This is a genomic window from Streptomyces sp. NPDC041814, assembly GCF_055590565.1.
On sequence record NZ_JBVJAM010000002.1, the window covers coordinates 285,906 to 510,624 of the forward strand.

Here is a 224,719-nt window from a genome sequence, read left to right on the forward strand (position 1 = left end):
GACGCCGCCCTGGTCAACGCCGTCGCCACGGCCACGGAGGCCAAGGTGCAGGCGCTCCTGGACGCCGGACTCGACTGCTCCGGCACCCCCACGGACGCCGTCTGCCTCGCCGCGCCCGAACCCGGGCCGGAGACCGGCGCCGCCGAACCGTTCGCCGGTCCGCGCTCCCGCTGGGGCGCGCGACTGGCCAGGGCCGTACACGCCGCCGTGCTGGAAGGCGCCCTGCGGCACCCCTGACAAGCCGAATCCGCCGCGCCCCGGGGCGCGGCCGACGAAGGGAACCCCATGACGTCAGCAGTCCCCACCGCACCCCAGCAGCCGGTCGTCGCCGTACTCGGCACCGGGATCATGGGGGCGGCCATGGCCCGCAGCCTGCTTCGCGCCGGTCTGGAGGTCCGGGCCTGGAACCGCACGCAGGCCAAGGCCGACCCGCTCGCCGCCGACGGCGCCACCGTCGCCGGCACTGCGGCCGAGGCCGTGCGCGGCGCCCATGTCGTGCTGACCGCGCTCACCGACACGACCGCCGTCGCCGCCGCGCTCGCCGCCGCCTCCGAGGGGCTGCACCGGGGCCAGGTGCTGCTCCAGACCTCCACGGTCGGCCCGGACGGAGCCGTCGAGCTGGCCCAGCGCGCCGCCGACCTCGGGCTGGTCCACCTCGACGCCCCGGTCGTCGGCACCCGGCAGCCCGCCGAGCAGGGCGCGCTGACCGTCCTCGTCTCCGGCCCGGAGGCCGCCCGCGCGGTGGTCGGACCGGTGCTGGACGCGATCGGACAGCGCACGGTGTGGGCCGGTGAGGAGCCGGGAGCGGCGTCCCGGCTGAAGCTCGTCGTCAACGCCTGGGTCGTCAACATGGTCGGCGGCGTCGCGGAGTGCCTGAACCTCGCCGAAGGGCTCGGCGTCGACCCGCGTACGTTCCTCGGCCTGGTCAGGGGCGGACCGCTCGACTCGGGCTACCTCCAGGCCAAGTCCGCCGCCGTCCTGGACGGGGACCTCACGCCGAGCTTCGCCCTGTCCACCGCCCTCAAGGACACCCGGCTCATCCTCGACGCGGCCGCCCAGGCCGGTGTCAGGCTGGACCTGGCCGCCGCGTCGGCCGCCCGCTTCGAGCGCGCGGAGGCCGCCGGACACGGCGAGGAGGACATGATCGCCACCTACTACGCGGGCCGGGCCCCCGGGCGGGACGGCGGCTGACCCGGCCCGGGGCTCCGGCCCCGTAACGGCGCGAGACCGCCCCACCGGTACGGGGGAGCCCGGTGGGACGGCCGCCCTCAGCGTGCCACAGGACAGCCCGCCGCAGGGGCCGTCCGGCGCGGACCGGACGGTGATTGAGTCGAAATCGACGGTGCGGGAATACCCGCGCGCCACGCGTCCTTGCCGCAGCTGGGGCGCCCGCCGGCCAGGCGCCGGCGCACGGAAACAGGGGAGAAGGAGCTCATGCCGAAGGCGTACGTGTTCACCCGCAACGGCGGACCGGAGGTGGAGGGCTTCGCCGATCTGGAACGGCCGAAACCCGGCCCCGGCGAACTGCTCGTCGCCGTTCGCGCGGCGGGCGTCAACCCGGTCGACTGGAAGCTGCGCACCGGCTACGCCCGTCCGGGCAGCGAACGGTCACCCTTCCCGACCGTGTTCGGCAGCGAGGCCGCCGGCACGGTCGTGGAGACCGGCCCCGGCGTGGCGGGCTTCGCCCCCGGCGACGAGGTGTTCGGCAACCCGCTGACCGGCGGGTACGCCGAGTACACGCTCATGCCCGTCGCGGTCTCCGCCCACAAGCCGGCCGCCCTGTCCTTCACCGACGCGGCGGTCCTGCCCGTCGCCGCCGCCACCGCCTACGACGGGGTGCGACAGCTCGCCCTGGCTCCCGGCGCCACGCTCCTGGTCACCGGCGCGGGCGGCGGCGTGGGCAGCGCCGCCGTCCAGCTCGCCCGCCACGCGGGCCTCCGGGTCCTCGGCGTCGCCGGCGCGGCCAAGAAGGACTTCGTGGAGTCCCTGGGCGCCGAGCACATCCCGTCCGGCCCGGGCCTCGCCGACCGGGTGCGGGCAGCGGCCCCCCAGGGCGTGGACGCCGTCTTCGACCTGGTTGGCGGCGACACCCTGCGCGAGGCGGCCGGCCTGACCGACCCGGCCGCGCTCATCAGCGCCGGTGGCAGGCCCCTGGTCACCGAACTCGGCGGAGAACCCGTCCGCCGGGCCCGTACCGCCGCCGTCCTCGACGAGGTGGCGCGGCTGACCGTCGAAGGGGTCCTGCGCACCCATGTGACCCGGACGCTGCCCCTCGACCGGGCCGCCGAGGCGCTGCGTGCGGTGGAGGACGGCCACGCCCTGGGCAAGACCGTGATCGAGGTGACCGCGTGAACGGGCACCCGGACCACGGCCACCCCCTGGACGATCCGGTGGGCACCGCACTGCTGGGCCCGCACGCCCACTTCGCCGAACGGCGGGGCCGCGTGGCGCGCTACCCCGCCGAGGTCGCGCCCTGGGTCGCCCTCCCGCCGGACCCGGGGCCCGCCGACTGGGCCGACGTGGCGGCGCTCACCGGGCCGGGCGGAGTCGTCACGATCACCGCGTTCCGGGAGCCCCCGCCCGCCGGCTGGGAGATCACCTTCCACGCTGCCGGGGTCCAGCTCGTGGACGCGGGCGTGGCTGCGGCTCCCCTCCCCGAAGCCGTCCGGCTGGGCCCCGCCGACGTGCCGGAGATGCTCGACCTGGTCGCCCGCACCCGGCCGGGCCCCTTCGAAACCCGGACCGTGGAGCTCGGCACCTACCTCGGGGTGCGCCGGGACGGGGTGCTCGTCGCCATGGCCGGTGAGCGCATGCGCCCGCCGGGCTGGAGCGAGATCAGCGCCGTCTGCACCGACGAGTCGGTACGCGGCCAGGGGCTCGGCGGCGGACTGGTGCGCGCCGTCGCCCACGAGATCCGGCAGCGCGGCGAGACCCCGTTCCTGCACGCGGCCGCCGCCAACACCGGGGCCGTCCGGCTCTACGAGTCGCTCGGCTTCGAGCTCCGCCGCCGGGTCGAATTCCTGGCCGCCCTGGTACCGGCCGGGGTGCCCGCGCCGGGCCGTCCGGCCACGGCTTCGGCGGCGGGCTGAGCGGGGCGGTGTCTCCGGGCCCGGAGACACCGCCCTCACGCCATACGGGACCTTCGGCCGGGCCACCGGGGCCGTAAGCCTCGTGTGCGGCGCCCCACCGACCGGGTCGAATGGAGGTACGCGCCGGCATCCGGCCGGCAGATCCCGGAAGGAGAGGGCCTTGACGTTCGGACTCCTGAGCCGGCCCGCGCCCCGCGTGACGCTTCCCGGCACCGACCTCGGAGAGGCCGCCGTGCGCGCCCCCCGGGTCGGGAACGGGGTGTTGTTCGGTGCGTTGGCCCTGCTCACCGCCGCTATCGTCTGCCTGGACGCTCTGACGGGCCAGGATCTGCGTCTGGTGCCCCTGCTGGTGGTGGTACCGGCCTTTGTCTCGGTCTTCGGCACGATCGCCCAGACCACCGGTGTCGCCGCCTCCGTCATGGCGGTGGCCGTCGCCTCGCGCCTGGTGGCAGGGGGAAGCAACTGGGACATCGCGAGCAGTGTCATTTTCACCGTGCTGGCGTGTCTCCTCGGCATCGGCGCCTGTGTGCTGCGCATCCGGCACGCCACCGAGGTCGCCAGGCTCCGTTCCGCGGCCGTCGCCCTCCAGCGCCAGATCCTGCGCCCCCTGCCCATTCCCACCGACCAGATCACCGCCCACGGCTCGTACACGCCGATCGAGGAGGACCATCTGGTCGGCGGGGACATCTACGAGGTCGTGCAGTCGCCCTACGGCACCCGCGTGATCATCGGGGACGTCCAGGGCAAGGGGCTTCCGGCCATCGGTGTGGGCTTCGCCGTCCTCGGAGCGTTCCGTGAGGCGGCCATCCGGGAACCCTCCCTCATCGGTGTCGTGGACCGGCTGGAGGACGCCGTCGTCCGGCAGAACGCCTTCGCCGCCCAGACCGGTGACCAGGAACGCTTCGTGACCGCGCTCGTCCTCGGGTTCGACGGCGACGGCCGGGCGCAGGCCGTCAACTGCGGCCACCTGCTGCCCCGCCTGGTGCACGACGGGGTCGCCGTCCCCGTCCCGTTGCGCCGGACATCGGTACCGTTGGGTCTGGCGGAACTCGGCAACGAGGGCCGCACCGCGGAACCGCTCGACTTCCCGCCCGGCGCGACGCTCCTGATGTTCACCGACGGGGTGACGGAGGCCCGCGACGCCGAGGGCCGCTTCTATCCGCTCGACGCCCGGCTGAGCCGGTGGGCGCGCCGGGACCCCCAGGCACTTCTCGACGCGCTCGGACACGACCTGGAGGAGTTCTCCGGCGGTGTGCGCCGCGACGACATCGCCGTACTCGCCCTGAGCCGGGTCGCCGAGTCGGCCCCCGCGCCGTCCGTACCGACGGTGTACGAGGCGATGCGGCCCGCCGAGGCGCTCAGCGGACGCTGATCCGCACAGATCACCGGCACTCAATGTCCCGACGAGACTTCTGTCGCGTCGGGACATTTTCAGGTGTACGGTGAGAGACATGGATGCGGAACGGAAGATTCCGGACAGGCGGGGCCGCAAGGCCCGCCGGACCCGGGAGGCGCTGGCCACAGCCGCGTTCGAGCTCGTGCTCGACCGAGGGCTCCGGGAAGCGACGGTCGAGGAGATCGCCGAACGCGCCGACCTGGACCGCCGCACCTTCAGCCGGTACTTCGCGAGCAAGGAGGACGCCGTCCTGGACTCGATCCGGGGCGACGGCGACCGCATCAACGAGGCCCTGCGCGCCCGCCCGGCCGGTGAGCCCCCGCTGACCGCCTACCACCGGGCCGTCCAGGACTGGCTCGCGGACCCCGGGGTCCCGGCCTGGCACCGCCGCCCGCGCATCTACGAGCTGCTGGTCCTCGCCGAGCGCGAACCGACCCTCTACGCGGCCTTCCACCACATCCGGGTGGACGCCCAGGCGGACTCGGTCGCCATCGTCGCGGACCGGCTCGGCGCCGACCCCCTCAGCGATCTGCGGCCCGCCGTCACGGTCGCCGCCGGAGCCGGCGCCCTCCTCGCCGCCCAGGCCGCCTGGGTCCGCGGAAACCGCCCCGACGAGCTGCCCCGGCTCGTGGAACGGGCCTTCGACGCCCTGGCCGGCGAACTGTTCACCGGCCCCGCGCCGCACAGCAACACCAGCACCACGGAAGGAAACGGCACACCATGAGCACCACCCCCACCGACCAGGAGTTCGCCGGACGTACCGCCCTCGTCACCGGAGGGGCCTCCGGCATCGGCCTGGCCCTCGCCCACCGGCTCGCCGGCGCGGGCGCCTCGGTCGTCGTCGCCGACTACAACGAGGCGAGCGCCCGCGAGGCCGCGGCCGCGCTGGAGAGCGCCGGCGGCCGGGCCGCCGCCGTGGCCATGGACGTCACCGACCCCGCGTCCGTCGAGGCGGGCGTCCGGTTCGCCGTCGACACCTTCGGCGCCCTGCACCTCGCCGTGAACAACGCGGGCATCGGCGGTCCCAGCAACCCGACCGGTGAGTACGCCGTCGAGGACTGGGACCGGGTCGTCGCGACCAACCTCAGCGGCGTCTTCTACTCGATGCGTTACGAGCTGCCCGCCATCGTCGCCGCGGGCGGCGGCGCGATCGTCAACATGTCCTCGATCCTGGGCACCAACGGCTTCGCCGGATCGCCCGCCTACGTCGCCGCCAAGCACGGCGTCGTCGGCCTCACCAAGACCGCCGCCCTGGAGTACGCCGCCCAGAACGTCCGGATCAACGCGGTGGGCCCCGGCTTCATCGACACCCCGCTCCTGCGGAACACGGAGGGCCCGGCCCGCGACCACCTGATCTCGCTGCACCCGGCGGGCCGCCTGGGCACGTCCGAGGAGGTCGCCGAGCTCGCCGCGTTCCTGCTCTCCGACCGCGCCTCGTTCATCCACGGCAGCTACCACCTGGTGGACGGCGGCTACTCGGCCTCCTGAGCGGGGCGCGGGGGGACAACGGGGGGTTCGGGGGATTCCGGGGGGCAGCACACGAGCCACAGAGGTCGAGGAGGACCCCATGAAGGCAGTTCAGTATCGCGAGATCGGCGCCGCACCCGAGGTCGTCACCGTGCCGGACCCGGAGCCGGGCCCCGGGCAGGTGCTGCTGAAGGTCACGGCGGCGGGCGTCTGCCACTCCGACATAGCCGTGATGAGCTGGACCGCGGACCAGTTCCCGTACCCGCTTCCCCTCACCCTCGGTCACGAGGGCGTCGGCACGATCGCCGCGCTCGGTGACGGAGTCACCGGCCTGGAGACCGGCCAGTCCGTCGCCGTCTACGGCCCCTGGGGCTGCGGCACCTGCGTGAAGTGCGCCGAGGGCAAGGAGAACTACTGCCTGCGCGCCGCCGCGCTCGGCATCAACCCGCCCGGCCTGGGCTCGCCCGGCGCCATGGCCGAGTACATGATCGTGGACGACCCGCGCCACCTCGTGCCCCTCGGGGACCTCGACCCGGTCCGGACCGTGCCGCTCACCGACGCGGGCCTCACCCCGTACCACGCCATCAAGCGCTCCCTGCCGAAGCTGGTGCCCGGGGCCACCGCCGTCGTCATCGGCACCGGCGGCCTCGGCCACGTCGCGATCCAGCTGCTGCGCGCCCTCACGGCCGTCCGGGTCATCGCCCTGGACGTCACCGAGGACAAGCTGGCCCTCGCCCGCACCGTCGGGGCGCACGAGACCGTCCTGTCCGACGAGCACGCGGCCGCCCGCATCCGGGAACTGACGGGCGGCATCGGCGCCCAGGTCGTCCTGGACTTCGTCGGGGCCCCGCCGACCGTAGCCACCGCCGGCGCCGCGGCCGCCATCGACTCCGACGTGACCATCGTCGGCATCGGCGGGGGAGCGCTGCCCGTGGGCTTCGGCGCCCTCCCGTTCAACACGACGGTCACCGCCCCGTACTGGGGCTCGCGCTCCGAACTGGCCGAGGTCCTGGACCTCGCCCGCACCGGCGCGGTGGACGTCCACGTCGAGACGTACCCGCTGGCCGAGGCGCCGCTCGCCTACGAGCGCCTGCACGCCGGCAAGATCAACGGCCGGGCGGTCATCCTCCCGCAGAGCTGACCGGACGGGTCCACGTCGTCGCGGGGGCGGCTGTTGCACCGGCCGCCCCCGCACGACGAGACCGGCCGCATGGGATTCCTCGTACTGATGACGCTGCCCGGCCCGGTCATCGGTCCGGCCGGCGCCCCGCCGCACCGCTCCACCGTCGACCTGGACGGCGGCCTCGCCGTCATCCGCCTCCACCGGCACTGAGCGCGCCGCCGCCCGCCAGATGCTCGCGCAGCCGGTCCACGAAGACCCGCTGCCCCTTCACGAGCCGCTCCGCCGCCTCCTCGGGCGTGCACCAGGCGAACCGGTCCATCTCCGGGAACTCCCGCAGCGTCCCCGACTTCCGGGGCCACTCCATCGCGAACGTGCCGGGCACCGCCGTCGCCGGGTCGGCATCGCCCTCCACGGCCCACACAGTCACCGTCTTCCCGCTCGGCTGACGCGCCTCGCCCAGCGCCACCCACGCCCCGTCCGGCGCCGGATGCCCGAACTCCTCCTCGAACTCCCGCCGCGCCGCCGCCCCCGGCTCCTCGTCGGGGGCGTACTCGCCCTTCGGCACCGACCAGGCGGCCTCTTCGCGCCCCGCCCAGAACGGGCCGCCCATGTGGCCGATGAGGACTTCGAGGCCGCGCCCGGCACCGGTGCGGAACAACAGGAGCCCCGCGCTGCGGCGGGTGGTCTTCTTGGCCGTCATACCGTCAAGTGTGCGTGGCGCCCGCGTCCTACGCCTTGCGGTAGTCGTACGCCTCCGAGGCCGCCGCCTCCACCGCGTCCAGGTCCCCGCCCGCCGACGCCGTGACCACCGCGGCCACCGCGCCCTCCACGAACGGGGCGTCCACCAGCCGCGTCCCGGCCGGGAGTTCGTCGTCCTCGGCCAGCATCGCCTTGACCGTCAGGACCGCGCTCCCCAGATCGACCAGGACCGCGACGCCCGCCCCGCCGTCCACCGCCCGGGCGGCCTGCGCGATCAGCTCCGTACTCGTGCCGAGCCCGCCCGCCCCGGTGCCGCCCGCCGCGGCCACCGGAGCCGTCGCCCCGCCCGCCGCCAGCCCGCGGGCCAGCTCCGCCACGGACTCGGCCACCGGCCCGCTGTGCGAGACCAGCACGATGCCCACCTGTGCGCTCACACCGCGCCCCCGTCCGTCTCCGCCGTGTCCGCCAGCGCGGCGATCAGCAGCGCCGCCGACGTGGCCCCCGGGTCCTGGTGCCCGACGCTCCGCTCGCCCAGATAGCTCGCCCTGCCCTTGCGCGCCCGGAGCGGCACGGTCGCCGCGGCGCCCGCGGCCGCCGCGTCCCGCCCCGCCGCGAACGACGCCCTCAGCGCCTCCGCGGCCGGCAGCAGCGCGTCGAGCATCGTCTTGTCACCCGCCTGCGCCCCGCCCAGCTGCGCCACCGCCGCGACGCCCTCGCCGAGCGCCCGCGCCAGATCCGCCCGGGACACGGCCGGCGCGTCGCCCAGCGCCTTGCCCGAACGCCGCAGCAGGGTCCCGTACAGCGGGCCCGAAGCCCCGCCGACCGTCGAGATCAGCTGCCGTCCGGCGAGGCCGAGCACCGCTCCCGGGGTCCCCGGCGGCTCCTTCGCCAGGGCCGCCGAGACCGCCGCGAACCCGCGCTGGAGGTTGCTGCCGTGATCGGCGTCCCCGATCGCGGAGTCCAGCTCCGTCAGATGAGCCGCCTCGCGGTCGACGAGACCGGCGGCCGCGGTCATCCAGCGGTGGAAGAAATCGGCGTCGAGCACATGCACTCCTTGGTCCGTCACGTGCGGATCAGCGGCCCCAGCGCAGCGCCGGCGTCTCGACCGGCGCGTCCCAGAGCCGCAGCAGCTCCTCGTCCACCTGGCACAGCGTCACCGAGCAGCCCGCCATGTCGAGCGAGGTCACATAATTCCCCACGAGGGTACGAGCGACCACCACGCCCCGTTCCCGCAGCACCCGGTGCACCTCGCCGCCGAACCCGTACAGCTCCAGCAGCGGGGTCGCGCCCATGCCGTTGACCAGGGCGAGCACCGGACCGCTGGGCCGCAGGTCGTCCAGGACCGCGTTCACGGCGAAGTCCGCGATCTCCCCGGAGGTCATCATCGCCCGGCGCTCCCGGCCCGGTTCGCCGTGGATGCCGATGCCCAGTTCGAGCTCGCCGGCGGGCAGGTCGAAGGTGGGGGAGCCCTTCGCGGGCGTCGTGACGGAGCTGAGGGCCACGCCGAAGCTGCGCGAGGACTCGTTCACCCGCCGGGCGACCGCCGCCACCCGGTCCAGCGGGGCTCCCTCGTCGGCCGCCGCACCCGCGATCTTCTCCACGAACAGGGTGGCCCCCGTGCCCCGGCGCCCGGCGGTGTAGAGGCTGTCGGTCACCGCGACGTCGTCGTCCACGAGCACCCGCTCGACGCGCAGCCCCTCCTCCTCGGCGAGCTCGGCGGCCATCTCGAAGTTGAGGACGTCCCCCGTGTAGTTCTTGACGACGAAGAGCACGCCCTCGCCGCTGTCCACGGCCGCCGCCGCCCGCACCATCTGGTCCGGCACCGGCGAGGTGAACACCTCGCCCGGACACGCCGCCGACAGCATTCCCGGCCCGACGAACCCGGCGTGCAGCGGCTCGTGGCCCGACCCGCCGCCGGAGACCAGGGCCACCTTTCCGGCGACGGGCGCGTCCCGGCGTACGACGACCCGGTTCTCCACGTCCACGGTGAGCCCGGGATGGGAGGCGGCGATCCCTCGCAACGCGTCGGCCACCACGGTTTCGGGAACGTTGATCAGCATGCGCAACGGAATCTCCCAGGAGAGCTGTCGGACCCGGACGGCGTGAACCGTTCCCACCGTAGGCCGAGATCGCGCCGCTGCGAAGACGGCGGGGCTACGCTGTCGGCGTCCACCGCGCCCCGCGCCCCTCCCGCATGAACAGGTGACCCGGAATTGCTGTACATCGCACTGCTCCGAGGACTGAACGTGCCGGGCCGCTCCGTGAAGATGGAGCGGCTGCGCGGACTCTTCACGGAGCTGGGTCTCGCCTCCGTACGCAGCTACATCCAGAGCGGCAACGTCTTCTTCGAGTCCGACGAGACCGACCGGGCCGCCCTCGCCGCGCGTATCGGCGGCCATCTCGCCGGTGCCCTCGGCTACGACGTCGCGGTGTGCCTGCGCACGGTCCCCGAACTGGAGGAGCTGATCGCGCTCGATCCGTTCAAGGACGTCACGGTCACCGACGAGATCCGCTGCTGCGTGGTGTTCACGACCGAGCGCATCGCCCCGGACCTGGCCCTGCCGATGCTCTCCCCGAAGAAGGACATGGAGATCATCGGCCACACCGACCACGACGCCTTCGTGGTCTGGCACCTGATCAACGGCAGGGCGCCGGCCGCCAAGGGCTTCCAGGAGGGCGTCCTCGGCCGTGACGCGACGACCCGCTTCTTCCACACCGTCGTGAAGATCCTGGCCGCGGCCCGGAAGGGCATGGCCTGAGCGTCAGGCCCGGTCGATGTGCACGCTGGTCGACTTCACCCGGGCGGTGGCCTGCACACCGACCTCCAGGCCCAGTTCCTCCACGGCCTCCCTGGTGAGCAGGGAAACCAGCCGGTGCGGTCCCGCCTGGATCTCGACCTGCGCGGCCACATCGCCCAGCTTCACGGCGGTGACGATGCCCGCGAACGCGTTGCGCGCGGAGGTGTACGAGACCTCCTCGTCGCCCGCGCCGTTCTGCGCGACCTCGACGGAGAACGCCGCCAGGTCGCGGCCGTCGATGAGGCGGCGGCCGCCCTCGTCGCGGTGGGTCGCGACGCGCCCCGCGTCGGCCCAGCGCCGCGCGGTGTCGGGGCTGACGCCCAGGAGCCGGGCCGCCTGCCCGATCGTGTACGACTGCATGCGCCGTACCCTAACCGGCCCGTGACCGCGCGTACGCGGCACCGCCGGGTGGACCGGGGCCCGTCGTTCGGGTCAGGCCCTCCGAGATGAGGAATCCGGGCGCGCGTCCTAGGGTGCGAACCATGGCAGACAGCGCGGGGGACCGGGGTTCCGACGGGCACGACGCGCCCGATCCGCGACGGTGGCAGGCGCTCGCGGTCTGCCTGGTCGCCGGGTTCATGACCCTCCTGGACGTCTCGATCGTCAACGTCGCGCTCCCCTCCATCAAGGAGGGGCTGCACACTCCCGAGTCCGACCTGCAATGGGTCCTGTCCGGTTACGCCCTGGCCTTCGGCCTGTTCCTCATCCCGGCCGGGCGGCTCGGCGACGCGCGCGGCCGGCGTGCCGTGTTCATGGCCGGACTCACGCTCTTCACGCTGTCCTCCGCGGCCTGCGGCGCCGCCCAGTCCAGCCTGTGGCTGGTGATCGCCCGACTGGTGCAGGGCCTGGCCGGCGGCATGGTCTCGCCGCAGATCTCCGCCCTCATCCAGCAGATGTTCCAGGGCCGGGAACGCGGCCGCGCCTTCGGCATGTTCGGCACCGTGGTCGGCATCTCGACCGCCGTCGGCCCGCTGCTCGGCGGTCTGCTGATCCAGGCGGCCGGAGCGGAGGAGGGCTGGCGCTGGGTGTTCTACGTCAACCTTCCGCTGGGACTCGTCTGTCTCCTGCTGGCCCGGCGCCTGCTGCCCGACACCCCGTCCGCCGGTCCGGTCCGGCTGCGCGACCTCGACCCGCTCGGTGTGCTCCTGCTCGGCACGGGAGTGCTGACCCTGCTGCTGCCCTTCGTCCAGTCCCGGCAGTGGCCCGGCGACGAGAAGTGGCTGCTGCTCATCCTGGCCGTGGCGCTGCTCGTCGCCTTCGTCGGCTGGGAGGCCCGGTGCGGCAGGCGCGGCACCCAGCCGGTCGTGGACCTCCGGCTCTTCAAGGTGCGCTCGTACTGGCTGGGCTGCCTGCTCATCCTGCTCTACTTCGCCGGATTCACCTCGATCTTCTTCATCACGACCCTCTACCTCCAGAGCGGTCTGCATTACACCGCCCTCCAGGCCGGTCTGGCGATCACCCCCTTCGCCCTGGGCTCCGCCGTCGCCGCCAGTCCCGGCGGCAGGCTCGTCGGCCGCTTCGGCCGCCCCCTCGTCGTCATGGGCCTTGCCGCCGTGGCCATCGGGCTCGGGGCCACCGCGCTCGCCGTGCACCTGGTGCCCGGCCGGGGCGCCGGCTGGGCGATGGCCGCTCCGCTGCTCTTCGCGGGGCTCGGCAGCGGCCTGGTCATCGCCCCCAACCAGACCCTGACCCTGTCCGAGGTGCCGGTGGCCACCGCGGGCAGCGCCGGGGGCACCCTCCAGACCGGCCAGCGCGTCGGCTCCGCCATCGGGATCGCCGCCGTCGGAGCGGTGTTCTTCGCCCAGGTCGGCGGAGACGGCTGGTCGGACGCGTACGACCACGGGCTCATCGTCTCCGTCGCGTTCGTCGTCGGCGCCCTGCTCGTCGCGGTCGCCGACGTGGGCGGCGGCCGACGGGGCAGACGCCGTACACAGCATTCCCCGCCCGCAGCCGCTTCCTGAGGAGAACGCGATGAACGACTCCGCCGGCATCGACAGCAACAGCTCGTACGGCCACAAGCCCTTCAAACGCTCCCGGAGCCACTTCGCGGACCGCGTCACCGCCGACGGCCGCGACGGCTGGCCCGTCGAGGCGGGCCGCTACCGGCTCATCGCCAGCCGGGCCTGCCCCTGGGCCAGCCGCGCCCTGGTCTCGCGCCGCCTCCTCGGACTGGAGGACGCCCTTTCGCTCGGCGTCGTCGACCCGCTCCAGGACGACCGCAGCTGGCGCTTCACGCTCGACCCGGACGGCCGGGACCCGGTGCTCGGCATCCGCTACCTCAGCGAGGCGTACGACGCCCGCGAGCGCGACTACCCGGGCGGCGTCAGCGTCCCGGCGATCGTGGACGTGCCCAGCGGCAAGCTGGTCACCAACGACTACCAGCAGATCACCCTGGACCTCGCCACCGAGTGGACCGCCCTGCACCGGACCGGCGCGCCCGACCTCTACCCCGAGCCGCTGCGCGCGGAGATCGACGAGGTCATGGAGGGCATCTACCGGGACGTCAACAACGGGGTGTACCGCGCCGGGTTCGCGGACGGCCAGGACACCTACGAGGAGGCGTACGAGGCGCTGTTCCGGCGCCTGGAGGAGATGTCCGGGCGGCTCGCGGACCGGCGCTACCTCGTCGGCGACACGATCACCGAGGCCGACATCCGGTTCTTCACCACCCTGGTCCGCTTCGACGCCGTCTACCACGGCCACTTCAAGTGCAACCGCCGGAAGCTGACCGAGGACCCGGTGCTGTGGGCGTACGCCAGGGACCTCTACCAGACCCCCGGATTCGGGGACACGGTCGACTTCCACCACATCAAGCAGCACTACTACCGGGTGCACACCGGCATCAACCCCACCGGCATCGTGCCCGCGGGCCCGGACCTCTCCGGCTGGCTGACCCCGCACCACCGCGAACAGCTCGGTGGCCGCCCCTTCGGCGACGGCACCCCGCCCGGCCCCGTGCCGCCCGGCGAGGAGATCCCGTCCGAAGGCCGCCCGTAGCGCTGTTCCGGCCGATGTGGGGCAGGGCCCTGTCGAGCCCGCGCCGCTCACGAGATATCTTGATGTCAAGCAATGTTGCAGACGTGGAGCGGAGCACAGGGTGACTGACTCGACCATCATCTATACACACACCGACGAGGCCCCGGCCCTGGCGACGTATTCGTTCCTGCCCGTGATCGAGGCGTACGCCTCCAAGGCCGGGGTCACCGTCGAGAGCCGTGACATCTCCCTGGCGGGCCGGATCATCGCCGGCTTCCCGGAGCGCCTCCGGGAGGACCAGCGCATCGACGACGCCCTCGCCGAGCTGGGCGAGCTGGCCACCACTCCGGGCGCCAACATCATCAAGCTGCCGAACATCTCGGCCTCGATCCCGCAGCTGAAGGCCGCGATCGCCGAGCTCCAGGCCCAGGGCTACGCCCTCCCGGACTACCCGGACGACCCGAAGACCGACGAGGACAAGGACGTCCGCGCCCGTTACGACAAGGTCAAGGGCAGCGCCGTCAACCCGGTCCTGCGCGAGGGCAACTCCGACCGCCGCGCCCCCGCGTCGGTCAAGAACTACGCCAAGACCCACCCGCACCGCATGGGCGCCTGGACCGCCGACTCGAAGACCAACGTCGCCACCATGGGCGTCGACGACTTCCGGTCCACCGAGAAGTCCGCGGTCATCGCCGAGCCCGGCAGCCTGCGCATCGAGCTCGCCGGCGACGACGGCACCACCACGGTCCTGCGCGAGTCCGTACCGGTCCTCGCGGGCGAGGTCGTGGACGCGTCCGTCATGCGCGTCGCCGCCCTGCGCGAGTTCATCACCGCCCAGATCGCCCGCGCCAAGGCCGAGGGCGTCCTGTTCTCCGTGCACCTCAAGGCCACGATGATGAAGGTCTCGGACCCGATCATCTTCGGCCACGTCGTGCGCGCCTTCTTCCCGAAGACCTTCGCCGAGTACGGTGACGCGCTCGCCGCGGCCGGCCTGACCCCGAACGACGGTCTGGGCGGCATCCTCAAGGGCCTGGAGTCCCTGTCCGAGGGCGCGAAGATCAAGGAGTCCTTCGAGGCCGAGCTCGCCGAGGGCCCCGCCCTCGCCATGGTCGACTCCGACAAGGGCATCACCAACCTGCACGTCCCCAGCGACGTCATCGTGGACGCCTCCATGCCCGCGATGATCCGCACCTCCGGCCACATGTGGGGCCCGGACGGCAACGAGGCCGACACCATCGCCGTCCTGCCGGACAGCAGCTACGCCGGTGTCTACCAGGTCGTCATCGACGACTGCCGCGCCAACGGCGCCTTCGACCCGGCCACGATGGGCTCCGTGCCCAACGTCGGCCTCATGGCGCAGAAGGCCGAGGAGTACGGCAGCCACGACAAGACCTTCGAGATCCCCGTCACCGGCACCGTCCGCGTCGTGGACGCCGCGGGCAACGCCGTGCTGGAGCAGGCCGTCGGCGCCGGCGACATCTTCCGCATGTGCCAGACCAAGGACCTGCCGATCCAGGACTGGGTCAAGCTCGCCGTCACCCGCGCCCGCGCGACCGGCAACCCGGCCGTCTTCTGGCTCGACGAGGACCGCGCGCACGACGCGAAGCTCATCGAGAAGGTCAGGACGTACCTCGCCGAGCACGACACCGAGGGTCTGCAGATCGAGATCATGACCCCGGAGAAGGCCACCGCCTTCTCCCTGGAGCGCATCCGCCGCGGCGAGGACACCATCTCCGTCACCGGCAACGTGCTCCGCGACTACCTGACGGACCTCTTCCCGATCCTGGAGCTCGGCACCAGCGCGAAGATGCTGTCCGTCGTCCCGCTGATGAACGGCGGCGGCCTCTTCGAGACGGGCGCCGGCGGCTCCGCTCCGAAGCACGTGCAGCAGCTGGTCAAGGAGGACTACCTGCGCTGGGACAGCCTGGGCGAGTTCCTGGCCCTCGCCGTCAGCTTCGAGCACCTCGCGCAGACCACGGGCAACGCCCGTGCCCAGGTCCTCGCGGACACGCTGGACCGGGCCACGGCCACGTTCCTCAACGAGGACAAGTCGCCCTCCCGCCGCCTCGGTGGCATCGACAACCGCGGCAGCCACTTCTACCTGTCCCTGTACTGGGCCCAGGAGCTGGCGCAGCAGACCGGCGACGCCGAGCTCGCCGCCGCGTTCGCCCCGCTCGCCAAGACGCTGGCCGAGCAGGAGCAGACGATCGTGGACGAGCTGATCGCGGTCCAGGGCAAGCCGGCCGACATCGGCGGCTACTACCAGCCCGACCCGGCCAAGGCCGCGGCCGTCATGCGTCCGTCCGCGACGTTCAACCAGGCGATCGCGAGCCTCGCCTGACCCGAAGGTCACCCGACGCCCCGGCCGGCTCCGCCGCGCCGGGGCGTCGGCGTTCCGTAACCCCCCTGATGGGTGAATGTCGGGCCCCGGCGGGTGCCGGGCCGCGCCACGGGCCCGCTTCGCTGCTTTGCTGCATCCGGTAACACGGACGCACAAGCGAAGGAGCGGCCCCGTGACGACGACGGGCACACCAGGTACGGCCGAGGACGAGGAGTCGTACTCCAACGAGTTGCCGGTGCGCAGCCGGGAACCCGGCAATGTCGTCATCAAGTGGGCGACCACCACCGACCACAAGACGATCGGGAGCCTCTACCTGGTCACCTCGTTCGCGTTCTTCCTCGGCGGTGGGCTGCTCGCCCTGTTCATGCGCGCCGAGCTGGCCCGCCCGGGCATGCAGATCATGTCGAACGAGCAGTTCAACCAGGCGTTCACGATGCACGGCACGATCATGCTGCTGATGTTCGCGACGCCGCTGTTCGCCGGATTCACGAACTGGATCATGCCGCTGCAGATCGGCGCGCCCGACGTGGCGTTCCCGCGCCTGAACATGTTCGCGTACTGGCTGTACCTCTTCGGCTCGCTCATCGCGGTGGCCGGCTTCCTCACCCCGAACGGCGCCGCGGACTTCGGCTGGTTCGCCTACTCGCCGCTGACCGACGTGGTCCGCTCGCCCGGGATCGGCGGGGACCTGTGGATCATGGGCCTGGCCTTCTCCGGCTTCGGCACGATCCTCGGTTCGGTCAACTTCGTCACCACGATCATCTGCATGCGCGCGCCCGGCATGACGATGTTCCGCATGCCGATCTTCGTCTGGAACGTCCTGCTGACCGCCGTGCTGGTGCTGCTGGCGTTCCCCGTGCTGGCCGGCGCCCTCCTGGCGCTGGAGGCGGACCGCAAGTTCGGTGCGCACGTCTTCGACGCCGCCAACGGCGGCGCCCTGCTCTGGCAGCACCTCTTCTGGTTCTTCGGTCATCCCGAGGTGTACATCATCGCCCTGCCGTTCTTCGGCATCGTCTCCGAGATCATCCCGGTCTTCAGCCGCAAGCCGATCTTCGGCTACATCGGCCTGGTGGCCGCGACGACCGCCATCGCCGGGCTCTCGATCACGGTGTGGGCGCACCACATGTACGTCACCGGCGGGGTGCTGCTGCCGTTCTTCTCGTTCATGACGTTCCTCATCGCGGTGCCCACCGGGGTGAAGTTCTTCAACTGGATCGGCACGATGTGGAAGGGCTCGCTGTCCTTCGAGACGCCGATGCTCTGGTCGGTCGGCTTCCTCGTCACGTTCCTCTTCGGCGGCCTGACCGGGGTGATCCTGGCGTCCCCGCCGCTCGACTTCCACGTCTCCGACTCGTACTTCGTGGTCGCGCACTTCCACTACGTCGTCTTCGGCACGGTGGTCTTCGCGATGTTCGCCGGGTTCCACTTCTGGTGGCCGAAGTTCACCGGGAAGATGCTGGACGAGCGGCTCGGCAAGATCACCTTCTGGACGCTGTTCGTGGGCTTCCACGGCACGTTCCTGGTGCAGCACTGGCTGGGCGCGGAGGGCATGCCCCGCAGGTACGCGGACTACCTCGCCGCGGACGGCTTCACCGCGCTGAACACGATCTCGACCATCTCCTCCTTCCTGCTGGGCCTGTCGATGCTGCCCTTCATCTACAACGTCTGGAAGACCGCCAAGTACGGCAAGGAGATCGAGGTGGACGATCCGTGGGGCTACGGCCGTTCGCTGGAGTGGGCCACCTCCTGCCCGCCGCCGCGGCACAACTTCGTCACCCTGCCCCGTATCCGCTCCGAATCCCCGGCCTTCGACCTCCACCACCCCGCCGTGCGCGAGCTTGAGGAGGCCGCCACGAAGCCGCACACCTCCGTGACGGTGGCACCGGGGGACAAGCACGAGTGAGCGGCGAGGAGAGACGGGCACCGGCCGACCCCGCCACCGAGAGCGCCCGGGGACTGGCCAGGATGGAGGGCTACCTGCTGTGGAACGCCGAGGTCGAGCAGGCACGCAGGCTCGCCCGGCGCTTCACGGACCAGCTGCCCTGGCTCACCACCGCCCAGCGCGAGGACGTGGAGCGCGTCTACACCGCCGAGCGCACCGCCGAATCCCGGGTGGTGCTGGCGCGGATCTCCGCCCGAGCCCTGCAACTGCGCGGTGAGTACACCGAGCGCTACCGCAGGCTGCGGGCCCGCTGTGTCGCCGCCGTGGTGGTCTGCGCGGGCGCGGCGGGCGGCGCCTGCGGGGTGGTCACGTACCTGGCCAGATGATCCGGCACGGTCGTCCGTTCTGCCTTCCCAGCAGGCGCACTCGCCTCGCGGTCGTGAAGATGAGAGGTGACGGGCGCGTGTGACGGGGCAGGCGAACGGACGACCGTGCAGACCCCCAGAAGGGACGATCACTGTGGCACGACCCAGGATTCTCGTAGTCGGAGCCGGTTTTGCCGGGGTCGAGTGCGTACGCCGTCTGGAGCGGGGGCTGCGGCCCGGTGAAGCGGACATCGCGCTCGTCGCGCCGTTCTCGTACCAGCTCTACCTGCCCCTGCTGCCCCAGGTGGCGTCCGGCGTGCTGACCCCGCAGTCCGTCGCGCTCTCGCTGCGCCGCAGCAGCCGCCACCGCACCCGGATCATTCCCGGCGGGGCCATCGGCGTGGACCCCGAGGCCAAGGTGTGCGTGATCCGCAAGATCACCGACGAGATCGTCAACGAGCGGTACGACCACCTCGTCCTCAGCCCCGGCAGCGTCACCCGGACCTTCGACATCCCCGGCCTCCTCGACCACGCCCGCGGCATGAAGACGCTGGCCGAGGCCGCCTACGTACGCGACCACGTCATCGCGCAGCTCGACCTCGCGGACGCCAGCGACGACGAGGAGGAGCGGGCGTCGCGGCTCCAGTTCGTCGTGGTCGGCGGCGGGTACGCGGGCACCGAGACCGCGGCCTGCCTGCAACGCCTCACCACCAGCGCGCTGCGGCACTACCCCCGCCTGGACCCGAAGCTCGTCAAATGGCACCTGATCGACATCGCCCCGAAGCTCATGCCCGAACTGGGCGACAAGCTGGGCGCCAGCGCCCTCAAGGTGCTGCGCGACCGGGGCATCGAGGTGTCGCTCGGCGTGTCCGTCGCCGAGGCCGGGCCCGACACCGTCACCTTCACCGACGGCCGGGTGCTGCCCTGCCGGACGCTGATCTGGACCGCCGGGGTCGCCGCCAGCCCGCTGGTCGGCACCTTCGACGCGGAGACCGTGAAGGGGCGGCTCGCCGTAACGCCCGAAATGGTGCTGCCGGGCCACGACGGGATCTTCGCGCTCGGCGACGTGGCCGCCGTGCCCGACCTGGCCAAGGGCGACGGCGCGGTCTGCCCGCCCACCGCCCAGCACGCGCTGCGCCAGGGCCGCAAACTCGCCGACAACCTCCTCGCCAAGCTGCGCAACCAGCCGCTTCAGCCGTACGTGCACAAGGACCTGGGGCTCGTCGTGGACCTCGGCGGCAAGGACGCCGTGTCCAAGCCCCTCGGTATCGAGCTGCACGGCATCAGCGCCCAGGCCGTGGCGCGCGGCTACCACTGGACGGCGCTGCGCACCAACGTGGCCAAGGCCCGCGTCATGGCGAACTGGCTGATCAACGCCGCCGCCGGTGACGACTTCGTCCGCACCGGCTTCCAGATGCGCAAGCCGGCGACCCTGCGGGACTTTGAATACACCGACAGCTACCTCACCCCGGAACAGGTCCGGAAGCACACCGCCGCCCTCCATACCCGGATGTGACCGGGCGCGGCGGGCGGCGGCCGCTCAGACCGCCGGGCCGGACCCCCGGAACGCGGCAAGGATCTCCTCGGCGGCCAGCGTCGCCGGGAGCGTCCCCTCCCGCACCCGGCGCTCCAGGTCCGGCGTCACCGCCCGCACCCCGGGGTGGCCGCGCAGGCTCTCCAGAAGCTCCTCGCGCACCATCGTCCAGGCCCAGTCCACCTGCTGCTCGCTGCGCTTGGCGGCGAGCCGGCCGGTCGACTCCAGCAGCGCCCGGTGTTGTTCCAGCCGCTCCCACAGCGCGTCGAGACCGGTCGACTCGCGGGCGCTGCACGTCAGCACCGGCGGGGTCCACGCCGCGTCCGCCGGGTGCATCAGCCGGAGCGCGCCCGCCAGCTCCCGGGCGGCGGCCCGCGCGTCGCGTTCGTGCGGGCCGTCCGCCTTGTTGACCGCGATGGCGTCCGCGAGCTCCAGGACGCCCTTCTTGATGCCCTGCAACTGGTCACCCGTGCGCGCCAGGGTCAGCAGCAGGAACGTGTCGACCATGTTGGCGACCGCGGTCTCCGACTGTCCGACACCGACGGTCTCCACCAGCACCACGTCGTAGCCCGCCGCCTCCATCACCACGACGGACTCGCGGGTCGCCTTCGCCACCCCGCCCAGCGTGCCGGCGGTGGGGGAGGGGCGCACAAAGGCGTTCGGGTCCACCGCCAGCCGCTCCATCCGGGTCTTGTCGCCCAGGATGGAGCCGCCCGTCCGGGTGGACGAAGGGTCGACCGCCAGCACGGCGACCCGGTGCCCGAGCCCCGTGAGCATGGTGCCGAGCGCGTCGATGAACGTCGACTTGCCGACCCCGGGCACCCCGCTGACGCCGACGCGCCGGGCGTGGCCCGAGTGCGGCAGCAGCCGGCGCAGCAGCTCCTGGGCGAGCGCCCGGTGGTCGGGCCGGGTGGACTCGACCAGGGTGATGGCGCGCGCGATGTGCGCGCGCTTCCCGTCGAGCACGCCCTTCACATAACTGTCGAGATCGATCCTCGGGGCCATCGTTCAGCGGCTCACAGCTCGTGGCCGAGCGTGGAACCGAGCCGCGTCACCAGGTCGTGGGCCGCGTCCGGGATCACCGTTCCGGGCGGGAACACGGCCGCGGCGCCCGCCTCCAGGAGCGCGTCGACGTCCTGCGGCGGAATCACCCCGCCCACCACGATCATGATGTCCTCGCGCCCCTCGGCGGCCAGCTCCTCGCGGAGCGCCGGGACGAGCGTGAGGTGCCCGGCGGCCAGCGACGAGACGCCCACGATGTGCACGTCCGCCTCGACCGCCTGCCGGGCGACCTCGCCCGGCGTCTGGAACAGCGGGCCGACGTCCACGTCGAAGCCCAGGTCGGCGAAGGCGGTCGCGATCACCTTCTGGCCGCGGTCGTGCCCGTCCTGGCCCATCTTGGCGACCAGGATGCGCGGACGCCGCCCCTCCGCCTCCTCGAACGCGTCGACCAGTGCGCGGGTGCGGTCCACGGCCGGCGATTCCCCTGCCTCGTTGCGGTACACACCGGAGATCGTACGGATCTGGCCCGCGTGCCGGCCGTAGACCTTCTCCAGGGCGTCCGAGATCTCGCCCACGGTCGCCATCGCGCGGGCCGCGTCCACGGCCAGGGCCAGCAGATTGCCCTCCAGACCGGGTCCCGGGTCGCGCTCGGCGGCCGCGGTCAGCGCGCGCAGCGCGTCCTGGCACGCCTGCTCGTCGCGCTCCTCGCGGAGCCGGCGCAGCTTCTCGATCTGCTGGGCGCGCACGGAGGAGTTGTCGACCTTGAGGACGTCGATCTTCTCGTCGGTCTCGACGCGGTACTTGTTGACGCCGATGACGGGCTGGCGGCCGGAGTCGATGCGGGCCTGGGTGCGGGCGGCGGCCTCCTCGATGCGGAGCTTCGGGATGCCCGCGTCGATGGCCTTGGCCATGCCGCCTGCGGCCTCGACCTCCTCGATGTGCTGCCAGGCCCGCCGCGCGAGGTCGTACGTGAGCTTCTCCACGTACGCGCTGCCGCCCCACGGGTCGATGACCCGGCCGGTGCCGGACTCCTGCTGGAGGAGGAGCTGGGTGTTGCGGGCGATGCGTGCGGAGAAGTCGGTGGGCAGGGCCAGCGCCTCGTCCAGGGCGTTGGTGTGCAGCGACTGGGTGTGGCCCTGGGCGGCGGCCATCGCCTCGACGCAGGTGCGGGTGACGTTGTTGAACACGTCCTGCGCGGTCAGCGACCAGCCCGACGTCTGCGAGTGCGTCCTCAGCGACAGCGACTTGGCGTTCTTCGGCTCGAACTGCTGCACGAGCTTGGCCCAGAGGAGCCGGGCGGCGCGCAGTTTCGCGATCTCCATGAAGAAGTTCATGCCGATCGCCCAGAAGAATGACAGCCGCGGCGCGAACGCGTCGACGTCGAGCCCCGCGTCCCGCCCGGCACGCAGGTACTCCACCCCGTCGGCGAGGGTGTACGCGAGCTCCAGATCGGCCGTCGCCCCGGCCTCCTGGATGTGGTAGCCGGAGATGGAGATCGAGTTGTAGCGCGGCATCTTCTGCGAGGCGTACGAGAAGATGTCGGAGATGATCCGCATCGACGGCTTCGGCGGATAGATGTAGGTGTTGCGGACCATGAACTCCTTCAGAATGTCGTTCTGAATGGTCCCGGCCAGCTTTTCGGGCGGTACGCCCTGCTCCTCGGCGGCCACGATGTACAGCGCGAGGACCGGCAGCACGGCCCCGTTCATCGTCATCGACACCGACATCCGGTCCAGCGGGATGCCGTCGAAGAGCTGACGCATGTCGTAGATCGAGTCGATCGCCACGCCCGCCATACCGACGTCGCCCGTCACCCTCGGGTGGTCGCTGTCGTAACCGCGGTGCGTCGGCAGGTCGAAGGCGACCGACAGACCCTTCTGCCCGGCCGCCAGATTCCGCCGGTAGAAGGCGTTGGACTCCTCAGCCGTCGAGAAACCCGCGTACTGACGGATCGTCCACGGCTGGTTCACGTACATCGTCGGGTACGGACCGCGCAGATACGGCGCGATCCCCGGATACGTACCGAGGAAGTCCAGGCCCTCCAGATCCCGGCCGGTGTACAGCGGCTTGACCGAGATGCCCTCCGGGGTCTCCCACAGCAGGTCGCCCACCGAGCCGCCGGAGGACTCCTTGACCGCGGCGCGCCACTGGTCCTCGGTGACCTCGGGGGCGCTGCCCGGCCCGAGCCCGATGTCGGAGAAGTCGGGGATACGCATTACGCCACACCCATCCGGTCGAGAAGGGAAGAGAGCACGGCCACCGCGTCGCAGCCGGCGAAGACGTACTCGTCCACACCGTCGTACGCGCCGGGGCGCCCCGCCAGATACACGCGCCGCGCGCCCGCCGCGACCAGCGCCGCGGCGGCCTCCGCCGCCTGTTCGGCGTAGAGCGCGTCGCTGGAGCACAGGCACGCGATGTCCGCGCCCGAGGCGGCGAACGCCCCGGCCACCGACGAGGGGTCCACCCGCACCGGCTCGTGCACCGGCTCGACGCCGCCCGCCTGGAACAGGTTCGCCGCGAAGGAGACCCGCGCGGTGTGGACCGCCGCCGGGCCCAGCGCGGCGATGAACACACGCGGCCTGCTCCCGGTCGCCGCGAGATGGGCGTCCGAGCGGGCCCGCAGCGCCTCGAACGCCTCGTCGCGCCGGACGACCGGAAGGCCGCCCGGGGCCGGGGCCGCCGGGAACGGCTCACGCTCCACCGGGCGCTCGGCCAGCAGCGGGAACTCGCTCACCCCGGTCACCGGCTCCTTACGCCGTGCCAGGTCCTTGCTGCGCGCCGCCCAGGTCGCCGCGATCCGCTCCGCGACAAGACCCGAGCCCAGCGCGGCCGCCTGACCGCCCGCCCGCTCGATCTCCTGGAAGAACGACCAGGCCGCCTCCGCGAGTTCGTCGGTCAGCCGCTCCACGTACCAGGAACCGCCCGCCGGGTCGATCACCCGGGCGAGGTGCGACTCCTCAAGGAGGATCGTGGAGGTGTTACGGGCGATGCGCCGGGCGAACGCGTCGGGCAGGCCCAGTGCGTGATCGAACGGCAGGACGGTTACCGCGTCCGCCCCACCGACGCCCGCGCCCAGGCTCGCCAGTGTGGTCCGCAGCATGTTCACCCACGGATCGCGCCGAGTCATCATGACCGGCGACGTCACCGCGTGCTGCCGCTGCGCCCCGGCGCCGGGTGCCCCGCAGACCTCGGCGACCCGCGCCCACAACCGCCGGGCCGCCCGCAGCTTGGCGATCGTCAGGAACTGGTCGGCCGTCGCCGCGTACCGGAACTCCAGCTGCCCGCACGCAGCTTCGATGCCCAGCCCGGCCTTCGTCAGCGCCCGCAGATAGGCGACGCCCGTGGCCAGCGAGGCGCCCAGCTCCTCGGCCGCCGAACCGCCCGCCTCGTGATACGGCAGCGCGTCCACGACGAGAGCGCGCAGCCCGGGATGCTCCTCGGAGCACCGCCGAGCCCAGCGGACGGCCTGCGTCAGGTCGGGCTCGGTGCCCTCGCGCGCGGCCCGCCCCAGCGGATCGGCGCCGAGGCTGCCCCGTACCTGTCCGGCCGGGACACCGCGTTCGGCGTGCAGCCGCAGCAACTCGGCAGCGGCGTCGTCCAGTTCCGCCCCGGCGTCCAGGACGATCGGCGCCAGGTCGAGCAGGACGCCGTCGAGCGCCCGCGCCAGACCGGAGACCGGCACCCCCGCGGTGCCCCCGACGGCCAGCCACAGCGAGGTGACGCCGTTCTCCAGGTCCGCGAGCACGGCCTCGTTGAGCCGGGCGGGGTCGGTGAACGCGTGCCGCTGGCGTACGCCCCAGCCGCCCGCCGTACACCCTTCCGGCTTGCTGCCGCGGGTGAACGGGGCGAAGCCCGGGAGACCGGCATCGGGCGCGTCGTCGCGCGAGGTGTAGAGGGGCCGGGTGATGAGCCCGTCCTCCACCGTGGTGGACAGTGCTTCCTCGGCGGCCGGTCCCGACACTTCCTTGCCCGATTTGCGCAGCACGCCTTCGACAAGGCTCTGCCACTGCTCATGGGCGGGCTCGGGGAATCCGGCGGCCAGCGGAAGCCCGTCAGCAGGCTGGACCGTCATGGCCCAGATGCTAGGGCAGCTCCCGGGGGAGGAGCAGTGCGTCGGCCTGTGACCTTGCCCTCCCCCAGCGCACTTGATCCTTTACGTACTGTCGCGTAGCCACGCGCCCCGGTTATGCAGTCATTTGTCGCAGTGCGGGCCGTAATGCCCGAAGTTATGCTGCTGCCAATCCATTCATGCGGAGAGGACGCACCCGTGACCGTGGGACCAGTGGAATACCTCGTCGTCGCGTTTCCCGGCAGCCGGTTCACGGGCGCCATCGCGCCCGCGCTGGCCGACGCGGTCGCCTCGAAGGCGGTGCGCATCCTGGACCTGACCTTCGTGCAGAGGTCCGAGGACGGCACCATCCAGGCCGTCGAGCTGGACGATCTCGACCCGGACGACCTGGTCTCCTTCGAGCCGGTCGAGGGCGAGGTCAGCGGCATGCTCAGCAGCGAGGACATCCGGCTGCTCGGCGAGCGCGTGCCGCCGGGGAGCTCCGCAGCCCTGATCGTCTGGGAGGACCTGTGGGCCGTCCCGCTGGCCGAGGCCGTCCGCGCGTCGGGCGGGCAGGTCATCGCCCACGAACGGATTCCCGCCGAGGTCGCCGAGGCCGCCGCCTCCGCCGCCGGCCACGAGAGCTGACGCCCGTACCGGAAGGGGAACACGCCATGCCGATCTTCCGAGGACCCGGAATGAACCGCCGCGGACCCGGCCTCATCGGGGCCGCCGCGCGCACCGCCGTCATCGCCGGCACCGCGTCCGCCGTCACCGGGCGCGTCCAGCAGCACCAGCAGAACCGGTTCGCCGAGCAGGAGGCGGAGCAGTACGCCGCGCAGCAGCCGGTGCAGCCCGCCCCGCAGCCCGCGGCGCCGCCGGCCGCGGCACCGGGTGAGGACATGATCGGGCAGCTGGAACGGCTGGCCGCGCTGAAGCAGCAGGGCATCCTGACCGAGGACGAGTTCGAGGCCCAGAAGGCACGGCTGCTCGCCGGGTGAGGAAGGTGGAGCGGGGCGTCCGCCCCGTCGCCCCTTCCGCCCGCGCGCATGACGGCGACGCCCGGCCGGCGACCACCGCGAACAGTGCGTACCGGGGGCCGTTCCGCGCGGCTCCCGGCTGCCCGCGCGGCCGTTCGATGATCTCCGGCGTTTTACTTTGTCGATGTGACGACATCATGCGACTTTGATCCGGCCAGGCCGAAATCAATTCGGATGCGCGCCGGGAAAAGAGGAAATCCATCGTGCAAACCGTCAGGGCCGTCCCGACCGTTTCCGCCCTCAATCTGCGCGATCTCGGCGGCATCACGCTGGGCCCGGGCCGTCAGGTCCGGCCGGGAGTGGTGCTGCGCTCCGGCCGGCTCGGCGGACTCGACCCGGTGGACGCGGCGGCCGTGGCCGCGCTCGGCATCCGTACGGTCGTCGACCTGCGCACCGCCGACGAGCGGGGCTCGGCCCCCGACTCCCTGCCGCCCGGCGCCCGGCTCTTCGTCGCCGACGTGCTGGGGGACAACCCGGGCGTGACTCCCGCCCGGTTCCGTGCGCTGCTCGCCGACCCCGTCGAGGCCGAGCGGCTGCTGGGCAACGGCAAGGCGGAGGAAGCGGTCGCGCGGTCATACCGGCAACTGGTGCTCTCGCCGGGGGCCGCGGCCGCGTACCGCGCCTTCGTCGACACGGCCGCCGACCCCGCCGCGCGGCCGGTGCTCTTCCACTGCGCCACCGGAAAGGACCGGGCCGGCTGGGGGGCCGCCCTGCTGCTCCTGATCCTCGGCGCCTCGCGCGATGTCGTGCGACAGGAATTCCTCGCGGTGAACCCGGTGCTGCGGGTCGTCGGACGGCCTTACGTGCAGGGCTTCCTCGACGCCGGCGGAGATCCGGACATCGCCTCGGCCATCATCGAGGTCCGCCCCCGATACCTCGAAACGGCCCTGGCCGCCATGGACGAGCGCTGGGGCGGCCTGGACGGCTACGTACGCGACTGCCTGCGCGTGCCCGGCCCCACGCTGCGACGGCTGCGCAGCGAACTGGTCGTCTACACCGGCCGGTAGCCCGTGGTTGTCCCCGGACAGCACGCTGCCCCGGCACACTCGGTGCCGGGGCAGCGTCCGTCTGCCGTGCTTGTGTCAGACCTTCAGGAGCCGTTCCGTGAGGTCGCGGTAGTGCTGGAGAGTGATCCGCAGTTCCTCGGTCCGCGCCCCGGGGTCGCCGCCGTCCCCCTCGCCGACGTGCAGGGAGCTGCGGCGCTCCTTGAGGGCGCTGGTGAGTCCGGCGACCACCGCGTCGAACGTGGACTCGGCCTCCTCCACCGCCCGGTGCGGGCTCTCCACGAAGTCGGTCACCGCCTGGTGCAGCCGGTGGGCCAGCTTGTCCTGGTCGCCGGCCGGGAGGAGAGGGTCCGCGCCGCCGTGAGCGGTGTGCGCCCGGCCGTCCCCGTCCGGCGTGTGCGGCCGTTCCGCAACCGCGGTGTCCATGCCCCTGTCATTGCGTTCGAGGTCCTTCTCGGCGAGCGGGACCGGGGTGACCGCCGGGGGAGCGGAGGGCGCCGTCCGGGGCGGACGGGCCGAGGTGTCGTCGGAGAAGTACGGGGAGCCGCCGTGAGCGGACCGGTCCTCGGTGGCCGGACGGCTCGTGGGTGCGGCCGGGGGCCGCGGGACGGGGTCGGTTTCCCTGGTCATGCCGTGCCACTTCCTTCCGCGTGGTGCTTGTCCCGGCGGACCGGGCGGTCCGTGCCGTTGGATACGAGGACGTCGAAGAGGCCCCGGGCCTCGACGAGCGCCGTCCGCAGCTGCTCCGTGTCGGACTCGCCGCGCTGGGCGGCATGCACGCGCCGGTAGCCGTGGACGTGCTTGGCGTGGTGGACGGAGAGCGCGTCGCTCTGCTCCTCGAAGTCCTTGCCGTCGGGGAAGCCCATGTCCCGGGCCAGCTCGGCGAGCAGCGTGTCGGCCTCGGCCACCGCCTGCTGCGGCGAGTCGACGAACCGGTCCTGTACCCGCGCCCAGCGGGCGACGTAGCGCTCCCGCTCCTCGGGCGCCAGCGGGCGCTCGTCCAGCGAGCCGTGCCGCTTCAGCCGTTCGTTCAGTTCGTGTTCGGCGGCCTTGGTGTCGCCGTCGTGCCGGGCCACGACACGCTCGTACTCCGGTCCGAAACGCCGCCGCAGTCCGTGGCCGCCGTTCTTCCGGCCGACGACGAGGAACGCTCCGGCGGCCACCACCACGACGACCGCCAGGATGATCACGAGGGTCGTCATCGTCCCCACCCCCGGCGGTAGTCGGTCCGCGGGTCGCTGTGTTCCACTCCCACCACCCCTTCGGGTTCGGTGCCCGGCGTGCCTTCCGGCCGGGCGTGACGCTCGTGTACCCCGGCGAACGCGTTCGAGACGCGCCGGGCCCGGTATCCGCCGCAGGCCCCTCGGTAGGGTGGGGAGCGCCGCAACAGGCGTACACCGAGAGGGGATCACGGTGACCGAGCGCAAGCCCGCGGGCGTCAGCTTCGAATCATGGGTGGACCAGCAGATCCGGGAGTCCGAGCGGAAGGGCGACGTCTCGAAACTGCCCGGGTTCGGCAAGCCGATCGAGGCGCTGAGCGCCCCGTACGACGAGGCGTGGTGGATCAAGTCGAAGATGCAGCGCGAAGGGGTGTCGGTGCTCCCGCCGGCGCTGGCGCTGCGCAAGGAGGCCGAGGACGTCGTCGCCGGGCTGCCGGAGATCCGGACCGAGGCGGAGGTCCGCCGGGTGGTGGACGAGGTGAACGAGAAGATCCGCGCGGCCGTCCGCAGACCGCCCCCGGGCCCGCTGCTGAATCTGCGCCCCTTCGACGTGGACGCCCTGGTGGCGGAGTGGCGCGCCGAACGCGCCGCCCGCTGAAGGGCCCGGGGCCGTCCCCGAAGGGGATGCGTGATACTCGCCCCATGAGATCAAGCGTTACGCCGACGGGCCGCCGGGCATCCGGCGGCCCGGTCCGCGTCAGACGGGCGACCGCGCGCGACGCCAGGCGCCTCACCCGGCTGGTCCGGTCCTCGCGCGCCTACGAGGGCCCCTATGCGCCGATGGTCGCCGGGTACCGGGTGGGGCCGGACTACATCGAGGCCCATGAGGTCTTCGTGGCCGTGCAGGAGGCGACGGAACGTGTGCTCGGCTTCTACGCGCTCGTCCTGGACCCGCCCGAGCTGGACCTGCTCTTCGTCGCGGACGACGCCCAGGGCACCGGCACCGGACGTCTGCTGATCGGCCACCTGCGGGTGGAGGCGGAGGCGCGGGGGCTGCCCGGCGTCCGCGTCGTCTCGCATCCTCCGGCGGAGGGGTTCTACCTGGCGATGGGCGCCGAGCGTACCGGCACCGTACGGGCCGCGCCGCCCGCGGTGATGTGGGACCGGCCCGAACTGGTCCTGCCGGTCGCCTGAGCCGCGCCCTCAGCCGTCCGCCGCGCGGTGCACGTCCGTGACGGTGAAGAGCCCGCCGTCGGGGTCCAGGAGCGTCGCCTCCCGGCCCTCGGGCTGCGACAGCTCCTCCACCAGGGAGCCCCCGTGCTCACGGGCCCGTTCCACGGCGAGGGTCACGTCGTCCACCGGGAAGTTCACCTGCCAGTGCGGGCGGACCAGCGGGTCGGGCGCGGCCTCGACCGCGCCGGAGCTGATCCGGGCCAGCTGGCGGCCCCCGCACTGGACGATCACCTCGTCCTTCGCGTACGACACCTCGCAGGCCCCCGGCTTCCCGCTCGCCCAGTCCAGCACCTCCCCGTAGAAGATCGCGGCGTCGAAGGCGCTCCGGGTGCGCAGCCGCAGCCAGGCGTGCGCGTGGCCGTCCGGGGCGGGCGGGGACGTCGCCGGCGCGGTCCGCTCCCAGATGCCGAACCCGGCCCCGTCCCGGTCGGCGGCCAGCGCGCCGCGCCCCTTGCCGAGCGTCAGCGGGCCCACCGCCACCGTGCCGCTGCGCTCCCGGATGCGGGAGGCGGCCACATCGGCGTCCCGGACGGCGAAGTAGGGCGTCCAGGCCACCGCGACCCGGAAGGCGGTGGCCACGGCCCCGATGCCGGCGACCGGCACGTCTCCGCGCCGGGCCACCGAGAAATCGTCGCCGAGCCTGCCCGGGCGGAAGCTCCAGCCCATCACCGGGCCGTAGAACTTCTGGGCGGACTCAAGATCGCGGGTCATCAGATTGACCCAGCAGGGAGCGGCGGATCCGGTCAGGGCCGCACGCGCGGGCGCCGTGCCGGAGGTGCTTGGGGTCATGGTGCCACTGCCTTCATGGGGGACGCGGCAGATGTGCCGACGGGCTTCGGGGCCGTCACCAGCCTCGCCGGGGGCGGCCGCTCCCGCAAACGCGACGCCGCCGCCCGCCGGGGCGGGCCGGGTCAGTCGCGCTTGTCGTCGTCCTCGTGGCGGATCGGCTCGTTGCCGTGCTCACCGAGCTCGTACGGGGACAGGCCCCGGCCGTTCTCCGGGAAGTGGTCGTCACCGTGGACGTCCGGCTTCTCCTCGTGGCTGCGGTGCTCGGGGCCGACCGGCTGCTCGTCCGGCCGGGGCGGGGGCAGTTCCTGGTCGTGCCGTCGCTTGCCCAGCAGGAAAGCGCCGATCAGCATGATCACCAGGAGCACGCCGATCACGCCCATCACGACGCCCGTCGCGCCGCGTCCGTCCGCGAGAGTGACCGCCAGGGAATTCAGGGCTCCATCCGAAACGTCCATGCTTGCCGGATACCCCAGGACACAGGCGTCACTCGGTCCGGCGATCGAATTCATGTTTTAAGTGGATATGGGAGCCGAAAATGTTTCGCGGGTGTGAGCCCGGGCCGCGCCGGGCACGCGAGGGAGTCCGGGCCGCTCCTGTCGCCGCCGCTCGCGCGCGGGTTCAGCCTGGTTATGACGGCAATGCCCTTCGGAAGGAGCCGCGGTGAACAGCGCACAGGACAAGCGACAGACCACGGAGGACCACCACGACCAGGAGGTGTCGGTCGTCCTCAGCGAGTGCCCCGAGGAGGATGCGCGCACTGTTTTCGACGTGCTGAGGGCCGCCTTCACCACCGACCGTTCCTCCGCCGACGTACCCCACGAGACGACGGGCAGGCGGCCCACGGCGTGGGCCGCGACCGTGGACGTGTCCGAGGCCCGGGTGGTCTCGGGGTCTGTGACCCTCGGCGTCCCCGTCACGCTCGATGTGCAGGGCGGCTACCACGCGGTGGACCGGCTCAGGGGCGGACTGGCCGACGCCTTCGCCGTCCGGGTGGTGGGCACGGTGTCGGGGGACCAGGAGGAGGAAGTGCGGCTGCGCCTGGAGAACAAGTAGGCCGAACGCCGCGTGCGGGGCCGCGAGGAACCCGAGGCATCGCCTGCATCTGGTAGAAATCGGACAAAGTGACCTCGTCGAAAGGTGTCGCGCGTGGACCCGGCCAGTTCGTGGGAGGGCGGCGCCGCAGAGGCGCCCGGCGACCTCCCCTCCGCCACCCTGACCCTGCACATCAACGGCACCGAGCGCACCCTCACCCTCGACCACCGCACCACCCTCCTGGACGCCCTGCGCCACCACCTGGACCTCACCGGGGCGAAGAAGGGCTGCGACCACGGCCAGTGCGGCGCCTGCACCGTCCTCGTGGACGGCCGCCGCGCCAACAGCTGCCTCCTGCTGGCCGTCGCCCACGACGGCGCGCGCATCACCACGGTCGAGGGCCTGGCGGACGGCGACCGGCTGCACCCGCTCCAGGAGGCGTTCCTGGAACGCGACGCCTTCCAGTGCGGCTACTGCACACCGGGCCAGCTCTGCTCCGCGGCCGGCGTCCTCGCCGAGGCAGGCCAGGGCCATCCCTCGCACGTCACCCCGCACGACGCACCCGTCGCCACCCCCGCCCGGCTCGGCCCGGAGGAGATCCGGGAGCGGATGAGCGGCAACCTCTGCCGGTGCGGCGCCTACCCGCGCATCGTCGAGGCCATCGAGGACGTGGCGTCGTGAAACCCTTCGCCTATCTGCGCGCCGAGACCGTCACCGACGCGGTGCGCGCCTGCGTCGCCCACCCCGGTGCCAAGTTCCTCGGCGGCGGCACCAACCTGGTCGACCTGATGAAGCTCGGGGTGGAGACCCCCGGCATGCTGGTCGACGTCAGCCGACTGCCGCTGGACCAGGTCACGGACACCGCCGACGGGGGCCTGCGCGTCGGCGCCACCGTACGCAACAGCGACCTGGCCGCGCACCCCGTCGTACGCACCCGCTACCCCGCCCTGTCGCAAGCCCTGCTGGCCGGCGCGTCCGGACAGCTCCGCAACATCGCGACCACCGGCGGCAACCTCCTCCAGCGCACCCGCTGCCCCTACTTCCAGGACACGTCCAAGCCCTGCAACAAGCGCGAACCCGGCACCGGCTGCCCCGCCATCGAGGGCAGCCACCGCGACCTCGCCGTCATCGGGCACTCCGAGGAGTGCGTCGCCACCCACCCCTCGGACATGGCCGTGGCCCTCGCCGCGCTCGACGCGGACGTGGTGCTGCACGGGCCGGAGGGCGAACGGACCGTCGCCGTGACCGATTTCCACCGGCTGCCCGGCGACAACCCCGACGCCGACACGGTCGTCCGGCCCGGCGAACTCGTCACCGACGTCCTGCTCCCACCCCTGGCCGACGGCACGGTCTGCCTCTACCGCAAGGCCCGCGACCGCGCCTCGTACGCCTTCGCCCTGGCCTCCGTCGCCGCCGTCCTGCGCGTACGCGACGGGCGCGTCGAGCACGCGGCCCTCGCGTTCGGGGGGCTCGCCCACCGGCCCTGGCGGGCCCGCGCGGCGGAGGAGATCCTGCGCGGCGCACCCGCCACCGACGCGACCTTCCTGCGGGCCGCCGACGCCGAGCTGGCCGCGGCCCGCCCGCTGCGCGACAACGCGTTCAAGGTCCGCCTGGCCCGGCACCTGGCCGTCGACGCCCTCGCCGAACTCACCGCCCGCACCTGAAGAGCCGAGGATTCCGCCATGAGCCACGCCCCCCAGCCGCTCGGCGCGCCCGCCGTCCGCCGCGAGGGCCGCGCCAAGGTGACCGGCACCGCGCGCTACGCCGCCGAACGCGGCCTGCCCGGCTGCCTGTACGCCTGGCCGGTGCCCGCCACCGTGCCGTCCGGCCGGGTCACCGCCGTCCGCACCGTCGACGCCCTCGCCCAGCCGGGCGTCCACAGCGTCCTCACCCACGACAACGCGCCGCGCCTGGCCGAGCCGGACGACCCGATCCTCGCCGTCCTCCAGGACGACCGGGTGCCCCACCGCGGCTGGCCCGTCGCGCTCGTCGTCGCCGACAGCCTCGCGAGTGCCCGGGCCGGCGCGGCCGCCCTGCACATCACCTACGAGACGACCCCGCACGACGCCGTGCTCACCGAGGACCACGCGGGGCTCTACACCCCGGAACAGGCCAACGGCGGCTACCCCGCCGTCCGGGAACGCGGCGACTTCGACCAGGCCTTCGCGGCATCGCCCGTACGCGTCGACGTGACGTACACCCTGGAGCCGCTGCACAACCACCCCATGGAACCGCACGCCTCCACCGCTCACTGGTCGCCCGCCGGCCACCTCACCGTGTACGACTCCAGTCAGGGCGCCACCAAGGTGCGCGACAGCCTCGCCGCCGCCTTCGGCATCGGGACCGACCGGGTCACCGCCGTCTCCGAGCACGTCGGCGGCGGCTTCGGCTCCAAGGGCACCCCGCGCCCGCAGGCCGTGCTCGCCGCGATGGCCGCCCTGCACACCGGCCGGCCTGTCGAACTCGCGCTGCCCAGGCGGCAGATGCCCGCGCTCGTCGGTCACCGCGCACCCACCGTGCAGCGCGTGAGGCTCGGCGCCGGGGCGGACGGCACGCTCACCTCGGTCGCCCAGGAGATCATCACCCACACCTCCCGGATCAAGGAGTTCGTGGAGCAGGCCGCCGTGCCCGCCCGCGTCATGTACGGCTCGCCGCACAGCCGCACCACGCACCGGGTCGCCGCACTCGACGTGCCCACCCCGTCGTGGATGCGCGCCCCGGGCGAGGCCCCCGGCATGTACGCCCTGGAGTCCGCGATGGACGAACTCGCGGCGGAACTCGGCATCGACCCCATCGAGCTGCGGCTGCGCAACGACCCGGCCGACGAACCCGACTCCGGCAAGCCCTTCAGCAGCCGGGGCCTGGCCGCCTGTCTTCGCGAGGGCGCCGAACGCTTCGGCTGGCGGGACCGCGACCCCGCCCCCGGCGTCCGCCGCGAGGGCGCCCTGCTCCTCGGCACGGGCGTCGCCTCGGCCACGTACCCCGTCTACGCCAGTGCGAGCCACGCCTCCGCGCAGGCGGCCCCCGACGGCACCTACCGCATCGCCGTCAACGCCACGGACATCGGCACCGGCGCCCGTACCGTCCTCGCCCAGATCGCCGCCGAGGCACTGGGCGCACCGCTGGACGACGTGGCCATCGACATCGGGGACAGCGACCTGCCCGACGCCCCGCTGGCCGGCGGTTCGTCCGGCACCGCCTCCTGGGGCTGGGCCGTGCACAAGGCGGCCTCCGGGCTCGCGGAAGAGCTCGCCGCGCGCAACGGCCCGCTCCCCGCCGAAGGGGTGACCGTCACCGCCGACACCACCGAGGAGACCGCCGAGACCTCCCCGTACGCCCGCCACGCCTTCGGGGCGCACTTCGCCGAGGTCGCCGTCGACACCCGCACCGGCGAGGTCCGGGTGCGCCGGATGCTCGGTGTCTTCGCGGCCGGCCGCATCCTCAACCCCCGTACCGCGCGCTCCCAGTTCACCGGTGGCATGACCATGGGCATCGGGATGGCCCTGACCGAGGGCTCCACCCTGGACCCGGTCTTCGGCGACTTCACCGAGTGCGATCTCGCCTCCTACCACGTCCCCGTCTGCGCCGACGTGGCCGCCGTCGACGCGCACTGGATCGAGGAGGACGACCCCCACCTCAACCCGATGGGCAGCAAGGGCATCGGCGAGATCGGCATCGTCGGCGCCGCCGCGGCCGTGGGGAACGCCTTCCGGCACGCGACCGGAGTCCGGGCGCGCGCACTTCCCCTCACACCCGACCGGGTGCTCGCCCACCTGGCCTGACGCGGAAGCACCGGTCACCCCGGGTGCGCGCTCCGATATGTTGCGCGACCGGCCCAGCCGGGTCACCCTGTGGAGTGACCCAGAAGAGACATCTGCTCACTCTTCGTATTCGGGGGTCGTTGGTTCAACGAGGCGAAGTCGTGGGCCTCGATGTGAGGAGCCTCGACGATGACCGTTCCACTCGACCGGCACTATCTGGTCGAACTCCAGGTTTCCGCAGACCGTGTGGACCAGCTGCGACGCATAGTCGCGGCCCATCTGCGCCACTGGAGTCTCGAACTCCACGTACGGCCCGTGTGCCGTGCCGTGGAGGAGCTGCTGACCAATGTCCACCGGCATGTCGGTGACGACAACCGCTGCGTCGTCGAACTCCGGTGGTCCGGACGGCACCTCACGGTCTCCGTCGCCGACAACGGCTCCGAGATGCCGCGGCTGCTCCACGAGGGCGGCGGCCTGAGCCGGGTCATGGCCCTCAGCGACAGCTGGGGCACCTGCCGGACCGCCGACGGCAAGGTCGTCTGGTTCACCCGGTACGCCCAGGAGCCGCAGCACATCGAGCTGGTGCCGCTGCCGCCGCTGCCCGGCGTCCGCGAGTTCCGCCGCCCGCCGGCCGCGGTCGCGGAGATCCCCGAGCCGGTCCCGGCCGCAGCCGACGAGACCGCCCCCGTCCGCGACGCCGCCCCGGCGCTCGTCTGAGACGTACGGCCCCGCCCCCCGAAACCCCCGTCCGGCGCGGATCGCATGTCCCGAGCATGCATGATCCGCGCCGGACGGGTATGCGGTGGCGGGGGCGCGCCGTGCCACGGCCCGCGTTGCGGGTGGGCCCGCCGCGCGGCACGGTCGAAGTACCGAGGCAAGGAGGCCACAGTCATGCCCATCGCGACGGTCAATCCCGCGAACGGCGAGACGCTCAGGACGTTCGACGCGCTGGAGGACGACGAGATCGAGAAGCGGATCGCCGCGGCCGACGCCGCCTTCCGTGACTACCGCACCACCACGTTCGCCGAACGGGGCCGGCTGCTCGACCGGGCCGCCGACCTCCTGGACGAGGACCAGCAGGACATCGCCCGCACCATGACCCTGGAGATGGGCAAGCCCGTCAAGGCCGCCCGCGCCGAGGCCGCGAAGTGCGCCAAAGCCATGCGCTGGTACGCCGCGCGCGCCGAGGAACTGCTCGCCGACGAGCACCCCGCCGCCGCCGATGTGGAGGACTCCGGCGCGGTGCGCGCGTACGTCCGCTACCGGCCGCTCGGCCCGGTCCTCGCCGTGATGCCGTGGAACTTCCCGCTGTGGCAGGTCGTGCGCTTCGCCGCGCCCGCCCTGATGGCCGGCAACACGGGCCTGCTGAAGCACGCGTCGAACGTGCCGCAGACCGCGCTGTACCTCGGCGACCTCTTCCGCCGCGCCGGCTTCCCGGCCGGCTGCTTCCAGACCCTGCTCGTCGGCTCCAAGGCCGTCGAGGGCATCCTGCGCGACCGCCGGGTGGTCGCCGCGACGCTCACCGGCAGCGAACCGGCCGGCCGCTCCGTCGCGGCCATCGCCGGTGACGAGATCAAGCACACCGTCCTCGAACTCGGCGGCAGCGACCCGTACCTGGTCCTCCCCTCGGCGGACGTCGCCAAGGCCGCCCGCACCGCCGTCACCGCCCGCGCCCAGAACAACGGCCAGTCGTGCATCGCCGCCAAGCGGTTCATCGTGCACACCGAGGTCTACGAGGAGTTCGCCGAACGCTTCACCGTCGGCATGCGCGAGCTGACCGTCGGCGACCCGCTGGAGGAGTCCACCGACGTCGGGCCGATCGCCATGGAACAGGGCCGCGCGGACCTCGCGGCGCTGGTGGACGACGCGGTGAACCGGGGCGCCGAGACGCTGTGCGGCGGCGGACGCCCCGAGGGTCTGGGCGGCGGCCTGGAGAACGGCTGGTTCTACGCGCCCACCGTCCTCGCCGGCATCACACCCGAGATGCGCGTCCACCGCGAGGAGACCTTCGGCCCGGTCGCCACGCTCTACCGCGTGGACAGCCTGGACCAGGCCGTCGAGGTCGCCAACGACACGCCCTTCGGGCTCAGTTCCAACGTCTGGACCCGCGATGCCGAGGAGGCCGAACGCTGCGTCCGGGACCTCCGGGCCGGCGGCGTCTTCTTCAACGGCATGACCGCCTCGCACCCCGCACTGCCCTTCGGCGGGGTGAAGCGCTCGGGCTACGGGCGCGAGCTCGCCGGACACGGCATCCGCGAGTTCTGCAACGCCACCACCGTCTGGTACGGCGCCGAGCCCCGGTGACCGTCCGCGCGACGCCCCCGAACCGCCCCGCTGAGAGGTGACCATGAGCGACGCCCCGCCACCGTCCGGCCCGTCCGACCAGGAGCTCGACGCGCTGGACGCGCACTGGCGGGCTGCCAACTACCTGGCCGTCGGGCAGATCTACCTGATGGACAACCCCCTGCTGACCCGGCCCCTCGCCCCCGAGCACATCAAACCCCGGCTGCTCGGCCACTGGGGCACCTCGCCCGGGCTCAACCTCGTGTACACGCACCTCAACCGCCTCATCAGCGCGCGCGGAACACCGGCGCTGTGCATCTGGGGCCCCGGCCACGGCGGTCCCGCCGTCCTCGCCGGCTCCTGGCTGGAGGGCAGCTACGCGGAGGCGTACCCGGACGTCAGCAGGGACGCCGAGGGCATGGGCCGGCTGTTCAAGCAGTTCTCGTTCCCCGGCGGCGTCCCCAGCCACGTCGCCCCCGAGACCCCCGGTTCCATCCACGAGGGCGGCGAGCTCGGCTACTCCCTCGCCCACGCCTACGGCGCCGCCCTCGACCACCCCGAACTGCTGGTCACCTGCGTCATCGGCGACGGCGAGGCGGAGACCGGACCGCTCGCCGGGTCCTGGCACGCCAACAAGTTCCTCGACCCGGTCCACGACGGGGCCGTCCTGCCGGTGCTCCACCTCAACGGCTACAAGATCGCCAACCCCACGGTCCTCGCCCGCCTCCCGCACACCGAGCTCGACGCCCTGCTGCGCGGCTACGGACACGATCCCCTCTACGTGGAGGGGGACGAACCGCGCGCCGTGCACCGGGCGATGGCCCTCGCCATGGACCGCGCCGCCGACCGCATCGCGGAGATCCAGGCCGCCGCCCGTACCGGCGGGGAGACCGACCGGCCGCGCTGGCCGATGATCGTGCTGCGCACCCCGAAGGGCTGGACCGGGCCCGCCGATGTGGACGGGCTGCCCGTCGAAGGCACCTGGCGGGCCCACCAGGTCCCGCTGCCCGGCGTCCGGGAGAACCCGGACCACCTGCGCCGGCTGGAGGCGTGGATGCGGTCCTACCGGCCGGACGAGCTCTTCGACGCCGACGGCCGCCCGACCGCACAGGTGCTGGCCTGCGTCCCCGAGGGCGCCGCCCGCCTCGGTGCCACCCCGCACGCCAACGGCGGCCTGCTCCTGCGCGATCTGCCCGTCCCGGACCTCGACGGATACGCCGTCCCCGTGGACCGGCCCGGCACCACGCTCCGCGAGCCCACCCGCGTACTGGGCGGGCTCCTCGAAGCGATCATGGCGGCGACGGCGGACCGCAGGGACTTCCGGCTCGTCGGCCCCGACGAGACGGCGTCCAACCGGCTCGACGCCGTCTACGGGGCCAGCGGCAAGGCCTGGCAGGCCCGCACCCTTCCGACCGACGAGCACCTGTCGCGGGACGGCCGGGTCATGGAGGTCCTGTCCGAGCACCTGTGCCAGGGCTGGCTGGAGGGCTATCTGCTGACCGGGCGGCACGGGCTGTTCTCCTGCTACGAGGCGTTCGCGCACATCGTGGACTCGATGGTCAACCAGCACATCAAGTGGCTGCGCACCTCGCGCCGCCTCGCCTGGCGCCGCCCCATCGCCTCGCTCAACTACCTGCTCACCTCGCACGTCTGGCGCCAGGACCACAACGGGTTCTCGCACCAGGACCCGGGGTTCGTGGACCACATCCTCAACAAGAGCCCCGAAGTCGTACGCGTCTACCTGCCGCCCGACGCCAACACCCTGCTCTCCGTCGCCGACCACGCCCTGCGCAGCCGGGACTACGTCAACGTCATCGTGGCCGGCAAGCAGCCGGGCTTCGACTGGCTCACCCTCGACCAGGCCCGGGCGCACTGCGCGCGCGGCGCGGGGCTCTGGGAGTGGGCGGGAACGGAGGACGGCAGCCGCGAGCCCGACGTGGTCCTCGCCTGCGCGGGTGATGTACCCACGCTGGAGACCCTGGCCGCCGCCCAGCTGCTGCGGCAACATCTGCCGGAGCTGGCGGTACGGGTGGTCAACGTGGTCGACATGGCCCGGCTCATGCCGAACTCCGAGCACCCGCACGGCATGACGGACTCCGAGTACGACGCGCTGTTCACCCGGGGCAAACCGGTCATCTTCGCCTACCACGGCTACCCGTGGCTGATCCACCGGCTGGCCTACCGCCGCACCGGCCACAGCGAGCTGCATGTGCGCGGCTACAAGGAGGAGGGCACGACCACCACGCCCTTCGACATGGTCGTCCGCAACGACCTCGACCGCTACCGGCTGGTCATGGACGTCATCGACCGGGTCCCCGGCCTGGGCGTGCGCGCCGTGGCGGTGCGTCAGGAGATGGCGGACACCCGCACCCGCCACCACGCCTGGATCCGCGAACACGGCACCGACCTGCCAGAGGTGGCCGGCTGGTCCTGGGAGGGCTGACCCGCTACCCCGCGTACGGCGAGGGCCCGGACGGGAATTCCCGTCCGGGCCCTCGCCGTACGCCCGGGGCTCAGAAGCGCAGCTCGGCCGCGATCCGGCCGTGCCCCTTGAGCGAGTCGTCCGCGACGAAGAACACCTCCGCGCCGCTGTCCAGCGCCCCTTCGACCAGCTCGTCCACGATGTCCTCGCGGACACTCGCGTCGGACGGGTCCACCACGTCGTCGTTCACCGGCTTCAGGTGCTCCTGGTCGACCCGTACCGTCTGCTGGTAGTGCTCCTCCACGGCCACCAGACCGGCCCGGCCCTCTCGCACCGCGGCCCACACCTCGTCCAGGCCCCCGGCGAACGCCTTGCGGCCGCGCGCCGCGTCCAGCCGCCCGTCGATCTCCTTGGCGAAGTGCGCGCGCCGGGCGTCCAGGGCCGGGCGCAGCTCGGTGAGCAGGTCGCGGGGCGCGTTGTCGGCCGGCGCGCCCTTGGTGACCCGGCCGACCGCGTCCTTGGCGCACGGGCTGACCTCGTCGAACAGGGCGAGCGCAGGTGCGATGCCCACCAGGTACAGCGGGCGGGGGTCGGTGGCCAGGACGGCGCGCAGCTTCTCGTCCACCGTGCGCAGGAAGTTCCGGGTGTCCTCGCTGGCGAAGTTGCTCGCCGTGTCCCCGATGCGCTCCATGCGCTGCGGGTTGAACTCCTCGCGCGGGGCGGCCAGTGGGAAGTCGCCGACGTGGGCCTCCTGCGCGGACTCGGTGGTGCCGCTGAAGAGGGCGGCGTGGTCGGCGGCCACGGTCAGCGCCCAGAAGGGGCGGGCCTGCGCCTTCGCGGCGACCAGGTTGCGGGTGAGGTAACTGTCGCTCAGCACCACCCGTTCGGGTGTGGTGCGCGGCAGCCGCCAGATCTGGTACTCGTCGGCGGTGGCGAGGAGGACGAGCGCGTCCAGGGCGCGGCGCTGGTCGAGCTCGCCGGCCGCGCGGTCGAGCTGCTGCTTGATCGCGGCGCACTCCTCCCGGCCGACCTGCGGATCGGCTTCCAGCCGGTTGTGGGCCTCGGACAGCAGGTTGCGCAGTCGTACGGCGTCCTGCGCGTTGTCCGGGGCGCGCCGGTGGGTCGGCATGGTCAGGGACAGGGCCGGATAGGGCCTGGTCCTGCGGAGCTCCTGCAGCAGGCCGGCGGTCAGGGCGTCCGTGTCCATCTGTTCCCTCCCGGGGAATTGCGCACTGCGTGCGGAGCGGGTGGTGATTCAACGAGTCAATTCATACCTTTTGATCCTAATATGGGCGAGTTGGTCATTCCGGGTGCGGGAAGCGCTGCTTCCCCGTGCCCGCTTCAGTGGACGGAGCGTTTGTGAACCGGACCGGCCCCGCGCGGAGCCCCTTCCGAGGCCGCGCCATCCGCAGCCTGACTCCCGCCGCACTCGTCGCGGTGCTCGCCGCCGGAGCGGCCGCCTGCGGCGACTCCGACACCTCGTCGCCGGGTACGGCCAGGAGCACCCGCACGCTCTCCGCCGAGCCGACGGCGAGCCCGAGCCCGACCCGTAGCGAGCGCACCCCGGAGGAGTTCGCCTCCTCCGTCTCCGCCGACGTCGAGCGCAACCGGCAGAAGGCCGCGGCGACCCTCAAGGGGGTCGACGGCAAGGGCAACGCGATGGACGACGTCTCCGTCAACGGCATCGCGGTCCGTCCCGGGGAGCGGTTCCGCAGCGCGCTGGTGCGCGTGACCAACCGGAGCGACAAGCCGGCGTTCTTCGCCGTGCGCGTCGAGTTCGTGGACGCGTCGGGCAAGGTGCTGGACTCCGTGGTGCTGGGCTTCCCGGACGCGCCGACCGACAAGACCGTCAGCCAGCACGCCAACAGCCGCAAGGCCGCCGGCGTCAAGTCGTTCCCCCGGATCGCCCAGGCGGAGCGGGGCTGACGGCCGGCGGCCGGAGTCAGCGGCGCGCGGTCGTCACCAGATGGCCTCCACCCACTCGGGGTGGTCCACGAACGGGTTCCGGTTGTGCTGGTAGTCCTCGTATATGACGTCGTTGCGCCGCTTCTCGAAGGCGTCCGGCGGGTCCTGCTCGCTCCAGGCCTTGAGTACGGAGAGCCGTCCGATGTGCGGTGAGGAACCGTTGGACACGCTGTCGTTGGGTTCCAGGTCGGGGAACGCGTCGTCGCCCTCGTAGCGCACGGCCATGTAGAGGATCATCCGCGCCACGTCGCCCTTGACCGCGTCGCGCGGTTCGAAGGAGTCGGAGTCGGTGTAATTGCCCGGGGCGTCGCTCAGCTCCGCGCCGCCGTTGTCGAAGTCCTTGTTGCCGCGGGTGGAGTTGACCTGGACGTCGGACGGACGCAGGTGGTGGATGTCGGTGCCCGGGCCGGTGGCCGTGCCGAAGTCGCCGTGGGACTTGGCCCACACGTGCTCGCGGTTCCACTGGCCGGTGCTGCCGCCGTTGTTGCTCTTCGGCTCGGAGCGCCCGGTGTACAGCTCGATGATGTTCGAGGAGTTGGCCGGGTCCTCGTCGGTGTCCTTCAGGGCGTCCCATACCTGGCTGTAGGTCAGCTTGCTCTGGTCGCTGATGATCGTGTGCAGGGCGCTCTTCAGAGCGGCGCCGGTCTTTCCGGTCGCGTCCTGGTAGTACGTGTCGTCCAGGGCCGAGAGCGCGGAGGCGGCTGTGGGCGGTGGCGTCGCGACGGGCGCGGCGGCGGCCGTACCGCCGAACAGCGCCAGTGCGGCGAGCGCGGCGGGCAGTGCGTGGCGGGCGGGAAGGTGACGACGGGACATGTGGGGTGTCCTCTCCGGGAATACGCGCACCGCGGCGCCGTCACGGGGTGGGGGGCGGCTCCGCGGTGGTCGTGTCCGCTATGTGTACGCGGGAGCTTTCCATGCGGACCGTCACGATGTGTGAACCCCGCGTATCTATCATGTGCAGGTCAAGTGAGGGCTCGGAACCCGTTCCGGGACCCCGCCCCGGGCTCGGATGCGGGAGCGCCGGGGGCGGGCGAGAATGACGGGAAGGACAAGGAGGCGGCATGAGCGACGAGTCCGATTCCGTATCCAGCACCCGGGGCCTCACTCCGGACGACCTCTTGCACACCGGTGCCACCGACAACCCGTCCGCCGAGGATCTGGTGCTCGCGTCGGGCCGGGACCTGACCCCGGAGAACCTCAAGTGGGCGGAGCGCACCCTGGCCAGGGAGGGCCGGGCGGCCATCGACAAGCGGCTGCCGTAGACAGCGGTACGGCGCGGCGGCCCCGGCCGTCGCGCCCCTCACGGTTTCGGGCGCCGGGCGCCGCTCGGCTAGCCTGAACGCACAATGAACCGTTTGACGACGTCAGAGGCCGGTTACGACCTCGCCCGCTTCCCCGAGGACCCCCGCGACCCGTTCCGTGCCTGGGACGCGGCCGACGCCTATCTGCTCCAGCACCTGGAGGAGGCGGTCGACGTCTCGGGGAACGTCGTCGTGACCGGCGACCGCTGGGGGGCCCTGAGCACCGTCCTCGCCGCACACCGCCCCGTCCAGATCAGCGACTCCTACCTCGGGCAGCGCGCCACCGCGGCGAACCTGGAGCGGAACGGGCTGCCCGCCGACGCGGTGCGCCTGCTGTCCCCGCGCGACACCCCGCCGGACCGCGTCGACGTGCTTCTCGTACGCGTCCCGAAGAGCCTCGCGCTCCTGGAGGACCAGCTCCACCGCATCGCGCCCGCCGTGCACGCCGGGACGGTCGTCGTCGGCACCGGGATGGTCAAGGAGATCCACACCTCCACGCTCAGTCTGTTCGAGCGCCTCATCGGCCCGACCCGGACCTCCCTCGCCGTCCGCAAGGCGCGGCTCATCCACTGCACCCCGGACCCCGCCCTGCCCCGCACCCCCAGCCCCTGGCCGCTGCGCTACGAGCTGCCGTCGGACGCCGGGGCGGCCGCCGGGCGCACCGTGACCAACCACGCCGGGATCTTCTGCGCCGACCGGCTCGACATCGGCACCCGCTTCTTCCTCAAGCACCTGCCGGACCGCAGCGGGCCCGACCGCGTCGTGGACCTCGGCTGCGGCAACGGCGTCCTCGGCCTCGCCGCCGCCCTCGCCAACCCCGACGCGACCCTCACCTTCATCGACGAGTCGTACCAGGCCGTCGCCTCCGCCGAGGCCACCTTCCGCGACAACACCGGGCCGGACGCCAAGGCGTGCTTCGTCGTCGGGGACGGCCTGGCCGGAGCCGAACCCGGCAGCGCGGACCTGGTCCTCAACAACCCGCCGTTCCACTCCCACCAGGCCACCACCGACGCGACCGCCCGGACCATGTTCCACGGGGCGCGGCGCGCGCTGCGCCCGGGCGGCGAGCTCTGGGTGGTCGCCAACCGCCACCTGGGCCACCACACCACCCTGCGGCGCGTCTTCGGTAACTGCGAGACGGTGGCGGGCGACCCGAAGTTCGTCGTGCTGCGCGCGGTCAGGCGCTGAGCGCCGCCCACCGCGGCAGCGGCTCGCGGGCCGTGTGCCAGGCCGGGGGCAGAGCGGCGACGCCGGTACGGGCGGCGATCACGCCTCCCGCGATGGCGCAGGTGGTGTCGATGTCACCGCGCCCCGCGACCGTGCACCACAGCCCCTCCTCCAGATCGTCCAGGTGCCCCGCCGCGGACCACAGCGCGAAGGGGACGGTGTCCGGCCCGGCCATCCGGTAGCCGGAGCCCAGCACCTCCGCCGCGTGCCGGACCGAGGTATGGGCGGGCATCCGGGACGCGATGCGGACGCCCGAGCGCACCTCGCTGTCGGGCAGGTGCGCGGCCACCTCCTGGAGGAACGCGGCGCGCTCGGGGGCCGGGCCGCCCCGGCCGCGCACGGCCAGCGCCGCGGCGACGGCGACCGCCACTGCCCCGGCGGCCGCCTCCGGGTGGTGGTGCGAGACCGCGCTCTGGCGGGCGGCCTGCTCGACGGCGGTGTCCAGGTCGGCGGCGTGCCAGGCACCGAGCGGGGCGACGCGCATCGCCGCCCCGTTGCCCCAGGAGCCCATCCCCTCGAACTGCTCGGTCACCAGCTTCTGCCAGGGCTCGCCCGCGCCGATCCGGCGCAGCACGTCGTGCATCGAGGCACCGTAGCCGCGGTGCGTGTCGGCGGCGTACTCCTCGGCCAGGCGCCGGGCGAACCGGTCCTGGTCCACGGTGCCGTCGCCCTCGGCGAGTTCGCGGACCAGGACCAGTGCCTGCGCGGTGTCGTCGCTCCATTGCCACACGGATTCGTCGGGCAGCGCCCGCGCCTCCAAGGGCCCGGTGCCCTCGCGACGCAGGATGCCGAACCAGCGGTCGCCGAAGGCGTCACCGAAGGCGAGCCCGGCCAGGGAGTCGAGGGCGGGGGCGGGTGCGTCGATCATCGGAGCAGTATGACAAGCCGGGTGCTCCGTCCGCCCGGCCATTCCGCTCGCCGGGCTGTTCCGCCGCTCCGCGCCGCGCGGCGGCCGCCGCCACGGCCGCGCCCGCGGAGAGCAGCGCGCACAGCAGCCAGACCGCGACGTACCCGGACTCGCTCGCCGCCTCCTGGGTATCGGAGACGGTGCTCCCGGTCTCGGACGCCGGGGTTGCCAGGATGACGGCGATGACCGCTCCGGAGACCGCCCCGCCCAGGGTCTTCACGTTGTTGTACAGCGCGGTGGTGATCCCCGTACGGGAGGGGGCGCCGGCCTCCGCGATCACCGTGGGCAGCGCACCGAGCGCCACGCCGATCCCGGCCCCGGCGAGCACCTTGGCCGCCACCAGCTGCCAGATCGCCGTGTGGAACGCGGCGGTGGACAGGAAGCTCACGCCGATCAGGGCGAACGAGGCGATCAGGGCGGGCCGGTAGCCGACGCGCCCCGCGACATGGGCGGTCAGCGAGGAGCCCACGACGGCGGCGACCCCGGCGGGCAGGGCGGTCAGCGAGATGGCGAGGGCGGAGAGCCCGAAGCCGTAGCCGGTCCGCTCCGGGTCCGCCGCGAGGAACGTCGAGTCCGGAGCCAGGCTGCCGAAATAGACGACGCCGAACGCCGCCGCGCAGAGGAAGTACGGGGCGACACTGCGGTCGGCCAGCGCCCGCAGGTCCACCAACGGATCGGGCACCCGCAGTTCGCGCACCACCCACACCGCGCCCGTCAGCAGGGCGAGCGGCACCGGGACCAGCACCGCGCCGGAGAGCAGGGGGCCGGTCTTCGCCGCGGAGATCCCCGCCAGCAGCAGGAGCACCGCCAGGCTCAGCAGGCCCACGCCCGGCCAGTCGAGCCGTGCGTCCGGCGTCCTGGTGGACTCCGGGATCGCGACGAACGAGACCGGCACGCAGAGCAGGGCCAGCACGGCCGGGAGGAGCAGGGTGATCCGGACATCGCCGGACGCCTTGTGGGCCAGGCCCATGACCACCCCGCCGAGCAGCGTGCCGAGGGTGAGCGCGCCGACCAGGCGCGCGATGGCGCCGCGGGCGCGTTCGACGGAGAGCCGGTCGCGTACGAGCGCGATCTCCAGCGGCAGCAGGGCGGCGAGCGGGCCCAGCAGCACCCGGCCTGCCAGCAGCACGGGCAGCGAGGGGGCGAAGGCCACGAGCAGCGAGCCGACGGCGACGCACACCAGCGAGACCCGCAGCATCCGGCGGTGCCCGTACACGTCGCCGAGCCGGCCGAAGGCGGGCACGGACACGGCGGCGGCGAGCAGCTGGGCGGCGACCACCCAGTTGAGGTCGGCGTCCGCGATCCCCAGCTCCGTGCCGATGTCCGGCAGCAGCGGGGCGATCCCGCCCTGAAGGAAACCGCTGGTCAGCTCGAAGAGGACGAGCAGGCCCACCACCGCGCCGACGGAAGCCGTCTCCGCGGGGGCGGACCCGGCGGCCCCGGTCGTGTTCACGACGGCTGCTCGGCGTCCTGGAGGCGCCGCGCCGCGAGCCCGGCCAGCAGGGCGGCGGCGTCCGCCACCGCCCGGTCGTCGTAGACCGCCTGCGCGGAGTGGTTCATGGGGGCTGCCGACGGGTCCTGACCGGCCGGGCACGCGCCGAGGCCCACGTAGGCGCCAGGCACCTCGCGCAGCACGTACGAGAAGTCCTCCGAGCCGGCCATCGGGCGCGGTGCCTCGAAGACCTGCGCGGCGCCGAGCACCTCGCGCGCCGTGCGCAGCGCGAACGCGGCCTCGGCGGCGTCGTTGACGGTGACCGGGTAACCCTCGTGGTAGTCGGTCACGGCGGTCAGGCCGTGCGCGTCGGCGATCCCCCGCACGGTCCGTTCCAGGGCCGACCGGACCCGGCCCCGGGTCTCCTCCGAGAACGTCCTGACGGTGGCGGTGAACTCGGCGGTCCCCGGGATGACGTTCCCGGCCGAACCCGCGTGCAGCGAGCCCACGGTGATCACGGCCGGGTCGAAGATGTCGACGGTGCGCGTGACCAGGGTCTGGAGCGCGGTGACCATCTCGCAGACGGCCGGGACCGGGTCCTTCGCCAGGTGAGGCGACGATCCGTGGCCCCCGGCGCCCACGACCCGCACGGTGGCCTCGTCGAAAGCGGCGAGCATCGGGCCGGGCCGTACGGCGGCGGTGCCGACGGGCAGTACCGCGGAGATGACGTGGAGCGCGTACGCGGCGACGACCCGGGTCCCGGCCGCGTCGAGCACGCCCTCCTCGATCATCAGCCGGGCGCCGCCCATGCCCTCCTCGCCCGGCTGGAACATGAACACCACGTCCCCCGCAAGCTCCTCGCGCCGCGCGGCCAGCAGCCGCGCCGCCCCGACCAGCCCCGCGGTGTGCACGTCGTGGCCGCAGGCGTGCATCCGCCCGGGTACCTCGGAGGCGTACGGCACACCGCTGTCCTCCTGCACGGGCAGCGCGTCCATGTCTCCGCGCAGCAGGACGGCGGGGCCGGGCCGGCCACCGCGCAGGACGGCGGTCACCGAGGTGAGCTGTCGGCCGGTCGTGATCTCCAGGGGCAGTCCGGACAGGGCGTCCAGGACGGCCCGCTGGGTGCGGGGGAGGTCGAGGCCGAGCTCGGGCTGCCGGTGCAGGGCGTGGCGCAGCCGGACCAGGGAGTCTTCGACGGCGAGGGCGTCAGTGCGTGCGAACATGCCTGGTATGGTGCCGATCCGGTCGTACGGCGCGGCTCCAACGCCAGGATCCTCCGATGCGCACAGATCGTTTGCCGGAAACAGCCATCAGGAGGAAGGCCCCGTGCTGGACGAACTCGATCTGCTCCTCGTCACCGCGCTCCAGATCGCGCCGCGCGCGGACTGGCGGACCATCGGGGACGTGCTCGACCTCGACGCCTCGACGGTCGCCCGGCGCTGGGCCCGGCTGACCCGGGCCGGGCACGCCTGGATCGGCGTGCACCCCTCGGTCGCGGCGAGCGGCCCCCACACCTGGACCCTGGTCGCCTTCATCGAGGTCGACTGCGTCTCCGGGCGGCTGCACGAGGTGGCCGGACACATCGCCGACGACCCGCACGTGTTCAACCTGGAGCACGTCAGCGGCAGCCGGGACCTCCTGGTCACCGCGGTCTTCACGGACCACGCCCAGCTCGCCCGGTACGTCGGCTTCCGCCTCGGCGCCCTCGACGGCGTCGCCGCCTCCCGCACCCAGGTCGCCACCACCCTGCACACCGAGGGCAGTCGCTGGCGGCTCGACCGCCTCACCGAGGAGCAGCGCCGCAGGCTCGCCCCGCCCGCCGCGAACCGGCAGCCCGCCCACACCGTTCCCGAGCGCGACCTCGAACTCGTCCGCGTCCTCGGCGAGGACCCGCGCAGGCCCGTCGCCCACATCGCCGAACGCACCGGGCTCAGCCCCACGACCGTCCGCCGCCGCCTCGACCGCCTGGACGCCGACCGGGCCCTCTCCTACCGGTGCGAGGTGGCGCGGTCGCTCTCCGGCTGGCCGGTCTCGGTCTCGTACTGGGCGGCGGTGCCGCAGAGCCGGGCGCCCCAGCTCGCGAAGAGCATCAGCCAGATCCGCGAGATCCGGCTCTGCGCCTCGCTGACCGGCCCGCACAACCTGCTCCTGGCCGCGTGGCTGCGCTCGGTGGACGACATCGGCGCCTTCGAGTCCCGGCTGACCGCCCGCCACCCCGAACTGACGGTGGCCGACCGGGCGCTCACCCTCTGGCCGATGAAGCTCGCCGGTCACCTCCTCGACCCGCAGGGCCGCCATCTGCGAGCCGTCCCCCTGGCCAGCTGGGAGGGCACGCACTCCGACGACGCGGAGGCGGAGCTTCTGGACCGCCTCCGGACACCGCCGGTCTGACGACCCCGCCGCGGGGTGCCCTCCGAACGCGTCCCCGGCCACACTGGGGGTCCGGCCACTCCGCGCCGGAGCGCCCCGAGCGGGAGGGACACGCACATGACGGAAGCCGACCCAGGGCTCTTCGGGCCCGCATCGGTCACCTGGCAGCTGCACGGCGACCCGATGATGTGGATCGCCGGGGTGCGGGCCCTCTACCTCCAGGCGCTCCACCCCCTCGCCGTGCGCGGCGTGACGCAGAACTCCGACTTCCGCGAGGACGCCTGGGGCCGGCTCATGCGCACGGCGGGCTTCGTCGGCACGATCACCTACGGCACCACCGAGGCCGCCGAGAAGGCCGGCGCCCGGGTCCGGAAGATCCACGCCCGTCTGAAGGTCACCGACCCGGCGACCGGACGCATCCACGGGGTGGACGAGCCCGAGCTGCTGCTGTGGGTGCACTGCGCCGAAGCCGACTCCTACCTCCAGGTCCTGCGCCGCTCCGGCTACCCGCTCACCGCCCGGCAGGCCGACCAGTACATCGCCGAGCACCGGCACAGCGCCCGGCTCGTCGGCCTGGACCCCGAGGACGTGCCCGCGACGACCGCCGAACTGGCCGGCTACTTCGCCCGCACCCGGCCCCGGCTCGCCCGGACCCCGGAGGCGCTGGACGTCGACAGCTTCCTGCGCCGCCCGCCCGTGCCGCCGCTCCTGGTCCCCGCACGCGCCCTGCTGTGGCGGCGCGTCGCGACCCTCGCCTACCAGTCGCTGCCGCCGTTCGCCCACGAGCTGTACGGGAGGACGGCGCCGCCGCCCGCGGCCGTGGACCGACGGCTGCGCGCCGCAGGGGTGCTCCTGCGCGCCGTTCCCGCGCGGCTGCGCTGGCGGCTTCCGCCCGGTCACATCATGAACGCGATGGCGCGGCTCGGACCCGGCAGCCGCCCCACCCCGTACACACTGAAGAGGCAGGCAGCCATACTGGACGGACCTGGGAGGGTGCGGCGACAGCGGGCTGAACGACGGGGGCGGCAACAGGGATGGCGGAAACCAGGCTGATCCAGAGCCGGTACCGGCTGCTCGACCTGATCGGTCGCGGCGGCATGGGCGAGGTGTGGCGCGCCCGCGACGAAGCGCTGGGCCGTCAGGTCGCCGTCAAATGCCTCAAGCCCATGAGCGCCCAGCACGACGAGGACCACACCCGCATCGTCCGTGAACGCTTCCGCCGGGAGGCCCGGGTCGCCGCCGCCCTCCAGCACCGGGGCGTCACCGTCGTGCACGACTTCGGCGAGTACGAGGGCGTGCTCTACCTCGTGATGGAGCTGCTGGACGGCCGCAACCTCAGCCAGCTCCTGGAGGACAACGAGCAGCATCCGCTGCCCGTGGACGACATCGTGGACATCGCCGAACAGGTCGCCGACGCCCTCGGCTACACCCACCAGCAGGGCATCGTCCACCGCGATCTCAAGCCCGCCAACATCATGCGGCTGTCCGACGGCACGGTGAAGATCTGCGACTTCGGGATCGCCCGGCCGGGCCACGGCATCCCGGTCACCTCCCGGCTCACCGGCGTGGGCATCGCCATGGGCACGCCGCACTACATGTCCCCGGAGCAGATCAGCGGCGGCCAGGTCGACCACCGCAGCGACCTCTACTCACTGGGCTGTGTGCTGTACGAGATCGCCACCGGCGCCCCGCCCTTCGACCTGGAGGACTCCTGGGGCATCCTCGTCGGCCACCGCGACACCCCGCCCGAGCCGCTGCGCTCCCACCGCGCCGAACTCCCCGGGTTCTTCGACCGGGTCGTCCTCGACCTGCTCGCCAAGACCCCCGAGGAGCGCCCGGCCGACGCCCACGACCTGCGCCGCCGCATCGCCGTCGGCCGCACCGGCGAGCAGCCCTCCCTCGGCCCGGTCGGCGAAGCGCCGCCCGCCCCCGTCACCCTCTCCGGCCGCATGCCCGCCCCCACCGCGCCGCTGCCCGCCTGGGCCCGCACGATGACCGGCGGCCACAAGGCGACGGGCAGCGCGCACCCCACGGCCCCGCCCGACCACGCGGAGGGCCTCACCCTCGCCTGGACCACCGGGACCACCACGTCCGGCAACCGGGCCGACCGCCAGGTCCTGAGCCCCGGCCCCACCCGCAAGGACCGCGCCGAGAACGCGCTGCGCGAGTTCGGCCGCATCGCCGAGGACCGGGCCCGCGCCCTCGGCCCCGAGCACAGCGAAACGCTCGCCGCCCGGCAGCAGATGGCGTACGCGCTCGGCCGCCTCGGCCGGCACACCGAGGCCCACGAACTGCACAGCGCCGTGCTCGGGTCGCGGGAGCGCGCGCTGGGGCCCGACCATCCCGACACCCTGCGCTGCCGCCACAACCTGGCCTTCAGCCTGAGCAGACTGGGGCGCCTGGAGGACGCGTACCGCATGGCCCGCGACGTGGCCGCCGCCCGCGCCCGGGTGCTGGGCCCCGACCACCCGGACACCCTGGTCACGCTCTACGAGGTCGGCTACACGCTGGGCCGGATCGGCCGGTGGACGGAGGCCCTGCACACGTACCGCCAGGTCGCCGAGGCACGGACCCGGCTGCTCGGCTCCGACCATCCGGACACTCTCGCCACCCGCTACGAGGTCGGCATCAGCCTGGGCCGCCTCGGCCGCAGCGCGGACGCGCTGGAGCTGTACCGCGCGCTCGTCGCCGACCGCACCCGGGTCAACGGCCCCACCGACCCGGAGACCCTGCGCGCCCGCCACGGACTGGGCGTCAACCTCGGGCGGCTGGCCCGCTGGGACGAGGCCCTGGCCGAGGCGCGGACGGTGTGCGGGGCCCGGGAACACGTCCTGGGCCCCGATCACCCCGACACCCTCGTCAGCCGCCGCGAGGTCGCCGTCGCCCTCGGCTGGCTGGGACGCTGGACGGACGCGCTCGCGCTGTACCGGCAGGTCGCCGACGCCCGGACCCGGCTGCTCGGCCCCGCCCACCCGGACACGCTCGCCGGCCGCGACGACGAGGCCCACTGCCTCGAACAGCTGGGCCGCGCCCGGGAGGCCGCCGACCTCTACCGCGAGGTGGCGGCGCTCCGGCAGCACGGCCACGCGGCGCCCTGACGCGGGCCGCGAGCGCGGGAACGGGGCGGCCGGGCCCGCCCCGCTTCCGCGTCCCGGGGGCCGGTCAGTCGGCGGACGCGGTCCAGCCCGTCGCCTCGATCCGCCGGGCGTCCGACGGCCGCCCCTCGTCGAAGACCGTACGTCCGCCGTCCTCGACCTTGATGGCGTCCACGTACACGCCCCGGCCCACGTACAGCTGATCCGTGGTGTAGCGCCACCTGAGCAGGACCCCGGCGCCGCGCACTCCGGCGAGACCGGCGTCCAGCCGGTGCCAGACCCGGCCCGACCAGCCGGACAGCGAGCCGTCCGGATGGTCCTCGGGCCGGGCGCGCCCGCCCTGCCCGGTCGGCGTCGTCGTGAACGGGACGGGCTGCCAGGTGGCACCGGAGTCCGCCGAGGCCTCCAGGTGGAGGAAGTCCGACGCCGGCTCGGTGTCCCACCACAGCGCGCAGCTCAGCCGGGCCCGCGAGGAGTCGAGCGGCAGGGCGGGGAGCGCCAGGGTGGCCGTGGACGCGCTCGCCATCCCGGAGAACCAGGCGGTACGGCCCCGGGCCGGGCGGACCGCGACGGCCCTGGCCATCTGGTTGGCGGTGGCCACCCGCGGGGCGCTGCCGGACCGCCAGTTGCGCACCGGGTGGACCGAGTTGCCCAGCACGATCAGGAAGGAGTCCGTGGTCGGGTCCAGCACCAGGCTGGTCCCGGTGAAGCCGGTGTGCCCGGCGGTCCGGGGCGTGGCCATGGCGCCCATGTACCAGTGCTGGTAGAGCTCGAAGCCCAGACCGTGCGCGTCCCCGGGGAACGCCGTGTTGAAGTCGGTGAACAGCAGGTCGACCGACTCCTCCGAGAGGACGCGGGCCCGCCCGTAGACCCCGCCGTTGAGCAGGGTGCGGGCCAGGACCGCGAGGTCCCAGGCGCAGGAGAACACCCCGGCGTGCCCGGCGACCCCGTCCAGGCTGAACGCGTTCTCGTCGTGCACCTCGCCCCAGACCAGACCGCGGTCGAGCCCGGACCAGGGGAGCCGGGCGTCCTCGGTCGCGGCGATCTTCGGCTTCCAGGAGGCGGGCGGGTTGTACCGGGTGCGCCGCATCCCGAGCGGACCGGTGATCCGCTCGCGCAGCAGGACGTCCAGGGTCCGCCCGGTCAGCTTCTCCAGGACGAGCTGGAGCGAGATCAGGTTCAGGTCGGAGTAGAGGTAGACCGTGCCGGGCGGGTTGGCCGGGACCTCCTTCCACAGCAGCTCCAGCTTCCCCTCCCGGGTCGGCGCGCTGTAGAGCGGGATCCAGGCGGTGAACCCCGAGGTGTGGGTGAGCAGCTGACGGATCGTGATGTCCTGCTTGCCACCGCCCGCGAACTCCGGGAGATAGGAGGCGACCGTCGCCTCCAGCTCCAGCGTGCCGCGCTCGATCTGCTGCACGGCCAGGATCGAGGTGAACAGCTTCGAGACCGACGCCAGATCGAAGACCGTGTCCTCGGCCATGGGGATCTGCTGGTCGTCGGGGAACTCCACCCCGGTGTCGGTCTTCTCGTCGTACGCCGAGTAGCGCACCGCCTTGCCGATCGGGTGGTGCAGCGCCACCGTCCCGCCCCGGCCCGCGAGCAGCACCGCGCCCGCGTACCACGGGTGCTTCGGCGAGGCGGCCAGGTAGCGCTCCGCCTCGGTGACCAGCCTGTCGAGCGGTTCCTGCAACAGCCCGGCACGGGCGGCCGGTCCGCGCCGCAGCGTCGGCTTCGCGCCCCTGCCCGCGTGCATCTGTGACGACCCCGCCCCCGGCTCCGTGGCAGACGCCGTGCCCGCGAACGGGATCGGCGCCAGGGCGAGTGCCCCGCCCAGGGCCAGCATCCCACCACCGAGCCTCCGCCGGCTGATCTCCCCGGCCGCCGTGTCCTCCGTCATGCACAACCCCTTCTCGCTGCCTGAAAGTAACTTTCGAAATCTCTTCCGAGCGTGAAACTTCCTGCCGAGCAGAGAGTACTGTCAGGCTCCGCCACGCCGTAGGGGTGGGAGCCGGAAAGAATCTGATGTCGCGTCAGGCCCTTGACCGCGGCGTCCCGGCCACCCAGGATCACGCCATGAACGGTGTACGCAGCAGCACAGTCGACGGCGTCCTGACCCGCAGCGCACGGCGCACCCCCGCACGGACCGCCCTGCGCTACGCCGACCGGGCCTGGACCTACCGCGAGCTGGACGAGGCCGTCACCACCGCGGCCGCCGCCCTCACCGAGGGCCACGCCCTGCGCCCGGGCGACCGGGTCGCCGCCTACGCCCACAACTCGGACGCCTATCTGATCGCCTTCCTCGCCTGCGCCCGGGCCGGGCTCGTCCACGTGCCCGTCAACCAGAACCTCACGGGCGACGACCTGGCGTACCTCCTGCGCCAGTCCGCCAGCTCCCTGGTTCTCACCGACCCGGCCCTCGCGGACCGCGTCCCCGAGGGCTTCCCCGCACGGGCGCTGCGCGACGACGAGGGGTCGTTGCTGGCCGAACTGGGCACCCCGCGCCCGTTCACCCCCGTACGCGAACCGGCCGCCGACGACCTCGTGCAGCTGCTCTACACCTCCGGGACCACCGCGCTCCCCAAGGGCGCGATGATGACGCACGGCGCCCTCGTCCACGAGTACGTCAGCGCGATCACCGCGCTCGGCCTGCGCGCCGGGGACCGCCCGGTCCACGCGCTGCCGCTCTACCACTCCGCACAGATGCACGTGTTCCTGCTTCCCTATCTCGCGGTGGGCGCCGAGAACACGGTCCTGGACGCACCGGACGCGGACCGGATCTTCGACCTGGTCGAGTCGGGACGGGCCGACAGCCTCTTCGCCCCGCCCACCGTCTGGATCGGCCTCGCCAACCACCCCGACTTCGCCGCCCGCGACCTCGGCGGCCTGCGCAAGGCGTACTACGGGGCGTCGATCATGCCCGTCCCTGTGCTGGAACGCCTCCGCGACCGGCTGCCCGGGCTGGCCTTCTACAACTGCTTCGGGCAGAGCGAGATCGGCCCGCTGGCCACCGTGCTCGGACCGGACGAGCACGAGGGCCGGATGGACTCCTGCGGCAGGCCCGTCCTCTTCGTCGAGGCCCGGGTCGTGGACGAGCACGGCAAGGAAGTCCCCGACGGCACCGCGGGCGAGGTGGTCTACCGCTCGCCCCAGCTGTGCACCGGCTACTGGGACAAGCCGGAGGAGAGCGCGGAGGCGTTCCGCGACGGCTGGTTCCACTCCGGCGACCTCGCCGTCCGGGACGCGGACGGCTACTTCACGGTGGTCGACCGGGTGAAGGACGTCATCAACTCCGGCGGGGTCCTCGTCGCCTCCCGGCAGGTCGAGGACGCCCTCTACACCCACCCCGCCGTCGCCGAGACCGCCGTCGTCGGGCTGCCCGACGAGCGCTGGATCGAGGCCGTCACCGCCGTCGTCGTCCTGAAGGGCGAGGCCACCGAGGACGAGCTGATCGCCCACACCCGCGAACGGCTCGCCCACTTCAAGGCTCCGAAGCGGGTCGTCTTCACGGACGCCCTCCCGCGCAACGCCAGCGGCAAGATCCTCAAACGGGAACTGCGCGACCGCCTCGCCTGACGGCGCCCCGCCTGGCCCTACCCGCGGACGCGGCCGACCGCCGCGTAGATGGTGTCGGGGATCTGCCCGTGCTCCGGCGCGGGCACCCCGTGCCAGCGCGGAGCGGCCACCAGACCGGGTGCGACCAGGTCGAGCCCGTCGAAGAAGCGGGCCACCTCCGCGCCGCTGCGGGGCTGCAGCGTGATGCCGCTCGACCGGTAGCGAGCCAGGGCCTCCTCGTGCCCGGCGAGGAAGTCCACCGTGAAGTGGGAGAGCACCAGGCAGCTTCCGGCGGGCAACGCGTCGACCAGCGTGCGGGTGATGCCGTACGGATCGTCCTCGCCCGACAGGAAGTGCATCAGAGCGATCAGCGAGAGCGCCACCGGCCGCTCGAAGTCCAGCACCGTCCGGGCGTGGTCGAGGATCTTCTCCGGCGACCGCACATCGGCTTCCAGATAGTCGGTGACGCCCTCCGGCGTGCTGACGAGCAGCGCCTCCGCGTGCCGCAGGACGATCGGATCGTTGTCCGTGTAGACGATCCGGGCCGCCGGGTTGATCTCCTGGACGATCTGATGGAGATTCGGCTGGGTCGGGATGCCGGTCCCGATGTCGAGGAACTGGTCGATGCCCTCCCGCGCCGCCCAGTCTGCCGCCCGGTGCATGAAGGCCCGGTTCTGCGCGACCCCCACCTTCGCCGGCTCCGGCATCTGCTCGCCGAGCTCCTGGTCGACGGGGTAGTGGTCCTTGCCGCCCAGGAGGTAGTCGTAGACACGGGCCGGATGCGGCCTGCTGGTGTCGACCGGGCCTGCCGTCATGATGTGCTCCCCACCCCTCGGCCGGAGAACACGAGTCCCCCGGCGGACAATCGCTCAAGCGGGCTCATCCTGCCACAGCAACCCCAAGAGGCAGCAGGGCGGTTGGGCGCTCAGCCGCGCTCGTCCACGATCCGCCGGAACTTGCCCACCGAGCGCTCCAGCGTCTCCGGATCCAGGATCTCGACGCCCACCGAGACCCCGATCCCGTCCTTGACCGCCGCCGCGACCGACGCGGCGGCCGCCGCCCGCTGCTCCGGCGTCGCACCGGCCCTGGCCTCGGCACGCACCGTCAGCACATCGAGCCGGCCCTCCCGGGTCAGCCGCAGCTGGAAGTGCGGCGACACCCCGGCGGTGCGGAGCACGATCTCCTCGATCTGCGTCGGGAAGAGGTTCACCCCGCGCAGGATCACCAGGTCGTCGCTGCGCCCGGTGACCTTCTCCATCCGCCGGAACACCCGGGCCGTGCCGGGCAGCAGCCGGGTCAGGTCCCGCGTCCGGTACCGGATGACCGGCATCGCCTCCTTGGTCAGCGAGGTGAACACCAGCTCGCCCCGCTCCCCGTCGGGCAGCACCTCGCCGGAGACCGGGTCGACCACCTCCGGATAGAAGTGGTCCTCCCAGATGTGCAGCCCGTCCTTCGTCTCCACGCACTCCTGGGCCACTCCCGGGCCCATCACCTCGGACAGGCCGTAGATGTCGACCGCGTCGATCGCGAACCGCTCCTCGATCTCCCGCCGCATCTCCTCCGTCCACGGCTCGGCCCCGAAGATCCCCGCCTTCAGCGAGGTCGTACGCGGATCGATGCCCTGCCGCTCGAACTCGTCCAGGATGGTCAGCATGTACGAGGGCGTCACCATGATGATGTCCGGCCTGAAGTCCTGGATCAGCTGGACCTGGCGAGCCGTCATGCCGCCGGACGCCGGAATCACCGTGCAGCCCAGCCGCTCCGCCCCGTAGTGCGCCCCGAGACCACCGGTGAACAGCCCGTAGCCGTACGCCACATGGATCTTGTGCCCCGGCCGCCCGCCCGCCGCCCTGATGGAACGGGCGACCACGTCGGCCCAGGTCTCCAGGTCCTTCCCGGTGTAGCCGACGACGGTCGGGCGACCGGTCGTTCCGCTGGAGGCGTGGACCCGGCGCACCTGGTCCTCGGGGACCGCGAACATCCCGAACGGGTAGTTGTCCCGCAGATCCGCCTTGGTGGTGAAGGGGAAGCGGGCCAGGTCGGCGAGCGAGCGGCAGTCCTCCGGCTTCAGACCCGCCCGGTCGAACGCGTCCCGGTAGTGCGCCACGTTCTCATAGGCGTGGCGCAGGGTGGCCCGCAGCCGTTCGAGCTGAAGCGCCGCCAGCTCGGTGCGGCTCATCCGTTCCGCCGTGTCCAGCAGAGCCGTCATGTCGGGCCTCCCTCGTCCGTGCGCGCCGAGCGGGCGACCGGTCGTTCGGTCGCTTTCTCCGGGAGCAGTAATTCAGGATCTTGCACCCCCTGGCAAGAGGGGGGACGCATCCGGCCCGGACTGCGAGTACGCCCGTACCGAACACGGCTGCGTCACCCGGACGGCCCTGTTTGGATGGAGGCATGCCGACCTTCCACACGTACGACGGAACCGAGCTCGCCTATCGCCTCGTGGGGGAGGGGACACCGCTGGTCTGCCTGCCCGGCGGTGCCATGCGGGCGAGCGCCTACCTCGGCACCCTCGGCGGCCTCGCGGACCGACGGCAGCTGGTCCTCCTCGACCTCCGGGGCACCGGTGAATCGGCCGCCCCCGAGGACCCCTCCACCTACCGCTGCGACCGGCAGACCGAGGACGTCGAGGCCCTGCGCGCCCACCTCGGCCTCGAACGCTTCGACCTCCTCGCCCACTCGGCGGCCGGCGAACTCGCCGCGCTCTACGCCGCCCGCCATCCGGACCGGCTGCGCAACCTGGTCCTCGTCACGCCCACCACCCGGGCCCTCGGCCTCCCCGCCTCGGTGCGCGAGTCCCGCGAGACGGCAGCCCTGCGCGCCTCGGAACCGTGGTACGAGGACGCGCTCGCCGCCCTGGAAGAGGTCTGGGCGGGCCGCATGACCGACGAACTGCGGGCCAGGACGAGGCCGTTCTCGTACGCCCGGTGGGACGCCGCCGCCCAGGAGCACGGCGCGGCCTCGCCCGCGCAGATCAACGCCGAGGCCGCCGCGCGGTACGCCGGGGAGGGCGCCTTCGACCCGGCCGCGACGGTTCCCGCCCTGCGTACCCTGGCGGCACCGGTCCTCGTCCTGGCGGGGGAGTACGACACCATCACCACGCCCGACCGGGCCGCCGGACTGGCCGCGCTCTTCCCGCACGCGGAGTTCGCCGTGCAGCGCGGCGCCGCGCACTTCCCGTGGATCGACGACGCGGGGGCGTTCGCCCGGAGCGTCGAGGCGTTCCTCGATCCGGCGGTGCACAGCGTCCGGGCCGGCGGCACGCGGCTCGCGTACCGGGTGTGGGGCGACCCGGCCGCCCCACCGGTCGTCCTGGCCCACGGCCGGTGCGGCAACAGCGGCGACTGGGCGGACATCGCCGCCCGACTGGCCACCACGCACCGGGTGTACGCCTTCGACTTCCGGGGCCACGGGCTCAGCGACTGGCCCGGCCGCTACAGCTTCGAGCTGTTCCGCGACGACCTGCACGGCTTCCTGGAGGCCCGCAACCTCGCCGGCGCCACCGTGGTCGGGCATTCCATGGGCGGGGCCGCCGCCTGCCTGCTCGCCGAACGGCACCCCGGACTCATCGGCCGCCTGGTCCTTGAGGAGGCGCCCCCGCTCATCCCGCTCGACCCGCCCCGTCCCGTTCCCCAACGCCCGGACGAGGAGCTGGACTTCGACTGGCCGCTCGTCCCCGCCATCGACGCCCAGCTCAACGACCCGGACCCGGCCGGGCGCGAACTCCTCGGCGACATCACCGCCCCCACCCTCGTCATCGGCGGCGGCCCCAGCAGCCGGATCGCCCAGGAGGACCTGGCCCGGACGGCCCACGCCATCCCCGGAGCGCAGTTCGTCACCATCGACGCGGGCCACCTCGTACACGCCGAACGGCCGGAGGAATTCGTCGCCGCCCTCCGGTCGTTCGGCATCTGATCACGGAACCGGCACCGCGTCAGTCACGGTGCAGCAGCGTCACCAGGACGTCGTGCAGCGTCGCCTCGGCGTCCTCGGAGCCCGACTCCGTGCGCCAGGCGACGAAGCCGTCGGGGCGCACCAGGACCGCGCCGTCCCGGCCCGTCCCGTGCGCCTCGGCCCAGTCCGCCCCGTCCTCCGGCTCCAGCTCGGCGCCCGCACCGATGCCGAACGCGTCGAGCCGGACCCCGAGCCGGCCGGCCACCCGGGCCGCGGCCCGCCGCCACACCGTGTCCGCGCCGTCCGTCAGCAGCACGAACGAGCGCTCGTACAGATCCAGGGTCGAGATCCGGTCCCCGGCCCGGCGCACCCAGAGATGGGGCGCCCTGCTGCCCGGCTCGCCCGTCAGCCGCATCCCCTCCGGGACCACCGGCGCGTCCGGCGCCACCCCCAGCACCGCGCCCGCCGTGTAGCGGTAGCCCAGCGCCACGTTCAGCATCCCGCCCCGCTTCCCGCCGCCCACCGAGGGCGGGGGAGCGTAGCCGGGGTGGCTGTGCTCCTCGGACCGTGCCGACGCCCGCTCACTCGTCGCCCGGGCCACCGGCAGCCGCTCCCGCCCGTACGTCTCCAGCAGCCCCCGGCCCGCCTCGCCCCGCAGCACCGCGGCCAGCTTCCACGCCAGGTTGTGCGCGTCCTGGATACCGGTGTTCGAGCCGAAAGCCCCGGTCGGAGACATCTCGTGCGCCGAGTCACCGGCCAGGAACACCCGCCCTCGCGCGTACCGCTCGGCCACCCGCTCCGCCGCGTGCCACGGCGCCTTGCCGGTGATCTCCACGTCGATGTCCGGCGCGCCCACGGCGGTACGGATGTGTCGGGCGCACCGCTCGTCCGTGAAGTCCTCCAGCGTCTCGCCCCGCTCCGGCTGCCACGGGGCGTGGAACACCCACTCGCGCTCGTTGTCCACCGGCAGCAGCGCGCCCTCCGCCTGCGGGTTCGTCAGGTAGCACACGATGAAGCGCCGCTCGCCCAGCACCTCCGCCAGTCCGCGCGACCGGAAGGTGATGCTCACGTTGTGGAACAGGTCGCCGGTCCCCGACTGGCCGATGCGCAGCTGCTCGCGGACCGGGCTGCGCGGCCCGTCCGCGGCGATCAGGTAGTCCGCCCGCACTGTCGTGTGCTCACCGGTCTCCCGGTTCTTCAGGGTCGCCGTGACCCCCGAGGCGTCAGGGTCGAACGACATCAGCTCCGTGGCGAAGCGCAGGTCACCGCCCTGCTCCCGGGCCCGCTCCAGCAGGACCGGCTCCAGGTCGTTCTGGCTGCACAGGCACCAGCCCGTCGGGCTGAACCGGGCCAGCGCCCCGCCCGGGTCGATCTCCTTGAACAGCCACTCCTGGTCCTCGCCGGTCAGCGAGCCCGCCTGGAGGATGCCGTGGTTGTCCGCCAGCACCGAAGCGGCCGCCCGGATCTCCTGCTCGACACCCGCACGGCGGAACACCTCCATCGTGCGGACGTTGTTGCCGCGACCACGCGGATGGGTCGACGTGGCGGCGTGCTTCTCGACCAGCAGGTGCTCGACGCCGAGCCGGCCGAGAAAAAGGGACGCGGACAGACCCACCAGCGAACCGCCCACGATGAGGACCGGTACATGGAGGTCGACGTTCTCGTTCATCAGTTGCTCCAGCTCCGACGCCGTACAGATGCTCTGTCCATGCCCGGGCCGGAGCGGGGTCGGAGCCCTTCGGACGCCTGCTCACCTGAACGGTTCATAAATCTCGCGTCAGGCGGACCAGCGTTTCACGATCGGTCACGGAGACGGCCGGGTCTCCCCGCGTTCCTGCTCTCCCCCCACCGTCGAAGGAGTTCGCCAGATGACCACCACCCTCTCGGAACGGATCTCACAATCCGCCTTCGACGGATCCCGGCTGCGCGTCGTGCTGCTGCTGGACCTGCACGACGGCGCCCAGAAGCAGTTCCTGGAGGCGTACGAGCACATGCGCAACCAGGTCGCGTCCATCCCCGGTCACATCAGTGACCAGCTGTGCCAGTCCATCGAGAACCCCTCGCAGTGGCTGATCACCAGCGAGTGGGAGAGCGCCCCGCCCTTCCTCGCCTGGGTGAACAGCGAGGAGCACGTGGCCACCGTGCAGCCCCTGCACAGCTGCGTACGCGACACCAGGTCGCTGCGGTTCAGCGTGCTGCGCGAGACCGGCAAGGGCTTCGAGGCCGTCCCCGAACCGGTCAAGGGCAGCCTCCAGACGTCCCCGCGCCTCGGCGACGGCGTCGTGCGCCACGCGCTCACCTTCACCGTGAAGCCCGGCACCGAGGACATCGTCGCGGGGCTCCTCGCCGACTACGAGTCGCCCCGCTCCCGCGTGGACGACCACACCCGGCTGCGCCGCACCTCGCTGTTCATGCACGGAAACCGCGTGGTGCGCGCCGTCGAGGTCGAGGGCGACCTGATGGCCGCGCTGCGGCACGTGTCCCGCCAGCCCGAGATCCGCGCCGTCGAGGAGGCCATCAACCCCTACCTCGAACAGGACCGGGACCTCTCCGACCCCGACTCCGCCCGGATGTTCTTCACCCGCGCGGCCCTGCCCACCGTGCACCACGTCTCGGCCGGCCGCCACGCCCCCGAGAACCTGCGCCGGCACGCCGTGTTCTACCAGGCCAAGGAGGGCTGCGGCATGGCCCTGGCCCGCCTCCTGGCCGGGCACGACGAGGAGGCCGCCGACGACACCGGCAGCCCCATCGACAGCAGCACCATCTTCCAGCGCGACGACGTCGTCGTACGCCTCCTGGAAGCGGACGGCCCGCTCGACGCGCAGCCCGCCCACGCCCTCGGCATCCACGGCGCCGGCAAGGCGGCCCGACTGGCCCGCCTCCTCGCCGGCGAGGCGAACACCGTCCCCGCCACCGACGAGGACGCCGCGCGCTTCCTCGCCCGGTCCGAGATGCGGCTGATCACCGACCGGCGCGCCGCGGATTCCTGAACCGCGCTCCGGCACCCGGGCCCTCGCCCGACCCGTCACCACCACGCGCCCCGCGCCCAGGAGGAGAAGCAGAGATGACCACCCACCGGCCACGCATCGTGGACCTCAGTGAGACCCAGCCCAACACCAGGCGCGGAGGCGACCTGCGCGCCATGCTCACCCCCACCGCGGTGGGCGCCACCAGCGGCTTCATGGGCCTCGCCCTCGTCGACCCCGGCGACCGCATCGGCGAGCACTACCACCCGTACTCCGAGGAGTTCGTGTACGTCGTGCAGGGGCACCTGGAGGTCGACCTGGACGGGGAGACGCACACCATGCGCCCCGACCAGGGCCTGCTGATCCCGCCGCACGTGCGCCACCGCTTCCGCAACGTGGGCGACACCGAGGCCCGCATGGTCTTCCACCTCGGCCCGCTCGCCCCGCGCCCCGAGCTCGGCCACGTCGACACCGAGGTGACCGAGACCGCCGAGCGGGGTGCCCCGCCAGAACGAACCGAGGCCGCCTCATGACCCGGCGCGTGGCGGTCACCGGAGTCGGCGTCGTCGCCCCGGGCGGCATCGGGGCCCCGGCCTTCTGGGACCTGCTCTCCAACGGCCGCACCGCGACCCGGGGCATCACCCTCTTCGACCCGGCGGGCTTCCGCTCCCGGATCGCCGCCGAGTGCGACTTCGACCCGGCCGCCCACGGGCTGGACGACGAGGACACCGCCCGCGCGGACCGCTACGTGCAGTTCGCGATGGTCGCGGCCCGCGAGGCGCTGGCCGACGCCGGGCTGGACCCGGAGCGCACCGACCCCTGGCGGATGGGCGTGTCCCTGGGCACCGCGGTCGGCGGAACCACCCGCCTTGAGCACGACTACGTCGCCGTCAGCGAGAAGGGCGCCCGCTGGGACGTCGACCACCGCAGGGCCGGCACGCATCTGGAACGCGCCTTCTCGCCCAGCTCGCTGGCCTCCGCCGTCGCCGAGCAGGTCGGCGCACACGGCCCCGTGCAGACCGTCTCCACCGGCTGCACCTCGGGCCTGGACGCCATCGGCTACGCCTTCCACTCCATCGAGGAGGGCCGGGTCGACGTCTGCATAGCCGGTGCGTCGGACTCGCCGATCACCCCGATCACCGTGGCCTGCTTCGACGCCATCAAGGCGACGTCCCCCAACAACGACGACGCGGCACACGCCTCCCGCCCCTTCGACGCACGCCGCGACGGCTTCGTCATGGGCGAGGGCGGAGCCGTACTCGTCCTGGAGGAACTGGAACACGCCCGGGCCCGCGGGGCGACGGTGTACTGCGAGATCGCCGGTTACGCCACCTTCGGCAACGCGTACCACATGACCGGGCTCACCCCCGAGGGCCTGGAGATGGCCGAGGCCATCAACAGCGCACTCGGCCACGCCCGGATCTCTCCGCAGGACATCGACTACGTCAACGCGCACGGCTCGGGCACCAAGCAGAACGACCGCCACGAGACCGCCGCCGTGAAACGGGCCCTCGGCGCACACGCGCACAAGGTGCCGATGAGTTCCATCAAGTCGATGGTGGGCCACTCCCTCGGCGCGATCGGGGCGATCGAGATCGCGGCCTGCGTCCTGGCCCTGGTCAACCAGACGGTGCCGCCGACGGCCAACTACGAGTCCCCGGACCCGGAGTGCGACCTCGACTACGTGCCGCGCACCGCCCGCCCCCTGAAGCTGCGCAGTGTCCTCTCGGTCGGGAGCGGCTTCGGCGGCTTCCAGTCCGCGGTGGCCCTGACCCGAGGGAGGACATGATGAGTACCCGAAAGGCCCGGCGCACCGTTGTCACCGGCATCGGCGTCGTCGCACCCAACGGCACCAGCACCGAAGCCTTCTGGAAGCGCACCCAGGAAGGCATGAGCGTCCTGGACCGGGTCACCCGCGAAGGGTGCGAGGACCTGCCGCTGCACGTCGCCGGCGAGGTCCGCGGCTTCGACCCGGTCGCGCTCATCGAGGAGCGCTACCTCGTCCAGACCGACCGGTTCACGCACTTCGCGATGGCCGCCGCCGACATGGCGCTGGACGACGCCCGGCTCGGCCGCGCCGACTACGAGGACCGGCCGTTCGGCGTCGGCGTGGTCACCGCGGCCGGCTCCGGCGGCGGCGAGTTCGGCCAGCGCGAACTGCAGCGGCTGTGGGGCCAGGGCTCCACGTACGTCGGCCCCTACCAGTCGATCGCCTGGTTCTACGCGGCGAGCACCGGCCAGATCTCCATCCGCGGCGGCTTCAAGGGCCCCTGCGCGGTGGTGGCCAGCGACGAGGCGGGCGGCCTCGACGCGCTCGCACACGCCGACCGCTCCGTGCGGCGCGGCACCGACGCGGTCGTGGTCGGCGCCGCGGAGGCGCCGCTCGCGCCGTACTCCGTGGTCTGCCAGCTCGGCTACCGCGACCTGAGCGCGGCCGAGGACCCGACGCGCGCCTACCGTCCCTTCACCTCGGACGCCTGCGGCTTCGTGCCCGCGGAGGGCGGGGCGATGTTCGTGGTCGAGGAGGAGGAGTCGGCCCGCGACCGCGGGGCCCGGGTCCGGGCGGAGATCGCCGGCCACGCCGCCACCTTCACCACGGCCGCCCACTGGGAGGAGTCCCGCGAGGGCCTCGCCCACGCCATCGAGGGCGCGCTGCGGGAGGCCGGCTGCGCCCCCGACGAGGTCGACGTCGTCTTCGCGGACGCGCTCGGCTCCCCGGCCGCCGACCGGGCCGAGGCGCTGGCGCTGGCCGACGCGCTCGGCCCGCACAGCCGGCGCGTCCCCGTGACGGCCCCCAAGACCGGCATCGGCCGGGCCTACTGCGGGGGTCCGGTCCTGGACGCGGCGGCGGCCGTCCTCGCCATGGAGAACGGCCTCGTCCCGCCCACGCCCAACGTCTTCGAGGTCTGCCACGACCTCGATGTCGTCACCGAACGGGCCCGCCCGGCCGAACTGCGCACCGCCCTCGTGCTCAGCCGCGGCCTCATGGGCTCGAACGCGGCCCTGGTGCTCCGGCGCCCCGCGTGAGCCCGCCCACCCCGTCCACCCCGTCCACCCCTCGTGAGAAGGAGCAGCCCCTCATGACCGAACGACTGACGTACGAAGAACTCGCCGCCCTCATGAAGAAGGGCGCCGGCCTGTCCGTCGACCCCAAGGAAATGGAGAACCGCGCCGACGCCGCCTTCGACGAGTACGGCCTCGACTCCCTCGGGCTGCTCGGCATCGTCGGCGTACTGGAGAACCGGCACGGGCAGCCGCTGCCGGCCGACGCGGACCGGTGCAAGACGCCCCGCGAGTTCCTCGACCTCGTCAACAACAGCCTCATGACAGGAGCCTGACGTGTCCGGACACACCGAGAACGAGATCGTCATCGCCGCCCCCCTGGACCTCGTCTGGGACATGACGAACGACCTGGAGAACTGGCCGCAGCTCTTCAGCGAGTACGCGGCCGTCGAGGTCCTGGAGCGGGACGGCGAGCGCACCACCTTCCGCCTGACCATGCACCCCGACGAGAACGACAAGGTGTGGAGCTGGGTCTCGGAGCGCACCACCGACCGCCCCGGCCGCACCGTGCGGGCCCGCCGCGTCGAGCCCGGACCGTTCCAGCACATGGACATCCGGTGGGAGTACGCCGAGGTCCCCGGCGGCACCCGCATGCACTGGCAGCAGGACTTCGCGATGCGCCCCGACGCGCCGGTGGACGACGCCTGGATGACGGACAACATCAACCGGAACTCCAAGGTCCAGATGGCGCTGATCCGGGACAAGATCGAGCAGCGCGACCGCGAGCGCCGCTCCGCCGCCGTCCCGGCCAGCTGACCGCCAGAAGGGCACCACGCATGCACCACGCACTGATCGTCGCCCGGATGGCGCCGGGATCCGCCCCGGACATCGCGGAACTGTTCGCCGCGTCCGACAACAGCGAACTGCCGCACCTGGTCGGCGTCACCCGCCGCAAGCTCTTCCAGTTCGGCGACGTCTACCTGCACATGATCGAGTCCGAGCGCCCGCCCGGCCCGGAGATCGCCAAGGTGACCGAGCACCCGGAGTTCCGGGCGATCAGCGAACGGCTCACCGCCTTCGTCAGCCCGTACGACCCCGAGACCTGGCGCGGGCCCAAGGACGCGATGGCCCAGGAGTTCTACCGCTGGGAGCGCGGCGCCACCGCGTGAGCGACGCCGACCGCCCCGGCCCCCCTCCGCGAGGGGGACCGGGGCGGTTTCGCGTACACCCGGAGGTCAGCCGGGCACCACGCACTCGAAGGCGTGCAGATACGGATTGACCGGCCGGACACCGCCGATCCGCAGCCCCGCCTCGGAGAGCCGGTCCACCAGGCTCTGCCGGGTGTGCTTGGCGCCTCCCACGTTCAGGAGCAGCAGCAGGTCCATGGCGGTCGTGAACCGCATGGACGGGGTGTCGTCCACCAGGTTCTCGATCACGACGACCCGGGCACCGGGACGGGCCGCCCGGACGACGGCCGCGAGCGCCCGGCGGGTGCTCTCGTCGTCCCACTCCAGGATGTTCTTGATGATGTAGAGGTCGGCAGCGACCGGAATGCCCTCCCGGCAGTCCCCGGCCACGATGGACGCCCGTCCGGCCAGCGCGCCGCCGTCCCGCAGCCGCTCGTCGGCCCGGGCGATCACCCCCGGCAGGTCCATCAGGGTGCCGCTCACCGACGGGTGCTTCTCCAGCAGGCTCGCCAGCACATGCCCCTGACCGCCGCCGATGTCGGCCACCGACGAGACACCGGTGAGGTCGAGCAGGGCGGCGACGTCCAGCGCCGACTGCACGCTGGAGGTGGTCATCGCCGCGTTGAACACCTGCGCCGACTCGTGGGCGTCCTGGTGGAGGTAGTCGAAGAACTCCTTCCCGAACACGTCCTCGAAGACATTTCCGCCGGTGCGCACCGCGTCCTCAAGACGGGGCCAGACCTCCCAGGTCCAGGGCTCGGTGCACCACAGCGAGATCGCCCGCAGGCTGTCCGGGGTGTCCTCCCGCAACAGCCGGGACATGTCGGTGTGCGCGAAGGTGCCGTCGGCGTTCTCCGTGAAGACGCCGTAGCAGGCCAGCGCCCGCAGCAGCCGCCGCAGCGGCCCGGGCTCGGTGCCCACCACCTCGGCGAGCCGCTCCGGGGTCTCGGGGGTGTCGCCGAGCGCGTCGGCGACACCCAGCCGGGCGACGGCCCGCACGGCGGCGGAGCGGGCCGCGCCGAACACGAGCTCGCGCAGCCGCATCGCCGGCTGAGGGGTGGGAAGGGGCTGGACGGGAGTGGTGCCGGGGGTGGTGCTCACGGTGGTCATGCCGTCTCGCTTCTCCTCGTGCGGGGGGTCACCGGTCAGCACATCCCGGCCGGTGCGGAGGTCGTGCAGACATTGCCGGTGAACCGGTTGCCCGTACCGGTGTCCCGGTTCGCCAGGTCCGCGGGCTGATTGCCGAGGACGACGTTGCCGCTGACGGTGTTGTCGGTGTTCTTCGCGCCCACGAAGCTCTTGAACAGCACGACACCACCCGACAGCGGGGTCGCGCCCACGTTGTCGCGGATCACGTTGTTGCGCACCTCGGTGGACTCGGTGCCGGTCAGCACGATCCCGGACCCCTGGATCGCGGGCAGCCGGTCGGTGGCGGCGCAGAACTTGTTGTTCCCGATGATCCGGTTGGAGCGGACCGACATGGCCCCGGCCTGCGGGGTGCCCTCGTCGCCCACGACGAACACGCCGCTGCAGTTCGCGGTGAAGGTGTTCTCGCGCACCGACAGGTTGCGCACCCGCCGCGCGGTGAACCCGATCCGGTTGCCGGCCAGTGTGTTGCCCCGGACCCGGGTGCCGCCGGTGTCGGTGGCGCCGCCCTCCTCGTCGACGCTGTTGGCGACGAAGACGCCCGCGTCCCCGTTGGAGCGGGCGGTGCTGTCCCGGATGTCGGAGCGGGTGGACCGCTGCTCCGCGATGCCCCAGACCCCGTTGGAGTCGGCGGTCACCGAGCGGACGGACAGCCGGTCCGTCCAGGACGCCCACAGGCCGCTGCGGGCGAACCCGGTGACGCGCAGGGACCTGACGGTCACCCCGTCCACGGTGCCGTCCGCCGTCCCCAGGACGCAGATCCCGTTGCCCGCACCCGCGCAGTCGTCACCGGAGGCGGCCCGGCCGGCCGCGGGCATGATGACCGTCTCGTCCCCGGAGCCGCGCAGGGTCAGGCCCGGCGTGCTGATCCGGACGCTCTCGCGGTAGGTCCCGGGCCGGACGACGATGGTGTCCCCGGGCCGCGCGGCGTCCACGGCCGCCTGGATGGACTGCCCCGGTGCCACCACGCGGGCACCGGCCGCGGCGGCCGGTACGGACGGCACCGCCGCGGCCAGTCCGGCGGCCGATGCGGCTGCGATGCTCACGAGGCGTGTGATGTGTCGTTTCCTCATGAGCCGAAGCTATGGGCGATCCCGGCCCGGTGCCACGCACGGTGACCGGTTGGACGCGGGACGTGCCCGAATGGCTCACGTCCGCCCCCTCTCGCTAGCGTGGTGGCCGTGACAGCCGAACGTGATCTCCGAGTCCTGCTGAGCGACCTGAGCCCCGAGCCCCACCCCGGCCGGTACGTGTACGCCACCGTGCCCGACGGCACCCTGCCCGGCGGTGTCGCCCCCGTCGTCACGGTCCGCGAGAGTGAGGGGCTCACCCTGGTGCTCCCCGAGGCCGAGGCCGCGGCGGCAGGGCTGACGTACACCTATGTCGCGGGCTGGATCACCCTGCGGGTGCACTCGGCGCTGGAGGCGGTGGGCCTGACCGCCGCGGTGTCGCTCGCGCTGACCGACGCGGGGATCAGCTGCAACGTGGTCGCGGGGTTCCACCACGACCACCTCTTCGTGCCGTACGAGCGGGTGGACGACGCCGTCGCCGTGCTGGAACGGCTGGCCGCGGAGTCGCGCACCGGGTGAGAGGTGTGCACACGAGGGACGTGTGCGGTGTACGGAGGTGTGCCCCCGGGCCTGGGCATATGCCGGTCCGGGCCCGGCTCTGCGAGGTGAGCTGGGACACGTAACATATGTGCATGTCCTTCCTCCGCCGCCGCAGCGCCGCCACACCCGCGGGCCCCGACTTCGACGTCCTGGCCATGGACCCCGGTGACTGGCCCGGCAACCTCGGCGCCGGTCTGCTCCCCGCACCCGACGGCAGCTGCCAGGGTGTGTTCCTCCGGTACGACCTGTTCGGCGGGCGGGGTCCCGCGATGATCATCGGCAACCTGCCGGAGGGCTCGCCCGCGCGCGAGACCGAGGAGGGGCAGGTCCCCTTCGAGGTGGCCCAGCTGCTGCTGGCGCTGGAGAACGACGAGCCGGTCGAGGTCACCGGCACCGAGGACATGCCGGTCATGCAGGGCGACAACCTCATGATCGTGCGCCGGGTGAAGCTCTCGGAGAGCCGCATCTCCTGTGTGCAGTTCGACCGCAGCGACGGTGTGCTCGTCACCATCGCCAGCTGGGACCGGCCCATCACCGACGACCTGTACGCCCTCCTCAAGCCACTGCCCGCCGAACTCTTCCAGCAGGGCTGACCTGCCACCCCCGGTCACCGGGCCGCACGGCCCGGTGACCGGGGGTGGCACCGGCGGGAGTTACACCTTCACCGCTGACGGCCGGCCGAACAGCGCCGCCACCTTCGACGCCGAAGTGCCCAGCCCCGTCGGGCCGTTGAGGTGCCACGGGGCGCCGGTGCCCCGCCGCAGATCCTCCTCGCGGTAGCGCCGGCAGCCCCGGTGCCAGATCAGGATCCCCGCGAGCCAGTGCTTCAGCTCCTGCACATAGCCCGCAAGGATCTCCCTCGCCTCCGCGTCCAGGCCGAAGTCGTCGTACAGCACGGGCAGTTCGTTCTCCGCGACATGCAGGAACTGCCGCAGCCGCGACTTCATCAGGTCGTAGAGGATCGCCATCCCTGTCGGGTAGTCCACCCCGAAGAAGTTCTGCACCACCAGGACCCCGTTGTGCACCTCACCCTCGTACTCGATCTCCTTCTGGTACGAGAACAGGTCGTTGAGCAGCGCCGCGTAGTCGGCCGCCGCGTTCTCCAGGGAGCGCAGCGGGCCGCTCTCGTAGATCTCCCGGGGCACCTTCCGGCCGTGCCCGATCCGGCACAGGCTCATCGTCAGGTCCGAGCCGAACGTCATGCGCCGCATCTCGACGTAGTCCACCGGGTCCGGAATCCGGTGCTGCGCCTGGTTCGCCAGCTCCCACAGCCAGCTCTCCGTCATGTCCTCGACCGACTTGCGGAAGGCGCGCCGCCCGGCGTCGTCCATCGGGCCCGCCGTACGCTCCCAGAGGTCACCGAGCCCCCGTTCCAGCGCGTTGACCGGCTCCGGCACCGGGCCCCCGTCCAGCGGCATGAACAGCGACAGGCGCTCGTTGGCCAGCCGGGCCCCCGCCAGATCGCGCGACCGGCCGTGCACCACCGGGAACCAGTCGTCGCCGTACGTTCCCCAGGCCAGCCACCCGGAGGACAGGTCGAGCCCGTCCGGCGTCGCGTCCGGGTGGATTCCGGCCGCGCACAACGGCAGGTCGATCGCCCGCAGCCGCTCCTCGTCCCAGATGTGCGAACCCGGCACCCCGGGCTGCGGCCCCAGGATGCCCATCCGGTCGGCCCAGACCACCATCCGCTCGCGGGCACCCTCCAGATGCGGGCTCAGCGTCGTGCCGAAGGGCAGGTCGAAGTCGGGCAGCAACGACGGGCCCACGTGCTGGAAGAGCGCATGGCTGTGACGGCGCAGCCGGGCCGACTCGGAGCGCCGGGTGAAGCGGATCGACGCGGCGGACATCCCGAAGCCCGGCTCCGCCTCACCGGCCCCGCCGTCGTTCATGTACCGGCTGGAGCGCATGTGCCACTCGTGGCCGCCGGACTGCCAGTCCTGCAACCCCTTCACATACGCCCCGACCGCGGCCGTCTGCGCCGCGTCGAGGCCCCGGGCCGCGCAGAGCGGGCCCACCTCGGTCAGCGCCGTGTTCTCGAACTGCTGGAGCCTGGACGTCAGCAGGTCGTTCACCGCCTCGGCCGCCTCCTGCGTCGAGCAGCCGAGGAAACGTTCAAGGACCAGTACCCCGTTGCTGTTCTCGCCCTCGTCCTCCACCTCACGCTGGTACGAGAAGAGGTCGTTGCGCAGATGGACCCCGTCCGAGAACGCGTCACGCAGCACCCGCAGCGCCCGTTCACCGGCGACCGCCTCCGGTACCTCCGCCCCGGCCGCGTACTCCACGAGACCGGCCGACCAAGGGGCCCCGCCCACCTTGCGGCGCATCTCGATGTACTCGACGGGGTTCGCGATGCGGCCCTCGTTGATGTTGGCGAGCTCCCACAGCGACTCGTTGAGCAGGTTCCGCGTCGACTCCGCGAACCGCACCCGCCACGCGTCCGACATCGCGGGCACCGTACGCGCCCACAGATCTGCGAGCCCCGCTTCCACCGGGTTCTCCGGCTCGGGCACCGGCGCGCCGCGCTCCATCGGCATGAAGGCGGGCAGCCGGTCCAGATACCGCTTCCCGCCGTCGCGGTCCGGGGTCCGCTTGAAGAGCTCCAGGAAGTGGTCGTCGAAGAAGAAGACCCACACGTACCAGTCGGTAACCAGCGACAGCGCCTCCGCCGAGCAGTCGGGATGGGTGTACGCGCACAGCAGCGCGTAGTCGTGCGCGTCGAGGTCCCGCTCCTCCCAGATACCGGACCCCTCCAGCATCCCCATGGACCGCGCCCACGTCTTCGTGTGCTGCCGGGCCTCCTCCACATGGGGGTTGAGACGCGCCGGATACGGAACATAGAAGTCCGGCAGGGTGAACGGCTGAGCCATGTGCGTCCGGCCTTTCCGAGAGCCATCGCGTGAGTCCCACGCGCATCGGTCCTGTCGGCGCCAGCACTACCCTTGCTCCGTTCGGGGCACGCACAGCCGCGATTAGTCACACCGCAGAGCGCCCGTTCGAGGGACACCCGTGCCGGTCCGTACGCGTAAAACCCTGGTAACGCGTCGGCGCCACACCCTCGCCGTTTCCCGCCCTTCGCAGGTCACAGGCCCTGTCAGTGGTCTGGTCCACTGGCTCAACGCGCGGCTGGCCCAGTACTCTTGACGCCCCTTCACCTCAGGTCACAGAGTGTGCGCGCACGTCCGCAACGGCTCCACCCGGCTCTACGAAGGGTTGTCATGACGTCCAAGCAGAGGACCAGGCTCGCACTCGCCTTCACCACCGCCGGGGCACTGAGCCTCGCGCTGCTCAGCCCGGCCGCCCAGGCCGGCGCCGACGGGGTCCGGCCCGAGTGCCCGCGAGGTCTCGCCTGCGACTGGGTCCCGGCCGCCTACCAGCAGACCGGCGACCCGGCCGACAAGGAGACGTACGGCAACTACGACACCGCCGACCGGCCGCACACCAACAAGATCAAGTTCATCGTGCTGCACGACACCGAGGAGGACTTCGACACCACGCTGAAGATCTTCCAGAACCCGCTGAAGCAGACCTCGGCCCACTACGTCGTGCGCTCCGCCGACGGCCACGTCACCCAGATGGTCAAGAACAAGGACGTCGCCTGGCAGGCCGGCAACTGGTACGTCAACAGCCACTCCATCGGCATCGAACAGGAAGGCGTCGCCGTCGAGGGCGCCCAGTGGTACACGCCCGAGATGTACCGTTCGACCGCCACCCTCGTGCGCTACCTGGCCGCCAAGTACGACATCCCGCTCGATCGCCAGCACATCATCGGCCACGACGGCGTCCCGCCCACCAGCGCCGCCGGCACCAAGAACATGCACTGGGACCCGGGCACCTACTGGGACTGGAACCACTTCATGACGCTGCTCGGCGAGCCCACCGTGCCGACCGCCCGCCCCGGCAGCCAACTGGTCACCGTCAGCCCGGACTTCAGGAAGAACAAGCAGGCGTTCCGCGACTGCGAGAAGAAGGTGGACCTGCCCGTCCAGGGCTCCAGCGCCGTCCCGCTGCACACCGCGCCCTCCGACGACGCGCCCCTCTTCTCCGACCCCGGCATCCACCCGGACGGCTCGCCCGGCACCAACTGCGCGGCCGACTGGGGCAGCAAGATCAGCGCCACCCAGCAGGCCGTCGTCGCCGGCCACGCCCCCGGCTGGACGGCCATCTGGTGGTACGGCGAGAAGGCGTGGTTCCGCACCCCCGCCCACACCCGCACCACCGTCCCCACCTCCGGCTACGTCGTCCGCCCGAAGGCGGGCAGGACGGAGGTGCCGGTGTACGGGGTCGCCTACCCGGAGAAGTCGGAGTACCCGGCGGACTTCGCCGACCAGCGGGTCGGCGCGCCCCTCCAGTACACGATCAAGGCCGGCCAGTCGTACCCCGGCGGCGGCGAGGCGCCCACCGGCTTCTTCTACGCACCGACGATCGACGCCTCCTACCCGCTGGACCACTCGTACTTCACGGGCAAGGAGAAGTACGTGACGGTCCAGATCGGCCACCGCGTCGCCTTCGTCAAGGCGTCCGACGTGGACATCGTGCGCGCCCGCTGAGGCCCGGCGCCCGCACACAACAGCGCGCCGCGGACCCGGTGTGTCGGCACCGGACCCGCGGCGCGCCCCGCGGGGCCGGACGGTCAGCGCGTGCCGACCGCCGCCCGCACGGCGTTCCGGGCCATCGCGCAGTCGTCGTGCAGCCGGCGCAGCAGCAGCCGCTGCTCCTCGCCCGGGGCGAGCGCGCCCGGCCGCTCCTGCACGGCGGCCCGGGCCGGCCCGCCCTCCCGCATGGCCCGCTGCACGGCCGTCTCGTACCGACGGATCTCCCGCGTGAGTACGAGCATCAGGTTGACCAGGAACGCGTCGCGAGCCGCCGGGCCGGCGACCTGCGCCAGCTTGCTGATCTCGCGCCGGGCCACCGGGGCGTCACCCAGCACGGTCCACAGCGTCGCCAGGTCGTACCCCGGCAGATACCAGCCCGCGTGCTCCCAGTCCACCAGCACCGGACCCGTGGGCGACAGCAGGATGTTGGACAGCAGCGCGTCCCCGTGGCAGAACTGCCCCATCGCCTGGCGCCCGCCGGAGTGGGCGATCCCGTGCAGCAGCTTCTGCAGGTCGCCCAGGTCCCGGTCGGTGAAGAGACCCAGCTCGTGGTAGCGGTTGATCCGGGCCGCGTAGTCCAGCGGCGCCTCGAACAGGCCCGCCGGCGGACGCCAGGCGTTCACCCGCGCGACCGCCCCGAGCACGGCGCGCAGGTCCGCGCGGGGCGGCGCCTCGGCCGGGTGGCGCGTCAGGGCGGCCACCCGGCCCGGCATCCGCTCGATGACCAGCGTGCAGTTCTCCGGGTCGGCGGCGATGAGCCGGGGCACCCGTACCGGCGGGCGGTGCCGGACGAACGCCCGGTATGCCGCTATTTCGTGCTGGAACCGCTCCGACCACGCGGGGGAGTGGTCCAGTAAACACTTAGCGACCGCCGTCGCGCGCCCTGTGGAACCGACCAGCAGCACCGAGCGCCCGCTGCGCCGCAGCACCTGCACCGGATTGAACTCCGGGCAGATCCGGTGCACGGAGGCGATCACCATCCTCAGCTGGGCACCCTGGGCGCCCGACAGGTCCAGCCGTCCGCCGAGCGAGGGGGCACCGGGCCCCCCCGGCCGCCGGGGCCGCCCGATGCCGGGGGCCGGAAGGGTGGCGCGCGGGTCGAGATACGGTCCGCCGCCCGCCTGGAGGGGACGGAGCGGCCGGGGCGGGGCGGACACGGAGGACGATGCTGTGTACATGGGCGATACAGATCCCTTCGTGCGCCGACAAGTTGCGTGCGCCACCCCGGCCGGCGGCCGTTCGGCACCCTGGGGAGTACCTAGGGCTGCCGGGCGGGGTTGCGCTTTCTTACCTGACACCGGCGCACGGGTGTCTCTCGACATAGCGCACCCTGGCGAACCCTGGCGAATAGTCGCAAGGCATCTGACACGGGGTTACTGTCAACACAGCCGAGAACCTGGGGGCTTGACGTGACCGGAGAACCCAACACCCGCCTGTCCGACCTGTTCGGCCTTGCCGGCTGGTCCAAGGGCGAACTCGCGAGAATGGTGAACCGGAAGGCGGCGGCCATGGGCCACCTGCAACTGGCCACCGACACCTCGCGCGTGAGGCGCTGGATCGACATGGGGGAGTCCCCCCGCGATCCCGTTCCGAAGGTGCTGGCGGCTCTGTTCACCGAGCGGCTCGGTCGTGTCGTGACCATCGAGGACCTCGGGTTCGGCCGGCGCGGGCGTGCAGGGAAGCGGCGAGAGGCCGGGACGCAGGACAATCCCGAGCAACTCCCGTGGCCGCCCGAACGGACGGCAGCGGTCCTCACCGAATTCACGGGAATGGACCTCATGCTCAACCGACGCGGCTTGATGAGCGCGGGCGCCGTGCTCGCCGCCGGCTCCGCCATCGCCGGCCCCATGTACGACTGGCTGCACACCGACCCCGCACTGGCGGCGGCGGCCCCGCACGCCGGAGACCCCCTGCACGCGGACCAGGCCGGCTTCGACCGGTACGAGGCCGCCCCCATCGGCTCCGAGGAGATCGAGGCCCTGGAGCGGTCCGTCGAGGTCTTCCGCGCCTGGGACGCCTCCCGGGGCGGCGGCCTCCAGCGGAAGGCCGTGGTGGGCCAGCTCAACGAGGTGGGCGGCATGCTCTCCTACCACCACCCCGCCCACCTCCAGAAGCGGTTGTGGGGCGTCGCCGCCAACCTCGCTGTCCTGGCGGGGTGGATGTCGCACGACGTCGGCCTCGAACCCACCGCGCAGAAGTACTTCGTCATCGCCGCGCACGCGGCACGCGAGGGCGGCGACCGCCCGCGCGCCGGCGAGGCCCTGTCCCGCGCGGCCCGCCAGATGGTCCACCTCGGCCGTCCCGACGACGCGCTGGACCTGATGAAGCTCGCCAAGTCCGGTTCGGGCGACGCCGTCCTGCCGCGCACCCAGGCGATGCTCTGCACCATCGAGGCGTGGGCGCAGGCTTCTATGGGCCGGGGGCAGGCCATGCGGCGCACCCTGGGCCGGGCCGAGGAGCTCTTCGTCTCGGACAAGGCCGATGTGCCCCCGCCCAGTTGGATGCAGATGTTCGACGAGGCCGACATGCACGGTATGCAGGCCCTCGCCTTCCGTACCCTCGCCGAACACGACCCCTCGGCGGCGGTCATCGCCCAGCGGCACGCGAAGCAGGCCCTGGAGCTGCGGGTCAACGGCCGCGAGCGGTCCAAGATCTTCGACTACATCTCGCTCGCCTCGGCGTGCTTCATCGCCGACGACCCGGAGCAGGCCGACCGCTACGCCCGGCTCGCGCTCGTGACGATGGGGGAGACCTCGTCCCACCGGACGTGGGACCGGCTGCGCGAGATGTACCGGCTGACCGGGCAGTTCTCCGGCTACGCGAAGATCGAGAACCTGCGGGAGGAGATCCAGCTCGCCGTGCCGCCGAGCCAGCGCAAGAAGGCGGGGAGCGCCGAGATCTGAGGAGTCCCGGGACGCGATGAGCGCCGGGTTCCGCAGGAGGGGTCTGCCCTTTCCTCACGCCCCGACGCGGGCGATCAGCAAGCACGCGTCGTCCAGTCGCTCCGCCGAGCCGAACGCCTCGACGACGATCCGTACGCATTCCTGCGCCGAGCTTGCCTCAGCGAAGCGAGGGGCCAGCCCCAGCAGTGTGTCCGTGCCCGGGCGCGCACCCCCGTGCCCGGCGGCATCGTTGCGGGCCAGTCCGTCGGTGTGCAGCACGAGCACGTCGCCGGGGAGCAGCTGTGTCTCGGCCTGCTCGTAGGCGGCACCGGAGGCGGCTCCGAGCAGCACCCCGTCCGGCATCGGCAACGGGCGTCCGGTGCCGTCACGGAAGAGAAGGGGAGCGGGGTGTCCGGCCTGCGCCCAGTCCAGGGTGCGCGTCGCCGGGTCGAACCTGCCGCACACGGCGCTGCCCAGCGCCGGCTGAATGGAGGTGTCCAGCAACTGGTTGAGGTGCCCGAGGAGGGCGCCGGGCTCGATGCCGGCCATCGTCATGCCGCGCACCGCGCCCATCACCACCGCCATGGCGGAGGTGGCCTGGACGCCGTGGCCGGTGAGATCGCCCACGGTGAGCATCGTCCTGCCGTCCGGCAGCTCCATGGCGTCGTACCAGCCGCCGCCGACCAGGGCGCTCGTCTCGGACGGCAGGTAGTGGGCGGCGATGTCCAGGGCGTCCGGCCCGCTGTCGGGGAGCCGGAGGGAGGTCTGCCACGGCGGGAGGACGGCTTCCGCCGGCTCCGCCGCGGCCCGGTGTCCGGCGCCGGGCCGTTCGCGGCGCAGCGAGTCGTGGGTGCGGCGCACCACCTGCTGGCTGCGTCGCAGCGCGCTGACGTCCCGCAGGACGGCCCACATGGAAGCGGTGCAGCCGTCCGTGTCGAGCACGGGCTCGCCCATCATGTGCAGGGTCCGGACGCGCCCGTCGGTGTGCCGGATGCGGAATTCGCCGTCTATCGGCTTGCCGTCCACCAGGCAGTCCGTGACGAGCGCGGTGAGTAACGGCTGGTCCTCGGGGAGCAGCAGGGAGGGCAGGGCATCCAGCGAGAGCCCGCCCGCCTCCGGATCCCGGCCGAAGATCCGGAACAGCTCGTCGGACCAGCTGACCTCGTCGGTGAGCAGATTCCACTCGGCGCTGCCGACCCTGCCGATCAAGGAGCCCGCGGGTTCGTCGGCGGTGTCCGAGGGCTCCGCCGGCAGGACGTCCCGGAGCTGTCCCAGATGCGCGCCGAGGTCGTCCAGGTGGTGCACCGCCAGCTCGCACAGCGCACGCTGCCACCGCGTTCGCGGGTCGTCCTCATCCACGCGCACGGCGTCGCGACGCACCGCGTCCACATCGCCGCGCAGGCGGCGCGTGCGGTGGATCAACGCGTCGACTGCGCCGCGCTCGGGCGGCTGCGGGGCGGATCGGTCCGCGGAGAGGGGGGACGGCATGTCGTACTCCGATACAGGGCGGTACAACCAGTGACGAAGGGTGGACCGCATACGACTTTCGCACAGCCGGAGGAGGCCCGTAAGTGGTTTGGCAACACTCGATGCGTTCTTGCATCCGGCATATGCCAGCGGCTGACTGTAACCCATCCCTTTTCGAACAGCCTTGCTGCTGGCGGTGGTTGGTGCAAGTCGCGAGTCGAACGGAGGGCGGGAGCAGCCGGGAATGCGGGGGAGGGGTGCCGTGTTGTACGGGCAGAACGAAAACGAATCCCGTTCTCATAGACGTCCGGGGTCCGTGATCGTCACCGCGTACGACCGTCCGCGTCCAGGAAGGAACGCCCATGAAGTCCCGTATCCACCCCGTCTCCCGTCCGGTGGTCTTCCGTGACCGTGCCGCCGGGACGGCCTTCCTCACTCGCTCCACCGCCGACTCCGAGCGGCGCGTGACCTGGGAGGACGGCCGCAGTTACCCCGTCATCGACGTGGAGACCTCGTCGGCGAGCCATCCCTTCTACACGGGTGCCCGGCAGGTGCTGGACACGGCGGGCCGGATCGAACGGTTCCACCGCCGTTACGGCAACGAGGCTTCCGCGGCCCGGTGAGCCGGGCGCCCTGCGGGCCGCCCGCCCCGTGCCCTCGATCACAGTCCGGGGCACGGATTACGGGGAACAGACAGTGATGGTTTATCGTTCACCTATATGTGGATGACGCCCTGAGCGCCCGCATTCAAGCCGCCCCGGCTGGATTCCCCCGATCCGGCCGGGGCTTCCCCTTTCCCGGCCCGGCCGCCGCCTGCCCCGGCCCGGCCTCCATCAGCAGCGCGGCCACCGCCGGCGCCACGGCCGCCACCGCGCCGCCCTCGGGCCACAGCCGCACGGCCAGCGCCGCGAGCGCGGCACCCGCCACCACGGCGCCCAGCCTCCCCGCGGCCCAGCCGTCGTCGCCCCGCCGCGCTCCCCCCACGAGGCGGCCGATGAGCGACGTCAGCGTGCCGGTGAAGTAGTTCGTGGGCGTTGCCCGCACCCGCCCCTGGATGCCCATCGCGAGCCCCATGAGCACCAGCAGGCCCAGCCGGTCCGTATCCGACGCCACCAGCCCGGCCGCCCACAGCCCCGCCCCCGCCGCCAGCAGAACCACCTCGGCCAGCAGCATCAACGGCACCCGCCGCCACATCCGCTCACCGGCCAGTGCGGCACCGGTGACCCCGCAGCCGTACGCGACCAGCGCGGTGACCACGCGCAGTGCGACCCCCTTCTCGCCCGCCCCGGCGGCCGAGGCACCCAGCAGCACCAGGTTCCCGGTCATCACCCCGGCGAAGACCTGGCCGACACAGAGGAAGACGAACGCGTCCGTCGCCCCGGACGCCGCCGACAGCAGCAACAGCGAGACGCGCTCCCGCCCCCTCACTCCAGCCCACGCGCCTGCCGGAACCGGGCCAGGCCGTCGGCCAGCCGCACCACGGGCTCCGGGTAGTCCAGCCGTTCCCGCTCCTCGTCCGGCAGCTTCCACGGCTCGTGCACGGCGGATCCGGAGACCGGTGACAGCTCCGGCACCCAGCGCCGGACGTACTCGCCGTCCGGGTCCAGCCGCTTGCCCTGCACGACGGGGTTGAGCACCCGGTTGGGGCGGCTGTCGGTGCCCGTGCCCGCCATCCACTGCCAGTTCATCTGGTTGTTGGGGACGTCGCCGTCCACCAGGAGGTCCAGGAAGTGGCGTGCCCCGACCCGCCAGTCCACGTACAGCGTCTTGGTCAGGAAGGAGGCGGTGAGCAGCCGGCCCCGGTTGTGCATCCAGCCCTCGTGGCGCAGCTGGCGCATCGCGGCGTCGACCATCGGATAGCCGGTGCGCCCCTGCCGCCATGCCTCGACCTCGTCCGCCGCGTCCGCTTCGGACCGCCACCGGTCGTGCTTGTCACGGTAGTTCACGTGCGAGGAGGCGGGCCGGGCCGCGAGCACCTGGTAGTGGAACTCCCGCCAGCACAACTGCCGCACGAACGCCTCGGCCCCCGCGCCGCCCGCCTCCCGCGACCGGTGGACCAGCTCGACGGGGGACAGGGTGCCGAAGTGCAGGTGCGGCGAGAGCCGCGAGGTGCCGTCGGCCGCCAGGTCGTCGTGCCGGTCCTCGTACGCGGCGAGCCCGCGCCGCCGCCAGGCCGCGAACGCCTTGCGCCCCGCCTCCTCGCCCCCATCGGCGAGCCCTTCCGACACACCGGAGACGTCGCCGCGGGCGGGCACCTTCTCGGAGCGCGGCTCCCTCGGGACCCGGACCGTGCGCGGTGCGCCGAACACGTCGCGCAGCCGCTCCTGCGACCAGCGCCTGAAGTACGGGGTGAAGACGGCGAAGTGGTCCGAGGAGGCAGGCGTCACGGCGCCGGGCGCCACCGCGGTGACCACGCCGTCGTGGACGCGCAGGCGGCGCCCGTCCGCCTCCAGCGCCTCCCGCAGCCGCTCCTCGCGGTGGCGGGCGTACGCGCTGACGCCCGCCGCCACGTGCACCTCGTCGGCGCCGGCCTCCGAGGCGACCGCGCACACCTCATCGGCCACGTCCCCGGACCGGATGACCAGTCGCCCGCCCCGCTCGCGCAGTCCGGCGTCCAGGTCGCGCAGGCAGTCGGCGAGGAACGCGCGCCGGTTCGGGGCGTCGAAACCCGCCGCCCCGATGGCGCTGTCCAGGACGAACAGAGGCACGATCTCACCGGCCGACGCGAGAGCGGCGTGCAGCGGCGGATGGTCGTGCAGACGGAGGTCGGCGGTGAACAGGACGACCGCAACGGTCATGGCGCAACTCCAGATGGGGGCGGGGACAGCCATGCTGCCGTCACCCGGCCGGCCCGGGACGCACCGTTCAGGGCGACACCGCCGGTATCGCCCGTCCGGGTGACGTCCGGTTCTCCGCCGCCCGCGCGATATTGCGCGCCATCCCGCCGAACACCACGGCGTGGAACGGCGAGACGCTCCACCAGTACGCGTGCCCGAGCAGCCCGCGCGGATGGAACAGGGCCCGCTGCCGGTAGCGCGAACGGCCCTCCCCGTCCCGTTCCACGTACATCTCCAGCCAGGCCGGGCCCGGCAGCCGCATCTCCGCCCGCAGCCGCAGCAGGTGCCCCCGCTCGATCTCCTCGACCCGCCAGAAGTCCAGCGAGTCGCCCACCCGCAGCCGGTCCGTGTCGCGTCGGCCGCGCCGCAGGCCGACCCCGCCCACCAGCCGGTCCAGCCAGCCGCGCACCGCCCAGGCCAGCGGGAACGAATACCAGCCGTGCTCCCCGCCGATGCCCTCCACCACCCGCCACAGGGCCTCGGGCGACGCGTCCACCCGGCGCTCCCGCACGTCCGTGTACAGGCTGCCGCCCGCCCAGTCGGGGTCCGTGGGCAGTGGGTCGCTGGGCACGCCCGGCACCGAGGCGGAGGACCACCGGGTGGTGACCCGGGCCTCCCGGATCCGTTGCAGCGCCAGGCGCAGCGCGGTGTCGAAGGAGAACGGCTGCCCCGCCCCGTCGGGGACGTATCCCGCGATGTCGTGCTCCCGGCACACCACCTCGTACCGCAGGGACTCCGCGAGCGGCCGGGCGATCGACGCGGGCACGGGAGTGATGAGCCCGACCCAGTGGCTGGAAAGACCCGGTGACAGCATCGGCACGGGCAGGATCACCCGGTGGGGCAGCTGCGCCACCTCCGCGTAACGCTGCATCATGTCCCGGTACGTGAGGACGTCGGGACCGCCGATGTCGAACGTGCGGTTCACGTCCCGGGGCATGCGGGCGCTGCCCACCAGATAGCGCAGCACGTCGCGGACGGCGATGGGCTGGATGCGCGTCGAGACCCAGCTCGGCGTCACCATCACCGGCAGCCGCTCGGTGAGGTAGCGCAGCATCTCGAAGGACGCGGAGCCCGAGCCGATGATGACGGCGGCCCGCAGCGCGGTCGTCGGCACGCCGGAGTCCAGCAGGATGCGCCCGACCTCGGCCCGGGAGCGCAGATGCGGCGACAGCTCCCGCTCGGACACGCCTTCGGGGGTGAGGCCGCCCAGATAGACGATGCGGCCGACCCCGGCGGCCCGCGCCCGCTCCGCGAAGGCCGTGGCGGCCCGCCGGTCGGTCTCCTCGAAACCGGCCCCGGTCGTCAGCGCGTGCACCAGGTAGTAGGCCACGTCGATGCCGTCCATCGCCGGGGCGAGCGAGGCCGCGTCCGTGACATCGCCGCGTACGGTCTCCACCTCGTCCGCCCACGGGTGGTCGCGCAGCTTCTCCGGGGTGCGGGCCAGGCAGCGCACCCGGTGCCCGGCCGCCAGCAGCTCCGGGACCAGGCGGCCGCCGATGTAGCCGCTGGCTCCGGTGACCAGGCAGTTCAGGGGGGCGTCGGCGTGGTCGTCCGTCATGGGACCTCCGCATCGGTCCGGATGCGCCGGGCCGTGCGGGACCGGCCTGTCGCGACCAGTCTGACGCCGGAAGGCCCGTTCCGCACGGCGCGGGAGTGGTCCGGCGCTCGCGGGGCATCCGTGGCCCATGGACGCAGCGGCGGCAAGACCTCAGCGGGACACGGCCCGGCGCAAGGGATGGGGGCGGCTCCTGCTGCGCGTCTCCATCCTGGTGCTGGCCTTCGTGGCCATGGTCGGATTCTCGGTCGTGCTGGCGAAGGTGACGCTCACCCCGTCGCCCGCCTCCGAGGAACTCGTGAAGTCGAACCTGCACCCGGGCCGTTCGCTGCGGCAGTACGCCGAGGACTACACGTTCCTGGCGGCGTGCAAGCAGGCCGGCGGCAATCTGCTGCTCGGCATGCCCTTCGGCGTCCTGCTGCCCATCCTCGTCCCGCGACGGCTCCGGATGCTCCGCATGTTCCTGCTCACCGTCGCGGTCATCGCCCTCGTGGAACTGGTGCAGGGGGCGGTCGTACGGGGCCGCGCCTTCGACGTGGACGACGTCATCCTCAACACGGCGGGCGCCCTGCTGGCCTACCTGCTGGTGGGGCGGCGCCTGAGCCACCGTTACCACGTCCTCGCGGAGGACCCGGAGCGAGCGCCGGCGGACTCCCCGAAGGCCGCGCCCCGTACGAAGGCCGCGCGTACGAAGCCGAAGCCCCGTACGAAGGCCGCGCCCCGCCGTACCGGGCGGCCCGCGTCCGTCTGGTCGCGGCTGCGGCACGGCGTCCGCCGCGGGGCCGTGCGCGGCCGGCCCCGCAAGCGCTGACCTGCGGCGGTACGGCTACCCGATCGGCCCGTGGCCGATTGCGGCCCCTGTCCGGCGGGCCGACGGTGGAAGGCCACCGCCGAAGAGGAGCGACATGACCGACGCCCAGTGGAGCCCGGGGCCGCGCGCCGGGGACGCCGACGAGTTCCGGCCCGTGCTGGACGTCGTGGAGCCCGCCCGCCAACGGCGGCTCACCGTCCTCTTCCGGCTGCTCCTGCTGATCCCGCACTTCATCGTGCTGTTCTTCCTGGAGATCGGGGCCTTCTTCACCGTCGTCTTCGGCTGGTTCGCCGCCCTGGCGCTCGGCCGGCTGCCCGGGCCCGTCTACCGTTTCCTCGCCCAGGTCCTGGCCTACCGGACACGCGTCGGCGCGAGCGCCATGCTCCTCGTCGACCGCTACCCGCCCTTCAGCCTGTCCCAGCCGCCGGACCACCCCGTCCGCATCGACGTCCGCCCGACGCGGCTGAACCGGCTCGCCGTGTTCTTCCGGCTGATCCTGGTCATCCCCGCCGCCATCGTGCAGGGCCTCGCGACGTCCGGCTGGTCCGTCCTGGCCCTCCTGTGGTGGCTCATCACCCTCATCCTGGGGCGCATGCCCCGCCCGCTGTTCGAGGCCACGGCGGCCACCCTGCGCTACGAGATGCGGGTCTCCGCCTACTTCTCCCTGCTCAGCCCCGCCTACCCCAAGGGACTCTTCGGCGACGACGACCTCTCCGTACCGCAGGGCCGGCCACGCTCCGCCACCAGGCCGCTGGTCATGAGCACCGCGGGCAAGGCGCTGGTGGTCCTCTTCCTGGTCCTCGGGCTCGTCGGCGGTGCCACGACTTCCGTGACCCGCTCCGGCTCGAACGGCGACGACTACGGCATGGGCGCGTAAAACCACTCGTACGAACAGCCGTTCAGGGTGCATGATCGCTGGATGACCTGGACCGCACCCGCAGCCACCCGTACGCCCGGCTCGCTCGTCGCCGCCGAACGGGAGATGCTCACCGGCTATCTCGGCTGGTTCCGTTCGACCCTCCTCCAGAAGTGCGCCGGACTCACCGGTGAACAGCTCGCCGAACGGACCGTGGAGCCGTCGAACCTGTCCCTGCTGGGGCTCGTACGCCACATGGCCAAGGTCGAACGCACCTGGTTCCGGCAGCGGTTCGCCGGGCAGGAGCTGGAGCCCCTGTACGACCCGGCCAAGGGCAGGGACGCGGATTTCGAGGACCTGGACCCCGCCACGGCCGCCGAGGACTACGCCCGGCTGGTCGAGGAGTGCCGGCTCGCCGACGAGATCGTCGCCGGCGCCTCGCTGGACGACACGTTCACCCACAACGGGGAGGTGTACTCGCTGCGCCTCGTCCACGTCCACATGATCGGGGAGTACGCGCGCCACATCGGCCACGCCGACCTGGTGCGCGAGCGGCTGGACGGGGTCACCGGGGCCTGAGGGGCCTGGGCGGGCGCCGGGGCCGGCCCCGGCGCGGGCCGTCCTGCGTGAACCCGGCGGGCCGGGTCATACGGACCGTATGACCTCCACCGACCCGGCGACAGAACCGTCCACGAAGCCCGGCCCGGCCGACGACGGCCGCCGCCGCCGTCGCAACCGCCGCTGGGGGCGCGCCGCCGCCTTATGCGCGGGCGCACTCGCCCTGCTGCTCCTCGGCACCCGCCTCAGCCTGCTGCCCGGCCTGGGCGACATCTTCGGCGAGGAGACCCACGACCGTACGGGCCCCGCGGTGCTCAAGTCGATCCAGGACATGAGCAGGTACGAGGCGGCGGCCGGCAACTTCCAGGTCGTGGTCGACCTGGAGAAGGACACCAAGTACGTCCCCGACGTGATCCGGGGCAGCCGCACGCTGTACGTCGGAGCCGGCACCGTGTCCGCGTACGTCGACCTCGGGCGCGTGACGAGCGGGGGAGTGGTCGTGAACGAGGACCGCACCACCGCCGAACTCCGGCTCCCGCACGCGGTCCTGGGCAAGCCGGCGCTCGACCCCGACCGCTCCTACGCGGTGTCGAAGCAGCGCGGCCTCCTCGACCGGCTCGGCGACTTCTTCTCCGACAACCCCGGCAGTGAACAGGCCGTCAACAAGCTGGCCGCACGCCACATCGGCGACGCGGCAAAGGAGAGCGGCCTGGCGCAGCGCGCCGAGAAGAACACCACCGCGATGCTCAAGGGCCTGCTCGAATCCCTGGGCTTCGAGCAGGTCACGGTCCGCTACGGCACCGAGGGCACCGGCCGTTCCTGACCGCGACACGACGGCCGGGGCGGATTAGCCCGGCCCCAGAAGTCGTTGAAGCCATGATGAGATGCCGCGGCCGACCAGGTGCCACGGCGGACAGACCGACGACGGGACAGAACACATGCCTCTCCAGGGCGAGTACGAGCCGAGCCCCTCCCAGTGGGTTCGCGACCAGGTCGAGCAGTACGAGAGCTCGGGCGGCACGGAAGGGACGACGATGCGCGGCATGCCCGTCATCATCCTGACGACCGTGGGAGCCAAGAGCGGGAAGATCCGCAAGACGCCCCTGATGCGCGTCGAGCACGACGGCCGGTACGCGGTGGTCGCCTCCCAGGGCGGCGCCCCGACGCACCCCGTCTGGTACCACAACCTCAAGGCCGAGCCGCGCGCCGAGCTCCAGGACGGCCCGGAGCGGCGTGACATGACGGCACGTGAGGTGACCGGCGCCGAGAAGGAGCAGTGGTGGGAACGCGCGGTCGACGCGTTCCCCGACTACGCCGACTACCAGAAGAAGACGGACCGGCAGATCCCGGTGTTCGTACTGGAGCCGGTGGACGGGAGCCACTGAGGCACGTCGGGATAGTGTCCAGCTCGGCCCCCAGGGGGTGGGGCCGAGCGGAAGGATGCGGAACCAGATGACGACAGACAACTCCGACCTCGTCGCCTTCGTCAGGGCGCGCCTCGACGAGGAAGAGGACCTCGCGCGGGCGGCCGGCGGCGAGGCATGGCGGTGCCCGGCCGAGTCGCCGGGCGAGATCCACGACCGGGGCGGCGCGATCGCCTTCACCCTGCGTACGCACGGCCACGCCTACGACCGGCACATCGTCCGCCAGGACCCGGCCCGGACGCTCCAGCGCATCGAGACCAACCGGGTCCTCCTGGACGAGTACGCCGAGGTGGCCGCGCTCGACGTGGACCGCCCGCAGCGCGACTTCGCCTCGGGCCGGGCCTTCGGCCTGGGCTTCGTGGTCCGGCAGCTGGCCGCCGAGAACGCGGGCCACCCCGACTACCTGGTGAAGTGGCTGCCCCGGTTCACCCAGTAGCGGACGGGTCCGTCGGCTCAGAGCGCGTTCATCCCGTGGTCGCCCTTGGTGGTCACCTGGTCGCTCCGCTCCTGGAGCCGGCGGGCCTTGTCCTCCAGGCGCCGCCGCTCCCGGGGGTCCGATGTGCGCTCGGCGGTCTCCCGCATCTCCTCGGCCTTCGCCCGGATGCGCTCGGCCCGGCCGCCGGTCTCGTCCGCAACGCTCATGATCACTCCAGGTTCTCGGTGGAGAGCCGTCCATCCCAGCGAACCAGCGCGCCCGCGCACCCGCATCTCGGACGCGGGTCGCGCCGCATCGATGTCCGGATGTGACAGGGAACCGTCATTGCGGCCATCCGCGGGGCCCACGAGGATGGAGTCATGTCCACCGCACACCGCGTCGTCATCGCGGTCTTCCCCGGCGTCGATCTCCTCGACGTCTCCGGCCCCGCCGAGGTCTTCGCCCTGGCCAACAGGGTCTCCGGGGGCCGCGACCGCTACCGGGTCCGGCTCGCCGGTCCCGAGGCGGGCGAGGTCCGGACCTCGGCGGGGGTGCGGCTGCTGACCGACCTCACCTTCGGCGAGGTGGGCCGGGAGGTCGACACCCTGCTGGTGCCCGGCGCGGTCGACGTCACCGACGCCGGGCCCGTCGCCCGGATCGACGCCGACATCGTGACCTGGGTGAGGCAGACCGCCCCGCACGCCCGCCGGGTGGCGTCCGTGTGCGTCGGCGCGCATCTGCTGGCAGCCGCCGGGCTCCTGGACGGGAAGACGGCGACCACGCACTGGTCGACCGCCGCCCAGCTGGCCGCCGCGCACCCGGAGGTCACGGTCGACGCGGACCCGATCTTCGTACGCGCCGACCGGGGCCGGGTGTGGACCGGCGCGGGCATCAGCGCCTGCCTGGACCTCGCGCTCGCCCTGGTGGCCGAGGACCTGGGCGAGGACACCGCGCTCGCTGTGGCACGCCAGCTGGTGATGTACCTCAAGCGGCAGGGCGGACAGAGCCAGTTCTCCGTACCCCTGAGCAGACCGGCCGCCTCCCGGCGCGAGATCGACGCGCTGCGGCTGTGGATCGCGGACCACCTCGACCAGGACCTGTCCGCACCGGTGCTCGCGGCGCGGATGTGTCTGAGCGAGCGCCACTTCGCCCGGGTCTTCAAACAGGAGACCGGCGTCTCGCCGGCCGCCTATGTGGAGTCCGCCCGCGTCGAGGCGGCCCGCCGGCTCCTGGAGACGACCGACGACCCGCTCGACCGGGTGGCGTCCGCCTCCGGACTCGGGTCGGCGGAGACCCTGCACCGTGTGTTCCGGCGGCAGATCGCCACCACACCGGCCGCCTACCGCCGCCGCTTCCGTACCCACGCGGCCTGACCGGTCCGGACACCCCGACAACCACCGCCGGGCACGGCGGACGGCTCCGCCCTGCCCGAAACACTTCCGGCGAACCGGGAAACAACCCCCAGAAAGGCACCACCATGACCACGAACCAGCCCTCCGCGACCCTCCGCGAGGTCTCCGGCCTGGACGCCCGGCTGCCCCGGCTGAGCGAATCCGTCCTGATCCTCATCGACGTCCAGAACACCTACCGCACCGGCGTCATGGCCCTGGAGGGCGCCGAGGAGGCCGTCGCGGCCTGCGCGCGGCTCCTGGACCGGGCCAGGGCCGCGGGCACGCCGGTGATCCATGTCATCCACGACGGCGGCGAGGGCTCCCCGTACGACATCCGCGAGCACATCGGCGCCCTCAGCGACGAAGTGGCGCCCCGCGAGGGCGAGGCGGTGGTCGTCAAGCAGTTCCCGAACTCCTTCCACCGCACGGAGCTGGAGAACACCCTCACCGCCCTGGGCGCGGAGCCCGGCAGCGGCAAGGACCTGGTGCTCGCCGGGTTCATGGCCCACATGTGCGTCACGCACACCGCGCAGGGCGCGTTCAACCTCGGCTACCGGCCCGCCGTCGTCGCCGAGGCCACGGCCACCCGCAGCCTGGCCTCGCCCGACGGCACGGTGGTCCCGGCCGCAGCGCTGAAGACCGCCGCGCTCACCGCCGTGGGCGACCTCTTCGCCCCCGTCGCCGCCACGGTGGACGACCTCCCCGCCTGACGGGGCCCCGGGCGGGAGACGTCAGCGCTCGACCGACGTGGTCGTGAAGCGGTCGCCGCAGACACGGATCTGCGGGTCCCGCAGGGTCAGCGCCTCCTTGGAGCCCGGCGGGTACACCCGCAGGTAGTCGCCCTGCTTCCAGCAGCCGCCGTCCGCGATGCCCTGGTTCAGCGTGTGCAGCACGACGTGCGCCGTCCTGCCGGGAGCCAGCGTCGTCGCCCCGTGCGAGGCGCCGTCCCGTTCGGCCGGTGCGCCGATGACGGCGCCGTCGCGCTGGATCAGGGACACGCCGGGGAAGCCGTTCAGGGCGCAGGAGTGCCCGGACTTGTTCACGAAGGTGAGCTCGTAGTAGACCTGCCCGGCGCCGCCGTCGCCGCGCTTCACGCTCATGCCCAGGCCCTCGGCCGTGCACCGGCCGGGACCGGAGGCGCCGGCCCCGGACCCGCTGGACGCGGCGGGGGAGGACGGCGCCGTCGCCGGGGGCGAGGAGGCCGGGCCGGAAGGCTGCGGCGAGGTCCGGGCGGGGGCCGTCGTCCCGGCGTGGGCCGCGGGCGAGGGCGCGCCCTCAACTCCGGAGCCGTCGTCGTCGCAGCCCGCCGCGACGAGGGCGAAGGACATCATCGCGACCGGCGCGAGGAGGCAGCGGCGGAGCGTACGCGCTCTCCCGGCCGCCTTGCGCCCTCGCGGACGGGGCGCGTGTCCGAACGGTGCGGGGGCGGCGGTGGTGCGAGAAAGTGAGCCCATAAGGGACGGGTGCTCGATTTTCTTGCGGTCCAACCTGATGATCTGGCAAAGAATCCAGCTGCTCCGGAGCGGCCCCGAGGCGGCGGAGCTGGGCATCACGCTGAGCAGCCGCGGTGGGGCGCGTCACTCCGGATCCGGCCGGACCACCGGCAGCCCCGCCGTCCCCGCCGCCCCGGCCAGCACCTCGCGGAGCATCGCCGGGGTGAGCCGGCCGGTGAAGACGTTGCGCTGGCTGACGTGGTAGCAGCCGAACACCGTCAGCGGGTGGCCCGCCCCGCCGGCCGGTTGCAGCACCGTACGGGCGCCGTGGCCGAACACCGGCCTGGGCCGGGGCACCCGCCACCCGGCGCGTTCCAGGGCGGCCAGGGTCGCCTGCCAGCCGAAGCCGCCGAGCACGACGACCGACCGCACCGTGGGCCGCAGCAACTGGAGCTCCCGGGCCAGCCACGGCCGGCACGTGTCCCGCTCGCCCGGAGTAGGGCGGTTTCCGGGAGGCGCGCAGTGGACCGGCGACGTCACCCTGACCCCGTACAGTTCGAGCCCGTCGGCCAGGTCCGTCACCGTGGCCCGGGAGGCCAGCCCCAGTTCGTACAGCGTGGCGTACAGCAGGTCCCCGGCCCGGTCGCCGGTGAACATCCTGCCGGTCCGGTTCCCGCCGTGCGCGGCAGGCGCCAGGCCCGTGATGGCCAGGGAGGCGTCGGGGGGCCCGAAGCCGGGTACGGGACGGGCCCAGTACTCCCAGTCGCGGAACGCGGCGCGCTTGGTCCGGGCGGCCTCCTCGCGCCACTCCACGAGGCGGGGGCAGGCACGGCAGGTGACCAGCCGCCCGTCGAGCCCGGCCAGCGTACGGGAGCGGGCGGCGGCCCGTACGGGGTAGTCCTCGGCGGTGGACATGATCGACCCGCTTCCGCGTTCCTGACTTCCGCCCGGTGGCGTGTTCACCGGAATGAGCGTACCCAGGGCGAAAGGGACCAAGGCCGTCGAAACGGCCCTGACCACGACGAGAAGCGAAAGGAAACCGGACCATGAAGGACTTCGCCGTCGGGGACCACGTGCGATGGAACTCCGAAGCCGGTCACGTCGAAGGCGTCATCACCGGGAAACACACCAGCGACGTCGAATTCAAGGGCCGCACCCGGCATTGCAGCAAGGAGGAACCGCAGTACGAGATCAAGAGCGACAGGACCGGCCACCTGGCCATGCACAAGGGCAGCGCGCTGAAGAAGGCCTGAGGGCCGGCGCCGTGCACCGGATCTGCACGATCGGCCACTCGACCAGGGAGTTCGGTGAGCTGGTGGAGCTGTTGCGCCGCAACGACGTCACCCTGCTGGCCGACGTGCGCTCGTACCCGTCGTCCCGGAAGCTTCCGCAGTGGAACCAGCGGAACATCGTCGATGCGCTGCCGCCCGGTATCGGATACCGGTGGCTCCCGAAGCTGGGAGGCCGTCGGCACACTCCCAAGGGCGTTCCGACCGAGAACGGCGCCTGGCGGGTGAAGGCATTCCGCGACTACGCCGACTACATGGCGACGGACGCGTTCCGGGAAGGGCTGGACGAACTCCTGGAACTCGCCGAGGACTCCCGGCCGGCGATCATGTGCAGCGAGGCCGTGCCGTGGCGCTGCCACCGCAGACTGATCACCGACGCGCTGATCGTCGCGGGCGCCGAGGTCGTGGACATCCTGTCACCCACCTCGACGCGGCCCGCGGTCCTGAACAAGGACGCGCGGGTCCGCGACGGCCGGCTGACCTACCCGCCCCACGACTGAGACGGCGCGCCCGATCCGCCGTGCCCGGGCCACGGCCGCAGCTTCTCCGGGTTGCGCACCGCCCAGACGCGGTGAACGCGGCCCCCTGCGATGCCGAACGCGGCCACGGTGACGGTGACCCCGGCGTGCTGGGCGACCAGGCCGGGCCGCCCGTTCACCGTGCGTTCCAGCAGCAGGAGTTCGGGCACCTTGTCCGCGAAGTGGACCAGGTACTGGGCGACGCGCTCGGCGCCCTCGACCGGGCGCAGGGCGGCCCCGGCCAGTCCGCCGCCGTCGGTGACCATCGCCGCCTCCGGGCCGAGGAGTCCGATCAGCGCCCCGATGTCCTTGGCCTCCCAGGCGTCCTTGAACGCCCGCACCAGGACCGCCTGCCCGGCCGCCGGGACCGCCTCGGCGCGGGCGTCCCGGAGGCGCCTGCGGGCCGATGCGGCGAGCTGCCGACAGGCCGGGGCGCTCCGGCCGACGATGTCCGCCACCTCGGCGAAGGGGTACCGGAAGACGTCGTGCAGGACGAACGTCACCCGCTCGGCCGGAGTCATGGACTCCAGCACCACCAGGAACGCCATGTTCACGGACTCGTCCAGGGTGACCCGGTCCGCGGGGTCCGCCCGGTCGGCGCGGCCGCCGTCGGCGCGCCCGCCGACCCACTCGGAACGGTCCGGCAGCGGCTCCGGTATCCACTCGCCGACGTAACGCTCCCGCCTGACCCGCGCCGACCCCAGTACGTCGAGGCAGACCCGGCTGGCCACTGTGGTCAGCCACGCCCCGGGCGACGCGATGGCGTCCCGCTGCGCCGGTGGCATCGCGTACCACCGGGCGTACGTCTCCTGTACGGCGTCCTCCGCCTCGGCGACCGAACCGAGCATCCGGTAGGCGAGGTTCATCAGCTGCCGCCGCTCGCCCATGACGGCGCTGAGGTCCGGCTCGGAAGGTGTGCTCATGTACGCGACCGCCCCTGATCGTCGTGGTCCGATTCCGCTGCTGACGGTTCGACGGAACAGCCCGCCGGAATGTGAGGCGGCCGGGGGCCTCACCTTGGGTGGATCCATGTCGTCGGATCGTTGAGACAGTACCGAGCCGCCGTACGAAGAAGTGAGGGCCGGCCGGGAATTCCCGGCCGGCCCTCACTTCATGCGCCGCTGCGACGTGTCGCCCGGCCGGATCTACCAGCGGTACCAGCGGCCTCGCTTTCCACCGCCGCCCGCCGGGCGGACGACGAACCCGAGCAGCCACACCACGAGTACGGCGACGGCTATCCACCACAGGGCCTTCAGGGCGAAACCCGCCCCGAAGAGAATGAGCGCGAGCAGAAGAACCAGAATCACGGGAACCATGGGTATCAACCTCCGAAACAACGGATGCCCCGGCCCTTCTCCTGTATTCCTGCCGAACGCCGGCATCTCCGAAACCGACGACGAGGGGCAGCAGTTCCCTCCGGCAAAGGGGGGCATGGCGGCCGTCCTCGGCAACGAGGACGGTGCCCACGAGGTGAGCGCCGACGTCTTCCGGGTCGCCCCCCGCGCTGAGCCTCCCTCCGCTCCGGGCGGCGGATCCGTCACGGTCTTTGTCGCACAGGTGTGTGTGGAACGCATGGCTCCGGGTAGTCGCAGCTTCGCGCATGCGTAAGCAGTCGCTGTCCGACGGAAGGGAATGATCGCCATGCCGACATCCGTATCTGCGCAGGTGCCGGGAACCACGACTGGTGCTCCGGCCGAACTCCCGCAGATCGCCGATCCGTTGAAGGTGGCGCCCAAGGACGCCCGGGCACTCAGCAAGCTGTTCTTCGACCGGTTGCAGACCCTCGAAGAGGGCACTGCGGAGTATCAGTACGCCCGCAATACGCTCATCGAGATGAACCTCACCCTGGTGCACTTCGCCGCGGCCCGGTACCGAAACCGCGGCAACGGCCAGATGGAAGACATCATCCAGGTGGGAACCATCGGCCTGATCAAGGCCATCGACCGCTTCGAACTCAGCAGGGAAGTCGAATTCACCTCGTTCGCCATTCCCTATATCGTCGGTGAGATCAAGCGCTTCTTCCGGGACACCACCTGGTCCGTCCATGTGCCCCGGCGGCTCCAGGAACTCCGGGTCACCCTCGCCAAGGCCAAGGAGGAGCTGGCCACCTCGTTCGGCCGGGAGGCCACCGTCGCCGAGCTGGCGGAACGGCTCGGCATCAGCGAGGAGGAGGTCATCGAGGGCCTGGTCGCCTCCAACGGCTACACCGCGCACTCGCTGGACGTACCCCTCGACGGGGCGGAGTCCGACAGTCCCAGCGGGGTGAGCCGCACCCACGCGGACATCACCGGCGAGTGCGACCCGGGAATCGAACTGGTCGAGAACCTGCACGCCCTCGCGCCCCTGCTGGAGACGCTGGACGAACGGGAGCGCGCCATCGTCCAGATGCGCTTCGGGCAGGAGATGACGCAGTCCCAGATAGGTGAACGGCTCGGTCTCTCCCAGATGCACGTCTCACGGCTCATCGCCCGCATACTGGGCAGGCTCCGCGAAGGCATCCTCACCGAGGACTAGGGACGGTCACCGGACGCGCGAACCGCGCGAGGACGATTCGTCCTCGTCCTCGTCGTCGTCCGAACCCGGAACATGGACGTCGGTGACGTTGATGTTGATCTCGACCACTTCGAGACCGGTCATCGTCTCGACCGCGTCCGTGACGTTCGTACGGAGGCTGCGCGCGGTGTCCAGGATGGGGGCGCCGTACTCCACGACGATGTCGACGTCGATGGCGGTCTGCTTCTCGCCGACCTCCACCTTGACGCCCCGCCCCGGGTCGTTGGAGCGGGAGACCTTGTCCTTGACGGCTCCGAGCGCTCGCGACGGGCCCTTGCCGACGGAATTGACCCCGTCGGTCTCCCGTACCGCGATACCGGCGATGGTCGACACCACGTTGTCCGCGATGGTCGTCGTGCCTCGCGTGCCGCCTGCCGCGCCGCCGTCCAGAGTGGTGCCGCCGCTTTCGTTGGTCGCCATGAGTTCCTCACACGGGAAGAGCTGGGGTGGGAGAGGGGCTGCCCGGCGGAAGCCGTTCCGCCCCTCATCCCACTCTCCTCCGCATCCCGCGGCCCCGCCATTCGGGTGATCGCCGCACCCGGGGGAGACCTCCGGCTCAGTCGCGGGGCAGCAGCGTCCCCAGCGGCCCGAGGTCCAGATTCAGGTCCTCGGGCCGCACCCCGTGCTGCTCGCACAGCTCCGTCATCCGCTGCTCCAGGAGCATCAGCGTCGTGCCGATCTCCTCGGTCTGCTCCTCGGTGAGGTCGCCCTCGTCGATCCGGCGGATCGCCTGGCGCTCCATCAGCTGGCGCAGCAGCTCGACCACAGTGAGCACCAGCGTGACGAGGTCCTGGCCCACCTTGCCGGAGTCCAGATCCACCCGCGCGTCCGTCACAGCGGCCCCCCGTCGGCCCAGGGCGCCGGCACCCGCTCGCTGACCGACGACAGCAGCGCGTGCAGCGACAGGCGTACGAGAGGCACATCGGCGATCGCGATGACCAGGTCCCCGCTGATGACCACCCCGGTCGCCAGCACCCGGTCCAGCAGATCGACCAGAGGCACCCCGATCGGCCCGCTCAGCGGTTCGGGCTCGTCCCACGGCACGACGGAGCGCTCCACCTCTACACCTCGCCGACGAAGGAGTACGGGACCCAGGGCCCCGACAGCTCGACCTGTGCCCCGGTCCGCTCGCGGAGGCTCTCCGCCAGCCGCGCCAGCTCCGCCGCCCGGTCCTCGGCCACCAGATACGTGGCGTTGAGCACCTGGGTGCGCCGCTCGTCCGGCACCCGGGGGCCGTGCGGGGGCAGCCTGCGCGAGGCGGTGGCCAGGCCGCTGACGTCCGTGTCGACCACGTCGGCGATCCGCAGCGCATCCATCCGGTTCCGTTCCCGTCGGTCCCGCAGGTTCCGCTTCCGGTCGAGATAGGCGCGCCCGGCGCCGGGAGCGGGGCGCTGCGAGCCGGTCTCCGCCGCCTCGCGGGCCGGTGCGTCGGCCACGTACACCTTGACGCCCCACTCGGCGTGGCGCGCCGTACGGTCCAGCGCGGCGTGGAAGCGCCCCGTCTCCTTGGCCAGTGCCGCCCGGGCCCGATCCTCGTCGTGGTAGAGCGTCGCCAGCGGGAGGGGCACCGTCGGGTGCCGGGCGGCCGTCGCGCACACGACCTCGTGATGGGCTCGTGCGTACCGTTCGAGTTCGCGCTCGTCGGTGAGCCGGGCCTGCCACGCCTCGTCGGTGAAGTCGGCCGCCCGTACGGTCTGGACGACGGCGGCGAGCGCGGGCCCGAGGGCCAGGGCCCGCAGCGGACTCTCGCGCGTGACGCCCGTCGGGCCGCTGGGGACCGGGTGCTCATCGGTGCGGCAGACGGCGTAGACGTAAACGGCACGGGCATCCGCGGACGAGCGGGTGTCCTCGGTCATGTGCGGGGGTCTCCTCGGCTCAGTTCCGTGACTTCGACGACTGACTCGGGTCGGACGCCTGTGACTCCAGGGCGTCGAGGCGGGCCCGCAGTTCCCGGTTCTCGTCCTGCAGCGCGTTGCGCGCCGCGTGCGAACTGAGCGCCGGGTCGGTCTCCCACCAGTCGATCCCAGCCTTCTTCGCCGTGTCGACGGAGGCGACGAACAGGCGCAGCCGGATGGTGAGCAGTTCGATGTCCAGCAGATCGATCTTGATGTCACCGGCGATGACGATGCCTTTGTCCAGGACGCGTTCGAGGATGTCGGCGAGGTTGGTCGTGTGCGGGCCGGCGGGCGCGTAGGCGGCGTCCTGCCGGAAGTCGAGATCAGTCACGACGGGACCTCCGGGTGCGCCGCCTGCTCGGGGCGGGCTCCTCCTCGTCGTCCTCGTCTTCCTCTTCCTCTTCTTCCTCCGGTTCCTCTTCCGGTTCCTCCTCGTCCTCCCACTCGTCCTCGTAGTCCTCCCCGTCCTCTTCGCCTTCCTCGCCCTCGTCTTCGTCCTCGTCCTCGTCCTCTTCGCCCTCGTACTCCTCGTCCTCCGGCTGCTCCTCGTCGCCCTCGGACTCCTCCTCCTCGGCCACGGCGTCCTCGTGGGAGACGACGACCTCGCCGTCGCGGATCTCGCCGCGCCAGGGGTCGGGCTCCTCGTCGGTGAGGGTGACGTACCGCTGGAAGTGCTTGAAGTCCAGGCGGATGCGGCGCCCCTGGGCCCGCCAGAGGTTGCCCGTCTTCTCGAAGAAGCCGGACGGGTAGTACTCGACCACCAGCACGATGCGAGTCAGGTTCGGCGTCAGCTCATGGAAGCTGACGGCACCGCGCGTCGTGCCCTTGGAGCCCTCCGAGGTCCAGACGATGCGTTCATCGGGGATCTGTTCCTGGACGGTCGCCTTGAAGCTGCGCGAGGACGGGCCGATCTTGACCTTCCAGTCGCTCTTGGCCTCGTTCTCCGCCGAGACGTTCTCGACGCCCTTCGCGAAGCTGCTGAAGCGGTCGTACTGGGTCCAGTAGTCGTACGCCGTACGCAGGGGCACGCCGACGTCGAGGACTTCCACGATGTTCATCGACTTGCCGCCCCCGCCCGACTTGCTCTTGCCCTTGCCGCCGCCGAACGCCTCCTTGGCCTTCTCCGTGACGTTGTCCTTCACGCCTTTGGCCTTCTCCGAGACGAACGACTTCAGGGGCGATTCGCCCTGGAGGACCCGCGAGGCGACAGCGGGAAGTGAGCCGCCGTCCTCCGCGGAGTCGGTGAGCTGCTGGGCGACATCCGTCAGCTTGCCGCTCGCCTTGCCCGCGAGGTCCTCCACCTTCGCGCTGAGGAAGCCCGACAGCTCCTCGCGGAGCCGGTCGAGACCCGACCCCTGCGCCTCGGACCCTTCCTGATCTGTCCTGGCCATGGTTCGCTACCTCCGACGGGCGGTGCGCTTGGAAGCGGCCCGCTTGGACGACGAGGACGTCTTCTTCTTCGCTGCGGACTTCTTCGCGGGTGCGGTCTTCTTGGCCGCGGACTTCTTCGCCGGAGCGGATTTCTTCGGCTCCGCCTTCTTGGCCCGGGCCGCCTTCTTCGCGGGTGCGGTCTTCTTCGCCGCGGGCTTCTCGCCCGCGCTCTTCTTCGCTCCGGCCTTCTTGGCGGGGCCGGCCTTCTTCGCCGGGGCGGACTTCTTGGCGGCCTGCTTCTTCGCGGGTGCCTTCTTCGGGGGGGCCTTCTTGGCCGCGGCCTTCTTGGCGGGTGCCTTCCTGGCCGGCGGCTCGGGCTCCTCGCGATCTTCGTCGTCCCCCTCGTCGTCCTCTTCCTCTTCCTCGTACGGTTCCTCGTCCTCGTTCTCGTCCTCGTTCTCGTCCCAGGGCTCTTCCTCGTACGGTTCCTCCTCGTCCTCGTCCTCGTAATCGCCCTCGTCCTCGTCCTCGTACGGTTCTTCGTCGTACTCGTCCCGGTCCTCGTCCTCCTCGCTCCGGCCCTCGGAGAGCCGGGCGGTGCGGTCGCCGATCGCGTCCGCCAGGGAGGACATGCCGCGGTTCGCCGCCGCCGTCACGGCCTTGCGGCCCGCGTCCATGACCTCGCCCCGGAGCTGTTCCTGGAGCTCGGCGACCTGGGGGACACCGCCGAGGCGGCGCATGCCCTCGGCGGCCAGCTGGCGGGGTTCGAGCCCGAATCTCCGGCCCGCCAGGTACGTCGCGACGGTCAGGGCCATCCGGCCCTTCTTGGTCCGCCCCAGCACGTAGCCGCCGACCACCGCGGCTGCGAGCGCTACCTTGGCCTCGTCATCCATGAGCACGTCACCTTCGATCGCTTGGCACTCGGCTCGCCCGAACGGCGTGCAGCCGGTCGAGCAGCCGCTCCTCTTCCCGTTCGAATTCCTCGATCGTGATGTCCCCGGCCTCCAATTCCTGGTTGAGTACGGCCAGTTGAGCGCACAGTACGCCGGGGTCGCGCAACTCCCGCTCAGCGGCGTCGTTCAGCCGCTCCGCCACCCACACCACCCCCCGCACGGGGGCGACGGGCAGCGTCAGCAGACCGGTGATGAGGCCCATCTCAGCCCCCGCCCACGGGGACCGGCCGGGCCTCGGCGGAAACGAAGCTGTAGCACGGCAGCGGCCCGGCGAGGCGGAGCTCCACGTGGCCCCGGTTCTCGTCCGCGAACCGGCGAGCCTCGGTCAGGAACGCGGCACCGGACCCGCGCTCCACCAGGAACGACACATTGAGCGCGCACCCCTGGACCTCCGGGCCCGCAGACACCGCCCGGGCCCTCGGCGTCAGCTCCCGCAGCACCCGCCGCCCGGCATCGGCGGCCCGGCGCGCGAGGGAGGCGGCCACCGCCTCGCCCAGCCGCAGACTGGCCTCGTAGCCCGGACGCCGGCGCGCGGCCTCACGCAGCTTGCGTACGGTGCCGTCCTCGGCGACCACATCGGCGAGCGCGTCCTGGGCCGCCAGCGCCTTCACGTTGATCTCGTGGCAGCCGGAGATCCGCTTCAGAGCCGCCAGATGGCTGTCCTCATCAGCGGCCAGCTGCCGCTCCACGGTCTCCTGGCCGGGGGCCACCATGCCGAACCGCATGGGCAGCACGGGCCCCTCGTCCATCAGGCGCAGCAGCAGATCCTGGTGGGCGAGCAGATCGCGGCGGCGCGCCCGGAGGTCCGGGGGAGCGTCGCTGACGACCGCGGCGAGCCGCCCCCGCCGGACGGTCCGCAGCTGTGCGGGCGGGCTGCCCACACCGCCCTGGCCGTCCGGGAGGGCGGTGCCCGCCCGGGTGATCGCGTACACGTACACATCGTTGGCCGTCATGGCTCACGCCTCCGCACGGCGGCGACGGTTCTCGCTGTCGCGCGCCGGGGCACGCCGCTTCCTCGGCCGCTTCTCCGGCTCCTCCTCGTCGTCGCCGCCGACCGCCTTGCGTACGGTGTCGCCCACCGACTCGGCGGCCCTGCGCACCTTCCGCTTGCCGATGGACTTGACGGCGCCGCCCCCGATCAGCTCCGGCACCGTGGTGCTGCCGGAGTCCCGTTCGAGGTCCAGCCGGTTGCACGCCTCGGCGAACCGCAGATAGGTGTCCACGCTCGCGACGACGATGCGCGCGTCTATCTTCAGGATCTCGATGCCGACCAGGGAGACCCTGATGAAGACGTCGATCACCATGCCCCGGTCGAGGATCAGCTCCAGGACGTCGTACAGGGTGCCGGCGCGCGGCGGGCAGGCGACGACTTCGTCGGAGTAGGTGGTCGCGGTCATGGAATGTCCTTCCGGCAGGGGAGTGGACGCCGCTCACTCGTCGGCGGCGCCCCGGCGGTACCGGCGGACCCTGCGGTACTCCAGGAGCTCACCGGACCGGTCGAGCTGCACCTCGTAAGAGGCGAGGAGGCTCGTCGTGTCCGGAATCCGGGGCACTTCGAGCACGTCCACGACCACGCACCAGCCGTCGTCGGTGCGACGGACGGCGGACACGCCCTCCGCGTGGTGGTCGATGAGGCCCTCCAGGCTCTGGACGGCGGCGCGGGCCGCGTGCTCGGGGCCCCGTGCGGCCGGGGCGCGCCGCGTGGTCGCCGTTTTCGTGGTTCCGGCCGGGGAGCGCCGCTGATCTGCCATGGCACCCAGTCTGCTCACTCCTGCCACGCCCGCATCTTGGGCGGCGGCATCGGGGTGTGTGCCTCGCGGTGACCCGGAGCGCAGGTGTGTAGACAGTGTCTACGTCGCCCTGGTAGACACTGTCCATGGACCAAGCGAACCAAGCAGACCGAGCGAACTCCTTGCGGGAACGCCTGATCGACGCGGGTGTCGATCTCGTCATGACCGAGGGCTCCGCGGCGCTCGGACTCCGCGAGATCGCCCGCCGCGCCGGGGTCTCCCACGGCGCCCCGCGCCGCTACTTCCCGACCCACCAGGCACTCCTCTCCGCCATCGCCCGGCGCGGTTTCACCGAGCTCGCCGCCCGGTTCGAGGCGGCGACCGAAGCGGGCAAGGCGCCGCGCGACCAACTGCGGGGCCTCGCCGACGCCTTCCTGGACTACGCGGGTGAGCACGGTGGAATGTTCGAGCTGATGTTCCGCCACGACCTGCTCGACAGCGAGGCCCATGCGAGTGACGCGGACGCGCCCGGGCCGCGCCTGCGCGACTCGACCCTCCCGCTGTTCGCGCGGCTCGTCGAGCTCGTCACCCAGGACCGCGCCCACCGCGCGGAACACGGCACCGGACCCTCGTACGAACCCGCCCCGCCCCCGGCCCTGACCGCGGCAGCCCTGTGGACCAACCTCCACGGCATCGCCGTGCTCCGGGCGAACGGCAGCCTGCGCCTGGCCCTGCCCGGCGCGAGCGAGGGACCGGCCCCGCTCGTCGCCGCCGTGCTCGACGCCCACCTCGGCCGGGCGGACGCGTGACCCTCACCGCCGCACGGCCCCGCGCCGCGCTCCTCGCCTCGGTGGCGGGCGCCATGATCGTCGCCCTGGACGGCACCGTGCTGCTCGTCGCCCAGCCGGACCTGCGCGGCGACCTCGGAGCGACCGTCACCGAGGTCCAGTGGACCAGCACCGCCTATCTCCTCGCGGTCGCCGCCCTCCTCGTGATCGCCGGCCGGCTCGGCGACCGGTACGGGCACCGGCGGCTGCTGTGCGTCGGCGTGCTCGGCTTCGGCGCCGCGTCGGCCGGCATCGCCCTCGCCCAGGGCATCGGCCTCGTGATCGCCCTGCGCGCCGCCCAAGGCGTCTTCGGGGCGCTCCTGCAACCGGCGACGCTCGCCCTGCTCCGACTGGCCTACCCTGCCGAGCGCATCGGCCGGGCCGTCGCCCTCCGGACCAGTGCCATCGGGGTGGCCGCCGCTGCCGGCCCGGTGCTCGGCGGAGCCCTCGTCACGCACTGGGGCTGGCGCGCCGTCTTCCTGATCAACATCCCGGCCGCCCTGGCCATCGCCGCGCTCACCCTCGCCGTGCGGACCCCGGACGTGCCGCCCGCCGCGCACCGGCGGTTCGACCTCACCGCCGGCGTCCTCCTCGCCGCAGCACTCGCCGCCCTCGTCCACACCCTGACCGGCATCCCCGACGAGGGATGGACCGGCACCCGGACGGGGTTCGGGCTGCTGCTGAGCGTGCTCCTCGGGGCGGCGCTCGTCGCGTACGAACGCCGCAGCGCCCAGCCGGTCGTGCCACCGGCGGTCACGCGCTCGGTGCCCGTGACGGCCTCGATGGCGCTGCTCCTCACCACCTCCGGCGCCCTCTTCGGCGCGCTGTTCGTCGTCACGTTCTTCCTCCAGCAGGGGCTCGGTCTCGATCCGCTCACCACCGGGCTGCGCTGCCTGCCGCTGACCCTGCTCATGATCGCCGGAGCGCCCGTGGCCTCGGCCGCGCTCGGCCGGTTCGGGCCGCGCCGCACCGCGATCACCGGCCAGCTGTGCGTCGTACTCGCCGTCCTCGGTCTCTCCCGGCTGACCCCGGAGACCTCCTGGCAGGTGACGGGCCTCGTCCTCGCGGTGCTGGGCGCGGGCTTCACCGCCGTCATGGTCACCGCCACCGGGACCGTCGTCGGGGATGCGCCGCCCGGGTACGCCGGCGTGGTCGGCGGCCTCAAACAGACCGCCATGAACGTGGGCCCCGTCCTCGGGATCGCCGTGGCCGCCGGACTGATGCCGCTCACCCCGTCGGCCGTGACCGACCCGGGGCACCGGCTCATCCCCGCAACGGATCTCGCGATGGGCCAGGCGCTGCCCGCGGTGGCGGTGCTTGCCGCGCTCGGGCTGCTCCCTGCGTCCCTGCTGCCCCGGCAGCGAGGTCTCCCTCCAACGCCCGCTCGCGTCGTGGGGTACGACCACCGCCAGTAGGCTGCCGGAGGATCACGACCCGTGGACGAGGAGCAGACCGATGGACCTCCGCCTGAGGACGATCACCCGGGACGAGCACCTGGCCCACGTCGGCAGTCTGCCGTCCGCGAGCCACATGCAGGTCCCCTCATGGGGGGACGTGAAGCCCGACTGGCGGGCGCAGAGCCTGGGCTGGTTCGACGGCACCGGCCGGATCACCGGGACCGCCCTGGTCCTGTACCGGCCGCTGCCGAAGACCAAGCGCCACCTCGCCTACCTCCCCGAGGGCCCCGTCATCGACTGGTACGACGACGACCTCGGCCGGTGGCTGGACCCGCTCCTGGACCACCTCAAGAGGCAGGGCGCGTTCACCGTGAAGATGGGCCCGCCCGTCGTCGCCCGCCGCTGGGACGCGGCCACCGTGAAGGAGGCCATCGCCGACCCGGCGGCCCACCGCCTCGGCGAGGTCGCACCGACCGAACAGGACCCCCGCGCCTTCGCCCTGACGGACCGTCTGCGGGCCATGGGCTGGCAGCGGTCCGGGGGCGACAGCGAGGACGGGTTCGCCGCCGGCCAGCCGCGTTACGTCTTCCAGCTCCCCCTCGCCGGCCGCTCGCCCGACGACCTCCTGGCCGGGTTCAACCAGCTGTGGCGGCGCAACGTCAAGAAGGCCGAGAAGGCCGGCGTGAAGGTCGTCCAGGGCGACTACGCCGACCTGGACACCTTCTACGCGCTCTACACCGAGACCGCCGAGCGGGACCGGTTCATCCCCCGCCCCCTGGCGTACTTCCAGCGCATGTGGAAGGCGCTCACCGCCGAACACCCCGACCGGATGCGGCTCTACCTCGCCGCGCACGACGGCGAGGTGCTGGCCGCCGCCACCATGCTCACCGTCGGCGGGCACGTCTGGTACTCGTACGGTGCCTCCACCAGCCGCAGGCGCGAGGTCCAGCCCAACAACGCCATCCAGTGGCAGATGATCCGCGACGCCCACGCGATGGGCGCGCACGTCTACGACTTCCGCGGCACCACCGACACCCTGGACGAGAGCAACCACCTGCTGGGGCTGCTCCGCTTCAAGGTGGGCACCGGCGGACAGGCCGCCGAGTACGTCGGAGAGTGGGACTACCCGCTCAACAAGGTCCTGCACAAGGCGTTCAGCCTCTACATGGCGCGGCGGTAGCTCACCCCTCGTCGCCGGGGTCCAGCGCCTCCAGCGGCCGCACCGCCGGGCCCTGGAGCACCGAGCCGTCGACCCCGAAGCGCGAACCGTGGCACGGGCACTCCCACGCCGTTTCCGCCTCGTTGAACGCCACCAGGCACCCCAGATGAGTGCACCGCGCGGACACCGCCCGCACCGTGCCGTCCGGCTCCCGGTACACGGCGCAGCGGCGGCCCTTCACCCGGACCACCGCCCCCGTGCCCGGCACCACCTGGCTCACCGAGTCCAGGTGGCTGACGCGCAGCCGGTCGCCGACGAAGTGCTTCGCCACCTCCGCCTGCGCGCCCAGCAGCGACCCCGCCTCCCGCACCGCGCTCCCCAGCCTCCGGGGGTCGTACAGCTCCGCCCACGGCAGCGGCGGGACACCGTCCGCGATGAGCGAGGTCAGCAGCCGGCCGGCGAGCACCCCGCCGGTCATCCCCCAGCCGCCGAATCCGGTCGCCACATACGTGTGCCGGGCCCCGATGTGGAACGGCCCGATGAGCGGGACCGTATCGCTGGGATCGTTGTCCTGCGCCGCCCAGCGGTACGCGGTCGGGCCCGCCGCCGGGAACCGCTCGTGCAGCCACGCGTCCAGCCGCCGGAAACGCTCGCCGGGGTCGCCGGTGCCCGGAGTGAAGCTCTCCCCGGTCACGATCAGCAGACGCCGCCCGTCGTCGAGCGGGGTGGAGCGCATCGAGCGCTTCCCCTCGTCCTCGGTGATGTACATGCCCTTCGGCGCCTGCTCCGCGGGGACGGGCGCGGCGACCACCAGCTCCCGCCGGGGCGAGAGCCGGGCGAACAGCATCGCGCGGTCGAAGACCGGGTAGTGCGTCGCGACGACCACGTCCCGTGCCGTCACACTCCGCCCCGACTCGGTGGTCACCCGGCACGGCGTCCCCTCGGACAGCCCGGTCACCCGGCTGCGCTCGAAGACGCGGCCGCCCCGCGCGACCAGGTCCCGGGCCAGCGCCAGCAGGTACTTGCGCGGGTGGAACTGGGCCTGGCCGTCCGCCCGGACCGCCCCGCCGATCGCGAACGGCAGTTCCGTCCCGGAGACGTACGCGACATCGAGACCCGCGTCGGCGGCGGCGCGCGCCTCCGCCTCGACCAGATGCCGGGACTCCTCGCCCGCCGCGTAGCTGTACGCGCTCACCCGCTCCAGGTCGCATGCGATCCCCAGCTCCTCCACGATGCCGGCCACCCGGTCCACCGCGTCCAGCTGCGAGGCCGCGAACAGGCGGGTGGCGTCCACGCCCCGGGTCCGCCGCAGCCGGTCGTACACCAGTGACTGGAGGGCGGACACCTTGGCCGTCGTGTAGCCGGTCACCCCGGAGGCGATGCGGTCCGCTTCCAGGACCACGACGTTCCGGCCCGCGCGGCTGAGCTCCCACGCCGTGCTCAGGCCCGCGATGCCACCGCCGATCACGACGACGTCCGCGTCGGTGTCCGACGCCAGCCGCGGGTGTTCGGGCGCGTCGGTGCTGTCCATCCAGAAGGACTCGTCCAGCCCGGGAAGAGGGCGGGGGTGGTTCATCGTGTGCTCTCCCAATCGTTCGGGGCCCGGGATGGCCGGCCGGTCATGACCATCACCACGGCCGGAAGGTGCTCTGCGTCATACGGGGGACGGGACGGGGCGCAGTACGCTGCACGGCGATCCAGTACCCGAGGGGACGCCCCGATGCCCGCAGACCTTGCCCCGCTCATCGCCGCCACCACCCAGTGGCTGACGCGCGCGTTCCCGGCCGGCGGGGGCCCGCTCACCGCCGCCCTGGCCGAGGCACAGGCCCGGCAGGCCGTCACGGTCGCCACCTGGCTCCGCTACCCGACCGACCTGGACGCCGCCCTCGTGGTGCTGACCGGCCCCGGCGGATCCGCCCGCCTGGACGAGGTCACCGGCGGCCACGGCCGGATACCGGCCGGCCCGGCCGACGTGGCCTGGCGCAGCTGGGTGGACGAGGTCGTGGCCAGCTGGGCCGCCCATCTGCTCACCGCGCCCGACGCGGCGCGGGAGGCGGTGAAGGCGCTCGAAGAGACCGAGCACCGGCTGACCGGACCCGCCGAATTCCGCCGCCTGACCGAGCCCAGCGCGCACGATCTGGCCGCCACCGCACTGCTGCGCCACCCCGACCTGCTGGAGCCGATAGCCCGCCTCCACCACGCGGACCTGCTCGACCGACTGCGCCTCGGCCCGGCCCGCGCCTGCTGAGACCCCGGGGGCGCCGGCTCGCTTCCCGGGAACGCCGGGACGCCGGGGTGGTTCAGCCCTTGCCGCGACCGCTCAGCAGGTCGCGGGCCCGGTCGACCAGCCCGGCGCCGGGGCCGAGGACCTTGTTGCCGGGCGGGGTGTCGGGGGCGGAGGGGTGCGGACGCGTCGGGGCCGTCTTCTTCGCCGCGCGCACCTTCTCGCCCAGCTGGTCCAGGGCCTCGGGGGAGACGGCCGCCGCCAGGAGCGGGAAGAGACGGTCCTCCTCGTCGCGCACGTGCTCGCTCACCTCAAGCTTGAGCTTCGCCACCAGATGGTCGAATTGCGGGTCGTCCGCCGGCAGCCCCTCCAGCTCCTTGAGGTGCTGCTCCACCTTCGCGTGGTCCTCAAGCTCCTTGTCGGCCATGTCGTCGCCGTCGTCCACGAACCGCCGGACCGCCGGGTAGAGGTGCATCTCCTCCGCCACGGAGTGCCGGACCAGCTCGATCGTCAGCTCGTCGGCGAGCTTCCTGCGCTGCTCGTCACCGACCGGCTGGGCCTCGATCTTCGCGAACAGTTCATCGACCTCGCGGTGGTCCGTGGTGAGCTCCGCGATCACGTTTCCGCCGTGTCCCATCAGTGCAACCCTCTCCGCTGTGTGTGGTGCGAGCCGAAGTCAGCTCACCGTTCCACAGGGGTACCCCCGAACCTCACCAACACACGGAGCCGCGCCCCACTCCGGTCAGGCTGGCGTAACCCCGGCGGGCCCGTGCTCAGGGACGCGCGGGCGGCACCGCGGCGGCGGAAGCCGTGCCGAGCGGCCACGCCTCGATGTCGCGGTAGTGGAGCTGTCCCGGGCGGCTCCCGGCGTTGCTGCCCACCAGATGCAGGCGCTCGGCGGGCCAGGTGCGGCCCCGGAACTCCGTGAGCAGCGCGGCGATCTCCCCGGCCGACGTGTGGTCGCCCCGGCGCACCCGGGCGAGGGTCAGATGGGGGCGCAGCGGCCGGTCCTCCAGGGCGATCCCGCGGTCCCGGACCACGGCGCGTACGCCATTGGCGAGCCGGTGCAGTTCGTCGAGGTCGCCGGCGACCCCGCTCCACGCAACCCGCCCGTCGAACGTGCCGCTGCCGTGCAGTGCCAGGCGCGGAGCGGGCTGGGACGCGGCGAGGGCGGCGAGCGGCGGACACAGCAGCGGAACGGTGTCCACACGGAGGGCGCCCAGGAACGCCAGGGTGATGTGCCAGTCCTCCACCCGGTTCCACCGCACCCGCGGGTGCGTCGCGTAGGCGGGCCGCAGCTCCTGGGCCAGCTCGTCCTTCGCCGGGTCGGGCGGAGCGAGTGCGATGAACACGCGCACGGTCGCGGGCGGGGTCTCTTCGGTCACCCGGCATTCGTATCGCATGCGGGCCCGGCCGCCCCCGGCGGGTGGCCGGGGGCGCCGAAGCCCGGAGAATTACACGGAGTGAGGGGAATGGCCATTGATTCCGAATGGGGCGCGCACCCGGCGCACGGGAGCGTGATGTGTTCGGCGCGTGCCCGTGCAGTACGGGGTGTACGCCGGCGGTTATCCGAATGTGCGCGGGTCGTATTTAGTGAAATGCGCACAATCGGGACATCGGGTGGCTGGAAATTTCCGGAGGAGTGGGCTTGGCATATGTCTCCGGCCGGCCTTCCCGCACGTCACCGTCGTGCGGGCTGATAAGTAATGGGCCGAATTCGTCTCTGGGGCTGTCGGTGGTCCTCTATGGTGATTGGCGTGAACGGGCGAAGCCGGACGACCGGCCGGCCATCGGCGTCACGCCGGTATCCCGAGGCGTAACGTATCTCCGGCCGTGCGGCCGTACTTGCGCGACAGGGGGCGGGCGGTCCGGTGGCGGGGGAGCGGTGAATCCGCGCGGCAGGCCCGGGTATATCTGAAGAACATGCGGTGGCATGTGGGAAAACAAGTGGGGGGACGGTCGTGACCAATCCTTTCGATGACGAGTCGGGTCGGTTCGTGACGCTGGTGAACGGCGAGGGCCAGTATTCGCTGTGGCCGGCGCACATCGAGGTTCCGGGGGGCTGGAGCGTCGGAGGTCCCGAGGGTTCGCGACAGGAGTGTCTCGACGCCATCGAGGCCGCGTGGACGGACATGCGGCCCGCCGGCCTGGTGCGGGCGATGGAGGCCGACGCCGGGTAGGGCGGTGCGCGGGCCTGTGGGCCGGCTCGGTCCGCGGGCCCGCGCGACTCATTCGATCGGCGTCGCTCTCGTACGGGCATATTCGATCAGCCCGTGATGGCGATCGATCACGCTTCGGCGAGAAATGTTCATTCCGTTGTCACGCGGCCTTATTTCCTCATCGATGGACTGCACTGATGGGCTGCGCGCGGAATTGAAGGTCCGCGCGTCGGCCTGTCCTCGATAAGGGAGTTCGCGCCCGTTCTCCGGAACGGGACGCCGGTCCCGTGGTGCCCGACGCCGGGCGCCGGTGACGTTCTCCTCGTTTTTACCCGCCCGTTGTCGGTCACGGATGCCGCACCGGCACGGCCGGCTTCGTCCTGCCCTCTTCGTCCCCCCGAAAGCTCTCCCCGAAGGTGTGTCCCGGCATGCGCGAAAACCGCTCTGTATCCCCGGAATCCGCTCCCGAAGAGTTCTTCGGGACGACCGCAGCCCAGCAGGGAGTCTGGTACGGGCAACTGGTCGACCCCGACAGCCCGAAATACAACATCGGTGAATGCTTCGAGATCCGGGGCGATCTGGACGAGGCGCTGTTCGCCGCCGCCGTCGACCGGGCCTGCGAGCTGTGCGACAGCCTGAACCTGGAGTTCGTCACGGAGGGCGACACCCTCCTCCAGCGCGTCGTCCGCGAGCCGGGCGCCCGCCGGCTCCGGATCGTGGACGTGTCCGGCGCCGCCGACCCCGCCGCCGCGGTCGAGCGCTACCTGGCGACGGACATGGCCACGCCGGACACCCTGCACCGCCCCCGCCACCACCTGGCCCTGCTCCGTGCCGGTGACGGGCTGTCCTACTGGTACGTCCGCTTCCACCACATAGCCGTCGACGGCCTCGGTGGCGCCGTCTTCACCCGCGTCGTGGCCGACCTCTACGGACGCGCGGTGCGGGGCGAGGACCTCGCCGGGGTCACGCTGCCCGCCGCACCCCTGCGCGACCTCGTCGCCGACGAGACGGCCTACCGCGAATCCGGCCGCCATGACGCCGACCGCGCCTACTGGACCGCCAGGTTCGCGGAGCGGGCCCCGGACACCACCGGGGACGACGGCACGCACAGCGGCCGGACACTCATCCGCCGCCGCACCGACCTCCCCGCACCGGCGGACCGCGCACCGGCCGCACCCGGCACACGGCTCCACACCGGCGAGTCCCTGTCCGCCGAGGTCTTCGAGGACCTGCGCCGGCTCGCCGCCGCCCACCGCACCACGTGGAGCGCCGTCCTGGTCGCCGCGGTCGCCGCGTACACCGCCCGGGTCACCGGCACCCGCGAGGTCACCGTGGGCCTCGCCTCCAACGGCCGGCACGGCGGGCTGCGGCACATCGTCGGCATGACCGCCAATATCCTGCCGCTGCGCCTGACGCCCACCGACGCCATGTCCGTCGGCGACCTCGTCCGCGCGGCCGCCGCCGAGATGCGCGGCGCCCTGCGCCACCGCCGCTTCTCCCGCGAACAACTCGCCCGCGAACTCAACACGGGCGACGACGCGGCCCGCCTCACCGGCATCGTCGTCAACATCATGGGCTACGACTACGACCGGGACTTCGCCGGAATCCCCGCGCCCTCCCGGGTGCTGTCGGTCGGCCCGGTGGACGACGTGTCGCTCTTCGTCTCCGAACGGGCCGAGGGCAAGGGGCCGTTGATCGGCTTCGACGCCCGCCCCGACCTCTACCACCCCGAGGACGTGCGGCTGCACGAGCAGGCCGTCGTGTCCTTCGTCTCCGCCCTGGCGGCCGCCGACCCCGGCCTGCCCCTGGGAGACCTGCCGCTCGTGGACGAAGCCACCGGCGCCGCCCTGCGCGCCCAGGGACTCGGCACCGCCCTGCCCGGGCCGGCCGTCGCGCGGACGCTGCCGGAGGCGTTCCGGGACCAGGCCCGCCGGACCCCGGACGCCCCCGCCGTCGAGGACGGCGCGCACACCCTCTCGTACCGGCAACTCGACCGGGTGGCCGATGACCTGGCGGCCGCGCTGACCGGCTGGGGCATCGGTGCGGAGGACGGCGTCGGGGTGCTCCTGGGCCGCTCGGCCGCGGTCCCGGCCGCCACCCTCGCGACCGTCGCCGCGGGCGCCGCCTACGTCCCGATGGACGCGGCCTGGCCCGCCGAACGGCTCGGCCGTGTCGCCGGGTCGGCCCGCGTGCGCGCCCTGATCGCCGACGAGCGGACCGCCCGCGAACCCTGGGTGCGGGAGGCCGCCACCCGTCTGCCGCTCCTCGTCGTGGACGGGTGCGGCCGGGTGCTCGACGGCGCGCCGGAACGGCCCGGAGCGCTGCCCGGGGTCAGCAGACCCGACCGGCTCGCGTACATCATGTTCACCTCCGGCTCCACCGGACTGCCCAAGGGAGTCGGCGTCACCCACGCCGACGTGCTGGCCCTCGCCGCCGACAGCGGCTGGACCGACGGGGTGTCCGACGCGGTCCTCATGCACTCCGCGTACGTCTTCGACGCCTCCACCTTCGAGCTCTGGGTGCCGCTCCTCAACGGCGGCCGGGTGGTCGTCGCCCCCGGCGGCGTCATGGAGGCGCGCGCCGTCCGGGAGGCGGTCGAACGGCACGGCGTCACCGCGCTGTTCCTCACGACCGCCCTGTTCAACGTGATGGCCGAGGCGGACCCCGCGGTCTTCGCGGGACTGCGCCTCGTCGCCGCCGGGGGCGAGGCCGCGACCCCCGGCCTCATGCAGCGCGTGGCCGCCGCCTCACCGCGCACGAACGTCCTGCACGTGTACGGCCCCACCGAGACCACCACCTTCGCCACCCGGCACCCCGTCACCGCCAAAACGCCCGGTGCGCCGCCCATCGGCCGCCCGCTGGACGGGATGGGCCTGTACGTCCTCGACGGCGCCCTGGACCTGGTGCCGCCCGGCGTGGTGGGGGAGCTCTACGTGAGCGGGCACGGCGTCGCCCGCGGCTACCAGGGCCGCGCCGCGCTCACCGCCACCCGCTTCGTCGCCGACCCGTACGGTCCGCCCGGCAGCCGGATGTACCGCACCGGCGACCTCGTGCGCTGGACCGGAGCGGGCCACATCGAGTACGTCGGGCGCGCCGACGGCCAGGTCAAGCTGCGCGGCTTCCGCATCGAACCGGCCGAGACCGAGCACGCCCTGCTCACCGACCCGGACGTGCGCGGCGCCTGCGTCGTCGTCCGCGAGGACACCCCCGGCGACCCCAGGCTCGTCGCCTATGTGGTGCCCGCGCCCGGAGCCCGCGCGGACACCGCCGCGCTGGCCCGCCGGGCCGGGCGCACGCTGCCCGCGTACATGGTGCCCTCCGCCTTCGTCGTCCTCGACGCCCTCCCCCTCAACCCCAACGGCAAGGTCGACCGCCGCGCCCTGCCCGCGCCCCGGACCGCCACCGGCACCGGACGGGCGCCGCGCACCGCGTACGAGGAGGTGCTCGCCGGGCTGTTCGCGGACGTGCTGGGCGTGAGCGCGGTCGGGGTGGACGACAGCTTCTTCGCCCTGGGCGGCCACTCGCTGCTCGCCACCCGCCTCACCGGCCGGGTCAGGGCCGCCCTCGGCGTCGAACTCGCCCTCGCCACGCTCTTCGACCACCCCACGGTCGCCTCCCTGGCCGCCGCTCTGGACACCGCGGGCGCCGCCCGGCCCGTCCTCGCACCGCAGCCCCGGCCCGAGGTGCTGCCGCTGTCCTTCGCGCAGCAGCGCCTCTGGTTCCTCAACCGGTCCGAGGCGCCCGGCGACACCTACAACGTCCCGCTCGTCCTGGAGCTCGACGGCCCCCTGGACGCCGAGGCGCTGAGCCGCGCCCTGGCCGATGTCGCCGTCCGGCACGAGAGCCTGCGCACGGTGTTCGCCGAGCACGACGGCGTCGCCCGGCAGCGCGTCGTCGAAGCGGACGCCGCCGCGTCGCTCGTCCCCCTCACCGTTGAACAGCCTCCGCCGGACGGGGACGCCGACGCCTGGGAGGCGGAAACGGTACGCCGCCTGAGCACCGCCGCGTTCGACCTGAGCCGGGACCCCGCCGTCCGTGCCCACCTGCTCCGGCGCGGGCCCGCCCGGCACGTCCTGGTCCTCGTGCTGCACCACATCGTCGCCGACGGCTGGTCCCTCGCCCCGCTCTGCCGCGACCTCTCCGCCGCCTACCTGGCCAGGACCCGGGGCATGGGCACCCCCGACTGGGCGCCGCTGCGCGTGCAGTACGCCGACTACACCCTCTGGCAGCGCCGACTGCTCGGCGACGGCGGCGATCCGGACAGCCTCGCCGCCCGGCAGACCGCCTTCTGGCAGGAGGCGCTGCGCGGCGCCCCCGGCCTGCTCGACCTGCCCCTCGACCGGCCCCGCCCCGCCGTGCCCAGCCACCGGGGCGCGTCCGTCCCCTTCGACCTGCCCGCCCCGGCGCACAACGCGCTCGTCCGGCTCGCCCGTACCGCCGGGTGCACGCCGTTCATGGTGCTCCAGGCGGCCCTCGCCGTGACGCTCGGCGCCCACGGCGCGGGCAGCGACATTCCGCTCGGCACCGCGGTGGCCGGCCGCACCGACGAGGTGCTGGACGAGCTGGTCGGCTTCTTCGTCAACACCGTCGTGCTGCGCACCGACCTCTCCGGCGAGCCGACGTTCCGTGAACTCCTCGACCGGGTCAAGCAGTCCGACATCGCCGCCTTCGGCCACAGCGACCTGCCCTTCGAACGGGTCGTGGAGGCCGTCAACCCGGAGCGGTCCGGCGACCACCACCCCCTCTTCCAGACAATGCTGGTCCTCCAGAACCAGGACCGGGCCGAACCGGAGCTGCCCGGCATCACCGTCCGCGACCGGTCCCGGCACCACGGCGGCAGCAAGTTCGACCTCACGTTCTCCCTGGCCGAAACCATCGGGACCGGAGAGGCCGAGGAGACCGCCGGGGGCATCGGCGGCTACCTGGAGTACGCCACCGACCTCTTCGACGCCGCCACCGCCCGCGCCCTCTGCGCCCGCTTCGCCCACGTCCTCACCCAGGCCGTCACCGAACCGGGCCGCCCCATCGGCGAACTGGACCCCCTGACTCCGGCCGAGCGGAACGACCTCCTCGCCCGGGGACTCGGCGCACCCCGGGCCCTGCCGGTGCTCACCGCCCCCGAGGCGGTCCGGGAACAGGCCCTGCGTACCCCGGAAGCCGTCGCCGTGCGCGACGCGCACACCCGCCTCACCTACGCCGAGCTCGACGCCCGGGCCGACGCCCTCGCCCACGCGCTGCGCGAGCGCGGTGCGGGCCGGGAGACCAGGGTCGCCATCGCCGCGCCGCCCTCCGCGCACACCGTCGTGGCGATGCTGGCCGTGCTCCGGTCGGGCGCCGCGTACCTGCCGGTCGACCCCGCCTACCCGCCCGCCCGCATCCGCCACATGCTGGACGACGCGCGCCCCGCCCTGGTCCTCACCGAGGGCGACGTCCCCACCGGCGACATACCGCGACTCGCCCTCGACGCACTCCAGCCGCCCGCCCTCCCGGTCACTCCGCTCCCCTGCACACCCCGCTCGGCGGATCCCGCGTACGTCATCTACACCTCCGGGTCCACCGGCCGCCCCAAGGGCGTGGTCGTCACCCATGGCGCCCTGGCCAACCACATGGCCTGGCTGGCGGGACACCTGACGGTCACTCCGCGGGACCGGGTGCTCGCGAGGACATCCAGCAGTTTCGACGCCTCCGTGTGGGAGGTCTGGCTGCCCCTCATGCACGGCGCCGAGGTGTGCGTACTGCCGTCCGGAGCCAACACGGAGCCGGACACGCTGGTCTCCTGGATGAGCCGGTTCGGTGTCACCGTCGCCCAGTTCGTGCCCTCGCACCTCGCCCTCGTCCTCTCCGAGGCGGCCGACGCCGCGCCCCTGCCGGGCCTGCGCGCCGTCCTGTGCGGCGGGGAGCCCCTGCCGCGCGCCCTCGCCGAGGAGACGGCCGCGCGGTGGCGTACGGAGGTGCACAACCTCTACGGGCCGACCGAGGCCACGATCGACGCGACGGCCCACCGCGTGGCCGCCACGCCGGACACCCCGCACGAGACGGTGCCGATCGGCAGGCCCGTCGACACCATGCGCGCCTACGTCCTGGACCACCGGCTGCGCCCGGTGCCGCCCGGCGTCACCGGTGAGCTCTACCTGTCGGGCCCCAACCTCGCCCGCGGCTACCTGAACCGGCCCGGTCCCACCGCCGCCCGCTTCGTCGCCGATCCCTTCGAGGACACCGGCGCCCGCATGTACCGCACCGGCGACCTGGTCCGCTGGAACGCGGCCGGGCTCCTCGACTACGTGTCCCGCGCCGACGACCAGGTCAAGCTGCGCGGCTTCCGCATCGAACCCGGCGAGATCGAGGCCGCCCTGCTCACCCACCCCGGTGTCACCGCCGCCTGCGCGGTGATCCGGGAGGACGTGCCGGGGGAGCGCAGGCTCGTCGCCTACGCCGTCACCACGGACCGGGGGCCGCGCCCGGCGAGCCTGCGCGACGCCCTCGCGGAGGCGCTGCCGCACTACATGGTGCCCGCCGCGGTCGTCGTCCTGGACGACCTGCCGCTCCTGCCCAACGGCAAGACGGACCGGCGCGCCCTGCCCCCGCCCGAGGAGGAGGCCGCGTCCACCCCCGAGGGCTCCGGCGCGCCGAGCCCCCGCGAGGACCTGCTCGCCGGGATCTTCGCCGATGTCCTGGGCCGCTCCGTTGTCGGCCCGCACGACAGCTTCTTCGACCTGGGCGGGCACTCGCTCCTCGCGATGCGCGTCGTCAGCCGGGTCCGCACGGTCCTCGGCGCCGACCTCGCCGTTCGGACCCTGTTCGAGCACCCGACCGTCGCCGGTCTCGCCCGGGCCCTGGACACCCGGGGGCGGTCCCGCCCGCCGGTCCGCCCCGTGGCCGAGCGGCCGGACCCGCTGCCCCTGTCGTACGCGCAGCAGCGGCTCTGGTTCCTGAACCGGCTCGACGGGCTCAGCTCCTCCTACCACATCCCGCTGGTGCTCGACATCGACGGACCGCTGGACACCGACGCCCTGCGCGCCGCCCTGCTGGACATCGTGGAGCGGCACGAGGCGCTGCGCACGGTCTTCCCCGAACGCGACGGCGTGCCGTACCAGTTGGTGCTGCCCGCCGAGCCCGTCGCGCCCCGGCTGCCCGTCGAGAGCACGGCACCGGCCTGGCTGGAGGCGGCCGTCACGGACGCCGTGGGCGCGCCGTTCGACCTGGCCGCCGATCCGCCGCTGCGGGCCAGGCTGCTGCGCACCGCGCCCGGCCACCACGTCCTCGTGCTGGTCCTGCACCACATCGCGGGCGACGGCTGGTCGCTCGCCCCGCTCGCCCGCCACCTGGGCGAGGCCTACCGGGCCCGCCTCGCCGGGCGGCAGCCGGAGGCCGGCGACGGGATCCAGTACGCCGACTACACCCTGTGGCAGCAGGCCGTCCTGGGCGACCCGGACGCCCCGGGAAACCTGCTGCGCGAGCAGCTGGACCACTGGCACACCGCGCTCGCCGGACTGCCCGGGCTCATCGACCTGCCGCTCGACCGCCCGCGACCGGTCACCACCGACCCCTCGGGGGAAGTCCACACCTTCGACGTACCGCCCGAACTGCACGCCGGACTCCTGCGCCTGGCGAGGGAGTCCGGCACCACGCTGTTCATGGTGCTCCAGGCAGCCGTCGCCACGCTGCTGCACCGGCACGGCGCGGGCGACGACATTCCGCTCGGCACGCCCGTCGCGGGCCGCACGGACGAGGCCCTGGAGGACCTGGTCGGGTTCTTCGTCAACACGCTCGTCCTGCGCACCGATCTGTCCGGCGCCCCCACCTTCGGCGAACTCCTGCGGAGAGTCAGGGAGTTCGACCTCGCCGCGTACGCCCACCAGGACGTGCCGTTCGAGCGGCTGGTCGAGAGCGTCAACCCGGTCCGGGCCCGCAACCACCACCCCCTGTTCCAGACCATGCTGGTCCTGCAGAACCAGGACGCCGTACGTCCCGAACTGCCGGGACTCGACGTCGAGGACCGGCTCGTCCACAACGGCCTGAGCAAGTTCGACCTCACCTTCGCCTTCGGTGAGGAGCGGGGCGGGGGCGGACTCACCGCCGGGATCGAGTACGCCACCGCCCTCTTCGACCACGTCACCGTCGAGGCCCTGGCCGCGCGCCTGCTGCGGCTGCTGGAACAGGTGGCGGCCGACCCCGCCCGGCCCGTCGCGGACTACGACCTGCTGACACCCGACGAGCGCACCCGCACCACCGGGTGGGGCACCGGCCGCGAACTGCCCGCCCCCGCACCGGACACCACTCTGCCCGCGCTCTTCGCCGCACAGGCGGGCCGCACCCCGGACGCCGTGGCCGTGACCGGCGACGGCACCACCCTCACGTACACCGCACTCGACACCGTCTCCGCCGAACTGGCCCGCGCCCTCGCCGCTCTCGGCGCGGGCCCCGAGACCGGCGTCGGCGTGCTGCTCTCCCGGTCACCGGCCGTCGTCTCCGCGTCCCTCGGCGCGGTGCGGGCCGCCGCCGCGTATGTGCCGATGGACGCGCGCTGGCCCGGGGAACGGCTCGACCAGGTCGCCGAGGCGGCGGGCGTGCGGGCCCTCGTCGTGGACGAGCCGGCCGCCGCCTGCGCCTGGGTGACCGAGGCCGCCCGCCGCATCCCGGTCCTCGTCGTGGACCGGACCGGCCGCGTCCTGCGCGGCGCGCCCCCGGCGCCCGGCAGGGCCGCCCCCGTACCGGGGCCGGACTCCCTCGCGTACGTCATGTTCACCTCCGGCTCGACCGGGCTGCCCAAGGGCGTCGGAGTCAGTCACGCCGATGTGGCGGCGCTCACCGAGGACTCCGCCTGGCACGACGGCGCGGCCGACGCGGTCCTCATGCACTCGGCGTACGTCTTCGACGCGTCCACCTTCGAGATGTGGGCGCCACTCCTGCGCGGCGGCACGGTCGTCGTCGCACCGGAAGGCGTCCTGGAGGCCGGGACGCTGCGCCGAGCCGTCCGCGACCAGGGCGTGACCGCCGTCTTCCTGACGACCGCCCTGCTCAACGTCATCGCGGACACCGACCCCGGCGCCTTCGCCGGACTCCGCCTCGTCTGCGCGGGCGGCGAACTCGCCTCGCCCGACGCCATGCAGCGCGTCGCGGGCGCCGCGCCCGGTGTCCGCGTCCTGCACGTGTACGGCCCCACCGAGACCACCACCTTCGCCACCCGCTACGACGTGGCCGCCGACCTGCCGGCGGGCCCGCCGCCCATCGGCCGGCCCCTGGACGGCATGCGGCTGTACGTGCTCGACGGCTCGCTGGGCCCGGTCCCGGCGGGAGTCACGGGGGAGCTGTACCTCGCCGGGCGCGGCGTCGCCCGGGGCTACACCGGCCTGCCCGCCCTGACCGCCACCCGGTTCGTCGCCGACCCCTTCGACCCGGACGGCGGGCGCATGTACCGCACCGGCGACCTCGTGAAGTGGACCCCGGACGGGCAGATCGCCTACGTCTCCCGCGCCGACAGCCAGGTCAAGCTGCGCGGCTACCGCATCGAACCCGGCGAGATCGAGTCCGTTCTCGCCTGCTGCGACGGGGTCGCCGACGTCTTTACCCTCGTACGCGAGGACGTCCCGGGCGACCGGCGGCTCGTCGCGTACGTGGTGCCCGCCGGGGCTCTCCGTCCCGATCCGGCCGATCTCGCCGAAGCCGTCGGCCGGTCCCTGCCCGCCTACATGGTGCCCTCCGCGTTCGTCCTCGTGGACGCGCTGCCGCTGACCGTCAACGGCAAGGTGGACCGGCGCGCCCTGCCCGTGCCCGAACAGCACACCGCGGCGCGCGGGCGCACCGCCCGCACCGCCCGTGAGGAGATCGTCTGCGGCCTCGTCGCCGACGTCCTCGGCCTCCCGGCCGTGGGCGCCGACGACGACTTCTTCGCCCTGGGCGGCCACTCCCTGCTCGCCACCCGGCTCGTCGCCCGCATCCGGGCCGCGCTCGCCGTCGAGGTCCAGGTCAAGGCGGTCTTCGAGCACCCCACGCCCGCCGCGCTCGCCGCCGCCCTCGACGGAGCCGGAGCAGCCGCCCCGCCGCTGGTACGCACGCCGCACCGGCCGGACCCGCTGCCGCTGTCCTTCGCGCAGCAGCGCCTGTGGTTCCTCAACCGGTTCGAGGGCCCCAGCCCCACCTACAACGTGCCGCTGGTGCTGCGCCTGGACGGACCGCTCGACGTCCCGGCCCTGGAACGCGCCCTCATGGACGTCGTGGAGCGGCACGAAAGCCTGCGCACCGTATTCCCCGAGACCGGCGGGGTCCCGCGCCAGCTCGTCCTCGCCGCCGACCACGCCGACCTGGACCTGACGCCCCGGGAGATCAGCCCGGACGGCCTGGACGAGGCGCTGGCCGCCGAGGTGGCGCACGCCTTCGACGTCACCGCCGACCTCCCCGTCCGGGCCCGGCTGCTCAGCCCGGGCGCCGAGACCCATGTGCTCGTCCTCCTCGTCCACCACATCGCGGGCGACGGCTGGTCGCTGGCCCCACTGGCCCGCGACCTCGGCGACGCCTACCGCCGCCGCAGCCGGGGCGAGGAGTCCGGCCGCCCGGAACTCCGCGTCCAGTACGCCGACTACACCCTCTGGCAGCGCTCCCTCCTGGGCGACGAGAACGACGCGGACAGCAGGGCCGCCCGCCAGCTGGACTGGTGGCGCACCGCGCTGGCCGGCAGCCCCGGACTGCTCGCCCTGCCCCTGGACCGGCCGCGCCCCGCCGTCCTCACCTACCGGGGCGACGCCTTCGCGTTCCGCGTGGACGCGGACACCCACCGGGCGCTCGCCGAGCTGGCCCGCGCCCGGGGATGCAGCCTGTTCATGGTGCTCCAGGCAGCCCTGTCCGTCCTGCTCTCCCGGCACGGCGCCGGGGAGGACATCCCCCTCGGCACCGCCGTCGCCGGACGCACCGACGAAGCCCTGGACGATCTGGTGGGCTTCTTCGTCAACACCCTCGTCCTGCGCACCGACCTGACCGGCGACCCCGCCTTCACCGAAGTCCTGGACCGCGTCCGGGCGTTCGACCTGGCCGCCTACGCCCACCAGGACCTGCCGTTCGAACGGCTGGTGGACGTCCTCGCCCCGGCCCGGGCGCAGGACCATCACCCGCTCTTCCAGACCATGATCGTCCTCCAGAACCAGGCGGACACCGCGCTCGACCTGGACGGCCTCGCCGTGACCGAGCAGCCCGTGCGGACCGGGATCAGCAAGTTCGACCTCACCTTCACCTTCACGGAGACCCGCGACGCCGCGGGCCGCCCCACCGGGCTCGACGGCAACCTGGAGTTCTCCACCGACCTCTTCGACCCCGCCACCGCGCACGCCCTGGCCGCGCGACTGACCCGACTGCTCGCCTCGCTCGCCGCCGACCCCGGAGGGCGTGTCCGCACCGCCGAGTTCCTGGACACGGCGGAACGCGCCGAGCTGGACCGGGCCGCGCCGGGCCCGGTCCGCCCGGTCCACGCCCGTACCGCCCCCGAGGCGTTCCGTGCCCAGGCCGCCCGGACCCCCGGGCGGATCGCCGTCCGGGCCGGTGCCCAGCAGCTCACCTTCGCCGAGCTGGACGCCCGCTCCGACGACCTGGCCCATCACCTCCACGACCGGGGCGTCGGCCGCGGCGACCTCGTCGCCCTCGCCGCCGAAGGCACCGCCGACCGGGTCGTCGCGATGCTCGCCGTCGCCAAGGCCGGGGCCGCCTGCCTGCCCGTCGACCTGGACTACCCCGAGGCCCGCGTCACCCACATGCTCGACGACGCCCACCCGGCCCTGTTCCTGGTCGACGACGCGGCGCGGGCCGCCCGGTACGCTGCCGTGCCCCGCCTCGCGCTCGGCGACCGGTCCGCCTGGCCGGGCGGACGCGGGGCGCCCTCTGCCGCCGCCGGGCCCGGCCCCCACGACGCCGCGTACGTCATCTACACCTCCGGCTCCACCGGCCGGCCCAAGGGCGTCGTCGTCACCCATGGCGCGCTCACCAACCACATGGCCTGGATGGCAGACCACTTCGGTCTCACCGACGACGACCGCGTCCTCGCCCGCACCTCGCCCAGCTTCGACGCCTCGGTGTGGGAGACCTGGCTGCCGCTGCTGCACGGCGGTGCCACCTGCCCCGTACCGGCCGCGCTCAACCACGACCCGGCCGGGCTGCTGGCCCGGATGCGGGACGAGGGCGTCACCCTCGCCCAGTTCGTCCCCTCCCACCTCGCGCTCCTGCTCGCCGAGACCGGCACCGAGGCGGCGCCCCCGGCGCTGCGGGCCGTCGCCTGCGGCGGCGAGCCCCTGACCCGCGCCCTGGCGGCCCGGGCGGCCGGGGCCTGGGGCACCGAGGTGCACAACCTCTACGGCCCGACCGAGACCACCATCGACGCCACCGCCCACCACATCACCGCCCACGGAGAAGAAGGGGGCGTTCCGCTCGGCCGCCCGGTCGACAACACCCGCGCCCACGTCCTGGACACCGCGCTCCAGCCCGTACCGGCGGGTGTCACCGGCGAGCTGTACCTCGCCGGTGACGGCCTCGCCCGCGGCTACCTCGGCCGCCCCGGGCTCACCGCCGGCCGGTTCGTCGCCGACCCCTCCGGCCCCGCCGGCAGCCGCATGTACCGCACGGGCGACCTGGTCCGGCGCGACGCCGACGGACTCCTCCACTACGTCTCCCGCGCCGACGACCAGGTCAAGCTCAACGGCTTCCGCGTCGAACTCGGCGAGATCGAGGCCGCCCTCACCGCCGTCGACGGGATCACCGCCGCCTGCGTCCTCGTCCGCGAGGACCGGCCCGGCGAACGGCGCCTGACCGCGTACACCGTGGGCGCCCGCCTCACCGACGGCGCACTGCGCACCCGGCTCACCGAGGCGCTGCCGCCGTACATGGTGCCCGCCGCCTTCGTGGCCCTGGACGCGCTGCCGCTCCTGCCGAACGGCAAGACGGACCGGGCCGCGCTTCCGGCGCCGGAGCGCCCCGACGCCGCCCGGCCGGGCCGGGAGCCGCGCACCGCGCCCGAACGCGTCCTGTGCGAGGCGTTCGCCTCCGTCCTGCGCGCGCCCGCCGTCCGTACCGACGACGACTTCTTCGCGCTCGGCGGCGACAGCATCCTGTCCATCCAGCTCGTCAGCCGCGTCCGGGAAGCCGGGCTCGCCGTCACACCCCGGGACGTCTTCGTCCAACGCACCCCGGAGGCCATCGCGGCCGTCGCCGCACCGCTGGACGGCGCCACCGGCGAACCGGACGGCCACGGCACCGGCACCATGGAACCGACCCCCATCGCCGCCTGGTTCCTGGAACGCCCCGGCACCACCGACGGCTACAACCAGTCCGGCGTGCTGAGCACCCCCGCCGGTGCCCGCGAGGACACCCTCGTCGCCGCGCTCCAGCTCCTCGCCGACCACCACGACATGCTCCGCCTGCGCGTCACCCGGACCGCCGGGGGCGACCCCGTACTCGAAGCGCTGCCGCCCGGCGCCGTCACCGCCCGGCGCCGCTTCACCCGTATCGACATCGCCGGGCTCGACGCCGAGGCGGCCCGGGCCGCGCTCACCGAAGCGGGCGAACGGGCCCGCGGACGCCTGCGGCCCTCCGCCGGTGCCGTCTTCGAAGCCGTCTGGGGCGACGCCGGACCCGGAGCGCGCGGCCGGCTGCTCCTCGTCGTGCACCACCTGTCCGTCGACGCCGTCTCCTGGCGCATCCTCGCCGACGACCTCGCCCACGCCTGGCAGGTGGCCACCGGCACCGCATCCGCGCTGCCCGCCGCCACCACCTCGTACCGGCGCTGGTCCCAGCTCCTCGCCGAACAGGCCCGCACACCCGCCCGCACCGGCGAACTGCCCCTGTGGGAGGAAGCGCTGAAGACAGCGGACCCCCAGCTCGGCTACCGGCCGCTCGACCCCTTCTTGGACACCGCCGACGGAACCCGCACCCTCACCACCCACCTGCCCGCCACCTGGACGAAGCCCCTCCTCACCAGCGTCCCCGGCGCCTTCCACGCCGGAGTCGACGACATCCTGCTCACCGCGCTCGCGCTCGCCGTCAACACCTGGCGGCCCCGCACGGACACCGCGGTCCTGCTCGACCTGGAGAGCCACGGCCGGGAACAGATCGCCGACCACATCGACCTGTCCCGCACGGTCGGCTGGTTCACCAGCCTCTACCCCGTCCGGGTCGACCCCGGCCCCCTGGACGCCCGCGACCCGGCACGCTTCGGCGCCTCGCTCGTTGAGCGTGCAGTGAAGCGCGTCAAGGAACAACTGCGCGCCGTCCCCGACCACGGCGTCGGCCACGGCATGCTGCGCCACCTCAACCCGGCCACCGGCCCCCGCCTGGCCGCCCCCGCACCCCAGATCGGCTTCAACTATCTGGGGCGGTACGCGGCCCCGGGCCGGGCGGCGGACGGCGACTGGGAGGTCCTGCTCGACGCCGGCGGACCCCGCAGCCAGGACCCCGACATGCCCGTGCACCACGTCCTCGACATCAACGCGCACACCGAGGACCTGCCCGAAGGCCCCCGCCTGGTGGCCCGCTGGACGTGGCCCAGCGACCTGCTGAAGGAAGAGGACGTGGGCGCACTCGCCGAGGCGTTCAACCGCGCCCTGCGCGCCGTCGCGGAACACGCCGAACAGCCCGGAGCAGGCGGCTACACGCCGTCCGACCTTCCCCTGGTCTCGCTCAACCAGGCCCAGATCGACCGACTGCAGAACAAGTGGGGTGGACGCAAATGAACGGGTTCCAGCTGGAGGACGTACTCCCCCTGACGCCCCTGCAGGCCGGGATGTACTTCCACGCCCTGTACGACTCGCACGCCGTGGACGTCTACACCGCGCAGTTCGTCTTCGACCTCGAAGGGCCCGTCGACGTCCCCACCCTGCGCGCCGCCGTCGCCGGCCTGCTCCGACGCCACGCCAACCTGCGCGTCGGCTTCCTCCACGAGGACCTGGACGAACCCGTGCAGGCGGTCGCGGCCGAGGTCCCCGCACCCCTGGAGGAACTGGACCTGACCGGCGCCGACCAGGTGCCGGACCGGCTGACCGCCTTCCTCGCCGCCGACCGCACCCGCCGCTTCGACCTGGCCACCCCGCCACTGATGCGGTTCACCCTCGTGCGGACCGCGCCGGAGCGCCACCGGCTCGTCATGACGAGCCATCACATCCTCTTCGACGGCTGGTCGCTGCCCCTGCTCGTACGGGAGCTCTTCGAGCTGTACGCGGCCGGCGGCGACGACAGCGCCCTGCCGCGCGTCACCCCGTACCGCGCCTACCTCGTCTGGCTCTCCCGGCAGGATCGCGCCGCCGCCCTCGACACCTGGTCCACCGCCCTCGCCGGCATCGAGGCGCCGACCCTCCTCGCGGAGCGGGACGGCCCCGACGGCGCGGCCGAACTGCCCGAGACGCTCGTCCTCGACCTGGACGCGGCCGTGACGGCCCGGCTGCGCGAGACGGCCCGTGCCCACCGCCTCACCCTCAACACCCTGGTCCAGGGCGCCTGGGGCCTGCTGCTCGGCCACCTCACCGGGCGCTCCGACGTGGTGTTCGGCACCACGGTGTCCGGGCGCCCGCCGGAGCTGCCCGGCGTCGAGTCCATGGTCGGCCTGTTCATCAACACCGTGCCCGTGCGCACCGGGCCCGCGCCCGGCGAGACCCTGGCGGAGTACCTGACCCGGCTCCAGGCCGAGCAGGGCCGGCTCCTCGGCAGCCAGCACGTGGGCCTCAGCGACATCCGGGGCGTCACCGGGCTGGACGAACTCTTCGACACCCTCGTCGTGTTCGAGAACTACCCGATGGACGCCGAGGCCCTGCGCACCGCCCAGCGGGGACTGCCCGGCCTCGCCGTCACCGGTTTCAGCGGCACCGACGCCGCCCACTACCCGCTCACGCTCACCGTCGCCCCCGGCGACACCCTGAGGATCACCTTCGGCTACCGGGCCGCCGTGCTCGACCGCCAGGAGGTGGCCGAGACCGTCTCGCGCATGCGGCAGCTGCTGACCGCCATGGCCCAGGACCTCGGCCGCCGCGCCGACACCGCGCCCTTCCTCCTCGACGGCGAACGCGAGGAGCTGATCGCCCGGGGGACCGGGGCCGGCCTGCCCGACGGCACCACGGCCCTGAGCATCCCGGAGGCCGTCGCCGAGCGGGCGGCCCGCCACCCGGACGCGGTGGCCGTCTCCGGCGCCGGCGAGCAGCTGACGTACGCACAGCTCACCGGAGTCGCGGACCGGCTCGCCGCCGCCCTGACCGGACTCGGGACCGGGGCCGAGGACGGCGTCGGCATCCTCCTCGCCCGCTCGGCCGCCACCGTCACCGCCTCGCTGGCCACCCTGCGCGCGGGCGGGGCCTACGTGCCGCTCGACCCCCGCTGGCCCACCGAACGGCTCAACCGGGTCACCGACGTCGTCCCCCTGCGCGTCCTCGTCGTGGACGAGACCACCGCCTCGCTGCCGTGGGTCCGCCGGCTCGGCCCGGACACCGCCCTGCTGACCGTCGACGGCGCCGGCCGCGTTCTCACCGGCGGCCCCGCCACGCCCGGCCCGCTCCCCGCAGCGCCGGGCGGCGACCGGCTCGCGTACGTCATGTTCACCTCCGGGTCCACCGGACTGCCCAAGGGCGTCGGCGTCAGCCACGGCGACATCGCCGCGCTGGCCGCCCACCACGGCTGGGACGACGCCGCCGACGCCGTCCTGCTGCACTCCGCCTACGTCTTCGACGCCTCGACCTTCGAGCTCTGGGCCCCGCTCCTGCGCGGCGGACGCGTCGTCGTCGCGCCGGACGGCCCGCTCCAGCCCGACACCCTGCGGGACCTGGTGACCCGGCACGGCGTCACGGCCGCGTTCCTGACGACGGCCCTCTTCAACGTGCTGGCCGAGACCGACCCCGGCTCCCTCGGACAACTGCGCCTGGTAGCCGCCGGCGGGGAGGCCGCGGCGCCCGGGGTCATGCAGCGCGTCGCCGCCGCCCACCCCGGCACGACCGTCCTGCACGTCTACGGCCCCACCGAGACCACCACCTTCGCCACCGCCCACCACGTCGGCCCCGACCACACCCCCGGCGGTGCCCCGCCCATCGGCCACCCGCTCGACGGCATGCGCGCCTACGTCCTGGACGCCGCGCTGAGCCCGGTGCCGCCCGGCGCCGAGGGCGAGCTGTACCTCGCGGGACCCGGCGTCGCCCGCGGCTACCTCGGCCGGCCCGCCCTCACCGCGACCCGCTTCGTCGCCGACCCCTTCGCGGGCGACGGGGCCCGCATGTACCGCACCGGCGACCTGGTGCGCCAGGACGCCGACGGCACCGTGCGCTACGTGGCCCGGGCCGACCAGCAGATCAAGCTGCGCGGCCACCGCATCGAACCCGCCGAGATCGAAACGGTCCTGCGCGACCACCCGGCGGTACGCGCCGCCTGCGTCCTCGTACGCGAGGACCTGCCCGGCGACCGCACCCTCACCGGCTACGTCGTCCTCGCCCCCGGCGAGACACCCGACCCCGGACTGCTCGCCGCCCACGTCGGCCGGCTGCTGCCCGCGTACATGGTCCCGGCCGTCATCCAGCCGCTGGACGCCCTGCCCCTGACCCCCAACGGCAAGATCGACCGGGCCGCCCTGCCCGCGCCCACCGTGCCGCGCACGGCGGCCGGGCGGGCGCCGCGCAGCGCCATGGAGGAGATCCTGGCCGGGCTGTTCGCCGATGTGCTCGGCGTGGACCGGGTCGGCACCGACGACAGCTTCTTCGCGCTGGGCGGCCACTCCCTGCTCGCCACGCGCCTCGTCGGCCGCATCCGCACCGCCCTGCACACCGAGACCGACATCCGCACACTGTTCGAGCACCCCACCGTCGCCGCGCTCGCCACCGAACTGGAAGGCGCGGAGGGCGGCACCCGCCCCGCCCTGGTCCCGCAGCCGCGCCCGGCCGAACTCCCGCTGTCGTACGCCCAGCAGCGGCTGTGGTTCCTGCACCGGCTCGACGGGCCCTCCGCCACGTACAACATCCCGCTCGCCGTACGCATCGACGGACCGCTCGACCCCGACGCCCTGTGCACCGCCGTCGCCGACGTCATCGCACGGCACGCCGCCCTGCGCACCGTCTTCCCCGAGGGCGAGGACGGGCCGTGCCAGCACATCACCCCACCCGGCGACGTCGTCATCCCCTTCGCCATGGAGAGCGTCGACGAGGCGAAGCTGCGGCACCGCGTCGCGGCCGCCACCGCCGAGGCCATCGACATCGAACGCAGCCTGCCCCTGCGCGCGACCCTCCTCCGCCTGGCGCCCGACGCCCACGTTCTGGTGCTCGTCGTCCACCACATCGCCGCCGACGGCACCTCCCTGCCGCCCCTCGCCCACGACCTGGGCCTCGCCTACCGCGCCCGCGCCCGGGGCGAGGCGCCCAACTGGGCCCCGCTGCCCGTCGACTACGCGGACCACACCCTCTGGCAGCGCGACCTGCTCGGCGACGAGAAGGACCCCGACAGCCTGGTGTGCCGCCAGCTCTCCCATTGGCGGCACGCGCTGGAGGGGCTGCCCGAGGCGATCGAGCTGCCCTGGGACCGGCCGCGCCCCGCCACCTCCCGGCACACCGGCGCCACCCTCGGCTTCTCGGTGGACCGGGCCACCGCCCGCCACGTCACGGAGCTCGCCCGCAGCTGCGGTTCCAGCGCCTTCATGGTGCTCCAGGCCGCCCTGGCGACCGTCCTGTCCCGGCACGGCGGCGGCGAGGACATCCCCCTGGGCACGGCCGTCGCGGGACGCACCGACGAGGCGGCGAACGGTCTCGTCGGCTTCTTCGTCAACACGCTCGTCCTGCGCACCGACCTGAGCGGCGACCCCACCTTCCGTGAACTCCTCGGCCGGGTCAGGGAATTCGACCTCGCCGCCTACGCCCACCAGGACGTGCCCTTCGAGCGGCTGGTCGAACTCCTCAACCCCGCACGCGCCCAGAGCCACCACCCGCTCTTCCAGACCATGCTGGTCCTCCAGAACCAGGCGGCCGCCGCCATCGACCTGCCCGGCCTCACCGTCACCGGAGTGCCCGCCGAGGCGGAGGTGAGCAAGTTCGACCTGTCGTTCGCGCTCACCGAGACCTACGACCACACGGGCGCCCTGGACGGGATGCGGGGCACCGTCGACTACGCCACCGAACTCTTCGACGCGCCCACCGTCCAGGGCCTCGCCGATCGGCTCGTCCGGCTCCTCGGCGCCGTCACCGCGGACCCGGACCGCCCCCTGCACGCGTACGACATGCTCACCCCTGCCGAGCACAGCCGCCTCACCGCCCTCGGCACCGGACCGGCCGACGACCTGCCCGCCACGACGGTCCCCGCGCTCTTCGACGAGTGGGTCCGGCGCACCCCCGAGGCCCCGGCCGTCCGCGACGCGCACACCACCCTCACCTACGGCGAACTCGACGCCCGGGCCGACGCGCTGGCCCGGCACCTCACCGAGCGCGGTGTGGGCCCCGAGGACCGGGTGGCCGTCGCGCTGCCCCGGACGTCCGAGCTCGTCGTGGCCCTGCTCGCCGTCCTCAAGGCGGGCGCCGCCTATGTGCCGCTGGACCCGGACTACCCGGCCCAGCGCCTGTCGTACATGCTCGACGACGCACGCCCCCGCCTGCTCCTCACCACCCCGGAACTCCACCGCCGCCTTCCCGGGCACCCGGTGCCGCACCTCTTCACCGACGACCTCGCCGGGAGCGGTGCGACCCCCGGGCCCGTCCGCATCGACCCGGCCAACCCCGCGTACGTCATCTACACCTCGGGCTCCACCGGCCGTCCCAAGGGCGTCGTCGTCACGCACCGGGGCGTGCGGGCGATGGCCCGGACCCAGGGCGAGCGGCTGCGCGTCGGACCCGGCAGCCGGGTGCTGCACATGGCGTCCGTCAGCTTCGACGCCGCGTTCTGGGAGCTGTGCATGGGACTGCTGACCGGCGCCTGCCTGGAGATCGACACCCGCGACGCCCTGCTGCCGGGCCCGGCGCTCGCCGGCCTGGTCCGCGACCGGGGCGTCACCCACCTCACCATCCCGCCCGCCGCCCTCGCCGTGATGCCCCCGGACTCCCTGCCGACCGGCCTCACCATGGTCCTCGCCGGAGAGGCGTGCCCGCCGGCTCTCGTCCACGCCTGGGCCCGCGACCGCTTCCTCGTCAACGCCTACGGTCCGACGGAGACCACGGTCTGCGCCACCATGAGCGCCTTCCAGCACGCGGAGGGGCCCCTCGCCCCCGACCGCACCGTCCCCATCGGCGCCCCCGTCGACGGCACCCGCGTCCACGTCCTGGACGACCGGCTGACCCCCGTGCCGCCCGGAGTCACCGGCGAACTGTACGTCGCGGGCGAGGGCGTCGCACGCGGCTACCACGGCCGCGCCGCCCTCACCGCCACCCGCTTCGTCGCCGATCCCTTCGACCACGCGGGCGGCCGGATGTACCGCACCGGGGACCTGGTCCGGTGGACGCCCGACGGCCGCCTCCTCTACGTCTCCCGCGTGGACGACCAGGTCAAGCTGCGCGGCTTCCGCATCGAACTCGGCGAGATCGAGGCGGCGCTCACCTCGCACCCAGGGGTCGCCGCGGCCTGCGTCACCGTCCGCGAGGACCGCCCCGGCGACCGGCGCCTCGTCGCCTACACCGTGCCCGCCACCGGCGAGCCCGGCCCCGGCTGGGCCGACCTGCGCGCCCACCTCGCCGCCACCCTGCCCGAACACATGGTGCCCGCCGCCCATGTCCGGCTCGACGCCTTCCCCGTGACGCCCAACGGCAAGACCGACCGGCGTGCCCTGCCCGCACCGGAGAGCGCGGCCCCGGCCGGCGGACGGGCCCCGCGCACCGCCCGTGAACGCGCCCTGTGCGAGGTGTTCGCGCAGACCCTCGGCGTGCCCGAAGTCGGTGTCACCGACGACTTCTTCGCGCTCGGCGGACACTCCCTGCTCGCCGTCACCCTGGCCCGCCGGATCGGGGAGCGCTGCGGGGTACGGCCCTCCCTGCGCGCCCTGTTCGCGACCCCCACCGTCGAGGGCGTCGACCGGCTGCTCGGCCGGGCCCCGGGGGAGGAGGAGCCCGAGGAGGCGGCGGCCCCGGACTTCGCCGCCGAGGTGCGGCTCGCGCCGGACATCACCGGTGAGCGCCGGGACCGCCGGCCCGTCCACCCCTCCGCACGGCCCCTGCTCACCGGGGCCTCCGGCTTCCTCGGCGCGTTCCTGCTGCGCGACCTCATCGAGGCCACGGACGGCCCGGTCGACTGCCTGGTCCGGGCCGCGAGCCCCGACAGCGCGGCCCAGCGGCTCCGCGCCAACCTGGAGCACTACGGCCTGTGGCAGTCCCGGTACGCCGACCTGATCCACCCCGTCCCCGGCGACCTCGCGGCCCCCGGCCTCGGCCTCGACCCCGGGGAACGGGCCGCCCTCGCCCGGCGGCTGGGCCCCGTGCTGCACAACGGGGCACGCGTCAACTTCGCCGCCCCGTACGGTGATCTGCGCGCGCCCAACGTGGGCGGCACCGAGGAACTGCTGCGCCTCCTCGCGGACTCCGGCTCGCCCGGCCTGCACTACGTCTCGACCACCGGTGTGTACGCCCCGTCGCGCGGGACGGACCCCGTACCGCTCACCGAGTCGTCCCCGACCGGCCCGGCCGCCGGTCTGCCCGACGGGTACGCGCAGAGCAAATGGGTCGCCGAGCAACTGGTCGGCCTCGCCGGCGAGCGCGGCCTCCCGGTGACCGTCCACCGCCCGGGCCGCATCAGCGGCGACACCACCACCGGTGCCTGCCAGGACCGCGACCTGCTCTGGCAGCTCATCAAGGGCTGCCTCCAGGCCGGAGCGGTGCCCGACCTCGCGCACGGCACGACCGACTGGGTGCCCGTGGACTACGTCAGCGCCGCCGTGGTGGCCCTCAGCACCGCCGAAAGGCCCGGGGCGCCGGCGTACCACTACACCAACCCGGACGCGCCGGGCCTGGACCGCGTCTTCGGGGCGGCGGCCCGCCTCGGGTACGAGCTGCGCCCCGTCACCCCCGAGGAGTGGCGGGCCTGTGTGGCCGAACACCCGGACAACGCGGCTCAGTTGTTCCTCGGCGACGACGGGGCCGGTGAGGACGAGGCGGACCACCGCAGCTTCGACTCCGGCCGCACCGCCCGGGCGGCCGAGGAGGCGGGCGTGCGGCAGAAGCCGCTCACCGACGAGGTTCTGACGCGCTATCTGACGTACTTCCAGGTCACGGGCTTCCTGCCGGCCCCCGGAGCGCTGCCGGGAGCGTAAACGATCATCAATCGTCAGGTCCCCGGCAATTCGCATACAACCATCCGTGCTTCCCGAAGGTCCCAACAAGTGGGAGCAAAACACTCCTGGAACTACAAGGGGGAAATATGCGAAACATCCGTACTCTCGCCACCGCCGGGGCCCTGACCACCCTCATGGTGGGCGCGACGGCCGCCTTCGGCCCGACCGCGTCCGCCGCGCCCAACACCACCCCGCAGAAGGTCTGCGGGAGTTCGTACAAGACCGTGAACTCCGCCGCCATCGGTTCCCTCGGCACGGTCTACCTGACGTACAACGCGACGAACGGCAAGAACTGTGTCGTGACGATCCGGTCCACCCCCGGCACTGCGAAGGACATGTCGGCGTACATCTACGTCCCCGACACCGACGCGTCGGCGAGCGACTACGGTAGCTACACGTCGTACGCCGGTCCGGCCTACGTCTACGGCAAGGGCCACTGCGTCAGCTGGGGCGGCCAGATCGCCAATGTGTACGTGTCCGTGGAGAACTCCAACTGCGCCGCGTTCAAGGAGCAGCGGACCCTCGAAGTCCGCTGATCCGCTCCGCTCACCGGTCCGCCCCCGGCTCCCACCGGGGGCGGACCGCTCCTACCAGTACGTCACGGTCACCGGAGCGTGCACGTTGCGCTTCGGCAGGGTGACGGTCAGCGTCTTGGACCCCGCGTCCCACGTGTACGCCCGAACGGACAGGTGCGTCCCGCTCGCGGTGACGCGCGCGGGCGCGTGGTCGGCCTTGACCGACAGGGTCCACGCACGGTCCTTGGCCTGGCCCCGGAAGGACCCCTTCGCCGGGGCGATGGACACCGTGTGGCGTCCGCCGGACTCCTTGTACGAGACCTTCGTCGTGGTGCTCCGGGCCTTGCCCGCGGCGCCCCCGTCGTCCTCGTACAGGCTGAACGAACCGGAACCGCCCGGGGCGATCGTGAGCGTGAGGTCCGCCGCGCCGGCCGCCCCGTCGTGAGCGACGTCATGCGTGCGGCTCGGGACGATCCCGCCCGCCCTGACGAACACCGGCATGGTGTCCAGCGTCGTCGTGACGTCCTGGGTGGTGCCGCCCTCGTACGTCTTGCCGGTGAAGTAGTCCGTCCACTGCCCCGGCGGGAACCACACCGACGTCTTCGCGGAGGCACCGGGCGTGGTGACCGGGGCGACCAGCATGTCGGAGCCGTAGAAGTACTCGCTGCCGGCCGTCTCGTACGCCTGCGGCTCCTCCGGGTACTCCAGATACATGGGCCGGACGATCGGCACACCCGTCCGGTTGGCCTCCTCGGCGAGCGTGTACGTGTACGGCAGCAGCTTCTCCCGGAGGTTGAGGAACTTCTTCGCGGACGCCGACGCCTCGGGGCCGTACTGCCAGGGCAGCCGGTCGCTGTGATTGCTGTGCAGCCGGTCGACGGGCTGGAAGGTGCCGAACTGCACCCAGCGCGCGTACAGGTCGTCCGGCAGCTTCGTCGTGGTGTGCGTACCGCCGCCGTCGGTGTACGTCTCCGAACCCTTCAGGCCCGTCGTGTCGTTGTGGCCCCCGATGTCATGCGTGACGTTGGCCATCCCCGTCGCCGCCGACTCGGCCGGGGTGTACCCCACCTCGAACTTCAGCGTGCCCCAGGTGGACGACGTGTCGCCAGTGAAGTGGACCGTGGTGCGCTTGTCGGCCCAGGGGCCGGTGGGCACGGACTGCTGGCCGCTGTAACCGGCGGCCTGGAGCGAACCGTAGGCGCGCGAGAGGACGAACGGCCGGTCGAGGTGCCGGCCGGTGGCGTCCGCGTACTGCTGGTTGATCCACGCGTCCGGAGTCACACCGGGAAGCGACGACTGGGCCGCGTCGCAGCACCAGTCCAGCCACCAGAAGTCGTTGCCCTGCTCGTCCATGGTCCGGTGCAGGTCCATGTACGCCTGCAGCTGGTCGGGGTCGCCGAAGTCGAAGACGTAGCAGTCCGGCCCCGCACCGCCTCCGCAGCTCCCCTTCTTCAGCTTGCCCTTGGCGGTCTTCTGCGCCTGGGCGAACTGCGGGTCGGCGGCGAGGATGCTGGGGTGCACATTCAGCGTGTTGTGCAGGCCCTGGGACTCGGACCAGTCGAAGAACCCCTTGGGGTCGGGGAACTTGGCCGTGTCGATCTCCCAGCCGCTCCACGCGTTGACGGCCTTGTAGTCGGTGTCCGTCACCAGAACGTCCAACGGCACGCCCTCGGACCGGAACGTGGGCAGGATGGTGTTCCGGTAGTCCGCGTCCGTGCGGTCGATGTACTCCGAATACCAGACGCCGTACGCCCAGGAGGGCAGCAGCGCGGACGGCCCGGTGAGCGTCGCCAGATCGCCGAGGCCCTGTTTGTAGTCGTGCCCGTAGCCGAAGAGGTAGCCGTCCTGGTACGGGGCGCCGCCGTGCTCGGAGCGCTGGGTCACCTTGTGGGTGGCGGTGTCGTAGAGCGCGGACGGGGTGTCGTCCAGGAGGTACCAGCCGTCCTGGTTGAGCAGGCCGGGCGTGGTGACGGGCGGCGCGCCGTTGCCGGTGACGCCGTCGAGGCCGCGCCGGTAGCCGCCGAGGGCCAGATGCGGCTGCGGAGCCGGGTCGCCGGTGGCGGCGACGGACACGGTGTCCGCGTTCACATGGCAGCTCCCCGCGTCCGGGCAGGCGAGGGTGACGTCATTGGCGCCCGCCGCCAGGTGGACGGGCAGGGTGGCCGTGGACCAGGTGTCCCAGTCGGCCGTCGCGGGGAACGACAGGGTGCCGGTGGCGCCGCCCGCCGACACGGTGGCGGTGCGCGTCTCGTGCCGGCCGTCGCCGCCCGGGCCGTTGGCGTAACGGACGCGCAGGGTGTACGTGCCGGCCGAGGGGACCTCCACCACATGCGTGGTCAGCGAGGAACCCTGGTTGAGCTCCGCGACGAAGCCGCTCCCGGCGAAGCCCTGGTGATCGGTCGCGGCGGCCGCCGCGCCGACGACCCGCCCGGCCTCCGCCTCACAGCTCACCCCGAACCGGCAGTCGGCGATCGCCGTGCTGGACGCGGGCGGGAACGCCTCGTCCCGGCCCAGCAGCGCGACGCTGTCCACGTTCACACTGCCGGAGTCCGACGCGCCCCGGGTCAGGGCGACCGTGTGGTGCCCGGCGTCCAGCCGGACATCGGCGAAGGCGGTCTCCCAGCTGTCCCAGTCCGCCGTCGGCGGGAGTGTCACCCGCTGATCGTCACCGCCGTCCACCGACAGGGTGAGGGTGCGCGGCTCGCTCTTGCCGTCGCCGCCACGCGCATTGGCGTACCGCACGGCGAACCGGTAGGAACCGGCCGCCTTGACATCGATGTCAGAGGACAGCGAGGCGCCGGTGCTCTCGAACCCGGCGGCGAACCCGGTCCCGGTGTAGCCGTCGTGGTCGGACGCCACGGAGACCCCCGCGGCCCGCAGGTTCTCCGCCTCGCACAGCGCTCCGGGCGGGCAGGTGATGCGGTGCCAGGGGGTGGCGGTCACGGGGGAGTCGCCCGCGTTGAGCCGGACCGACAGGTTGCTCGCGTCGAACGGCCCGGAGCCGACCTTGTACCGCAGCGTCACCGCGCTCGTCCTGAGGGTGAGCCAGCCGTCCGCCGTTTTCGCGGTGTACGCCGCCGGGGTGAAGGAACCGCGGCCGATGGCGTTGAACGTCGCCTCGTCGGTGAACGCCCCGTCGCCCGCGTACTCGGTCCGGATCAGTGTGGGCGACAGGACCTGGAACCGGGCGTCGCCCGAGGTCACCGTCGGGACGGGGCGGCTGCGCGGAGCACCGGCCGAGGCCGGACCCGCCGTGCCCGTCACCGTCATGGCGGCGGCGGTCCCGAGGACGGCGGCCCCACCGATCCACCGCCGCAGCCCTCTGCGCCGCCTCGTGGAGGGAGGTTTCATGTGCGACTCCGTTCTCACCCCGACCGGCAGGTCCGTCCGGCACCGCGCCGCTCGTTGTGCATCGTTGGAAAAGTGCAAGTGGCATGAGAGCACGCCGAGGACGCTGTGTCCATAAGACCGACACCGGAGGCGAGTTCACGCCGCAGGAGGGGTGAGGGAAGACTGGCCGTACGATGCCGTCCACGACAGAGGTACGGGATGCTGACCGGAATCGTGATCGACGCCTGCGACGTGACGGGCCTGGCCCGCTTCTGGAACGACGCGACCAGGGGCCGCACCGGTGGTCTCCGGCTGCGCTGCGAACGGGTCGACCGGCCGAAGCCGGCGCACAAGAACCGCCTCCACCTCGACCTGGCCGGCGGACCGCGCTGGGAGGCGGAGACCGAACGCCTGCTCGCGCTGGGGGCGACCCGGGCCGACATCGGCCAGGGCGAGGTGCCGTGGGACGTGCTGGCCGATCCGGAAGGCAACGAGTTCTGCGTCCTGCGCCCCGGGCATCCGGGCGTGCGCGTCGGCTCCGGGCTCGTCGCGGTCTGCCTCGACGTCACCGACGGGGAACGCGACGCGCAGCGGGACTTCTGGGCGGCCTGGTCCGGCTGGCCCGTGGAGGAGGACGGGGAGCGGTGCGTGCGACTGCGCCGCACCCCGGGCGCCCCGGTGTCGCTCGTGATGGGGCCGCCCGCCGCGCCGCGGGCCGAGCGGGAACGGGTGCGGCTCACGGTCCGCCGGCCCGGTGCCGGGCCGGGCACATACCGCGATCCGGGCGGGAACGCCTTCCATGTCGTCGGCTGACGGCGCTGGGGCGCGCCGAGGTCTGCGATTTCCTCGCCCCGGCCCAACCGGGAGTCGACACCGGTGATTTAGCCGATGGCGGGGGCACCCCGTGCCAGGCACCTTGTGCGGGCAGGCAACCCCAAACCCGCATCCCCCTCAGGAGTGCCCCATGCCTCGTCGTTCACCGCGTCGGCTCCTCGGCGTCTTCGCGGCCCTGGCGGTCGCGTTCACCCTGTTCTCCCCGGCGTCCGCGGCCGGTGCCGCCGAGACGCCGGCCCCGGCGGCTGCCCGCGCCGCCGCCGTGCAGCCGCTGTCGACCAGCACCCCGGTCGTCTTCGTCCACGGCTACACCGGCAGCGCCTCCAACTGGGTCACCGCCATGAGCGTCTTCCGCCTCAACGGCTGGTCGAGCTCGAACCTGTTCGCGTACGAGTACAACTCTTACGGCAACAACATCACCAACGCACAGGGCCTCGCCACCTTCGTCGAGAACGTGAAGTCCAGGACCGGGGCGAGCAAGGTGGCCATCGTCAACCACTCCATGGGCGGCCTGGTCAGCCAGTACTACCTGAAGGTGCTCGGCGGCAACACCAGTGTCAGCCACCTCGCGTCCATCGCCGGTGCCAACCACGGCACCACGGCCGCCGGGGCCTGCCTGATCTACACGACCTGCCAGCAGATGTACCCGGGTTCCTCGTTCATCTCGCAGATCAGCTCCGGTGACGAGACCCCCGGTGACACCAAGTACGCCACCTGGTACTCGGCGTGCGACGGCGTCATCCTCCCGTACACCAGCACCCGGCTGAGCGGTGCGACGAACAACAACGTGCTGTGCCAGACCCACATCGGGTACCTGGCGGACACGATCGTCCTCGGTCAGATCGCGCGGTTCGTCGCCTCCTAACCCCGCGTGACCCCGGACGGGTCCGGTCCCCGGCGTCCTGCCGCCGGGGACCGGACCCGTCCGCCGTCCGGTCAGACCCGGGCGCGGCGGCGGCGCACCGCGGTGAAGCCCAGGGCGCCCGCGCCGGCCGCGACGAGGCCCGCCGCGCCCACCGCCGCCGCCGAGAGGCCGCCGCTCCCGGTCTCGGCCAGCTGCGCGGACACGCCGGACGACGTCGAGGCGGTGCCGGTGCCGGACGGGGTGGGGGAGGACGACGCGGTGGCGGTCGGGGAGGGGGACGGGGTGGTGGCCGCCGCCTTCTTCACGGTGACCGCGGCCCCCTTGCCGCAGCTGGTCGTGCCCCGGAAGGTGCCCGGCCCCTCGTTGACGATCGCGCACGGGTTCAGCGTGGTCTTCCCGGCCGGTGCGTCCTTGAGGTAGGTCACACGGACCTGCGCGGACGTGCTGCCGTGTGCCTTGAGGGAGACGTCCGGGCCGATGACGTTGAAGCCGTACACATCGGGTTCGGCGCTGTCGGTGATCGGCTTCAGCGTGGTCCACTTCCCCGAGCGCAGCACCTGGACGGAGGCATGGCGGCTCGTCATGAGCACATCGCTCACGTTCTCGTACGCGGACGGTGTCGGGTTGTCGACCGTGGCCGTGAAGGTGATCCCCGGCCCGCCCGCCACCGCGGTGGCGGGCACCCCCGACAGGTGGGTGTCCAGCCCGTCGACCGCGATGTCGTCCACATCGGTGTCGTTCGCCGCCCCCGCGGCGCCGTAGGAGATCATCGTCGTCAGCTTCAGATGGTCGGTGCCGCCGTTGCTGGCGCCGTTGTGCGGGGTGCCCATCGGCATGCCGAGCCGCAGCTCCACGGTCCGCGACTTCCCGGCGGCCAGCGGGAACTGCTCGGGCAGCTCGCCGCCGTACACGGTGCCTTCGATGATCTCCAGCGGCACGGACTTCCAGTTCGTCCCGTCGAGCCGGTACTCCAGGCTCAGGGCGTGCTCCGGCAGGCCGTTGCCGCCGTCGATGCGGTAGATGAGGCGCGCCGACGAGGTGTCGTTCGGGCCGGTGTTGGACGCCGTGGTGGTGAAGGCGACCGGCAGACCGCCGCCTCCGATCATCGCGGGTGCGTCGGTGGAGACGGCGAGCGTGGGCATCCCGCTGTCGTCGGCCAGGGCGGCCGGGGCCAGAGCGGCTCCGGTGAGGGTCAGGAGCAGGCCGGCGGCCGAGGCGACGGCGGACGAACGCAGGCTGCGTGCGACGGTGTTCAAGGTTTTCCCCCAGGACGTGTGGGCGGCGCGGCCGGTTGCCGCGTCCCGCCGACGACGGGTGGATCGGTCCGTCGTCTCACCCAGTTGGACAGGCCGCCCCGGCCCCGGGTTGTGACCCCGCGTGTCATGGTTCTGTGACAGCGCGTTCGGGCTCCTCACTCCGGCAACCCGTAGAAGCGCATGGCCGAATTCGGGGTGAAGCCGATCCGCGGGTACACCGGAGCCCCCGCCGCCGTCGCGTGCAGGGTGGCCCGGGTCAGCCCGGTCGCGCGGGCCCCCTCGTACAGCGCCTTGCGCGTCACCGCCTCCCCGTATCCCCGGCGCTCCCACGCCGGATCGGTGGCGACCAGCACGACGAAGAGCCGGCCCGCCGCCTCCACCGTCGCGGCACACGTCACCGGCACACCCTGCCGCAGCCCCAGATAGGCGTGCACCCCGCTCTTCCACAGCGAGGCCCCCGCCAGCCCGTCCCGGCCCGCGTCCAGGGGGAAGCCGTACGCGCGCGAATTCAGATCGGCGTACGCCAACAGGTGTTCGTCCTCGCTCACGCGGACGAACTCCAGCTCGGGGTGCGCCGGTTCGGGCAGCGGGAACAGGTCGCCCGCCATGCCCGTGCCGGGAAAGGCATACGCAAGACCGGCCCGCTCGGCAGCCGAGTCCAGCGAGGCGCGGGCCTCCGCGTCGAGCAGCCCCTCGAAGACCCAGAGGAAGCCGGGCCGGCTCTTCGCCCGCATGATGTCGGCGGCCTCGGCCATGCGCCGGGCGGCCAGCGCCGCGTCCGCGCCGACCTCGGTCAGGGTGACGCAGTTCCAGAACGCGAAGCCGCAGTCCGCCCAGCGGACGGCGATTCCGGGCAGGTCCCTCACATCCGCGCCGGCGTCCCGGTCGAGCACCATCGTCCGCCAGCCGACGGTGAGTTGCTCCATCGACTCGATCGATTCCGCGAGATCCGCCACCACAACTCCTGAAGGTTTCGAATGACTGGCTTGACCTGGAGCGCACTTCAACGCCGAGCATGACGGGCATGAACCGCACGGACACGGACCACGCGAACATGGACGGCATCAACGTGAACGAGGCGAACCCCCGGATCGTTCTGGGCACCATGGGCTTCGGGACCCAGGTCGACTCCGACACGTCCTTCGCCCTCCTCGACGCCTTCGTCGCAGGGGGCGGAGAATGGCTCGACACCGCCAACTGCTACTCCTTCTGGGCCGATCCCAGCGGCGTCGGCGGCGCCAGTGAGCGCGTCATAGGTGCCTGGCTGGCGGCCCGCCCCGGCGCCCGCGACGCCGTGCGCATCGCGACCAAGGTCCGGCAGAACCCGCTCGTCCCGCACTCCTGGCCGCAGAGCGCCGAAGGTCTCTCCGCCCGCGCCGTCCACGCGGGCCTGGCCGAGAGCCTGCGACGCCTGGGCATCGACCACGTCGACCTGCTGTGGGCCCACGCCGAGGACCGCACCGTCCCCCTGGAGGAGACGGTCGGAGCCTTCGGCGAACTGGTCACCAAGGGCGTGGCGTTGCGGGTCGGCGCCGCGAACCACACCGCCTGGCGCGTCGAGCGCGCCCGGTCCCTGGCCCGCGAGCAGGGCGCGGAGCCGTGGACCGCCCTGCAACTGCGCCACTCCCTCGTCCAGCCGCGCCCGCTCACCCCCGTCGCCGAGGGCGGCCACCGCCACCTCACGCCCGAGGACCTGGACCTCGCCGAGGCGGAAGGGCTCGATGTGTGGGCGTACAGCTCCCTGCTCTGGGGCTCCTACACGCGCCCGGACAAGCCGTTCCCCGACACGTACGAGCACCCCGGCACCACCCGGGGGCTCGCGGTCCTGGACGAGGTTGCCGAGGAGGTCTCCGCGACGAAGAACCAGGTCGTCCTGGCGTGGCTGCTGCACCAGGGCATCGCCCCGATCGTCGGTGTGAGCCGCGTACAGCACGTCGAGGAGGCGCTCGCCGCCCGGGACGTCAGGCTCACCGACGACCACCTGGCGCGCTTCGAGGCGGCGCGCTAAAGCCTGTCCTCGCGGACCCGGGGCCGGGAGGGCGGCGCGGCGTCGCTCTCCGCCGCCAGCCCGGCCAGCAGCCGCAGCCCGTCCTCCGCCGGGCTGCCGGGCGCCGCCGACAGCACGACCATCTCCCGCCCCGGCGCGTCCGCCAGGGTGAAGTTCTCCTGGTGCAGCTCCAGCAGGCCGACGAGCGGGTGCCGGTACATCTTGCGCCCATGCGTACGGGCGCGCACATCCGCGCGGGCCCACAGCCGTCGGAAGCGGTCGCTGCCCATCGAGAGCTCCCCGATGAGCGAAGCCAGCCGCGCGTCGTCCGGATACTTGCCCGCTGCGAGCCTCAGGTGGCCGACCGCGTCCAGGGTGCACTGCTCCCACTCCGCGTACAGCCCCCGCTCGGTCTCCTCCAGGAAGAGGTGGCGGGCGGTGTTCATCCCCGGCAGCGGCCGGCCGTACAGCAGCCGGGCCAGGCGGTTGCCCGCGAGAACGTCCATGCGGTGGTCCATGAGCAGCGCGGGGGCGTCGGTCACCAGGTCGAGCACGCGCAGCAGCTCCGGCCGCACCCGCCCGCCGGGCGTCTTCGCGCGCCGGCGCCGCTGCCGGGCGAGCCGGTCGAGGTGATCGCGCTCGGTCTCGTCCAGGCCGAGGACCCGGGCGAGCGCGTCGAGGACCTGTTCGGAGGGCTGCGTCGCGCGCCCCTGTTCCAGGCGCACGTAGTAGTCGACGCTCACTCCGGACAGGTGCGCGACCTCTTCGCGGCGCAGCCCGTCGACCCGGCGGCGGCTGTCGGTGGCGATGCCGGCCGAGGCCGGGTCGACCCGGGCGCGCCGGGTCCGCAGGAATCCCGCGAGATCGTCCATGCCCCCCAGTATGGCCACGGCCTCCCCGCACGAGGGTGGCCCTGCCGTTACCAGGAAGTCCCGTCCGACGGAAGCGGCGCCCCTGAACAACGGGCGCCCCGGCCTCCAGGATCGAAGCCATCCGATCCGAAGGAGTGCGGTTCCCATGAAGACGCTCATCGTCCACGCCCACCCCGAGCCCAAGTCCCTCAACGGCTCGCTCAAGGACCTCGCGGTCTCGACCCTGGAGGCGGCCGGGCACGACGTGCGGGTGAGCGACCTGTACGCGATGAACTGGAAGACCACCGTCGACGCGGCGGACTACGGGCCCGACGCCTCGGACCCGCTCAGGCCGGCCCGCGACTCCGGCCGCGCCTTCGACGCCGGAACGCTCACCCCGGACGTGCGCGCCGAGCAGGAGAAGCTGCTGTGGGCGGACACCGTCATCTTCCAGTTCCCCCTGTGGTGGTACACGATGCCGGCGATCCTGAAGGGCTGGGTGGACCGCGTGTTCACGTACCACTTCGCGTACGGCGTCGGCGAGCACAGCGACACCAAGTACGGCGAGCGCTACGGCGAAGGCACCCTCGCGGGCCGCCGGGCCCTGCTGTCGGTGACCGTCGGAGGCCTGGAGCCCCACTACGGGCCCCGGGGCATCAACGGCCCCATCGACGACCTGCTGTTCCCGATCCAGCACGGCATCCTCCACTACCCGGGCCTGGAGGTGCTTCCGCCGTTCGTCCTGTACGGCACCGACCGGATGACCGACGCGGATTACCCGGAAGCGGCCAAGGCGTGGCGGGAGCGCCTGCTCACGCTGGAGACGACCGCCCCGGTCCCGTACCGCCGCCAGAACTTCGGCGACTACGAGATCCCGTCCCTGCATCTCAAGGAGGGCCTGGAACCGGCGGGCCGCACGGGCTTCGGGCTGCACGTCGGGGAGTGACCGACGCGGGAAGCCGTCGATTGCATTAGTAGGCGTCTGCAAGTATTGTCGATGCATGTAAGGCGCTTTTGCATGCATGTGCGGCGAGTCGCCCCCGGCTCGCCGCACGGCCCCCGGCGCACGACGAACACGTAAAGGACCACCCCCCATGGCTTCCGTGCCCCGCATCACGCTCAACAACGGCGTCCGCATGCCCCAGCTCGGCTTCGGCGTCTTCCAGGTGCCCGACGACGAGACCGCCACCGCGGTCGGGCACGCCCTGGACGCCGGCTACCGCAGCATCGACACCGCCGCGGTCTACGGCAACGAACGCGGTGTCGGCCAGGCCATCGCCGACTCCGGCGTGCCGCGCGACGAGCTCTTCGTCACCACCAAGCTGTGGAACGCCGACCAGGGTTACGACCGGGCGCTCGCCGCCTTCGACGCCTCGCTGGACAAGCTCGGCCTGGACCACGTGGACCTCTACCTCATCCACTGGCCGACCCCCGCCCGGGACCTGTACGCGGAGACGTACAAGGCGCTGGAGAAGATCCTCGCCGACGGCCGCGCCCGCGCGATCGGCGTCTCCAACTTCCAGGTCCCCCACCTGCGGCGGCTCATGGAGCACACCGGCACCGTCCCCGCCGTCAACCAGGTCGAACTGCACCCCGGGCTCCAGCAGGCCGAGCTGCGCGCCTTCCACGCCGAGCACGGCATCGCGACCGAGGCCTGGAGCCCGCTGGCGCAGGGCGCGGTCCTGGACGACGAGGCGATCACGCGCATCGCTCAGGCCAACGGCGTAACCCCCGCGCAGGTCGTGCTGCGCTGGCACCTGGCGACGGGCAACATCGTCATCCCCAAGTCCGTCACCCCCGCCCGCATCCGGCAGAACCTCGACGTCTTCGGCTTCGACCTGACCGACGCCGACCTGGCCGCCATCGCCGCTTTCGACCGGGGGCTGCGCACGGGCCCGGACCCCGACACCCTCAACTGAACCGCGCGGGCCGTGCCACCGGCCCCGGCGCGAGGAGGACCCCGCCATGCACATCGATCTCTCCGGCCGCACCGCCCTGGTCACCGGCTCCACCCAGGGCATCGGCGAGGCCATCGCCGTCGGGCTGGCCCGCGCCGGCGCCCGTGTCATCGTGAACGGCCGCGGCCAGGAGCGGGTCGCCGCGGCCGTCCATGCCGTACGCAACGCCTCGGGGAACGACGAGGTCACCGGTGCGGCGGGTGATCTCGCGACCGAGGACGGCACCGCGGCCGTCCTTGCGGCCGCCCCGGCGGTCGACATCCTGGTCAACAGCCTCGGTGTCTTCGGGGCCGCCGCCCCGCTGGAGATCGAGGACGCGGAGTGGCGCCGCTACTTCGAGGTCAACGTCCTCTCCGCCGTCCGCCTCATCCGCGCCTACCTGCCGGGCATGAAGGACAACGGCTGGGGACGCGTCCTGAACATCGCCAGCGACTCCGCCGTGGTCATCCCCGCCGAGATGATCCACTACGGCATGACCAAGACCTCGCTGCTCGCGGTCTCCCGGGGCTTCGCCAAGGAGGCCGCGGGCACCGGAGTCACGGTCAACTCCGTCATCGCGGGACCCACCCGCACCGGCGGCGTCGAGGACTTCGTCCGGGAACTCGTCGGCGACGACCTCCCCTGGGACGAGGCCCAGCACGCGTTCATGGTCAGGCACCGCCCGCAGTCCCTGCTGCAACGCCTGATCGAGCCCGAGGAGATCGCGAACATGGTCGTCTACCTCGCCTCGCCGTACGCCTCCGCCACCACCGGCGGCGCCCTGCGCGCCGACGGCGGATATGTCGACTCGATCCTGCCCTGACCGCGCCGCCCGCTCCGGCTCGTCCATGCGGGCGTCCTGCGCCGCCATCACCTCGTCGCCGTGCTCGAAGGCGCAGGGGCCGAGGTGGTACGGGACCTGGGCCCCCGTCAGGCGCGTGCACCGACTCGTACGGGACGCCGGCTGCGACCACGTGCCGGGCGGCGGTCTGGCACGCCCGGGGCTCCGGGAAGCGACGGCGGCGCTGTTCACCGGGCTGTGCGCAGGCGAGGGAGCGGACGCCCTGGCGATCGCACCCGCCGCTGGCGTACGCGGCCCGTCCCGCACCGGCCTGACGGACCCCGGCCCGCGAAAAACCGCGGGCTCCGGCAACACGTTCATGAAAGGGTGCGGGGCCGAGGGAGCCGAGGGGAAGGACACCGCTCATGGGGCTGACCTACAGTTACGACATCTACCTGCGCCCGCAGAACGTCGCCGGGGCGCTGGCCGCGCTGACGGGGCTGGCCGCACCGGATCGCGAGGGTCCCCCGCTCCACGTCACGCTGCCCGGTGGTGACCTGATCGCCCTTCCCTTCACCTCGAACTTCCGGAGCGACCCGGTCGACTGCTCCGCGGGCGGCACCCTCGAACTCGACACCTCCCTGATGCTCGGTCTGGACGACGCGGTACGCGCGTACGCCGAACTGCCCGATGACGCACCGCCGTCCGAAGGGCGGCTGGAGGTCGGCTACATCTACGCCACGGTCCGCTTCACGTCCACCCCTCACCCCGGCTACGCGTCCATCGAGTTCTGGGCGGCGACCTCGGGTATGAGCCGCATGTTCGAGCGCTCCGCCACCGTCCGGGAGACGTTCACCGGTCTCGCGGCGGCCGCCGGGGGAGTGTGCTGCCTGTTCGACCTCGGCGACGGCAGCCCCGGCGAGGTGTGCTGGCTCAACGGTGAAACGCTCAGAGAGCCGATCGGCGGCCCCCGCTTCCCGGACGTGGACACCCTGGTCGCGTGCTGGCCGGAGCCCGGCGCCGGGTGAGGGGGCGGGGCACGGGCCGGGCTGCGGTCCGCCCAGCGGCCGACGCTCGCATTATTGACGTGCCCATGGCGCATCGCTAGCGTCGGAGAGCGTTCTCCTGTGCGTCGGCGGAGCGCTCTCCGCCGCCCCCACTCGTTCCGGGAGTCCTTCATGAAGCCTGCACGCCCCCGGGTGGCCCTCATCGGCGCCGCCCTGACAACGTTGTCCGTACTGCTCGTGGGTGCCGTGCCCGCCGCCGCTGCCCCGGAGGCGGCGGTGTGCAACAAGTACTGCGACGCGCGGGACCCGGCGCTCAGTCCGCAGGACCGGATCCCCGTCACGGCCACCGTCGGCTCCCGCACGATCGCCCTCCACTTCGACGACACCGACGCGATGGGCTGGGGCTCCGTCGACAACGGCGGGGCCGGCGACCACGTCTGGCTGGACCGGTCCATGGACGGCGGCAGGACCTGGGCGTCGGGCAGCAAGCTGGGCGACACCGCCGTTCCCTCCGGCGGCCGGGGCTGGCGCACCCAGATGTACAACGTGGACGACTGGAACACCCAGGGCGTCGGAGCCCTGCGCGCCTGCGGGCAGACGGCGGGCGGCGGCGCCATCGCATGCACCCCGTGGGCCCGCACCACATGGAACGCGGCCGGCAGGAGCACCGCCGCCGCGACCGCCCTGATGATGTCGTACGACCGGGGCACCAAGCTCTTTGGCGGCAATGGCTGGTGGACGGCGGCCAACGCGCTGACCGCCGTCATCGACAACATCCGGATCACCGGCATGGGCAGTTACCGGTACGCCGTTTCCGACACGTACGAGAGGAACATCAACGCCCAGGGCGGTCAGTTCCGCAACGAGTACCTGGACGACACCGGCTGGTGGGGCCTCGCCTGGGTCGCCGCGTACGACCTGACGGGGGAGCGACGCTACCTCGACACCGCCCGGGCCGACGCGGACCACATGTTCGCCAACTGGAACGGCACCTGTGGCGGCGGGGTCCGGTGGAACACCGACGGCAACTACAAGAACGCCATCACCAACGAACTCTTCCTCGGCCTCACGGCGGCCCTGCACAACCGCATCCCCGGCGACACCGTGTACCTGGAGCGGGCGAAGAACGAATGGGACTGGTTCCGGCGCAGTGGCATGATCAACGGTGACCGCATGATCAACGACGGCCTCGACGGCAACTGCGCCAACAACGGCCAGCCCACCTGGACCTACAACCAGGGCGTCATCCTCGGCGCGCTGACCGAACTGCACCGGGCAACCGGGGACCAGGCCCTCCTGACGACCGCGCGCGGCCTCGCCGACGCGTCGACGGTCCGGCTCCAGACCGACGGCGTCCTGCGCGAACCCGGCGAGGGCGACGGCTGCACCGGGGACGGCCCCAGCTTCAAGGGCGCCTATGTGCGCGGCCTCGGCACCCTCAACCGCGCGCTCTCCGACCATCCGTACGCCGCACCCCTCACCCGCTGGGCCGACAGCGCCCACGACCGCGACCGCAACGCCCTCGACCAGTACGGTCCGCACTGGAACGGCGGCGGCGGGACCACCGACTACGGCTGCCAGCAGAGCGCACTCGACCTCCTCAACGCCGCCACGGGCTGACCCTCCGGGGCGCCCGGCACGCGAAATGCCGGGCGCCGTCACCCGTGAAGGAACACGCGGCTGAGTAGGATCACCTGATGAGCGATGCGCATGCGGCCGGGATGATCCGCGTGGTCGGCGCGGCGACGAACAACCTCAGGGACGTCACCGTCGACGTCCCCAAGAAGGCGCTCACCGTCGTCACGGGGGTGTCCGGCTCGGGCAAGTCGTCGCTGGTGCTGGACACGATCGCGGCCGAGGCCCAACGGCTGGTCAACGACGCCTATCCGACCTTCGTACGCAACCGGCTGCCACAACTGCCCGCCCCCGAGGTCCAGTCGATGGACGGGCTCACCTTCACGGCGCTGATCGACCAGCGCCGCTTCACCGGCAACGCCCGCTCGGTCGTGGCGACCGCCTGCGACGTCGCACCGCTGATGCGGCTCGTGTTCTCCCGGATCGGCGAACCGTCCGCCGGCTACACGCCCGCGTACTCCTTCAACGACCCGACCGGGATGTGCCCGGAGTGCGAGGGCATCGGCACCGTGGTCGACATCGACCCCGGCGAACTCATCGACCCGGAGAAGTCCATCAACGACGGGCCCGTCCGGTTCAGCCTGTTCCGGCGGGGCGGATACCGGTGGAAGCGGTTCGCGTACAGCGGTCTGTTCGACCGGGACAAGCCGCTGAAGGACTACACGGACGAGGAGATGGACCTCTTCCTCCACGCCGAGCAGCTGAAACCGCCCAACCCGGGCCCGGAGTTCCCGAAGACCGCGCGCTTCGACGGCGTCATCACCCGCATGCGCGACACCTTCGTCAAGAACCACCCGACGAAGATCTCCGCGCAGGTCCGTGAGGAACTGGACCGCATCACCACCCGCCACACCTGCCCGGAGTGCCACGGCACCCGGCTCAACGAGGCGGCCAGGGCCAGCCTGATCGACGGCCGTTCCCTCGCGGACTGGTCGGCCATGTCGGTCACCCGGCTACGGGAACTGCTGGCGGACACCCACGACCCGCGCGTCGAGCCCGCGCTCGACGGCATCCGCGCCACGCTCGACGCCCTCCGCTCCGTCGGCCTGGGCTACCTCTCCCTGGACCGGACCTCGTCCACCCTCTCCGGCGGCGAGGCTCAGCGTGTGAAGATCGTCCGCCACCTGGGCAGCGCCCTCACCGACGTCACCTATGTGTTCGACGAGCCCTCGGTCGGCCTGCACCCCGTGGACGTCCACCTCCTCACCCAGATGCTGCTCCGGCTGCGGGACTCGGGCAACACCGTGCTGGTGGTCGAGCACCACGGGCAGATGATCGACATCGCGGACCACGTCATCGATGTCGGCCCGGGCGCCGGGGCCGACGGCGGGCGGATCGAGTTCGAGGGCACGCCGGGCGCGCTGCGTACGAGCGGAACCGTGACCGGGCGGCTGCTCGGCACCCCTCTGGAGGTCGTGACCACCGCCCGCCCCTGGCAGGGCTCCGCCGTCGTCCGGAAGGCCCGGGCCAACAACCTGACCGGCTTCGACGCCGAGATCCCGCTCGGCGTCCTCACCGCCGTCACCGGAGTCGCCGGCTCCGGCAAGAGCTCCCTGGCCACCCGGGAACTCCCCTCCCAGTACCCCGAGTTCACCGTCGTGGGCCAGGACCCGCTGCGCGGCGGGCAGCGGTCCACCTCGCTGTCCATCCTCGGCGTCGCCGACCACGTCCGGGGTGCGTTCGCCCGGGCGTCGGACCTGGACCCGTCCTGGTTCAGCTTCAACTCCAAGGGCGCCTGCCCCGCCTGCCGGGGCAAGGGCCACCTCACCACCGAGCTGGCGTTCCTGGACGACATCTCCACGCCGTGCGACGTCTGCGGGGGCCTGCGCTTCAACGACACCGCCCTCGCCGTCACGGTACGCGGCAGCACCATCGCCGACGTGCTCTCCATGGCCGCACACGAACTCGCGGACCAGTTCCCCGACGACCCGGAGATCGTCGCGGCGATGTCCTGGCAGCAACGCGTCGGCCTCGGCTACATCGCCGTCGGCCAGTCCCTCGACACCCTCTCCGGCGGCGAGAAGCAGCGCCTTCTCCTGGCGCGCCACCTCAACGGCGTGGACGACATGGCCGGCGAGCGGATCGTCCTGGACGAGCCGACCACCGGACTGCACCCCAGCGACGTGGACCGGATCAACCTGCTCTTCGACGACCTCCTGGAGGCCGGTGCCACGCTCGTCGTGGTCGAGCACAACCTCCGCGTGGTCGCCCGCGCCGACCACGTCATCGACATCGGGCCCGGCGCGGGCACCGACGGCGGCCGGATCGTCTTCACCGGCACCCCCGCCGCCCTCCTCGGCGACGACACCTCGCTGACCGGCCGCGCCCTCCGGCTCGCCTCCGCCCCGGAGACCCGGCCTCGCCGGAAGGCGGGCGGCCGTGCGGCAGAGTAGGGGCATGCCGACCTACGCGACCATGCCGTACCACCTGGAGACCGAGCGGCTGATCCTGCGCCCGTGGGCCGAGTCCGATGCCCGCGAATTCAGTGAACTCCTCTGCGAACGCGGCGAGAAGGAGTACACCGTGGAGCGCGCCCGCAAGGCCATCGGCGGTCTCCTCGCAGGCACGGAGAACTCCGGCATCGCGCTCCTGCCCGTCCAGCGCCGTGACGAGGGCGACTTCATCGGATACTGCGGGCTGATCACCGGCCGCTCCACCCTGGAGGAACCCGAGATCGCCTACGAGCTCTTCCGTCGTGTGCACAACAAGGGCTACGCCACCGAGGCCGCCCGCGCCGTGCTCGGTGCCGCCGCCGCGACCGGGCGGCGGCGGCTCTGGTCGACCGTGGCCACCTGGAACGCGCCCTCGCTCCGCGTCCTGGAGAAGCTCGACTTCGTACGGGACCACCTCTCCATGGAGGAGAACGGCGAAGTCGTCTGGCTCACGCGCGAGTTGCCGTAGGCCCCTGACCGGCACGCCCTAGATCCGGCGCCGGTACGCGAACACCCACCGGTTCCCCTCCAACGCGTCGTTCGGCTCCGGCAGGGGGCCGCGCCCGTGGCGGCGGGTGAACTCGAAGGGCGTGTGCGTCGACGCGGACCAGCCCCGCGCGGCGAGCCGGCCCGCCGAGTCGGGGCGCGGGCCCTTGTCGAAGAGGCCGAGCAGGTCGATGCCGATCTGCTCGCGCGTCGCCGTGTAGATCGCGCTGTCCCGGTACGCCAGGAGGTCCGCCTCCAGCTTCGCCTCGAAGGCCAGCGCGCTGCCCTCGGCGGCCAGCAGGTCGACGGTGTCCACGAGATACGTTTCTGCCGGGCCCGGCAGGTAGAACAGCAGCCCTTCCGCCAGCCAGACGCTCGGCGCCGCCGGGTCGAAGCCCGACGCGGTCAGCGCGGTGACCCAGTCGTCGCGCAGGTCGGCCGGCACGAGCACGCGGCTCACCTTCGGCGCGGCCGGCAGATCTGTCAGCACCTGGTGCTTGAAGGCCAGCACACCCGCCCGGTCGACCTCGAAGAAGACGCAGTCGGACGGCCAGTCGAGCCGGAACGCCCGGGTGTCCAGCCCGGCCCCCAGGAGCACCACCTGGCGGGCGCCCGCGAGCACCGACCGCACGACGAAGTCGTCCAGGACCCGGGTCCGCAGCCCGAAGTAGCGGGCGAACCGGCCCCACAACGCGTTCGCGTCCCCGTCGGGCACCTGCTCGATGCGTACCGGCCACCCGGCGCACGCGGGAGCGGCCCGGACGAAGTGCTCGGCGTAGATGTCGCGGGCCAGGCTGTCACAGCGGCGGGTCTCGATCGCGCGGGCGGCGGCGACCAGCAGCGCGGTCAGCCCCACACCCCCGTCCACGCCTTCCACCGCCAGGTCCTGGTGCGTCGTACCGGATGCGTCGTTCATCGGCTTCTTCCCTCCGGGATCAGGACGGGTTTGACCACCCGGCCCGCTTCGCAGTCGCGTTCGGCCTCGTTGACGTCGGCCAGGGGATAGGTACGGATCAGCTGGTCGAAGGGGAAGCGCCCGGCCCGCCACAGCTCCGTCAGTACGGGGATCAGCAGCCCCGGCACCGCGTCCCCCTCGCAGATGTGGCGGACGCTCCGGCCCCGGTCCAGTGTGCCCGGCTCCAGTGGCAGGGCGCTGTGCAGCCGCGCCACCAGGCCCAGCGTCCCGGTCGGGCGCAGCGCCCGGAGCGCGTCGTTGATCAGGGCGGGCGACGCCGTCGTGTCCAGCGCGTACCGCGCGCCGCCGTCCGTCAGCCGGCGGACGCGCTCCGGCAGCCCGGCCGCGTCGGCGGACAGCGGGACCGCCCCGAACCGCTCGGCGAGCTCCAGCCGCTCCGGCAGCAGGTCCACCGCCACGACCGGTACACCGGCCGCCCCCGCAGCCATGACCGCGGCCAGCCCCACCGCCCCGGCGCCGAGGACCACCAGCGGATCGGCAGGACCGGCGCGGAAGGTGTTCAGCACCGCCCCGGCCCCGGTGAGGAAGCCGCAGCCGAGCGGCCCTAGCAGTTCGAGGGGGAGCGCGGGATCGACGCGGACCGCGTTGCGGGCGGACACGAGTGCGTACTCGGCGAACGAGGACTGGCCGAACCACCGGGGCGCCAGCGCCTTCCCGTCCGCGTCGCCGAGCCGGGCCGGCTCCTGCGCACGCCCGCCGAACAGGTTGAGGGCGGCGAAGGAGTCGCAGTACGCGGGGGCCGCACCCCGGCAGTTCCGGCAGTGCCCGCAGGAGTCGAAGCTCAGCACCACGTGGTCGCCGACGCCGGTCTCCGTACCGGGCCCGCCGCCCGACCCCACGACGACCCCTGCCCCCTCGTGGCCGAGGACCGCCGGCAGCGGGCTGCGCCCGGCGGACCGGCGCACCGCCAGGTCGGTCCGGCACATCCCGGCGCCCGCGATCTCCACCAGCAGCTCACCGGGGGCGGGCTCCGTCCGCAGGACGACGTCCTCGACCGCGAACGGCTCCTCGTACCCGCGCAGCACCGCCGCCCGGAATCTCCTGGTCATGGCTCCTCCGGGCGGTGGACGACGAAGGGCCGCAGATTTCCGTACAGCCCCCACGGCCCGCCCGCGACGCCGACCCCGCTGTCCTTGATCCCGGCGAACGGCTGGGCGAGCGACAGTTCCGCGTGATGGTTGATCCAGGCCGTGCCGCACTCCAGCCGGTCCGCCACCTCCTCCGCCCGGTCGGGATCGGTGCCCCAGACGGAGCCGCCGAGCCCGAAGCCGGTGCTGTTGGCCGCGTCGACCGCCTCGTCGACGCTCCCGTACGGCAGCACCGGCAGGACCGGACCGAACTGTTCCTCCGTCACCACCGCACTGCCGGGCGGCACATCGGTGAGGATCGTCGGGGCGAAGAAGTGGCCGGGCCCGTCCAGCCGGTGTCCGCCGGCCGCGGCCCGGGCGCCGTCGGCCAGGGCCCGTGCGGTGAGCTCCCCCACCCGGGCCAGCTGCGGGGCGTTGTTGACCGGGCCGATGCGGGTGTCCGGGTCGAGGCCGCTGCCCACCGCGACGGACTTCGCCCGCACGGCCAGCGCCTCGACCACCTCCGCGTGCAGCCGGGCGGGGGCGTACACCCGCTTGACGGCCATGCAGACCTGCCCGCAGTTGCGGAACGCCGCCCAGAACAGCCGGTCCGCCACCTCCTCCACATCGACGTCGTCCAGCAGGACGGCCGCGTCGTTCCCGCCCAGTTCCAGGGTGACCCGGGCAAGGGAGGCCGCCGCCCCCTCGGCGACCGCCCGCCCGGTGGGCACCGAACCGGTGAACGTGACGTGGCGGATGCCCGGATGCGACGCCAGCCGGGCCCCGAGGGGTTCGCGCCCGGTGACGACGGTCAGCACGTCATCGGGCAGGGCGGCCGCGAGAACGGACCCCAGCAGCCGGGTGGCGAGCGGGGTGTACGGGGACGGTTTGAGGACCATGGTGTTGCCCGCCGCGAGCGCGGGCGCGAACTTCGCCGCCGCCAGCTGGATCGGGAAGTTCCACGGCACGATCGCGGCGACCGGTCCGACGGGACGCCAGCGGACCTCGCTGCGCACGGGCCGTCCGTCGCTGATCCGCCGCGTCCTGGGGGCCAGGTCCGCGAAGTACCGCAGCCGGGCCGCGGTCCGGGCGACCTCCGCGTGCGACTCGGCCAGCGGCTTGCCCTGCTCCCGGGTGAGCAGCCGCGCCAGGCCGTCACCGGCCGCCTCCACGGCGTCCGCCGCGCCGAGCAGTGCGTGTGTGCGGGCGGCGGCGTCGGCCCGCCACCCGGACCAGGCCCGGTGCGCCCGGCCGATCACCGCGTCCAGCTCGTCGGGCCGCATGTCGGGGGCCTCGCCGCAGGTCTCCCCGGTGGCCGGGTCGGCCACGGCGAACCACGTGCCACGGCCGCGCTCCACCGCGTCGAAGGCCGGCATCCCGGCGGTCAGCCCGCGACGGTGACGTCGGCCGCGAACTCGCGGGCGTGCCGGTCCATTTCCGCCCGGAACGCGGCCACCAGATGCGGCTGAATCCTTCCTGCGTTGCGGTCGCCGCCCTCGCAGACCGCCCCGCGCACCCCCACGATGTCCGTGCCGATGCGGGTCAGCGTGGCGAGGTCCGCCTGCTTGACGCTGCCCGCGAGAGCCGCGAGCAGCCCGGAGGCGTGGGCGAGGCCGACGAACTCGGCGCAGACGTCCGGCGGCACGTGGTCGAAGAGCCGTGAGCCGTCCTTGATCGCCGTGTCCAGCATGGCCGCGTCGGCGCCGGACCTGGCCGCGATGTCGGGCAGCGCGAGCGGGTTGACGCATCCGACGCGGTGGGCGTCGGCATAGCCCGAGGCGACGACCAGCGCTTCGGGACGGTGGTCCTTCACCGCCCGCACGACCGCCCGCATCACCTCGATTCCCTGGTCGGGGGTTGTGCACCCGTAGAGCCCGACCTTGATGTACGTGGCACCCGAGACGACGGCCCCCAGCGCGGCCTGGGCCACCGTGCCGGGCTTGTACGGGACATCGCCCACGGTCGCGGAGACCGGCTTGCCGGCCGGGACCGCCTCGCGGATCTCCCTGATGACCCAGGGGAAGTTGGCGCCGAGCGACCCCTCGTCGGGCTTCTTCACATCGACGATGTCGAGGTACTCGGCCGCCTTGGCGCAGTCGACGGCTTCCTCGACGCTGTCCGGAGAGATGAGAAGCAACACCATGGGCTCCTTCCACCGCAGTGGTGCGGATCACCAGGTTGACCTGCGGTGTGCTCATCATTTCCGCCGCCCGTGCGCCCCGGTAGAGCGTGCGGAGACCCCCGGGAGCACGGCAGCCCACGCGCATTGCGCCGCATGCCCCGGCGCGCGGAGGCACATGGGATCATGCGGGGATGAGCGGAGACCTGGAAGTGAGCGCGCTGGCCGTCAACATCACCATTCCGGCGGAGCTCCGCTGGACCGACACCCGGCGCGGGACGGATTTCCAGCTGACCACCCTCAACATCCGCCTGCTCCCCGACGGCCGCCTCGCCGCGAAGGCGTACGGGCGTCCGGTGGCGGGCGGACGTGGCGCGTACGTCTCGTTCCCGGTGCCCGACCGGCCCGAACTGGCGGCCCTGATCGCCGAAGGGGCGAGCCGCGCCGGCACGCTGTGGGCCGCCCACCGCGGTCTCGGCTAGCGCGTGTTTCGGAAGTAGCGCCGTCCGCCGCAGGGCGGGTCCGGCGGCGTACGCACGGTGCCCCCGCGAGCGTGCCGCTCACGGGGGCACCGTGCGAGGGTGCTCAGCTCTCCAGCGAGAACGTCTGCGCCGCTGATCCGTCGCACGGCTGCTGCGAGAGGTGCGCCCCGTTCGCGGTGGATCCCCCGTCCACGGCCAGGCACTTGCCGCTGTTGCGGGCGACGAAGCGGTAGCGGCCGGCCGCGCCGGAAGGCTCCGCCCGCCACTGCTGGTTGGTGCCGCCCACGTACGACCACAGGTGTACCCGGGTGCCGGACGCGGTCGCGGCGGGGCCGCCGTCGACGTCCCACACCTTGCTGTTGTGGCGGTTGACGACCTGGTAGGTGCCGTCACCCGCGGACCGGAACTGCCAGCCCTGGTTGGCGCCGGTGGTGCAGCTCCACTGCTGGAGCGCGGTGCCGTCGGCGGTGCCCCAGTCGGCGGCGTCCAGGCAGGCACCGCTGTTGGCGTTCTTCACCCGGTACCAGGCGGACGAGTCGATGGAGCCCGCGGGCGGCTCCGTGGTGCCGCCGTCGGTGCCGCTCCACACGAAGGTGGCGACCGCCCCCGCGGGCAGCGTGTAGACCAGCGACCTGCCGTTGTCGGTCAGCGAGAACTTCTGCGCGCTCGTGGCCGAGTTGACGACGTACGCGGCACGGGTGCCGTCCGCGTTCTGGAAGGCGACGTTCTCCACGCCGCCGCTGCCCTGGCTGGTCGAGCCGATGCGGGTGGCGCCGGGCTTGACGAACTTGGCGAGCTGGCCCAGGACGTAGTACTCGGCGTTGCGCGTCACATTGCCGTTCGCGATCTCCACGACACCGTTGCAACGGTCCGAACAACCACCCTGGTGCGGGCCGCCGTTCTGGTCCAGGGCCAGGTTCCAGTCGATGACCGTCTCGCCGCCGTTGCGCATGTTCTGCACGACGAGGTTCTCGGCGTGCCACTTGAGGGTGTCGGCGAACGTGGTGGACCGGTCGGCGCTCTCCGTACCGGAGCACTCGGTGAAGAACACCCGCTTCCCGGCGTCGACGACCTGCTGCTGGGCGGAGGGGGCGCCGCCGTAGCAGTGGAACGCGGCACCGATCACCCGGCTCATGCCCGGGGTCCCGTTGAACACCTCCAACGGGTAGTTCGGGTGGTCCCAGTTGTGGTCGAAGGCGAGCAGGTTCGTCGGCAGGTTCGCCGCCGTCAGCGTCCGGTCGAGCACCTTGAAGAAGTCCGCCTGCTGGGACGCCGTCATGGTCATCGAGGGGTAACTCGCCGCGAACTCGGGCTCGTTCTGCACGGTGAGGTCGGTCAGCGTGATGCCCTGCTGCCCGTACGCCTTGATCGCCTCGACCAGGTAGTCGGCGTACGCCTGGTAGCTGTCGGTCTTGAGACTGCCGCCGTTCAGGGCGTTGTTGGTCTTCATCCAGGCGGGCGGCGACCAGGGGGTGCCCATGAAGCGGATGGCCGGGTTGACCGAAGTGGCCTGCTTCAGGACCGGGATGATCTCGGCCTTGTCCCGGTCGATGGAGAACGAACCGGGGGTGTCCTCGTACGTGTAGAGGCTGCTGTCGGCGTTGAAGTCGCTACTGCCGAGCGGCTGGCGCAGATAGCTGAGCCCGATGCCGTCACCGGCCGACGAGAACAGCGAGGCCATCAGCGCGTTCCGCTTGTCCTGCGACAGGCCCTGGATGAGGTGGGCCGAGGCCCCGGTGACCGAGGCGCCCGCCCCGGTGAACCGCTGGCCCTTGCTGGTGGCGTCGACGCGGATGTCGACGCTCTGCGGCGAGCCCGTGAAGGCGACGGTGCCCTCGGCGGACAGCTTCTTGGCGCCGTCAGGGGTGGTGACCCATACCTGGGCGGTGGGGTCGGCGGCCTGCGCGGCCGTACCGCCGCCTGCCAGGCCGACGGCCGCGACGGCCATCGCCAGGGCCGCGCCTGCGGCGCGTGCCCATGGGCGCGGGGAAGTGTCGTGGGACATGTGCGGCTCTCCTTCGGTCATGCCTGGGGGAGGACATGGCGTCCCTCGGACACCGTGGCGGGGCGCGGTTCCGTGGACGACGGCGATATGAAAGCACACCCACTAAGTGGTTAGTAAGTAGTCGTACGCGCATTGGTGCGGGGCGGTTCACGCGCCCCGGCGCCCCCAGGTCAGCGGCCCCGACGCACTCGTTGCCCCCCGTTCCGCCCGGTCTAAGCTGTGCCGGTGAGCAACCAGTCAGCAGGCAGGCCCGGCAGGTCGGCAAAGCCCCGCACGCCCAGGAGCCCGGAAGCCCAGCAGCGGCAGCGGGACATCCTGCACATCGCGATGGACACGTTCGCCGCCCGTGGCTACAACAACGCCTCGCTCGCCGAGATCGCCGACCGGGTCGGCCTCACCCAGGCCGGTGTCCTGCACTACTTCCGGTCCAAGGCGCTCCTGCTCACCAGCGTCCTCGAACTGCGCGACCAGTCGGACATCCAGCAGCTGGGCCCGGACCGCCCGCAGGGCCTGGCCTTCCTGCGCCACCTGGTCGACACGGCGACCCGCAACGCCGAACGCGAGGGCATCGTCCGCCTGTACGCCGTGCTGTCGGCGGAGTCCGTCACGGACGACCACCCGGCGCAGGACTACTTCCGGGACCGCTACGACGGACTGCGGGGCCTCGTCGCCGACGCCCTCCGCGAGGCGTGCGGCCTCCCCGACGACGGGTCGGACAAGGTCGAGCACGCTGCCGACGCCGTCATCGCCGTGATGGACGGCCTCCAGGTCCAGTGGCTGCTGGCCCCCGGCGCCGTGGACATGGCCGCTTCGACGGACCTGGTGGTCAACGCCCTGCTCAGGACGCTGGCCCCGGACCGCTTCGGCGCGGACGGCTGAACGGCGCGGCGGGTCACGCCTCGCGCGCGAGGTAGCGCCGGAACCCCTGGGCCCGCGGCTCGAAGCCGCACGACGCGTAGAACGTGTGCACGTACGCGTCATCGGCAGCCAGCAACTGCACCTTGTAGCAACCTGCTTCCTCCGCGATGCCCACCACCGCGTCCAGCAGCCGCCGCCCGACGCCCCGGCGGCGCCCGGCTTCGGCGACCACGACGTTCTCGACGAAGAGGATGCCCCGCCCGCCCCGGGTCAGGTTCGGCATGACGATGCTGTCGGCCGTCCCGACGACGGCCCCGCCGGCCTCGGCGACGAGAACGGTGCGCCCCTGCTGTGCCGCGATGCGCTCCCACCCGGCCCGGGCGGCCTCCAGGGAGAGGGCCGCGTCGTCGGGGTTCAGCTCGCGGTAGAGGGCGAGCAGCGCGGGAAGGTCCTGCTCGGTGGCGGTTCGTACGGTGATCTCCACACCCGCAAGACTAAAGCGGCTCCTGCGTTCCGGTGATCTTCCGGCGGAGGGCGGTCCGTTCCACTCCCGGACGCCGTTACCCGTGGGGTGCGACCGCGCGCCCCGCAGAAGACGAGCAAGGGTGTGAGGCACGGATGACCCGCATGGACCGCAGAAGCATGATGCGACTGACCTCGGCGGCGACGATCACCGGGGGACTGGTGGCCGGAGCCGCCGGAACCGCCCACGCGACACGGAGGGCCGACCGGCATTTCACCCTGCACGGCAGGCGCACCGGCGCGAACATCCCGGACGTGCTGACCGTCGGCGTCCCGTACTTCGTGCGTTACGACCTGACGGACACCGAGGGCCGCGCCGTGGGCACCGAGAACGCGCACTGCCTGCCCGTCACCGTCGGGCCCGACGGCTCCTTCGTCATGGCGACCCTGGTTCTGGCCCTCGCCGACGGCATGATCACGGCCTCCACCGCCTTCCAGCGCCCGCTCCCCGCCGTGACCGAGCTGCCCGTCGACTCACGCCGCTGGACGCACGAGTTCGCCGTCACGGGGGGCACCGGCAGCTACGACGGAGCGGAGGGCTCGGTCAGCATCGAACACCTCACCCGCGACGAGGACACACTCACCATCACCCTGACGGACGGCACCGAATAACCGGGGCGACCGTCACGGCTCCAGCAGGCCGTACGTGCCGTCCCGGAAGGCGAAGACCGTTGAACGGGTCTCGTCCTCCTCGCGGAAGAAGCCGCCGGGGCCGGGGCTCGCGATGTGCGGGGCCAGCAGATCCAGGACCGTCACCAGTTCGCCCATGTCGTCGTCCAGCCAGTAGTTGCGGCTGTACAGGCCCCAGCCGCTGTCCTGGAGCCGCAGCGACGCGAAGTCCCCGCCGGGCAGCCGGCTGTGCGGGTCCGGGCTGAGCAGCGGATACGCGTACTCGTCTCCGCCGTACTCCTGCGGTGGCTCCTCGGTCAGGCCGAGGTGCCACCGCAGGGCCTCCAGTACCGGGGCTGGGGTGTTCTCGCGGAGGTAGCAGGTGAAGACGACTTCGTAGTGCAGGCTCATGGCCCGCATTGTGCCCGGCGGGGCCCGTCAGGCTTCGCGTACCGTCGCCAGCACCTCGTCCCGGACCTCGACCATCAGCTCCTCCGTGCGGGCCTCCACGTTGAGCCGCAGCAGCGGTTCCGTGTTGGACGGGCGGAGGTTGAACCACCAGTCCGCGGCGCTGACCGTGAGCCCGTCCAGCGTGTCGGCCGTGACGCCGGGGCGGGACTCCCATCCCGCGCGGACCGCCGCCGTGCGGGCGGCCTGGTCGGTGACCGTGGAGTTGATCTCGCCCGAAGCGGCGTACCGCTCGAAGCGGCTGGTCAGCGCGGACAGCGGGCCGTCCTGGCCGCCGAGCGCGGCGAGGACGTGGAGCGCGGCCAGCATGCCCGTGTCCGCGTTCCAGAAGTCACGGAAGTAGTAGTGCGCGGAGTGCTCACCGCCGAACACGGCTCCGGTACGGGCCATTTCGGCCTTGATGAACGAGTGGCCGACCCGGGTACGGACCGGTGTGCCGCCCGCCGCACGGATCACCTCGGGCACCGCCCGCGAGGTGATCAGGTTGTGGATGACCGTCGCACCCGGGCGCCGTGCCAGCTCGCGCGAGGCGATCAGAGCGGTGATCGCCGACGGCGGGACCGGGTCGCCGTTCTCGTCCACGACGAAGCAGCGGTCCGCGTCGCCGTCGAAGGCGAGCCCGAGATCGGCGCCCTCGGCGCGCACCCGCGCCTGGAGGTCCACGATGTTCGCCGGTTCCAGCGGGTTGGCCTCGTGGTTCGGGAACGTGCCGTCCAGCTCGAAGTACATCTCCACCACCGTCAGCGGCAGCCCCGCGAACACCGTGGGGACGGTGTGGCCGCCCATGCCGTTGCCCGCGTCCACCACCACCTTCAGCGGGCGGATCGCGGACAGGTCCACCAGCGCGTGCAGATAGGCGGCGTACCCGGCCAGGGTGTCCCGCCCGGTCACGGCACCCGCGCGGGCGGCCGGGGCCGGGGCCCCCTCGTCCGTCCACCGCTCGACCAGGGCGCGGATCTCCGCGAGGCCGGTGTCCTGGCCCACCGGCTCCGCACCGGCCCGGCACAGCTTGATGCCGTTGTAGCGGGCCGGGTTGTGCGAGGCGGTGAACATCGCCCCGGCCAGCCCCAGCGAGCCCGACGCGTAGTACAGCTGGTCCGTCGAGCACAGCCCGATCTCCGTGACGTCGGCGCCCTGCGCGGTGGCGCCGCGCGCGAACGCCCGGGCGAGACCGGGGGAGGAGGGCCGCATGTCGTGCCCCGTCACGATCGCGTCCGCACCGGTGACCCGGACGAACGCGGCGCCGAACAGCTCCGCCGTCGTCTCGTCCCACTGGTCCGGCACCACACCGCGTACGTCGTACGCCTTGACGAGCCCCGACAGGTCGGTCCGGGGCGTCGGGTCGGTCACGGGCGTCGTCATCGGGTGTCTCCAGGTGCGGAACGGTCGGTACGGGAGGAGGGCGGGGCGAGGAACCACACGGCGGTGTCGGGCGGCAGCGCGTCCCCGTCGAGCGGTCCACTGCTGAGCAGCGGGCGGCCGGGCGTACGCACCGGCTCGTCGCCCAGATTGACGGCGCAGGCCAACTCGCCGCGCCGGAAAGCCAGAACGGGCGCGCCGGGCTCCGAGAGCCAGACGGGCGGCGCCGCCGGGTCCGGGGCCGGATGGGCGCGGCGCAGCCGGAGCGCCGCCCGGTACAGGGCGAGCGTCGAGCCGGGGTCCGTCTCCTGCGCGGCGACGGTGAGACCGGCCCAGTCCGCGGGCTGCGGCAGCCAGGTGGCCCCGGCGTCCGCCGTGGTGAAGCCGTACGGCGCCCGCGCCCCGGACCACGGCAGCGGCACCCGTGCCCCGTCGCGCCCGCGCTCCGTGCGGCCGGAACGCTCCCACAGCGGGTCGAGGATGCGGTCGACGGGCACCTCGGCCTGCGGGAGGCCCAGTTCCTCGCCCTGGTAGAGGTACGCGGAGCCAGGCAGCGCCAGCATCAGCAGCGCGGCGGCGCGGGCCCGCGCGAGCGAGCCGTACCGGGTGACCGGCCGCACCGCGTCATGGCTGGAGAGCAGCCAGGTGACGGCGGCGCCCGGCACACCGAACGAGTCGTCGATGACACGGCGCAGCTCCGCCGGGTCCCAGGCCGCCTCCAGGAAGGCGAAGTTGAACGCCTGGTGCATCTCGTCGGGCCGGACGTAGCGGGCCAGCCGAGCCGGGTCGAAGACGGCCGACTCCGCGACCATCACCCGGTCGTGCGGCGCCACCGCCCCCGGCGGCGCCGGATGGGTGTCCAGGAGCGCCCGCCACTCGCGGTAAAGCGGGTGCAGCTCCTCCTGGTCGTAGTACGGCATCAGGTGGTTGCGCAGCGGGTCGGTGTGCTGACCGGGCCCCGCGTCCGGCAGATCCTCCGCCTTGAACAGGGCGTGCGCCACGTCCACCCGGAAGCCGTCCACACCCCGGTCGAGCCAGTACCGCAGGACGTCCGTGAAGGCATCGCGCACCTTCGGGTCGCGCCAGTTCAGGTCGGGCTGCTCGGGGGCGTGCAGATGGCAGTACCACTCGCCGTCCGCGACCCGCGTCCAGGCGGGCCCGCCGAACGCCGACTGCCAGTCGTTCGGCGGCAGCTCACCCGCCGCGCCCCGGCCCGCCCGGAACAGGTACCTCGCCCGCTCCGCCGACCCCGGGCCGGCCGCGAGCGCGTCCAGGAACCACGGGTGGCGGTCCGACGTGTGGTTCGGGACGAGGTCCACGATGAGCTTGAGGCCCAGCTCATGGGCGCGGGCGGTCAGCCGTTCCGCGTCCGCGTCCGTCCCCAGGTCCGGGGCGACACCGTTGTAGTCGGAGATGTCGTAGCCGCCGTCGGCCAGCGGGGACGGGTAGAACGGGGTGCACCACACGGCGTCCGCGCCCAGGTCCCGGATGTGCTCCAGGCGCGCGGTCAGGCCCGCCAGGTCGCCCGTCCCGTCCCCGTCCGAGTCGGCGAAGGCCCGGGGGTAGACCTCGTAGCAGACCATGTCCTGCCACCAGCTCATGCGTGGACTCCTTCGGAGAGGGCCGGACCGGGGGACAGGACGCGCTGCTCGGCGCCGGTCGCGGCGGCGACCGTGGCCGCCTCGGCGACCGCGACCGCCGCGAAACCGCTGACCGGGCCGGCCACCGGGGGCGCGCCCGTCCGGGCCGCCCGTACCAGGTCGGCCATCGCGGCGCGCACGCTCTGCGCGTACACGTACGGCTTGCGCGGCTCGCCGCCGAGGTCGAGGACCGAGGTCACCCGGTGCGGCACGGTCCGCTCCTCGCCCCGGCCCCGGGCCGGCGCGGCGGACCCGGCGTTCCGCTCCACGCGCACGGTGATCCGCTCGCCGCCGCCGGGCCGGAACCCCTCGACGGCCAGCAGGTCGTCCCGCAGCCCCGGCAGCTCCTCCCAGGCGCGGGCGCCCTCCTCGTCCACCCAGGCCGTGATCTCCGCGTGTACGGGGATCCAGCCGCTGATCCGCGTCTCCGCGAACCCGTGGTCCAGGCGCATCAGCTGCCGCTCGGCACGATGGGCGTGCGTGAAGGAGTGCAGGTGCGAGGCGAGCACGCCCCCGGGGTGCACCACATCGGCGCTGACCATGTCGACCGGGCCGCCGGGGCGGCCGACCGCGGTGGCCCGCACACTCAGCGGATCACTGCCGAGCAGGGCCCGGGCGGCGTCGAAGAAGTGGACGCCGTGCTCGATGAAGATGCCGCCGCTGTGCGCCTGGTCCCAGAACCAGTGGCCGGGGCCCAGGTCCTCGTCCGACGCGTCGTTCTCGAACAGGAACCGGCGCGGCGGCGCCAGCAGCCCCCGCCCGGTCAGCCGCTCGACCGCCCGCAGCAGCGGGTTGTAGCGCAGCACATGGTCCACGACCAGGGCACGCCCGGCGAGGCGCGCCTCGCGGACGACCGCCGACGCGTCCTCGGTCGTGGTGGCGAGAGGCTTCTCGCAGAACACGTGGCGCCCCGCCCGCAGCGCGGTCGTGGCCATCGCGGCATGGGTGGCGGGCGGGGTGGCGATCAGCACGGCCGCCACGTCGTCCCGCCCGAGGAGCTCGTCCAGCGAACCCAGAGCCGGGACGCCGTGCCGCTCGCCGAGCAGCCGGGCCCGCTCCCGCGAGGGGTCGGCGACCGCCGCGAGCCGCAGACCGGGCAGCCCGGCGATCGCGTCCAGGACGAATTCCGCGAACCCGCCGCAGCCCGCCAGGCCGATGCCCAGGGCGCCGTCCGTCATGCCGTGCGCTCCAGGAGTGCCACGCCGATGTGCGCGTCGGCCATGCCGTAGAACACGTACAGCTCGCCGTCGATCTCCTCGATCGCCGTGGGGAAGACGACGTTCGGGACGGTGCCCGAGCGCTCCTCCTCGGTCTCCGGCGCCATCAGCGGCTGGTCGGAGCGGGCGAGGACACGCGACGGGTCGGCCGGGTCGAGGATCATCGCGCCGGCCGCGTACGACACGTCCTGGTTCTGCGCCCACGGGTCCTCGATGGAGCCCGAGACGCCGTGGTGGATGAGCAGCCAGCCCTCGGGCACCCGGATCGGGGCGGGGCCGCCGCCGATCTTCAGGGACTCCCACGGGAACTCGGACAGGGCCAGCAGGCGGTGGTCGCGCGGCCGGGTCAGCGCGGTGATGTCGGCCTCCACCTCGGCGGCCGGCACGTAGCTGATCCAGATGCCGGGCCGCTCGTCGGTGACACCGGCGGGCAGGTGGACGCCCTCACCCGGGCGGAACCAGCCCAGGTCCCACATCGGGCGGTGCAGCATCGCGTACGCCGGCTCGCCGTCCGGGCCCGGGACCGGCTCGGGGAAGTGGACGACGTCCTTGTTCGGGAAGAGGTTGAGGTCGGTGTCCAGGTCCGGCTGGTAGGCGAACTGGATCGGGCCGAGACGGGTCCATTCGGTGAGGTTCTCGGACACGGCGAGCGCCGGCTTCGGGCCGAGCGGGCCGTAGGCCACGTAGCTCATGACGTGCTTGCCGAGCGACGGGATCCAGGTGATGCGCGGGTCCTCGACCCCGGCGTTGTTCTTGCCGCGCTCCCAGCCCTCGTCGGGGGAGAGGACGGTGCCGCGGCGCTCGACGCCGTTCGGCACGCCCGCCCCGTCGAAGGTCACCTCGGCCAGGCCGACGCGGGAGACGTTGCCCTCGGCGACCAGGCGCGGCAGCAGGTGCAGGGTGCCGTCCGGGGTGCGGCCGGAGGCGGGGTTCAGGACACCCTCGACCTCGTTCGCCTCACCGGCCAGCGGGGACATGACCACACCCTTGCGGACCATGCGGTACGGGATGCGGGTGGCGGTGGTGGTGTTGCTCATGGCGATTAGCCCTTTACTCCGGAATCGATGTCGGTAGAGGTGAAGTGGCGCTGGAACAGGAGGAACAGGACCACCGCGGGGAGGGCCAGCACACAGGCGCCGGCCAGCAGGGCACCGGCCGGGTTGGCCACCGTGCCCTGGAGGTTGGAGAGGAAGCTCGCGAGCGAGACGGCAAGCGGCTGCATGTCCGCGTTCTTGGTGACGAGGAACGGCCACAGGAACTCGTTCCACGGACCGATGAACGTCAGCAGCAGCGCGCTCAGCACGGCCGGCCGGGCCATCGGCAGCGCGATCCTCCACAGGATGCGCAGCTCGCTCGCGCCGTCGATGCGGGCCGCCTCGAAGAGCGACTGCGGCATCTGCGCGAAGAACTGGCGGAACAGGAACACGGCCGTCGAGTTGATCGCGAACGGCAGGATCATGCCCAGGTAGTTGTCGCCGAGCCCGTAGTCGCGGACGACGAGCACGTACAGCGGCAGCGTCAGCAGCTGGAACGGGATCATCTGCACGAGCAGGAGGGCCGCGAAGACCGCCCCCTTGCCCCGGAAGCGCAGCTGCGCCAGCGCGTACCCGGCGAGCACCCCGAACACCAGCGTGCAGACCAGCACCCCGATGGTCATGATCCCCGAGTTGAGCAGGGACCGGCCCAGCGAGATGGCGCTGTTGACCGCCGCGTAGTTGTCACCGGTCAGCCCGGACGGGACCGCCGCCGACAGGTCGCCGACCGTCTGCCCGCGCAGCGAGCCGACGATCATGTAGTAGAAGGGGAAGAGGAAGGCGACGGCGCCGAGCGACAGCAGCACGTAGCGGACGGCGCTCCCGGGGGAGATCCGGCGGGTGGGCCTCGGGTTGGTGGCGCTCATGTCAGTCGCCCCTCTCGGTGAGCTTGCGGGCGGCGATCGACACGACCATCACGAAGGCGACGAGAACGACACCCAGAGCGGCCGCGAAGTCGGGGTGCCCCTGCTCGATGCCCTTCTGGTACATCAGCAGGACGGGCGAGGTCGACGCGTGGTCGGGGCCACCGCCGCCGGTCAGCAGGTACGGCTCGCTGAACAGGTTGGCGCCGGTGATGATCGCGTAGATCACGACGAGCGTCGTCGCCGGCCGTACGCCCGGCACCGTCACCGAGAAGAACTGCCGCACCTTGCCCGCGCCGTCCATGGCGGACGCCTCGTACAGCTCCTTGCCGACGTTCTGCAGCGACGCCAGGTACAGCATCACGAAGAAGCCGAGCTGCTTCCAGGTCACGAACACGGCGATCATCGGCATCGCGAGATGCGAGTTGACCAGCCACGACGGGTCCGGGGCGTGCGAGCCGAGCAGGTGATTGACGAACCCGTCCGAGCCGAAGAGGAACTGCCATACGGCGACCAGGGCCACGCTCGCCGTCACATACGGCACGTAGAACGCGGCGCGGAAGAACGCGCGCCCCCGGATCTTCGCGTTCAGCGCGCTCGCCAGCACCAGCGAAAGGCCCACCGTCAGCGGCACGTTGATGACGAGGAAGATCAGGATGTTGAGGAACGCCTGCCCGACGACCGGGTCCGTGAAGACGTCCCGGTAGTTCGACAGACCCACCCACGGCGAGTCGATGTCCGTGCCCGGCGCGGTGAAGTAGAAGCGGTGGAAGGAGATCCACACCGTGTAGACCAGCGGGACCGCGAAGACCACCACGATGAACAGCACGTACGGCGACACGAACAGCGCGCCGGCCCGCGACAGACCACGTCGCGTCCTGCCGCGCGGGGCGGCTCCACTCGTGCGTACGGCGCCGGGCGCCGCGTCCAGGTTCACGCTCATGACGGGTCCCCGTACTCGTTCAGCAGGTCGGTGATCTCGGACGACGCCTTGCGCAGCCCCGCGTCCGTGGACTCGCGGCCGAACACGACCGACTTCGTCCACTCGTCGCGGAACGCCTGCCAGATGTCGATGGAGCCCGGCACGTTCGGCACCTCGACCACGCGCTGGGCCTGGTCGGCGAACGCCTTGTACGTCGGGTTCTTCGCGAAGTAGCCGGGATACTTCGCCGTCAGGTCCTCGCGCATCGGCATCTGGCCGGTGGTCTCCAGGAACTTCCCGTCCTGCGCGGCGGAGCTCGCGAACTTCAGCACGTCCCAGGCGGTGGCCCGGTTCTTGCAGGCACTGAACATCGCCGCCGACTTCTCGTCGCTGAACGAGTGCTTGCCGCTCCCGCCGTCGGCGGTCGGCACCGGCACCACACCGATGTCCACACTGTCCTTGTACGCGGCCACCGCCCACGGGCCCACGGTCGCCATGGCGGCCTTGCCGTCGTTGAGCGAGTCGCCCGGATACTGCTCCTGGGGCGCCAGCTTCTCCGCGTACAGCGTGCGCCAGAACGCCGCGACCTGTCGGCCCGCCGCCGAGTCGAACTGCGGTCTGCCGTCCTCGATCAGCTGCTTTCCGCCGCTCTGCGCGGCGAACGCCGGGTAGAAGTCGTACCAGGGCTGGAAGAAGTCACTGCTCGGCGAGGGCCATATCGCGGCCTTCGCGGCGCCGCTGTGCACGAGCGTCCGGGAGGTTTCGAGGAATTCCTCGTACGTGGCCAGCTTCGGGTGTTCGGGATCGAGACCGGCCTTCGCGAACAGCTTCTTGTTGTAGAGGATCATGACCGGGTTGCTCTTCCACGGCAGCTGGTAGAACTTGCCGTCGGCGGAGCGGTACTGGTCGGTGAGGGAGCCGCCGCGACCGGTGACGTACTTCTCGCCGTCCGGGAAGTCACTGAGGGGGACGAGGCCGTTCTGCTTCTGGAAGGTCGGCACCGCCGCCGGGGAGGTGTTGAAGGCGAGACAGGCCGTCGTCCCCGCGATGATCGAGGCGCTGATGGCCTCCTCCGAGGTCTTGCCGGCCGGGATCTGCTGCGCGGTGACGTGCTGGTCGGGATGGGCCTTGTTCCACGCGGCGACCATCGCCCTGCCCCACTGCACCTCCTGCGCGTTGTTGGAAAGCCAGACCGTGATCGGGCCGCGCGCCGTTGCGGCGGTGGCCGGATCGGGAGCCGACCGGCCGCAGGCGGTCGCCGTGCCCGCGAGAGCGAGCACGAGCAGCGCGTACGCCGTTCTCCTCAGCATGATTGATCTCCGAACTGTTCACGTGCGGCCTCGTCGCCGTACGGAATTCCCGGTCGGCGCGAGCACGACCGGTCGATTGCCCCCCGTTACGTCACCGGCGGGGCGCGGGGCCCATCGACGCACGGGGCACGAACTGCGCCGGTGCCAGCCGCACATGGTCGGCGGCCCCCTCGGCGACGACCGCGTCGAGCGCGCGGGCCGCCGCCTCGCCCCAGCCCCGGGCGTCCGCCCGCGCGGAGGCGAGCGGCGGGAAGCTGTACCGCGTCAGGGGAGCGTCGTCGTAGCCGACCAGCGACAGCTGGTCGGGCACCCGGACACCCAGCTCCTGGGCGACCGAGAGCCCGGCCATCGCGGCGAGGTCGTTGCCGTAGACGATCGCGGTCGGCGGCTCGGCCGAGGCCAGCAGCTGCCTGGTCGCCTGCGCGCCGCCCTCGGGCGTGAACCCGCCGGGCAGCACGGGTCCTTCGGGCAGGCCGAGCGCGCGCAGGGTCTGCTCCCACGCGGTCCGGCGCCGGTGGGCGTGCAGCAGCTCCTGCGGCCCTTCGACGTGGGCGATGCGCCGGTGACCCAGCTCAGCCAGGTGGCGGACGGCGGCCGTGTACGCCGGCTCGTCGTCCAGGCTCACCGCCGTCAGGCCGTCACCCCACTCGGGCTGGCCGACCACGACGGCCGGCAGGCCGAGCTCGCGCAGCAGCGCGGGGCGCGGATCGTCGCGGCGCAGGTCGGTGAGGAGGACCCCGTCCACCTGCTGCTCCGAGGCGAGGCGCCGGTAGACGCCCTGCTCGTTGTCCGGGGCGGTGATGTGGATCATCAGCCCGTCGCCGCGCTGTCCGATCACCGCCTCGACCCCGGCGATGAACGCCGGGAAGAAGGGGTCGGCCCCGACCTGCTCCGCGTCGCGGGCCAGGACGAGCCCGAAGGCGCCGGCCTTGCCCAGCGAGAGGGCCCGGGCCTGACGGCTGGGGGTCCAGCCGAGCTCCCGGCTCGCCGCGAGGATCCGCAGCTTCGTCTCCTCGGCGACACCGGGCCGGTCGTTCAGCGCGAAGGAGACCGTGGCGCGTGAAACGCCGGCCCGCCGGGCGACATCCGCGATGGTGGGCTTGCGTGCCATGGGCCTGGACCTTCTTGCCGGCGGGCCGAAGGCGAAGGCCTTCAAACCGGTTTGACTGCTCGAACGAGGACAACCAAACCGGTTTGGAAGAGGGGCGTCAAGAGGTCGGAGCCTGTGACGCCCGTCACCAGGGAGGGGTCGGGGTGGCCGGCTGCCCGGTCCGCGAGGTGGCCGCCTGTGCGGGGATCCGGGCGCGGGCCCGGGCGAGCAGGCCGGCCGGATCGGGCTCCGCCTGGAGGGAGGCGAGGGTCATCCGCCACCACTGTTCGAGCCGCTCCGGCCAGCCCCGCTTGCCCGGCATCTCGTCGGTCAGGGCGCAGTGCCCGTAGAACCCGCACACCAGGGTCACGGCCGCCGTCGACGGTTCGACCCCGTCCGCGAGTTCGCCCCGCGTCCGGGCCTGCGCGAGGAGTCGGGCGCAGGCCAGCGACCAGGCGCCGAAGGGGGTCGGCACGGGTGCCCCGATGGTGCGGCGCTCCGCCCACAGCCGCGCGCCGGCCCGCGCCACGACGTCCTCGCTGAGGGACTGGGCGACACGGAAGCTGAGCGCGACCAGCTTCTCCAGCGGGGGGACGCCCGGTGCGGCGTAGGTGGCGGCGAGCTGCGGCCAGGCGGCGAACTGCTCGCGCACGACGGCAAGGGCGAGCTTTTCCTTGCTGGAGTAATGGAAGTAGATCGCGCCGCTGGTCTTTCCCGAGTGGTCGCTTATGTCATTGACGCTCGTGCCCGCATATCCCCGTTCTACGAATAGATGTGCCGCCGATTCCAGCAGTACTCTTCGGGTTGCGCGCGCCCTGTCCTGCACCTGTTCCACCTTCGCTCATACGTGCTAGCGCCGCGACGTGAAAGCCCGTCACGTCCCTTGGTGAGGGGTGCAGTCGCATCGCGCGACGATCCTATTAGTCATCGCCCGGGCGGCGCAGTCGGCCGGTAATTCTTCATATGTTCCGGTGCACTCGAATTGGTGATTGCGGAATTCGGGGCCGCGGAAATAACGTAATGGGCATGATGTTTCGGACGGTCTGACCCTCGGGGTCGCACGTCCCCCGCGGCGCGCCCAGCGGAATCGACCTGGCCGCCGCGCCCACGGAGCGGCGCCCAGCGTCCGATCCCTTCCTTCCATAGGCGTGCCATCCGGCACATGTCTGCGCCCATGTACCTCAACGGTCGGCGCAGCCTCCGAGAACGGCGGTTACATGACAGCTCATCGCATCCTTTCCTGGTCCCCCTCCGCCCTCGTCTTCGACTGCGACGGCACCCTGATGGATACGGAAAGGCACTGGCAGGAAGCCCGCACCCTCACCTTCCGGCTCTTCGGGCTCACCCCGCCCGCCGGGTTCGCCGACCGGGCGAAGGGCGTGCACTACACCGATTGCGGCGCCCTGATGGCCCAGGAGACCGGAAAGCCGGATCTGGCGGTCGAACTCGCGGACACCCTCCTGAGCACCTTCACGGCGCTGGTCGAGGAGGACCCGGTCACCATGCCGGGCGCGGCCTCGCTGGTCCGGCTGGCCGCCCGCCACCGCCCGCTCGCGGTGGCGAGCAACTGCCCCCGGGCCACGGTGGAGTCGTGCCTCGACCGGGCCGGGCTCCTCGGCTGCTTCCGGCATGTCGTGGTCGCCGGCGAGGAGGTGCGGCCCAAGCCCGAGCCGGACGTCTACCGGGTGGCCGCCCGCCTCTGCGGCGTACCGCCCGAGGAGGCCTTGGCCGTGGAGGACTCGCTGACCGGCATGGAGTCGGCGCGCCGGGCGGGCCTCCGCGTCATCGGCATCGGTACGCGCCCGCCGGACCCGGACGGAGAGCAGGCCGACCTGTGGGTGACCAGCCTGGCCGACCCCGGACTGCTCAGCTGGGCCCGCAGCCGCCTCGGCCCCTGACCGGCGGCGGGTCAGTCACCGGCGAGGCGGGGCGCCAGCGTCCGCACCGTGTCCGTCGCGGCCGCGAAGAACAGCGCCATGCCCACGGCCCCCGGGTCGGGGACACCGGTGGCCCGCTCGCCCAGGTAACTGGCCCGTCCCATGCGCGCCGCCTGGGACGCCGTCTCCCGCACCCCTCGCCACGCCTCGTCCGCCGCGGCGGCCAGGGCGTCGGCGGGGGGCGCGTCCCCGGCCGCCCGGAGTGCGTCGGCGGCCGGGGCCAGGGCGTCGACCAGCGTCTTGTCGCCGGGCGAGGCGTCCCCGACGCGGCGGATTGCCGCCAGGCCCTCGGCGGCGCCCCGGGCGAGCGCGCCCGTCGTCAGCTCCGGTCCGGAGCCGGCGGCCCGGCCCATCGCCTGGAACAGCAGGCCGAACAGCGGGCCGCTGGTCCCGCCGACCTCGTCCAGGAAGGCGGTGGCCAGGGCGTCGAGGTGTTCGCCGGGGCCGGCCTCCGCCGCCACCCGGTCGAGCAGCGGACCGGCGGCCCGGACCCCGGCGACGAGGTTGGCGCCGAAGTCGCCGTCGCCCGCCCGCTGGTCCAGCTCCGTCAGCTCGGCCTCCGTGGCGTGGACCGAGTCCGCGAAGCGCCCCGCCCACTCCCGGGTGCGCGTGCCGTCCAGAGCGTCGCTCGTCATGGGCCCTCCTGTTGCCTTCACCATCGCAGTGCCGGGGTGTGTACGGGCGCGTCGTAGAGGTCCAGGGCGGCCCGGCCGGCCGACATGAGCGTGAGGGAGAACCCCCGCATGTCCAGTGCCGTCACGTATTCGCCGACCAGATGGCGCGCGAGCCGCACCCCTCGGGCGTCGAGCACTCGGGTCAACTCGCCGAAGACCGCGTACAGTTCGAGCGATGTGACCGCCCCGAGCCCGTTGACGAGAGCGACGACGGACTCCTCGGGCCCGGGGCGCAGCGCGTCCAGGAGCGCCCCCGTCATCTCCTCCACCAGCGCGCCCACGGCGCCCTGTGCCCGGGTACGGGCGGCGCGCTCCCCGTGAATGCCGACGCCGTACTCCAGCTCGCCGGGCGGCAGTTCGAACGCGGGCTCACCGGTGGCCGGTGCGTGGTGCGCTGCCGAGGCGACCGCGAGCGTACGGCACCGGCCCGCGAGGCCCGTACCCAGCTCCACCAGCTCGTCGAGCCCCATCCCCGTGTCGGCGGCGGCGCCCAGGATCTTCTCCAGCAGCACGGTGGCGCCCGTGCCGCGCCGCCCGGCGGCGATGTCCGCCGAGTCGGTGGCCAGGTCGTCGTCCACGAGCACCCGCGCGCAGGGGATCCCCGCGTCGGCGAGGCGTTCGGCGGCGATGCCGAAGTTGATCCGGTCGCCCGTGTAGTTCTTCACGATGTGCAGCACACCGTCCGGCCCCGCCACCGCGCGCGAGGCCCGGAAGATCTGCCGGTTGTGCGGTGAGGCGAACACCCTCCCCGGACAGGCGGCATCGAGCATGCCCGCACCGACGAACCCCGCATGCAGCGGCTCGTGCCCCGATCCGCCCCCCGACAAGAGCCCCACCCGCCGCGCGGGCGCGGAGTGCCGCGCGGTGACGAACCCGTCCGCCGCGTCGTACCGCACCAGATCCGCGTGCGCACGGGCGAAGCCGGCCAGCGCATCGGACACGAGTTCACCGGCGCCGTTCTCGAAATACCTGGCCATGAGTCGCACCCATCCCGTCCCTGGCGGTGAGGCCGTACGCGCCGACCCCGGACGATAATCTTATGGTGCGGGTAACGATCCGCATGCGGCAACTCGCACAGCGTGGCATCGGGGCGGGCGGTGCGGCAGATATGGGGTGTGGCGTAGGGTGCGCCGGAACGGGGAGGACGTCATGACGCGGCTCGACGGAGGGGGCGCGGCCGCGCGGACCGGGTCGGCGCCGTCATCCGTTTCGATGGCCGTGCTGTGCGTGGCCTTCCTCGCGTCCGGTCCGCTGTGGTCCGGCCGGCCGGCCGTGCCCGAGCGATCCGCCGTGCTGATGCTGGTGGTCGGCGCACCACTGCTCTGGGCGCTGAGCGCACTGCTCACCCTCATGTACATCCTGCCGCTGGTGGTCTTGGCGCATTGGTTCGGCAGGCGCCGGGGGCGTGGTGGGCGGCGGCGGTACGTGGTGGCGGCTGCCCTCCTCGGCGTGCTGTCGGCGGCCGGGATTCCCACGCTCGTCCTGATCGCGCGGGCGGGGTCCGACGAGTGGAGCCAACTCGCCTCGCACGGCGCGCTGGTCGCCGCCGTGCTGTGGACCGCCACGGCGCCGGCGACCCTGGCCGTCGACTTCGTCCTGCTGCGCGAGCGTGCCGGCCGCCCGGTGCGTGCGGTGGCCGACGTCCTTCTGTGGGGGACGCTGGGGCTCTGCGTCGAATACGCCGGGTGGCTCGGGTTCGCCTGATCGAGATGTGCCACCGTGGGCCGCATGAGCGATGACCATGAAAAGGACCAGGCCCTGGCGCGTGCCGTGCGGCTGCGGGAGCAGGGTGAGGCGGAGGCGGCCCGGGACCGGTTGCTGGAGCTGGCCGGGCGGTATCCGGACGATGGCGTGATCGCCTACCAGACTGCCTGGGTGCACGACGTCCTCGGCCTGGAGGCGGAGGCCGTGTCGTTCTACGAGCGGGCGCTGGCGGGGGAGGGACTGGACCGGGGGGACCGGCACGGAGCGTTCCTCGGGCTGGGGAGCACGTACCGGGTTCTGGGGCGCTACGAGGAGGCCGTGCGGACGCTGCGGCGCGGGCTCGGCACGTTCCCGGAGGATCCGGCGCTCCGGGCGTTCCTGGCCATGGCGTTGTACAACCGCGGCGAGGGCCGTGAGGCGGTGCGGCTGCTTCTGAAGACGCTCACCGCCGCCTCCGAGGACCCCGGGGTGCGGCAGTACCGGGCGGCGATCGAGCACTACGCCGACGATCTGGACGCCGTGGAGCCGGTGGGCGGGGAGGGTGCCCAAGCCCCGTGACCCGGCGCCGGCCGTCGGCGCGTCGCTCCGGCGTCCCGCCGCGGTCGCGTGTTCGCGATCCACCCTTGCACGTAAATCCGTAATTACGTAATCTCGTCCTATGGACCTGGAGGAGCGTGTCAGCGCGCTCGAACGACGCCTGGCCGCGCTGGTGGAGGCGGCGGCCCCCGCCGCGCCCCCCGTCGCGGAGGCCGATTTCTGGGCGCTCGACGCGCTGAAGGAGCGGCACCCGGTGACGGAGGACGCGGACGGTGCCGTGCTGTTCACCGGCGCGGTGCGCGTACCGACCGGGCATCGCTACGAATGGCAGTACGGGCTGCTCACCGAGACGGTGCTGGACGACGACTGGTCGGAGGCCGCCGCGTCGTTCGCCGCGCTCGGCCACCCCGTACGGCTGACGCTGCTGCGCGAGGTTCTGGGCGGCCTGCGCACCGCGGCCGAACTGGCCGCGCTAGACGGCGTCGGAACGACCGGCCAGGTCTACCACCATCTGCGTCAGCTGGCCGGTGCCGGCTGGCTGCACTCCCCGGAGCGCGGCCGCTACGAGATTCCGGCCGGGCGGGTCGTGCCCCTTCTCGTGGTGCTCACCGCCGCACGCCCGGTGGCCTGACCGATGGCGTACACCGATTGCGTACGCCGATTACGTATACGTACAAGGGGGAAAACATGTCTGCGGACCGACGGAAGATCGCCGCGAAGGCCCAGTACGCGCTGTGGGTGATCTTCTTGGCCCAGGTTGCCGTCGGGCTCTTCGTGAAGCTGCCCTACAACTACTGGCTGAGCTGGCTCCCGGCGCTCGGTGCGCTGGGGATCGGCCTGGTCACAGCCCGCTCCGCCCGCCACCGGATCAAGAACCGGCCCCCGGCCCCCGTCGCGGTGGCACCCCCGGTCACCGGCCGCTGGTCCGCGGTCAACAGCCCGGCCGACAAGGTCCCGAGCCACGGAACGCACGGCCTGGCGCAGACCTATGCCATCGATATCGTGGCCGAGCCGGCGGGCGGGCCCGGCCGCCCCAAGACCGTCCTGTTCTGGCCGGTCGCCCGGCGCAACCGCGACTATCCCGCCTTCGGCGCTCCCTTGTACGCGGTCGCCGGTGCGACCGTCGTGCACGCGGAGGACGGCCAGCGTGACCACCTGAGCCGCAGCTCGCTCCCCGGGCTCCTGTATTTCTGGCTGGTCGAGGGGGTGTTCAGGACCGTGGGCGGCAGCCGTCGCGTCGTGGGCAATCACCTGGTCCTCGACCTGGGCGACGGAACGTGCGCCGTGTACGCACACGTCCAGCACGGCTCCCTGCGGGTCCGGCCGGGCGACGAGGTCGAGCCCGGCCGCCTGCTCGGCCGCTGCGGCAACTCGGGCAACTCGACCGAGCCCCATGTGCACTTCCAGCTGATGGACGGGCCCGACCTGGAGACGGCGCGCGGTATTCCGTTTACCTGGCACGGAGTCGGCCTGCCGGGCAACGGTCAGACGTTCACCGTCGACGCGGACGCCACCGCTGTGCGGCCTCAGGACGCCTGACCCGGACCACCGGCCTCCTGTCCGCCGGTCTCGCCGGGCGGTGCGTCGAGGATGGTGGGGGCGTACTCCAGCAGTTGCAGCCGGCCGTCGAAGGTGCGGCTCTCGACCAGATCGAGGCGGACGTCGGGGTATGCGTCGAAGATCCTTTCCCGCCCGGTAGCACCGGTGATGACCGGGAAGACGACGACGCGGAAGCGGTCCACGAGACCGGCCACGAGCAGGGCCCGGCACAGGCTGAGGCTGCCCAGCGTGCGCAGCGGGCGCGTCTCGCTCTTCTTCATCGCCCGCACGGCCTCGACGGCGTCACCGCTGACGAGCTCGGTGTTCTTCCAGAGGAGCGGAGGTTCCAGAGTGGAGGAGAACACGACCTTGGGCATGGCGTTCAGCTCGGCGAAGCCGGGGTCGTCGGGGGCCTGGGCGGCGAACCCGGACATGAGCCGGTAGGTCGTGGCACCCATCAGACTGACGTGCTGTTTTTCGCTCTCGCTGTTGATCCAGGCGAGGTACTCGGGCCCTTCCCTTCCCCAGAACCCGGGCCAGCCCTCTGCGGACGCGTATCCGTCGAGCGAGATGATGAAGTCCACCATGAGACTGGTCATCGAACTGTCCCTTCACGATTCGCGTGTCTCCCAGTGTTGACCGTCGCCGCCCCGCGAACTCATCGGCGGCTGGGGCGGCGAGGGCAAACGCGCGGCTCTCGTCCGGCTACCACCGGCGCGGGCGGCGGGTGGCGGCGAGGAGTGCGGCCACCACCGTGACCATGACCAGGGCGATCGCGAAGTGGGCCGCCCAGGCACCTGCCGCGGTGGGGCCGCCCCAGGCGTGGGTGGGGTCTTCGCCCGCCGTCGCCAGCGGGTAGAACAGGCCGCGGCTGAGGAGAAGGACCACGGAGGGGGCGGCCACTGCGAAGGCGAGAACGTTCGCCGGGAGGCCGCGGAGGGCCCGGCCGACGACCGTGCGGAAGCGGTCCGGCGCGGGCGCGGGGGAGGCGGCCCGCCCGCCGAGGGACGCGAGGCGCCGCTGAAGCCGTCCGGCGGCGGACGCGCCGCCGGTCGCGGCCAGTACCAGTGCCAGGACGGTGACGGGCAGCGCCAGCAGTGCATGGACCAGCAGCAGGGCCGCCCGCCGCGGCAGCGGACGGCGTACGGGGAGAGCGTCGGGCGCGAGCGTCATGGGGAGCCCCTTCTCGGGTTCGGTGCGATGACCGGAAGGTAGCGGCACGGCCGCGCCGACGGCGTCATACCGGGGAGCCAACCCGGCCGTCAGACCTCAGTAGCACGCGCTGCCGCCCGGCAACTGAGCCCGGGACCGACGGGCTCCGCTGCCGGGGCGCGCATCAGGCCGGTTCCTCGACGGGGTGCTCCTCCACGCTGTGCGAGTCGGTGAGGCTCAGCGCGCCGACGGTCGCGATCAGCCCGACGACGACGGCGAGCAGCGCGTAGGTGATCCGTTCGCCGTGGAAGAAGGACGCGACGAGATCGCCGCTCCAGACCCCGGCCGGGAGCGACGTGGTGACCAGTGCGGCGATCAGCGTGCCGACCACCGCGGTGCCGACACTGGAGCCGACCTCCTGGGCGGTGTCGTTCAGGGCGGCCGCGATCGAGGTGCGGTTGCCGGGCATCGCCTCCACGAGGGCCACCGCGCAGATCGTCATCACGGTGCGCAGACCCACGGTCATGACCACCATGCACACCGCGATGGCGGCGTACCCGTGCTCGACGCCCCAGGCGAGACCGGCCAGCGACCCCGCCAGACAGGCCGCGCCCACCAGGCACGCGATGCGGTGGCCGAACCGGCCGGCGAGCCACTCGGACAGCGGAGTGGCCAGAAGCATCGTCACGATGATGGGCAGATTGGCCAGACCGGCCCGGACCGGGCTCCAGCCGTACGCGTACTGGAAGTGCAGGATCAGCCCGAACATCACACTGGCCATCGCGATGGACGTCCCGATCTGGGCGAGGGCGGCGCCCCGCACCGTGCCGTTCGAGAAGACCCGGAGATCCAGCATGGGCGCCGCGCTGCGCCGCTCGTGCCGTACGAAGGCGACCGCGGCCGCCACCGCGCCCACGACGGACGCCAGGGTGATCCCCGAGAGCCAGCCGTTCTCGACACCGCTGGTCAGCGAGTAGCAGGCGAGCCCGATGGTGGCCACGCTCAGCAGCGCGCCCGGCACGTCGAGCCTGTCCTTGGTCAGGTCCTCCGGGCGGTCGGCCGGGACGCCGAGCCGGACGCCGACGCACGCGATCAGCGCGATCGGGGCGTTGACGAGCAGCAGCCACTCCCACCGGACGTGCGCCAGCGCCGTACCGCCGAGCAGCGGGCCGAGGACGAACCCGGACATGCCCACGATGATCATGACGGTCATCGCGCGCATCCGCAGCGCCTTGTCGTCGAACAGGCGGAAGACCAGGGAGTTCGTGATCGGGGCCATCGCGGCGGCGGCCACGCCGAGCGCGGCGCGCAGGGCGATCAGCTCGCCCGCGGTCGAGACCAGGGCGACGCACAGGCTGAGCGCCCCGAACACGGTGAGCCCGATGAGCAGCACCCGGCGGCGGCCGAGCCGGTCCGCCATTGATCCGGCGGTCAGCAGGAGGCCGCCGAACGTCAGCGAGTAGGCGCCGGTGACCCACTGCAACGCGGTCGTGCCGCTGCCGAGGTCGCGGCCGATCGTGGGCAGGGCGATCGACAGCAGGGTGTTGTCGACCATCTCGACGAAGAAGGCCAGGCACAGCGCGGCCAGGGGTATCCATGCCGCACGCAGCGAGGAATAGGAGCGGGACCCGTTTCCGGGTGGGGCGGTAGTCATGGCGCGGTCCTTTCGATCGAACATCGTTCGGCTATCGAACGCCGTACGATGAGCTACGATAGAACAGCGTTCGATGGGATGCAAAGAGCCAGAGGGAGAAGCCATGGCACAGCAGCGGCGCCGGGCCGACGGGGGACGCCGCCGGGCTTCGCATTCGATGGAGTCCGTGCTGACCGAGGCGGTGGCCCTGCTGGACGAGGCCGGCGCGCCCGCGCTGACGTTCCGCGCGCTGGCGCAGCGCCTGGGCGGCGGTGTCGCCAGCATCTACTGGTACGTCGAGAGCAAGGACGAACTGCTGGACCTCGCCACCGATCACGTGGTGGGCACGGTGCTCGCCGACATCGAGAAGATCCCGCTCGGCGACGACCCCATCGACGATCTCCGTGCGATGGCCATGACGCTGTTCCACGCGATCGTGGACCGGCCCTGGCTCGGCGCGTACCTCATGCGCAACACCAGCCTCCAGACCAATTCGCTGCGCCTGTACGAGAAGCTGGGCCGGCAGACGCTGCGGCTGAAGCTCGACGCGCGCCAGCGGTTCCACGCGGTGTCCGCGATCGTCGGGGTCGTCGTCGGCTCGGCCGTCGACCTGGGCCAGGAGCCGCCGCAGGAGGTCCTTGACGGTGCCGTGGACCGCGAGGAGTACCTGCGCCACTTCGCGCGTACCTGGCGCGAGCTGGACCCGGCGGACTTTCCCTTCGTCCACGAGATCGTCGACGAGTTCGACGGCCACGACGACGTGGACCAGTTCCGCGCCGCGCTGGACCTGACCCTGGCCGGCCTGCGCCTGCAGGCCGGAGCGTGAGCCCGGCGGCTCAGTGACCCTCGCGCCGCCGGGCGTCGAACCGGCGCAGCACCCGCACCACGCGCCACACCCCGGCCGCCGCTCCGAGCAGCGCACCTCCGGTCAGTGTGCGTGCACGTGCCGGTCCGGTGACGTCGAACGCCAGGGCGGCGGTGAAGAACACCGCGTAAACGGCCGCCCCCAGCACGGCGGCCGTCACCAGAGCGAAGACGATCTCCACCGTCATCGCGTCCTTCTCCCACCGTGACTCGCGCCCCATGTCCATGGCGCAAGTCTCACATCGCTGCCGCCCCCTGGCGCCGGGTCGGGGACGATCCGGCGCCAGGGGGCGGCCGTGAGGGAGTGCCGGAGGCTCAGCCCGCCGCCTTCCTGACGAGCGCGGTGATCTGCTCCTCGGCAGCGGCGGTCAGCTCGGTCAGGGCGTACGCGGCCGGCCACATCGCGCCGTCGTCCAGCGCGGCCTGGTCGCTGAAGCCGAGCGTCGCGTACCTCGACTTGAACTTCTCCGCGCTCTGGAAATGGCAGACGACCTTGCCGTCCCTGGCATACGCCGGCATGCCGTACCAGAGCTTCGGCGCCAGCTCGGGAGCCGTCTCTCGGACGATCTTGTGGATGCGTTCGGCGAGGGCGCGGTCGGCGTCCTGCATCTCGGCGATCTTCGCGAGGACGTCCTGCTCCGCCGCCGCCTCCTTCTCCGCCCGGGACGCGCCGCGCCGGGAGGCCGCCTTCTTCTCCTCGCTGGCGTGCTCCTTCATCGCGGCCCGCTCCTCGGCGGTGAATCCGCTGTAGTTCTCGGAGGACTTCGACGTAGCCATGGCAGGGGTTCCTTTCGTACGGGTGAAACAGGGCGAAGAACGGGTGTGCGGGTCAGGCGTGGCCGTCGGAGGCGGTGGGCTCCCAGGCGAAGCCGTCCGGGTCGGTGAAGGCGCCGGCGGCGCCGCCGAGGACGATCCGGTGGGACGCGGCCGGGTCGTCCGGGACGCCCAGGTCCTTGGCGAGTGCGCGGCGCTTGTACAGGGCCAGCTTGACGGCGGAGGACTCGCCGGGCACGAACTCGGCGTACTTCCCGCCGAAGCTCTTGCCCACCGCCAGCCCCCGGTCCACGTAGAACTGCTTGGTGGCCTTCACGTCCCGGACGCCGAGCAGCAGGACGAACTCATCGATCTCGCGGGTGGCCGGGCCGGTGTCCTTCTTGGCCGAGGTCGCGACCTTCCAGATCGCCCCGTCCGGGGCTTGGACGACGCCGCCGTATCCCCACAGCGACTTGGCGGCCGGCTTCAGCACGGTGGCCCCGGCGTCGACCGCGGCGGCCACGAAGCCGTCGACGGTGGCCGGCCCGGACACGGTGAGCGCCAGGGTGAAGCCGCGGAAGCCGGGGTCCTCGGCCTCGCGGGCTCTCAGCCCGACGTACGTGTCCACCCCGAAGGCGGCGTAGAAGCGGCGGGCCTCCTCGACGTCGGCCACCTCAAGGGTGACGGAGGAGAGCGAGCCGGCGGGCTTGGTGTCGGTGGTGGTGTCCATGAACTTCACGTTAGGGGCCAGGCCGGTGCCGGGGCTTCTTGATTCCTGACCGCTCTCGCGACCCGCTGCGCCAGGCACGGCGGCAGCCCCTCGATGCCGTCGGGCGTGTCCGCTCCGTCTTCCGCGAGGCGGCGGAAGCGCTCCGGCGTCAGACCCACCAGCTCGGTGAAACGGGCGGTGAATATCCCCGGGGTGGCACAGCCGACCGCCGCGCACACCGCGTCGACGCCGAGCTCGCCCCGTAGCAGCAGCGTCGCGCGGTCCACGCGACGGGCCGTCAGGTAGGCGTACGGGGACTGCCCGTAGACGGCCCGGAACCCTTGGCTGAGGCAGCCGGGCGCCATGTCCGCCCCGCGTGCGAGCGCCACCACGTCCAGCGGCGAGGCGTAGGTCCGGTCGATCAGGTCGCGGACGCGGCGCAGCCGCGCCACGTCGGCCGGGCGCTTCCCCGGAGTACTTCGTGCGGGTGAGATGTCCATGTCGAGCAGGCTAGGTACGCCCCGGCGGCCCCCGCTTCTCGATTCCTGACGAGCCCGGCCGGGTGTCTCAGACGGTTTGGCGCTTCCGGGTGGCGTAGGCGCGGGACTTGTTGCGGTTGCCGCACACCTTCATCGAGCACCAGCGGCGGCTGCGGTTCTTCGAGACGTCCCAGAACGCCCAGGCGCAGGTGTGTTCCGCGCAACGCTTGAGCCGGGCCGCGTCGCCGGTCGTGACCAGTTCGTTCCAGGCGATGGCCAGTGCGGCCAGGGGGCGGCGCTCGGGCGGCAGGCCCGGGGCGGCGGTGAGCGTGCCCCGGGCGGTGACCAGCACCGGGTGCGCGGCGAGCACCCGCTCGGCGGCGGCGAGCAGCTCGGGGTCGGGCGTGTCGCCCACGTGCGCGCCCAGTTCCTCCCTGAGGCCCGCGCGCAGCGCGAGGTAGTCGGCGTGCACGTCCGCCGGAAGCTCCGCGGGGGCGTCGAGGAGACCGCGCCCGGCGAGCCAGGTGGACAACCCGGCGGCGGTGGCGATCTCGTCGCTCGCCTCCTCCACGTCGACCGTGTTGGCGAAGGCTTCGACCAGGACGGCCGGGACCGGCTGCTCCAGCATGCGTGTCACTCCTTCCACCCCCCCACCACTCTACCGGCTATCGCTTTTACCGGTTGCGCGGTGCGGGCGGCGTCAGGCACAGTCTTCTCACCGGCTAACGCGTTAGCCGGTGAGGTGGTGTGTGCCGCCGAGACGACCAGGGGGATGGACGGCCATGACGACGACAACGCTCGGACAGACGGACACCGCGACGGCGCGGCACGACCCCCGGAAGCGCCGCGGGTCCCGCAACACCACCGTCCTCGTGGCCTTCACCGCCGCGACCAACCTCGCCGACGGCGTGATGAAAATGGCCCTGCCCCTGCTCGCCGCCCAGCTGACCGGCTCACCCGCACAGGTCACCGCCGTCTCCCTGACCCTCACGCTGCCCTGGCTGCTCATCGCCCTGCACATCGGCGTCCTCGTGGACCGCTTCGACCGCCGCCGACTGCTCTGGGCGGCGAATGGCATGCGTGTGGCCGCGATGGCCTGGCTCACCTTCTCCTCCGTCACCGACGGCATCGCGCTCCCCGTGCTCTTCGCCGCCGGGGCGATCCTCGGCATCGCCGACGTGGCGGCCTCGACCTCGGCATCCGCCCTGGTCCCGGCAGCGGTGCCGCCCGCCGGACGGGAACGGGCCAACGCCTGGATGGTGGGCGCGGAAACCGTGGGACAGGAATTCGCCGGCCCCTTCGTCGGAGGACTGCTCCTCGCCGCCGGAACCGGCCTCGCCCTGGGCGTGACCGGCGCCTCCTACGCCCTCGCCGCCCTCTCCCTGCTCCTGCTCGTGGGCCGCTTCCGCCCCGCCGCACCCGCCCCGGACGCGGCACCCGCGTCGGTCAACAGCCGCATCGCCGAAGGCGTACGTTTCCTCTGGAACGACCGCCTGCTGCGCACCCTGTCCCTGATCGTCGCCGTGCTCTCCGCCGTCTGGGGCGCCTGGCTGGCGCTCATGCCGCTCTACGCCCAGCAGGCCATGGGGCTCGGATCCCGTGAGTACGGCATCCTGCTCAGCGCCCTCGGCGTCGGCGGCCTGGCCGGGGCGTTGACGGTGACCTGGGTCAACCGGGTCCTCGGTGCCCGGCGCGCGATGTTCGCCGACCTGATCGGCACCATCGCCATGGTGGCGCTGCCCGCGCTCACGACGAGCCTCTGGGCGGTGGCGGCCGGCGCCTTCCTCGGCGGCATGGGCGGCACCCTCTGGTCCGTCAACGCCCGCACCCTTACCCAGCGCAGGGTTCCGGACGCGATGCTGGGCCGTTACGGTGCGGCATCCCGCCTCTTCAACTTCGGCGCCATGCCGGTGGGCGCCGCCGTGGTGGGGATCGCGGCCGAACTGGGCGGCATGCGCCTCGCGTTCGGCCTCTTCGCCGCCGCGACCGCCGTCACGCCGGTGCTGTTCATCCGGAACGTGCCGCGGATCGTCGCGCGGCCGGTCGGCCGATGAGGAAGGCGGGAGGTCCGGCCACGGGGGCAGGGGACGGGTGCCCCGGACCCCGGGGCGTGCGATGTCCCGCGGCCGTCTCAGGTGTGTCACCGGCGAGCACGATTCATGTATGCGGCAGCTTCTTGTGGGTAGCGTCGGTCTCGCTCGAAGTCCGATCGCCCATGCAAGGAGCCACATGAAGTTCCGCAGGACCGGCACCGCGGCAGGCACGTTCATGCTCGCCGCCGCCGCACTCGCCATGAACGCCGGCAGCGCCTCCGCCATCGACTGGGACCACACCAAGTCCTACGACGGCGTGACCGTGTACTTCGAGGAGCACGGCGACATCGTCAAGGTCTGCGACTCTGCGAAGAACGGCCGTTCGGCATCGGTCATCGTCTACGAGGACAGCCCCGGCGACGTCGGCTACTCGATGACCGTCTCGTCGGGCAAGGGCGACTGCAAGTCGCACCGTGCGAGCGATGGAGCGAGGTACAACCCGCTGGAGAACCACTACGTGTACTTCCAGCTCGACCCGCACACCACCACGCACTACACGGTCAAGTGGTTCAACGACCACTGATGACGAGGCACGTCTGATCCGGCGGCGCTCCGACCCCTCGCGGGCGGGGCGCCGCCGCGCGACGTCAGAATGTCTCCGTGAACCCTGCCCTGTGCGGACTTGCCGCCAATCCGAGCGTGCCGCCCGAGCTGATGGACCGCCTGATCGCCCTGGCGGACGACGAGATCGCGGCGAACCTCGCCCGGCGGGACGACCTCAGCCACGCGCAGGCGGTCGCGCTGGCCTCCCGGGTCGCGGAGAGCGCGGTGGGGCTCGCTCACGAAGGCCGGCTGACCTCTGAGGACATCGACCCCGCGACGCAACCGGACGCCGCCCTCGCCCTCCTCTCCGAGGGCCGGGCCCGGATGCCGCAGTGGGCCCGCCTTCTCGCGGCCGACCCGGACGCCGGGCGCCGGGAAAGGCTCGCCGCCTGCCCGGGGCTTCCGCCCGATGTGACGGAGACGCTGGCCGCCGACCCGCGCGCGGAGGTCGTCACGGAGCTCGCGCTGTGGACGACGGCGGAGACGGCCACGAGGCTCGCGGTCCACCCCCACGCCGAGGTCCGCCGCGGCGTGGCGGCCAACGAGGCGACGCCACCGGACGTACTTGCGGCTCTGCTCACCGGCGAGGGGCTGCCTCCCGCGCAGCGATGCCTGGTCTGCGACCGCGAGGAGACACCGTTCGCCCACGCCCCCCACTGCCCGCGGCCGGACTGCGATCTGCGGCCGGGGGCCTCCTGCGACGGCTCCCACGAGTCCACCCTCCACGAGACGCAGCAGACGGCACTCCGCAACCCGGCCACACCCGTCGCAGCCGCCGCCGCCTTCGTGGACCACCCGTCGCTGCTGCTGCGCTGGGCACTCGCGGCCCGCCCCGACCTGCCCCCCGGCATCTGCGCCCGGCTCGCCGCCGACACCAATCCCGGTGTACGAGGGGACCTCGCCGAAAACCCCGCGGTGGACGACGGCCTGATCCGCGTACTGGCCACCGACCGCGACCCGGAAGTGCGGCGCAGGCTCGCCCACAATCCACGGGTACCGCTCGATGTGCTGACCCACCTCGCAGGTACCACCCGGATCGGAGCCACCCTGCTGCCCCGGATCGCCGCCGCGTCCCCCGCCGAAGCGGCGGAGCTGGCCGCATCGCCGCAACCGGCCGCGCGGATGCTGCTGGCCCGGCGTCGCGATCTGGCGCCGGCGGTACGCGATGCGCTGGCCGCGGACTCCGACGCGAAGGTGGTGAGGTCCATCGCCCCGCACCCGGGCCAGTCGGAGGCCCGACTCGCTTCCATGCTGGACCGGTTCGGAAGCCAGGTCGCCGCCGGGGTGGCCGCCAACCCGGACGCGACGCCGGCCCTTCTGGCGAGGATCGCCCGCCACGTGCCACCGGTGCGCAGGGCGCTGCGCGAGATCGCCGGGCACCGCCACGCACCCGCGCCGGCCCTGCTCGCCTGCCTGCGGGACGAACGGGCGAGGCCCATCGCCGCCGCACATCCGGCGCTGCCACCATCGGTGATCGAGGAGCTGCTCACCGACGCCGACTGGCAGGTCGCGGAGGCGGCGGCGGCCGCCAACCCGTCGCTGGCGCGGGCCGCGATGGCGGAGCTGGTCGCCTTGTAGGGTGCGGCGGTATGACACGTGACGTACCCGCGCCGGCGCGACGCCCGGATCCGGCGAAGTGGCAGGAGCTCGTCGCCCGTTACGCGTGGGCCGATGCCGAAGAGCCGATCGCGTTCACGTTCTCCGCCACAGCCGGAAAAACGGAGGACGAGGTCATACGGGCCTTCGGCGGCGACCCGGGGGCGTGGCGGCCGATGACCTTCGACGAGGCGGCGGACGAGCAGGCCGACCACCTGTACCAGGAGCACCACCTGCTCGGTGTGGTGACCTCCGGGCCGCACGTCATCGCCATCGAATCGGGCTACTACGGCTGCATCCCGGAGATCGCCCGCCGCGCCTCCGCCGACGGCGGAGAGTTCTTCAGCGTCTACGCGGACGTCAACGCCGGTTTTCAGGTGATGCACGCACTGGACGGCACCGTTGACGGCATGTTCGACCCCTTCGAAGTCGAGGACGCGGCCTGGATGGAACCGAAACCGGACGTCCCCGCCTGGGCGGAGGGCATCGACTTCCATGCGGAGACTCTGTGCGCGGAGTCCTTGGCCCTCATGGAACACACCATGGGCGCGGCGATGGACCCCACCTGGCTGACCACTCCTCTCCGCACGGTGCTCCTCACCCCGGCCTCCGACCTCTTCCGCCGGGCGGAGGCGGCTTGGCTGCCGTAACAGGACCGCGGCAGGTGGTACGACCGCGGCGGGCCTACGCGCTCTCCACCGGTGCCGCCGTCGACGGCTGCCAGCTGTACCCCGGGACGACGAGGCGACCGCCCGTCAGGGGATCCGGGATGATGACGGACGACAGGCCGAAGACCTCCCGCACCATCTCCTCGGTGACGACCTCGTCCGGCGCCCCCTGCGCCACGATGCGCCCGTCCTTCATCGCGACGAGGTGATCGGCATAGCGGATGGCCTGGTTCAGGTCGTGGAGCACGGCGACGACGGTGCGCCCGCGCTCCAGGTTGAGGCGGCGCACCAGGTCCAGGACCTCCACCTGGTGGGCGACGTCCAGGTACGTCGTGGGCTCGTCCAGCAGCAGGAGTTCGGTGTCCTGCGCCAGGGCCATCGCGATCCACACCCGCTGGCGCTGACCACCGGAGAGCTCGTCCACCGGACGGTCGGCGAGGGCTGCCGTGTTCGTACGTTCCAGGGCCTCGCTCACCGCCTGCTCGTCGGCCTCCGACCACTGCTGCCACCACTTCTGGTGCGGCTGGCGGCCCCGCGCCACGAGATCGGCGACGGTGATGCCGTCGGGCGGCGTCGGGGACTGCGGCAGTACGCCGACGGTCCGCGCGATCTCCTTCGCGGGGAGGCCCGCCAGTTCCGCGCCGTCCAGCAGTACGGCACCGCGGCGGGGCTTCAGGAGCCGGCCGAGCGCCCGCAGGAGCGTGGACTTCCCGCAGGCGTTGGGCCCGACGACGATGGTCACCTTGGCGTCGGGTATCTCCAGGTCCAGGCCCTCGACCACGGTCCGGTCCTCATAGGCGAGGGTCAGGTCGTGCGCCGAGAGTCGGCTGGCGGACGGACGGCTCATGACGAGATGCCTCCGGAACGGCCACGGGTACGGACGATGAGCCACATCAGGTACGGCGCGCCCACCACGGCGGTGAGGACACCGGTCGGCAGCTCGACCGGGGAGAACAGGCGGCGGGCCAGCAGGTCGGCGACCACGACGATCAGCGCCCCGGTCAGCGCCGACGACAGCAGCGGGGTCTGTGCCGTGCGGGTCAGGCGGCGCGCGATCTGCGGGGCGAGCAGCGCCACGAAGTCGACCGGTCCGACCGCGCCGGTGGCCACCGACGCCAGGACGACCCCGAGCACGGTGAGCCCGAGCCGGACCCGGCCCAGACGCACACCGAGCGCGGTCGCCGTGTCGTCGTCGAACGACGCGCCGCGCTGTGCCCGCGCCGCCCACAGGGCCGCCGGCAGGCCGATCAGGAGCACGAGGGCGAGGGGGCCGGCCTCCTCGTAACCGCGGCTGTTGAGCGAGCCGGTGAGCCAGACCTTGGCCTGCTGGGCCACCAGGTAGTCGCCCTTGGTGAGCAGCAGTTGCGTCAGCGAGCCGAGCGCGACCGACACACCGATGCCGACCAGGACGAAGCGGGAGGAGTGCAGCCCGCCCCGCCACGCGAACACGTACACGAGCAGGGCAGCCGCCAGGCCACCGGCCACGGAGACATACGGCAGCGCGTCGGCGGCGACGGCGTTGAAGCTCAGCGCCGCCACCGTGGCCGCACCCGCCCCGTGCGTGACGCCGATGACATCGGGGCTGGCCAGCGGGTTGCGCGCGACGGTCTGCACCAGCGCCCCCGCGACACCGAACGCCACCCCCGCGAGGAGCCCCACGACCAGGCGCGGCAACCGCAGCGTGCCCACGACGAGTTCGTCGGGACTGGGGCGGCCGAGCAGGACGCGTACGACCTCGGAGGGCGCCACGAACGATTCACCGACGCACAGGTACGCCACGACCGCGCACGCCAGCAGCACCGCGAGCGTCACGGCGACCACGGCCGCCCGGCGGTGCACGAGGAAACTCGCCCGCCCGCGCCGCAGTACGGCATGCCCGCCCGGGCGCGGACGGGGTACGACGGTGGCTTCGAGGTTGCTCACGCGGCCACCGCCTTCCGGCGCCGGACCAGCGCGATCAGGAACGGCACACCCAGCAGGGCGGTCATGACCGCCACCGGCACCTCCGAAGGCGGAAAGAGAACACGTCCGAGCACGTCGGAGCCGAGGATCATCACCGGACCCAGCAGGGCCGCCAGCGGCAGCACCCAGCGGTGTGCCGTGCCCACCAGCGCGCGGGCGATGTGCGGGACGGCCAGACCGGTGAAGGCGATCGGGCCCACCGAGGCCACGGCCGCCCCGGTGAGTACGAGCGCACCGAGCGCACCGAGGACCCGCAGCCGCCCGACGTTGTTGCCGAGATTGCGCGCGGCGTCGTCGCCCAGCGCGAGCGCGTCCAGGCCCCGGGCGATCATCGCGACCAGGATCGTCCCGGCCACCACGAACGGCCACACCTGGGCGATCACCTCGCCGTCGCGCCCGCTGAGCGAGCCGACCTGCCAGAACCGGAACTCGTCCAGGGCGCGCGCGTTGGTGGTGGCGACCCCGGACACCAGCGAGGCGAGGAACGCGTTCATCGCGGCCCCCGCCAGGGCGAGTTTCACCGGCGAGGCCCCGCCGCGCCCGCCGCTGGCGACCGCGTACACGCCCACCCCGGCCAGCGCCGCTCCGGCGAACGCGAACCACACGTAGCCGTTCAACGAGTGCACCCCGAAGAACGCGATGGCGGTCACCACGCCGACCGAAGCGCCCTGGCTCACACCGAGGATGCCCGGCTCCGCGATGGGGTTGCGGGTGATCCCCTGCATGACCGTTCCCGCGAGGGCGAGCGCGGCGCCCGCGAGCACGCCGACCACGGTCCGGGGCACCCGCAGCGCGCGTACCACCTGGGCGTCGTCGCTGCCGCCGTCGTGGAACAGCGCCTGCAGCGCGTCCCCCGGCGCGATCTGGCGGCTGCCGACGGTGAGGCTCAGCAGGACGGCGACCAGCAGCATCGCCGCACCGGCCAGCAGCCAGCCCGCCCGCCGGCGGGTGAGGTTGGGTGGCGGCATGCGCCGGACTCACTCTCTCTTCTCGGACCGCGGCCCTCAGGCCGTCAGGTACTTGTCGAGGTCGTCGAGGACCGCGTCGGCGGCGGTGACACCGAGGCCCAGGTACCAGGTCTCGTCCGGCACGTCGAAGGCGTGGCCGTCCTTGACCGCCTTCAGGTTCTTCCAGAGCGGGTTGGCCTGCGCCTTGCTCTTGTCGGTCGCCTTGGCATCGCCGTACACGCCCGTGAAGATGAAGTCGGCGTCGGCCTGGTCGATGTTCTCGGCGCTCACCTCGGCCGCCAGGTCCGCGATGTCCTGGTTCTTGGGACGCGGGATGCCGACGTCCTTGAGGATGGTGCCGATGAAGGAGTCGTTGGCGTAGAGGCGGATCAGGCCGTCGGGCAGGTAGCGGACCATCGACACGGTCGGCTTGTCCGCCCCCAGCTTGTCCCCGAGGGCCTTGGCCTTCTTCTTGTACGCGGCGAGGTTCGCCTCGGCCTGCGCCGTCTTGTCGAGCGCGGCGGCGTTGAGGAGGTAGTTCTCCTTCCAGGTGAACCCGGGCCGGATGGAGAAGACGGTGGGCGCGATCTGCGACAGCTCGTCGTAGGAGTTGGCGGCGCGCAGCTGGCTGCCCAGGATCAGGTCCGGCTTGAGCGCGGCGATGGCCTCCAGGTTGAGGCTGTTGATCGTGCCGATGTTCTTCGGTGTGCCCGCGTCCTTCTTGAGATAGGACGGCAGCTCCGGCGACCCCTCGGTCGGCGCGAGGCCGACCGGCTTCACACCGAGCGACACGACGTTGTCGAGCTCGCCGACGTCGAGCACGACCACGCGCTTGGGCTGCTCCTTGATCTCGGTGCTGCCCATCGCGTGCTTGACCGTACGCGGCCACTGACCGGGCTTCGCGTCCGTGCCGAGCGCAGCGGTCTTCGCCGCCGCGTCGCCGAAGTCCTTGCCGCCCTTGGCGACCGACTTCGAGTCCTTGGACCCCTGGGAGGACGAGCCGCCGTCCTTCCCGGAGGAGTCGGCGCCGCACGCGGCCAGCGACAGTGCGGCAGCGACGGCGAGAGCGACTGCGGCTGTACCACGGCGCCGATGTGACATGAACGTGCTCCTCGTTGGTTCACCTTTAAATGATTAGGTGAGGCTCACCTTATGCCAACGTTATCCGTGGGTTGTACACGGGGGGACGGTGTCCGCACGGCGCACCGGGGCGCCGCCGCGGGGAGGCGGGCCGGGGGGCGCCGGATCAGGCCCCGCACACCACCGCGAACCGTTCGGTGAAGGCGGACCACGCCGCGACCGTCGCCGGCTCGTCGGCCGCCGCCCGAGCGTGGAGCCGGTCCCGGTCGACGCCCCGGGCGGCCAGCCGGTCCCGGTCCCACGTGGTGATGTTCCGGGCCTCCGCCTCGGGGTGGAACTGCACTCCCCAGGCCCGGCTCCCCACCCGGAACGCCTGGTACGGGCAGCCGTCGCTGGAGGCGAGCCAGACCGCCCCCGCCGGAAGGCGGGTGATCGCGTCGATGTGCCGCTCGATCGCGGGCACCTTCTCGTCCAGCCCCGAGAACAACGGGTCGTCCGCCGCTTCCGCCCGCAACCGGATGATCGTGCTGCCGAACTCGGGCTCCCCGTGCGCGGCACGCACCGTCCCGCCCGCCACCTGCGCCAGCATCTGCCCGCCCAGGCAGATCCCCAGCATCGGTGTGCCCTCCGCCAGCGCCTGCCCGACCAGGCGGCGGGTGGCGGCGAGCCAGGGCGCGCGTTCGTCGTCGTCGGGAAGGAAGCCGCCGCCGAGCACGACGAGCGGACGGCCCCCGAGTGCGGAGGGCAACGCCTCACCGGCGTACGGGCGCAGCACCCGCAGGCCGAGCCCTGCGGCGCTCAGCCAGGCACCGACCCGGCCGGGACCCCCGCGCGCGGTGTTCTGCACGACCAGGACGGACACCGGACCTCGGCCTCCTCGTACGGGGCGCACTGCCCCGCGACGCCGGTGGTACGCATGACGAGCGGGTCGGGGTCAGGGCGCCGGGATCCGGACGACGGGATTGAACGGGCGCTTGACGAACCCGCTGCGGACGTTGCGGCACGTCGGCGCCTCGCACATGAAGAACTCGTCCACCTTGGTGCGCCCCGTCCGCGTCCTCAGCCAGGTCTTCTCGTCGTCGGTGAGGGGGCGGTGGGTCTCGTCGGAATCGCAGGTGAAGCAGTACAGGGTCTGAGGCTTCATGTGATCTCCCAGAAGTTCCGGATGAGCCGGTCATCGACAGTAGAGAAGACCGCGGCCGCTCCGGAAGCCCCCATTCGGCGCTCTTTCGGTGCCTGTCGCCGCCGTTGACAGGGCGTCACGTCCTCCCCATGATGGGAGCGCTCCCACACCTGTCCCACTCCACCGTGCCGCCGAGATCCCAGGGAGGATCACCCATGGCGCCAACGCACAGACCCGCACGCGGACCGGCCCGCGCCGCCGCCGTCCTCGCCGCCTCGCTCGCGCTGCTGGCCTCGCTGACCGGTGTGGCCCCCGCCGCGCCTCAGGCCGCCGCCGACGACGCGGACGTCGACGTCCAGGTGAACGCACAGGCGGCGCTGGGCACGCTGACCGGCGCCGCCCGCGGGGTCAACACCGCCATCTGGGACTCGCACATGAACGACCCCGAGGTGGCGGACCTGATGACGGCGGCCGACGTCGGGGTGATGCGCTACCCGGGAGGTTCGTACGCGGACATCTACCACTGGGAGACCCACACGGCGCCCGGCGGCTACGTCGCCCCGGGCACCGGCTTCGACGCCTTCATGGGCACCGTCCGCGACGCCGGGGCGCAGCCGATCCTCATCGCCAACTACGGCTCCGGCACCCCCGAGGAGGCGGCCGGCTGGGTCAGGTACGCGAACGTCACCAAGAAGTACGGTGCGAAGTACTGGGAGATCGGCAACGAGATCTACGGCAACGGCCACTACGGCAGCGGCTGGGAGAACGACGAGCACGAGGACAAGAGCCCGCAGGAGTACGCGCGCGAGGTGCGCGCCTACGCGGCGGCGATGAAGGCCGTCGACCCCACGGTCAAGATCGGCGCGGTCCTCACCAGCCCGGGGGAGTGGCCGGACGGAGTCGTCGGCGACGGCGACGCGGGCGACTGGAACCACACCGTGCTCCCGGCCGTGGCCGACGTCATCGACTTCGTCAGCGTGCACTGGTACGCGGGCGGCTCGGACACCACCGCCGACGCCGCCCTGTCGAAGCTGGCCAAGCTGCCCGGCGAACTCCGCGAGGTGCGCAACCAGATCGACCGGGTCGCGGGTGCCCACTCACCCGACATCGGGATCGCGCTCACCGAGATCAACACCAACACCGGTGGCGCCCGGCTCACCGCCCGCCCCAACGGCCTGTTCGCCGCCGACGCGTTCATGACGGCGCTGGAGAACGGCGTGTTCAACGTCGACTGGTGGAACACCCACAACGGCGCGGGCGAGATCACCACCGTCGACGGTGAGACCGACTACGGCGACATGGGCATGCTGTCCAGCGGCGGCTGCACCGGCGACGTCTGCCAGCCGGCGCCGAACACGCCCTTCCACCCGTACTACGGGATGAAGATGACCGCCGAACTGGGCACCGCGGGCGACACGATGGTCGCCGCCGCGTCCTCCGCGCAGGACGTCTCGGCGCACGCCGTGCTCCGCGACGACGGGCGGCTGAGCGTCATGCTCGTCAACAAGGACCCCGACAGCGCACGGACCGTCGCCCTCGACTACGACGGCTTCACCCCGTCCGCCACCGCGCCGGAGGTCCGCCGCTACGCGCGCGGCGACAGCGACATCACCGAGGTCACCGACGGCGACGCGTCCGCGTCCCGGGTCACGGTGCCCCCGTACGCCCTGCTCACCGTGACGCTGGAACCGAAGACCGGGACGGGGCCGGGCGCTTCGGCCGCGGGCACCCCGGGCACTCCGCGCCTGGACGCCGTCACCGACACCACCGCGCGCCTCACCTGGAACGGTGCGACGGGCGCGACCCGGTACCTGGTCCAGGAGCGCGACGGCGCCCACACCCGCCTGGTCGGCGAGACCACCGGCACCTCCGTCACCCTTCGGAACCTGCCGCCGGGCAGCACCCACACGGTCAACGTGCTGGCCGCCGACGCGGCGGGAAGGCTCTCCGGCGCGTCCTCCCCGCTGACCTTCAGCACCGGCACCCCGGCGGACGCGGTCTGCTCGGTGACCTACCACCGTGACTCCAGCTGGGGCAACGGCTTCGTGACCACCGTGACCGTACGGAATCTGGCGGGCACGCCGATCACGGGCTGGACCGTGGACTGGGACTGGCCGACGACCGGCCAGTCGGTGGACTCGGGCTGGAACGCCACGTTCCACCAGACCGGTTCCCATGTGCGGGTCACCGCTCCCGACGGCGCGGGCCCGCTGGCGCCGGACGGCGGTTCGACCGCCTCCTTCGGGTTCGTCGGTGCCAACGACGGCCCCAACCCCGACCCGGCCGTCTTCCGTCTGAACGGGGCGGTCTGCTCGGGCGGCTGACCCCCGCGCACGGGGAGCCCGGCTTCCGGGGCTCCCCGTGCGTCACCCGGTCCGCACATGCGTGGCTCCTCGCATCGGCCCGCGGAACGTGGTCCGCTGGACCGAATGACCGCCGGGGCGAGGAGCAGCATGACCGACGAGCACCGCCGGCCCACGGACGCCGTCGTCGTCGGAGCCGGTCTGGCCGGCCTGGCCTGCGCGCTGGATCTCTGCCGCTCCGGACGGAAGGTGGTCCTCCTCGAGGCGTCCGACTCGGTGGGTGGCCGGATGCGCACGGACCGCCGGGACGGATTCCTGCTCGACCGCGGCTTCCAGGTCTTCAACACCTCGTACCCGCAGGTGAAACGGCGCCTGGAGCTGAGAAGCCTGCGCCTGCGGCCGTTCACCGCGGGCATCATCGCCCACACCCGGACGGGCCCCGTCCGCCTCGCCGACCCGACGCGGGAACCGGGCGCGGTGGGGGCCCTGCTGCCGGGCCGGGTTCTCTCCGCCCGCGATCTGGGCATCCTCGCGGCACTCACGGCACGCGACGCGATGCTCCCCGTTTCCTCGGTCAGGCGCCGCCGCGACGAAACCACCTCGGCGGCGCTGTTCCGGGCCGGCCTGTCGGATGACGTGATCACCGGTGTACTGCGGCCGTTCCTGGCGGGGGTGTTCCTGGAGGACGGGCTCGACACCTCCGCCCGCTTCTTCCACCTGGTCTGGCGGAGCATGGTGCGCGGGACGCTGTGCCTGCCCGCGCAGGGCATCGGCGCCGTGCCCCACCAGCTCGCCCAGGGCCTCCCCGACGGCGTACTCCGGCTCGGCGCCCCCGTCGCGGAGATCACCGAAACGGGCGCCGCCCTGGAGGACGGGAGCGAGGTCCCCGCGAGCATCGTCGTGGTGGCGACCGAACCGGCCGCCGCCGCCCGCCTGCTGCCCGGCCTCGCTGTGCCGGACACCCGCACCGTCACGACGTACTACCACGCCACCGACCGCACCCCGCTCGCCGAACCGACGCTGCTCGTGGACAGCATCGGACCGGTCCTGAACACCTGCGTGCTCAGCGAGGTCGCCCCCACATACGCGCCTCCCGGCACCGCGCTGATCTCCACCTCCGTGCTGGGCGCCGACCTCCCGGGCCGTGACCAGGCGGTGCTGCGGCGGCTGGCCGACCTGTACGCCACCGACACGAGCGGCTGGACGCCGATCGCCGCCCGCACGGTCGAGGGCGCCCTGCCGGCCATGCGCCCGCCCTGGCCGCTGAGCCGCACCACCCGCGTCCGCCCGGGCCGCTACGTGTGCGGCGACCACCGTGCGACCGGCTCCGTCCAGGGCGCCCTGGCCTCGGGGACCCGGGCCGCCCGGGAGGTGGCGGCGGACCTGGCGCGCCGGACATGAGCCGCTGCGACGTGGCCGTCGTCGGGGGCGGCGCGGCCGGCCTCAGCCTCGCGCACCGGCTGACGGAGACCGGCGCCGCCCGGGTGACCGTGATCGAGCCCCCCGACGGCCCGGAGCGCCCGGCGGAGCGGACCTGGTGCTACTGGCACGCGGGGGCGGACGGCCTCGACGAGGCGGTCAGCGCGTCCTGGTCCGTGCTGCGCGTGCACGGCGCCGACGGCCGGCCGGTCACCGTCGAACCGGCTCCCTTCACCTACCGCATGGTGCGCTCCGCCGACTTCGAACGCCTGGTCCACGGGCGCCTGGCCCGGGCGGACGGCGGACACCTGCTGCGGGCCACGGCGGGCGCGGTGCGCGCGGTGCCCGGCGGGGCCGAGATCCGCTGCACGCTGCCGGACGGTTCCACGGTCGATGTGCGCGCCCGCCGCGTGTTCGACTCCCGGCCCCTGCCGGCCCTGCCGCCCGCGCGCACCCAGCTGCTCCAGCATTTCCGCGGCTGGTTCGTCCGGACCGGCGGCGACCGGTTCGATCCCGGGGTCGCCGACCTCATGGACTTCCGCGTTCCCCAGCCCGCCCACGGGCTCGCGTTCGGCTACGTGCTGCCCCTGGCCCCGGACCGGGCGCTCGTGGAGTACACCGAGTTCTCCCGCCGCCCGCTGACCACCCGGGCGTACGATGCGGCGCTCGACGGCTACTGCCGCGACGTCCTCCGGCTCGGCGCGCTCACGGTGGAGCGTACGGAGCAGGGCGTCATTCCGATGACCGACGCCCGATTCCCGCACCGGGCCGGGCCCGCCGTGTTCCGGATCGGCACCGCGGGCGGCGCCACCCGCCCGGCCACCGGCTACACCTTCGCCGCCGTGCAACGGCAGAGCCGGGCCATCGCCGCTGCCCTGCGCGACGGCCGGGCGGCCGTCCCCGCCCCCCACGGACGGCGGGCGCTCGCCATGGACGCCATCGTGCTCCGCGCCCTGGACACCGGCCGGATCGACGGCCCGGACTTCTTCACCGGCCTGTTCCGCCGCGTTCCGGCCGAAAGGCTGCTGAGGTTCCTCGACGGCACGGCCTCGCTCCGGGAGGAGTGGGGCATCGGACTGCGCACCCCCGTCAGGCCGATGCTCGCCACCGCCGCCGAACTGCCCTTCCTCCCGCGCCGGGCCCGGCCGGGCACCCGAGACGGAGAGAGCCGGCCATGACCCTTCTGCGCGACCACGACCTGGCCCGGGCCTTCGACCACGCCTCTCGCACCTACGACGGCCTGACCTCCCTCAACCCCGGCTACCGCACCGACCTCCTGCGCTCGGCCCGGCGGCTCCGGCTCCCCGGGGGCGGCGCCGGACTGCACCTCCTCGACCTCGGATGCGGCACCGGCGCCTCCACCCGCGCCCTGCTCACCGCCGCGCCCCTGGCCAGGATCACCGCCGTGGACGCGTCGGCGGGCATACTGCGCCGCGCCCTGACCAAGCCCTGGCCGGCCCGCGTGCGCTTCCTCCACCTGACCGCGGAGGAACTGGCCACGGCCGGGGAGGGGCCCTTCGACGCGGTGTTCGCCGCCTACCTGTTCCGCAACGTCACCGACCCGGACGCGGTCCTCGGGTCCGTCCGGACCCTGCTGGCGCCGGGCGGACGCCTCGCCGCACACGAGTACAGCCTCAGCGGCTCCCGGGCGCACCGGGCGCTGTGGACCGCCGTCTGCCACGGGGTGATCATCCCGGCGGGCACACTCACCGGCGACCGCGCCCTCTACCACCACCTCTGGCGCAGCGTCACCTCCTTCGACACCGCACCCGTCTTCGCCGAGCGGCTCGCCCTGGCCGGTCTGACCTCGGTGCGGGTCGTCCCCGTCGCCGGATGGCAGAGGGGCATCGTGCACACCTTCCTCGCCCGCAACGGCCACCCGGCCCCGACACCGGAGCACGCCGCGTGAACGCCCGACCCCCCGCCGCCCGTCGCGGCCGCGACCGCAAGGCCGAAGTCCTCCTGCCCGCACCCGGCGCGGCACGCTTCGGACGAGGTGACGCACCGTCCGTCGCCGTCGTCGGGGGCGGAATCGCCGGCCTGTCCGCGGCGACCCTGCTGGCCGAGCGCGGCGCCCGGGTGACCCTGTACGAGAAGGAGGACGCACTCGGCGGCCGCCTCTCCGGCCACCGCACCGTGCTGGCCGACGGCTCACAGGTGACGATGACCCGCGGGTTCCACGCCTTCTTCCGTCAGTACTACAACCTGCGCGGCCTGCTCCGGCGTACCGACCCCGCCCTCGCCCGCCTCGTCCCGCTGCCCGACTACCCCCTGCGCCACAGCGGCGGCCTGACCGACAGCTTCGCCAGGGTCCCGAGGACGCCGCCCCTCAGCGCGCTCGGCTTCGTCGCGCTCAGCCCCACTTTCGGCCTGCGCGACCTGGCCGCCATGGATCCCCGGTCCGCGCTCCCGCTCCTCGACGTCCGCGTCCCCGAGGTGTACGAGCGCTTCGACGGCGTCGGCGCGACCGCCTTCCTGGAGAGCGTGCGCTTCCCGGAGGCCGCCCACCATCTGGCGTTCGAGGTGTTCTCGCGCAGCTTCTTCGCCGACCCGCGCGGGCTGTCCGCCGCCGAACTGCTGCTGATGTTCCACATCTACTTCCTCGGCTCGTCCGAGGGCCTGCTCTTCGACGTACCGGCCGAGCCCTTCCCGCAGGCGCTCTGGGAACCTCTCGCCGCCTACGTCGACGGCCTCGGCGCGGACATCCGGACCGGGACGCCCGTGCACCGGATCGCCCCTCGTGACGGCGGCGGGGCCCACGTCCACACCGCGACCGGCACCCACCGGTACGACGCCGTGGTGCTCGCCCTCGACACCGAGGGGCTGCGGCACACCGTCGCCGCGTCCCCCGGCCTCGGCACCGCACGCTGGCGCGAGGGTGTCGCCGCCCTGCGCACCGCACCGCCCTTCCTCGTCTCCCGGCTCTGGCTCGACCGCCCCGTCCGCGCGGACCGGCCCGGCTTCCTCGGCACCAGCGGCTACGACGGGCTCGACAACATCAGCACCCTGGAACGGTACGAGGGCGAGGCCGCCCGCTGGGCCGCGCGTACCGGGGGCTCCGTCGTGGAACTGCACGCGTATGCCGTCGATCCCGGCGCCGAACACAAGGAGGTGCAGGAACGGCTCATCGACCGGCTGCACCGCGTGTACCCGGAGACCCGCGACGCCCGCGTGGTCGACTCCCGGCACGAGTGGCGCTCCGACTGCCCGCTCTTCGAGGCCGGCTCCCACTCCCTGCGCCCCACGGTGTGCACCCCGCACCCCTGGCTGGCCCTCGCCGGGGACGCGATCCGCTGCGACCTGCCCGTCGCCCTCATGGAACGGGCCGCCACCACCGGCTTCCTGGCGGCGAACACCCTGCTCGCCGACCGGGGCGTCCGGGGGCAGGTGCTGTGGACGGTGCCCAGGAGGGGCCGCTCCCGCGTGCTCCGCGCGCTCGCCGCGGCAGGGCGTGCCTGAAGCGCCTCAGCCCGGGAAGCGCCCGGTGCTGCGCAGTGTCCAGCGCCTCTCCGCGTACGCCAGGTCGTCCACCCACAGCCGCCCGGCGGTACGGCGCATCAGCGGCCGCAGCACCGGGGCGACGGCCCGGGCGAGCGCGAAGCCCGGCCGGTCCGACGCGGCGACCGTCGCCTCGACCACGGCGGTGCGCGGGCGCTCGTGGTCCGGACGGGTCAGGGGTGTCGCGTGCGTCTCCACCACGGAGGACGCGCCCTCGCCGTCCGTGATGCGCATGACGACGGTGCGCGGCCCCGGCGCCGTGAACTCCGCCCGGACCGGGACCACCAGGCGCCCGGCCACCCGGAAGGACACGTCGACCACGAAGGCGTCGTCCCCCTCGCCGCGCGGTTCACGCACCACCGAGAGGTCGATGAACGAGTACGGGTGGAACCACGAACCGTGCCACGGGTCGAGCCGGTTGGCCACCACGTCCTGCGGTTCGCAGCGCCCGACCGCCGTGAACACCGCGTCCACCGCGCCACCGCGCGCGGGCCGTACGGGGACCACGGGCCGCTCGGTGGGCTCCTCACCGCCCACCTCGTCCAGCCGCACCCACACCAGTACGCCGTCGTCGTACACCGGGAAGGGCTGCCACCCTGCGAACGGGGCGCCGTCCAGGGCGAGTCCGTGCCAGTGGCACACCAGCGTGCCGCAGACCACCCGGCTGTCCCGCAGCGGTGCCCCCAGGTGCGGGCAGACACCGGACCCTGCGCGCGGCTCACCGCCTGCCGCACGCCACAGCACGACCTCCGTGCCGCCGACAGTCCGGCCGTACGGGCGGTCACCGACGCGCACCTCGCGCGAGGCGCCCACCACGTACCAGTTGCCGGAAGGGCGGGTCGTGGCCCGCTTCAGCGCCTCGGCGACGAGTGCCGGACGCGCGTCGCGCCAGGTGGGCTCCTGCGCCGCCCAGCCGGGGCCGGATGCCCGCAGCCGCAGCGGCGGCGACCACCGCCTCCCGTTCCGCCGGCTCACCGCACCGGCTCCTTCCGCCCGGCTTCCGGGCCGTCCGCCACCGCCCGGCCGCGTGCCCGCCACCGGGCCCCGGCAACGCTCAGCACCCCGGCGGCGGCCGTGGCCGCGCGGCGTCGCCGGGAGACCACCGCACGGCGGTGCAGGACGCGGTAGTCCTGCTCCGCGACCGCGTCGAGGATTCCGCCGTAGAGGGTGAACGCCGCGCGGATACAGGGGCGCACCCGGGGATCGAGCATGCCGATGCCCGGTTCCGCCGTCCGGTACACCCCGCGCGTCAGCTCCGTCGCGGCCACCAGTGCGGCCCGGATGCGGGCGTCCCCGCGTCCGGTGCGCCGGCTCCACTCCAGCAGCGCCCGGTCCACGCCGTGGGAGGACAGCAGATCGCCGGGCAGGTAGACGCGGCCCCGGTCGAGATCCTCGCCCACGTCCCGTACGAAGTTGGTCAGCTGGAACGCCACCCCCAGCGCGGCCGCGTGCGGCTCGGCCTCCTGCCGGGGCACGACCGTACCGAGCACCGGCAGCATCTGCAGACCGATCACCGCGGCCGAACCGTGCACGTATGTCTGCAGGTCGGCATAGGTGGGGTAGTGGGTGACGGTCAGGTCGGACCGTATCGAGGTCAGGAAGTCGGCGAACAGGTCGTGTCCGATGCCGTACCGGGAAGCGGTGTCGGCGACCGCCCGGACCACCGGCTCGTCGCCCGTTCCGGTCCGCAGCCCGTGCGCCAGGTCGCTCTCCAGGCGCAGCAGCAGCCGGTCGCGCTCGGTGGGGGTCCGGTGCCGGTCCAGGTCGTCGACGATGTCGTCGGCCCAGCGGGCGAAGCCGTACAGGGCGTGCACGGCGGACCGCCGCTCGGGGGGCAGGAGGCGGGTGGCCAGGAAGTAGGTGCGGCCGTGGCGGGCGTTGAGCTCCCGGCACCGGGCGTACGCGGTGCGCAGCCCGGGATCGGTGATGCCGGCCGCGTCCAGTTCACGACGGGTCATCGGCACCTGCCCGGACCAGGGGGGAGGAGGCCGTGTGCGTCCGGCGGGGGCGGAGCCCGGTGACGCCGGTGATCCGGGCGGCGGCCAGCTTGCCGCTGAGGAGCACGGTCGGCACGCCGACGCCCGGTGTGGTGCCGCACCCCGCCAGGACCGCGTTCTCCGTTCCCCGCACGAGGTTGCGCGGCCGGAAGGGGCCGGTCTGGGCGAAGGTGTGGGACAGGGAGAACGGGCTGCCGGCGGCGTGGCCCCGGGCCGTCCAGTCGAGCGGGGTCACCAGAAGCTCCTCCTCGATGCTGTCCGCGAACCCGTCCAGGCCCCGGCGTTCGAGTTCGCGGACGAGCGTGTCGCGGTAGCGCGGGCCGAGATCCGCCCACGCGGTGGCCGGGGGGCCGGTCGTGGTGTTGGGGCAGGGGGCGAGCACGTAGTGCAGATGGCGGCCCCGGGGCGCCAGCGAGGGGTCGTGCGTGGTGGGGCGCGTGATCAGCAGTGAGGGGTCGCTCATCAGCTCGCCCGTACGGGTCAGCTCCTCGAAGGTCCGCTCCCACGCGGCGCCGAACGAGAGGGTGTGGTGCGCGAGATGCGGCCAGGTGCGGTCGGTCCCCGCGTGCAGGACCACGGCGGACGGCGAGTGGCGCGGCCGGACCGGACGCCGGGGGCGGTGCCCCAGCAGCGCGTAAGCGGCGGGCAGCTCGCAGCTCAGCACCACCGCGTCGCAGGCGATGCGCTCGCCGGTCACCAGCCGCACGGCCCGTACCCGCCCCGCCGAACGCTCCAGCGCGCTCACCTCGGACGCCCACCGCAAATCGGCACCGGCCTCCGCCGCCGCGTCGGCCATGGCGCGGGGGAGGGCGTGCATGCCGCCCTTCGGGAACCAGACGCCGGCCACGGTGTCCATGTACGCGATCACGGCGTAGGCCGCGAGCGCGCGGGCCGGGGCCACACCGGCGTACAGCGCCTGGAACGAGAAAACCCGGCGCAGGCGTTCGTCGGAGAGGAAGCGGCCGATCCGGCCGTCAAGACGTCCGAATCCGCCCAGCGCCGCGAGCCGGGCCAGGTCCGGGTGCAGCAGCCCGAACGGCGAGTCGAAGTTCGTGTCGATGAAGCGGCTCATCTGTGCCCGGTACAGACGCTCCAGCCACCGCCGCAGGTCGCGGCAGCCCGCAGCCTCCGCCGGGCCGGCGAAGCGCCGCACCTCCGCCTCCATCGCCTCGCCGTCGGTGTGCACGTCGAGCGAGGACCCGTCCGCGAAGCAGGCCCGGTACGCCGGATGCAGGGCCGTCAGCTCGACGCGGCGGTACAGGCTGTCGCCCACGGCGGCGAACGCCTCGTCGGCCAGGTGCGGCATGGTCAGCACCGTGGGGCCGGTGTCGATCCCGAACCCGCCCAGCCGGACCCGCCCCGCCCGGCCTCCGGGACCCGCGTCCCGTTCGACCAGGGTGACCCGGCGGCCCGACCCCAGCAGGTGCAGAGCACAGGCCAGTCCGGACAGCCCCGCACCCACCACGACGACATGGCCCGTGGGCCCCGGCACGCCTCTCACCCGGCCCCCATTCCGCTCGTGCACGCACGCCGGCCTCCTGCCGGAGCGCACATCGGGCGATCTCACCCCAGCCGTCGCCGGACGGGGGGCGCGGCACGGCATGTCGCTCCGGGATTCCTCCAGTTGGCGTACGCGCTACTCTTCGTGCACCGGCAGGCCGTTCGACGCCGCCAAGCGGCCGATCACGTCACGGAGGGCGGCCCGCTGGGGCGGGGTGAGGACGGCGTCCAGCCGCGCGTCGATCGCGAGCGCCATGTCCGTGCACCGCCGCAGGAGTTCCCGGCCCTCGTCGGTGAGGCTGAGGATCTGCCGGCGGCGGTCGGCCGGATCACGAAGCCGCTGGATCGCGCCTCTGGACTCCAGGTGATCGGCGAGGGACACGACGAGGCTGGGTGCCACCCGCATCAGCCGGGCGATCTCCAACTGCGAGGAAGCGAGCCCCGCGTCGAGGACGCCGAGCACGCCGACGTGCTTGGGCTTCAGGCCGACCTCGGCCAGAGCCTCCGCGTACTGATCGGAGATCACCGAGCCCAGGGAACCCAGGCGAAAACTGAGCGTCTCGGTCCACTTGACATCGTTCACGGACAGCATGTTACCTTCCTCGAACCATTCAGGCTGTGAATGATTTGAGGTGAGAACAATGATCGACCCTCGTACCGTGCAGGTGGTCTTCGCCGACCTCCAGGACAGCATCGTGGCCCTGAGCCGCACGAACAGCCCGGCGGGCATCAGGCGCTCGGCGGGGACCCTCGGTCAGGTCGCCCGGCTGCTCGGCATCCCGTTCACCGTGTCGGCCGCGCCCCGGCCCGGTGGCCCGGACGTCATCGCCGAAGTCCCCGAGGCGCCCCCGTACGTCCGCGGCGGACCGTCCTGCTGGGACGACCGGCCCTGGCGCGAGGAGGTGACGAGCCGGGGCCGCGACACCCTGGTCGTCTGCGGAGTGACCTCCGAGATCGTGGTCCTGCACACCGCGCTCGACGCCCTGGCCGACGGGTACGACGTGATCGTCCCGGTCGACGCGTGCGGCGGCATGTCGGAGCGCACGGAGGCGGCAGCGCTGCGCCAGGTCGAGGCGGCGGGAGGCTCCGTGACCTCGGTGGCGAGCCTCGTCACGGACCTGGTCCGTGACTTCACCGATCCGCCCGGCCGCCAGGTCATCACCGCACTGCACGCCCTGATGAGCTAACCCATCCCCAAGGCCCGCTCGCGCTCCCGGAGGAAGACCCATGAAACTCGCACCCCATCTGCACCGTCTCGGCAACGACGTCGTGTCCTGCTACCTGGTCGACACCGACGAGGGCATCACCCTCATCGATGCCGGGCTCCCCGGCCACTGGAAGGATCTGCTGAGTGAACTCCGCGCCCTGGGCAAGTCCGCCGACGACATCCGCGGCCTCGTGCTGACCCACGGCGACTCGGACCACATCGGCTTCGCCGAACGCCTGCGCACCGCCCACGGCGTACCGGTGTTCGTCCACGCCGACGACGCGCTCCGCGCCCGTACCGGAAAGAAGCCCAAGGTCGCCGTCGGCCCCATGCGCCCCGGCCCCGCCCTCGGGTTCCTCGGCTACTCCCTCCGCAAGAACGGCCTGCGCCCCCGCTACGTCGGCGCGGTCACGGAGATCGCCGACGGTGACGTCCTCGACCTGCCCGGCAGTCCGGTGATCGTGGGCATGCCGGGGCATTCGCCGGGCAGCGTGGCGGTGCACGTCCCGCTCGCCGACGCGGTCTTCGTGGGCGACGCCCTGACCACGCGGCACGTCCTGACCGGGCGCACCGGTCCCCAGCCGGCGCCCTTCACGGACGATCCCGCCGAAGCGCTCACCTCGCTGGACCGGATCGCCGGTCTGTCCGCCTCCTGGGTGCTGCCGGGCCACGGCGCGCCCTGGCGCACCTCGCCGGACCAGGTCGGCGGGGCCGTGCGGTCGGCTGCCGCCGGGTGACCGTCAGGTGACCGGCACGCCGGGGTTGACCAGCCCGGCACCCCCGGTCACCCGGTTGTCCGAGGTCACCGTCACGGGGCAGTCCGGGGCGTAGTTGGTGACGTCGATGGCGAAGCGGGTGGGGCCGGTGGCGCCGGTCAGGTCGGCGGTGTTGTCGCGGAAGACCGTGCCGCAGCCCCAGCCCGGGTCCTGGGTGTGGGTCTGGAAGCCGTCGTTGGTGGTGCCGGTGCCCCGGTTGTTCTCGACGGTGTAGCCGTTGCCCTTGATGTCGACCCAGGAGTCGTCGTAGTTGGCCCCGGTGAGGCCGTCGCCGTCGAAGGTGTTTCCTGAGATCAGGCCGCCGGTGGTGCCTTCCTTGATGTCGATGTTCTCGCCGCCGACGCCGGGGCCGATGACGTTTTCGAGGATGCTGACGTGGTCGCTCGCGTCCGTGAGGGTGTTCGCCGTGCCGACGTACACCCCCTCGCCCATTCCGTCGCCGGACAGCCCCGTGTCGTGGATGGCGGAGTTCCGGACCACGCCGTAGCTGCTCGACGTACGGAAGTGGATGCCCTCCATGGTCGTGTGGTGGATCTCGACCGAGTCGGCCACGACGTGGTCGGACGAGTCGATCATGATGCCCTTCTGACCGCCGGTGACGGTGATGCCCCGGATCACCCAGTACGGCGCGCTCGTGAGCTGGATGCCGTTCCCCCCGCCCGTGGGGGTGGTGAGGACCGCGGCCCGCGAGCCGCTCAGGGTGATCGGGGCGCTCGCGGTGCCACCCCGCGTGATCTTGAAGTTGCCCGAGTAGGAGCCGTCTGCCAGTTCGATCGTCTGCCCCGGTACGGCGGCGGCCAGCGCGGCCTTGAGCTCCTTGCCGTTCGTCACCCGTACCACCGCCGCGTCCACGGACCCGGAGGCGGCCGAAGCGGCGCCGGGTGTGGCGAGCAGACCGGTGCCGACGAGGACCGCGGCGACAGCCGCGCACCGCGCCGGTCGCCGGGACCGGCTGGAAGAGGAAGGGGTACGGGGCATGGCGGGACCTCACCATCTTGGCAGGGGCACAACAATTCGCGGTGCCCCAGATTGGACTGGACCAACGGAGCCGTCAAGGGGGAGGCGGGCCTGGCCCGCGAAGTCAGGCCCCGGGACCGGCGTCGTGCCCGATCGCGATCATGGCCGCGTCGTCGTCCAGGTGCCCGCCGACGTACCGCAGCAGATCGTCGCGGAAGCGGTCGATGAAGGACTCGGGGTCTCCCTCGGCCCAGCCGGTGACACGTTCCGTGAGGGGATAGAAGGTGCGGGAGGCGTCGCGGGCCTCGGTCACACCGTCGGTGTACAGCAGCAGAAGGTCGCCGGGAACGAAGCGGAAGCTGTCGATGTGATAGCGCGGGCGCGACAGGCCGCCCAGCCCCAGCGGGGGAGCGGGCGAGGCGGCGACCATCGTCAACGGCCGCCCCTCGCGCAGCACGACCGGCGGGGGATGCCCGCAGGAGACCATGTGCACGCGGTCGTGCCGGTCCGGGATGTCGAGCACGGTGGCGGTGATGAACGATTCCCCGGGGCCGTGGCCGCCCGACTCGGGCAGCCCCCGGGACACGCTCTCGTCCAGGTGGGCGACCAGCTCGTCCAGGCCCGCCCGGTGCCGGGCCGCGGCGTGGAACGCGCCGAGCAGCAGCGCCGCTTCACGGACCGCACCGACCCCCTTGCCCCGTACGTCACCGATGATCAGCCGCGTTCCCGTTTCGGTGCGCGCCGCCGCGTACAGGTCCCCGCCGACCTGCGCCTCCGCCTCCGCCGCGAGGTAGAGCGAGGCCGCGCGCAGGGGCCCCAGGCGCCGGGGCAGTGGGGGCAGGACCACCCGCTGGACCGCCTCGGAGACGTACCGCACCTGCTCCAGCTCCCGGGCGCGGCGTTCCCTCAGCACGCAGAAGACCACGAGGCACACCCCGACCAGCGCCAGGGCGGCGATCTGCGTCTGGTGGTTGGCCGAGAACAGTTCGTCCGGATCGCGCAGCACCGCGATCACCGCCTGGGCGACCACCGCCAGCGCGGCCACGAAGCCGACGGCCCGGGGGCCGCCGATAGAGGGAGTGACCGCGGGCGCCGCCACGAGCAGCGGGCCCAGATGGACGTCGGGCGGTGCGAGAACGTCCACCAGGGAGACCGCGATGATCCAGCCGATGGGGACGGCGAGCAGTGCCCGGCGGTGTCTTTCGGCGTGCTGCGCCATGACTCCTCTCTACACCGCACCCGCCCGGCCCGCACGTGCCCGGCCCCGCATCGGGGCGGCGCGCCGAGGGGCTGTGCCCGTGGCATCCGGGCACAGCCCCTCGGGGGTGTCCTGCCGGTCACGGCCGGAACCGGCCGCGATCGGCAGGACACGCTCTTGGCCGGGCGGCTCAGGAGAAGGCGACCGACCTCAGGAGCAGGCGGTCGGAGGCGCCCCTGCCGGGCGGCAGGACGTAGTAGGTGTCGCCCTCGCAGTCGGCGTCGAGGAAGACGATGGCGGTCGCGTCCGTGAGGTTCTTGGGTGCCCGGGAGGGGGCCCCGGGCGCGGATGCGGGGGCGTCCAGGTTGACGCACCGGCCGCTCTCGGGGTTGTTGAGGAAGCCGACGGCCTCGTACCCGTCCGCGGTGGTGTAGGAGTAGCGGAACTGGCCGGTCGCGGCCGACGCCGAGCCGGGCACGGCCACGAGAAGCACGGCCGCGCCGGCCGCCGCGCCGACAGCCTTGGTGAGAGAGCGAAGAGACACCGGGGATCGTCCTCTTTCTTGTTGTCCTTCGGGTCGGTGCCAGGGATGCCCACGCTGCCCGGGAGCCAACACGACTTCCCCCGATCGGGCCGCGTCGAATCGTTTCTCCAAGGTCGAATGGCCTATTCGCCCGTACGTCCCTCAAGAAGTCCGGCCCCGCCGCGTGACCGGCCGGGGTGCGGTGCGAGCGTAGGGCCATGACTACCGACGTACCGGAAGACGCACGGGTCGCCCGGGTGTGGGCCCAGATCCTGGAATGGCTCGCCGAGTACACCCCGCCGTCGTACGCGGCCCTCCGGCCGGGCGCGTCCGACGACGAACTGGCCGAGCTGGGGGTGGCCTTGGGCGCGGGCGTCCCGGAGGAGTTGAAGGCGCTGTGGCGGCTGTCCGCCGGTGAGGACGGGGTGAACGGCTCGGGGCTCATGCTGGGCGACTGGGCGCTGATGCCGCTCGACGCCGTGGCCGAGGTCCACCGCCGGCAGATGGAGGTCGGGAAGGGGCTCGGCGGCGACGGCCCGGCGTTCTGGGAGCCCTGGTGGATCCCGTTCTGTTCCTCCGGCCCGGCCGACACCGTCTCCGGCCTCTTCCTCGACGGCCGGACCGGCGAGGTGCGCCGCTGGACCAGGTACGGGGACCGCGACCGGGAGTACACGTCGCTGGCCGCCTACCTCGAACTCATGGCGGTCAGCCTCGAAGCCCCTCTGACTGCGGCGGGACCGGAGAAGCCCGGCATGCTGGACGGCGCCCTCGTCTGGGGACCCCCCGACGACGAGCGAGGCGACCAGTGGGTGCGGCACCTCGGCGAGGCCGCGCCCCGCCATCCCGCGAAGACCCTCGGCGCGATACGGGGCGCCCTGCCCCGCGACGAGCGCGACGAGTTCGACGGGCGGCGCGACGCCCTCGATCTGACCGACCCGGAGGCCGTCGCCGCCTTTCTGGACCACTGGTGGGGGCGCGCCGTGCAGGCCCAGGAGGAGCTGGAGGGCGACGTCGCCTCCGCGCTGCGCGGCAATGTCATGGCCCAGCCGGGCGGCAGGCTGGCGCCGGAGTACGAGGCCGCGTTGCCGCCGGCGATACGCCCCAGGCCGCCGTCCTTCGGGGACATCCGGACCGCCCTGCGCCACGAGAGCGTGCGCGCACGGTTCGACCAGGACGTCCTGAAGGCGATCCCGCCGCACTTCCCGGCGGTGCTGCTGCGCTGGTGGGACATCGCCCGGCTGATGGCCGACCCCCGGGGCGACCGGGCCGTCCGCGCAGTCGTCAGCGGCCGCCACGAAGCGGGGAAGGCCCGGCAGCCCCGGCCCTCATGAGCGGTCGCGTGCTCGCGCGTGGCCGGGGAGGGTCCGAGCGCAGCGGTACGCACGGCGGGTGCCGGCCGGGCGAGCCGGAACCCGCCGTGCGGCACGACTCTGGCGAGTTACGCCCTCACGCCGCAACCCACGTGGCCGTTACATTCACCCCGACCTGACTCGTACGCCTGAGGGGGAACACGTAACGATGCGAGCCACACGCTTACGCTCCGGCAGCCGCACCGCCGGTGTACTGATCGCGGTGACCGCCACGGCGGCGACCCTGGCGGTCACCACGATCGGCCCCGCCGCCGCACCGGCCGTCGCGGCGCCCACCGCAGCGACCTCGCCGCAGCCCGGCGACGCCTGCACGACGGCCGACCTCGGCACCCGCCACCCGTACATCAAGAGCACCGAAGTCTCCCCGACGATCACCCACTTCAAGGGCTGGTACGTCACCGAGGGCACCACCGGCGAACAATCCGTCACCACCACCACGGCGACCACCATCACGGTCTCCGTCGGCCTCGACGACAAGATCGACGCGAGCTTCGCCGTCGACGCCCTCAACAAGGCCGGTGTGAGCGTGGGCCTCAGCGTGAAGATGGAGTCCTCCACCACGAGCACCGAGTCGAACGCGGTGACCTGGAGCTTCAACCAGCCCGGCTACTACGGCGTCTACAAGGGCACCAAGAAGGTCACCGGCACCTACGGAAGCCTCAACTGCAACCGCGCCCAGCAGGCAGACGGCAGCTGGGCGCTGAGGTGGGCCGAGGGCCCGGGCAGCGGCGCCTTCACCACGTACACCACCCTTGAGGAGGGCGCCGTGCGCTGCGAGGACCAGGTTCCCGCCGGAAGCGTCATGGCCAAGGCACAGGCCCTCCTCGACTGCGGCTCGCCCGCCGCGAAGGCCGCGCACCCGGCGGGCGCGGTCGCACCGACGGCGAAGCTGCTTCAGGACGGCGATCCCGCGCAGCACGCGGCCCCCACCGAGCGGCCCAGCACCGCCGCGCTCGCCGCCCTCGACTGCCAGTCCGCCGTCTACAAGATCGAAGTACCCGGCAAGCCCCTGTCCTGGGGCGCGCCGCTCCTCGCGAACGACGGCGTCCGCCTGCGGCCCTCCTCCATCTTCAGCGCCCACCTGGACAACTGGCGCCTGTGCAACGTGACGGAGAGCAACGGCGTCCTCGAAGCGACCCTGTGGAACTGGGGCAACGGCGGCTGCGCGACCATCGCCGAACAGGACGCCTCCACCGAACGCGCGATCCTGACGACGGCCTCCTGCACGGAGGACGACCTCCAGCGCTTCTATATCTACCGCGATGTACCCGGCAGCTCCGCGATCGGCGTGCAGAACAAGTACACCGGCTCCATGATGGGCCACGACCGCTACGCGGACGGCGAGTTCATACGCCAGTACTCCAGCGGCAGGCAGGACGGCACGGGCACGTACCACCTGACCGGAGTCTGAACCCGGTCCGCAGGGCCCCGCACCCCGGTTCGGTGCGGGGCCGTCGGCGTGCGGGCCGACGGTCGTGATCGTCATGAGGAGGTTCCTTCCAACTGGTCCTCTGCGGCGGCGGCGTCGGACCGCCGGACAGCGGCCACGGTCCTGCCGCGCGGAAGCACCCCGATGGCCACCGCTGCCGCGAGTACGAAGATGGCGGCGGCCACGGCCAGACCCAGGGCATAGCCGTCGTTGAGTGCGACGGGGTCGGTGGTCGGGCCGGTGCGGTGTGCGGCCACGGTGGCCAGCGCGGCCAGGCCGACGCAGCCGCCGAGCTGACGGGAGCTGTTCATCAGGCCGGAGGCCATGCCCGCCTCGTGCGGAGCGACACCGGTGGTCGCGGCGGCGGCGACCGGGGCAAGGACCAGCCCGGCGCCGACGCCGGTGACGAGGGACGGGCCGAGCACGTCCGCCAGGAAGCTGCCGCCGGGGCTGATGAGGGCGAACCAGGCCAGGCCCGCTGCCGCCAGCAGCGCACCCGGCACCAGGGCCACCCGGGGGGTACGGGACGAGGTCAGGCGGATGGCGACGACGGTCCCCGCGACCAGGCCCAGCGAGAAGGGCAGGAACGCGGCGCCGGTCGCCGCGGCCCCCATGCCGAGGACCTGCTGCATGTACAGGGACACGAAGTAGAACGCGGTGAACTGCCCGGCCGCCGCCAGGAACACCAGCACGTTCGCGCCGGACACCCATCGGCTGCGCAGCAGACCGAGGCGCAGCAGCGGCGCGGCGGTCCGGGCTTCGGCGAGGACGAAGGCGCCCAGCAGCAGGGCCGCGGCGCCGAGGGTCCCCCAGGTGGCCGGTGCGGTCCAGCCCAGGGCGTCGGTGCGGACGACGCCCAGCACCAGCAGCCCGATGCCGCCCGTCCCCAGGACGGCGCCCAGCGTGTCGAGCCTCTCGCGGCGGGCGGACGGGGCATCGGCCGGTACGCCCCCCGGGACGAGGGCGAGAGCCGCCGCGACGATGGGCAGGTTGACCAGCATGACCCAGCGCCAGCCCGCGTACTCGGTCAGCAGACCACCCGCCAGCACCCCCAGCGCACCGCCCGCGGCGGTCACCGCGCTCCACACCCCCAACGCCCGCACGCGCTGCGGGCCTTCGGCGAAGGTGGTGGTGAGCATCGCCAGCGCGGCCGGTGCGGCCGCGGCCGCACCCAGGCCCTGACCGGCGCGCGCGGCGATCAACTGCCAGGGGAACTGGGCCAGTCCGCCGCCCAGCGAGCACAGGCCGAACACGGTCAGCCCCAGCACGAACATCCGGCGCCGGCCGTACAGGTCGGCGGCACGGCCCCCCAGCAGCAGGAACCCGCCGAAGGTGAGCGCGTATACGTGCACGACCCACGACAGGCCGAGCGGCGCGAATCCCAGCGCCGAGCGGATCGCGGGTAAGGCGACATTGACCACGGACATGTCCAGGGCGACGACGAACTGGGCGACGGCGGCTGCCGCCAGCACCAGGCCGGGCCGCCCATGAGAGTTTCTATACATGTAAGAAAATGTAGCGCCGGGGTACGCCGTTGTCGATGCCTGGGGGATGATGACGGCATGCCGCAGCCACCCGCATCACGCAGAACCCCCGGCCGGCCTCCCCGTATCTCGCGCGAGGCGATCATCGGGACGGCTCGCAGGATCGTGGCGGAGGAGGGCGTGAACCGGCTGACCATGCGGCGGCTCGCCACGGAAGTCGGCAGTACGCCGATGGCCCTCTACCACCACGTCCGGGACAAGGAGGAACTGCTCGTCCTCCTGCTGGACGACTACGCCGTCCGCGCCCTGCACCGCCCGGAACCGTCCGCCGACCCCCGCGAGCGCGTCGTCGCTGCCGCCGGCGCCATCCACGAGGCGCTGGCCGCCTGCCCCTGGATCGTGGAGGTGCTGACGGCCGACGACCTGATGTCGAAGAGCGCGCTGTGGTTCGTGGAACAGATCGTCAGCGGGCTCGTCGAGAGCGGCCTCTCCCTCGACCGGGCCGTCCACGGCTACCGCGCGATCTGGTACTACACCGCCGGGGAGATCGTGGTCCGCGGGACCGCCGCCCGACGGCGTGCGGAGGACGACCGCCCGACGTACCGCGAGGAGGTCTTCTCCGGCATCGACCCGGACGCGTTGCCCCGCCTCGCGCAGGCAGCGGACCGCTGGGCCGCGCTGACGGCCGAGGACACCTACCGGGACGGCCTCAGGGCCCTGGTGGACGGGCTGTTGGCCGTGCGCTGACCGGTCCGGGTGAGCGGGCCTTCAACGCGCAGGCGCCGCGTCCGTCTGCCGGGGTTCCGGATCTCCGCCCCCGCAGACGCCCGCCGCCCCCGCACAGGGCTCCGTGCCGCGCGGGCCCGCGGAGACGGAGAGGGGGACACCGTTGGACCGCAGCGCTTCGCGTACGTCCAGGATCAGCGAGAACACCTCGTGGTTGCGGTCCTCGCCCTGCTCGTCCCAGGCCCGCTGCTCCGCCTGGACCGCCATGCGGTCCTGCGCGAAGATGCGCTCGGTGAACCGCCTGATGAGGGGCGCGGCCACGGTGAGCACGGCGGGCACGCGCGGCTTCTTGATCATGAGCAGCCCGTAGACATGGCAGGCCCGCTGGTCGGCGCCCACGGGCACGTACACCGCCCAGAGACTGAAGACCGGCTCGCCGGCGCCCTCCGGCACCAGGTCGAGGGTCTGGTACGGGTACTCGGTGCGGATGGTCATCACGTCGCGGGAGCCGCCCGCGATGCCCTCGGCCGCCAGCACGCTCGCACCGGCGTTGCGCTTGCCTCCGGTGTGTGTGAACAGATACCTGGCCTCCACCGACCGCGCGTCGCTGCGCTGCCCGATGAGCTCGGGACGGAGCCGGCCGACGACACCCTGGTGCAGGAACTGGTGGTTCATGTCCAGCAGGTTCTCGTGCATGAACGAGTAGTGGCAGCGCACGATCCGCGAGTACGTCAGCGTCTTGTACTGCCCCGAGCTGAAGGCGGGCAACTCCGGAAGGGCGGTGGTCCGTGCCTTGTCAGGGTCGCCGGGGAAGACGAAGACGAGGCCGTACGCCTCGCGCACGGGGAAGCCGCGCACGCCCCGGGGCGGCCTGCGGTCCTCCTTCGTCAGGTACGGGATCTGCGAGATGCGCCCGTCACCGCGGTAGGCCCACGCGTGATACCGGCACCGCAGCACGTCACCCTCCACGACGCCCATGCTCAGCGGAACCTGCCGGTGCGCACACCGGTCCTCCAGCGCGTGGACGGCCCCGCTCTTCCCCCGGTACAGCGCGAGCCGCTCACCGGCGAACACGGCCGCGACCACCTTCCCGACGCGCACCTCCCGGGTCAGCGCCACCGGGTACCAGTAGTCCGGATCAGCACCGACGCGCCGCAGATCCACGGCCCCGGAGAGCCCTGCCCGCACCACGTCCGCGTCGGTCGCCTTCATGCCTCTCCCTCACAGATGGGTCACACCGCCCACCTCATGATGGCCGCGCGGGCCCCGGCTGCCCCGTCGAGCGCGTCCGGACCAGTGACAGGCGCCGGGCAGGGGCGCGGTTTCCCGAACCGTCGATTCGGGGGGGCGGGCACGATCGATCGCACATCGCCGCTGCCCACTCCGCCACAGGGACGGATGTGGGCGTACGGGGCCGCGTGACAGCCTCCGGGATTCGCCATGGGCCCGTCGCACATCGTGGCGTGGGGACCGCTGCTGGGCGTCGCCACCGCGCATCACTGCCGACGCCCGCTCCATGGCCGCACCGAGGGCGATAGCGTGCGGCCATGACATGGCGAGGACCGACGTATCGGATGGTGGACGGAGAGAGAATCGACGGGGCCTGGTGCCACATATGGCGGCGTGACCAGCACGGTGGCGGGTACTACCTCGACGACCTGGTCGTTTTCGCGGACGGAAGGATCATCTGCGGAGAACGCACGGACCTGGCCGGCCTCGCGAAGAAGCTGGCGGCGGGGCGTTGGGCGGTGACCGACCCGGAGGCTCCGCCGCTGCCCGACCCGCCGTCGAAGTGGGAGTCGCGCTCCGGTGAACCGCTGACACCGACGGGCTTCCTCCTGGAGGTCGCCGACCGCATCGAAGCCCTCGGCCGGAGGCCAACCGCCCAGCAGCGCTGCGGGGATGCGATACGGCAGTACGAGCAGCAGCCGACCGAGGCCAACCGGGAACTTCTCCGTGCGGCCTATCTGGCGGTTCCCGCGCACCTTCGGATCTATGTCCTCGGAGACATGGACCGCCAGGACCGGCCCCTGCGGATCCTGCTCACGGACATCGGCCACGCCGTCGACGGCGACGGTCCGGTGGTGACGGCGGAGATGCACCAGAGCGTTCTCGACTACTTCGCCCGCACGAACAAGGCCGTCGAGGGGGAGCGGGAGCGCCGGGCCGTCCAGCACGCCGACGATCCCGCCGGCCCGGGCCGCCCGGCGCTCGTCTCCCACGAAACCGTCTATCCGCAGGGATGGCCGGACGAGCCGGGGCTGTTCATGCTCCGCAACGACTTCCCCGCACCGGTCGAGTTCGCGGGCGACACCTACGCCTCCGTACAACACGGCTACTGGGCCCTTTCGGCGGCCGAAGCCTCCGACCGGCGCCGGATCCGGGACGCCGCCTCCGGCCGGGAGGCGCACGACCTGGGCGGGCGGGCGACGCGCCGCAGCGACTGGCCCGACGTCCGGCTCGCGGTCATGGCCGGACTCCTTCGCGCGAAGTTCACCCAGCACCCCGGACCCGCGCAGGTCCTCCTCGCCACCGAGGACGCCACGATCAGCTACACCGGCTTCGGGGACTCGCCGTTCTGGAAGGACGACCCCGACGACCGGGGCCGGAACTGGATGGGCAGGCTGCTGGAGCTGACCCGCTCCGAACTGCTCGCCCACCAGGTGCTCCGGCCCTGATCCGCCGCGGTGCGGAGCGACGCGTCATGCGGGGCCCGGGCGAAGGCCACTGCCGCCACGCGCGCGGAGAGGACCTCTTGTGCCGCACCGCCCGCGTGTAGTGGGGTGTCCGCCATGAAGACGAGAAGCATGGCGGCCCTGACCGCGATCCTGGTCGTGGCCCCGTTAGCCGCGGTGGCGCCCGGTCCGCAGGCAGCCGCCCAGTCCCGCCCCGGCGGCTCGGCGCGATCCGCCGAATCCACGCTGGTCGGCGGCATCGACCTCGACACGGTCACCATCCCCGAACTCCAGGCCCGCATGGACCGGGGATCGCTGTCCTCGGTCCGGCTCACGCTCGCCTACCTGCGGCGGATCAAGGCCGTCGACCCGAAGATCAACGCGGTCCTGCACCTCAGCCCCACGGCCCTGGGGCAGGCGGTGGCCAGCGACGTGAGGCACCGCCTCGGCCGGACCCGCGGCCCGCTCGACGGCATCCCCGTCCTGCTCAAGGACAATGTGGACACCCGTGACATGCCGACGACCGCCGGGTCGCTCGCCCTCGCGGGGAAGCCGCCGGCGGCCGACGCGGAGCTGGTCGCGAAGCTGAGGGCGGGCGGCGCGGTGATCCTCGGCAAGGCCAATCTGTCCGAGTGGGCCAACTTCCGTGCGGCCAAACCGACATCGGGGTGGTCGGCGGTGGGCGGCCAGACCCACAACCCGTACGTCCTGGACCGCAACCCCTGCGGCTCGTCCGCCGGATCGGCCGCGGCGCTCGCCGCGTCGCTGGCACAGGTGGCGATCGGCACCGAGACGGACGGCTCCATCGTCTGCCCCGCCGGGATGAACGCCGTCGTCGGCCTCAAGCCGAGCCTCGGCCTGGTCAGCCAGTCGGGCGTCGTCCCGATCTCCGCCGAACAGGACACCGCCGGCCCCATGGCCCGGAACGTGATCGACACCGCGCTCACCCTGTCGGTCATCAGCGGCGCCAACACCGCCCCCGGCCTTGCCGAAGCGTCCCGCCCCGGTGCGCTGCGCGGCAAGCGGATCGGCCTGTGGCGGCTGCCGGTGCTCGGCACCGAGGTGGACGCCCTCATGACACGCACCGCCGAGCGGCTGAGGGCCTCGGGCGCGGAGGTCGTGGAGGTGGACCTCCCGTACCAGGAGCGCCTGGCCGAGCTCGAATTCCCGGCGCTGCTCAGCGAGTTCCACCGGGACATCGACGCCTACCTCGCGACCAGGAAGGGGCCGCGCGACCTGGCCGGGCTCATCGAGTTCAACCGGGCCCACCCGCAGGAGCAGAGCTGCTTCGCCGGGCAGGAGCTCTTCGAGCAGGCCCTCGCCGCACCGCCCACCACCGACCCGGAATACCGGGCGATGCGTGCCGAGCTGGCGGATCTGTCCCGCCGCTCCATCGACGAGGTCATGACCGAGCACCGCCTGGACGCGATCGCCTCCCCCACGAACCCGCCCGCGTGGACCACCGACTGCGGCCGGGGAGACAACGACGTGATCCCGTCGTCAACGCCCGCCGCCGTTGCCGGCTACCCCTCGCTGTCGGTGCCCGCCGGCTTCGTGGGCGAACTGCCGGTCGGGCTGCTCCTCATGGCCGGCGACCACCAGGACGCCGGCCTGCTGGCCCTGGGCGCGGCGGTGGAACACCGGCTGGACGGCCGGCGCGCGCCCCGGTACCTGCCGACGCTGCCGACGGGCTGAACCCGTCCGGCGGCGCGGGCGCACGGCCCGGAGTTGCCGTGGCAACCGCCCTGCTGGGCGCTGCCACGGCCCTCCGGATGTCGTGGCTGCTCGCTGCGGTGGCCTGCCCCGTGCCCGCTCAGGCTTGCCGTCGCGACCCGGGCGAACGTCGGCCGACTTGTTCAGCGCACGGGGCGGACGCGGTAACTCACCGCCTGGTACGGGAAGTCCGCCGTGTGCAGACTGCCCAGGGCGAAGCTCAGGTCGCTGTCGGACCCCGGGGCGCCCGTACGGCAGTCGGCGTTGAAGAACACGTCGACATCCACGGCCGCGTAGTTCAGCGCGGAGGCCGAGGGCGTGGCGAGGTTGTGGCACTCGGTGCTGGTGAGGTCCACGGGCGTCGCCGCGCCCGTCTGGTGGGCACCGGTGTAGAAGACGACGCCCGCGGACTGCGCGACGGCGGGCTGGGCCAGAACCGCGCCGACCGCGAGGGCCGTTCCACAGACCGCGGCAGCGGCTCCGGTGTACCTGCGGTGGTTACGGCTCATGGTGTCTGCCACCTTTGCGTTCGAGAGGGGGGAGACACGATTATTTGCGCCTTCAACCAGATGTGGAAGATCGCTTTCAGCCATCGGGGCGGCTGCGAAGCGCGGGGGCAGGCGCGCGGGCGGCCCGTAGCGTAGGGCGGCATGACTGTGCTGATCATCGGCGGCAGCGGCCTGCTGGGCACCGAACTCGTACGCCAGGCCGCCGCCTCGGACGGGCCCCCGGCTGCCACGTACCACTCCCGCCCCGGGGACCCGGCCCGGGCGGCCTGGCACCACCTCGACCTCCGCGCCCCGCAGCGCCTGGAACAGCTTCTCGACACGGTGGCCCCCACCGTGCTGATCAACGCGACGAGCGGCGGGGCGGACTGGGCGGTCACCGCCGAGGGCGGCATCCGGCTCGCCCTCGCGGCGGCCGGGCACGGGATCCGCCTGGTGCACGTCTCCAGCGACGCGGTCTTCTCCGGAACGGGCCGCAACCAGTACGACGAATCCTGCCTGCCGGACCCGCTCACGCCCTACGGTGCCGCGAAGGCCGCCGCCGAGACGGCCGTACGCGTCATCGGCGCCGGTGCGGCCGTCGCCCGTACCTCGCTGATCATCGGCAACGGCCGCTCCGAGCACGAGCGGTTGGTTCACGCCCTGGCCGGCGGAACACGCGAGGGTGCCCTCTTCACCGACGACGTCCGCTGTCCCGTACACGTGAGCGACCTGGCCGCCGCCCTGTGGGAGCTCGCCCGCTCCGACGCCGCCGGGATCTTCCACCTCGCGGGCCCGGACGCCCTCAGCCGCCACCAACTCGGCGAGCTCATCGCCCGCCGCGACGGCCTCGACCCCGCGCGGCTGCCCTCCGCGCGCCGCGGAGATACGGGCCTGCCTGCCGGGATCGACGTACGACTGGACTGCCGTGCCACGCAGCGGAAGCTCACCACCCGGCTCCGGGGCGCCCGCGCGTTCCTGCGTGAAGCGGACCCGGCCTGAGGACCACACCGGCCCGACGCCCTGCGTGGGCTCCGGGATTGACACAGGCGCTCGGTGGATTCCTGCGCGTGCGAAAAAAGGCATCTGCACCACTTAACGGTGAACATCGCCGCTATGTCCCTTGAAACGGGGGTCAGTTGGAAAGCCTGGCCGTGCACCTCAAAGAGGCGCACGGCCAACCCGAGGAGAAGACCTTGAAGCGTGTCTCGTTCCGCCGTTCCGCCGGACTGGTGGCAGCCGCCGCGGCCCTGATCGCCGGTCCCGCCCTTTCCGCTCACGCCATGACCCCCTCCGCCCCGAGCGGACAGCAGGCCTACGCAGCGCAGGCGCGGGCCGCCGGCCTCACCGACCGGCAGGCCGGCGAGCTCCAGCGGCAGGTCGACGCGGTGCGCGCCCAGGAGCCCCAGGCCCGCCAGACCTCCGCGAACACCCTCGACATCCCCGGCGGCACCGTCACGCTCCCGGCCCCCGGACAGTCCGAGACCCGCGGCCTGGCGTCGCCCGGAACGGCCCTGGCCTGCGCCAACGGGCACCTGTGCATCACGGACGGGCGCGGCGTCAACTACGACTACTACCGCTGCGGCTACTACGACTTCAACGGTGTCGGCGACGGCACCTTCAACAACAACCAGACCTCGGGCACCCGGGCCCGCTTCTACAACAGCGACGGCAGCGAGCGCTGGTCCCACGTGGCCAAGGGCACCGGCACCGCGTCCTGGACCCCTGTCTTCCACATCCGCCCCTGCTGAACCCCGCCCGCGCCCCCGCCCCGGAAGCCGGGGTGGGGGCGCACGACCGCTCCGTACCCTCGCCGGGTGCCGCCTGTCACCGCAGCTGGTCGAATGCCTGGTCGGCGTCGGCGATGGCCTCGGGGCGGACGGCGTGGGCGGTTCGACCGTCGGCGATCTTCTGCCAGTTGGTGCGGGCGAGCACGCGTTGGACCGCGAGCACCTGGGCCGCGCGCAGGTGTGCCTGGATGCCTTCACCCAGGGCGTCGGTCAGCGCCTCTTCGTCCTGGAGCCGGTACTGCGTGAGCCGTCCCGCCAGGCTCGGTGTGGTGAACACCAGTCGGTGGAAGGCCACCACCTCGGGGTGATCGTTGAGGCCGGTGACGGGGTCGTACCGGTCGAGGCCGGCAAGGAAGTGCCGGTGCAGCGCGGTCAGTGGCTCGATGCCGGGGCCGCGGTCGCGCACGACGCGTGCTGCCTCGCCCTGGTGGTCCGCGAACCGGTGCAGCACCAGGTCTTCCTTGGTGGGGAAGTACCGGAAGAGGGTCGGCTTGGATATCTCCGCCGCCGCGGCGATGTCGTTGACCGAGACGTGGTCGAATCCGCGTTCGAGGAACAGCGAGACGGCCGCCTCGCCGATGGCGTCACGTGTCCGCTCCTTCTTGCGGGCCCGCAGCCCCGACGACTCGCTCATGCGGCCACCGTAACACCCGTTACCGAGTTGCATTATTAACCGAGTAACGTTTTTATGGGTGGCATGAATCAGACAGACATTCCTCCCGTGCTCGTCACCGGTGCGACGGGCCGCGTCGGCCGCCTCGTCATCGACCGGCTTCTCGACGCGGGCGTGCCGGTCCGGGCCCTCATCCGTCGCCCGGAGGCGGCGGCGACGCTGCCGGCGAAGGCCGAGGCCGTCGTCGGTGACCTCACCGTGCCCGAGTCGCTCGAACCGGCCTTGCGGGGTGCCGGTGCGGTCTTCCTCGTCTGGACCGCCCCGCCTCGGACCGCGGAGGCGGTCATCGAGCGGCTGGCAGCCCACGTGCGGCGGGTCGTCCTGCTTTCCTCCCCGCATCGGACGCCGCACCCCTTCTTCCAGCAGCCCAATCCCATGGCGGTACTGCATGCCGACATCGAGCGGCTCATCGCGGCCACCGGACTTGAGCCGACGATCCTCAGGCCGGGGATGTTCGCGTCGAACGTGCTCGCCTGGTGGGCGCCCGCGATCCGGGCCCGCCAGGTCGTCAGGTGGCCTTACGGTGCTGCCGAGTCGGCACCGGTGGACGACCGCGACATCGCAGCCGTCGCGGCGCGGACGCTCCAGCAGGACGGTTGCGCCGGAGGCGACTACGTGCTCACGGGCCCCGAATCGCTGACCCTGGCCGCGCAGGTGGACATCATCGGTGAGGCCGTGGGCCGCCGGATCGCCTTCGAGGAGATGACGCCGGACGAGTTCCGCAGCCTGTGCGAGGGTACGGTGCCCCGCTCCGCTGTCGACATGCTGCTCGCCGCGTGGAGCGCGGCGGTCGGGCAGCCCGCGTACGTCACCACCGCGGTGGCCGACATCCTCGGCACGGCGCCGCGAACGTTTCGCCAGTGGGCCACCGACCACGCCGCCGCTTTCACCGCGCGCTGACTATCCCAGCGCGACGGCCATCCAGGAAACGGCCTCCTGCCGGTAGGAGTGGCCGACGGGCTCGGTGCCACTGAGGTCGGTGAGGCTGAACCCGGTGACCATGACCGTGTCCGAGCCGTCGGCGACGGAGACGAGATGCGTCCCGCAGCGCGGGCAGAAGCCCCGGCGCAGCGTGGGCCAGGTCGCGTACCACGTCGGCTCGCCACCCGGACCCGTCCACGTCAGCCCGTCCAGGCCGAAGCCCACCCACAGGACCGCGGGCGCGCCGGAGATACGCGTGTCGTGCGGGCACGAGCACAGGTGCGGGTCGATCGGGTCGCCCAGCACCCGGTACGCGATGTGGCGGCACTGGCAGTGCCCGGTCCGGGCCTGCTCGGAAGGAGCTACGGGGGCGGCGGTCATGGGGGCCTCGATTCGGTACGGGTGCGGCGCTACCAGGCGGTGGGGCGCACGACTTCGGTGACGGGCTGGGGGTGAACGGCCCTGGGTATGCCGAGCATGGCGCGCCCCCGGTGGGCGGCGGCAAGCTGCTCGGCCGCCTCGGACGGCCCCCAGTCGAAGAACTCCAGGGCCTGCTCCGGGGTCGCGAGAACGCGTACGTACGTCTGTCCGGTGGCCGGATCGACGGCGGCCGGGCCCAGGCTCGCCAGCACGGCGGCGTGACGGACCCTCGCGCATGGTCCGGTGTCGGACAGGTACCCCAGGTAGCGGGTGTCGCCGAGCTCGGCGGTGGCCTCCTCACGGCATTCCCGGACGGCGGTCACCAGGGGGTCGCCGCCGTCCTCCGGTTCCGTAGTGCCGCCGGGCAGACAGGCGGCGCCGGTGTCCGGTTCGAAGAGAACGAGGACCCGTCCGTCCGGGGCGAAGGCCCACACCCAGGACTGGCGGACCGGCAGACCGGGGGGCACGGGCCCTGGCCGGAAGGGCAGGTGGTGGCAGGCCCGGGCGGTGCGCAGGACACCGACCCGGTCGAGGACAGTGGGGGCGATCGGAAGGCCGTCCTCCAGGAACGCGGGGCCGGCGCCGTTGATGCGGGCGCGGAGCGCGGAGAGGGCGCGGCGGGCATCGCCGGGAGACATCAGCGAGGGAAGGCCGGCCGGTTCGGCGAACTCGATGCCGTCGATCTCGCCCGGGGCGGGCCGGATGGCCGCGATCCGCTCGTCGTCCCAGACGCCGCCGTCGAAGACGTGCAGCAGCTCGCCCGGGAACCGCATGGCGGCGGGCGCCGCCCGGCCGCCGGGGGAGACCCAGTCGACGGCCAGCCCACGGGTGACGGCCGCCGCGACGCCGAGCTCCTCCTCCAGCTCGCGGGCGGCGCCCCGGGCCGGTGACTCGCCCCGCTCGACGGCCCCGCCGGGCAGCAGCCGGGTGGACCGGTAGCCGACACGCTGGACCAGGACCCGCCCGCGCCGATCGGTGATCAGCACGCTGGTGCCGGCCCACAGCGCGGCGGAGGTGCGCAGCGTCCCGTACGCCTCGTCGCCCGTCGCCGCGCCGGGGAGTTCGTCGGGTGCGGATGTCGTGGTCATCTCTCTCCGTTCGAGGGGGACTTGGGTGGCGGCCGGGGGTGCCGTACGTACGGTTGAAGTATCCCGTCCGTACGGCACCCCCGGACGCCCCTTCCAGCGGGGCGGTCACGACCGGGTCGGCGTGCCGCTCCTCATGGGGCGTTGTGGTCGTCGGCACGCAGCCGGGCCAGGGTGCGCAGGCCGCGTTCCACCAGTTCGGGGTCGCCGTGCTCGGCGCCGTACGAGATGCCGGAGACGGCGTCCAGGGCGGTGAGGGCCGTGAGTTGGGCCTCCTCCTCCCGGCTGAAGCGGCGACCGTAGCCGCTCATGACGGCTGCCAGCAGGTCGGGACGGCCGTGCCAGCTGTCTGACAGCCGCACGAAGTCCCGTAGGGCCGGCCCGGCTTCGGAGCGCTCGAAGTCGAGCACGTACAGCGTGCCGGAGCCCTCCTCCCAGCGCAGGTTGCGCAGCTGGAAGTCACCGTGCGTGGGCACCGCGGGGAGGGCGGGGAGGGCAACGGCGCGCGCGGCCGTGCTGCGGACGAACTCCTCGTCAGCGGCGGTGAGATGGGGCCGCGCTCCCTCCAGGTGCCGTTCCAGCTTTCCCACGGGCAGCACTCCGCCGCCCGGCCGTCGCGGGGCGGCGCTGGTGTGCAGGGCGGCCGCGAGCCGTCCGATGCGGTGGAAGACCTTGCGCTCCTCCTCGGGTGGGAGGACGGCGCCGTACAGGGACCGGCCTCCCACCGCCGTGAGTACGACGGCGCGCAAGGGGCCGTCGGCGGCCACCAGCCGGGGCGCGGCTTCGCCGAGGACGGTGGCCCAGCCCCGTAACGCCGTGACCTCGCGGCGGTGGAAACGCTCGTTCTGGTGGACCTTGACGTACCAGGTGCCGCCCTCGGCGCCCTGCGCGCGCCATACGCGGCTCTCCTCCCTCGCCCAGGAGACGTCCGTCCAGCGGGCGATGCGGCCCACCGCCCGCTCGGCGAAGGCACCCACCGCGCCCGCTGGACCGGCGCCGGGGACCAGAAGGGACCGGTCTGCGGACGGGGTGTAGGCGACGGGGTCGCCGGGCTCCTGGAAGTGCACGGCCAGTTGAGCGCCGGAGCGGTAGGCGTCCAGCCCCGCACGGCAGTACGCGACCATCGGCTCCGGCAGCTCGTCCAGCGCGAACCACCCCATCGCGTCGCACTTGTCGGGCTCCATGACGCGAGGTGTGCCGCTCCACCGGCGCACCTCGAAGAAGACCCCCATCCTTGCCCGGCCGACGGGGGGCCGGTGGTGCACCGTGACCGCCGCGCGCACATGCGCCGGATCCACGACGAGACCGGTCTCCTCCAGCGTCTCGCGTACGACGGCGTCGACCACGGACTCGGCCTCCACATGGCCCGAGGGCGCATGCCACAGCCCGCTCGCGTACACGTCGCCGGCCCGCCGGGACAGCAGCACCTCCGGCCCCCGGGCTCCGTCGCGCACGGCCAGCAGGTGGGCGTCCAGCGGCGCGTCGGCGCGGGTCAACGCGGCCACCCCAGCTCCGTGTAGGCGCGCCCGGCGCGGATGCCCTCGATCGCGGCGCGCGTGTACGGGACCAGCGGCTCCGGGAGGTCCTTGGCGTTCCACCACTGCCAGGCGACGCACTTGTCCGGTTCCCTCAGCTCGGGCGTGCCCTCCCAGCGCCGTGCGCGGAAGAACAGGCCGATCCGGGGTCTGCCGCCCGGCCGGTCGACCATGTGCACGGTGTGGACGAGTTCGGCATCCGCCGGGTCGATCACCAGCCCCGCCTCCTCGTACGCCTCCCTGACCAGGCAGGCCGTGGCGGACTCCGCCTCGCAGTGGCCCGCGAGCACGTGCCAGGTGTTGCCCGCGTACGCCGAGCCGGGGTGCCGCAGCCCCAGCAGGACCTGGCCGTCCCGCTCCAGGTAGAGGTGGACGCCGACGACGTTCGGGACCGTCCCCGGTACCGGGCCTGCGGGCGCGTCGTGCTCGGCGGCGTGGCGTTCCAGGAGCGCCCGGGTCGACGGCAGCATCGTCATGTACGGGAACTTCTCCGGACGCACCCAGGCGACCATCACACCCTCGGTGAGCGGCAGCCGGGCCGCGTCACCGTTCCAGCGGCCGGTGAACACCTGGACCGGCACCCGGGTCCCGTCCGTGCCGGTGACGTGCTCGACCGCGTACGGCGTCAGGCCGGCGACCGTCAGACCGGCCTCCTCGCGCAGCTCCCGGCGGACCGTGTCGAGCAGCGTGCGGTCCTGCGGCTCCCGGCCGCCGCCGAGCAACGACCAGCACCCCGGCTCCCAGATCCACGGCTTGTTCGCGTCCCGGAGGTGCAGCAGGTACCGGCCCTGGCCGTCGTGGATGATCGCCGAGGCGTTCACGGGCTCGGGCCGCCCGTCCAGGCCCGCCTGAAGAAGCTTCGTACGCAGGGTCGGTGACCTGACTTCCGTCAGGGGCAGCCACTGCGCGCCGGACACCTCCTCGTCCTGGAGAGTGATCACCGGTGGTTCCTCGTCGGCGAGGTAGAACACGTAGCGGAAGTCGTAGTGCCGGTGGGCCCGTTCGCCCTTCGCGGGGCGCGCGTCGATGTCGTGCACGTCGATGTCGATGGGGGAGCCGAGGAACTGCCGGGTCAGGGAAACGGCGCCCGGAGCGATCCCGGTCTCCTCCGACAGCTCGCGCAACGCGGCGACGAGCAGACTGCGGTCGCCGGGCTCGGTGTGACCGCCGGGGGTGAGCACGAGCCCGTCGGAGGCCCTGTGCCGGATGTGCAGGACCCGGCACCGGCGGTCGACGACGACAGCGCTGCACGTGACGTGGGCGGGGAGCGTCGCACGGTCGGCCGGATCGTCGACGCCGTCCAGGAGGGACAACAGCCCGGCGAGGGATTCCCGCTCGTGCGGGCGGCGTGCCAGATACGCCTCGGTGGTGGTGCGGATGTGGGTGCGGGTGAGCGGCATGGCGGCACCTCAGGACGGCGGACGGGGGACGGGGAAGTGGGGGCGGCTCACGCGGGGGCCTCGTGTTTCCCGTCGTCCGGTTCGGACGTGATCTGGTAGGAAAGCAACTGCCGGAAGAGACCGTCCTGTTCGGCGAGCTCGGCGTACGTGCCCTCCTGGACGACGCGGCCCGCGTCGAGCACGACGATGCGGTCGGCGACGGCCACGTTCGCGATGCGGTGGGTCACCAGCAGCACCGCCCGGTCCCGGGCCAGGGACCTGAGCCGCTGGAAGATGCGGAACTCGGCACGCGGGTCGAGGTTGGCCGTCGGCTCGTCCAGGACCAGCAGCCCGGCCGGGCGGAAGAACGCCCTCGCCAGGGCGATGCGCTGCCACTGGCCGCCGCTGAGCTCCTCGCCGTTGAGCCACTCCCGGGCCAGGAGGGTGTCCAGGCCCGCGCCCAGCTTGTCGACCACCTCGTCGGCGTCGGCCGCCTCGCACGCCTCACGGACCGCCGCGTCGCCGCGCGCGGTGGGCTGCCCCTGGGTGACGTTCTCGCGCACGGTCAGCGGCCAGTGCGCGTAATCCTGCGGTACGAGGGCGACGTGCCGCCACAGCGCCTGCGGGTCGGCCTCAGTGGTGGGGACGCCGTCCCACAGCACCTGCCCGTCGGTGGGCAGATAGAGTCCGCCGACCAGCTTCGACAACGTCGACTTGCCGGAGCCGTTGAAGCCCACCAGCGCGGTGACCTCGCCCCGGCGCAGGGTGAGGGACACCCCGGACAGGGCGTTGTGCTCCTTGCCCGCGTAGCGGTGCGTGACCGACTTGACCTCGATCGTCTCCGGCGGTGCGGGATGGTGCGGGCCCCGGCGCAGGCGGAAGCCGCCCGCCTTGTCGAGGAAGCCGGTCCAGTCGTCCATGTACAGCCCCGTCCGTACGGCGCGTGCGCCGACCGCCACCAGACCGCGGACCGACATGCCGACGGTCTGCAGGGCGAAGACGGCCGTACCGGCGTGGCCGACGCTGATCCGGCCGGTCGCGAGCAGCCACACCACCGCCGCCCACACCACCGCCGACCCCAGACCACCGCACACCGCGCCCACCAGGGATGTCCGCGCGCCCTGGTCGGCGGCGGCCCGGTCCTCGCGGTTGATGCGGGCGACGGTGTCCCGGTACCTGCCGGACAGGAAGCCGGCCATGGTCCCGGCGCGGATCTGGTCGGCGGCGTCCTTGGTGTAGATGTGCCAGCGCAGCACGGACAGCATCCGGTTGTCGCCGTTGCTGCGGAGGTTGGCCAGGTAGCGGACGCGCGCGGCGCTGACCTGGGCCACGGCCTGCGGCAGGCTGGCCGCGACCAGGAGCGGGAGCAGCACCCAGTGCACACCGGCGAGCACGACGGCCCCGGCGAGGAAGGCGGCCGCCGAGGCGATCAGGTCCTGCCCCTCGTTGATCAGGTCGCCGGTGACCTGGGCACCGCGGTCGGCGGCCTCGCGGTCACGGTTGAAGTCGGGGTCGTCGTACGCGCACAACTCGACCTCGGCGCAGCCGGTGAGCAGCATCTGCTCGGCCTCGCGGGACATCAGGGGCCCCAGCCTGGAGGAGAGCCAGCTGACCGTGATGCCCAGGAGCGCCCGCACCCCGGCGGCTCCGGCGAGCAGGGCGACGGACGGCCATGCCTCCAGGAGGCGGTGGTAGACGTCGCCGTCACGCAGAAGGGCCGTCAGGGTGCCCGCGATGGCGACCAGGCCCAGGGCCTGCATCACCCCGGTGACCAACTGGCACAGCAGGAGGCCGACCGTCGCCCGCCGGTCGACCCGCCACGCCAGGGCCAGCGAGCGGCGCACCAGCTGCGGCAGCCGCCGGGCCATGTCGCGCATCCGGATCGACCGGCCTGCCGCCTCACGGCTGCCGGTGAGATCGACGTAACGCATCTGCGTTTTGGGGGCGGCTCCCGAGGGCGCGGGCGCTAAGGGGACGGGGCGCGGTCCCGGGATGCTGTCGGCCGGTACACCGGTGGGCTCACTCATGGTCGCCCGCGTTCACCGGGAGCCGGCGTTCGATTCCGGGAGGCTGCTGCGAGGGGGAAGGGGCGGGGTGCATGGCGTTCCTCCGTCTGGGCGTCGATGTGGCACTGATGCTCTAAAAACGCGGTGGATCCGGTCCCGTAACGGCCGGATCGCAGGGCATTGTGCGAACGCAAGTTCTCATGGAGGGCTCAGGTCTTGGGGCCTCTGGTGTGTCGCCGCTGAAACTCGTTCGATCAGGTCGGGTCACCCCTGCGGGGGATTGCGGCCCCTGCGCGGCCGTCCGGGCCGACCGCCCGTCGCGCGAACGGCGTGCATTCGGTGAAACCGGCACCGCCGGTGAGCCGTCTCCTCTACTCTGACCAGTCGTTTGTGCGCCCCGGGGCGCATGGTGCTGAAGGAGGACGTGCCTGTGCGGGCCCTGCGGGCGGACGACCCAGTACGCGTGGCGGACTACCGGCTGCTCGGCCGGCTCGGCGAGGGAGGGATGGGGGTGGTCTACCTCGCCCGGTCCCCGCGCGGCCGCATGGTGGCGGTCAAGTCGATCCGGCTCGAACTCGCGGCGCTGCCGGACTTCCGGCTCCGCTTCGCCGAGGAAGTCGCCATCGCCCAGCGCGTGGGCGGCGACTGGACGGCCGCCGTGCTCGACGCCGACCCGCACGCCGAACGGCCCTGGGTCGCCACCGCGTACGTTCCCGGCCCGACCCTCGCCGAGGTGGTGTCCCGCCACGGGCCGCTGCCGGAGCGCTCGGTACGCGGGCTGGCATCCGGTCTCTGCGACGCACTGGCCGACATCCACGCGGCCGGGCTCGTCCACCGTGACCTGAAACCCTCCAACGTCATGGTCACCATCGACGGCCCCAGGGTGATCGACTTCGGCATCGTCCGTGCTCTGGACGGCCCGACCCACGGCGGACTGACCTCCACCGGCGTGGTCGTCGGCTCGCCGGGCTTCATGGCGCCCGAGCAGGTGCGCGGGGAACGCCTCACCACCGCCTGCGACATCTTCTCGCTGGGCTCGGTCCTCGCCTTCGCCGCAGGCGGACGTCTGCCCTTCGACACCCCCGAAGGGCGCCCGCACGCCCTCATGTACCGGGTGGTGCACGAGGAACCCGACCTCACCGGCGTCCCGGAGCCTCTGATTCCGCTGATTGGCGACTGCCTCGCCAAGGACCCCGGGGCCAGGCCGTCGCTCGCCACGCTCCGGGCGCGCGAGGAGACGCAGTTCCGGCATCTCGGCCCCTGGCTGCCCGCTCCGGTCCTGGCCAGGCTCGGGCAGGACGCGGCCCAGTTGCTGGAGCACGAGGACCCGGGAACCGGTCTGACGGGGGAGGGCGCCCTGCCCCCGGCGCCTCCGCCCGAGGACGAGGTCCTCACGGTTCCCGCCCAGCGTCCCGCCGTCCCGGCCACCGCCCCCGTCACCGCGCGGGCGGAACCAGGGAACCGGCACGGGACATCCCCGCGTACGCTGGCCGAGGAACGCAACGGGCGCAACGGTCCGGCCCCCTCCACGGTGGCCGTGTACGTGACCCTCGCCCTGTTCGGGCTGGCGTCGC

Annotated in this window: 206 protein-coding genes and 1 pseudogene (2 of these 207 only partly in view); 107 read left to right on the plus strand and 100 right to left on the minus strand. The window is 72.9% G+C overall.

Translation table 11 applies throughout. The annotated features are described in order from the left end of the window. The 9 genes from ACZ6C6_RS06650 to ACZ6C6_RS06690 form a co-directional block, all read left to right on the plus strand. A protein-coding gene (locus ACZ6C6_RS06650) for an adenosylcobinamide amidohydrolase (RefSeq protein WP_469199776.1) crosses the window boundary here: on the plus strand, window positions 1–237 show its 3' end. 354 nt of this gene lie to the left of the window's left edge; the window shows 237 of its 591 coding nt (coding positions 355–591); its start codon lies off the left edge, out of view; the stop codon is at window positions 235–237. 48 nt (window positions 238–285) lie between these two features. Next, window positions 286–1,191, plus strand: coding sequence for an NAD(P)-dependent oxidoreductase (locus tag ACZ6C6_RS06655; protein WP_469199778.1), 906 nt, complete (start codon window positions 286–288; stop codon window positions 1,189–1,191). Window positions 1,192–1,434: 243 nt separating this feature from the next. Beyond that, window positions 1,435–2,352 (plus strand): NADP-dependent oxidoreductase, encoded by a 918-nt coding sequence (locus tag ACZ6C6_RS06660; RefSeq protein WP_469199780.1) that lies wholly within the window; start codon window positions 1,435–1,437, stop codon window positions 2,350–2,352. Next, window positions 2,349–3,089 (plus strand): GNAT family N-acetyltransferase, encoded by a 741-nt coding sequence (locus tag ACZ6C6_RS06665; RefSeq protein ID WP_469199782.1) that lies wholly within the window; start codon window positions 2,349–2,351, stop codon window positions 3,087–3,089. Before ACZ6C6_RS06660 ends, ACZ6C6_RS06665 begins: the two co-directional genes overlap by 4 nt. A gap of 160 nt (window positions 3,090–3,249) precedes the next feature. Then, window positions 3,250–4,461 (plus strand): PP2C family protein-serine/threonine phosphatase, encoded by a 1,212-nt coding sequence (locus ACZ6C6_RS06670; RefSeq protein WP_469199784.1) that lies wholly within the window; start codon window positions 3,250–3,252, stop codon window positions 4,459–4,461. Window positions 4,462–4,540: 79 nt separating this feature from the next. Further along, window positions 4,541–5,209, plus strand: coding sequence for a TetR family transcriptional regulator (locus ACZ6C6_RS06675; RefSeq protein ID WP_469199786.1), 669 nt, complete (start codon window positions 4,541–4,543; stop codon window positions 5,207–5,209). Continuing rightward, a complete protein-coding gene (locus ACZ6C6_RS06680; protein WP_469199788.1) occupies window positions 5,206–5,973 on the plus strand; it encodes an SDR family NAD(P)-dependent oxidoreductase in 768 nt (255 codons plus the stop codon). Before ACZ6C6_RS06675 ends, ACZ6C6_RS06680 begins: the two co-directional genes overlap by 4 nt. 79 nt (window positions 5,974–6,052) lie before the next feature. Then, window positions 6,053–7,093, plus strand: coding sequence for an NAD(P)-dependent alcohol dehydrogenase (locus ACZ6C6_RS06685; RefSeq protein WP_469199790.1), 1,041 nt, complete (start codon window positions 6,053–6,055; stop codon window positions 7,091–7,093). Window positions 7,094–7,162: 69 nt separating this feature from the next. Further along, window positions 7,163–7,285 (plus strand): hypothetical protein, encoded by a 123-nt coding sequence (locus ACZ6C6_RS06690; protein WP_469199792.1) that lies wholly within the window; start codon window positions 7,163–7,165, stop codon window positions 7,283–7,285. On the opposite strand, the gene ACZ6C6_RS06695 is transcribed toward ACZ6C6_RS06690, so the two are convergent. Genes ACZ6C6_RS06695 through dhaK form a run of 4 tightly spaced genes read right to left on the minus strand, consistent with a single transcriptional unit; the run spans window position 7,263 to window position 9,840 of the window. Continuing rightward, window positions 7,263–7,775: an NUDIX hydrolase gene (locus ACZ6C6_RS06695; RefSeq protein ID WP_469199794.1), complete on the minus strand. Its 513-nt coding sequence runs from the start codon at window positions 7,773–7,775 to the stop codon at window positions 7,263–7,265. The two genes, ACZ6C6_RS06690 and ACZ6C6_RS06695, sit on opposite strands and share 23 nt — an antisense overlap. 28 nt (window positions 7,776–7,803) lie before the next feature. Further along, window positions 7,804–8,208, minus strand: coding sequence for a PTS-dependent dihydroxyacetone kinase phosphotransferase subunit DhaM (locus ACZ6C6_RS06700; RefSeq protein ID WP_469199796.1), 405 nt, complete (start codon window positions 8,206–8,208; stop codon window positions 7,804–7,806). Further along, complete coding sequence (gene dhaL, locus ACZ6C6_RS06705; RefSeq protein WP_469199798.1) at window positions 8,205–8,819, minus strand: dihydroxyacetone kinase subunit DhaL; 615 nt, start codon at window positions 8,817–8,819, stop codon at window positions 8,205–8,207. The genes ACZ6C6_RS06700 and dhaL (ACZ6C6_RS06705) overlap by 4 nt, the downstream gene beginning before the upstream one ends. Before the next feature lie 28 nt (window positions 8,820–8,847). Beyond that, window positions 8,848–9,840, minus strand: a complete 993-nt coding sequence (gene dhaK / locus ACZ6C6_RS06710; RefSeq protein WP_469199800.1) for a dihydroxyacetone kinase subunit DhaK — start codon at window positions 9,838–9,840, stop codon at window positions 8,848–8,850. A 147-nt stretch (window positions 9,841–9,987) separates the two neighbouring features. On the opposite strand from dhaK, the gene ACZ6C6_RS06715 reads away from it, so the two are divergent. After that, window positions 9,988–10,533: a DUF1697 domain-containing protein gene (locus ACZ6C6_RS06715; protein WP_469199802.1), complete on the plus strand. Its 546-nt coding sequence runs from the start codon at window positions 9,988–9,990 to the stop codon at window positions 10,531–10,533. 3 nt (window positions 10,534–10,536) lie between these two features. On the opposite strand, the gene ACZ6C6_RS06720 is transcribed toward ACZ6C6_RS06715, so the two are convergent. Beyond that, a complete protein-coding gene (locus tag ACZ6C6_RS06720; protein WP_018102867.1) occupies window positions 10,537–10,932 on the minus strand; it encodes a TOBE domain-containing protein in 396 nt (131 codons plus the stop codon). A 122-nt stretch (window positions 10,933–11,054) separates the two neighbouring features. Here ACZ6C6_RS06720 and ACZ6C6_RS06725 point away from each other — a divergent pair, with 122 nt between their 5' ends. The 6 genes from ACZ6C6_RS06725 (at window position 11,055) to ACZ6C6_RS06750 (ending at window position 19,652) form a co-directional block, all read left to right on the plus strand. After that, window positions 11,055–12,533, plus strand: coding sequence for an MFS transporter (locus tag ACZ6C6_RS06725; RefSeq protein WP_469199804.1), 1,479 nt, complete (start codon window positions 11,055–11,057; stop codon window positions 12,531–12,533). Window positions 12,534–12,543: 10 nt separating this feature from the next. Continuing rightward, window positions 12,544–13,569: a glutathione S-transferase family protein gene (locus ACZ6C6_RS06730; protein ID WP_469199806.1), complete on the plus strand. Its 1,026-nt coding sequence runs from the start codon at window positions 12,544–12,546 to the stop codon at window positions 13,567–13,569. 100 nt (window positions 13,570–13,669) lie between these two features. After that, window positions 13,670–15,889 carry an NADP-dependent isocitrate dehydrogenase gene (locus ACZ6C6_RS06735; protein ID WP_469199808.1) on the plus strand — a complete coding sequence of 740 codons (2,220 nt, stop codon included), beginning with the start codon at window positions 13,670–13,672 and terminating at the stop codon, window positions 15,887–15,889. Between the two features lie 172 nt (window positions 15,890–16,061). Beyond that, complete coding sequence (ctaD, locus tag ACZ6C6_RS06740) at window positions 16,062–17,792, plus strand: aa3-type cytochrome oxidase subunit I (protein WP_469199810.1); 1,731 nt, start codon at window positions 16,062–16,064, stop codon at window positions 17,790–17,792. Further along, entirely contained in the window at window positions 17,789–18,157 is a 369-nt protein-coding gene (locus ACZ6C6_RS06745; protein WP_469199812.1) for a hypothetical protein, read from the plus strand. The genes ctaD and ACZ6C6_RS06745 overlap by 4 nt, the downstream gene beginning before the upstream one ends. A gap of 133 nt (window positions 18,158–18,290) precedes the next feature. Then, a complete protein-coding gene (locus ACZ6C6_RS06750; protein ID WP_469199814.1) occupies window positions 18,291–19,652 on the plus strand; it encodes an NAD(P)/FAD-dependent oxidoreductase in 1,362 nt (453 codons plus the stop codon). 24 nt (window positions 19,653–19,676) lie between these two features. Here ACZ6C6_RS06750 and meaB read toward each other — a convergent pair whose 3' ends face one another. From meaB to mutA, 3 genes are read right to left on the minus strand one after another with little or no spacing between them, the layout of a single operon-like run. Further along, window positions 19,677–20,675 carry a methylmalonyl Co-A mutase-associated GTPase MeaB gene (gene meaB, locus ACZ6C6_RS06755; RefSeq protein WP_469199816.1) on the minus strand — a complete coding sequence of 333 codons (999 nt, stop codon included), beginning with the start codon at window positions 20,673–20,675 and terminating at the stop codon, window positions 19,677–19,679. 11 nt (window positions 20,676–20,686) lie between these two features. After that, the gene (gene scpA / locus ACZ6C6_RS06760) at window positions 20,687–22,888 is read right to left on the minus strand and encodes a methylmalonyl-CoA mutase (RefSeq protein ID WP_469199818.1); all 2,202 of its coding nucleotides are present in this window, start codon (window positions 22,886–22,888) and stop codon (window positions 20,687–20,689) included. Then, entirely contained in the window at window positions 22,888–24,744 is a 1,857-nt protein-coding gene (mutA, locus tag ACZ6C6_RS06765; RefSeq protein WP_469199820.1) for a methylmalonyl-CoA mutase small subunit, read from the minus strand. Before mutA ends, scpA begins: the two co-directional genes overlap by 1 nt. Before the next feature lie 195 nt (window positions 24,745–24,939). Between mutA and ACZ6C6_RS06770 the strand changes: the two genes are divergently transcribed. From ACZ6C6_RS06770 to ACZ6C6_RS06780, 3 genes are all read left to right on the plus strand, one after another. Further along, window positions 24,940–25,368 (plus strand): DUF6325 family protein, encoded by a 429-nt coding sequence (locus ACZ6C6_RS06770; protein ID WP_365677392.1) that lies wholly within the window; start codon window positions 24,940–24,942, stop codon window positions 25,366–25,368. Between the two features lie 50 nt (window positions 25,369–25,418). Continuing rightward, complete coding sequence (locus tag ACZ6C6_RS06775) at window positions 25,419–25,721, plus strand: SHOCT domain-containing protein (protein ID WP_469199822.1); 303 nt, start codon at window positions 25,419–25,421, stop codon at window positions 25,719–25,721. 242 nt (window positions 25,722–25,963) lie between these two features. Then, complete coding sequence (locus ACZ6C6_RS06780) at window positions 25,964–26,767, plus strand: tyrosine-protein phosphatase (RefSeq protein ID WP_469199824.1); 804 nt, start codon at window positions 25,964–25,966, stop codon at window positions 26,765–26,767. A gap of 75 nt (window positions 26,768–26,842) precedes the next feature. Here ACZ6C6_RS06780 and ACZ6C6_RS06785 read toward each other — a convergent pair whose 3' ends face one another. Together ACZ6C6_RS06785 and ACZ6C6_RS06790 are read right to left on the minus strand one after the other, a co-directional pair. After that, window positions 26,843–27,394: a hypothetical protein gene (locus tag ACZ6C6_RS06785; RefSeq protein ID WP_469199826.1), complete on the minus strand. Its 552-nt coding sequence runs from the start codon at window positions 27,392–27,394 to the stop codon at window positions 26,843–26,845. Then, window positions 27,391–27,975 carry a hypothetical protein gene (locus tag ACZ6C6_RS06790; RefSeq protein ID WP_469199828.1) on the minus strand — a complete coding sequence of 195 codons (585 nt, stop codon included), beginning with the start codon at window positions 27,973–27,975 and terminating at the stop codon, window positions 27,391–27,393. Before ACZ6C6_RS06790 ends, ACZ6C6_RS06785 begins: the two co-directional genes overlap by 4 nt. 202 nt (window positions 27,976–28,177) lie before the next feature. On the opposite strand from ACZ6C6_RS06790, the gene ACZ6C6_RS06795 reads away from it, so the two are divergent. After that, window positions 28,178–28,582: a DnaJ family domain-containing protein gene (locus ACZ6C6_RS06795; protein WP_469199830.1), complete on the plus strand. Its 405-nt coding sequence runs from the start codon at window positions 28,178–28,180 to the stop codon at window positions 28,580–28,582. A 44-nt stretch (window positions 28,583–28,626) separates the two neighbouring features. Then, window positions 28,627–29,118: a GNAT family N-acetyltransferase gene (locus tag ACZ6C6_RS06800; RefSeq protein ID WP_469199832.1), complete on the plus strand. Its 492-nt coding sequence runs from the start codon at window positions 28,627–28,629 to the stop codon at window positions 29,116–29,118. A gap of 9 nt (window positions 29,119–29,127) precedes the next feature. Here ACZ6C6_RS06800 and ACZ6C6_RS06805 read toward each other — a convergent pair whose 3' ends face one another. Both ACZ6C6_RS06805 and ACZ6C6_RS06810 read right to left on the minus strand, forming a co-directional pair. Next, window positions 29,128–29,946 carry a VOC family protein gene (locus tag ACZ6C6_RS06805; protein ID WP_469199834.1) on the minus strand — a complete coding sequence of 273 codons (819 nt, stop codon included), beginning with the start codon at window positions 29,944–29,946 and terminating at the stop codon, window positions 29,128–29,130. A 122-nt stretch (window positions 29,947–30,068) separates the two neighbouring features. Continuing rightward, window positions 30,069–30,401, minus strand: coding sequence for a DUF6479 family protein (locus ACZ6C6_RS06810; protein ID WP_018102885.1), 333 nt, complete (start codon window positions 30,399–30,401; stop codon window positions 30,069–30,071). Window positions 30,402–30,606: 205 nt separating this feature from the next. On the opposite strand from ACZ6C6_RS06810, the gene ACZ6C6_RS06815 reads away from it, so the two are divergent. The 7 genes from ACZ6C6_RS06815 (at window position 30,607) to ACZ6C6_RS06845 (ending at window position 39,465) form a co-directional block, all read left to right on the plus strand. Beyond that, window positions 30,607–30,999 (plus strand): hypothetical protein, encoded by a 393-nt coding sequence (locus ACZ6C6_RS06815; protein WP_469199836.1) that lies wholly within the window; start codon window positions 30,607–30,609, stop codon window positions 30,997–30,999. 93 nt (window positions 31,000–31,092) lie between these two features. Next, window positions 31,093–31,659, plus strand: a complete 567-nt coding sequence (locus tag ACZ6C6_RS06820; RefSeq protein ID WP_469199838.1) for a 2Fe-2S iron-sulfur cluster-binding protein — start codon at window positions 31,093–31,095, stop codon at window positions 31,657–31,659. Beyond that, window positions 31,656–32,642 carry an FAD binding domain-containing protein gene (locus ACZ6C6_RS06825; RefSeq protein ID WP_469199840.1) on the plus strand — a complete coding sequence of 329 codons (987 nt, stop codon included), beginning with the start codon at window positions 31,656–31,658 and terminating at the stop codon, window positions 32,640–32,642. The genes ACZ6C6_RS06820 and ACZ6C6_RS06825 overlap by 4 nt, the downstream gene beginning before the upstream one ends. Window positions 32,643–32,660: 18 nt before the next feature. Further along, window positions 32,661–34,760, plus strand: a complete 2,100-nt coding sequence (locus ACZ6C6_RS06830) for a xanthine dehydrogenase family protein molybdopterin-binding subunit (protein WP_469199842.1) — start codon at window positions 32,661–32,663, stop codon at window positions 34,758–34,760. A 168-nt stretch (window positions 34,761–34,928) separates the two neighbouring features. After that, the gene (locus ACZ6C6_RS06835; RefSeq protein ID WP_469199844.1) at window positions 34,929–35,456 is read left to right on the plus strand and encodes an ATP-binding protein; all 528 of its coding nucleotides are present in this window, start codon (window positions 34,929–34,931) and stop codon (window positions 35,454–35,456) included. Window positions 35,457–35,630: 174 nt separating this feature from the next. Then, a complete protein-coding gene (locus tag ACZ6C6_RS06840; RefSeq protein WP_469199846.1) occupies window positions 35,631–37,043 on the plus strand; it encodes an NADP-dependent succinic semialdehyde dehydrogenase in 1,413 nt (470 codons plus the stop codon). A gap of 43 nt (window positions 37,044–37,086) precedes the next feature. After that, window positions 37,087–39,465 carry a phosphoketolase family protein gene (locus tag ACZ6C6_RS06845; RefSeq protein ID WP_469199848.1) on the plus strand — a complete coding sequence of 793 codons (2,379 nt, stop codon included), beginning with the start codon at window positions 37,087–37,089 and terminating at the stop codon, window positions 39,463–39,465. 70 nt (window positions 39,466–39,535) lie between these two features. Here the strand turns inward: ACZ6C6_RS06845 and ACZ6C6_RS06850 are convergent, their stop codons facing one another. After that, window positions 39,536–40,651, minus strand: a complete 1,116-nt coding sequence (locus ACZ6C6_RS06850) for a baeRF3 domain-containing protein (protein WP_469199850.1) — start codon at window positions 40,649–40,651, stop codon at window positions 39,536–39,538. A gap of 152 nt (window positions 40,652–40,803) precedes the next feature. On the opposite strand from ACZ6C6_RS06850, the gene ACZ6C6_RS06855 reads away from it, so the two are divergent. Beyond that, window positions 40,804–41,370, plus strand: coding sequence for a hypothetical protein (locus ACZ6C6_RS06855; RefSeq protein ID WP_469199852.1), 567 nt, complete (start codon window positions 40,804–40,806; stop codon window positions 41,368–41,370). A 33-nt stretch (window positions 41,371–41,403) separates the two neighbouring features. On the opposite strand, the gene ACZ6C6_RS06860 is transcribed toward ACZ6C6_RS06855, so the two are convergent. Next, window positions 41,404–42,222, minus strand: a complete 819-nt coding sequence (locus ACZ6C6_RS06860) for an endonuclease I family protein (RefSeq protein ID WP_469199854.1) — start codon at window positions 42,220–42,222, stop codon at window positions 41,404–41,406. A gap of 248 nt (window positions 42,223–42,470) precedes the next feature. Between ACZ6C6_RS06860 and ACZ6C6_RS06865 the strand changes: the two genes are divergently transcribed. Together ACZ6C6_RS06865 and ACZ6C6_RS06870 are read left to right on the plus strand one after the other, a co-directional pair. Continuing rightward, window positions 42,471–42,671 carry a hypothetical protein gene (locus ACZ6C6_RS06865; RefSeq protein WP_365677412.1) on the plus strand — a complete coding sequence of 67 codons (201 nt, stop codon included), beginning with the start codon at window positions 42,471–42,473 and terminating at the stop codon, window positions 42,669–42,671. A gap of 84 nt (window positions 42,672–42,755) precedes the next feature. After that, on the plus strand, window positions 42,756–43,898 hold the full coding sequence (locus tag ACZ6C6_RS06870; RefSeq protein WP_469199856.1) for a methyltransferase: 1,143 nt from the start codon (window positions 42,756–42,758) through the stop codon (window positions 43,896–43,898). On the opposite strand, the gene ACZ6C6_RS06875 is transcribed toward ACZ6C6_RS06870, so the two are convergent. Genes ACZ6C6_RS06875 through ACZ6C6_RS06885 form a run of 3 tightly spaced genes read right to left on the minus strand, consistent with a single transcriptional unit; the run spans window position 43,888 to window position 47,499 of the window. Next, a complete protein-coding gene (locus ACZ6C6_RS06875) occupies window positions 43,888–44,805 on the minus strand; it encodes an ADP-ribosylglycohydrolase family protein (protein ID WP_469199858.1) in 918 nt (305 codons plus the stop codon). The genes ACZ6C6_RS06870 and ACZ6C6_RS06875 overlap by 11 nt on opposite strands. After that, window positions 44,750–46,297: an MFS transporter gene (locus ACZ6C6_RS06880; protein ID WP_469199860.1), complete on the minus strand. Its 1,548-nt coding sequence runs from the start codon at window positions 46,295–46,297 to the stop codon at window positions 44,750–44,752. Before ACZ6C6_RS06880 ends, ACZ6C6_RS06875 begins: the two co-directional genes overlap by 56 nt. Then, entirely contained in the window at window positions 46,294–47,499 is a 1,206-nt protein-coding gene (locus ACZ6C6_RS06885) for a M20 metallopeptidase family protein (protein WP_469199862.1), read from the minus strand. Before ACZ6C6_RS06885 ends, ACZ6C6_RS06880 begins: the two co-directional genes overlap by 4 nt. Before the next feature lie 103 nt (window positions 47,500–47,602). Between ACZ6C6_RS06885 and ACZ6C6_RS06890 the strand changes: the two genes are divergently transcribed. The 3 genes from ACZ6C6_RS06890 (at window position 47,603) to ACZ6C6_RS06900 (ending at window position 51,744) form a co-directional block, all read left to right on the plus strand. Next, a complete protein-coding gene (locus tag ACZ6C6_RS06890) occupies window positions 47,603–48,667 on the plus strand; it encodes an Lrp/AsnC family transcriptional regulator (RefSeq protein ID WP_469199864.1) in 1,065 nt (354 codons plus the stop codon). Between the two features lie 96 nt (window positions 48,668–48,763). Further along, a complete protein-coding gene (locus ACZ6C6_RS06895; protein WP_469199866.1) occupies window positions 48,764–49,699 on the plus strand; it encodes an oxygenase MpaB family protein in 936 nt (311 codons plus the stop codon). After that, a complete protein-coding gene (locus ACZ6C6_RS06900; RefSeq protein WP_469199868.1) occupies window positions 49,681–51,744 on the plus strand; it encodes a serine/threonine-protein kinase in 2,064 nt (687 codons plus the stop codon). Before ACZ6C6_RS06895 ends, ACZ6C6_RS06900 begins: the two co-directional genes overlap by 19 nt. Window positions 51,745–51,808: 64 nt before the next feature. On the opposite strand, the gene ACZ6C6_RS06905 is transcribed toward ACZ6C6_RS06900, so the two are convergent. Beyond that, window positions 51,809–53,638, minus strand: coding sequence for a serine hydrolase domain-containing protein (locus tag ACZ6C6_RS06905; protein ID WP_469199870.1), 1,830 nt, complete (start codon window positions 53,636–53,638; stop codon window positions 51,809–51,811). A gap of 176 nt (window positions 53,639–53,814) precedes the next feature. Between ACZ6C6_RS06905 and ACZ6C6_RS06910 the strand changes: the two genes are divergently transcribed. Continuing rightward, the gene (locus ACZ6C6_RS06910; protein ID WP_469199872.1) at window positions 53,815–55,314 is read left to right on the plus strand and encodes an acyl-CoA synthetase; all 1,500 of its coding nucleotides are present in this window, start codon (window positions 53,815–53,817) and stop codon (window positions 55,312–55,314) included. 17 nt (window positions 55,315–55,331) lie between these two features. Here ACZ6C6_RS06910 and ACZ6C6_RS06915 read toward each other — a convergent pair whose 3' ends face one another. Both ACZ6C6_RS06915 and paaK read right to left on the minus strand, forming a co-directional pair. Beyond that, the gene (locus ACZ6C6_RS06915; protein WP_469199874.1) at window positions 55,332–56,108 is read right to left on the minus strand and encodes an SAM-dependent methyltransferase; all 777 of its coding nucleotides are present in this window, start codon (window positions 56,106–56,108) and stop codon (window positions 55,332–55,334) included. Window positions 56,109–56,218: 110 nt separating this feature from the next. Continuing rightward, complete coding sequence (gene paaK / locus ACZ6C6_RS06920) at window positions 56,219–57,502, minus strand: phenylacetate--CoA ligase PaaK (protein WP_469199876.1); 1,284 nt, start codon at window positions 57,500–57,502, stop codon at window positions 56,219–56,221. 182 nt (window positions 57,503–57,684) lie between these two features. Between paaK and ACZ6C6_RS06925 the strand changes: the two genes are divergently transcribed. Further along, the gene (locus ACZ6C6_RS06925; RefSeq protein WP_469199878.1) at window positions 57,685–59,205 is read left to right on the plus strand and encodes an alpha/beta fold hydrolase; all 1,521 of its coding nucleotides are present in this window, start codon (window positions 57,685–57,687) and stop codon (window positions 59,203–59,205) included. Window positions 59,206–59,224: 19 nt separating this feature from the next. Here the strand turns inward: ACZ6C6_RS06925 and ACZ6C6_RS06930 are convergent, their stop codons facing one another. After that, complete coding sequence (locus ACZ6C6_RS06930) at window positions 59,225–60,853, minus strand: FAD-dependent oxidoreductase (protein ID WP_469199880.1); 1,629 nt, start codon at window positions 60,851–60,853, stop codon at window positions 59,225–59,227. Window positions 60,854–61,052: 199 nt separating this feature from the next. On the opposite strand from ACZ6C6_RS06930, the gene ACZ6C6_RS06935 reads away from it, so the two are divergent. The 7 genes from ACZ6C6_RS06935 to ACZ6C6_RS06965 all read left to right on the plus strand — a co-directional run bounded on the left by ACZ6C6_RS06935 (window position 61,053) and on the right by ACZ6C6_RS06965 (window position 66,322). Then, on the plus strand, window positions 61,053–62,174 hold the full coding sequence (locus ACZ6C6_RS06935) for a SchA/CurD-like domain-containing protein (RefSeq protein ID WP_469199882.1): 1,122 nt from the start codon (window positions 61,053–61,055) through the stop codon (window positions 62,172–62,174). Window positions 62,175–62,248: 74 nt separating this feature from the next. Next, on the plus strand, window positions 62,249–62,683 hold the full coding sequence (locus tag ACZ6C6_RS06940) for a cupin domain-containing protein (RefSeq protein WP_361030151.1): 435 nt from the start codon (window positions 62,249–62,251) through the stop codon (window positions 62,681–62,683). Further along, window positions 62,680–63,939, plus strand: a complete 1,260-nt coding sequence (locus ACZ6C6_RS06945; protein ID WP_469199884.1) for a beta-ketoacyl-[acyl-carrier-protein] synthase family protein — start codon at window positions 62,680–62,682, stop codon at window positions 63,937–63,939. The genes ACZ6C6_RS06940 and ACZ6C6_RS06945 overlap by 4 nt, the downstream gene beginning before the upstream one ends. After that, window positions 63,939–65,177, plus strand: coding sequence for a beta-ketoacyl synthase N-terminal-like domain-containing protein (locus ACZ6C6_RS06950; protein WP_469199886.1), 1,239 nt, complete (start codon window positions 63,939–63,941; stop codon window positions 65,175–65,177). The genes ACZ6C6_RS06945 and ACZ6C6_RS06950 overlap by 1 nt, the downstream gene beginning before the upstream one ends. A gap of 53 nt (window positions 65,178–65,230) precedes the next feature. Continuing rightward, window positions 65,231–65,488 carry an acyl carrier protein gene (locus ACZ6C6_RS06955; RefSeq protein ID WP_469199888.1) on the plus strand — a complete coding sequence of 86 codons (258 nt, stop codon included), beginning with the start codon at window positions 65,231–65,233 and terminating at the stop codon, window positions 65,486–65,488. Window position 65,489: 1 nt separating this feature from the next. Beyond that, window positions 65,490–65,969, plus strand: a complete 480-nt coding sequence (locus tag ACZ6C6_RS06960; RefSeq protein ID WP_469199890.1) for an SRPBCC family protein — start codon at window positions 65,490–65,492, stop codon at window positions 65,967–65,969. Window positions 65,970–65,989: 20 nt separating this feature from the next. Further along, window positions 65,990–66,322 carry a TcmI family type II polyketide cyclase gene (locus tag ACZ6C6_RS06965; RefSeq protein ID WP_018524503.1) on the plus strand — a complete coding sequence of 111 codons (333 nt, stop codon included), beginning with the start codon at window positions 65,990–65,992 and terminating at the stop codon, window positions 66,320–66,322. Window positions 66,323–66,388: 66 nt separating this feature from the next. Here ACZ6C6_RS06965 and ACZ6C6_RS06970 read toward each other — a convergent pair whose 3' ends face one another. Together ACZ6C6_RS06970 and ACZ6C6_RS06975 are read right to left on the minus strand one after the other, a co-directional pair. Next, window positions 66,389–67,450 (minus strand): methyltransferase, encoded by a 1,062-nt coding sequence (locus ACZ6C6_RS06970; protein WP_469199892.1) that lies wholly within the window; start codon window positions 67,448–67,450, stop codon window positions 66,389–66,391. 35 nt (window positions 67,451–67,485) lie between these two features. Continuing rightward, entirely contained in the window at window positions 67,486–68,559 is a 1,074-nt protein-coding gene (locus ACZ6C6_RS06975; protein ID WP_469199894.1) for a right-handed parallel beta-helix repeat-containing protein, read from the minus strand. A 108-nt stretch (window positions 68,560–68,667) separates the two neighbouring features. On the opposite strand from ACZ6C6_RS06975, the gene ACZ6C6_RS06980 reads away from it, so the two are divergent. Further along, a complete protein-coding gene (locus ACZ6C6_RS06980; protein WP_469199897.1) occupies window positions 68,668–69,075 on the plus strand; it encodes an ACT domain-containing protein in 408 nt (135 codons plus the stop codon). Between the two features lie 113 nt (window positions 69,076–69,188). Beyond that, window positions 69,189–69,689, plus strand: coding sequence for a hypothetical protein (locus ACZ6C6_RS06985; RefSeq protein WP_026171499.1), 501 nt, complete (start codon window positions 69,189–69,191; stop codon window positions 69,687–69,689). 60 nt (window positions 69,690–69,749) lie between these two features. Here ACZ6C6_RS06985 and ACZ6C6_RS06990 read toward each other — a convergent pair whose 3' ends face one another. Next, window positions 69,750–71,963 carry a terpene synthase family protein gene (locus tag ACZ6C6_RS06990; protein WP_469199899.1) on the minus strand — a complete coding sequence of 738 codons (2,214 nt, stop codon included), beginning with the start codon at window positions 71,961–71,963 and terminating at the stop codon, window positions 69,750–69,752. A gap of 348 nt (window positions 71,964–72,311) precedes the next feature. On the opposite strand from ACZ6C6_RS06990, the gene ACZ6C6_RS06995 reads away from it, so the two are divergent. Next, window positions 72,312–73,643, plus strand: coding sequence for an N-acetylmuramoyl-L-alanine amidase (locus tag ACZ6C6_RS06995; RefSeq protein ID WP_469199901.1), 1,332 nt, complete (start codon window positions 72,312–72,314; stop codon window positions 73,641–73,643). An 83-nt stretch (window positions 73,644–73,726) separates the two neighbouring features. Here ACZ6C6_RS06995 and ACZ6C6_RS07000 read toward each other — a convergent pair whose 3' ends face one another. Then, on the minus strand, window positions 73,727–74,866 hold the full coding sequence (locus tag ACZ6C6_RS07000) for an aminoglycoside phosphotransferase family protein (RefSeq protein WP_469199903.1): 1,140 nt from the start codon (window positions 74,864–74,866) through the stop codon (window positions 73,727–73,729). A gap of 231 nt (window positions 74,867–75,097) precedes the next feature. Between ACZ6C6_RS07000 and ACZ6C6_RS07005 the strand changes: the two genes are divergently transcribed. Then, complete coding sequence (locus ACZ6C6_RS07005) at window positions 75,098–76,591, plus strand: DNA-binding protein NsdB (protein ID WP_469199904.1); 1,494 nt, start codon at window positions 75,098–75,100, stop codon at window positions 76,589–76,591. A 54-nt stretch (window positions 76,592–76,645) separates the two neighbouring features. On the opposite strand, the gene ACZ6C6_RS07010 is transcribed toward ACZ6C6_RS07005, so the two are convergent. Continuing rightward, on the minus strand, window positions 76,646–78,058 hold the full coding sequence (locus ACZ6C6_RS07010; protein WP_469199906.1) for a PP2C family protein-serine/threonine phosphatase: 1,413 nt from the start codon (window positions 78,056–78,058) through the stop codon (window positions 76,646–76,648). Between the two features lie 341 nt (window positions 78,059–78,399). Between ACZ6C6_RS07010 and ACZ6C6_RS07015 the strand changes: the two genes are divergently transcribed. Continuing rightward, on the plus strand, window positions 78,400–78,660 hold the full coding sequence (locus tag ACZ6C6_RS07015) for a type B 50S ribosomal protein L31 (RefSeq protein ID WP_469199908.1): 261 nt from the start codon (window positions 78,400–78,402) through the stop codon (window positions 78,658–78,660). A 124-nt stretch (window positions 78,661–78,784) separates the two neighbouring features. On the opposite strand, the gene ACZ6C6_RS07020 is transcribed toward ACZ6C6_RS07015, so the two are convergent. The 3 genes from ACZ6C6_RS07020 to ACZ6C6_RS07030 all read right to left on the minus strand — a co-directional run bounded on the left by ACZ6C6_RS07020 (window position 78,785) and on the right by ACZ6C6_RS07030 (window position 82,432). Beyond that, complete coding sequence (locus ACZ6C6_RS07020; protein WP_469200845.1) at window positions 78,785–79,438, minus strand: YoaK family protein; 654 nt, start codon at window positions 79,436–79,438, stop codon at window positions 78,785–78,787. A 23-nt stretch (window positions 79,439–79,461) separates the two neighbouring features. Further along, on the minus strand, window positions 79,462–80,835 hold the full coding sequence (locus tag ACZ6C6_RS07025; protein ID WP_469199910.1) for a cryptochrome/photolyase family protein: 1,374 nt from the start codon (window positions 80,833–80,835) through the stop codon (window positions 79,462–79,464). Between the two features lie 67 nt (window positions 80,836–80,902). Then, window positions 80,903–82,432: an SDR family oxidoreductase gene (locus ACZ6C6_RS07030; protein ID WP_469199912.1), complete on the minus strand. Its 1,530-nt coding sequence runs from the start codon at window positions 82,430–82,432 to the stop codon at window positions 80,903–80,905. A 127-nt stretch (window positions 82,433–82,559) separates the two neighbouring features. On the opposite strand from ACZ6C6_RS07030, the gene ACZ6C6_RS07035 reads away from it, so the two are divergent. The 6 genes from ACZ6C6_RS07035 (at window position 82,560) to ACZ6C6_RS07060 (ending at window position 86,514) form a co-directional block, all read left to right on the plus strand. Further along, entirely contained in the window at window positions 82,560–83,240 is a 681-nt protein-coding gene (locus ACZ6C6_RS07035; RefSeq protein WP_469199914.1) for a VanZ family protein, read from the plus strand. A gap of 94 nt (window positions 83,241–83,334) precedes the next feature. Continuing rightward, entirely contained in the window at window positions 83,335–84,117 is a 783-nt protein-coding gene (locus ACZ6C6_RS07040) for a DUF4389 domain-containing protein (RefSeq protein ID WP_469199916.1), read from the plus strand. A gap of 42 nt (window positions 84,118–84,159) precedes the next feature. Further along, entirely contained in the window at window positions 84,160–84,675 is a 516-nt protein-coding gene (locus ACZ6C6_RS07045) for a DinB family protein (RefSeq protein ID WP_469199918.1), read from the plus strand. Window positions 84,676–84,754: 79 nt separating this feature from the next. Then, window positions 84,755–85,477 carry a DUF4230 domain-containing protein gene (locus tag ACZ6C6_RS07050; protein ID WP_469199920.1) on the plus strand — a complete coding sequence of 241 codons (723 nt, stop codon included), beginning with the start codon at window positions 84,755–84,757 and terminating at the stop codon, window positions 85,475–85,477. A 115-nt stretch (window positions 85,478–85,592) separates the two neighbouring features. Continuing rightward, on the plus strand, window positions 85,593–86,039 hold the full coding sequence (locus tag ACZ6C6_RS07055; RefSeq protein ID WP_469199922.1) for a nitroreductase family deazaflavin-dependent oxidoreductase: 447 nt from the start codon (window positions 85,593–85,595) through the stop codon (window positions 86,037–86,039). 67 nt (window positions 86,040–86,106) lie between these two features. Beyond that, on the plus strand, window positions 86,107–86,514 hold the full coding sequence (locus ACZ6C6_RS07060) for a DUF6221 family protein (RefSeq protein ID WP_383300465.1): 408 nt from the start codon (window positions 86,107–86,109) through the stop codon (window positions 86,512–86,514). Between the two features lie 17 nt (window positions 86,515–86,531). Here ACZ6C6_RS07060 and ACZ6C6_RS07065 read toward each other — a convergent pair whose 3' ends face one another. Then, a complete protein-coding gene (locus ACZ6C6_RS07065; RefSeq protein ID WP_469199924.1) occupies window positions 86,532–86,720 on the minus strand; it encodes a DUF6381 family protein in 189 nt (62 codons plus the stop codon). Window positions 86,721–86,873: 153 nt separating this feature from the next. Between ACZ6C6_RS07065 and ACZ6C6_RS07070 the strand changes: the two genes are divergently transcribed. Continuing rightward, a complete protein-coding gene (locus ACZ6C6_RS07070; RefSeq protein ID WP_469199926.1) occupies window positions 86,874–87,866 on the plus strand; it encodes a GlxA family transcriptional regulator in 993 nt (330 codons plus the stop codon). A gap of 104 nt (window positions 87,867–87,970) precedes the next feature. Beyond that, window positions 87,971–88,594, plus strand: coding sequence for a cysteine hydrolase family protein (locus tag ACZ6C6_RS07075; protein WP_469199928.1), 624 nt, complete (start codon window positions 87,971–87,973; stop codon window positions 88,592–88,594). A gap of 21 nt (window positions 88,595–88,615) precedes the next feature. On the opposite strand, the gene ACZ6C6_RS07080 is transcribed toward ACZ6C6_RS07075, so the two are convergent. Continuing rightward, window positions 88,616–89,338, minus strand: a complete 723-nt coding sequence (locus ACZ6C6_RS07080) for a DUF4232 domain-containing protein (protein ID WP_469199930.1) — start codon at window positions 89,336–89,338, stop codon at window positions 88,616–88,618. Window positions 89,339–89,461: 123 nt separating this feature from the next. Beyond that, the gene (locus tag ACZ6C6_RS07085; protein ID WP_469200847.1) at window positions 89,462–90,232 is read right to left on the minus strand and encodes a uracil-DNA glycosylase; all 771 of its coding nucleotides are present in this window, start codon (window positions 90,230–90,232) and stop codon (window positions 89,462–89,464) included. 131 nt (window positions 90,233–90,363) lie between these two features. On the opposite strand from ACZ6C6_RS07085, the gene ACZ6C6_RS07090 reads away from it, so the two are divergent. After that, the gene (locus ACZ6C6_RS07090) at window positions 90,364–90,570 is read left to right on the plus strand and encodes a hypervirulence associated TUDOR domain-containing protein (RefSeq protein ID WP_469199932.1); all 207 of its coding nucleotides are present in this window, start codon (window positions 90,364–90,366) and stop codon (window positions 90,568–90,570) included. Between the two features lie 11 nt (window positions 90,571–90,581). After that, window positions 90,582–91,106, plus strand: coding sequence for a DUF488 domain-containing protein (locus tag ACZ6C6_RS07095; protein WP_469199934.1), 525 nt, complete (start codon window positions 90,582–90,584; stop codon window positions 91,104–91,106). Here ACZ6C6_RS07095 and sigJ read toward each other — a convergent pair. Both sigJ and ACZ6C6_RS07105 read right to left on the minus strand, forming a co-directional pair. Then, entirely contained in the window at window positions 91,088–92,047 is a 960-nt protein-coding gene (sigJ, locus tag ACZ6C6_RS07100; RefSeq protein WP_469199935.1) for an RNA polymerase sigma factor SigJ, read from the minus strand. The genes ACZ6C6_RS07095 and sigJ overlap by 19 nt on opposite strands. Before the next feature lie 222 nt (window positions 92,048–92,269). Further along, window positions 92,270–92,440 carry a hydrophobic protein gene (locus tag ACZ6C6_RS07105; RefSeq protein WP_365677459.1) on the minus strand — a complete coding sequence of 57 codons (171 nt, stop codon included), beginning with the start codon at window positions 92,438–92,440 and terminating at the stop codon, window positions 92,270–92,272. 316 nt (window positions 92,441–92,756) lie between these two features. Here ACZ6C6_RS07105 and ACZ6C6_RS07110 point away from each other — a divergent pair, with 316 nt between their 5' ends. After that, a complete protein-coding gene (locus ACZ6C6_RS07110) occupies window positions 92,757–93,638 on the plus strand; it encodes an RNA polymerase sigma factor SigF (RefSeq protein ID WP_469199936.1) in 882 nt (293 codons plus the stop codon). Window positions 93,639–93,644: 6 nt separating this feature from the next. Here the strand turns inward: ACZ6C6_RS07110 and ACZ6C6_RS07115 are convergent, their stop codons facing one another. From ACZ6C6_RS07115 to ACZ6C6_RS07165, 11 genes are all read right to left on the minus strand, one after another. Continuing rightward, the gene (locus ACZ6C6_RS07115; RefSeq protein ID WP_469199937.1) at window positions 93,645–94,097 is read right to left on the minus strand and encodes an Asp23/Gls24 family envelope stress response protein; all 453 of its coding nucleotides are present in this window, start codon (window positions 94,095–94,097) and stop codon (window positions 93,645–93,647) included. Window positions 94,098–94,233: 136 nt separating this feature from the next. After that, window positions 94,234–94,512 (minus strand): gas vesicle protein K, encoded by a 279-nt coding sequence (locus ACZ6C6_RS07120; RefSeq protein ID WP_073865454.1) that lies wholly within the window; start codon window positions 94,510–94,512, stop codon window positions 94,234–94,236. Then, a complete protein-coding gene (locus tag ACZ6C6_RS07125; RefSeq protein ID WP_073865453.1) occupies window positions 94,509–94,736 on the minus strand; it encodes a gas vesicle protein in 228 nt (75 codons plus the stop codon). The genes ACZ6C6_RS07120 and ACZ6C6_RS07125 overlap by 4 nt, the downstream gene beginning before the upstream one ends. Before the next feature lie 2 nt (window positions 94,737–94,738). Continuing rightward, window positions 94,739–95,533 (minus strand): GvpL/GvpF family gas vesicle protein, encoded by a 795-nt coding sequence (locus tag ACZ6C6_RS07130; RefSeq protein WP_469199939.1) that lies wholly within the window; start codon window positions 95,531–95,533, stop codon window positions 94,739–94,741. Between the two features lie 19 nt (window positions 95,534–95,552). Then, window positions 95,553–95,903, minus strand: coding sequence for a gas vesicle protein (locus tag ACZ6C6_RS07135; RefSeq protein ID WP_469199940.1), 351 nt, complete (start codon window positions 95,901–95,903; stop codon window positions 95,553–95,555). Next, on the minus strand, window positions 95,896–96,963 hold the full coding sequence (locus tag ACZ6C6_RS07140; RefSeq protein WP_469199943.1) for an SRPBCC family protein: 1,068 nt from the start codon (window positions 96,961–96,963) through the stop codon (window positions 95,896–95,898). The genes ACZ6C6_RS07135 and ACZ6C6_RS07140 overlap by 8 nt, the downstream gene beginning before the upstream one ends. Before the next feature lie 6 nt (window positions 96,964–96,969). Continuing rightward, complete coding sequence (locus ACZ6C6_RS07145; protein WP_469199945.1) at window positions 96,970–97,836, minus strand: histone protein; 867 nt, start codon at window positions 97,834–97,836, stop codon at window positions 96,970–96,972. Window positions 97,837–97,843: 7 nt separating this feature from the next. Further along, window positions 97,844–98,098 carry a gas vesicle protein GvpG gene (locus ACZ6C6_RS07150; protein WP_469199947.1) on the minus strand — a complete coding sequence of 85 codons (255 nt, stop codon included), beginning with the start codon at window positions 98,096–98,098 and terminating at the stop codon, window positions 97,844–97,846. Window position 98,099: 1 nt separating this feature from the next. After that, window positions 98,100–98,849 (minus strand): GvpL/GvpF family gas vesicle protein, encoded by a 750-nt coding sequence (locus ACZ6C6_RS07155; protein ID WP_469199949.1) that lies wholly within the window; start codon window positions 98,847–98,849, stop codon window positions 98,100–98,102. Between the two features lie 3 nt (window positions 98,850–98,852). After that, window positions 98,853–99,293, minus strand: a complete 441-nt coding sequence (gvpJ, locus tag ACZ6C6_RS07160; protein WP_469199951.1) for a gas vesicle protein GvpJ — start codon at window positions 99,291–99,293, stop codon at window positions 98,853–98,855. A 33-nt stretch (window positions 99,294–99,326) separates the two neighbouring features. Continuing rightward, a complete protein-coding gene (locus tag ACZ6C6_RS07165) occupies window positions 99,327–99,647 on the minus strand; it encodes a gas vesicle protein GvpO (protein ID WP_469199953.1) in 321 nt (106 codons plus the stop codon). 125 nt (window positions 99,648–99,772) lie between these two features. Here ACZ6C6_RS07165 and ACZ6C6_RS07170 point away from each other — a divergent pair, with 125 nt between their 5' ends. From ACZ6C6_RS07170 to ACZ6C6_RS07180, 3 genes are read left to right on the plus strand one after another with little or no spacing between them, the layout of a single operon-like run. After that, window positions 99,773–100,435 carry a TetR/AcrR family transcriptional regulator gene (locus tag ACZ6C6_RS07170; RefSeq protein ID WP_469199955.1) on the plus strand — a complete coding sequence of 221 codons (663 nt, stop codon included), beginning with the start codon at window positions 99,773–99,775 and terminating at the stop codon, window positions 100,433–100,435. Beyond that, complete coding sequence (locus ACZ6C6_RS07175) at window positions 100,432–101,868, plus strand: MFS transporter (RefSeq protein ID WP_469199957.1); 1,437 nt, start codon at window positions 100,432–100,434, stop codon at window positions 101,866–101,868. The genes ACZ6C6_RS07170 and ACZ6C6_RS07175 overlap by 4 nt, the downstream gene beginning before the upstream one ends. Before the next feature lie 40 nt (window positions 101,869–101,908). Next, entirely contained in the window at window positions 101,909–103,030 is a 1,122-nt protein-coding gene (locus ACZ6C6_RS07180; RefSeq protein WP_469199959.1) for a lipid II:glycine glycyltransferase FemX, read from the plus strand. A 1-nt stretch (window position 103,031) separates the two neighbouring features. Here the strand turns inward: ACZ6C6_RS07180 and ACZ6C6_RS07185 are convergent, their stop codons facing one another. Then, on the minus strand, window positions 103,032–104,585 hold the full coding sequence (locus ACZ6C6_RS07185; RefSeq protein WP_469199961.1) for an FAD-dependent oxidoreductase: 1,554 nt from the start codon (window positions 104,583–104,585) through the stop codon (window positions 103,032–103,034). A gap of 144 nt (window positions 104,586–104,729) precedes the next feature. Here ACZ6C6_RS07185 and ACZ6C6_RS07190 point away from each other — a divergent pair, with 144 nt between their 5' ends. Next, on the plus strand, window positions 104,730–105,257 hold the full coding sequence (locus tag ACZ6C6_RS07190) for a hypothetical protein (protein ID WP_469199963.1): 528 nt from the start codon (window positions 104,730–104,732) through the stop codon (window positions 105,255–105,257). A 52-nt stretch (window positions 105,258–105,309) separates the two neighbouring features. On the opposite strand, the gene ACZ6C6_RS07195 is transcribed toward ACZ6C6_RS07190, so the two are convergent. Continuing rightward, window positions 105,310–105,870 carry a hemerythrin domain-containing protein gene (locus ACZ6C6_RS07195; protein WP_469199965.1) on the minus strand — a complete coding sequence of 187 codons (561 nt, stop codon included), beginning with the start codon at window positions 105,868–105,870 and terminating at the stop codon, window positions 105,310–105,312. 136 nt (window positions 105,871–106,006) lie between these two features. Further along, window positions 106,007–106,636 (minus strand): RNA 2',3'-cyclic phosphodiesterase, encoded by a 630-nt coding sequence (thpR, locus tag ACZ6C6_RS07200; protein WP_469199967.1) that lies wholly within the window; start codon window positions 106,634–106,636, stop codon window positions 106,007–106,009. Between the two features lie 558 nt (window positions 106,637–107,194). Between thpR and ACZ6C6_RS07205 the strand changes: the two genes are divergently transcribed. From ACZ6C6_RS07205 to ACZ6C6_RS07220, 4 genes are all read left to right on the plus strand, one after another. Continuing rightward, window positions 107,195–107,413, plus strand: a complete 219-nt coding sequence (locus ACZ6C6_RS07205; RefSeq protein ID WP_073969135.1) for an MbtH family protein — start codon at window positions 107,195–107,197, stop codon at window positions 107,411–107,413. A 407-nt stretch (window positions 107,414–107,820) separates the two neighbouring features. Further along, complete coding sequence (locus ACZ6C6_RS07210) at window positions 107,821–122,097, plus strand: amino acid adenylation domain-containing protein (protein ID WP_469199969.1); 14,277 nt, start codon at window positions 107,821–107,823, stop codon at window positions 122,095–122,097. After that, window positions 122,094–129,605: an amino acid adenylation domain-containing protein gene (locus ACZ6C6_RS07215; RefSeq protein WP_469199971.1), complete on the plus strand. Its 7,512-nt coding sequence runs from the start codon at window positions 122,094–122,096 to the stop codon at window positions 129,603–129,605. Before ACZ6C6_RS07210 ends, ACZ6C6_RS07215 begins: the two co-directional genes overlap by 4 nt. 107 nt (window positions 129,606–129,712) lie before the next feature. Next, window positions 129,713–130,162, plus strand: coding sequence for a spore-associated protein (locus tag ACZ6C6_RS07220; protein ID WP_469199973.1), 450 nt, complete (start codon window positions 129,713–129,715; stop codon window positions 130,160–130,162). A gap of 51 nt (window positions 130,163–130,213) precedes the next feature. Here ACZ6C6_RS07220 and ACZ6C6_RS07225 read toward each other — a convergent pair whose 3' ends face one another. Further along, window positions 130,214–133,411 carry a TIM-barrel domain-containing protein gene (locus tag ACZ6C6_RS07225; protein ID WP_469200849.1) on the minus strand — a complete coding sequence of 1,066 codons (3,198 nt, stop codon included), beginning with the start codon at window positions 133,409–133,411 and terminating at the stop codon, window positions 130,214–130,216. A gap of 279 nt (window positions 133,412–133,690) precedes the next feature. Between ACZ6C6_RS07225 and ACZ6C6_RS07230 the strand changes: the two genes are divergently transcribed. Together ACZ6C6_RS07230 and ACZ6C6_RS07235 are read left to right on the plus strand one after the other, a co-directional pair. Beyond that, window positions 133,691–134,284 carry a VOC family protein gene (locus tag ACZ6C6_RS07230; RefSeq protein WP_469199975.1) on the plus strand — a complete coding sequence of 198 codons (594 nt, stop codon included), beginning with the start codon at window positions 133,691–133,693 and terminating at the stop codon, window positions 134,282–134,284. Window positions 134,285–134,435: 151 nt separating this feature from the next. Continuing rightward, on the plus strand, window positions 134,436–135,170 hold the full coding sequence (locus ACZ6C6_RS07235; RefSeq protein WP_469199976.1) for an esterase/lipase family protein: 735 nt from the start codon (window positions 134,436–134,438) through the stop codon (window positions 135,168–135,170). Window positions 135,171–135,241: 71 nt separating this feature from the next. On the opposite strand, the gene ACZ6C6_RS07240 is transcribed toward ACZ6C6_RS07235, so the two are convergent. Further along, complete coding sequence (locus ACZ6C6_RS07240) at window positions 135,242–136,426, minus strand: hypothetical protein (RefSeq protein WP_469199978.1); 1,185 nt, start codon at window positions 136,424–136,426, stop codon at window positions 135,242–135,244. Between the two features lie 155 nt (window positions 136,427–136,581). Beyond that, complete coding sequence (locus ACZ6C6_RS07245) at window positions 136,582–137,382, minus strand: GNAT family N-acetyltransferase (RefSeq protein ID WP_469199980.1); 801 nt, start codon at window positions 137,380–137,382, stop codon at window positions 136,582–136,584. 98 nt (window positions 137,383–137,480) lie between these two features. On the opposite strand from ACZ6C6_RS07245, the gene ACZ6C6_RS07250 reads away from it, so the two are divergent. Beyond that, window positions 137,481–138,434, plus strand: coding sequence for an aldo/keto reductase (locus ACZ6C6_RS07250; protein ID WP_469200852.1), 954 nt, complete (start codon window positions 137,481–137,483; stop codon window positions 138,432–138,434). On the opposite strand, the gene ACZ6C6_RS07255 is transcribed toward ACZ6C6_RS07250, so the two are convergent. After that, on the minus strand, window positions 138,431–139,285 hold the full coding sequence (locus ACZ6C6_RS07255; RefSeq protein ID WP_469199982.1) for a helix-turn-helix transcriptional regulator: 855 nt from the start codon (window positions 139,283–139,285) through the stop codon (window positions 138,431–138,433). The genes ACZ6C6_RS07250 and ACZ6C6_RS07255 overlap by 4 nt on opposite strands. Before the next feature lie 145 nt (window positions 139,286–139,430). Between ACZ6C6_RS07255 and ACZ6C6_RS07260 the strand changes: the two genes are divergently transcribed. From ACZ6C6_RS07260 to ACZ6C6_RS07295, 8 genes and pseudogenes are all read left to right on the plus strand, one after another. Then, window positions 139,431–140,210: an NAD(P)H-dependent oxidoreductase gene (locus tag ACZ6C6_RS07260; RefSeq protein ID WP_469199984.1), complete on the plus strand. Its 780-nt coding sequence runs from the start codon at window positions 139,431–139,433 to the stop codon at window positions 140,208–140,210. 148 nt (window positions 140,211–140,358) lie between these two features. After that, window positions 140,359–141,183 (plus strand): aldo/keto reductase, encoded by an 825-nt coding sequence (locus ACZ6C6_RS07265; protein ID WP_469199986.1) that lies wholly within the window; start codon window positions 140,359–140,361, stop codon window positions 141,181–141,183. Between the two features lie 46 nt (window positions 141,184–141,229). Then, entirely contained in the window at window positions 141,230–142,024 is a 795-nt protein-coding gene (locus ACZ6C6_RS07270; RefSeq protein WP_469199988.1) for an SDR family NAD(P)-dependent oxidoreductase, read from the plus strand. 112 nt (window positions 142,025–142,136) lie between these two features. Then, window positions 142,137–142,317, plus strand: a pseudogene (locus tag ACZ6C6_RS07275) (NADP oxidoreductase); the annotation flags it as partial. A gap of 90 nt (window positions 142,318–142,407) precedes the next feature. Then, window positions 142,408–143,010, plus strand: a complete 603-nt coding sequence (locus ACZ6C6_RS07280) for a hypothetical protein (protein WP_469199990.1) — start codon at window positions 142,408–142,410, stop codon at window positions 143,008–143,010. A 150-nt stretch (window positions 143,011–143,160) separates the two neighbouring features. After that, window positions 143,161–144,609 carry a glycoside hydrolase family 76 protein gene (locus tag ACZ6C6_RS07285; RefSeq protein WP_469199992.1) on the plus strand — a complete coding sequence of 483 codons (1,449 nt, stop codon included), beginning with the start codon at window positions 143,161–143,163 and terminating at the stop codon, window positions 144,607–144,609. A gap of 77 nt (window positions 144,610–144,686) precedes the next feature. After that, window positions 144,687–147,017, plus strand: a complete 2,331-nt coding sequence (locus ACZ6C6_RS07290) for an excinuclease ABC subunit UvrA (RefSeq protein ID WP_469199995.1) — start codon at window positions 144,687–144,689, stop codon at window positions 147,015–147,017. 4 nt (window positions 147,018–147,021) lie between these two features. Continuing rightward, window positions 147,022–147,525: a GNAT family N-acetyltransferase gene (locus ACZ6C6_RS07295; protein WP_469199997.1), complete on the plus strand. Its 504-nt coding sequence runs from the start codon at window positions 147,022–147,024 to the stop codon at window positions 147,523–147,525. An 18-nt stretch (window positions 147,526–147,543) separates the two neighbouring features. On the opposite strand, the gene ACZ6C6_RS07300 is transcribed toward ACZ6C6_RS07295, so the two are convergent. Genes ACZ6C6_RS07300 through ACZ6C6_RS07315 form a run of 4 tightly spaced genes read right to left on the minus strand, consistent with a single transcriptional unit; the run spans window position 147,544 to window position 151,725 of the window. Beyond that, the gene (locus ACZ6C6_RS07300) at window positions 147,544–148,458 is read right to left on the minus strand and encodes a class I SAM-dependent methyltransferase (protein WP_469199999.1); all 915 of its coding nucleotides are present in this window, start codon (window positions 148,456–148,458) and stop codon (window positions 147,544–147,546) included. Then, window positions 148,455–149,567, minus strand: coding sequence for a zinc-binding dehydrogenase (locus ACZ6C6_RS07305; protein WP_469200001.1), 1,113 nt, complete (start codon window positions 149,565–149,567; stop codon window positions 148,455–148,457). Before ACZ6C6_RS07305 ends, ACZ6C6_RS07300 begins: the two co-directional genes overlap by 4 nt. Further along, window positions 149,564–150,961 (minus strand): aldehyde dehydrogenase family protein, encoded by a 1,398-nt coding sequence (locus tag ACZ6C6_RS07310; RefSeq protein ID WP_469200003.1) that lies wholly within the window; start codon window positions 150,959–150,961, stop codon window positions 149,564–149,566. Before ACZ6C6_RS07310 ends, ACZ6C6_RS07305 begins: the two co-directional genes overlap by 4 nt. Before the next feature lie 8 nt (window positions 150,962–150,969). Continuing rightward, entirely contained in the window at window positions 150,970–151,725 is a 756-nt protein-coding gene (locus ACZ6C6_RS07315) for a (5-formylfuran-3-yl)methyl phosphate synthase (RefSeq protein ID WP_469200854.1), read from the minus strand. Between the two features lie 173 nt (window positions 151,726–151,898). Between ACZ6C6_RS07315 and ACZ6C6_RS07320 the strand changes: the two genes are divergently transcribed. Next, window positions 151,899–152,186, plus strand: coding sequence for a hypothetical protein (locus ACZ6C6_RS07320; RefSeq protein WP_469200005.1), 288 nt, complete (start codon window positions 151,899–151,901; stop codon window positions 152,184–152,186). 103 nt (window positions 152,187–152,289) lie between these two features. Here the strand turns inward: ACZ6C6_RS07320 and ACZ6C6_RS07325 are convergent, their stop codons facing one another. After that, window positions 152,290–154,191: an RICIN domain-containing protein gene (locus tag ACZ6C6_RS07325; RefSeq protein ID WP_469200007.1), complete on the minus strand. Its 1,902-nt coding sequence runs from the start codon at window positions 154,189–154,191 to the stop codon at window positions 152,290–152,292. A gap of 225 nt (window positions 154,192–154,416) precedes the next feature. Between ACZ6C6_RS07325 and ACZ6C6_RS07330 the strand changes: the two genes are divergently transcribed. Then, window positions 154,417–155,070, plus strand: coding sequence for a TetR/AcrR family transcriptional regulator (locus tag ACZ6C6_RS07330; RefSeq protein WP_469200009.1), 654 nt, complete (start codon window positions 154,417–154,419; stop codon window positions 155,068–155,070). Between the two features lie 13 nt (window positions 155,071–155,083). Here the strand turns inward: ACZ6C6_RS07330 and ACZ6C6_RS07335 are convergent, their stop codons facing one another. Then, window positions 155,084–155,533, minus strand: coding sequence for a GNAT family N-acetyltransferase (locus ACZ6C6_RS07335; RefSeq protein WP_469200011.1), 450 nt, complete (start codon window positions 155,531–155,533; stop codon window positions 155,084–155,086). 143 nt (window positions 155,534–155,676) lie between these two features. Between ACZ6C6_RS07335 and ACZ6C6_RS07340 the strand changes: the two genes are divergently transcribed. Beyond that, window positions 155,677–156,183: a hypothetical protein gene (locus tag ACZ6C6_RS07340; RefSeq protein ID WP_469200012.1), complete on the plus strand. Its 507-nt coding sequence runs from the start codon at window positions 155,677–155,679 to the stop codon at window positions 156,181–156,183. Between the two features lie 12 nt (window positions 156,184–156,195). On the opposite strand, the gene ACZ6C6_RS07345 is transcribed toward ACZ6C6_RS07340, so the two are convergent. From ACZ6C6_RS07345 to ACZ6C6_RS07390, 10 genes are all read right to left on the minus strand, one after another. Beyond that, window positions 156,196–156,591 (minus strand): hypothetical protein, encoded by a 396-nt coding sequence (locus ACZ6C6_RS07345; protein WP_469200014.1) that lies wholly within the window; start codon window positions 156,589–156,591, stop codon window positions 156,196–156,198. Between the two features lie 27 nt (window positions 156,592–156,618). After that, complete coding sequence (locus ACZ6C6_RS07350; RefSeq protein WP_469200016.1) at window positions 156,619–158,010, minus strand: phosphomannomutase/phosphoglucomutase; 1,392 nt, start codon at window positions 158,008–158,010, stop codon at window positions 156,619–156,621. Then, the gene (locus ACZ6C6_RS07355) at window positions 158,007–159,608 is read right to left on the minus strand and encodes a glycoside hydrolase family 13 protein (RefSeq protein ID WP_469200017.1); all 1,602 of its coding nucleotides are present in this window, start codon (window positions 159,606–159,608) and stop codon (window positions 158,007–158,009) included. Before ACZ6C6_RS07355 ends, ACZ6C6_RS07350 begins: the two co-directional genes overlap by 4 nt. Further along, complete coding sequence (locus tag ACZ6C6_RS07360; RefSeq protein ID WP_469200019.1) at window positions 159,605–160,825, minus strand: Gfo/Idh/MocA family protein; 1,221 nt, start codon at window positions 160,823–160,825, stop codon at window positions 159,605–159,607. The genes ACZ6C6_RS07355 and ACZ6C6_RS07360 overlap by 4 nt, the downstream gene beginning before the upstream one ends. Beyond that, on the minus strand, window positions 160,822–161,901 hold the full coding sequence (locus tag ACZ6C6_RS07365) for a glycoside hydrolase family 130 protein (protein ID WP_469200021.1): 1,080 nt from the start codon (window positions 161,899–161,901) through the stop codon (window positions 160,822–160,824). Before ACZ6C6_RS07365 ends, ACZ6C6_RS07360 begins: the two co-directional genes overlap by 4 nt. Window positions 161,902–161,906: 5 nt before the next feature. After that, on the minus strand, window positions 161,907–162,764 hold the full coding sequence (locus ACZ6C6_RS07370; RefSeq protein WP_469200023.1) for a carbohydrate ABC transporter permease: 858 nt from the start codon (window positions 162,762–162,764) through the stop codon (window positions 161,907–161,909). A 1-nt stretch (window position 162,765) separates the two neighbouring features. After that, window positions 162,766–163,704 carry a carbohydrate ABC transporter permease gene (locus tag ACZ6C6_RS07375; RefSeq protein ID WP_469200025.1) on the minus strand — a complete coding sequence of 313 codons (939 nt, stop codon included), beginning with the start codon at window positions 163,702–163,704 and terminating at the stop codon, window positions 162,766–162,768. After that, the gene (locus tag ACZ6C6_RS07380; protein WP_469200027.1) at window positions 163,701–164,993 is read right to left on the minus strand and encodes an ABC transporter substrate-binding protein; all 1,293 of its coding nucleotides are present in this window, start codon (window positions 164,991–164,993) and stop codon (window positions 163,701–163,703) included. Before ACZ6C6_RS07380 ends, ACZ6C6_RS07375 begins: the two co-directional genes overlap by 4 nt. Before the next feature lie 91 nt (window positions 164,994–165,084). Next, window positions 165,085–166,104 carry a LacI family DNA-binding transcriptional regulator gene (locus tag ACZ6C6_RS07385; RefSeq protein WP_469200029.1) on the minus strand — a complete coding sequence of 340 codons (1,020 nt, stop codon included), beginning with the start codon at window positions 166,102–166,104 and terminating at the stop codon, window positions 165,085–165,087. A gap of 124 nt (window positions 166,105–166,228) precedes the next feature. Beyond that, complete coding sequence (locus ACZ6C6_RS07390; RefSeq protein ID WP_469200856.1) at window positions 166,229–166,909, minus strand: ScbR family autoregulator-binding transcription factor; 681 nt, start codon at window positions 166,907–166,909, stop codon at window positions 166,229–166,231. A gap of 391 nt (window positions 166,910–167,300) precedes the next feature. Here ACZ6C6_RS07390 and ACZ6C6_RS07395 point away from each other — a divergent pair, with 391 nt between their 5' ends. Next, window positions 167,301–167,981, plus strand: coding sequence for an HAD family hydrolase (locus ACZ6C6_RS07395; protein WP_469200031.1), 681 nt, complete (start codon window positions 167,301–167,303; stop codon window positions 167,979–167,981). An 11-nt stretch (window positions 167,982–167,992) separates the two neighbouring features. Here the strand turns inward: ACZ6C6_RS07395 and dhaL (ACZ6C6_RS07400) are convergent, their stop codons facing one another. Together dhaL (ACZ6C6_RS07400) and ACZ6C6_RS07405 are read right to left on the minus strand one after the other, a co-directional pair. Next, window positions 167,993–168,655 (minus strand): dihydroxyacetone kinase subunit DhaL, encoded by a 663-nt coding sequence (dhaL, locus tag ACZ6C6_RS07400; RefSeq protein ID WP_469200033.1) that lies wholly within the window; start codon window positions 168,653–168,655, stop codon window positions 167,993–167,995. A gap of 17 nt (window positions 168,656–168,672) precedes the next feature. Further along, window positions 168,673–169,671 carry a dihydroxyacetone kinase subunit DhaK gene (locus ACZ6C6_RS07405; protein WP_469200034.1) on the minus strand — a complete coding sequence of 333 codons (999 nt, stop codon included), beginning with the start codon at window positions 169,669–169,671 and terminating at the stop codon, window positions 168,673–168,675. A 172-nt stretch (window positions 169,672–169,843) separates the two neighbouring features. On the opposite strand from ACZ6C6_RS07405, the gene ACZ6C6_RS07410 reads away from it, so the two are divergent. The 4 genes from ACZ6C6_RS07410 to ACZ6C6_RS07425 all read left to right on the plus strand — a co-directional run bounded on the left by ACZ6C6_RS07410 (window position 169,844) and on the right by ACZ6C6_RS07425 (window position 172,474). Next, window positions 169,844–170,398 carry a hypothetical protein gene (locus tag ACZ6C6_RS07410; RefSeq protein WP_469200036.1) on the plus strand — a complete coding sequence of 185 codons (555 nt, stop codon included), beginning with the start codon at window positions 169,844–169,846 and terminating at the stop codon, window positions 170,396–170,398. Window positions 170,399–170,422: 24 nt separating this feature from the next. Continuing rightward, complete coding sequence (locus ACZ6C6_RS07415; protein ID WP_469200038.1) at window positions 170,423–170,956, plus strand: tetratricopeptide repeat protein; 534 nt, start codon at window positions 170,423–170,425, stop codon at window positions 170,954–170,956. A gap of 100 nt (window positions 170,957–171,056) precedes the next feature. Beyond that, window positions 171,057–171,566, plus strand: coding sequence for an ArsR/SmtB family transcription factor (locus ACZ6C6_RS07420; protein ID WP_469200040.1), 510 nt, complete (start codon window positions 171,057–171,059; stop codon window positions 171,564–171,566). 56 nt (window positions 171,567–171,622) lie between these two features. Beyond that, on the plus strand, window positions 171,623–172,474 hold the full coding sequence (locus ACZ6C6_RS07425) for a M23 family metallopeptidase (protein WP_469200042.1): 852 nt from the start codon (window positions 171,623–171,625) through the stop codon (window positions 172,472–172,474). On the opposite strand, the gene ACZ6C6_RS07430 is transcribed toward ACZ6C6_RS07425, so the two are convergent. The 3 genes from ACZ6C6_RS07430 to ACZ6C6_RS07440 form a co-directional block, all read right to left on the minus strand. Further along, entirely contained in the window at window positions 172,462–173,073 is a 612-nt protein-coding gene (locus ACZ6C6_RS07430; protein ID WP_469200044.1) for a dihydrofolate reductase family protein, read from the minus strand. The two genes, ACZ6C6_RS07425 and ACZ6C6_RS07430, sit on opposite strands and share 13 nt — an antisense overlap. Window positions 173,074–173,179: 106 nt before the next feature. Further along, a complete protein-coding gene (locus ACZ6C6_RS07435) occupies window positions 173,180–173,647 on the minus strand; it encodes a hypothetical protein (protein ID WP_469200046.1) in 468 nt (155 codons plus the stop codon). Window positions 173,648–173,810: 163 nt separating this feature from the next. Beyond that, window positions 173,811–175,280 (minus strand): MFS transporter, encoded by a 1,470-nt coding sequence (locus ACZ6C6_RS07440; protein WP_469200048.1) that lies wholly within the window; start codon window positions 175,278–175,280, stop codon window positions 173,811–173,813. A gap of 157 nt (window positions 175,281–175,437) precedes the next feature. Here ACZ6C6_RS07440 and ACZ6C6_RS07445 point away from each other — a divergent pair, with 157 nt between their 5' ends. Further along, on the plus strand, window positions 175,438–176,085 hold the full coding sequence (locus tag ACZ6C6_RS07445; protein WP_469200857.1) for a TetR/AcrR family transcriptional regulator: 648 nt from the start codon (window positions 175,438–175,440) through the stop codon (window positions 176,083–176,085). A gap of 10 nt (window positions 176,086–176,095) precedes the next feature. Here ACZ6C6_RS07445 and ACZ6C6_RS07450 read toward each other — a convergent pair whose 3' ends face one another. The 5 genes from ACZ6C6_RS07450 to ACZ6C6_RS07470 form a co-directional block, all read right to left on the minus strand. Next, window positions 176,096–176,350, minus strand: a complete 255-nt coding sequence (locus ACZ6C6_RS07450) for a DUF6332 family protein (protein WP_469200050.1) — start codon at window positions 176,348–176,350, stop codon at window positions 176,096–176,098. 88 nt (window positions 176,351–176,438) lie between these two features. Beyond that, entirely contained in the window at window positions 176,439–176,900 is a 462-nt protein-coding gene (locus ACZ6C6_RS07455) for an iron chaperone (protein WP_469200052.1), read from the minus strand. 52 nt (window positions 176,901–176,952) lie between these two features. Beyond that, window positions 176,953–177,606 (minus strand): glyoxalase, encoded by a 654-nt coding sequence (locus tag ACZ6C6_RS07460; RefSeq protein WP_469200054.1) that lies wholly within the window; start codon window positions 177,604–177,606, stop codon window positions 176,953–176,955. A 5-nt stretch (window positions 177,607–177,611) separates the two neighbouring features. After that, a complete protein-coding gene (locus tag ACZ6C6_RS07465; RefSeq protein ID WP_469200056.1) occupies window positions 177,612–178,085 on the minus strand; it encodes a helix-turn-helix transcriptional regulator in 474 nt (157 codons plus the stop codon). Between the two features lie 67 nt (window positions 178,086–178,152). Continuing rightward, entirely contained in the window at window positions 178,153–178,692 is a 540-nt protein-coding gene (locus ACZ6C6_RS07470) for a CGNR zinc finger domain-containing protein (RefSeq protein WP_469200058.1), read from the minus strand. A gap of 154 nt (window positions 178,693–178,846) precedes the next feature. Here ACZ6C6_RS07470 and ACZ6C6_RS07475 point away from each other — a divergent pair, with 154 nt between their 5' ends. From ACZ6C6_RS07475 to ACZ6C6_RS07490, 4 genes are all read left to right on the plus strand, one after another. Then, the gene (locus ACZ6C6_RS07475) at window positions 178,847–180,118 is read left to right on the plus strand and encodes an MFS transporter (RefSeq protein WP_469200060.1); all 1,272 of its coding nucleotides are present in this window, start codon (window positions 178,847–178,849) and stop codon (window positions 180,116–180,118) included. Window positions 180,119–180,293: 175 nt separating this feature from the next. Beyond that, a complete protein-coding gene (locus tag ACZ6C6_RS07480) occupies window positions 180,294–180,680 on the plus strand; it encodes a hypothetical protein (RefSeq protein ID WP_469200062.1) in 387 nt (128 codons plus the stop codon). 77 nt (window positions 180,681–180,757) lie between these two features. Beyond that, complete coding sequence (locus ACZ6C6_RS07485) at window positions 180,758–182,278, plus strand: hypothetical protein (RefSeq protein ID WP_469200064.1); 1,521 nt, start codon at window positions 180,758–180,760, stop codon at window positions 182,276–182,278. 11 nt (window positions 182,279–182,289) lie between these two features. Continuing rightward, window positions 182,290–182,946: a DUF6461 domain-containing protein gene (locus tag ACZ6C6_RS07490; protein ID WP_469200065.1), complete on the plus strand. Its 657-nt coding sequence runs from the start codon at window positions 182,290–182,292 to the stop codon at window positions 182,944–182,946. Window positions 182,947–182,980: 34 nt separating this feature from the next. On the opposite strand, the gene ACZ6C6_RS07495 is transcribed toward ACZ6C6_RS07490, so the two are convergent. The 6 genes from ACZ6C6_RS07495 to ACZ6C6_RS07520 form a co-directional block, all read right to left on the minus strand. After that, window positions 182,981–183,811: an ABC transporter ATP-binding protein gene (locus ACZ6C6_RS07495; RefSeq protein ID WP_469200067.1), complete on the minus strand. Its 831-nt coding sequence runs from the start codon at window positions 183,809–183,811 to the stop codon at window positions 182,981–182,983. Then, window positions 183,808–184,887 (minus strand): FecCD family ABC transporter permease, encoded by a 1,080-nt coding sequence (locus tag ACZ6C6_RS07500; protein WP_469200069.1) that lies wholly within the window; start codon window positions 184,885–184,887, stop codon window positions 183,808–183,810. The genes ACZ6C6_RS07495 and ACZ6C6_RS07500 overlap by 4 nt, the downstream gene beginning before the upstream one ends. Beyond that, entirely contained in the window at window positions 184,884–185,894 is a 1,011-nt protein-coding gene (locus tag ACZ6C6_RS07505) for a FecCD family ABC transporter permease (protein WP_469200071.1), read from the minus strand. Before ACZ6C6_RS07505 ends, ACZ6C6_RS07500 begins: the two co-directional genes overlap by 4 nt. A 36-nt stretch (window positions 185,895–185,930) precedes the next feature. Then, a complete protein-coding gene (locus ACZ6C6_RS07510) occupies window positions 185,931–186,974 on the minus strand; it encodes an ABC transporter substrate-binding protein (protein ID WP_469200073.1) in 1,044 nt (347 codons plus the stop codon). Between the two features lie 145 nt (window positions 186,975–187,119). Continuing rightward, on the minus strand, window positions 187,120–187,815 hold the full coding sequence (locus tag ACZ6C6_RS07515) for a type 1 glutamine amidotransferase (protein ID WP_469200075.1): 696 nt from the start codon (window positions 187,813–187,815) through the stop codon (window positions 187,120–187,122). A 72-nt stretch (window positions 187,816–187,887) separates the two neighbouring features. Continuing rightward, the gene (locus tag ACZ6C6_RS07520) at window positions 187,888–188,097 is read right to left on the minus strand and encodes a hypothetical protein (protein WP_469200077.1); all 210 of its coding nucleotides are present in this window, start codon (window positions 188,095–188,097) and stop codon (window positions 187,888–187,890) included. A gap of 194 nt (window positions 188,098–188,291) precedes the next feature. Here ACZ6C6_RS07520 and ACZ6C6_RS07525 point away from each other — a divergent pair, with 194 nt between their 5' ends. The 5 genes from ACZ6C6_RS07525 to ACZ6C6_RS07545 all read left to right on the plus strand — a co-directional run bounded on the left by ACZ6C6_RS07525 (window position 188,292) and on the right by ACZ6C6_RS07545 (window position 195,257). After that, on the plus strand, window positions 188,292–190,400 hold the full coding sequence (locus tag ACZ6C6_RS07525; protein ID WP_469200079.1) for a cellulose binding domain-containing protein: 2,109 nt from the start codon (window positions 188,292–188,294) through the stop codon (window positions 190,398–190,400). A gap of 129 nt (window positions 190,401–190,529) precedes the next feature. Further along, the gene (locus tag ACZ6C6_RS07530; RefSeq protein WP_469200081.1) at window positions 190,530–191,780 is read left to right on the plus strand and encodes an NAD(P)/FAD-dependent oxidoreductase; all 1,251 of its coding nucleotides are present in this window, start codon (window positions 190,530–190,532) and stop codon (window positions 191,778–191,780) included. Beyond that, window positions 191,777–192,976: a lycopene cyclase family protein gene (locus ACZ6C6_RS07535; RefSeq protein ID WP_469200083.1), complete on the plus strand. Its 1,200-nt coding sequence runs from the start codon at window positions 191,777–191,779 to the stop codon at window positions 192,974–192,976. The genes ACZ6C6_RS07530 and ACZ6C6_RS07535 overlap by 4 nt, the downstream gene beginning before the upstream one ends. Then, on the plus strand, window positions 192,973–193,707 hold the full coding sequence (locus ACZ6C6_RS07540; protein ID WP_469200085.1) for a class I SAM-dependent methyltransferase: 735 nt from the start codon (window positions 192,973–192,975) through the stop codon (window positions 193,705–193,707). The genes ACZ6C6_RS07535 and ACZ6C6_RS07540 overlap by 4 nt, the downstream gene beginning before the upstream one ends. Then, window positions 193,704–195,257, plus strand: coding sequence for an FAD-dependent oxidoreductase (locus ACZ6C6_RS07545; RefSeq protein WP_469200087.1), 1,554 nt, complete (start codon window positions 193,704–193,706; stop codon window positions 195,255–195,257). The genes ACZ6C6_RS07540 and ACZ6C6_RS07545 overlap by 4 nt, the downstream gene beginning before the upstream one ends. A gap of 6 nt (window positions 195,258–195,263) precedes the next feature. Here the strand turns inward: ACZ6C6_RS07545 and ACZ6C6_RS07550 are convergent, their stop codons facing one another. The 4 genes from ACZ6C6_RS07550 to ACZ6C6_RS07565 form a co-directional block, all read right to left on the minus strand. Then, window positions 195,264–196,271: a DUF5914 domain-containing protein gene (locus ACZ6C6_RS07550; RefSeq protein WP_469200089.1), complete on the minus strand. Its 1,008-nt coding sequence runs from the start codon at window positions 196,269–196,271 to the stop codon at window positions 195,264–195,266. After that, window positions 196,268–197,254, minus strand: coding sequence for a phytoene/squalene synthase family protein (locus tag ACZ6C6_RS07555; RefSeq protein WP_469200091.1), 987 nt, complete (start codon window positions 197,252–197,254; stop codon window positions 196,268–196,270). The genes ACZ6C6_RS07550 and ACZ6C6_RS07555 overlap by 4 nt, the downstream gene beginning before the upstream one ends. Beyond that, window positions 197,241–198,794, minus strand: a complete 1,554-nt coding sequence (gene crtI / locus ACZ6C6_RS07560; protein ID WP_469200093.1) for a phytoene desaturase family protein — start codon at window positions 198,792–198,794, stop codon at window positions 197,241–197,243. Before crtI ends, ACZ6C6_RS07555 begins: the two co-directional genes overlap by 14 nt. Window positions 198,795–198,929: 135 nt before the next feature. Continuing rightward, a complete protein-coding gene (locus tag ACZ6C6_RS07565; protein WP_469200095.1) occupies window positions 198,930–199,385 on the minus strand; it encodes a MarR family winged helix-turn-helix transcriptional regulator in 456 nt (151 codons plus the stop codon). A 49-nt stretch (window positions 199,386–199,434) separates the two neighbouring features. Here ACZ6C6_RS07565 and ACZ6C6_RS07570 point away from each other — a divergent pair, with 49 nt between their 5' ends. After that, the gene (locus ACZ6C6_RS07570) at window positions 199,435–199,980 is read left to right on the plus strand and encodes an isochorismatase family protein (RefSeq protein ID WP_469200097.1); all 546 of its coding nucleotides are present in this window, start codon (window positions 199,435–199,437) and stop codon (window positions 199,978–199,980) included. 40 nt (window positions 199,981–200,020) lie between these two features. Beyond that, window positions 200,021–200,737, plus strand: a complete 717-nt coding sequence (locus tag ACZ6C6_RS07575) for an MBL fold metallo-hydrolase (protein ID WP_469200099.1) — start codon at window positions 200,021–200,023, stop codon at window positions 200,735–200,737. Between the two features lie 3 nt (window positions 200,738–200,740). Here ACZ6C6_RS07575 and ACZ6C6_RS07580 read toward each other — a convergent pair whose 3' ends face one another. From ACZ6C6_RS07580 to ACZ6C6_RS07590, 3 genes are all read right to left on the minus strand, one after another. Beyond that, window positions 200,741–201,754 (minus strand): right-handed parallel beta-helix repeat-containing protein, encoded by a 1,014-nt coding sequence (locus ACZ6C6_RS07580; RefSeq protein ID WP_469200101.1) that lies wholly within the window; start codon window positions 201,752–201,754, stop codon window positions 200,741–200,743. Between the two features lie 103 nt (window positions 201,755–201,857). Continuing rightward, window positions 201,858–202,952, minus strand: coding sequence for a PP2C family protein-serine/threonine phosphatase (locus tag ACZ6C6_RS07585; RefSeq protein ID WP_469200103.1), 1,095 nt, complete (start codon window positions 202,950–202,952; stop codon window positions 201,858–201,860). Between the two features lie 169 nt (window positions 202,953–203,121). Beyond that, entirely contained in the window at window positions 203,122–203,475 is a 354-nt protein-coding gene (locus ACZ6C6_RS07590) for a hypothetical protein (protein ID WP_469200105.1), read from the minus strand. A 197-nt stretch (window positions 203,476–203,672) separates the two neighbouring features. Here ACZ6C6_RS07590 and ACZ6C6_RS07595 point away from each other — a divergent pair, with 197 nt between their 5' ends. Continuing rightward, window positions 203,673–204,785 carry an SMI1/KNR4 family protein gene (locus ACZ6C6_RS07595; protein WP_469200107.1) on the plus strand — a complete coding sequence of 371 codons (1,113 nt, stop codon included), beginning with the start codon at window positions 203,673–203,675 and terminating at the stop codon, window positions 204,783–204,785. 187 nt (window positions 204,786–204,972) lie between these two features. Beyond that, entirely contained in the window at window positions 204,973–206,235 is a 1,263-nt protein-coding gene (locus ACZ6C6_RS07600; RefSeq protein ID WP_469200109.1) for a hypothetical protein, read from the plus strand. A 71-nt stretch (window positions 206,236–206,306) separates the two neighbouring features. On the opposite strand, the gene ACZ6C6_RS07605 is transcribed toward ACZ6C6_RS07600, so the two are convergent. Continuing rightward, window positions 206,307–207,758: an MFS transporter gene (locus ACZ6C6_RS07605; RefSeq protein WP_469200111.1), complete on the minus strand. Its 1,452-nt coding sequence runs from the start codon at window positions 207,756–207,758 to the stop codon at window positions 206,307–206,309. 57 nt (window positions 207,759–207,815) lie between these two features. Between ACZ6C6_RS07605 and ACZ6C6_RS07610 the strand changes: the two genes are divergently transcribed. Continuing rightward, entirely contained in the window at window positions 207,816–208,484 is a 669-nt protein-coding gene (locus tag ACZ6C6_RS07610) for a TetR/AcrR family transcriptional regulator (protein WP_469200113.1), read from the plus strand. Window positions 208,485–208,505: 21 nt separating this feature from the next. On the opposite strand, the gene ACZ6C6_RS07615 is transcribed toward ACZ6C6_RS07610, so the two are convergent. Continuing rightward, complete coding sequence (locus ACZ6C6_RS07615) at window positions 208,506–209,675, minus strand: Rieske 2Fe-2S domain-containing protein (RefSeq protein ID WP_469200115.1); 1,170 nt, start codon at window positions 209,673–209,675, stop codon at window positions 208,506–208,508. Window positions 209,676–210,037: 362 nt separating this feature from the next. Between ACZ6C6_RS07615 and ACZ6C6_RS07620 the strand changes: the two genes are divergently transcribed. After that, window positions 210,038–211,141: an NADAR family protein gene (locus tag ACZ6C6_RS07620; RefSeq protein ID WP_469200117.1), complete on the plus strand. Its 1,104-nt coding sequence runs from the start codon at window positions 210,038–210,040 to the stop codon at window positions 211,139–211,141. Window positions 211,142–211,255: 114 nt separating this feature from the next. Continuing rightward, entirely contained in the window at window positions 211,256–212,833 is a 1,578-nt protein-coding gene (locus ACZ6C6_RS07625) for an amidase family protein (protein WP_469200119.1), read from the plus strand. Between the two features lie 161 nt (window positions 212,834–212,994). Here the strand turns inward: ACZ6C6_RS07625 and ACZ6C6_RS07630 are convergent, their stop codons facing one another. Continuing rightward, on the minus strand, window positions 212,995–213,360 hold the full coding sequence (locus ACZ6C6_RS07630; RefSeq protein ID WP_469200121.1) for a hypothetical protein: 366 nt from the start codon (window positions 213,358–213,360) through the stop codon (window positions 212,995–212,997). A gap of 141 nt (window positions 213,361–213,501) precedes the next feature. Between ACZ6C6_RS07630 and ACZ6C6_RS07635 the strand changes: the two genes are divergently transcribed. Both ACZ6C6_RS07635 and ACZ6C6_RS07640 read left to right on the plus strand, forming a co-directional pair. Further along, on the plus strand, window positions 213,502–214,338 hold the full coding sequence (locus tag ACZ6C6_RS07635) for an SDR family oxidoreductase (protein ID WP_469200123.1): 837 nt from the start codon (window positions 213,502–213,504) through the stop codon (window positions 214,336–214,338). Window positions 214,339–214,532: 194 nt separating this feature from the next. Next, entirely contained in the window at window positions 214,533–215,087 is a 555-nt protein-coding gene (locus ACZ6C6_RS07640) for a hypothetical protein (RefSeq protein WP_469200125.1), read from the plus strand. Window positions 215,088–215,163: 76 nt separating this feature from the next. Here the strand turns inward: ACZ6C6_RS07640 and ACZ6C6_RS07645 are convergent, their stop codons facing one another. Next, window positions 215,164–215,760, minus strand: coding sequence for a TetR/AcrR family transcriptional regulator (locus ACZ6C6_RS07645; protein WP_469200127.1), 597 nt, complete (start codon window positions 215,758–215,760; stop codon window positions 215,164–215,166). A 63-nt stretch (window positions 215,761–215,823) separates the two neighbouring features. Between ACZ6C6_RS07645 and ACZ6C6_RS07650 the strand changes: the two genes are divergently transcribed. Then, window positions 215,824–216,699 carry an NAD(P)H-binding protein gene (locus tag ACZ6C6_RS07650; protein WP_469200129.1) on the plus strand — a complete coding sequence of 292 codons (876 nt, stop codon included), beginning with the start codon at window positions 215,824–215,826 and terminating at the stop codon, window positions 216,697–216,699. Here the strand turns inward: ACZ6C6_RS07650 and ACZ6C6_RS07655 are convergent, their stop codons facing one another. The 5 genes from ACZ6C6_RS07655 to ACZ6C6_RS07675 form a co-directional block, all read right to left on the minus strand. Further along, window positions 216,700–217,101, minus strand: a complete 402-nt coding sequence (locus tag ACZ6C6_RS07655) for a GFA family protein (RefSeq protein WP_469200131.1) — start codon at window positions 217,099–217,101, stop codon at window positions 216,700–216,702. Window positions 217,102–217,130: 29 nt separating this feature from the next. Beyond that, a complete protein-coding gene (locus ACZ6C6_RS07660) occupies window positions 217,131–218,228 on the minus strand; it encodes an NUDIX hydrolase (RefSeq protein WP_469200133.1) in 1,098 nt (365 codons plus the stop codon). Between the two features lie 131 nt (window positions 218,229–218,359). Next, complete coding sequence (locus tag ACZ6C6_RS07665) at window positions 218,360–219,730, minus strand: phosphotransferase (protein WP_469200135.1); 1,371 nt, start codon at window positions 219,728–219,730, stop codon at window positions 218,360–218,362. Beyond that, the gene (locus tag ACZ6C6_RS07670; RefSeq protein ID WP_469200137.1) at window positions 219,718–221,160 is read right to left on the minus strand and encodes an NUDIX domain-containing protein; all 1,443 of its coding nucleotides are present in this window, start codon (window positions 221,158–221,160) and stop codon (window positions 219,718–219,720) included. The genes ACZ6C6_RS07665 and ACZ6C6_RS07670 overlap by 13 nt, the downstream gene beginning before the upstream one ends. Before the next feature lie 47 nt (window positions 221,161–221,207). Further along, a complete protein-coding gene (locus ACZ6C6_RS07675) occupies window positions 221,208–223,070 on the minus strand; it encodes an ABC transporter ATP-binding protein (RefSeq protein ID WP_469200139.1) in 1,863 nt (620 codons plus the stop codon). A 499-nt stretch (window positions 223,071–223,569) separates the two neighbouring features. Between ACZ6C6_RS07675 and ACZ6C6_RS07680 the strand changes: the two genes are divergently transcribed. Further along, on the plus strand, window positions 223,570–224,719 hold the 5' portion of the coding sequence (locus ACZ6C6_RS07680; protein WP_469200141.1) for a protein kinase domain-containing protein. It continues 605 nt past the right edge of the window; the window shows 1,150 of its 1,755 coding nt (coding positions 1–1,150); it begins with the start codon at window positions 223,570–223,572; its stop codon lies off the right edge, out of view.

Excerpts from the sequence above, each read along its gene's own strand:
- ACZ6C6_RS06900 (WP_469199868.1), top strand. The coding sequence starts at position 49,681 with ATGGCGGAAACCAGGCTGATCCAGAGCCGGTACCGGCTGCTCGACCTG.
- ACZ6C6_RS07060 (WP_383300465.1), top strand. The coding sequence starts at position 86,107 with ATGACGACAGACAACTCCGACCTCGTCGCCTTCGTCAGGGCGCGCCTC.
- ACZ6C6_RS06675 (WP_469199786.1), top strand. The coding sequence starts at position 4,541 with ATGGATGCGGAACGGAAGATTCCGGACAGGCGGGGCCGCAAGGCCCGC.
- ACZ6C6_RS07320 (WP_469200005.1), top strand. The coding sequence starts at position 151,899 with ATGAGCGGAGACCTGGAAGTGAGCGCGCTGGCCGTCAACATCACCATT.
- ACZ6C6_RS07080 (WP_469199930.1), bottom strand. The coding sequence starts at position 89,338 with ATGGGCTCACTTTCTCGCACCACCGCCGCCCCCGCACCGTTCGGACAC.
- mutA (WP_469199820.1), bottom strand. The coding sequence starts at position 24,744 with ATGACGGTCCAGCCTGCTGACGGGCTTCCGCTGGCCGCCGGATTCCCC.
- ACZ6C6_RS06875 (WP_469199858.1), bottom strand. The coding sequence starts at position 44,805 with ATGATCGACGCACCCGCCCCCGCCCTCGACTCCCTGGCCGGGCTCGCC.
- ACZ6C6_RS07350 (WP_469200016.1), bottom strand. The coding sequence starts at position 158,010 with ATGACGACGCCCGTGACCGACCCGACGCCCCGGACCGACCTGTCGGGG.
- ACZ6C6_RS06830 (WP_469199842.1), top strand. The coding sequence starts at position 32,661 with ATGAGCCACGCCCCCCAGCCGCTCGGCGCGCCCGCCGTCCGCCGCGAG.
- ACZ6C6_RS07565 (WP_469200095.1), bottom strand. The coding sequence starts at position 199,385 with ATGCTGTCCGTGAACGATGTCAAGTGGACCGAGACGCTCAGTTTTCGC.
- ACZ6C6_RS07380 (WP_469200027.1), bottom strand. The coding sequence starts at position 164,993 with ATGCTGAGGAGAACGGCGTACGCGCTGCTCGTGCTCGCTCTCGCGGGC.
- ACZ6C6_RS07035 (WP_469199914.1), top strand. The coding sequence starts at position 82,560 with ATGGACGCAGCGGCGGCAAGACCTCAGCGGGACACGGCCCGGCGCAAG.
- ACZ6C6_RS06970 (WP_469199892.1), bottom strand. The coding sequence starts at position 67,450 with ATGACCACCGTGAGCACCACCCCCGGCACCACTCCCGTCCAGCCCCTT.
- ACZ6C6_RS07285 (WP_469199992.1), top strand. The coding sequence starts at position 143,161 with ATGAAGCCTGCACGCCCCCGGGTGGCCCTCATCGGCGCCGCCCTGACA.
- ACZ6C6_RS06690 (WP_469199792.1), top strand. The coding sequence starts at position 7,163 with ATGGGATTCCTCGTACTGATGACGCTGCCCGGCCCGGTCATCGGTCCG.
- ACZ6C6_RS07310 (WP_469200003.1), bottom strand. The coding sequence starts at position 150,961 with ATGCCGGCCTTCGACGCGGTGGAGCGCGGCCGTGGCACGTGGTTCGCC.
- ACZ6C6_RS07670 (WP_469200137.1), bottom strand. The coding sequence starts at position 221,160 with ATGCCGCTCACCCGCACCCACATCCGCACCACCACCGAGGCGTATCTG.
- ACZ6C6_RS07655 (WP_469200131.1), bottom strand. The coding sequence starts at position 217,101 with ATGACCGCCGCCCCCGTAGCTCCTTCCGAGCAGGCCCGGACCGGGCAC.
- ACZ6C6_RS07045 (WP_469199918.1), top strand. The coding sequence starts at position 84,160 with ATGACCTGGACCGCACCCGCAGCCACCCGTACGCCCGGCTCGCTCGTC.
- ACZ6C6_RS07250 (WP_469200852.1), top strand. The coding sequence starts at position 137,481 with ATGGACGGCATCAACGTGAACGAGGCGAACCCCCGGATCGTTCTGGGC.
- ACZ6C6_RS06865 (WP_365677412.1), top strand. The coding sequence starts at position 42,471 with ATGAGCGACGAGTCCGATTCCGTATCCAGCACCCGGGGCCTCACTCCG.
- ACZ6C6_RS07270 (WP_469199988.1), top strand. The coding sequence starts at position 141,230 with ATGCACATCGATCTCTCCGGCCGCACCGCCCTGGTCACCGGCTCCACC.
- ACZ6C6_RS07420 (WP_469200040.1), top strand. The coding sequence starts at position 171,057 with ATGGACCTGGAGGAGCGTGTCAGCGCGCTCGAACGACGCCTGGCCGCG.
- ACZ6C6_RS07235 (WP_469199976.1), top strand. The coding sequence starts at position 134,436 with ATGCCTCGTCGTTCACCGCGTCGGCTCCTCGGCGTCTTCGCGGCCCTG.
- ACZ6C6_RS07220 (WP_469199973.1), top strand. The coding sequence starts at position 129,713 with ATGCGAAACATCCGTACTCTCGCCACCGCCGGGGCCCTGACCACCCTC.
- ACZ6C6_RS06870 (WP_469199856.1), top strand. The coding sequence starts at position 42,756 with ATGAACCGTTTGACGACGTCAGAGGCCGGTTACGACCTCGCCCGCTTC.
- ACZ6C6_RS07370 (WP_469200023.1), bottom strand. The coding sequence starts at position 162,764 with ATGAGCGCCACCAACCCGAGGCCCACCCGCCGGATCTCCCCCGGGAGC.
- ACZ6C6_RS07530 (WP_469200081.1), top strand. The coding sequence starts at position 190,530 with ATGACCGACGAGCACCGCCGGCCCACGGACGCCGTCGTCGTCGGAGCC.
- ACZ6C6_RS07645 (WP_469200127.1), bottom strand. The coding sequence starts at position 215,760 with ATGAGCGAGTCGTCGGGGCTGCGGGCCCGCAAGAAGGAGCGGACACGT.
- ACZ6C6_RS06850 (WP_469199850.1), bottom strand. The coding sequence starts at position 40,651 with ATGGACACGGACGCCCTGACCGCCGGCCTGCTGCAGGAGCTCCGCAGG.
- dhaL (WP_469200033.1), bottom strand. The coding sequence starts at position 168,655 with ATGACGAGCGACGCTCTGGACGGCACGCGCACCCGGGAGTGGGCGGGG.
- ACZ6C6_RS07150 (WP_469199947.1), bottom strand. The coding sequence starts at position 98,098 with ATGGGCCTCATCACCGGTCTGCTGACGCTGCCCGTCGCCCCCGTGCGG.
- ACZ6C6_RS07305 (WP_469200001.1), bottom strand. The coding sequence starts at position 149,567 with ATGACCAGGAGATTCCGGGCGGCGGTGCTGCGCGGGTACGAGGAGCCG.
- ACZ6C6_RS06915 (WP_469199874.1), bottom strand. The coding sequence starts at position 56,108 with ATGACGGCAGGCCCGGTCGACACCAGCAGGCCGCATCCGGCCCGTGTC.
- scpA (WP_469199818.1), bottom strand. The coding sequence starts at position 22,888 with ATGCGTATCCCCGACTTCTCCGACATCGGGCTCGGGCCGGGCAGCGCC.
- ACZ6C6_RS07675 (WP_469200139.1), bottom strand. The coding sequence starts at position 223,070 with ATGCGTTACGTCGATCTCACCGGCAGCCGTGAGGCGGCAGGCCGGTCG.
- meaB (WP_469199816.1), bottom strand. The coding sequence starts at position 20,675 with ATGGCCCCGAGGATCGATCTCGACAGTTATGTGAAGGGCGTGCTCGAC.
- ACZ6C6_RS07255 (WP_469199982.1), bottom strand. The coding sequence starts at position 139,285 with ATGGACGATCTCGCGGGATTCCTGCGGACCCGGCGCGCCCGGGTCGAC.
- ACZ6C6_RS07110 (WP_469199936.1), top strand. The coding sequence starts at position 92,757 with ATGATCGCCATGCCGACATCCGTATCTGCGCAGGTGCCGGGAACCACG.
- ACZ6C6_RS06930 (WP_469199880.1), bottom strand. The coding sequence starts at position 60,853 with ATGAACGAGAACGTCGACCTCCATGTACCGGTCCTCATCGTGGGCGGT.
- ACZ6C6_RS07115 (WP_469199937.1), bottom strand. The coding sequence starts at position 94,097 with ATGGCGACCAACGAAAGCGGCGGCACCACTCTGGACGGCGGCGCGGCA.
- ACZ6C6_RS07015 (WP_469199908.1), top strand. The coding sequence starts at position 78,400 with ATGAAGTCCCGTATCCACCCCGTCTCCCGTCCGGTGGTCTTCCGTGAC.
- ACZ6C6_RS07355 (WP_469200017.1), bottom strand. The coding sequence starts at position 159,608 with ATGAGCTGGTGGCAGGACATGGTCTGCTACGAGGTCTACCCCCGGGCC.
- ACZ6C6_RS07455 (WP_469200052.1), bottom strand. The coding sequence starts at position 176,900 with ATGGCTACGTCGAAGTCCTCCGAGAACTACAGCGGATTCACCGCCGAG.
- ACZ6C6_RS06985 (WP_026171499.1), top strand. The coding sequence starts at position 69,189 with ATGTCCTTCCTCCGCCGCCGCAGCGCCGCCACACCCGCGGGCCCCGAC.
- ACZ6C6_RS07605 (WP_469200111.1), bottom strand. The coding sequence starts at position 207,758 with ATGTATAGAAACTCTCATGGGCGGCCCGGCCTGGTGCTGGCGGCAGCC.
- ACZ6C6_RS07190 (WP_469199963.1), top strand. The coding sequence starts at position 104,730 with ATGCCCGCAGACCTTGCCCCGCTCATCGCCGCCACCACCCAGTGGCTG.
- ACZ6C6_RS06950 (WP_469199886.1), top strand. The coding sequence starts at position 63,939 with ATGAGTACCCGAAAGGCCCGGCGCACCGTTGTCACCGGCATCGGCGTC.
- ACZ6C6_RS07290 (WP_469199995.1), top strand. The coding sequence starts at position 144,687 with ATGAGCGATGCGCATGCGGCCGGGATGATCCGCGTGGTCGGCGCGGCG.
- ACZ6C6_RS07260 (WP_469199984.1), top strand. The coding sequence starts at position 139,431 with ATGAAGACGCTCATCGTCCACGCCCACCCCGAGCCCAAGTCCCTCAAC.
- ACZ6C6_RS07065 (WP_469199924.1), bottom strand. The coding sequence starts at position 86,720 with ATGAGCGTTGCGGACGAGACCGGCGGCCGGGCCGAGCGCATCCGGGCG.
- ACZ6C6_RS07520 (WP_469200077.1), bottom strand. The coding sequence starts at position 188,097 with ATGAAGCCTCAGACCCTGTACTGCTTCACCTGCGATTCCGACGAGACC.
- ACZ6C6_RS07460 (WP_469200054.1), bottom strand. The coding sequence starts at position 177,606 with ATGGACACCACCACCGACACCAAGCCCGCCGGCTCGCTCTCCTCCGTC.
- ACZ6C6_RS07265 (WP_469199986.1), top strand. The coding sequence starts at position 140,359 with ATGGCTTCCGTGCCCCGCATCACGCTCAACAACGGCGTCCGCATGCCC.
- ACZ6C6_RS07425 (WP_469200042.1), top strand. The coding sequence starts at position 171,623 with ATGTCTGCGGACCGACGGAAGATCGCCGCGAAGGCCCAGTACGCGCTG.
- ACZ6C6_RS07070 (WP_469199926.1), top strand. The coding sequence starts at position 86,874 with ATGTCCACCGCACACCGCGTCGTCATCGCGGTCTTCCCCGGCGTCGAT.
- ACZ6C6_RS06840 (WP_469199846.1), top strand. The coding sequence starts at position 35,631 with ATGCCCATCGCGACGGTCAATCCCGCGAACGGCGAGACGCTCAGGACG.
- ACZ6C6_RS06935 (WP_469199882.1), top strand. The coding sequence starts at position 61,053 with ATGACCACCACCCTCTCGGAACGGATCTCACAATCCGCCTTCGACGGA.
- ACZ6C6_RS07580 (WP_469200101.1), bottom strand. The coding sequence starts at position 201,754 with ATGCCCCGTACCCCTTCCTCTTCCAGCCGGTCCCGGCGACCGGCGCGG.
- ACZ6C6_RS06685 (WP_469199790.1), top strand. The coding sequence starts at position 6,053 with ATGAAGGCAGTTCAGTATCGCGAGATCGGCGCCGCACCCGAGGTCGTC.
- ACZ6C6_RS07075 (WP_469199928.1), top strand. The coding sequence starts at position 87,971 with ATGACCACGAACCAGCCCTCCGCGACCCTCCGCGAGGTCTCCGGCCTG.
- ACZ6C6_RS07430 (WP_469200044.1), bottom strand. The coding sequence starts at position 173,073 with ATGACCAGTCTCATGGTGGACTTCATCATCTCGCTCGACGGATACGCG.
- ACZ6C6_RS07415 (WP_469200038.1), top strand. The coding sequence starts at position 170,423 with ATGAGCGATGACCATGAAAAGGACCAGGCCCTGGCGCGTGCCGTGCGG.
- ACZ6C6_RS07300 (WP_469199999.1), bottom strand. The coding sequence starts at position 148,458 with ATGAACGACGCATCCGGTACGACGCACCAGGACCTGGCGGTGGAAGGC.
- ACZ6C6_RS07495 (WP_469200067.1), bottom strand. The coding sequence starts at position 183,811 with ATGAGCCGTCCGTCCGCCAGCCGACTCTCGGCGCACGACCTGACCCTC.
- ACZ6C6_RS06805 (WP_469199834.1), bottom strand. The coding sequence starts at position 29,946 with ATGACCCCAAGCACCTCCGGCACGGCGCCCGCGCGTGCGGCCCTGACC.
- ACZ6C6_RS07660 (WP_469200133.1), bottom strand. The coding sequence starts at position 218,228 with ATGACCACGACATCCGCACCCGACGAACTCCCCGGCGCGGCGACGGGC.
- ACZ6C6_RS07050 (WP_469199920.1), top strand. The coding sequence starts at position 84,755 with ATGACCTCCACCGACCCGGCGACAGAACCGTCCACGAAGCCCGGCCCG.
- ACZ6C6_RS06725 (WP_469199804.1), top strand. The coding sequence starts at position 11,055 with ATGGCAGACAGCGCGGGGGACCGGGGTTCCGACGGGCACGACGCGCCC.
- ACZ6C6_RS06800 (WP_469199832.1), top strand. The coding sequence starts at position 28,627 with ATGAGATCAAGCGTTACGCCGACGGGCCGCCGGGCATCCGGCGGCCCG.
- ACZ6C6_RS07340 (WP_469200012.1), top strand. The coding sequence starts at position 155,677 with ATGGACCGCAGAAGCATGATGCGACTGACCTCGGCGGCGACGATCACC.
- ACZ6C6_RS07145 (WP_469199945.1), bottom strand. The coding sequence starts at position 97,836 with ATGGATGACGAGGCCAAGGTAGCGCTCGCAGCCGCGGTGGTCGGCGGC.
- ACZ6C6_RS07470 (WP_469200058.1), bottom strand. The coding sequence starts at position 178,692 with ATGCTGGAGCAGCCGGTCCCGGCCGTCCTGGTCGAAGCCTTCGCCAAC.
- ACZ6C6_RS07025 (WP_469199910.1), bottom strand. The coding sequence starts at position 80,835 with ATGACCGTTGCGGTCGTCCTGTTCACCGCCGACCTCCGTCTGCACGAC.
- ACZ6C6_RS07405 (WP_469200034.1), bottom strand. The coding sequence starts at position 169,671 with ATGGCCAGGTATTTCGAGAACGGCGCCGGTGAACTCGTGTCCGATGCG.
- ACZ6C6_RS06975 (WP_469199894.1), bottom strand. The coding sequence starts at position 68,559 with ATGAGGAAACGACACATCACACGCCTCGTGAGCATCGCAGCCGCATCG.
- ACZ6C6_RS07625 (WP_469200119.1), top strand. The coding sequence starts at position 211,256 with ATGAAGACGAGAAGCATGGCGGCCCTGACCGCGATCCTGGTCGTGGCC.
- ACZ6C6_RS07055 (WP_469199922.1), top strand. The coding sequence starts at position 85,593 with ATGCCTCTCCAGGGCGAGTACGAGCCGAGCCCCTCCCAGTGGGTTCGC.
- ACZ6C6_RS07620 (WP_469200117.1), top strand. The coding sequence starts at position 210,038 with ATGGTGGACGGAGAGAGAATCGACGGGGCCTGGTGCCACATATGGCGG.
- ACZ6C6_RS07385 (WP_469200029.1), bottom strand. The coding sequence starts at position 166,104 with ATGGCACGCAAGCCCACCATCGCGGATGTCGCCCGGCGGGCCGGCGTT.
- ACZ6C6_RS06775 (WP_469199822.1), top strand. The coding sequence starts at position 25,419 with ATGAACCGCCGCGGACCCGGCCTCATCGGGGCCGCCGCGCGCACCGCC.
- ACZ6C6_RS07510 (WP_469200073.1), bottom strand. The coding sequence starts at position 186,974 with ATGTCACATCGGCGCCGTGGTACAGCCGCAGTCGCTCTCGCCGTCGCT.
- ACZ6C6_RS07375 (WP_469200025.1), bottom strand. The coding sequence starts at position 163,704 with ATGAGCGTGAACCTGGACGCGGCGCCCGGCGCCGTACGCACGAGTGGA.
- ACZ6C6_RS06730 (WP_469199806.1), top strand. The coding sequence starts at position 12,544 with ATGAACGACTCCGCCGGCATCGACAGCAACAGCTCGTACGGCCACAAG.
- ACZ6C6_RS06990 (WP_469199899.1), bottom strand. The coding sequence starts at position 71,963 with ATGGCTCAGCCGTTCACCCTGCCGGACTTCTATGTTCCGTATCCGGCG.
- ACZ6C6_RS06785 (WP_469199826.1), bottom strand. The coding sequence starts at position 27,394 with ATGACCAGGGAAACCGACCCCGTCCCGCGGCCCCCGGCCGCACCCACG.
- ACZ6C6_RS07090 (WP_469199932.1), top strand. The coding sequence starts at position 90,364 with ATGAAGGACTTCGCCGTCGGGGACCACGTGCGATGGAACTCCGAAGCC.
- ACZ6C6_RS07600 (WP_469200109.1), top strand. The coding sequence starts at position 204,973 with ATGCGAGCCACACGCTTACGCTCCGGCAGCCGCACCGCCGGTGTACTG.
- ACZ6C6_RS07395 (WP_469200031.1), top strand. The coding sequence starts at position 167,301 with ATGACAGCTCATCGCATCCTTTCCTGGTCCCCCTCCGCCCTCGTCTTC.
- ACZ6C6_RS06910 (WP_469199872.1), top strand. The coding sequence starts at position 53,815 with ATGAACGGTGTACGCAGCAGCACAGTCGACGGCGTCCTGACCCGCAGC.
- paaK (WP_469199876.1), bottom strand. The coding sequence starts at position 57,502 with ATGACGGCTCTGCTGGACACGGCGGAACGGATGAGCCGCACCGAGCTG.
- ACZ6C6_RS07540 (WP_469200085.1), top strand. The coding sequence starts at position 192,973 with ATGACCCTTCTGCGCGACCACGACCTGGCCCGGGCCTTCGACCACGCC.
- ACZ6C6_RS06835 (WP_469199844.1), top strand. The coding sequence starts at position 34,929 with ATGACCGTTCCACTCGACCGGCACTATCTGGTCGAACTCCAGGTTTCC.
- ACZ6C6_RS06680 (WP_469199788.1), top strand. The coding sequence starts at position 5,206 with ATGAGCACCACCCCCACCGACCAGGAGTTCGCCGGACGTACCGCCCTC.
- ACZ6C6_RS06845 (WP_469199848.1), top strand. The coding sequence starts at position 37,087 with ATGAGCGACGCCCCGCCACCGTCCGGCCCGTCCGACCAGGAGCTCGAC.
- sigJ (WP_469199935.1), bottom strand. The coding sequence starts at position 92,047 with ATGAGCACACCTTCCGAGCCGGACCTCAGCGCCGTCATGGGCGAGCGG.
- ACZ6C6_RS07280 (WP_469199990.1), top strand. The coding sequence starts at position 142,408 with ATGGGGCTGACCTACAGTTACGACATCTACCTGCGCCCGCAGAACGTC.
- ACZ6C6_RS06965 (WP_018524503.1), top strand. The coding sequence starts at position 65,990 with ATGCACCACGCACTGATCGTCGCCCGGATGGCGCCGGGATCCGCCCCG.
- ACZ6C6_RS06905 (WP_469199870.1), bottom strand. The coding sequence starts at position 53,638 with ATGACGGAGGACACGGCGGCCGGGGAGATCAGCCGGCGGAGGCTCGGT.
- ACZ6C6_RS07535 (WP_469200083.1), top strand. The coding sequence starts at position 191,777 with ATGAGCCGCTGCGACGTGGCCGTCGTCGGGGGCGGCGCGGCCGGCCTC.
- ACZ6C6_RS07105 (WP_365677459.1), bottom strand. The coding sequence starts at position 92,440 with ATGGTTCCCGTGATTCTGGTTCTTCTGCTCGCGCTCATTCTCTTCGGG.
- ACZ6C6_RS07650 (WP_469200129.1), top strand. The coding sequence starts at position 215,824 with ATGAATCAGACAGACATTCCTCCCGTGCTCGTCACCGGTGCGACGGGC.
- ACZ6C6_RS06720 (WP_018102867.1), bottom strand. The coding sequence starts at position 10,932 with ATGCAGTCGTACACGATCGGGCAGGCGGCCCGGCTCCTGGGCGTCAGC.
- ACZ6C6_RS07230 (WP_469199975.1), top strand. The coding sequence starts at position 133,691 with ATGCTGACCGGAATCGTGATCGACGCCTGCGACGTGACGGGCCTGGCC.
- ACZ6C6_RS07180 (WP_469199959.1), top strand. The coding sequence starts at position 101,909 with ATGGACCTCCGCCTGAGGACGATCACCCGGGACGAGCACCTGGCCCAC.
- ACZ6C6_RS07360 (WP_469200019.1), bottom strand. The coding sequence starts at position 160,825 with ATGACGGACGGCGCCCTGGGCATCGGCCTGGCGGGCTGCGGCGGGTTC.
- ACZ6C6_RS06895 (WP_469199866.1), top strand. The coding sequence starts at position 48,764 with ATGACGGAAGCCGACCCAGGGCTCTTCGGGCCCGCATCGGTCACCTGG.
- ACZ6C6_RS07570 (WP_469200097.1), top strand. The coding sequence starts at position 199,435 with ATGATCGACCCTCGTACCGTGCAGGTGGTCTTCGCCGACCTCCAGGAC.
- ACZ6C6_RS06655 (WP_469199778.1), top strand. The coding sequence starts at position 286 with ATGACGTCAGCAGTCCCCACCGCACCCCAGCAGCCGGTCGTCGCCGTA.
- ACZ6C6_RS07435 (WP_469200046.1), bottom strand. The coding sequence starts at position 173,647 with ATGACGCTCGCGCCCGACGCTCTCCCCGTACGCCGTCCGCTGCCGCGG.
- ACZ6C6_RS07195 (WP_469199965.1), bottom strand. The coding sequence starts at position 105,870 with ATGGGACACGGCGGAAACGTGATCGCGGAGCTCACCACGGACCACCGC.
- ACZ6C6_RS07365 (WP_469200021.1), bottom strand. The coding sequence starts at position 161,901 with ATGAGCAACACCACCACCGCCACCCGCATCCCGTACCGCATGGTCCGC.
- ACZ6C6_RS07525 (WP_469200079.1), top strand. The coding sequence starts at position 188,292 with ATGGCGCCAACGCACAGACCCGCACGCGGACCGGCCCGCGCCGCCGCC.
- ACZ6C6_RS07225 (WP_469200849.1), bottom strand. The coding sequence starts at position 133,411 with ATGACGGTGACGGGCACGGCGGGTCCGGCCTCGGCCGGTGCTCCGCGC.
- ACZ6C6_RS07595 (WP_469200107.1), top strand. The coding sequence starts at position 203,673 with ATGACTACCGACGTACCGGAAGACGCACGGGTCGCCCGGGTGTGGGCC.
- ACZ6C6_RS07610 (WP_469200113.1), top strand. The coding sequence starts at position 207,816 with ATGCCGCAGCCACCCGCATCACGCAGAACCCCCGGCCGGCCTCCCCGT.
- ACZ6C6_RS06660 (WP_469199780.1), top strand. The coding sequence starts at position 1,435 with ATGCCGAAGGCGTACGTGTTCACCCGCAACGGCGGACCGGAGGTGGAG.
- ACZ6C6_RS07000 (WP_469199903.1), bottom strand. The coding sequence starts at position 74,866 with ATGTACACAGCATCGTCCTCCGTGTCCGCCCCGCCCCGGCCGCTCCGT.
- thpR (WP_469199967.1), bottom strand. The coding sequence starts at position 106,636 with ATGCGATACGAATGCCGGGTGACCGAAGAGACCCCGCCCGCGACCGTG.
- ACZ6C6_RS07130 (WP_469199939.1), bottom strand. The coding sequence starts at position 95,533 with ATGACCGAGGACACCCGCTCGTCCGCGGATGCCCGTGCCGTTTACGTC.
- ACZ6C6_RS07040 (WP_469199916.1), top strand. The coding sequence starts at position 83,335 with ATGACCGACGCCCAGTGGAGCCCGGGGCCGCGCGCCGGGGACGCCGAC.
- ACZ6C6_RS07185 (WP_469199961.1), bottom strand. The coding sequence starts at position 104,585 with ATGAACCACCCCCGCCCTCTTCCCGGGCTGGACGAGTCCTTCTGGATG.
- ACZ6C6_RS07165 (WP_469199953.1), bottom strand. The coding sequence starts at position 99,647 with ATGGCAGATCAGCGGCGCTCCCCGGCCGGAACCACGAAAACGGCGACC.
- ACZ6C6_RS06940 (WP_361030151.1), top strand. The coding sequence starts at position 62,249 with ATGACCACCCACCGGCCACGCATCGTGGACCTCAGTGAGACCCAGCCC.
- ACZ6C6_RS06995 (WP_469199901.1), top strand. The coding sequence starts at position 72,312 with ATGACGTCCAAGCAGAGGACCAGGCTCGCACTCGCCTTCACCACCGCC.
- ACZ6C6_RS07325 (WP_469200007.1), bottom strand. The coding sequence starts at position 154,191 with ATGTCCCACGACACTTCCCCGCGCCCATGGGCACGCGCCGCAGGCGCG.
- ACZ6C6_RS07085 (WP_469200847.1), bottom strand. The coding sequence starts at position 90,232 with ATGTCCACCGCCGAGGACTACCCCGTACGGGCCGCCGCCCGCTCCCGT.
- ACZ6C6_RS07505 (WP_469200071.1), bottom strand. The coding sequence starts at position 185,894 with ATGCCGCCACCCAACCTCACCCGCCGGCGGGCGGGCTGGCTGCTGGCC.
- ACZ6C6_RS07445 (WP_469200857.1), top strand. The coding sequence starts at position 175,438 with ATGGAGTCCGTGCTGACCGAGGCGGTGGCCCTGCTGGACGAGGCCGGC.
- gvpJ (WP_469199951.1), bottom strand. The coding sequence starts at position 99,293 with ATGACCGCGACCACCTACTCCGACGAAGTCGTCGCCTGCCCGCCGCGC.
- ACZ6C6_RS07155 (WP_469199949.1), bottom strand. The coding sequence starts at position 98,849 with ATGACGGCCAACGATGTGTACGTGTACGCGATCACCCGGGCGGGCACC.
- ACZ6C6_RS07480 (WP_469200062.1), top strand. The coding sequence starts at position 180,294 with ATGAAGTTCCGCAGGACCGGCACCGCGGCAGGCACGTTCATGCTCGCC.
- ACZ6C6_RS06945 (WP_469199884.1), top strand. The coding sequence starts at position 62,680 with ATGACCCGGCGCGTGGCGGTCACCGGAGTCGGCGTCGTCGCCCCGGGC.
- ACZ6C6_RS06925 (WP_469199878.1), top strand. The coding sequence starts at position 57,685 with ATGCCGACCTTCCACACGTACGACGGAACCGAGCTCGCCTATCGCCTC.
- ACZ6C6_RS07170 (WP_469199955.1), top strand. The coding sequence starts at position 99,773 with ATGGACCAAGCGAACCAAGCAGACCGAGCGAACTCCTTGCGGGAACGC.
- ACZ6C6_RS07295 (WP_469199997.1), top strand. The coding sequence starts at position 147,022 with ATGCCGACCTACGCGACCATGCCGTACCACCTGGAGACCGAGCGGCTG.
- ACZ6C6_RS07030 (WP_469199912.1), bottom strand. The coding sequence starts at position 82,432 with ATGACGGACGACCACGCCGACGCCCCCCTGAACTGCCTGGTCACCGGA.
- ACZ6C6_RS07440 (WP_469200048.1), bottom strand. The coding sequence starts at position 175,280 with ATGACTACCGCCCCACCCGGAAACGGGTCCCGCTCCTATTCCTCGCTG.
- ACZ6C6_RS07585 (WP_469200103.1), bottom strand. The coding sequence starts at position 202,952 with ATGGCGCAGCACGCCGAAAGACACCGCCGGGCACTGCTCGCCGTCCCC.
- ACZ6C6_RS07345 (WP_469200014.1), bottom strand. The coding sequence starts at position 156,591 with ATGAGCCTGCACTACGAAGTCGTCTTCACCTGCTACCTCCGCGAGAAC.
- ACZ6C6_RS06955 (WP_469199888.1), top strand. The coding sequence starts at position 65,231 with ATGACCGAACGACTGACGTACGAAGAACTCGCCGCCCTCATGAAGAAG.
- ACZ6C6_RS07635 (WP_469200123.1), top strand. The coding sequence starts at position 213,502 with ATGACTGTGCTGATCATCGGCGGCAGCGGCCTGCTGGGCACCGAACTC.
- ACZ6C6_RS07615 (WP_469200115.1), bottom strand. The coding sequence starts at position 209,675 with ATGAAGGCGACCGACGCGGACGTGGTGCGGGCAGGGCTCTCCGGGGCC.
- ACZ6C6_RS07575 (WP_469200099.1), top strand. The coding sequence starts at position 200,021 with ATGAAACTCGCACCCCATCTGCACCGTCTCGGCAACGACGTCGTGTCC.
- ACZ6C6_RS07450 (WP_469200050.1), bottom strand. The coding sequence starts at position 176,350 with ATGGACATGGGGCGCGAGTCACGGTGGGAGAAGGACGCGATGACGGTG.
- ACZ6C6_RS07410 (WP_469200036.1), top strand. The coding sequence starts at position 169,844 with ATGACGCGGCTCGACGGAGGGGGCGCGGCCGCGCGGACCGGGTCGGCG.
- ACZ6C6_RS07215 (WP_469199971.1), top strand. The coding sequence starts at position 122,094 with ATGAACGGGTTCCAGCTGGAGGACGTACTCCCCCTGACGCCCCTGCAG.
- ACZ6C6_RS06695 (WP_469199794.1), bottom strand. The coding sequence starts at position 7,775 with ATGACGGCCAAGAAGACCACCCGCCGCAGCGCGGGGCTCCTGTTGTTC.
- ACZ6C6_RS07010 (WP_469199906.1), bottom strand. The coding sequence starts at position 78,058 with ATGCCGTCCCCCCTCTCCGCGGACCGATCCGCCCCGCAGCCGCCCGAG.
- ACZ6C6_RS07490 (WP_469200065.1), top strand. The coding sequence starts at position 182,290 with ATGACACGTGACGTACCCGCGCCGGCGCGACGCCCGGATCCGGCGAAG.
- ACZ6C6_RS07465 (WP_469200056.1), bottom strand. The coding sequence starts at position 178,085 with ATGGACATCTCACCCGCACGAAGTACTCCGGGGAAGCGCCCGGCCGAC.
- ACZ6C6_RS07210 (WP_469199969.1), top strand. The coding sequence starts at position 107,821 with ATGCGCGAAAACCGCTCTGTATCCCCGGAATCCGCTCCCGAAGAGTTC.
- ACZ6C6_RS06860 (WP_469199854.1), bottom strand. The coding sequence starts at position 42,222 with ATGTCCCGTCGTCACCTTCCCGCCCGCCACGCACTGCCCGCCGCGCTC.
- ACZ6C6_RS06810 (WP_018102885.1), bottom strand. The coding sequence starts at position 30,401 with ATGGACGTTTCGGATGGAGCCCTGAATTCCCTGGCGGTCACTCTCGCG.
- ACZ6C6_RS07475 (WP_469200060.1), top strand. The coding sequence starts at position 178,847 with ATGACGACGACAACGCTCGGACAGACGGACACCGCGACGGCGCGGCAC.
- ACZ6C6_RS06885 (WP_469199862.1), bottom strand. The coding sequence starts at position 47,499 with ATGTTCGCACGCACTGACGCCCTCGCCGTCGAAGACTCCCTGGTCCGG.
- ACZ6C6_RS07630 (WP_469200121.1), bottom strand. The coding sequence starts at position 213,360 with ATGAGCCGTAACCACCGCAGGTACACCGGAGCCGCTGCCGCGGTCTGT.
- ACZ6C6_RS07555 (WP_469200091.1), bottom strand. The coding sequence starts at position 197,254 with ATGACCCGTCGTGAACTGGACGCGGCCGGCATCACCGATCCCGGGCTG.
- ACZ6C6_RS07140 (WP_469199943.1), bottom strand. The coding sequence starts at position 96,963 with ATGGCCAGGACAGATCAGGAAGGGTCCGAGGCGCAGGGGTCGGGTCTC.